The organism is Pseudacidovorax intermedius (assembly GCF_003350475.1).
Lineage (GTDB): Bacteria > Pseudomonadota > Gammaproteobacteria > Burkholderiales > Burkholderiaceae_C > Xenophilus > Xenophilus intermedius.
In genome coordinates this window covers 360,507-582,115 of sequence record NZ_QQAV01000001.1, presented here as the reverse complement: position 1 = coordinate 582,115, position 221,609 = coordinate 360,507, and the positions used below count along the sequence as shown (strand labels likewise).

212 protein-coding genes (2 of these 212 cut by a window edge) are annotated in these 221,609 nt (G+C 70.4%); 83 read left to right on the top strand and 129 right to left on the bottom strand.

From position 1 onward, the window contains the following. Positions 1-553, top strand: partial view of an aminopeptidase P N-terminal domain-containing protein gene (locus tag DFR41_RS02525; RefSeq protein ID WP_114801582.1) — the 3' portion only. Its footprint begins 839 nt before the window's first position; 553 of the gene's 1,392 nt are visible here — the last part of the coding sequence; its start codon lies off the left edge, out of view; the stop codon is at positions 551-553. Positions 554-587: 34 nt separating this feature from the next. Here the strand turns inward: DFR41_RS02525 and DFR41_RS02520 are convergent, their stop codons facing one another. From DFR41_RS02520 to DFR41_RS02510, 3 genes are all read right to left on the bottom strand, one after another. After that, positions 588-1,826, bottom strand: a complete 1,239-nt coding sequence (locus tag DFR41_RS02520; RefSeq protein ID WP_114801581.1) for an NAD(P)/FAD-dependent oxidoreductase — start codon at positions 1,824-1,826, stop codon at positions 588-590. A 5-nt stretch (positions 1,827-1,831) separates the two neighbouring features. Continuing rightward, positions 1,832-2,185, bottom strand: coding sequence for a RidA family protein (locus DFR41_RS02515; protein WP_114801580.1), 354 nt, complete (start codon positions 2,183-2,185; stop codon positions 1,832-1,834). Positions 2,186-2,335: 150 nt separating this feature from the next. Then, positions 2,336-3,292 carry a LysR family transcriptional regulator gene (locus DFR41_RS02510; RefSeq protein WP_017756829.1) on the bottom strand — a complete coding sequence of 319 codons (957 nt, stop codon included), beginning with the start codon at positions 3,290-3,292 and terminating at the stop codon, positions 2,336-2,338. Between the two features lie 115 nt (positions 3,293-3,407). Between DFR41_RS02510 and DFR41_RS02505 the strand changes: the two genes are divergently transcribed. Further along, positions 3,408-4,424, top strand: a complete 1,017-nt coding sequence (locus DFR41_RS02505; RefSeq protein ID WP_114801579.1) for a Bug family tripartite tricarboxylate transporter substrate binding protein — start codon at positions 3,408-3,410, stop codon at positions 4,422-4,424. Next, positions 4,425-5,945, top strand: a complete 1,521-nt coding sequence (locus DFR41_RS02500; protein WP_114801578.1) for an amidase — start codon at positions 4,425-4,427, stop codon at positions 5,943-5,945. A gap of 24 nt (positions 5,946-5,969) precedes the next feature. Here the strand turns inward: DFR41_RS02500 and DFR41_RS02495 are convergent, their stop codons facing one another. After that, complete coding sequence (locus DFR41_RS02495; protein ID WP_114801577.1) at positions 5,970-6,917, bottom strand: polysaccharide deacetylase family protein; 948 nt, start codon at positions 6,915-6,917, stop codon at positions 5,970-5,972. Positions 6,918-6,928: 11 nt separating this feature from the next. Then, positions 6,929-7,345 (bottom strand): nuclear transport factor 2 family protein, encoded by a 417-nt coding sequence (locus DFR41_RS02490; protein WP_114801576.1) that lies wholly within the window; start codon positions 7,343-7,345, stop codon positions 6,929-6,931. A gap of 140 nt (positions 7,346-7,485) precedes the next feature. On the opposite strand from DFR41_RS02490, the gene DFR41_RS02485 reads away from it, so the two are divergent. Both DFR41_RS02485 and gshB read left to right on the top strand, forming a co-directional pair. Continuing rightward, positions 7,486-8,742 carry a benzoate/H(+) symporter BenE family transporter gene (locus tag DFR41_RS02485; RefSeq protein WP_114801575.1) on the top strand — a complete coding sequence of 419 codons (1,257 nt, stop codon included), beginning with the start codon at positions 7,486-7,488 and terminating at the stop codon, positions 8,740-8,742. Beyond that, a complete protein-coding gene (gshB, locus tag DFR41_RS02480; protein ID WP_017757551.1) occupies positions 8,739-9,689 on the top strand; it encodes a glutathione synthase in 951 nt (316 codons plus the stop codon). Before DFR41_RS02485 ends, gshB begins: the two co-directional genes overlap by 4 nt. A 19-nt stretch (positions 9,690-9,708) precedes the next feature. On the opposite strand, the gene DFR41_RS02475 is transcribed toward gshB, so the two are convergent. Continuing rightward, positions 9,709-10,989 (bottom strand): CaiB/BaiF CoA transferase family protein, encoded by a 1,281-nt coding sequence (locus DFR41_RS02475; RefSeq protein WP_114802158.1) that lies wholly within the window; start codon positions 10,987-10,989, stop codon positions 9,709-9,711. A 146-nt stretch (positions 10,990-11,135) separates the two neighbouring features. On the opposite strand from DFR41_RS02475, the gene DFR41_RS02470 reads away from it, so the two are divergent. Next, entirely contained in the window at positions 11,136-12,050 is a 915-nt protein-coding gene (locus DFR41_RS02470) for a LysR family transcriptional regulator (protein WP_114801574.1), read from the top strand. A gap of 18 nt (positions 12,051-12,068) precedes the next feature. Here the strand turns inward: DFR41_RS02470 and DFR41_RS02465 are convergent, their stop codons facing one another. The 10 genes from DFR41_RS02465 to DFR41_RS02420 are packed head-to-tail and all read right to left on the bottom strand — an operon-like array spanning position 12,069 to position 22,681. Next, positions 12,069-13,226 carry an acyl-CoA dehydrogenase family protein gene (locus DFR41_RS02465; RefSeq protein ID WP_114801573.1) on the bottom strand — a complete coding sequence of 386 codons (1,158 nt, stop codon included), beginning with the start codon at positions 13,224-13,226 and terminating at the stop codon, positions 12,069-12,071. 8 nt (positions 13,227-13,234) lie between these two features. Further along, positions 13,235-14,452, bottom strand: coding sequence for a thiolase (locus tag DFR41_RS02460; protein WP_017759791.1), 1,218 nt, complete (start codon positions 14,450-14,452; stop codon positions 13,235-13,237). After that, entirely contained in the window at positions 14,449-14,829 is a 381-nt protein-coding gene (locus DFR41_RS02455; protein ID WP_017759792.1) for a Zn-ribbon domain-containing OB-fold protein, read from the bottom strand. The genes DFR41_RS02460 and DFR41_RS02455 overlap by 4 nt, the downstream gene beginning before the upstream one ends. Positions 14,830-14,857: 28 nt before the next feature. Next, complete coding sequence (locus tag DFR41_RS02450) at positions 14,858-15,850, bottom strand: Bug family tripartite tricarboxylate transporter substrate binding protein (RefSeq protein ID WP_114801572.1); 993 nt, start codon at positions 15,848-15,850, stop codon at positions 14,858-14,860. A 19-nt stretch (positions 15,851-15,869) separates the two neighbouring features. Then, entirely contained in the window at positions 15,870-17,393 is a 1,524-nt protein-coding gene (locus tag DFR41_RS02445) for a class I adenylate-forming enzyme family protein (RefSeq protein ID WP_114801571.1), read from the bottom strand. A 1-nt stretch (position 17,394) separates the two neighbouring features. Then, a complete protein-coding gene (locus tag DFR41_RS02440) occupies positions 17,395-18,387 on the bottom strand; it encodes a Bug family tripartite tricarboxylate transporter substrate binding protein (RefSeq protein ID WP_114801570.1) in 993 nt (330 codons plus the stop codon). Between the two features lie 52 nt (positions 18,388-18,439). After that, on the bottom strand, positions 18,440-19,648 hold the full coding sequence (locus tag DFR41_RS02435; protein ID WP_114801569.1) for an acetyl-CoA C-acetyltransferase: 1,209 nt from the start codon (positions 19,646-19,648) through the stop codon (positions 18,440-18,442). A gap of 33 nt (positions 19,649-19,681) precedes the next feature. Next, positions 19,682-20,968 (bottom strand): acetyl-CoA hydrolase/transferase family protein, encoded by a 1,287-nt coding sequence (locus DFR41_RS02430; protein ID WP_114801568.1) that lies wholly within the window; start codon positions 20,966-20,968, stop codon positions 19,682-19,684. Beyond that, complete coding sequence (locus DFR41_RS02425) at positions 20,965-21,765, bottom strand: enoyl-CoA hydratase/isomerase family protein (protein ID WP_114801567.1); 801 nt, start codon at positions 21,763-21,765, stop codon at positions 20,965-20,967. Before DFR41_RS02425 ends, DFR41_RS02430 begins: the two co-directional genes overlap by 4 nt. A 10-nt stretch (positions 21,766-21,775) precedes the next feature. Further along, complete coding sequence (locus DFR41_RS02420; protein WP_114802157.1) at positions 21,776-22,681, bottom strand: SDR family NAD(P)-dependent oxidoreductase; 906 nt, start codon at positions 22,679-22,681, stop codon at positions 21,776-21,778. Positions 22,682-22,988: 307 nt separating this feature from the next. On the opposite strand from DFR41_RS02420, the gene DFR41_RS02415 reads away from it, so the two are divergent. Beyond that, positions 22,989-24,155, top strand: coding sequence for an acyl-CoA dehydrogenase family protein (locus tag DFR41_RS02415; protein ID WP_114801566.1), 1,167 nt, complete (start codon positions 22,989-22,991; stop codon positions 24,153-24,155). Between the two features lie 164 nt (positions 24,156-24,319). Then, on the top strand, positions 24,320-25,687 hold the full coding sequence (locus DFR41_RS02410; protein ID WP_114801565.1) for an MmgE/PrpD family protein: 1,368 nt from the start codon (positions 24,320-24,322) through the stop codon (positions 25,685-25,687). 19 nt (positions 25,688-25,706) lie between these two features. Here the strand turns inward: DFR41_RS02410 and DFR41_RS02405 are convergent, their stop codons facing one another. Then, positions 25,707-26,564 carry an HTD2 family dehydratase gene (locus DFR41_RS02405; RefSeq protein ID WP_114801564.1) on the bottom strand — a complete coding sequence of 286 codons (858 nt, stop codon included), beginning with the start codon at positions 26,562-26,564 and terminating at the stop codon, positions 25,707-25,709. A gap of 233 nt (positions 26,565-26,797) precedes the next feature. Between DFR41_RS02405 and DFR41_RS02400 the strand changes: the two genes are divergently transcribed. After that, positions 26,798-27,724, top strand: a complete 927-nt coding sequence (locus tag DFR41_RS02400; protein ID WP_114801563.1) for a LysR substrate-binding domain-containing protein — start codon at positions 26,798-26,800, stop codon at positions 27,722-27,724. A 13-nt stretch (positions 27,725-27,737) separates the two neighbouring features. On the opposite strand, the gene DFR41_RS02395 is transcribed toward DFR41_RS02400, so the two are convergent. From DFR41_RS02395 to DFR41_RS02380, 4 genes are all read right to left on the bottom strand, one after another. Next, complete coding sequence (locus tag DFR41_RS02395; RefSeq protein ID WP_114801562.1) at positions 27,738-29,996, bottom strand: TonB-dependent receptor; 2,259 nt, start codon at positions 29,994-29,996, stop codon at positions 27,738-27,740. A 131-nt stretch (positions 29,997-30,127) separates the two neighbouring features. Then, positions 30,128-30,892 carry a class II glutamine amidotransferase gene (locus DFR41_RS02390; protein WP_043112487.1) on the bottom strand — a complete coding sequence of 255 codons (765 nt, stop codon included), beginning with the start codon at positions 30,890-30,892 and terminating at the stop codon, positions 30,128-30,130. 32 nt (positions 30,893-30,924) lie between these two features. Further along, positions 30,925-31,320: a VOC family protein gene (locus DFR41_RS02385; protein WP_114801561.1), complete on the bottom strand. Its 396-nt coding sequence runs from the start codon at positions 31,318-31,320 to the stop codon at positions 30,925-30,927. A 109-nt stretch (positions 31,321-31,429) separates the two neighbouring features. Further along, a complete protein-coding gene (locus DFR41_RS02380; RefSeq protein WP_114801560.1) occupies positions 31,430-32,914 on the bottom strand; it encodes a DHA2 family efflux MFS transporter permease subunit in 1,485 nt (494 codons plus the stop codon). Between the two features lie 216 nt (positions 32,915-33,130). Between DFR41_RS02380 and DFR41_RS02375 the strand changes: the two genes are divergently transcribed. Further along, complete coding sequence (locus DFR41_RS02375) at positions 33,131-34,531, top strand: zinc-binding metallopeptidase family protein (protein ID WP_114801559.1); 1,401 nt, start codon at positions 33,131-33,133, stop codon at positions 34,529-34,531. 21 nt (positions 34,532-34,552) lie between these two features. Here the strand turns inward: DFR41_RS02375 and DFR41_RS02370 are convergent, their stop codons facing one another. The 9 genes from DFR41_RS02370 to DFR41_RS02330 form a co-directional block, all read right to left on the bottom strand. After that, a complete protein-coding gene (locus tag DFR41_RS02370; RefSeq protein ID WP_114801558.1) occupies positions 34,553-34,798 on the bottom strand; it encodes a zinc ribbon domain-containing protein in 246 nt (81 codons plus the stop codon). Between the two features lie 20 nt (positions 34,799-34,818). After that, positions 34,819-35,544: an OmpA family protein gene (locus tag DFR41_RS02365; protein WP_114801557.1), complete on the bottom strand. Its 726-nt coding sequence runs from the start codon at positions 35,542-35,544 to the stop codon at positions 34,819-34,821. Next, the gene (locus tag DFR41_RS02360; protein ID WP_114801556.1) at positions 35,541-36,149 is read right to left on the bottom strand and encodes a hypothetical protein; all 609 of its coding nucleotides are present in this window, start codon (positions 36,147-36,149) and stop codon (positions 35,541-35,543) included. The genes DFR41_RS02365 and DFR41_RS02360 overlap by 4 nt, the downstream gene beginning before the upstream one ends. Then, complete coding sequence (locus tag DFR41_RS02355; RefSeq protein WP_114801555.1) at positions 36,146-36,553, bottom strand: hypothetical protein; 408 nt, start codon at positions 36,551-36,553, stop codon at positions 36,146-36,148. The genes DFR41_RS02360 and DFR41_RS02355 overlap by 4 nt, the downstream gene beginning before the upstream one ends. Before the next feature lie 49 nt (positions 36,554-36,602). Next, complete coding sequence (locus DFR41_RS02350; protein ID WP_147284308.1) at positions 36,603-37,601, bottom strand: tetratricopeptide repeat protein; 999 nt, start codon at positions 37,599-37,601, stop codon at positions 36,603-36,605. Further along, positions 37,598-38,797 (bottom strand): hypothetical protein, encoded by a 1,200-nt coding sequence (locus DFR41_RS02345; protein WP_017761838.1) that lies wholly within the window; start codon positions 38,795-38,797, stop codon positions 37,598-37,600. Before DFR41_RS02345 ends, DFR41_RS02350 begins: the two co-directional genes overlap by 4 nt. 69 nt (positions 38,798-38,866) lie before the next feature. Next, positions 38,867-39,295: a hypothetical protein gene (locus DFR41_RS02340; RefSeq protein WP_211322539.1), complete on the bottom strand. Its 429-nt coding sequence runs from the start codon at positions 39,293-39,295 to the stop codon at positions 38,867-38,869. Positions 39,296-39,323: 28 nt separating this feature from the next. Beyond that, entirely contained in the window at positions 39,324-42,482 is a 3,159-nt protein-coding gene (locus tag DFR41_RS02335) for a beta strand repeat-containing protein (protein WP_114801553.1), read from the bottom strand. A gap of 75 nt (positions 42,483-42,557) precedes the next feature. Continuing rightward, on the bottom strand, positions 42,558-42,926 hold the full coding sequence (locus DFR41_RS02330) for a hypothetical protein (protein ID WP_017757875.1): 369 nt from the start codon (positions 42,924-42,926) through the stop codon (positions 42,558-42,560). A gap of 498 nt (positions 42,927-43,424) precedes the next feature. Between DFR41_RS02330 and DFR41_RS02325 the strand changes: the two genes are divergently transcribed. Then, entirely contained in the window at positions 43,425-44,033 is a 609-nt protein-coding gene (locus tag DFR41_RS02325; RefSeq protein WP_017757876.1) for a hypothetical protein, read from the top strand. Here the strand turns inward: DFR41_RS02325 and DFR41_RS02320 are convergent. From DFR41_RS02320 to DFR41_RS02295, 6 genes are all read right to left on the bottom strand, one after another. Beyond that, entirely contained in the window at positions 44,014-44,247 is a 234-nt protein-coding gene (locus DFR41_RS02320; protein WP_114802156.1) for a cysteine-rich CWC family protein, read from the bottom strand. The two genes, DFR41_RS02325 and DFR41_RS02320, sit on opposite strands and share 20 nt — an antisense overlap. A 209-nt stretch (positions 44,248-44,456) precedes the next feature. Further along, on the bottom strand, positions 44,457-45,476 hold the full coding sequence (locus DFR41_RS02315; protein ID WP_017761194.1) for a serine/threonine protein kinase: 1,020 nt from the start codon (positions 45,474-45,476) through the stop codon (positions 44,457-44,459). Between the two features lie 144 nt (positions 45,477-45,620). After that, positions 45,621-46,736, bottom strand: coding sequence for a DUF2855 family protein (locus tag DFR41_RS02310; protein ID WP_114801552.1), 1,116 nt, complete (start codon positions 46,734-46,736; stop codon positions 45,621-45,623). Between the two features lie 132 nt (positions 46,737-46,868). Next, a complete protein-coding gene (locus DFR41_RS02305; protein ID WP_114801551.1) occupies positions 46,869-47,999 on the bottom strand; it encodes a CaiB/BaiF CoA transferase family protein in 1,131 nt (376 codons plus the stop codon). A gap of 16 nt (positions 48,000-48,015) precedes the next feature. After that, positions 48,016-49,002: a Bug family tripartite tricarboxylate transporter substrate binding protein gene (locus DFR41_RS02300; RefSeq protein WP_114801550.1), complete on the bottom strand. Its 987-nt coding sequence runs from the start codon at positions 49,000-49,002 to the stop codon at positions 48,016-48,018. Positions 49,003-49,038: 36 nt separating this feature from the next. Then, a complete protein-coding gene (locus DFR41_RS02295) occupies positions 49,039-50,763 on the bottom strand; it encodes an acyl-CoA dehydrogenase family protein (protein WP_114801549.1) in 1,725 nt (574 codons plus the stop codon). A gap of 125 nt (positions 50,764-50,888) precedes the next feature. Here DFR41_RS02295 and DFR41_RS02290 point away from each other — a divergent pair, with 125 nt between their 5' ends. Next, positions 50,889-51,770 carry a LysR family transcriptional regulator gene (locus DFR41_RS02290; protein ID WP_114801548.1) on the top strand — a complete coding sequence of 294 codons (882 nt, stop codon included), beginning with the start codon at positions 50,889-50,891 and terminating at the stop codon, positions 51,768-51,770. Positions 51,771-51,849: 79 nt separating this feature from the next. Here the strand turns inward: DFR41_RS02290 and DFR41_RS02285 are convergent, their stop codons facing one another. The 3 genes from DFR41_RS02285 to DFR41_RS02275 form a co-directional block, all read right to left on the bottom strand. Further along, positions 51,850-52,275 carry an organic hydroperoxide resistance protein gene (locus DFR41_RS02285; protein ID WP_114801547.1) on the bottom strand — a complete coding sequence of 142 codons (426 nt, stop codon included), beginning with the start codon at positions 52,273-52,275 and terminating at the stop codon, positions 51,850-51,852. A 49-nt stretch (positions 52,276-52,324) separates the two neighbouring features. Beyond that, positions 52,325-52,774: a MarR family winged helix-turn-helix transcriptional regulator gene (locus DFR41_RS02280; protein ID WP_114801546.1), complete on the bottom strand. Its 450-nt coding sequence runs from the start codon at positions 52,772-52,774 to the stop codon at positions 52,325-52,327. 93 nt (positions 52,775-52,867) lie between these two features. Continuing rightward, positions 52,868-53,686: a crotonase/enoyl-CoA hydratase family protein gene (locus DFR41_RS02275; protein WP_114801545.1), complete on the bottom strand. Its 819-nt coding sequence runs from the start codon at positions 53,684-53,686 to the stop codon at positions 52,868-52,870. A 173-nt stretch (positions 53,687-53,859) separates the two neighbouring features. Between DFR41_RS02275 and arfB the strand changes: the two genes are divergently transcribed. After that, positions 53,860-54,273: an alternative ribosome rescue aminoacyl-tRNA hydrolase ArfB gene (arfB, locus tag DFR41_RS02270; protein ID WP_017757362.1), complete on the top strand. Its 414-nt coding sequence runs from the start codon at positions 53,860-53,862 to the stop codon at positions 54,271-54,273. Positions 54,274-54,338: 65 nt separating this feature from the next. Here arfB and DFR41_RS02265 read toward each other — a convergent pair whose 3' ends face one another. Continuing rightward, positions 54,339-55,187 carry a 3-hydroxybutyryl-CoA dehydrogenase gene (locus DFR41_RS02265; RefSeq protein WP_114801544.1) on the bottom strand — a complete coding sequence of 283 codons (849 nt, stop codon included), beginning with the start codon at positions 55,185-55,187 and terminating at the stop codon, positions 54,339-54,341. Positions 55,188-55,341: 154 nt separating this feature from the next. After that, positions 55,342-57,000 carry an NHL repeat-containing protein gene (locus DFR41_RS02260; RefSeq protein WP_114801543.1) on the bottom strand — a complete coding sequence of 553 codons (1,659 nt, stop codon included), beginning with the start codon at positions 56,998-57,000 and terminating at the stop codon, positions 55,342-55,344. A 444-nt stretch (positions 57,001-57,444) separates the two neighbouring features. On the opposite strand from DFR41_RS02260, the gene DFR41_RS02255 reads away from it, so the two are divergent. The 7 genes from DFR41_RS02255 to DFR41_RS02225 all read left to right on the top strand — a co-directional run bounded on the left by DFR41_RS02255 (position 57,445) and on the right by DFR41_RS02225 (position 65,144). Continuing rightward, positions 57,445-58,209, top strand: coding sequence for a helix-turn-helix domain-containing protein (locus DFR41_RS02255; RefSeq protein WP_017760364.1), 765 nt, complete (start codon positions 57,445-57,447; stop codon positions 58,207-58,209). Positions 58,210-58,258: 49 nt separating this feature from the next. Further along, on the top strand, positions 58,259-59,134 hold the full coding sequence (locus DFR41_RS02250; protein ID WP_017760363.1) for a branched-chain amino acid ABC transporter permease: 876 nt from the start codon (positions 58,259-58,261) through the stop codon (positions 59,132-59,134). Positions 59,135-59,137: 3 nt separating this feature from the next. Next, a complete protein-coding gene (locus tag DFR41_RS02245) occupies positions 59,138-60,214 on the top strand; it encodes a branched-chain amino acid ABC transporter permease (protein WP_017760362.1) in 1,077 nt (358 codons plus the stop codon). Beyond that, positions 60,211-61,029 (top strand): ABC transporter ATP-binding protein, encoded by an 819-nt coding sequence (locus DFR41_RS02240; protein WP_017760361.1) that lies wholly within the window; start codon positions 60,211-60,213, stop codon positions 61,027-61,029. The genes DFR41_RS02245 and DFR41_RS02240 overlap by 4 nt, the downstream gene beginning before the upstream one ends. 112 nt (positions 61,030-61,141) lie before the next feature. Continuing rightward, entirely contained in the window at positions 61,142-61,933 is a 792-nt protein-coding gene (locus tag DFR41_RS02235; RefSeq protein ID WP_114802155.1) for an ABC transporter ATP-binding protein, read from the top strand. Between the two features lie 162 nt (positions 61,934-62,095). Beyond that, positions 62,096-63,928 carry an AMP-dependent synthetase/ligase gene (locus tag DFR41_RS02230; RefSeq protein WP_114802154.1) on the top strand — a complete coding sequence of 611 codons (1,833 nt, stop codon included), beginning with the start codon at positions 62,096-62,098 and terminating at the stop codon, positions 63,926-63,928. Positions 63,929-63,971: 43 nt separating this feature from the next. Further along, complete coding sequence (locus DFR41_RS02225) at positions 63,972-65,144, top strand: ABC transporter substrate-binding protein (protein WP_114801542.1); 1,173 nt, start codon at positions 63,972-63,974, stop codon at positions 65,142-65,144. A gap of 1,156 nt (positions 65,145-66,300) precedes the next feature. Here the strand turns inward: DFR41_RS02225 and DFR41_RS02220 are convergent. Further along, on the bottom strand, positions 66,301-67,818 hold the full coding sequence (locus DFR41_RS02220; RefSeq protein ID WP_114801541.1) for a tripartite tricarboxylate transporter permease: 1,518 nt from the start codon (positions 67,816-67,818) through the stop codon (positions 66,301-66,303). Positions 67,819-67,837: 19 nt separating this feature from the next. Beyond that, entirely contained in the window at positions 67,838-68,326 is a 489-nt protein-coding gene (locus DFR41_RS02215) for a tripartite tricarboxylate transporter TctB family protein (RefSeq protein ID WP_114801540.1), read from the bottom strand. A gap of 236 nt (positions 68,327-68,562) precedes the next feature. On the opposite strand from DFR41_RS02215, the gene DFR41_RS02210 reads away from it, so the two are divergent. Next, on the top strand, positions 68,563-69,552 hold the full coding sequence (locus tag DFR41_RS02210) for a Bug family tripartite tricarboxylate transporter substrate binding protein (RefSeq protein ID WP_114801539.1): 990 nt from the start codon (positions 68,563-68,565) through the stop codon (positions 69,550-69,552). A 121-nt stretch (positions 69,553-69,673) separates the two neighbouring features. Here the strand turns inward: DFR41_RS02210 and DFR41_RS02205 are convergent, their stop codons facing one another. Both DFR41_RS02205 and bamA read right to left on the bottom strand, forming a co-directional pair. Next, positions 69,674-70,144 (bottom strand): hypothetical protein, encoded by a 471-nt coding sequence (locus DFR41_RS02205; protein ID WP_147284307.1) that lies wholly within the window; start codon positions 70,142-70,144, stop codon positions 69,674-69,676. Positions 70,145-70,157: 13 nt separating this feature from the next. Further along, positions 70,158-72,572: an outer membrane protein assembly factor BamA gene (gene bamA / locus DFR41_RS02200; RefSeq protein WP_114801537.1), complete on the bottom strand. Its 2,415-nt coding sequence runs from the start codon at positions 72,570-72,572 to the stop codon at positions 70,158-70,160. 259 nt (positions 72,573-72,831) lie between these two features. Between bamA and DFR41_RS02195 the strand changes: the two genes are divergently transcribed. From DFR41_RS02195 to DFR41_RS02185, 3 genes are read left to right on the top strand one after another with little or no spacing between them, the layout of a single operon-like run. Beyond that, positions 72,832-74,901: an NAD(+) synthase gene (locus DFR41_RS02195; protein ID WP_114801536.1), complete on the top strand. Its 2,070-nt coding sequence runs from the start codon at positions 72,832-72,834 to the stop codon at positions 74,899-74,901. A 51-nt stretch (positions 74,902-74,952) separates the two neighbouring features. Next, entirely contained in the window at positions 74,953-75,243 is a 291-nt protein-coding gene (locus DFR41_RS02190; RefSeq protein WP_017759719.1) for a type II toxin-antitoxin system RelE/ParE family toxin, read from the top strand. A 1-nt stretch (position 75,244) separates the two neighbouring features. After that, on the top strand, positions 75,245-75,532 hold the full coding sequence (locus DFR41_RS02185; RefSeq protein ID WP_017759720.1) for an addiction module antidote protein: 288 nt from the start codon (positions 75,245-75,247) through the stop codon (positions 75,530-75,532). Between the two features lie 11 nt (positions 75,533-75,543). On the opposite strand, the gene DFR41_RS02180 is transcribed toward DFR41_RS02185, so the two are convergent. The 3 genes from DFR41_RS02180 to DFR41_RS02170 form a co-directional block, all read right to left on the bottom strand. Beyond that, complete coding sequence (locus DFR41_RS02180) at positions 75,544-75,780, bottom strand: DUF3820 family protein (protein ID WP_114801535.1); 237 nt, start codon at positions 75,778-75,780, stop codon at positions 75,544-75,546. Continuing rightward, positions 75,777-76,193: a hypothetical protein gene (locus DFR41_RS02175; protein ID WP_114801534.1), complete on the bottom strand. Its 417-nt coding sequence runs from the start codon at positions 76,191-76,193 to the stop codon at positions 75,777-75,779. Before DFR41_RS02175 ends, DFR41_RS02180 begins: the two co-directional genes overlap by 4 nt. 181 nt (positions 76,194-76,374) lie before the next feature. Further along, positions 76,375-77,532, bottom strand: a complete 1,158-nt coding sequence (locus DFR41_RS02170; protein WP_017759723.1) for an acyl-CoA dehydrogenase family protein — start codon at positions 77,530-77,532, stop codon at positions 76,375-76,377. A gap of 176 nt (positions 77,533-77,708) precedes the next feature. Between DFR41_RS02170 and purT the strand changes: the two genes are divergently transcribed. Then, complete coding sequence (purT, locus tag DFR41_RS02165; RefSeq protein WP_017759724.1) at positions 77,709-78,947, top strand: formate-dependent phosphoribosylglycinamide formyltransferase; 1,239 nt, start codon at positions 77,709-77,711, stop codon at positions 78,945-78,947. On the opposite strand, the gene DFR41_RS02160 is transcribed toward purT, so the two are convergent. Continuing rightward, positions 78,935-79,690, bottom strand: coding sequence for a 2-keto-4-pentenoate hydratase (locus DFR41_RS02160; protein WP_017759725.1), 756 nt, complete (start codon positions 79,688-79,690; stop codon positions 78,935-78,937). The two genes, purT and DFR41_RS02160, sit on opposite strands and share 13 nt — an antisense overlap. A gap of 100 nt (positions 79,691-79,790) precedes the next feature. Continuing rightward, the gene (locus DFR41_RS02155) at positions 79,791-80,690 is read right to left on the bottom strand and encodes a helix-turn-helix domain-containing protein (RefSeq protein ID WP_114801533.1); all 900 of its coding nucleotides are present in this window, start codon (positions 80,688-80,690) and stop codon (positions 79,791-79,793) included. Positions 80,691-80,788: 98 nt separating this feature from the next. On the opposite strand from DFR41_RS02155, the gene DFR41_RS02150 reads away from it, so the two are divergent. From DFR41_RS02150 to DFR41_RS02140, 3 genes are all read left to right on the top strand, one after another. Then, positions 80,789-81,646: an SDR family NAD(P)-dependent oxidoreductase gene (locus tag DFR41_RS02150; RefSeq protein ID WP_114801532.1), complete on the top strand. Its 858-nt coding sequence runs from the start codon at positions 80,789-80,791 to the stop codon at positions 81,644-81,646. Between the two features lie 184 nt (positions 81,647-81,830). Further along, positions 81,831-83,576, top strand: a complete 1,746-nt coding sequence (locus DFR41_RS02145; RefSeq protein ID WP_114801531.1) for an FAD-dependent oxidoreductase — start codon at positions 81,831-81,833, stop codon at positions 83,574-83,576. After that, on the top strand, positions 83,573-83,965 hold the full coding sequence (locus DFR41_RS02140) for an NIPSNAP family protein (RefSeq protein WP_114801530.1): 393 nt from the start codon (positions 83,573-83,575) through the stop codon (positions 83,963-83,965). Before DFR41_RS02145 ends, DFR41_RS02140 begins: the two co-directional genes overlap by 4 nt. 10 nt (positions 83,966-83,975) lie before the next feature. Here the strand turns inward: DFR41_RS02140 and DFR41_RS02135 are convergent, their stop codons facing one another. The 9 genes from DFR41_RS02135 to DFR41_RS02095 all read right to left on the bottom strand — a co-directional run bounded on the left by DFR41_RS02135 (position 83,976) and on the right by DFR41_RS02095 (position 92,989). Beyond that, the gene (locus DFR41_RS02135) at positions 83,976-84,287 is read right to left on the bottom strand and encodes a helix-turn-helix domain-containing protein (protein ID WP_114801529.1); all 312 of its coding nucleotides are present in this window, start codon (positions 84,285-84,287) and stop codon (positions 83,976-83,978) included. Beyond that, positions 84,280-84,651, bottom strand: a complete 372-nt coding sequence (locus DFR41_RS02130; RefSeq protein WP_114801528.1) for a type II toxin-antitoxin system RelE/ParE family toxin — start codon at positions 84,649-84,651, stop codon at positions 84,280-84,282. Before DFR41_RS02130 ends, DFR41_RS02135 begins: the two co-directional genes overlap by 8 nt. An 80-nt stretch (positions 84,652-84,731) precedes the next feature. Further along, the gene (locus DFR41_RS02125) at positions 84,732-86,324 is read right to left on the bottom strand and encodes an acyl CoA:acetate/3-ketoacid CoA transferase (RefSeq protein WP_114801527.1); all 1,593 of its coding nucleotides are present in this window, start codon (positions 86,322-86,324) and stop codon (positions 84,732-84,734) included. An 8-nt stretch (positions 86,325-86,332) separates the two neighbouring features. After that, a complete protein-coding gene (locus tag DFR41_RS02120) occupies positions 86,333-87,493 on the bottom strand; it encodes an acyl-CoA dehydrogenase family protein (protein WP_114801526.1) in 1,161 nt (386 codons plus the stop codon). A 307-nt stretch (positions 87,494-87,800) separates the two neighbouring features. Further along, positions 87,801-88,607, bottom strand: a complete 807-nt coding sequence (locus DFR41_RS02115; RefSeq protein WP_114801525.1) for a sugar phosphate isomerase/epimerase family protein — start codon at positions 88,605-88,607, stop codon at positions 87,801-87,803. Positions 88,608-88,617: 10 nt separating this feature from the next. After that, positions 88,618-89,247 carry an NIPSNAP family protein gene (locus DFR41_RS02110; RefSeq protein WP_114801524.1) on the bottom strand — a complete coding sequence of 210 codons (630 nt, stop codon included), beginning with the start codon at positions 89,245-89,247 and terminating at the stop codon, positions 88,618-88,620. Continuing rightward, the gene (locus DFR41_RS02105) at positions 89,220-91,052 is read right to left on the bottom strand and encodes an FAD-dependent oxidoreductase (RefSeq protein ID WP_114801523.1); all 1,833 of its coding nucleotides are present in this window, start codon (positions 91,050-91,052) and stop codon (positions 89,220-89,222) included. Before DFR41_RS02105 ends, DFR41_RS02110 begins: the two co-directional genes overlap by 28 nt. Before the next feature lie 11 nt (positions 91,053-91,063). Beyond that, a complete protein-coding gene (locus tag DFR41_RS02100) occupies positions 91,064-91,885 on the bottom strand; it encodes an IclR family transcriptional regulator (RefSeq protein WP_114801522.1) in 822 nt (273 codons plus the stop codon). A gap of 63 nt (positions 91,886-91,948) precedes the next feature. Further along, complete coding sequence (locus DFR41_RS02095; protein WP_114801521.1) at positions 91,949-92,989, bottom strand: Gfo/Idh/MocA family protein; 1,041 nt, start codon at positions 92,987-92,989, stop codon at positions 91,949-91,951. Between the two features lie 143 nt (positions 92,990-93,132). On the opposite strand from DFR41_RS02095, the gene DFR41_RS02090 reads away from it, so the two are divergent. From DFR41_RS02090 to DFR41_RS02050, 9 genes are all read left to right on the top strand, one after another. After that, positions 93,133-93,936 (top strand): shikimate dehydrogenase family protein, encoded by an 804-nt coding sequence (locus DFR41_RS02090; RefSeq protein ID WP_114801520.1) that lies wholly within the window; start codon positions 93,133-93,135, stop codon positions 93,934-93,936. Then, positions 93,933-95,675 (top strand): FAD-dependent oxidoreductase, encoded by a 1,743-nt coding sequence (locus tag DFR41_RS02085; RefSeq protein WP_114801519.1) that lies wholly within the window; start codon positions 93,933-93,935, stop codon positions 95,673-95,675. Before DFR41_RS02090 ends, DFR41_RS02085 begins: the two co-directional genes overlap by 4 nt. Positions 95,676-95,891: 216 nt before the next feature. Then, on the top strand, positions 95,892-96,704 hold the full coding sequence (locus DFR41_RS02080; RefSeq protein WP_114801518.1) for an SDR family NAD(P)-dependent oxidoreductase: 813 nt from the start codon (positions 95,892-95,894) through the stop codon (positions 96,702-96,704). 58 nt (positions 96,705-96,762) lie between these two features. Next, on the top strand, positions 96,763-97,614 hold the full coding sequence (locus tag DFR41_RS02075) for a branched-chain amino acid ABC transporter permease (protein WP_114801517.1): 852 nt from the start codon (positions 96,763-96,765) through the stop codon (positions 97,612-97,614). A 205-nt stretch (positions 97,615-97,819) separates the two neighbouring features. Then, positions 97,820-98,857: a branched-chain amino acid ABC transporter permease gene (locus tag DFR41_RS02070; RefSeq protein WP_114801516.1), complete on the top strand. Its 1,038-nt coding sequence runs from the start codon at positions 97,820-97,822 to the stop codon at positions 98,855-98,857. Between the two features lie 28 nt (positions 98,858-98,885). Then, on the top strand, positions 98,886-99,605 hold the full coding sequence (locus tag DFR41_RS02065) for an ABC transporter ATP-binding protein (protein WP_114801515.1): 720 nt from the start codon (positions 98,886-98,888) through the stop codon (positions 99,603-99,605). After that, a complete protein-coding gene (locus DFR41_RS02060; protein ID WP_244917623.1) occupies positions 99,602-100,339 on the top strand; it encodes an ABC transporter ATP-binding protein in 738 nt (245 codons plus the stop codon). The genes DFR41_RS02065 and DFR41_RS02060 overlap by 4 nt, the downstream gene beginning before the upstream one ends. 153 nt (positions 100,340-100,492) lie before the next feature. Continuing rightward, on the top strand, positions 100,493-101,704 hold the full coding sequence (locus DFR41_RS02055) for an ABC transporter substrate-binding protein (RefSeq protein ID WP_114801513.1): 1,212 nt from the start codon (positions 100,493-100,495) through the stop codon (positions 101,702-101,704). An 11-nt stretch (positions 101,705-101,715) separates the two neighbouring features. Beyond that, the gene (locus DFR41_RS02050) at positions 101,716-102,567 is read left to right on the top strand and encodes an SDR family NAD(P)-dependent oxidoreductase (protein ID WP_114801512.1); all 852 of its coding nucleotides are present in this window, start codon (positions 101,716-101,718) and stop codon (positions 102,565-102,567) included. A gap of 36 nt (positions 102,568-102,603) precedes the next feature. On the opposite strand, the gene DFR41_RS02045 is transcribed toward DFR41_RS02050, so the two are convergent. The 11 genes from DFR41_RS02045 to DFR41_RS02005 form a co-directional block, all read right to left on the bottom strand. Further along, entirely contained in the window at positions 102,604-103,080 is a 477-nt protein-coding gene (locus tag DFR41_RS02045) for an Hcp family type VI secretion system effector (protein WP_114801511.1), read from the bottom strand. Positions 103,081-103,096: 16 nt separating this feature from the next. After that, positions 103,097-103,384, bottom strand: coding sequence for a hypothetical protein (locus DFR41_RS02040; protein ID WP_114801510.1), 288 nt, complete (start codon positions 103,382-103,384; stop codon positions 103,097-103,099). Continuing rightward, the gene (locus DFR41_RS02035) at positions 103,381-103,806 is read right to left on the bottom strand and encodes a DUF2778 domain-containing protein (RefSeq protein ID WP_244917622.1); all 426 of its coding nucleotides are present in this window, start codon (positions 103,804-103,806) and stop codon (positions 103,381-103,383) included. Before DFR41_RS02035 ends, DFR41_RS02040 begins: the two co-directional genes overlap by 4 nt. Positions 103,807-104,082: 276 nt before the next feature. Continuing rightward, positions 104,083-105,315 carry a type II toxin-antitoxin system HipA family toxin gene (locus DFR41_RS02030; protein WP_114801509.1) on the bottom strand — a complete coding sequence of 411 codons (1,233 nt, stop codon included), beginning with the start codon at positions 105,313-105,315 and terminating at the stop codon, positions 104,083-104,085. Continuing rightward, positions 105,305-105,574, bottom strand: coding sequence for a helix-turn-helix domain-containing protein (locus DFR41_RS02025; RefSeq protein ID WP_170159303.1), 270 nt, complete (start codon positions 105,572-105,574; stop codon positions 105,305-105,307). The genes DFR41_RS02030 and DFR41_RS02025 overlap by 11 nt, the downstream gene beginning before the upstream one ends. 308 nt (positions 105,575-105,882) lie before the next feature. Continuing rightward, positions 105,883-106,242: a hypothetical protein gene (locus tag DFR41_RS27305; protein ID WP_147284306.1), complete on the bottom strand. Its 360-nt coding sequence runs from the start codon at positions 106,240-106,242 to the stop codon at positions 105,883-105,885. Next, positions 106,239-106,484 carry a lysozyme family protein gene (locus DFR41_RS27300; RefSeq protein WP_147284305.1) on the bottom strand — a complete coding sequence of 82 codons (246 nt, stop codon included), beginning with the start codon at positions 106,482-106,484 and terminating at the stop codon, positions 106,239-106,241. The genes DFR41_RS27305 and DFR41_RS27300 overlap by 4 nt, the downstream gene beginning before the upstream one ends. 785 nt (positions 106,485-107,269) lie before the next feature. After that, positions 107,270-109,267, bottom strand: coding sequence for a molecular chaperone HtpG (gene htpG / locus DFR41_RS02020; protein WP_114801507.1), 1,998 nt, complete (start codon positions 109,265-109,267; stop codon positions 107,270-107,272). A gap of 161 nt (positions 109,268-109,428) precedes the next feature. Beyond that, positions 109,429-109,782 (bottom strand): hypothetical protein, encoded by a 354-nt coding sequence (locus tag DFR41_RS02015; protein WP_114802152.1) that lies wholly within the window; start codon positions 109,780-109,782, stop codon positions 109,429-109,431. Positions 109,783-109,864: 82 nt separating this feature from the next. Next, positions 109,865-111,283: an ATP-binding protein gene (locus DFR41_RS02010; RefSeq protein WP_114801506.1), complete on the bottom strand. Its 1,419-nt coding sequence runs from the start codon at positions 111,281-111,283 to the stop codon at positions 109,865-109,867. After that, entirely contained in the window at positions 111,270-111,998 is a 729-nt protein-coding gene (locus DFR41_RS02005; RefSeq protein WP_114801505.1) for a response regulator, read from the bottom strand. The genes DFR41_RS02010 and DFR41_RS02005 overlap by 14 nt, the downstream gene beginning before the upstream one ends. Before the next feature lie 162 nt (positions 111,999-112,160). Here DFR41_RS02005 and DFR41_RS02000 point away from each other — a divergent pair, with 162 nt between their 5' ends. Continuing rightward, a complete protein-coding gene (locus DFR41_RS02000) occupies positions 112,161-112,475 on the top strand; it encodes a helix-turn-helix domain-containing protein (protein WP_114801504.1) in 315 nt (104 codons plus the stop codon). Beyond that, the gene (locus DFR41_RS01995) at positions 112,468-113,730 is read left to right on the top strand and encodes a type II toxin-antitoxin system HipA family toxin (RefSeq protein ID WP_114801503.1); all 1,263 of its coding nucleotides are present in this window, start codon (positions 112,468-112,470) and stop codon (positions 113,728-113,730) included. Before DFR41_RS02000 ends, DFR41_RS01995 begins: the two co-directional genes overlap by 8 nt. A gap of 73 nt (positions 113,731-113,803) precedes the next feature. Here DFR41_RS01995 and DFR41_RS01990 read toward each other — a convergent pair whose 3' ends face one another. Genes DFR41_RS01990 through DFR41_RS01980 form a run of 3 tightly spaced genes read right to left on the bottom strand, consistent with a single transcriptional unit; the run spans position 113,804 to position 115,848 of the window. After that, positions 113,804-114,583: a pseudouridine synthase gene (locus tag DFR41_RS01990; protein WP_114801502.1), complete on the bottom strand. Its 780-nt coding sequence runs from the start codon at positions 114,581-114,583 to the stop codon at positions 113,804-113,806. Positions 114,584-114,632: 49 nt separating this feature from the next. After that, complete coding sequence (locus tag DFR41_RS01985) at positions 114,633-115,232, bottom strand: chromate transporter (protein WP_017761882.1); 600 nt, start codon at positions 115,230-115,232, stop codon at positions 114,633-114,635. Positions 115,233-115,245: 13 nt separating this feature from the next. Then, positions 115,246-115,848 carry a chromate transporter gene (locus DFR41_RS01980; protein ID WP_114801501.1) on the bottom strand — a complete coding sequence of 201 codons (603 nt, stop codon included), beginning with the start codon at positions 115,846-115,848 and terminating at the stop codon, positions 115,246-115,248. A gap of 184 nt (positions 115,849-116,032) precedes the next feature. Here DFR41_RS01980 and DFR41_RS01975 point away from each other — a divergent pair, with 184 nt between their 5' ends. Together DFR41_RS01975 and DFR41_RS01970 are read left to right on the top strand one after the other, a co-directional pair. Further along, positions 116,033-117,268: a branched-chain amino acid ABC transporter substrate-binding protein gene (locus tag DFR41_RS01975; RefSeq protein ID WP_114801500.1), complete on the top strand. Its 1,236-nt coding sequence runs from the start codon at positions 116,033-116,035 to the stop codon at positions 117,266-117,268. A 4-nt stretch (positions 117,269-117,272) separates the two neighbouring features. Then, the gene (locus tag DFR41_RS01970; RefSeq protein WP_114801499.1) at positions 117,273-118,922 is read left to right on the top strand and encodes a long-chain-fatty-acid--CoA ligase; all 1,650 of its coding nucleotides are present in this window, start codon (positions 117,273-117,275) and stop codon (positions 118,920-118,922) included. A gap of 57 nt (positions 118,923-118,979) precedes the next feature. Here the strand turns inward: DFR41_RS01970 and DFR41_RS01965 are convergent, their stop codons facing one another. Genes DFR41_RS01965 through DFR41_RS01955 form a run of 3 tightly spaced genes read right to left on the bottom strand, consistent with a single transcriptional unit; the run spans position 118,980 to position 121,479 of the window. Beyond that, positions 118,980-119,558 (bottom strand): hypothetical protein, encoded by a 579-nt coding sequence (locus DFR41_RS01965; protein ID WP_244917621.1) that lies wholly within the window; start codon positions 119,556-119,558, stop codon positions 118,980-118,982. Next, positions 119,555-120,703 (bottom strand): MGDG synthase family glycosyltransferase, encoded by a 1,149-nt coding sequence (locus DFR41_RS01960; RefSeq protein ID WP_114801498.1) that lies wholly within the window; start codon positions 120,701-120,703, stop codon positions 119,555-119,557. Before DFR41_RS01960 ends, DFR41_RS01965 begins: the two co-directional genes overlap by 4 nt. After that, the gene (locus tag DFR41_RS01955) at positions 120,700-121,479 is read right to left on the bottom strand and encodes a Crp/Fnr family transcriptional regulator (protein ID WP_052383794.1); all 780 of its coding nucleotides are present in this window, start codon (positions 121,477-121,479) and stop codon (positions 120,700-120,702) included. Before DFR41_RS01955 ends, DFR41_RS01960 begins: the two co-directional genes overlap by 4 nt. 118 nt (positions 121,480-121,597) lie before the next feature. On the opposite strand from DFR41_RS01955, the gene DFR41_RS01950 reads away from it, so the two are divergent. The 7 genes from DFR41_RS01950 (at position 121,598) to DFR41_RS01920 (ending at position 130,126) form a co-directional block, all read left to right on the top strand. Then, entirely contained in the window at positions 121,598-123,526 is a 1,929-nt protein-coding gene (locus DFR41_RS01950) for an AMP-dependent synthetase/ligase (RefSeq protein WP_244917620.1), read from the top strand. A 26-nt stretch (positions 123,527-123,552) separates the two neighbouring features. Continuing rightward, positions 123,553-124,356, top strand: coding sequence for an ABC transporter ATP-binding protein (locus DFR41_RS01945; RefSeq protein ID WP_114802149.1), 804 nt, complete (start codon positions 123,553-123,555; stop codon positions 124,354-124,356). Position 124,357: 1 nt separating this feature from the next. Next, positions 124,358-125,287 (top strand): branched-chain amino acid ABC transporter permease, encoded by a 930-nt coding sequence (locus DFR41_RS01940; protein ID WP_114801497.1) that lies wholly within the window; start codon positions 124,358-124,360, stop codon positions 125,285-125,287. 9 nt (positions 125,288-125,296) lie between these two features. Then, positions 125,297-126,361, top strand: coding sequence for a branched-chain amino acid ABC transporter permease (locus DFR41_RS01935; protein ID WP_017760822.1), 1,065 nt, complete (start codon positions 125,297-125,299; stop codon positions 126,359-126,361). Between the two features lie 196 nt (positions 126,362-126,557). After that, positions 126,558-127,880, top strand: a complete 1,323-nt coding sequence (locus DFR41_RS01930) for an ABC transporter substrate-binding protein (RefSeq protein WP_114801496.1) — start codon at positions 126,558-126,560, stop codon at positions 127,878-127,880. A gap of 150 nt (positions 127,881-128,030) precedes the next feature. After that, positions 128,031-128,843, top strand: coding sequence for an ABC transporter ATP-binding protein (locus tag DFR41_RS01925; protein WP_114801495.1), 813 nt, complete (start codon positions 128,031-128,033; stop codon positions 128,841-128,843). A 35-nt stretch (positions 128,844-128,878) separates the two neighbouring features. Then, positions 128,879-130,126 (top strand): phenylacetate--CoA ligase family protein, encoded by a 1,248-nt coding sequence (locus DFR41_RS01920; RefSeq protein WP_114801494.1) that lies wholly within the window; start codon positions 128,879-128,881, stop codon positions 130,124-130,126. A 102-nt stretch (positions 130,127-130,228) separates the two neighbouring features. Here DFR41_RS01920 and DFR41_RS01915 read toward each other — a convergent pair whose 3' ends face one another. After that, the gene (locus DFR41_RS01915; protein WP_114801493.1) at positions 130,229-130,783 is read right to left on the bottom strand and encodes a type 1 glutamine amidotransferase domain-containing protein; all 555 of its coding nucleotides are present in this window, start codon (positions 130,781-130,783) and stop codon (positions 130,229-130,231) included. 195 nt (positions 130,784-130,978) lie between these two features. Further along, the gene (locus DFR41_RS01910; RefSeq protein WP_017760827.1) at positions 130,979-131,410 is read right to left on the bottom strand and encodes a MarR family winged helix-turn-helix transcriptional regulator; all 432 of its coding nucleotides are present in this window, start codon (positions 131,408-131,410) and stop codon (positions 130,979-130,981) included. Between the two features lie 238 nt (positions 131,411-131,648). Between DFR41_RS01910 and DFR41_RS01905 the strand changes: the two genes are divergently transcribed. The 3 genes from DFR41_RS01905 to DFR41_RS01895 are packed head-to-tail and all read left to right on the top strand — an operon-like array spanning position 131,649 to position 135,512. Then, positions 131,649-133,070 carry an FAD-binding oxidoreductase gene (locus DFR41_RS01905; protein WP_114801492.1) on the top strand — a complete coding sequence of 474 codons (1,422 nt, stop codon included), beginning with the start codon at positions 131,649-131,651 and terminating at the stop codon, positions 133,068-133,070. 49 nt (positions 133,071-133,119) lie between these two features. Next, positions 133,120-134,142, top strand: a complete 1,023-nt coding sequence (locus DFR41_RS01900) for an ABC transporter substrate-binding protein (RefSeq protein ID WP_114801491.1) — start codon at positions 133,120-133,122, stop codon at positions 134,140-134,142. 14 nt (positions 134,143-134,156) lie between these two features. Next, positions 134,157-135,512 (top strand): cytosine deaminase, encoded by a 1,356-nt coding sequence (locus DFR41_RS01895; protein WP_114801490.1) that lies wholly within the window; start codon positions 134,157-134,159, stop codon positions 135,510-135,512. Here DFR41_RS01895 and DFR41_RS01890 read toward each other — a convergent pair. Continuing rightward, entirely contained in the window at positions 135,499-136,443 is a 945-nt protein-coding gene (locus DFR41_RS01890; protein ID WP_114801489.1) for a LysR family transcriptional regulator, read from the bottom strand. The two genes, DFR41_RS01895 and DFR41_RS01890, sit on opposite strands and share 14 nt — an antisense overlap. A gap of 122 nt (positions 136,444-136,565) precedes the next feature. Between DFR41_RS01890 and DFR41_RS01885 the strand changes: the two genes are divergently transcribed. Then, positions 136,566-137,222: an NAD(P)-dependent oxidoreductase gene (locus DFR41_RS01885; protein WP_114801488.1), complete on the top strand. Its 657-nt coding sequence runs from the start codon at positions 136,566-136,568 to the stop codon at positions 137,220-137,222. A 15-nt stretch (positions 137,223-137,237) separates the two neighbouring features. Here DFR41_RS01885 and DFR41_RS01880 read toward each other — a convergent pair whose 3' ends face one another. After that, positions 137,238-137,867: an FABP family protein gene (locus tag DFR41_RS01880; protein ID WP_114801487.1), complete on the bottom strand. Its 630-nt coding sequence runs from the start codon at positions 137,865-137,867 to the stop codon at positions 137,238-137,240. A gap of 82 nt (positions 137,868-137,949) precedes the next feature. Next, positions 137,950-138,387, bottom strand: coding sequence for a rhodanese-like domain-containing protein (locus DFR41_RS01875; protein ID WP_114801486.1), 438 nt, complete (start codon positions 138,385-138,387; stop codon positions 137,950-137,952). A 140-nt stretch (positions 138,388-138,527) separates the two neighbouring features. Between DFR41_RS01875 and DFR41_RS01870 the strand changes: the two genes are divergently transcribed. The 3 genes from DFR41_RS01870 to DFR41_RS01860 all read left to right on the top strand — a co-directional run bounded on the left by DFR41_RS01870 (position 138,528) and on the right by DFR41_RS01860 (position 141,909). Beyond that, on the top strand, positions 138,528-138,875 hold the full coding sequence (locus DFR41_RS01870; protein WP_114801485.1) for a hypothetical protein: 348 nt from the start codon (positions 138,528-138,530) through the stop codon (positions 138,873-138,875). A 54-nt stretch (positions 138,876-138,929) separates the two neighbouring features. Then, on the top strand, positions 138,930-140,303 hold the full coding sequence (gorA, locus tag DFR41_RS01865; RefSeq protein ID WP_114801484.1) for a glutathione-disulfide reductase: 1,374 nt from the start codon (positions 138,930-138,932) through the stop codon (positions 140,301-140,303). A gap of 88 nt (positions 140,304-140,391) precedes the next feature. Continuing rightward, positions 140,392-141,909 carry an AMP nucleosidase gene (locus DFR41_RS01860; protein WP_017759497.1) on the top strand — a complete coding sequence of 506 codons (1,518 nt, stop codon included), beginning with the start codon at positions 140,392-140,394 and terminating at the stop codon, positions 141,907-141,909. 22 nt (positions 141,910-141,931) lie between these two features. Here DFR41_RS01860 and DFR41_RS01855 read toward each other — a convergent pair whose 3' ends face one another. Together DFR41_RS01855 and DFR41_RS01850 are read right to left on the bottom strand one after the other, a co-directional pair. Next, the gene (locus tag DFR41_RS01855) at positions 141,932-142,882 is read right to left on the bottom strand and encodes a pyridoxamine 5'-phosphate oxidase family protein (protein ID WP_114801483.1); all 951 of its coding nucleotides are present in this window, start codon (positions 142,880-142,882) and stop codon (positions 141,932-141,934) included. Positions 142,883-142,900: 18 nt separating this feature from the next. Further along, complete coding sequence (locus DFR41_RS01850; protein ID WP_114801482.1) at positions 142,901-143,563, bottom strand: glutathione S-transferase family protein; 663 nt, start codon at positions 143,561-143,563, stop codon at positions 142,901-142,903. Positions 143,564-143,645: 82 nt separating this feature from the next. Between DFR41_RS01850 and DFR41_RS01845 the strand changes: the two genes are divergently transcribed. Beyond that, positions 143,646-144,542 (top strand): LysR family transcriptional regulator, encoded by an 897-nt coding sequence (locus DFR41_RS01845; protein ID WP_114801481.1) that lies wholly within the window; start codon positions 143,646-143,648, stop codon positions 144,540-144,542. 47 nt (positions 144,543-144,589) lie between these two features. On the opposite strand, the gene DFR41_RS01840 is transcribed toward DFR41_RS01845, so the two are convergent. Both DFR41_RS01840 and DFR41_RS01835 read right to left on the bottom strand, forming a co-directional pair. Continuing rightward, positions 144,590-144,895 carry a hypothetical protein gene (locus tag DFR41_RS01840; protein ID WP_114801480.1) on the bottom strand — a complete coding sequence of 102 codons (306 nt, stop codon included), beginning with the start codon at positions 144,893-144,895 and terminating at the stop codon, positions 144,590-144,592. Then, a complete protein-coding gene (locus tag DFR41_RS01835; RefSeq protein ID WP_244917619.1) occupies positions 144,892-146,187 on the bottom strand; it encodes a DEAD/DEAH box helicase in 1,296 nt (431 codons plus the stop codon). The genes DFR41_RS01840 and DFR41_RS01835 overlap by 4 nt, the downstream gene beginning before the upstream one ends. A gap of 129 nt (positions 146,188-146,316) precedes the next feature. On the opposite strand from DFR41_RS01835, the gene DFR41_RS01830 reads away from it, so the two are divergent. Next, a complete protein-coding gene (locus DFR41_RS01830; protein WP_211322536.1) occupies positions 146,317-147,291 on the top strand; it encodes an ATP-binding cassette domain-containing protein in 975 nt (324 codons plus the stop codon). Positions 147,292-147,294: 3 nt separating this feature from the next. Then, positions 147,295-148,107, top strand: coding sequence for an ABC transporter permease (locus tag DFR41_RS01825; RefSeq protein WP_114801477.1), 813 nt, complete (start codon positions 147,295-147,297; stop codon positions 148,105-148,107). Positions 148,108-148,141: 34 nt separating this feature from the next. Here the strand turns inward: DFR41_RS01825 and DFR41_RS27850 are convergent, their stop codons facing one another. The 3 genes from DFR41_RS27850 to DFR41_RS01810 all read right to left on the bottom strand — a co-directional run bounded on the left by DFR41_RS27850 (position 148,142) and on the right by DFR41_RS01810 (position 151,923). Further along, the gene (locus tag DFR41_RS27850; RefSeq protein ID WP_147284304.1) at positions 148,142-148,669 is read right to left on the bottom strand and encodes a hypothetical protein; all 528 of its coding nucleotides are present in this window, start codon (positions 148,667-148,669) and stop codon (positions 148,142-148,144) included. A gap of 226 nt (positions 148,670-148,895) precedes the next feature. After that, complete coding sequence (locus DFR41_RS01815; RefSeq protein WP_114801475.1) at positions 148,896-151,088, bottom strand: malate synthase G; 2,193 nt, start codon at positions 151,086-151,088, stop codon at positions 148,896-148,898. A gap of 250 nt (positions 151,089-151,338) precedes the next feature. Then, a complete protein-coding gene (locus DFR41_RS01810) occupies positions 151,339-151,923 on the bottom strand; it encodes a TetR/AcrR family transcriptional regulator (protein WP_052383587.1) in 585 nt (194 codons plus the stop codon). Between the two features lie 89 nt (positions 151,924-152,012). On the opposite strand from DFR41_RS01810, the gene DFR41_RS01805 reads away from it, so the two are divergent. The 3 genes from DFR41_RS01805 to DFR41_RS01795 all read left to right on the top strand — a co-directional run bounded on the left by DFR41_RS01805 (position 152,013) and on the right by DFR41_RS01795 (position 155,570). Continuing rightward, on the top strand, positions 152,013-153,206 hold the full coding sequence (locus tag DFR41_RS01805; protein WP_114801474.1) for an MFS transporter: 1,194 nt from the start codon (positions 152,013-152,015) through the stop codon (positions 153,204-153,206). A gap of 215 nt (positions 153,207-153,421) precedes the next feature. Continuing rightward, positions 153,422-154,618 (top strand): CaiB/BaiF CoA transferase family protein, encoded by a 1,197-nt coding sequence (locus DFR41_RS01800; protein ID WP_114801473.1) that lies wholly within the window; start codon positions 153,422-153,424, stop codon positions 154,616-154,618. Between the two features lie 22 nt (positions 154,619-154,640). Further along, a complete protein-coding gene (locus DFR41_RS01795) occupies positions 154,641-155,570 on the top strand; it encodes a substrate binding domain-containing protein (protein WP_114801472.1) in 930 nt (309 codons plus the stop codon). A 69-nt stretch (positions 155,571-155,639) separates the two neighbouring features. On the opposite strand, the gene DFR41_RS01790 is transcribed toward DFR41_RS01795, so the two are convergent. The 3 genes from DFR41_RS01790 to phnD all read right to left on the bottom strand — a co-directional run bounded on the left by DFR41_RS01790 (position 155,640) and on the right by phnD (position 158,148). Next, the gene (locus DFR41_RS01790; protein WP_017758169.1) at positions 155,640-155,879 is read right to left on the bottom strand and encodes a hypothetical protein; all 240 of its coding nucleotides are present in this window, start codon (positions 155,877-155,879) and stop codon (positions 155,640-155,642) included. Between the two features lie 180 nt (positions 155,880-156,059). Further along, positions 156,060-157,133: a phosphate/phosphite/phosphonate ABC transporter substrate-binding protein gene (locus tag DFR41_RS01785; protein WP_114801471.1), complete on the bottom strand. Its 1,074-nt coding sequence runs from the start codon at positions 157,131-157,133 to the stop codon at positions 156,060-156,062. Next, entirely contained in the window at positions 157,120-158,148 is a 1,029-nt protein-coding gene (gene phnD, locus DFR41_RS01780) for a phosphate/phosphite/phosphonate ABC transporter substrate-binding protein (RefSeq protein WP_114801470.1), read from the bottom strand. Before phnD ends, DFR41_RS01785 begins: the two co-directional genes overlap by 14 nt. Before the next feature lie 177 nt (positions 158,149-158,325). Between phnD and DFR41_RS01775 the strand changes: the two genes are divergently transcribed. From DFR41_RS01775 to DFR41_RS01760, 4 genes are all read left to right on the top strand, one after another. Continuing rightward, on the top strand, positions 158,326-160,380 hold the full coding sequence (locus DFR41_RS01775) for an ATP-binding response regulator (RefSeq protein ID WP_244917618.1): 2,055 nt from the start codon (positions 158,326-158,328) through the stop codon (positions 160,378-160,380). Between the two features lie 120 nt (positions 160,381-160,500). Continuing rightward, the gene (locus tag DFR41_RS01770) at positions 160,501-161,499 is read left to right on the top strand and encodes an ABC transporter substrate binding protein (RefSeq protein ID WP_114801468.1); all 999 of its coding nucleotides are present in this window, start codon (positions 160,501-160,503) and stop codon (positions 161,497-161,499) included. Then, positions 161,496-163,448 carry an ATP-binding response regulator gene (locus DFR41_RS01765; protein WP_114801467.1) on the top strand — a complete coding sequence of 651 codons (1,953 nt, stop codon included), beginning with the start codon at positions 161,496-161,498 and terminating at the stop codon, positions 163,446-163,448. The genes DFR41_RS01770 and DFR41_RS01765 overlap by 4 nt, the downstream gene beginning before the upstream one ends. Positions 163,449-163,476: 28 nt before the next feature. Beyond that, positions 163,477-164,283 carry a hypothetical protein gene (locus DFR41_RS01760; RefSeq protein WP_114801466.1) on the top strand — a complete coding sequence of 269 codons (807 nt, stop codon included), beginning with the start codon at positions 163,477-163,479 and terminating at the stop codon, positions 164,281-164,283. 16 nt (positions 164,284-164,299) lie between these two features. On the opposite strand, the gene DFR41_RS01755 is transcribed toward DFR41_RS01760, so the two are convergent. The 5 genes from DFR41_RS01755 to iaaH are packed head-to-tail and all read right to left on the bottom strand — an operon-like array spanning position 164,300 to position 170,248. Then, positions 164,300-164,998, bottom strand: coding sequence for an ABC transporter ATP-binding protein (locus tag DFR41_RS01755; RefSeq protein WP_244917617.1), 699 nt, complete (start codon positions 164,996-164,998; stop codon positions 164,300-164,302). Beyond that, positions 164,995-166,797: a branched-chain amino acid ABC transporter ATP-binding protein/permease gene (locus DFR41_RS01750; protein WP_114801465.1), complete on the bottom strand. Its 1,803-nt coding sequence runs from the start codon at positions 166,795-166,797 to the stop codon at positions 164,995-164,997. Before DFR41_RS01750 ends, DFR41_RS01755 begins: the two co-directional genes overlap by 4 nt. Further along, positions 166,775-167,629 (bottom strand): branched-chain amino acid ABC transporter permease, encoded by an 855-nt coding sequence (locus tag DFR41_RS01745; protein WP_114802147.1) that lies wholly within the window; start codon positions 167,627-167,629, stop codon positions 166,775-166,777. Before DFR41_RS01745 ends, DFR41_RS01750 begins: the two co-directional genes overlap by 23 nt. Before the next feature lie 2 nt (positions 167,630-167,631). Beyond that, positions 167,632-168,783: a substrate-binding domain-containing protein gene (locus tag DFR41_RS01740; RefSeq protein WP_114801464.1), complete on the bottom strand. Its 1,152-nt coding sequence runs from the start codon at positions 168,781-168,783 to the stop codon at positions 167,632-167,634. Positions 168,784-168,832: 49 nt separating this feature from the next. Beyond that, entirely contained in the window at positions 168,833-170,248 is a 1,416-nt protein-coding gene (gene iaaH / locus DFR41_RS01735; RefSeq protein WP_114801463.1) for an indoleacetamide hydrolase, read from the bottom strand. 227 nt (positions 170,249-170,475) lie between these two features. On the opposite strand from iaaH, the gene DFR41_RS01730 reads away from it, so the two are divergent. Both DFR41_RS01730 and DFR41_RS01725 read left to right on the top strand, forming a co-directional pair. Further along, positions 170,476-171,270, top strand: coding sequence for a helix-turn-helix transcriptional regulator (locus DFR41_RS01730; protein WP_170159302.1), 795 nt, complete (start codon positions 170,476-170,478; stop codon positions 171,268-171,270). 111 nt (positions 171,271-171,381) lie between these two features. Continuing rightward, on the top strand, positions 171,382-172,353 hold the full coding sequence (locus DFR41_RS01725) for a succinylglutamate desuccinylase/aspartoacylase family protein (protein ID WP_114801461.1): 972 nt from the start codon (positions 171,382-171,384) through the stop codon (positions 172,351-172,353). Positions 172,354-172,365: 12 nt separating this feature from the next. Here the strand turns inward: DFR41_RS01725 and DFR41_RS01720 are convergent, their stop codons facing one another. Genes DFR41_RS01720 through DFR41_RS01705 form a run of 4 tightly spaced genes read right to left on the bottom strand, consistent with a single transcriptional unit; the run spans position 172,366 to position 176,268 of the window. Beyond that, the gene (locus DFR41_RS01720; protein WP_114801460.1) at positions 172,366-172,890 is read right to left on the bottom strand and encodes a CinA family protein; all 525 of its coding nucleotides are present in this window, start codon (positions 172,888-172,890) and stop codon (positions 172,366-172,368) included. Between the two features lie 40 nt (positions 172,891-172,930). Continuing rightward, the gene (locus DFR41_RS01715; protein ID WP_081682035.1) at positions 172,931-173,518 is read right to left on the bottom strand and encodes a phosphatidylglycerophosphatase A family protein; all 588 of its coding nucleotides are present in this window, start codon (positions 173,516-173,518) and stop codon (positions 172,931-172,933) included. A 55-nt stretch (positions 173,519-173,573) separates the two neighbouring features. After that, entirely contained in the window at positions 173,574-175,259 is a 1,686-nt protein-coding gene (locus DFR41_RS01710) for an FAD-dependent oxidoreductase (RefSeq protein ID WP_017760799.1), read from the bottom strand. A 13-nt stretch (positions 175,260-175,272) separates the two neighbouring features. After that, positions 175,273-176,268 carry a tripartite tricarboxylate transporter substrate binding protein gene (locus tag DFR41_RS01705; protein ID WP_114801459.1) on the bottom strand — a complete coding sequence of 332 codons (996 nt, stop codon included), beginning with the start codon at positions 176,266-176,268 and terminating at the stop codon, positions 175,273-175,275. A gap of 93 nt (positions 176,269-176,361) precedes the next feature. Between DFR41_RS01705 and DFR41_RS01700 the strand changes: the two genes are divergently transcribed. Beyond that, complete coding sequence (locus DFR41_RS01700) at positions 176,362-177,261, top strand: LysR family transcriptional regulator (protein ID WP_114801458.1); 900 nt, start codon at positions 176,362-176,364, stop codon at positions 177,259-177,261. Positions 177,262-177,286: 25 nt separating this feature from the next. On the opposite strand, the gene thiL is transcribed toward DFR41_RS01700, so the two are convergent. From thiL to apaG, 4 genes are all read right to left on the bottom strand, one after another. Then, positions 177,287-178,255, bottom strand: coding sequence for a thiamine-phosphate kinase (thiL, locus tag DFR41_RS01695; protein WP_114801457.1), 969 nt, complete (start codon positions 178,253-178,255; stop codon positions 177,287-177,289). 5 nt (positions 178,256-178,260) lie between these two features. Next, positions 178,261-179,385: a YbdK family carboxylate-amine ligase gene (locus tag DFR41_RS01690; protein WP_043116248.1), complete on the bottom strand. Its 1,125-nt coding sequence runs from the start codon at positions 179,383-179,385 to the stop codon at positions 178,261-178,263. 124 nt (positions 179,386-179,509) lie between these two features. Next, entirely contained in the window at positions 179,510-180,775 is a 1,266-nt protein-coding gene (locus DFR41_RS01685) for a cation:proton antiporter (RefSeq protein ID WP_043116250.1), read from the bottom strand. Between the two features lie 143 nt (positions 180,776-180,918). Next, complete coding sequence (apaG, locus tag DFR41_RS01680; RefSeq protein ID WP_017762174.1) at positions 180,919-181,314, bottom strand: Co2+/Mg2+ efflux protein ApaG; 396 nt, start codon at positions 181,312-181,314, stop codon at positions 180,919-180,921. A gap of 78 nt (positions 181,315-181,392) precedes the next feature. Between apaG and rpe the strand changes: the two genes are divergently transcribed. Both rpe and DFR41_RS01670 read left to right on the top strand, forming a co-directional pair. Then, entirely contained in the window at positions 181,393-182,088 is a 696-nt protein-coding gene (gene rpe / locus DFR41_RS01675) for a ribulose-phosphate 3-epimerase (RefSeq protein WP_114801456.1), read from the top strand. A 25-nt stretch (positions 182,089-182,113) separates the two neighbouring features. Next, entirely contained in the window at positions 182,114-182,566 is a 453-nt protein-coding gene (locus DFR41_RS01670) for a DUF2214 family protein (protein ID WP_017762172.1), read from the top strand. A gap of 91 nt (positions 182,567-182,657) precedes the next feature. On the opposite strand, the gene DFR41_RS01665 is transcribed toward DFR41_RS01670, so the two are convergent. Beyond that, a complete protein-coding gene (locus tag DFR41_RS01665) occupies positions 182,658-182,984 on the bottom strand; it encodes a PsiF family protein (protein ID WP_017762171.1) in 327 nt (108 codons plus the stop codon). A gap of 197 nt (positions 182,985-183,181) precedes the next feature. After that, the gene (locus DFR41_RS01660; RefSeq protein WP_114801455.1) at positions 183,182-184,468 is read right to left on the bottom strand and encodes an EAL and HDOD domain-containing protein; all 1,287 of its coding nucleotides are present in this window, start codon (positions 184,466-184,468) and stop codon (positions 183,182-183,184) included. 77 nt (positions 184,469-184,545) lie between these two features. Here DFR41_RS01660 and argS point away from each other — a divergent pair, with 77 nt between their 5' ends. The 8 genes from argS to DFR41_RS01620 all read left to right on the top strand — a co-directional run bounded on the left by argS (position 184,546) and on the right by DFR41_RS01620 (position 192,916). Further along, positions 184,546-186,246, top strand: coding sequence for an arginine--tRNA ligase (argS, locus tag DFR41_RS01655; protein WP_114801454.1), 1,701 nt, complete (start codon positions 184,546-184,548; stop codon positions 186,244-186,246). Between the two features lie 56 nt (positions 186,247-186,302). Beyond that, positions 186,303-187,007, top strand: coding sequence for an SPOR domain-containing protein (locus tag DFR41_RS01650; RefSeq protein ID WP_114801453.1), 705 nt, complete (start codon positions 186,303-186,305; stop codon positions 187,005-187,007). 93 nt (positions 187,008-187,100) lie between these two features. Beyond that, on the top strand, positions 187,101-187,748 hold the full coding sequence (locus tag DFR41_RS01645; protein WP_017759091.1) for a thiol:disulfide interchange protein DsbA/DsbL: 648 nt from the start codon (positions 187,101-187,103) through the stop codon (positions 187,746-187,748). 172 nt (positions 187,749-187,920) lie between these two features. Next, on the top strand, positions 187,921-188,592 hold the full coding sequence (gene lptA / locus DFR41_RS01640; RefSeq protein WP_114801452.1) for a lipopolysaccharide transport periplasmic protein LptA: 672 nt from the start codon (positions 187,921-187,923) through the stop codon (positions 188,590-188,592). Then, positions 188,589-189,365: an LPS export ABC transporter ATP-binding protein gene (lptB, locus tag DFR41_RS01635; RefSeq protein ID WP_114801451.1), complete on the top strand. Its 777-nt coding sequence runs from the start codon at positions 188,589-188,591 to the stop codon at positions 189,363-189,365. Before lptA ends, lptB begins: the two co-directional genes overlap by 4 nt. Before the next feature lie 82 nt (positions 189,366-189,447). Beyond that, positions 189,448-191,040, top strand: coding sequence for an RNA polymerase factor sigma-54 (locus tag DFR41_RS01630; protein ID WP_114801450.1), 1,593 nt, complete (start codon positions 189,448-189,450; stop codon positions 191,038-191,040). A gap of 99 nt (positions 191,041-191,139) precedes the next feature. After that, positions 191,140-192,411 (top strand): THUMP domain-containing class I SAM-dependent RNA methyltransferase, encoded by a 1,272-nt coding sequence (locus DFR41_RS01625; RefSeq protein WP_114802146.1) that lies wholly within the window; start codon positions 191,140-191,142, stop codon positions 192,409-192,411. A gap of 31 nt (positions 192,412-192,442) precedes the next feature. Then, positions 192,443-192,916: a PIN domain-containing protein gene (locus tag DFR41_RS01620; protein ID WP_017758352.1), complete on the top strand. Its 474-nt coding sequence runs from the start codon at positions 192,443-192,445 to the stop codon at positions 192,914-192,916. Positions 192,917-193,880: 964 nt separating this feature from the next. Here DFR41_RS01620 and DFR41_RS01615 read toward each other — a convergent pair. From DFR41_RS01615 to DFR41_RS01605, 3 genes are all read right to left on the bottom strand, one after another. Beyond that, positions 193,881-194,429, bottom strand: a complete 549-nt coding sequence (locus DFR41_RS01615) for a TPM domain-containing protein (protein ID WP_114802145.1) — start codon at positions 194,427-194,429, stop codon at positions 193,881-193,883. Positions 194,430-194,434: 5 nt separating this feature from the next. Next, positions 194,435-195,400 (bottom strand): TPM domain-containing protein, encoded by a 966-nt coding sequence (locus DFR41_RS01610; RefSeq protein WP_425326676.1) that lies wholly within the window; start codon positions 195,398-195,400, stop codon positions 194,435-194,437. 106 nt (positions 195,401-195,506) lie between these two features. After that, positions 195,507-196,097, bottom strand: coding sequence for a LemA family protein (locus DFR41_RS01605; protein WP_017760168.1), 591 nt, complete (start codon positions 196,095-196,097; stop codon positions 195,507-195,509). 102 nt (positions 196,098-196,199) lie between these two features. Here DFR41_RS01605 and DFR41_RS01600 point away from each other — a divergent pair, with 102 nt between their 5' ends. Further along, on the top strand, positions 196,200-197,003 hold the full coding sequence (locus tag DFR41_RS01600) for a Rossmann-fold NAD(P)-binding domain-containing protein (RefSeq protein WP_114801448.1): 804 nt from the start codon (positions 196,200-196,202) through the stop codon (positions 197,001-197,003). Positions 197,004-197,029: 26 nt separating this feature from the next. Here DFR41_RS01600 and DFR41_RS01595 read toward each other — a convergent pair whose 3' ends face one another. From DFR41_RS01595 to DFR41_RS01540, 12 genes are all read right to left on the bottom strand, one after another. Beyond that, positions 197,030-197,842: an ABC transporter permease gene (locus DFR41_RS01595; protein ID WP_211322535.1), complete on the bottom strand. Its 813-nt coding sequence runs from the start codon at positions 197,840-197,842 to the stop codon at positions 197,030-197,032. Then, positions 197,839-198,744, bottom strand: a complete 906-nt coding sequence (locus DFR41_RS01590) for an ABC transporter permease (protein ID WP_017758875.1) — start codon at positions 198,742-198,744, stop codon at positions 197,839-197,841. The genes DFR41_RS01595 and DFR41_RS01590 overlap by 4 nt, the downstream gene beginning before the upstream one ends. Continuing rightward, entirely contained in the window at positions 198,741-199,868 is a 1,128-nt protein-coding gene (locus tag DFR41_RS01585) for an ABC transporter ATP-binding protein (protein WP_244917616.1), read from the bottom strand. The genes DFR41_RS01590 and DFR41_RS01585 overlap by 4 nt, the downstream gene beginning before the upstream one ends. After that, positions 199,865-200,911: an ABC transporter substrate-binding protein gene (locus DFR41_RS01580; protein ID WP_017761330.1), complete on the bottom strand. Its 1,047-nt coding sequence runs from the start codon at positions 200,909-200,911 to the stop codon at positions 199,865-199,867. Before DFR41_RS01580 ends, DFR41_RS01585 begins: the two co-directional genes overlap by 4 nt. A gap of 40 nt (positions 200,912-200,951) precedes the next feature. Then, entirely contained in the window at positions 200,952-201,935 is a 984-nt protein-coding gene (locus DFR41_RS01575; protein WP_017761329.1) for an isopenicillin N synthase family dioxygenase, read from the bottom strand. After that, complete coding sequence (locus DFR41_RS01570) at positions 201,932-202,639, bottom strand: cysteine hydrolase family protein (protein WP_017761328.1); 708 nt, start codon at positions 202,637-202,639, stop codon at positions 201,932-201,934. Before DFR41_RS01570 ends, DFR41_RS01575 begins: the two co-directional genes overlap by 4 nt. Further along, the gene (locus DFR41_RS01565) at positions 202,639-203,583 is read right to left on the bottom strand and encodes an ABC transporter permease (protein ID WP_017761327.1); all 945 of its coding nucleotides are present in this window, start codon (positions 203,581-203,583) and stop codon (positions 202,639-202,641) included. Before DFR41_RS01565 ends, DFR41_RS01570 begins: the two co-directional genes overlap by 1 nt. A gap of 1 nt (position 203,584) precedes the next feature. Continuing rightward, positions 203,585-204,715, bottom strand: a complete 1,131-nt coding sequence (locus DFR41_RS01560) for an ABC transporter permease (RefSeq protein WP_017761326.1) — start codon at positions 204,713-204,715, stop codon at positions 203,585-203,587. Beyond that, entirely contained in the window at positions 204,708-206,213 is a 1,506-nt protein-coding gene (locus DFR41_RS01555) for an ABC transporter ATP-binding protein (RefSeq protein WP_170159301.1), read from the bottom strand. The genes DFR41_RS01560 and DFR41_RS01555 overlap by 8 nt, the downstream gene beginning before the upstream one ends. A 118-nt stretch (positions 206,214-206,331) precedes the next feature. Then, positions 206,332-207,429, bottom strand: coding sequence for a BMP family ABC transporter substrate-binding protein (locus tag DFR41_RS01550; protein ID WP_017757393.1), 1,098 nt, complete (start codon positions 207,427-207,429; stop codon positions 206,332-206,334). A gap of 102 nt (positions 207,430-207,531) precedes the next feature. After that, entirely contained in the window at positions 207,532-207,918 is a 387-nt protein-coding gene (locus DFR41_RS01545; RefSeq protein ID WP_043113989.1) for a VOC family protein, read from the bottom strand. After that, complete coding sequence (locus DFR41_RS01540) at positions 207,918-208,910, bottom strand: isopenicillin N synthase family dioxygenase (RefSeq protein ID WP_017757391.1); 993 nt, start codon at positions 208,908-208,910, stop codon at positions 207,918-207,920. Before DFR41_RS01540 ends, DFR41_RS01545 begins: the two co-directional genes overlap by 1 nt. Before the next feature lie 282 nt (positions 208,911-209,192). On the opposite strand from DFR41_RS01540, the gene rutR reads away from it, so the two are divergent. Next, positions 209,193-209,942, top strand: coding sequence for an HTH-type transcriptional regulator RutR (gene rutR / locus DFR41_RS01535; RefSeq protein WP_017757390.1), 750 nt, complete (start codon positions 209,193-209,195; stop codon positions 209,940-209,942). Between the two features lie 12 nt (positions 209,943-209,954). On the opposite strand, the gene rutF is transcribed toward rutR, so the two are convergent. Genes rutF through rutA form a run of 5 tightly spaced genes read right to left on the bottom strand, consistent with a single transcriptional unit; the run spans position 209,955 to position 213,705 of the window. Then, a complete protein-coding gene (gene rutF / locus DFR41_RS01530) occupies positions 209,955-210,527 on the bottom strand; it encodes an NADH-dependent FMN reductase RutF (RefSeq protein WP_211322555.1) in 573 nt (190 codons plus the stop codon). Between the two features lie 29 nt (positions 210,528-210,556). Continuing rightward, positions 210,557-211,345 carry a pyrimidine utilization protein D gene (gene rutD, locus DFR41_RS01525; protein ID WP_114801446.1) on the bottom strand — a complete coding sequence of 263 codons (789 nt, stop codon included), beginning with the start codon at positions 211,343-211,345 and terminating at the stop codon, positions 210,557-210,559. Positions 211,346-211,353: 8 nt separating this feature from the next. Further along, entirely contained in the window at positions 211,354-211,746 is a 393-nt protein-coding gene (gene rutC / locus DFR41_RS01520) for a pyrimidine utilization protein C (protein WP_017758375.1), read from the bottom strand. Between the two features lie 31 nt (positions 211,747-211,777). After that, positions 211,778-212,569, bottom strand: coding sequence for a pyrimidine utilization protein B (gene rutB, locus DFR41_RS01515; RefSeq protein ID WP_114801445.1), 792 nt, complete (start codon positions 212,567-212,569; stop codon positions 211,778-211,780). Positions 212,570-212,583: 14 nt separating this feature from the next. Further along, positions 212,584-213,705 carry a pyrimidine utilization protein A gene (rutA, locus tag DFR41_RS01510; protein WP_017758373.1) on the bottom strand — a complete coding sequence of 374 codons (1,122 nt, stop codon included), beginning with the start codon at positions 213,703-213,705 and terminating at the stop codon, positions 212,584-212,586. Positions 213,706-213,917: 212 nt separating this feature from the next. On the opposite strand from rutA, the gene DFR41_RS01505 reads away from it, so the two are divergent. The 3 genes from DFR41_RS01505 (at position 213,918) to DFR41_RS01495 (ending at position 216,030) form a co-directional block, all read left to right on the top strand. Next, a complete protein-coding gene (locus DFR41_RS01505) occupies positions 213,918-214,370 on the top strand; it encodes a YybH family protein (RefSeq protein WP_017758372.1) in 453 nt (150 codons plus the stop codon). A gap of 14 nt (positions 214,371-214,384) precedes the next feature. Then, positions 214,385-215,359 (top strand): YheT family hydrolase, encoded by a 975-nt coding sequence (locus DFR41_RS01500; RefSeq protein ID WP_017758371.1) that lies wholly within the window; start codon positions 214,385-214,387, stop codon positions 215,357-215,359. 137 nt (positions 215,360-215,496) lie between these two features. Continuing rightward, positions 215,497-216,030: a DUF2946 family protein gene (locus tag DFR41_RS01495; protein WP_114802141.1), complete on the top strand. Its 534-nt coding sequence runs from the start codon at positions 215,497-215,499 to the stop codon at positions 216,028-216,030. Positions 216,031-216,174: 144 nt separating this feature from the next. Here the strand turns inward: DFR41_RS01495 and DFR41_RS01490 are convergent, their stop codons facing one another. The 3 genes from DFR41_RS01490 to DFR41_RS01480 all read right to left on the bottom strand — a co-directional run. After that, positions 216,175-216,810, bottom strand: a complete 636-nt coding sequence (locus DFR41_RS01490; RefSeq protein WP_114801444.1) for a c-type cytochrome — start codon at positions 216,808-216,810, stop codon at positions 216,175-216,177. 173 nt (positions 216,811-216,983) lie between these two features. Next, positions 216,984-218,462 (bottom strand): efflux transporter outer membrane subunit, encoded by a 1,479-nt coding sequence (locus tag DFR41_RS01485; protein WP_280525148.1) that lies wholly within the window; start codon positions 218,460-218,462, stop codon positions 216,984-216,986. Further along, positions 218,455-221,609, bottom strand: partial view of an efflux RND transporter permease subunit gene (locus DFR41_RS01480; protein ID WP_114801443.1) — the 3' portion only. 19 nt of this gene lie beyond the right edge of the window; only the last 3,155 of its 3,174 coding nucleotides appear in the window; its start codon lies off the right edge, out of view; its stop codon occupies positions 218,455-218,457. The genes DFR41_RS01485 and DFR41_RS01480 overlap by 8 nt, the downstream gene beginning before the upstream one ends.

Genomic DNA, 221,609 nt, shown 5'->3' with positions numbered 1-221,609 from the left:
CGACGGCAGGTTCACCGGTCCCCAGCGCGCGCTGTACGACCTGGTGCTTGCCAGCCAGGAGGCGGCCGTGGCCGCCACCAAGGCCGGCAACCGTTTCAACGACCCGCACGAGGCCACGGTGCGCGTGCTGTCGCAGGGCATGCTCGACCTGGGCCTGCTCGACGCCAACAAGGTGGGTAGCGTGGACGATGTGATCGAGCAGCGCGCCTACTTCCGCTACTACATGCACCGCACTGGCCACTGGCTGGGCATGGACGTGCACGACTGCGGCAGCTACGTGGAGCCGACGCAGGTGGGCGAGATCAGCGAGCGGCGCGACCCGCTCTCGGGCGAGGTCATCAAGAACCGCCCCAGCCGCATCCTCCAGCCCGGCATGGTGCTGACCATCGAGCCGGGCATCTACGTGCGTGCCGGCGACGACGTGCCCGCCCAGTTCCACGACATCGGCATCCGCATCGAGGACGACGCCATCGTCACCGCCTCGGGCTGCGAGCTGATCACGCGCGGTGTGCCGGTGGACGGCGACGAGATCGAAGCGCTGATGCGTGGCTGAGCGGGCGGCTTACCGCGCGCAGACCGCCCGAGTTTCAGCCGAAGCGCTGCGCCGAATAGGGCGCCGCATCCACCATCGTCGGCCGGCCGTCCATGAGCTCTGCCAGCAGCCGTCCGCTGGCCGGGCCCAGCGTGAATCCCTGGTGCGCATGGCCGAAGTTGAACCACAGGCCGCGGTGCCGCGGTGCGGCGCCGATCACCGGCAGCATGTCGGCGGTGCAGGGGCGGGCGCCGAGCCAGGGCTCGCCTTCCACCGGATGCGGCAGGTCGAGCAGTTCACGGGCATAGGTCTCGGCCCGCGTGAGCTGCCACGGCGTGGGCGGGGCATCCTGGCGGGCGAACTCGGCGCCTGTGGTGATGCGGGCGCCGCGCCGCATCGGCGCGATCACCACACCGCGGTCCAGGTCGTACACCGGGCGGCGCAGCGTGGGGCCGCCGGTGTAGTGCCGGTGGTAGCCGCGCTTGACGAAGAGCGGCAGCCGGTAGCCCAGGGGCTTGAGCAGCCGGTCGGCCCACGGACCCAGGGCGACGACGGCGTCTTGCGCTTCCACCGGGCCGCGCGTGGTCTGCACGCGCCAGCCCTGGGCGGTCGCCGTCAGCGTGGCGGCGTCGCCTTGAACCAGCACGCCGCCGAGCTGCTGGAAATGCGCGGCATAGCGGGCCACCAGTTCGCCCGGGTCGCTCACGCACCACGGGTCCTGCCAATGCAGCGCGCCGGGCAGGCCCTGCGTCAGGGCGGGTTCTTCGGCGGCCAAGGCCGCGCCGTCGAGGGCGTGCACCTGCAGGCCGTGCCGGGCCGCGGTGGCCTCGGCATCGCGGCGCGCCCGCGCAAAGCTGGCGGCGTCGCGGAACACGTGCAGGTAGCCGTCGCGCTGCACCAGGTCGTCGGCGCCGGCGGCTGCGATCAGCGGGGCATGCTCGCTGGTCGAATGTTCGATCAGGCGCGCATAGGCCGCGGCGATGGGCGCATAGCGCTCGGGCGCCGAGTTGCGCCAGTAGCGCGACAGCCCGCCCGCCACAGCCGGCAGTGCGCCAAGATGCCAGTTGACGTCGGCCCCGCGCTTGAGCGCCACGCCCGCCAGCTTGGCGAGGCTGCGCGGAAAGGCGTAGGGCGACACGGCTTCGCGCTGGATGATGCCGGCGTTGCCGTACGAGGTCTCGCGCCCCGGCAGGCCGCGGTCGACCAGGGCGACCGAATGGCCGCGCATCGCCAGATGGAGGGCGGTGCAGGTGCCGACCATGCCGGCGCCCAGGACGAGGATCTCGCGGCCCATGCGCCTCAGGCCTTCTGGTGAGCGATGACGGTCAGTTCCACCAGCGCGCCCGGCAGCATCAGGTCCGTGCGCACGGTGGTGCGCACCGGCCGCGGCTCGGCGAAGGCGGCGGCATAGACGCCGTTGAAGGCGGCGAAGTCGGCCGCATCGACCAGGTAGGCCGTCACGCTCACCACGTCCGACAGGGCCAGGCCCTGGCCGGCCAGCGTGGCCGTGATGCGCTCCAGGCACAGGCGGGTCTGGGCCTCGATGCCGGCCGGCACCGAGCCGTCGGCGGCGATACCCAGTTCGCCGGAAAGAAAGACGAGCGGGCCGACGGTGCGGACCTTGGAGAAGGGCAGGGCGGAGGTCTGGGTCATGAACGATGCCGGCGCCGGGCGCCGGCCCTGAGGGTGGGGAAGGGGCGCCATTCAGCGCCGAAGGCAATTATTCCGCCGGCTGCATTGCCGACCAATGTGTGGTTCGCAAGATCGTATTGCCGCTGGCGCAAGGCAGCGGCTGCCATCGCGTCACTCCAATGCTTTGCGCAGGTGGTCGATGAAGGCCCGCGCCGCATCCGGCAGATGACGGCCGGCCATGGTCTGCACCTCGAAGTGGCGCTCGTTCATCTCGCGGTCGCGCAGCGGGATGGCCACCACGGCACGGTTGTGCAGCTGCTGGCGCAGCGCCAGTTCGCCGCAGAAGGTGACGGCCTGGGTGTGGGTCGCGTACTGGATCAGCGGATAGAGATGGTCGCTGGTGATCACCGGCTGCAGGACCAGGCCCTGCCGGCTGCTGCTGATGTCCAGCAACTGCCGCAGCGTGGAGGTGTTCGCCGGCAGCGCCAGCGGCCAGGCCAGCAGCTGGGCGAGCGACAGTTGCCGGCGATCGGCCAGCGGATGCCCGGGCGCCACCACCGCCATCACCGGCGAGGGATGGCGGAAGGCCACCTGCAGGCCGCTCTCGGAGCTGAGGCTCACCGTCACGCCGATGTCGACCAGGCCCTCGCGCACGCGGCGCGCCACCTCGCGCTGCACCGCCATGTCCAGCTGGAAGCGGATGCCCGGGCAGCGCGCCTGGAAGTCCGCCACCACCGCGGGCAGGAACTCGTAGGCGAAGCCTTCGGTCGCCACGATGCGCACCTCGCCCTGGCGCAGGCCGCGCAGGGCCAGGATGTCGTCGGTCACGCGCTCGATGTCCAGCCAGGCGCGGCGGGCATGGGCGGCCAGCAGCTCGCCGGCGGAATTGAGCGTCATGCCGCGGGCGCGGCGCTCGAAGAGCAGGGTGTCCAGCTCGCGCTCCAGCCGGCCGATCTGCCGGCTGACGGCCGAGGGCGCCACCTCCAGCCGGGCCGCGGCCTCGGTGACCGAGCCGGCGCGTGCCACCTCCAGGAAGTAGCGCAGGGCCACCTCCTGCAGCACGCGCTGGTTGGGATCGCGCCGCGCAGGCTTGGCGGCAGGGGTGGACGCGGGCGGGGAAGAAGCCATCGGATGCGGTGCCAGAACATTGCCGAAGCGGCAATGAAGCTTTAAGAGCCTTGTGCTTGCTGCACGGGAGGTGCGTTTCTAGCATGCGGCCATCGTCTTCCGAAAGGCCTGCGCCATGACCTTCGCGTCCATCCCCGCTTTCCGTCCTGCCTCGGTGTCTCGCCGTGCCGCCGTCTGCGGCCTGCTCGCGCTGGCCGCCACCGCCGGCGCGCTTCCCGCCATGGCGCAGCCGGACTATCCCAGCCGTCCGATCACGCTGGTGATCCCCTTCCCGCCCGGCGGCAGCGCCGACGTCATCGGCCGGCTGATGGGCCAGCGCATCTCGACCGCCCTGGGCCAGCCGGTGGTGGTGGACAACCGCCCGGGCGCCGGCACGGCCATCGCCGCCGGCTATGTCGCGAAGGCGCCCGCGGACGGCTACACGCTGCTGCTGGGCTCGCCCTCCACCTTCACGGCCAACCCGGCCATCCGCAGCAACCTGCCCTACGACCCGGTCAAGAGCTACGACCCCATCGCCATCGTGGCGCGCATCCCGCTGGTGCTGCTGGCCAACAAGGACGTGCCCATCAACACGGTGAAGGAATTCGTGGCCGCCGCGAAGGCCTCGCCCGACAAGTACTCGTACGCATCCTTCGGCGCCGGCACCACCTCGCACTTCGCGGGCGAGATCATCCTGGGCGCGGTCGGCGCGAAGATGCTGCATGTGCCCTACAAGGGCAGCGCCCCGGCCATGACCGACCTGATCGGCGGCCAGGTGCCCTTCTCGGTGGACACCGTCACCGCCGCCATCCCGCAGCTCAAGGGCGGCAAGGTCAAGGCCATCGCCGTGACCACGGCCAAGCGCTCGTCGCAGCTGCCGAACGTGCCCACCTTCGCCGAGGCGGGCTATCCCGACGTCAACGTCGACACCTGGATCATGCTGGTCGCGCCCAAGGGCACGCCCGCGTCGGTGCGCGAGCGGCTGGAGAAGGCCATCGCGCAGATCGTCGCCTCGCCCGACGCCAAGGCCGCGCTCGCGGCCCAGGGCGCCGAGCCTGCCTTTGCCGGCCAGGCCGCGTCGGCCAAGCAGATCGAGAACGAGCTGCCCCTCATGCGCGCCGTCGCCCAGCGCGCCAACATCCGGGCAGATTGAATGAACGTTGTCGAACTTTCCGCTGTCGAGCAGCGCCGCCTGATCGGTGCGCGCCAGCTCTCGCCCGTCGAACTGCTGGAGGCGTGCATCGCGCGCATCGAGCAGGTCAATCCCTTCGTCAACGCCGTCACCGCCACCTGCTTCGAGCGGGCGCAGGGCGAGGCCCGCGCCGCTGAGCAGGCGGTGATGCGCGGCGAGCCGCTGGGGCTGCTGCACGGCCTGCCACTGGGCGTGAAGGACCTGGAGCCCACGGCCGGCCTGCTGTCCACCTCGGGAACGCCCAGCCTGCGCAACCATGTGCCGGCGCAGGACATCGAGTTGGTGCGCCGCTTGCGCGCGGCCGGCGCCATCGTGGCCGGCAAGACCAACGTGCCCGAGATGGGCGCGGGCGCCAACAGTCGTAATCCGGTGTGGGGCGCCACGGGCAACCCCTTCGACACCAACCTCAATGCCGGCGGCTCCTCGGGCGGCTCGGCGGCGGCGCTGGCGCTGGACATGCTGCCGGTGTGCACCGGCTCGGACACCGGCGGTTCGCTGCGCATCCCGGCCGCCAAGTGCGGCGTGGTGGGCCTGCGGCCCTCGCCCGGCGTGGTGCCCAGCGTGCGCAAGCCGATGGGCTGGTCGCCGATTTCGGTGGTCGGGCCCATGGGCCGCAGCGTGGCCGATGCCTGCCTGCAACTGGCGGCCACCGCAGGCCCGCATGCGGGCGACCCGCTCAGCCATCCGCTCGATGCCATGGCCTTCCTGGCGCCGCGCGCGGCCGATCTGTCGCGCCTGCGCGTGGCCTGGACCGAGGACTTCGGCTGCTGCGACGTCGACCCGGTGGTGCGCCGCGCCTTCCGCGAGAAGATGGCCGCCATGCGCCACCTGTTCGCCACCTGCGACGAGGTGCCGTTCGCGCTGGGCGAGGTGCACCGCTGCTTCGACGTGCTGCGCGCCGAGGCCTTCGTGGCCGGCATGCGCGAGACCTACGAGCGCAACCCCGAGAGCCTGGGGCCCAACCCGCGCGCCAACTACGAGATGGGCGTGCGCATGAGCCTGCTCGACAGCGCCTGGGCGCAGACCGAGCAGACGCGCATCATCAACCGCTTCCAGAAGGTGTTCGAGGGCTACGACCTGGTCATGTCGCCCACCACGCCGGTCTCGCCCTTTCCGTGGACGCTGCCGTACGCCGCCGAGGTGGACGGCCGCCCGCAGGAGAACTACTACCGCTGGCTGGCGCTGACCTATGTGGTTACGCTGACCACGCATCCGTCCATCAGCCTGCCCTGCGGGACGGACGAACGCGGCATGCCCTTCGGCCTGCAGGTGACCGGCGCCTTCCGCGGCGACCTGCCGCTGCTGTCGGCCTCGCTGGCCATGGAGCAGGCTTTCTCCTCGTCGCCGACGCTGGCGCGGCCGCGGCCGGACATCGCGAAGCTGCGGCACGCCGAGCCGGCGCTGACCAGCATCGTCACGGCCGCGCCGGACGATCCGCGCGCCAGCCGGCCCACCGAAGCCGGCGCCGCCTCGGTCGTGTGACCGCCTGGGCGCGCGGTGGGGCCTTCAGTCGAAGGCCCCCGCCGGCGCCTCGGCCGCCACGGCCTCCATGTGCCTCGCGATGGCCCCGGGCGTGGTGAACCACACCCGGCCTTCGTCGCGCGCCCGGGCCAGGTGGCCCAGCACCTCGCGCAGGTGCCGCAGCCGGTACGGTTGGCCCACGATGTACGGATGCAGCGCCAGCCCCATCACCAGCGGCTGGGCCTGCGACTGCATCAGCATCTCCTCGAAGTTGTCCACCACCATGTCGCAGAAGGCGCGCGAGTCCATCTGGCGCGCCACGATCATGGGAATGTCGTTGAGTTCCTGCGGATAGGGCACGGCCCACAGCCGGCCGCCGCCGCGGGTGCGCATGCGCAGGGGCTGGTCGTCGTGGCACCAGTTGAGGGTGTAGCCGTAGCCGGTCTCGGCCAGCAGGTCGGGCGTGAGGTGGCTCTCCGAGATCCACGGCGACAGCCAGCCGGCCGGCGCCTGGCCGCTCTCGCGTTCGATGCGCGCGCGGCAGCGCTGCAGCAGGGCGCGTTCCTCGTCCTCCGACAGCTGGCCCTGGCGCTCGGCGTTGCTGTGGCCGTGGCCGATCAGCTCGTCGCCGCGGGCCGCGAAGGCCTGCACGAGCTCGGGGCAGTGGTCGTACAGGGCGGTGTTGATGAGCGTGCCGGTGGGCAGGCCCAGCTGGTCGAAGAGTTCCAGGCAGCGCCAGGCACCCACGCGGTTGCCGTATTCGCGCCAGCCGTGGTTGAGCACGTCCGGATGCGGCGAGGCTGGGCCGATGCAGGCACCCAGGCCGTCGCCGAAGGCGAAGTGCTCGATGTTGAAGCCCAGGTACACCGCCAGCCGCGCGCCATTGGGCCAGACGTAGTCGTGGCGGCGGGTGATCGGCCGGTAGTCGAAGCGGTCATGCCCCGGCAGGCGCTCGGGCCAGCGGGTGCGGGTGGGGTCGTGCGCTGCGGTCATCGGCAGTCGGCTCACAGCGTGGCCAGGCCGGCGCGCACCAGCAGCCATTCGGCGCTGTCGTTCCACACGTCCATCTGCACGATCAGGCCGCGGCGCACCACGTAGCGGTCGACATAGCGGTTGCCTTCGAAGGGCGTGCCGTCGGGCCAGGCGCCGTAGAGCGTGCCCAGGCTGTAGACCACGGTCTCGTCCTCGCTGCCGCCGGCCACGGTCTCGGTGCGCTCGATCTTCTTCTTCACCCAGGCGTAGCGCTTGGCGTTGAAGGCCGAGGTGTCGCCCGGCGCCGTCATCGGCCGGTTGCCGGTGAAGCGGATGCGGATGTCGGGCGCGGTGTAGCGCGAGGCCGAGGCCGGGTCGGGAATCATCACGAGGCGCAGGAACTCGTCCACGATCTCGGCGGGGGTGGTGGGTTGGGCGGTGGTCGTCATCGATGCTTTGGGGGCTTGGGCGGAAGGGGCGGGCGCGTGCAAGCCACGTGCCCGGGGTGCGGCTGGGTCAGTGTCCCCGCGTCGGCGCCCTCGGTCGAGCCCCCGGCGGCCGACAGGCCCGCCCGGCACAATCGCCGGCTATGCGTTTCTTCCGGGATGTCAACCTGCCCGCCTTCACCGCCGGCTTCGTCGCGGTGCTGGTGGGCTTCACCAGTTCGGTGGCCATCGTGTTCCAGGCCGCGCAGGCCTTCGGTGCCGATTCCGCCCAGATCGCTTCCTGGATGTGGGCGCTGGGCCTCGGCATGGGCCTGGCCACCGCCATCCCATCGCTGTGGCTGCGCAAGCCCGTGATGGTGGCCTGGAGCACGCCCGGCGCCGCCGTGCTGGCCACCGCAGGCGCGGGCTATTCGATGGGCGAGGCCGTGGGCGCCTTCATCGTCTGCGCGGCGCTCATCACGCTGGCCGGCGCCACCGGCTGGTTCGAGCGGGTGATGAACCGCATCCCCATGGCCATCGCCTCGGCCCTGCTGGCGGGCGTGCTGGCGCGCTTCGGCCTCTCGGCCTTCACGGCGGCGCAGACGGCGCTGCCGCTGGTGCTGCTGATGCTGGCGACCTACCTGGCGGGCAAGCGCTGGCTGCCGCGTTACGCCGTGCCGCTGACGCTGGCGGTGGCCATCGCCTATGCGGCCGTGCGCGGCCAGCTGGCCTGGAGCACGGTGCACTTCACGCTGGCCATGCCGGTGTTCACGATGCCGCAGTTCACGTGGCAGGCGGCTGTCAGCCTGGCGCTGCCGCTCTTCGTCGTGACCATGGCCTCGCAGAACCTGCCTGGCGTGGCGGCCATCCGCGCCGCGGGCTACGACATGCCGATCAGCAAGCTCATCACGCTGACCGGCGTGGCCACGCTGCTGCTGGCGCCGTTTGGCGGCTATGCGCTCAACCTGAGCGCGATCACCGCCGCCATCTGCATGGGCCGCGAGGCGCACGAGGACCCGCACAAGCGCTACACCGCCGCCGTGTGCTGCGGGCTCATCTATGTGCTGATCGGTTGCTTCGGCGCGGCGGTGGCGGGGCTGCTCACGGCCTTTCCGAAGGAGCTGGTGGCGGCCATCGCCGGACTGGCGCTGCTGTCGACCATCGGCGGCGGCCTGGCCACGGCCCTGCGCGACGAGGCGCATCGCGAGGCGGCGCTCATCACCTTTTTGGTCACGCTGTCGGGCGTGACCCTCTTCGGCATCGGCTCGGCCTTCTGGGGCGTGGTGGCCGGTGCGGCCGCGCTGCTGGTGCAGCAGGCCGGCCGGCCAAAGACCGCCGCCGGCAAGGACATCGCACCTGCCTGCAAGATCAGGCTGGACGCCCGCCGGGGTGGCCCCGACAACACGCACAAGCCATCATGAACTTCCTCTTCGTCGCCGATCCGCTCGACCTGTTCAAGACCTACAAGGACACCACCTTCTCGATGATGCGCGAGGCGCAGCGGCGCGGCCACCGCATCGCCGCCTGCCTGCCGCAGGACCTGGGCTGGCGCTCCGGCGGCGTGGTCGAGGCCGAGGTGCTGCGCATCACCCTGACCGGCGATGCCAAGGACTGGTACACGGTGGACGTGCGCGAGCGCGTGGCCCTGAAGGACTTCGACGCCGTGCTCATGCGCAAGGACCCGCCCTTCGACGCCGAGTACATCTACGCCACCCACCTGCTGGAGCAGGCCGAGCGCGAGGGCGCGCGCGTGGTCAACAAGCCGCGGGCGCTGCGCGACCACCCGGAAAAGCTGGCGATCATGGAGTTTCCGGAATTCACCACGCCCACGCTGGTCACGCGCAGCGACGCGGCGGTGCGCGCCTTCCATGCCGAGCATGGCGACATCATCCTCAAGCCGCTGGACGGCATGGGCGGCATGGGCATCTTCCGCGTCAAGCAGGACGCACTGAACCTCGGCTCCATCATCGAGACGCTCAACAAGGGCGGCGCCGAGACCATCATGGTCCAGCGCTTCGTGCCTGAGATCAGCCAGGGCGACAAGCGCGTGCTGGTGATCGCCGGCCAGCCGGTGCCCTACTGCCTGGCGCGCATCCCGCAGGGCACCGAGGTGCGCGGCAACCTGGCGGCCGGCGGCAAGGGCGTGGCCCAGCCGCTGTCGGCCGACGACCGCCGCATCGCCGAGGCCATCGGCCCCAAGCTCTTCGCGCGCGGACTGCTGCTGATCGGCCTGGACGTGATCGGCGGCTCGCTCACCGAGATCAACGTCACCAGCCCGACCTGCTTCCAGGAGATCCACGACCAGACCGGCTGCGACGTGCCGGCGCTGTTCGTCGATGCGCTGGAGGCGCAGGTCAAGGCCGCCTGAGCGGCCCGGCGCCTGCGGCTCAGAGCACGCCGCGGGCGCGCAGCCCGGCGATGTCGCCAGCGCCCAGGCCCAGGCGTTCCGCCAGCACCGCGTCGGTGTGCTGGCCCAGCGCCGGTGGCGCATGGCGCAGGGTGGGTGGGGTCTCCGACAGGCGCAGCGGGCTGGCGGCCGTGACCACGCGGTCCACCACCTCGCCGTCTGGACGCTCACCGTCGGCATAGCGGCGCTGCGTCACCGCGAGGCCGCGGGCCTGCACCTGCGGATCGGCGAAGGCCTGGCCGATGTCGTGGATCGCGCCGCAGGGCACGGCCTTGTCCTCCAGCAGCACGATCCATTCGGCCGTCGGGCGCTGGCGCGTGATGGCCTCCATCAGCGGGATCAGTGCCGCGCGGTGCACCACGCGTGCCGCGTTGGTGGCGAAGCGCGGCTCTTGCGCCCAGCCGGTGCCGGCGGCGGCGCAGAAGCGCGCGAACTGCCCGTCGTTGCCGATGGCCAGCAGCATGCGGCCGTCGGCAGTCGGAAAGTCCTGGTAGGGCACCACGCTGGGGTGGCTGTTGCCCAGGCGGCACGGCACCTGGCCGCTGTTGAGGTAGCCCGCACCCTGGTTGGCCAGCACGGCCATGGCCACGTCCATCAGCGCCATGTCGATGTGCTGGCCGCGGCCGGTGCGGTGGCGCGCCTCCAGCGCGCCCAGGATGGCGGTGGTGGCGTACATGCCGGTGAACAGGTCGATCACCGCCACGCCCACCCGCAGCGGGCCGCCGCCGGGCTCGTCGTCGGGGCGGCCGGTCACGCTCATCAGGCCGCTCATGGCCTGCACCAGCAGGTCGTAGCCCGCGCGCGGCGCGTAGGGGCCGGTGTGGCCGAAGCCGGTGACTGAACAGTAGATCAGCCGTGGGTTCAGCGCCGACAGGCTGGCGTAGTCGAGCCCGTAGCGCGCCAGGCCGCCGGTCTTGAAGTTCTCCACCACCACGTCGCTCTGCGCCGCCAGCGCGCGGATCAGCGCCTGGCCCTCGGCGGTGGCCATGTCCACCGTGACCGAGCGCTTGTTGCGGTTGCAGGCGGCGAAGTAGCAGGCCTGGTCGGTGGGCTGGCCGGCCTCGTCCGCGAAGAAGGGCGGCCCCCAGCGGCGGGTGTCGTCGCCTTCGCCGGGCTTCTCGATCTTGATGACGTCGGCGCCCAGGTCGGCCAGGTTCTGCGTGCACCAGGGCCCGGCCAGCACGCGCGAGAGATCGAGCACCCGCAGGTGCGACAGCGCGCCGGCAGGCGCTTCGGGGGCAGGCGTCGGGGCAAGGGTCATCGCAGGCTTGTCTTCACGGCGCAGGGCAGGCCGCCGGCCCATGCTACGGGCGGCGGCGGGCGCTGCGCTTCTCATTTGTGGAAGGCGGGCTTCCACCGAGGCGGGCGGGGCCTTCGCGTCGAGGGCCCTTCCTAGAATGCCCGCCCATGGCCATGCATTTCGACCTGGTGGACCTGCGCCTGATGGTGCACATCGCCGACGCCAACAGCATGACGCGCGGCGCGGAGCTGTCCTTCATCTCGCTGCCCGCGGCCAGCACCCGCATCAAGAACCTGGAGGAGGGCATCGGCACCAAGCTGCTCTTCCGCACCAACCAGGGCGTGACGCTCACGCCGCCCGGCCAGGCGCTGGTGACGCATGCGCGCGCCGTGCTGGGCCAGATCGAACACCTGCGCGGCGACATGCAGGAGTACGTGCGCGGCATCAAGGGCCATGTGCGGGTGTTCGCCAACACCACCTCGCTCAGCGAATTCCTGCCGCCGGTGCTGCGGCACTTCCTGCGGCGCAACCCGGACGTCAACATCGACCTGCGCGAGCGCCTGTCGCACGACATCGTGCGCGCGGTCATGGACGGCCAGACCGACATCGGCATCGTGGCCGGCCTGGTGCGCACCGAGGACCTGGAGACGCTGCCCTACCGCCGCGACCGGCTGGTGCTGGTGGTGCCGCAGGGCCATGCGCTGCAGGCCGAGGTGCAGATCGACTTCGCCGACACGCTCGCCTTCGACTACGTGGGCCTGCACGAGTCCAGCGCCATCCATGCCTTCCTGCGCCAGGCCAGCGACCAGCTGCACAAGCCCATCAAGCAGCGCATCCAGGTGGGCAACTTCGAGACCGCCTGCCGCATGATCGCGTCCGGCGTGGGCGTGGGCGTGCTGCCCGAATCGGCCGCCAGCCGCCATGCGCAGGCCATGGCCATCGGCATCGTGCCGCTGTCGGACGCGTGGTCGGTGCGCGAGATGCAGATCTGCATGCGCCGGCGCGAGACGCTGCCGGCCTTCGCGCAGGAGCTGGTGGCGCTGCTGGTGGCCGATGCGCAGGGCCGGCTCGACCCGGACTGACCCCGCCCGTCGACAGACTCAGGCCACGCGCCCGTCGCGCGCCATGGCCCGCGCGATGATGATCTGCTGGATCTGCGTGGTGCCCTCGTACAGGCGCAGCAGCCGCACGTCGCGGTAGAAGCGCTCGATGCCGTACTCGGCCATGTAGCCGGCGCCGCCCAGGATCTGTACCGCGCGGTCGGCGATGCGGCCGCAGGCCTCGGTGGCGAACATCTTGGCGCTCGAGGCCTCGATGGCCACCGACCGGCCGTCGTCGCGGCGGCGCGCGGCCTCCAGCGTCATCGATTCGGCGGCGAACAGCTCGGCCTGGCTGTCGGCCAGCATGGCCTGCACCAGCTGGAAGTCGGCCACCGGCTGGCCGAACTGCCGGCGGTCCATCGCATAGGCCAGCGCATCGCGCAGGATGCGCCGTGCCAGGCCCACCGCCACGGCCGCGATGTGGATGCGGCCCTTCTCCAGCACCTTCATCGCGGTGCGGAAGCCCTGGCCCTCGCGCCCGCCGATGAGGTTGGCGGCCGGCACCCGCACGTCGTCGAAGATCACGTCGCAGGTGTGGGCGCCGCGCTGGCCCATCTTGCGGTCGGGCTTGCCGAAGCGGATGCCCGGCGTGCGCGCGTCGACGATGAAGGCGGAGATGCCGCCCGCGCCCTTGTCCTGCGGATCGGTGCGCGCCATGAGCGTGAACATGCCCGCATGCGGCGCATTGGTGATGTAGCGCTTGCTGCCGTTGACCACGTAGTGGTCGCCGTCGCGGAGGGCCGTGGTGCGCAGCGAGGCGGCGTCCGAGCCGGCCTCGGGCTCGGTCAGCGCGAAAGAGGCGATCAGCTCGCCGCTGGCCAGCCGGGGCAGCCAGTCGCGCTGCTGCTCGGGCGTGCCGTCGATCAGGATGCCCTGCGAGCCGATGCCCACGTTGGTGCCGATCACTGAGCGGAAGGCAGGCGAGGTCTGGCACAGCGCGAAGAGCACCCGCGCCTCTTCTTCCATGGTGAGGCCCAGGCCGCCATGCTGCTCCGGGATCGACAGGCCGAACAGGCCCAGCGCGCGCATGTCCTGCACGATCTCGGCGGGCACCTGATCGGTGCGCTCCACGGCGTCTTCGGCCGGCACGAGGCGCTCGCGCACGAAGCGGTTCACGCTGTCGAGCAGCGCATCGAGGATCTGGGGGTCGCGGATCATGGGTCTCCTTAGAGGGCGTCGGCCGTGCCCAGCACGGCGGTGGATTGGCTGGACAGCGTGCCGCCGTTGCCGTGGACCACGGCGGTGCGGTGCGTCGCCAGCTGCCGCTGGCCGGCCTGGCCGCGCAGCTGCCGCACGGCCTCGATCAGGGCGAAGATGCCGTACATGCCCGGGTGCACGCAGGACAGTCCGCCGCCGTTGGTGTTGACGGCCAGCCGTCCGCCCGGCGCGATGGCGCCACCTTCCACGAAGGGGCCGCCCTCGCCCTTGGCGCAGAAGCCCAGGTCCTCCAGGAACAGCAGCGTGTTGATGGTGAAGGCGTCGTAGAGCTGCGCCATGTCCATGTCGGCCGGGCCGAGGCCCGCCATGGCGAAGGCCTGCGCGCCCGACTGTGCGGCGGCGGTGGTGGTGAGCACCGGCATGCACGAGATCTGGCGGTGCCACATCGCGGTGGCCGTGCCCAGCACATACACCGGCGGCTGCGGCAGGTCGCGCGCCCGGTCGGCGCGCACCAGCACCAGGGCGCCGCCGCCGTCGGTCACCAGGCAGCAGTCGAGCACGCCGAGCGGGCTGGCGATGGGGCGGGCTGCGAGCACGTCGTCGACCGTGAGCGGGTCGCGCCGGAAGGCCTCGGGATTGCGCTGGGCCCAGGCGCGGGCGGCCACGGCCACCTCGGCCAGCTGGGTCCGCGTGGTGCCGAACTCGTGCATGTGGCGCGCCGCGGCCAGCGCATAGGCGGTCACGGGCAGCACCGGCTCGTAGGGAAACTCGTAGGGCTGCGGATCGAGAAAGCGCCGTGCGGCCTGCATCTCTCGCCGGCCGAAGCTGGCCGAGCGCTGCGCGCTGCCGTAGCACACCAGCACCGCCTTGCACTGGCCCGCCTCCAGCGCCCGGATGGCCGGCAGCAGATGGGCGATGAAGCTGCTGCCGCCCAGCATGGTGCCGTCCACGTAGCTGGGGTTGAGGCCCAGGTGCTCCACCACCGGCATGGCCCACATGCTGGCCGACACGCTGCAGGTGGCGATGCCGTCGATGTCCTGCATCGTCAGGCCCGCATCGGCCACCGCCGCATGGGCGGCGCGCACCAGCAGCGTCATGTCGTCCATGCCCGGCGACTCGCCGCAGCCGTAGGTGGCGGCACCGGCGATGGCGACGCGGCCCCGCAGACCGCGGTTGACGGCGCCGGCGTCCAGCGTCGAGCGGGGGATCTGTCCGGCGGTCGTCATGCCGCACCGCCTTCCTCGGGATGGAACAGCACCAGCCCGCGGCCCTCGCGCTGGACGACGCGCGCCTTCACGCGCTGGCCGATGCGAACGGCCTCGGGCGCGACGCCTTCCACGCGGCTCATCATGCGCACGCCCTCGTCGAGGTCGATCAGCGACACGTTGTAGGGGCCGCCGTCCTCGGCCTTGCGGTGGACCGTGCTGGCCGCATGGACCTGGCCGGTGCCGCGCGCCCGCACCCAGCGCAGCGGGGCGGCGCCGCAGTGGGGGCAGAGTTCGCGCGGCGTGAAGACATGGCGGCCGCACTGCGGGCAATGCTGCAGGCAGAAGCGGCCGGCATCCAGCTCGGCCTGGTAGTGGGCGCCCGCGCCGACGTGCATGGTGGGAGAGGCTGTGCTGGACATGGCGTCAGGACACCGTGATTCCGGCCGTCTTGATGACCTTGGCCCACTTGACCATCTCGCTGTGCAGCCGCTGGCGCAGCGCCTCCTGCGTGCCGGGGTCGGCCTCTGCGCCGGCCTCCAGCAGCCGCTGGCGCACGGCCGGGTCGTTGAAGGCGGTGTTGAAGTCGGCGTTGATGCGGTCCAGCACCGGCTGCGGCGTGCGCGCCGGCGCGAACAGCGCCGCCCAGGAATAGGCCTCGTAGCCCGGCAGGCCGGACTCGGCCACCGTGGGCACCGACGGCAGCATGGCCGAGCGCTGCGGGCTGGCCACCCCCAGCACCTTGATGCGGCCGGAGCGGATGTGCGGCAGCGCCGTGGGTGCATCGCTGAACATCAGCTGCACCTGCCCGCCGAGCAGGTCGTTCATCGCCGGCGCGCTGCCCTTGTAGGGCACATGCAGCAGCTTCGTGCCGGCCTCCATGTTGAACAGCTCGCCTGCCAGGTGCGTGCCGCCGCCGTTGCCGGAGGAGCCGAAGCTCAGCTGGCTGCCGGGCTTCTTCGCCAGCGCGATCAGCTCGGCGATGGAGTTGGCGGGCACCGCGGCGTTCGCGACCACGAACACCGGGAACACCGCCGCGAAGCTCACCGGCGCGAAGTCCTTCTCGATGTCGTAGGGCAGCTTGCCCATGAGCGAAGGATTGACCGAATGGTGAATGGCGCCCACGAACAGGCTGTAGCCGTCGGGTGCCTCCTTGGCCGCCACCGTGGCGCCCACGGTGCCGCCGGCACCGGCGCGGTTGTCGATGAGGGTGGGCGTCTTCCAGATCTCCGACAGCCGCTGGCTGGCGATGCGCGCCGTGGTGTCCACCGGCCCGCCGGGTGGAAAGGGCACGATGAAGCGCACCGGGCGGCTGGGCCAGGGCTCGGCCGCCAGGGCGCCGAGCGGCCAGGCGGCGGCGCTGAGCAGGCCGCCGGCCAACAGGCGGCGGCGGGCGGAATCGACGGGGGCGATGGGCATGGCGGTGTCTCCTTCTTGTTCAGGGCGTCGGCGCTTCGGCCCATTCGCGCAGCACGCGCCGCAGGACCTTGCCGTTGGTGTTGGTGGGCAGCTCGTCCAGCGCCACGATGCGCGCCGGGCGCTTGTAGGGCGCCAGCAGCGGGCGCAGGTGGGCCTGCAGCGCGGCGGCGTCGAGCGCCGCGCCGCGGCGTAACTCCACATAGGCCACGATGGCCTCGTTGCCGTCGTCCTCGGGGCAGCCGACCACGGCTGAGCGCTGCACGGCGGGATGCGTGTTTAGTGCCAGCTCCACCTCCGCCGGGTACACGTTGAAGCCCGAGCGGATGATCATTTCCTTCAGCCGGCCGACCACGAAGAGCGCGCCGTCCGCCGCCAGCTCGCCCAGATCGCCGCTGGCATACCAGCCGCCCGGGCGCATGGCGGCCGCGGTGGCCTCGACGTCGCGGAAGTAGCCGGGCATCAGGCCGCGGCCGCGGATCCACAGTTCGCCGCGCTCGCCCGCGGGCAGCGGCCGGCCCGTCGCGGGCTCCACCACCTGCAGCTCGGCCTCGGCCACGCGGTAGCCGGCGCTGGTGTCGTCGCGCGGCTCGCCCAGCCGGGTGATGTGCACCGAGCCCGCGTATTCGGACAGGCCGTAGCCGTGGTGCAGCACCTGGCCGAAGGCGGCTTCCACGCGCCGCTTGAGCGCCAGGTCCAGCGGGCCGGCGCCGGTGTAGAGGTAGCGCAGTTGCGGCGCCGCGGGCCGCGCGATGCCCGCGTGCTCCAGGTGCGCCAGCAGACGCGAGAACAGCGCCGGCGGGCCCTGCAGCTGCGAGACGCCTTCATGGGCCAGCGCATGCAGCAGGTCCTGCGGCTCGAACTGCGGCCGCATCACCAGCTGCGCGCCGGCCAGCAACGAACTGATCAGCACCGTGCCCAGCCCGAAGATGTGCGTCATCGGCACGAAGGCGTAGCTGCGGTCCTCCGGCCCCAACTGGCGCGAGGCGCCGGACACGCGCGCGAAGTGGAGCAGCGCGTCGTGGGTGAGCATCACGGCCTTGGGCCGGCCGGTGGTGCCCGAGGTGAAGATCAGCGCGGCCACCGCGCCGCGCTCGCCCGGCGTCGGGTCGGGCTCCGGCCGGGCGGCGGCACGGACGGCACTGCGATGCAGGCCGGGCAGCGCCGACGGCATGGCGCCCATCCGCGCGGCATGGGCGCCGGCGCTGTCGCTGGCCTGGCTCGTGAAGTACACCACCCGGGCATCCGCGGTGGCGTCGAAGCCTTCCACCTCGGCCGGTGCCATGCGGGCGTTGACGCCGCAGGACCAGGCGCCGACCCGGCTGCAGGCCAGGATCAGTGCCGCATGCTCGGGGCAGTTCTCGGCCACCACCATCACGCGGTCGCCGGGCCGCACGTCCAGCGCGCGCAGCTCGGCCTCGGCCACGTCGGTCAGCGCGCCCAGCTCGGCAAAGCTCAGGCTGCGCCCATCGGGCAGGTGGATGAAGGGCCGCAGCGGCGCATCGGCCAGCCAGCGGTCCAGGGCATGGTGCAGGCGGGTGGGCATGTCAATCCACCACGATGCCCTGAGTCACGGTGGACCACATCGCCCGCTCCTGCGCGGCGCGTTCGGCCAGCTTCTGCGGCGAGCCGGTCCACTCGTCGTAGCCCAGCTCTTTGAGGCGCCGGGCCAGGGCCGGCTGCGCCAGCGTGGCGGTGATGGCGCGGTTGAGGCTGTCCACCTTGGCCGCGGGCAGGTCCTTCGGGCCGTAGATGCCGTACCAGCCGCCCACGTCGAAGCCCTCCAGCCCGGCGATGCCCGACTCGGCCAGCGTGGGCACGTCCGGTAGCGTGGCATTGCGCTGCGGCGAGGTCACGGCGATGGGCCGCACCTTGCCCGCCGCGATGTAGGTGCCGGCGGTGCTGATGATGTCCATCATCATGTCGATCTGGCCGCCGATCAGGTCGGTCATGGCCGGCGCATTGCCCTTGTAGGGAATGTGATTGAGCGCGATGCCGCTGCGCTTGGCGAACAGCAGCACGCCCAGGTGGTTGGAGCCGCCGACGCCCGCCGAGCCGTAGCTCAGCTTGCCCGGGTGCGCCTTGGCGTAAGTCACCAGCTCGCGCGTGGTCCTGAAGGGCTCGTCGTTGTTGGCCACCAGCACGTTGTAGTAGCTCAGCACCGGCGCCACCGGCGTCAGGTCGCGGGCCGGATCGAAGGGCATGCGCGCCATCACGTTGGGGCTGATGGTGATGGTGGGGCTGGCCGCGAAGAAGAGCGTCAGGCCATCGGGCTTGGCACGCACCACCTCGCCGCCGGCCAGGGTGGCATTGGCGCCGGGCTTGTTCTCCACCAGCACCGGCGCGCCCAGCTCGCGCGAGAGCGCGACGGCCACCAGGCGCGCGCCCTGGTCCACCGGGCCGCCGGCCGCGTAGCCGACGACGAGGCGCACCGTCTGGTTGTCCTGCGCCAGGGCAGGCGACAGCGCGAGGGCGGCCGCAAGGGCCAGGGCGGCCTGCAGCAGCGGTCGCCGGGCAAAAGGGAGTCGGGGGCGGGCCATGGGTTTGTCTCCTTGTTGTCGAATGAACGGGTGGCCGATGGCAGGCCGGTGCTCAGGCGCGCTCGAACACGGCCGCGATGCCCTGGCCGCCGCCGATGCACATGGTCTCCAGCGCATAGCGGCCCTGGCGGCGCTGCAGCTCGTGCATCAGCGTGGCCAGGATGCGCACGCCCGTCGCGCCGATGGGATGGCCCAGCGAGATGCCCGAGCCGTTGACGTTGAGCTTGTGGTCGATGGCGTCCCGGTCCTGCCAGTCCCAGCCCTGCAGCACGGCCAGCACCTGGCAGGCGAAGGCCTCGTTGAGTTCGACCAGGTCCATCTGGTCCAGCGTGAGGCCCAGGCGCTGGAGCAGCTTCTTCGTGGCGGGCACCGGCCCGATGCCCATGTGCGAGGGCTCGCAGCCGGCCGCGGCCCAGCCCACGAGCGTGCCCATGGGCGTGAGGCCCAGCGCGGCCAGCCTGTCCTCGGCCACCACCAGGCAGGCCGCGGCGGCATCGTTCTGCTGGCTGGCGTTGCCGGCGGTGACGCTGCCCTCGGCCATCAGCGGCCGCAGCCGCGCGAGGCTCTGGGCGGTGGTGTCGGGGCGGATGCCTTCGTCGCGCGCGAAGCGCAGGGCCTCGCCCTTGCGCTGCGGCACCGTCACCGGCACCACCTCGGCGTCGAAGCGGCCGGCTTCCCACGCGGCGGCGGCGCGGGCATGGCTGCGCGCGGCGAAGGCATCGGCGGCCTCGCGGGCGATGCCGTAGTCGCGCGCCAGGTTCTCGGCCGTCTCGATCATTCCGGAGATGGGGCCGAAGCGGTGTTCCGGCTGCGAGCGCTCGCGCCCGCGTTCGAGCCGGTCGTAGAAGCGCACGTTGCCTGCGCGCGCACCCCAGCGCATGTCGGTGCTGTAGTACTCGATGTTGCTCATGCTCTCCACACCGCCCGCCAGCACCACGTCGGCCGCGCCGCTCTGCACCATCATGGCGGCCGTCACCACGGCCTGCAGGCCGCCGCCGCAGCGCCGGTCCAGCTGCATGCCGGGCACCTCCACCGGCAGGCCCGCCTGCAACGCGGCCCAGCGTCCCACGCAGGGCACCTCGCTGTTGGCATAGGACTGGGCGAACACCACGTCGTCGATGCGCGCCGGATCGACGCCGCTGCGGTCGACGACGGCGCGCACCACGGTGGCGGCGAGTTCCTCGACGGGCACGGGCCGCAGGCTGCCGCCGAAGGCGCCGACGGGCGTACGCAGGGGGGTGACGATGGCGGCTCGGCGCATGGGGACTCCTTGGGGCGATGAAGGGAAAGGCGGTCAATGGAAGGCCGCGCCGCACTGGCGCAGCAGCGCATGCGCCTCGTCGGCGAGGGCGGCGCGATGCTCGGGCGCGGCGATGTCGATCAGGCGCTGCACGCGGCGCGACAGCGGCTGGCCACGCAGGTCGGCCACGCCGTGCTCGGTGACGATGAAGCCGGCGTCGCTGCGGGCCGTGCTCACGGGGCCGGACAGGCGGGCCACGATGCGGCTGCGGCCCTGGTGCGTGGCAGGCAGCGCCACGATGGGCAGCCCGCCGCGGCTGCGTGCGGCGCCGCGCAGGAAGTCGGCCGCGCCGCCCACCGCGCCCACGTACACGCCGCCAGCGACCTCGGCATTGACCTGGCCGGTGAGGTCGACCTCGATGGCGCTGTTGATGGCGGCCAGGCGATGGCTGTCGGACAGGACCTGTGCATCGTGCGTGTAGCCGGTGTCGCGCAGCTGCAGGGCCGGGTTGCGATGGGCCCAGCGCCGCAGCGCGGCCGTGCCCATGAGGATGCCGGCGATGCCCGTGCCGGCATCGCGTGTCTTGCGGGCATGCGTGAGCACGCCGGCTTCGGCCAGCGCGGCCACGCCGTCGCCGGCCACGCCGCTGTGCAGGCCCAGGTCGCGGTGGCCGTGCAGGGCGGCCAGCACCGCCTCGGGCAGGTTGCCCACGCCCAGCTGCAGCGTGGCACCGTCCTCCACCAGGCCGGCGATGTGCGTGGCGATGGCCTGCTCGGCCGGGCCGGGTGCGCTGCGCTGCAGGTCGGGCGGCGGCTCGGTGGCGTCCACCAGCAGGTCGAAGTCCGCCCGCTGCAGCAGCGGGCCGCCGGCCGTAAAGGGCACGTCGGGGTTGACCTCGCCGATCAGCACGCGGGCGCGGGCGATGGCGGTCGGCAGGTATTCGCAGGCCAGGCCCAGGCTGAAGCGGCCCTGGGCGTCGGGCGGCGGCAGCTGCAGCAGCACCACGTCCGCGGCAAGCCGGCCGCCCGCGAGCAGCGTTGGCAGCTGCGAGTAATGGCAGGGCAGGATGTCCAGCACGCCGGCCTGGGCCAGGGCGCGGTGGGCGCCGCCGGCCGCATAGCCGAAGAAGTCCAGCACGTCGGCCTGCGCAGGCTGCAGCGTGTTTGACGCGGCGATGCCCACGAACACCCGCAGCCGCCCGCCGGCCGCCAGCGCATGGCGATGCGCCACCAGCGCGCGGGTGAGCGTCAGCGGCTCGGCGGTGGCCTGGCCCCACCAGAGCGTGTCGCCGGGGCGCACCAGCGACTGCAGCCGCTGCGCGAGCGCTGCCGTCGTCGTCATGCGTCGCGGTTCCAGTCGAAGCGCAGCGGTTGCTTGTCGCGGAAGCGCTGCACCGCGTCCTGGTGGTAGGGCGAGCCGCGGCACATCGTCTGTGCATAGGCCTCCATCTCGGCCAGGGCCGCGGCGTCCTGTTCGAAGGCGCGGTTCATGATGGTCTTGGCCATGCCAATGGCGGCGGTGGAGGCCTGGCCGAAGCGCCGGGCCAGGCCCAGGGCGGCGGCCTGCAGCGCCTCGGCGTCCTCCACCACCTGGTAGACGATGCCCAGCGACTGCGCCTCCTCGGCACCGAAGCTGCGGGCGGTGAAGACCAGCTCCTTGGCCTTCTGCCGGCCCACGATGCGCGGCAGCAGGTGCATGGCGCCCAGGTCCGGCACCAGGCCGATGCGGCCGAACACGGCGCAGAAGCTGGCGCGGCGCGTGGCCAGCACGAAGTCGGCCGCCAGCGCCAGGCTCAGGCCGGCACCGAAGGCGGGGCCGTCCACCGCGGCGATGACCGGCTTCTCCAGGTTCTCCAACGCCGGGAACCACTGGTGCAACTGGCGGATGCGGTCGCGCCAGGGCAGGCCGGTCTGGGCCGGGTCCAGCATCTGGCCGATGTCGCCGCCGGAGCAGAAGGCGCCGCCCGCGCCCCGCAGGATCACGGTGTGCACCTGGGCGTCGTCGCGCATGCGGGCGATGGCCGCGGCCAGTGCCGGGCGCATGGCCTGGCTCAGCGCGTTGCGCGTCTCGGGACGGTTGAGCGTGAGGGTGCCCACGCCGTCCTGCACCTCGGCGAGGATGGGGCTGTCGTCGGACATGGCGGGCGCGTCAGACCGGGTCCCAGCTGAACACGTCGGCCGAGCGGTCCATTGGCACGAAGGCGGCCTTGAGCGCGGGCATGCCGTGCTCGGCGATGAACTGCGGCGACCAGCCCTCGCTGCGGTGCACCGAGCGCAGCGGCCGCGGCTGGCTCATGACGAAGATCTCGTTGTTGCGCACCGCGAAGACTTGCGCATTGACCTCGGCCGCCGCGTCCGACAGCAGGTAGACGGCCAGCGGTGCGATCTTGCCGGGCGTCATCTGGCGCAGCTTCTCGACGCGGGCCTGCTGCTCCGGCGTGTCGGTGGGAATGGAGCCGATCATGCGGCTCCAGGCGAAGGGCGAGATGCAGTTGGAGCGCACGTTGAACTTCTGCATGTCCAGCGCAATGCTCTTCGACAGCGCCACCAGCCCCAGCTTGGCCGCGCTGTAGTTGGCCTGGCCGAAGTTGCCCACCAGGCCCGAGGTGGAGGTCATGTGCACGAAGGCGCCGCTCTCCTGCTCCTTGAAGTGGGTGGCCGCGGCGCGGCTCATGTAGAAGCTGCCGTACAGGTGCACGCGGATCACCGCGTCCCATTCGTCCACGCTCATCTTGTGGAAGAAGCGGTCGCGCAGGATGCCCGCGTTGTTGACCACGCCGTCGATGCGCCCGAAGTGGTCGAGCGCGCACTGCACGATGCGGCCCGCACTGGCCGCCTCCGAGACGCTGTCGGTGCTGGCGGCGGCCTGGCCGCCGGCGGCGCGGATCTCGTCCACCACGCGCTGGGCCGGGCCGGCGTCGGTGCCTTCGCCGGTGGTGGAGGTGCCGATGTCGTTGACCACCACGCGCGCACCCTCGGCCGCCAGCGCCAGGGCCATGTCGCGGCCGATGCCGCCGCCTGCGCCCGTGACCACCACCACCTTGTCCTGCACCATCTTCTGTCCGGCCATGTCTCGTCCTTGTCGGTTCTGATGGCAGGAGCTTCGCCGCATCGGGGTCGCCGCACCATTCGCCATTGCGAAGGCCGGGCTTCGGCTGCATGGAAGGGCACGCCTTCGCGCGCATGCCAAGGGCACGCCTTCGCGTGCATGCCAAGGGCACGCCTTCGCGTGCGGGGGAAGGGGCGCCTTCATCGATGCGAAAGCCCCGCTTCCACAAAGCCGGCTTGCCGCGGCGCCGGCGCCCGCCGACCATCACGGCCATGAAGAAGAGCCTCTTCGCGGCCCCGGCCGCCGCCACGCCATGATCGACAAGACGCTGTCCGACAACCACCACGACATCCGAGATGCCGTGCGCGCGCTGTGCGCCGGATTCCCCGACGCCTATTTCCGCGAGGTGGACGCGCAGCGCGCCTACCCCGAGGCCTTCGTCGATGCGCTCACCCGCGCCGGCTGGCTGGCGGCGCTGATCCCGCAGGAATACGGCGGCTCGGGCCTGGGCCTCACCGAGGCCAGCGTGGTGATGGAGGAGATCAACCGCTGCGGCGGCAACGCCGGCGCCTGCCACGGCCAGATGTACAACATGGGCACGCTGCTGCGCCACGGCTCCGAGGCCCAGAAGCAGCGCTTCCTGCCGCGCATCGCCAGCGGCGAATGGCGCTTGCAGTCCATGGGCGTGACCGAGCCCACCACCGGCACCGACACCACGAAGATCAAGACCACGGCCGTCAGGAAGGACGGCCGCTACGTCGTCAACGGCCAGAAGGTGTGGATCAGCCGCGTGCAGCATTCCGACTGGATGATCCTGCTCGCGCGCACCACGCCGCTGGCCGAGGTGACGAAGAAGTCCGAGGGCATGTCGATCTTCATGGTCGACCTCAAGGAGGCGCAGCAGCGTGGCCTGACCGTGCGACCCATCGCCAACATGGTCAACCACGAGACCAACGAGCTGTTCTTCGAGAACCTGGAGATCCCCGAGGAGAACCTGATCGGCCAGGAAGGGCAGGGCTTCAAGTACATCCTCGACGGGTTGAACGCCGAGCGCACGCTGATCGCGGCCGAATGCATCGGCGACGGCTACTGGTTCATCGACCGCGTGACGCACTACGTGCGCGAGCGCCAGGTCTTCGGCCGGCCCATCGGCCAGAACCAGGGTGTGCAGTTCCCCATCGCCGATGCCTTCATCGAGGTCGAAGCCGCCAACCTGATGCGCTGGAAGGCCTGCGAGCTGTTCGACGCGCACCAGCCCATGGGCGCGCAGGCCAACATGGCCAAGTACCTGGCGGCCAAGGCCAGCTGGGAGGCCGCCAATGCCTGCCTGCAGTTCCACGGCGGCTTCGGCTTCGCCTGCGAATACGACGTGGAGCGCAAGTTCCGCGAGACGCGGCTCTACCAGGTGGCGCCCATCTCCACCAACCTGATCTTCTCGTACGTGGCCGAGCATGTGCTGGGTCTGCCTCGGTCATTTTGAGACCACCCTTTTTGGACTTCCTCACTGCGTGTGGAAGTCCAATCTCCCTCAAGGGGCGCACCCGGCGGCCCGGCAGAGCCGGTTCCGCGGGTGCACTGGTATGGCCTGCTCCGCGGCCGTTCGATCGTGATTGCTGCGCCTCTCTTCCTTCTCACACACCCGCCATGAAGAACGACACCCCCGCCGCCGTCCACCCGCTGGCCGTCTTCGCCGCCACGCTCGACTGGCAGGATGTGCCCGTGCCGGTGCGCCGCCGCACCGAGGACTTGCTCGTGGACTGGTTCGGCTCGGTGCTGGCCGGCCAGGGGGCGCGGCCGGTGCGCAGCATCGCCGACTTCGCACTGGCGCAGGGGCCGGAAGCCGGGCCTTGCGAGGTGCTGGGCCACGCACGGGGCAGCGCGCCCATGGCCGCCGCGATGGCCAACGCGGCGGCCTCGCATGTGGCCGAGCAGGACGATGTGCACAACGGCTCCGTGTTCCATCCGGCGGCGGTGGTCTTCGCGCCCGCACTGGCCGTGGCGCAGCAGCGCGGCGCGAGCGGCAGCGATTTCCTGGCCGCCTGCGTGGCCGGCTACGAGGTGGGCATCCGCGTGGGCGAGTTCCTGGGCCGCAGCCACTACCGCGTGTTCCACACCACGGCCACGGCCGGCACGCTGGCCGCCGCCGCGGCAGTGGGGCGGCTGCTGCGGCTCACGCCGCTGCAGATGCAGCATGCCTTCGGCTCGGCCGGCACGCAGTCGGCGGGGCTCTGGGAGTTCCTGGCCACGGGCGCCGACAGCAAGCAGCTGCACACGGCCCATGCCGCCACCGCGGGGCTGATGGCCGCCTGCCTGGCGCAGGACGGCTTCACCGGCGCCGCGGACATCTTCACCGGCGCGCGCGGCCTGGCCGCCGGCATGTCCACCGATGCCGACCCGTCGCGGCTGGTCGATGGCCTGGGCACGCGCTGGGCCACGGCCGAGACCTCGTTCAAGTGGCATGCCTCCTGCCGCCACACGCATCCCGCCGCCGATGCGCTGCTGCAGCTGATGCAGGCGCACAAGCTGCAGGCGCAGGACATCGCTGAGGTGACCTGCCATGTGCACCAGGGCGCGCTGGACGTGCTGGGGCCGGTGGTGTCGCCCGTCACGGTGCACCAGAGCAAGTTCTCCATGGGCACCGTGCTGGCGCTGGTGGCGCGCTTCGGCCATGCGGGCCTGGGCGAGTTCGACGCCGGGTTCCTGGCGCCCGAGACGGTCGCCCTGCGCGAGCGCGTGACGATGGTGCTGGACGCCGAGGTGGACGCCGCCTATCCGCGCCGCTGGATCGGCAAGGTGACGCTGCGCACGACCGACGGCCGCGTGCTGCAGGGCCGCGTGGACGAGCCCAAGGGCGACCCGGGCAACACCCTGTCGCGCGAGGAGATCACGGCCAAGGCCCTGCGCCTGGCCGCCTATGGCAGCCCGGCCCTGCCGGCGGATGCAGCGGCCGCGGCGGTCGAGCGCCTGTGGGGCATCGAACAGCAGCCGCGCGTGGGCTGGCTGCTGGGCTGAGCCCGGCTTGAGCCTCGCGTCAGCCCAGGGTGGCGCGGGCGTCCATCGTCAGGTGGCCCTCGGCGTCGCGCGCCCACAGGTGCACCGTGCCATCCGCCTGCGGCGCACCGCAGACCTCGAAGCTGGCGATGTCGAAGGTGGGCTTCATCGCACGGAAGCTGAACTGCCGAACCGCGGCCTCCGGCCGGTGGCGGCGCAGCAGGTCCAGCAGCAGCGTGGCGATCAGCGGGCCATGCACCACCAGGCCGGGATAGCCCTCCACCGCGGTGACGTAGCGCCGGTCGTAGTGGATGCGGTGGCCGTTGAAGGTCAGGGCCGAGTAGCGGAACAGCAGCACGTCGTCCGGCACGATGCGGCGCACCCACGCGGCCTCGGCCGTGGCCGCCACGGGAGGCGGCGGGACTTCGCCGGGTGCCGGCATGTCGCGGTAGACGATGTCGTGGCGCTCCTCGATGGCGAGTTCGCCGTCGGCCTCGACGCGGTGGTCGACGTTGACGAACACCAGCGGCCCGGTGCGGCCCTCCTTCAGGCGCACGTCGGCGATGCGCGAGCTGCGCAGGAGGGCCTGCCCCACGCGCAGCGGCCGGTGGAAGCTGAGCTGGCTGCCCGCCCACATGCGCCGCGGCAGCGGCACCGGCGGCAGGAAGCCCCCCCGCTGCGGATGGCCGTCGGGGCCCAGCTCGGACTGCGGCGCCGCGGGCAGGAAGTACAGCCAGTGCCACAGCGGCGGGATCGGCGCGCCGGGCGCCTGGGGCGCGTCGTCGCGGTCCAGCGTGGCGGTGAGCGCGCGCAGCGGCGCGGCCGTGACCTGGTCGTGCAACTGCTCGGTGCGGCCGATCCATTGGCGAAGGTGATCGATGTCGAGGGGCTGGGGCATGCCGGTGTCTCCTTTACGGGCCGGCGTCGAGGCGCTGGCGAAACGCCAGATTCTGGTCAGCCGCGGGCTAGCTGTGAAATACTGATTCCGGCTATCGGCTAGATGCCATCCGGCTAGCGATGGGCCGCGCCGTGCGGGGCATGGGCGCCTGCAGGCCACCTGCGCATCCACCTCGTGCCGGCAGTGGCCATGCAGGCCGGCCTCTTCCTCCCCGAACCCCAGGACATCCCGACATGGAGCTTCGCCAACTGCGCCTGTTCGTTGCCGTGAGCGAGGCGGGCAGCCTGCTCAAGGCCTCGGCCCAGGTGCACCTGGCGCAGCCTGCGCTGGGCCAGCAGATTGCGGCGCTGGAGGCCGAGCTGGCGGCGCCGCTCTTCGTGCGCTCCAGCCGCGGCATGGCGCTCACGCCGGCGGGCAGCGTGTTCCTGGAACATGCCAAGGTGGTGCTGGCCGATGCCGAGCGGGCGCGCCTGGCCGTGCGCGAGGCGCTGGACGCGCCGCGGGGCGAGGTGGCCATCGGATTGCCCACCACCGTTGCGCTGGTGGCCACGCTGCCCCTCCTGCGCGCCTGCCGCGAGCGGCTGCCGCAGGTGCGGCTCAAGCTGGTGGAGGGCTACAGCGGCTTCGTGCGCGAATGGCTGCTGTCGGGCCGGCTGGACCTGGCGCTGCTCTACGGCGATGCCCCGGAGCCCGGCCTGGCCAAGCAGCCCCTGCTGGACGACCGCCTGGTGCTGGTGACCGGCGTGGCGGCGGGCCGGGTGCCCCGGCGCATCGGCCTGGCCTCGTTGGCGCGCTGGCCGCTGGTGCTGCCGGGCCGCGAGCATGGCCTGCGCCGGCTGATCGACGAGGCCTGCGCGCCCGCAGGCGTGCAGCTGGACGTGGTGGCCGAGATCGAGTCGCTGGGCAGTGTGAAGCGGGCGGTGGAGGAGGGCATCGGCAGCACCATCCTGGCGGCCGGCGCCGTGGCCGAGGAGGTGGCGGCGGGCCGCCTGCGCACCATCGCCATCGACAGCCCCGCCATGCGCCGCCGCGTGGTGCGCGTGCTGGGCACTGCACGGCCACAGACGGTGGCCTGCGCCGCGGTCGATGCGCTGGTGGTGGACGTGCTGCGGGACATGGCGCGCTCTTCAGCCTGGCCAGCGACCTGGATCGGGCCCTGAACCCGCGCGCTGCTCAGAAGTCGACCGTCGCGCTCACGTTGAAGGTGCGCGGCGTGCCCTGCACCAGGTAGCCGTAGCCCGGATAGCCGCCCACCGAGGCCCAGTAGTTGCGGTCGGTGGCGTTGTCGATGCGGGCGCGGAAGGTGACGGGCCGGCCGGCCACCTCGGTGAGGTAGCGCGCGCCCACGTCAAGGCGCGTCCAGCCGGGCGCGCGCAGGGTGTTGGCGGCGTCGGCATAGCTGCTGCCGTTGCGCACCACGCGGCCGGTGAGGGCCAGGCCCGGCACACCGGGAACGTCCCACTCCAGGCCGAGGCTGCCCTGGGCGCGCGCCACGCCGATCACGCGCTTGCCATCGGTGGTGGCGCTGCCGGTGTTCTTCTGCTCGGCATCCAGCCAGGTCACGCCGCCGAGCACGCGCAGTCCGCGGGTGATCTCGCCGAAGGTGTTGAGCTCCACGCCCTGGTGCCGGTCCTCGCCGCGGGCCGAGAAGATGCCGGTCGCCGCGTCCAGGTAGGCGCGGGGCTTCTCGGTGCTGAAGACGGCCACGGTCGCGCCGATGCGGCCACCGTCGTACTTGAGGCCCACTTCCTTCTGCTTGGAGACATAGGGCGCCAGCTGCTGGCCACCGTTGACGACCAGCACGCCGTTGGTCGTGGTGGGCGCCGTGTCGCCCTGCGCCAGGCCTTCGATGTAGTTGGCGTAGATCGACAGGTTGTCCTGCAACCGGAACACCACCCCCGCCACCGGGCTGGTGCGGCTCTGGTCGTAGCTGCTGATGCCCGTGCTGCCGGGCACGAAGCGACCGGCATTGGCGACCACGTAAGGGATGCTGGTGGATTCGATGGTCTGGTAGCGCGCGCCCAGCGTCACGCGCAGGCGGTCGTCCAGGAAGGACAGCGTGTCGCCCAGCGCCCAGCTCTTGAGCGTGGTGGTGCCGTTGAGCGCCGGGCTGGTGAGGTCGTTGCCCAGGTAGCTCAGGCCCGGCGCGATGCGCGGCACCGGCGTGTAGATGCTGCTCACGACCGAGGAGCCGGCGGCCAGGCCCATGGCATAGGCGTTCTTCTTCTCCAGGTCGTACCAGGAATAGCCCAGCACCCATTCATGGCCGACGCTGCCCGTGCGCAGCTTGCCGCGCAGGCCCAGCTCGGCCGTCTTCACGTCGTCCTCGCGGGTGTTGTCGAAGCGCGTGGCCGTGCTGGCGCCGGTGAAGGCGTTGTTGACCGTGGGATTGGCCAGCGCGTTGCTCTCCGCGCTGCGGCGAGCGCCGGCGGCGGCCCAGGCGGTGACGTCGGGCGTGATGTCGTACTCGCCACGCAGGGAGCCGAAGGTGTCGCGTTCCATCGAATAGGTCCAGGGCTGGGCGTAGTTGCTGCGGCCGTCGGGCGCGCGCGGCACCACGGTGACGGCGCTGCCCAGCGTCACGTTGGGCCGGGCCGCGTCGAGCCGGTGCTCCTGGTGGCCGATGTCGGCCGACACCCGGGCATCGCGGCCGCGCCAGTCCAGGCCCACCGACAGCGCGCTCAGCTTGACCGACTCGCCGTCGACGCCGGTGCCGCCGTCGCGGTGGGCGGCATTCACGCGCACGCCCAGGCTCTGGTCCGGGCCGAATCGTCGCGCGATGTCGGCGGCGGCATAGCCCTGCGAGCCGCTCGCGCCGCCCACCGTCAGCTGCGTCAGCGGCTCGTTGCCGGCGCGCTTGGGCAGCAGGTTGATGTTGCCGCCGATGCCGCCGCCCGAGGGCGTGGCGCCATTGAGGAAGGCGCTCGCGCCGCGCAGCACCTCCACCCGCTCGAACAGCTCCGAGGCGATGTACTGGCGCGGCAGCAGGCCGTACAGGCCGTTGTAGGCGATGTCGTCCGAATTCACGATGAAGCCGCGCATGAAGTACGACTCCTGGAAATTGCCGAAGCCGCGCGCCACCCGCACCGAGGGGTCGTTCTGCAGCACGTCGGCCACGCTGCGGGCCTGCTGGTTCTGGATCAGTTCCTGCGTGTAGGCCGTGGTGGCGAAGGGCGTGGCCATCAGGTCCACGGTGCCCAGCAGGCCGACCCGCCCGCCCCGAGCGACCTGGCCCCCGGCATAGGGTTTGGCCAGGCCCTCCGCCGAGGCGTCGGCGCTGGCCTCGACGGTGATGGTGGACAGCGTGCCGGCGGCTGCAGATGCCGCGGGCGCGGCGGATGCGGCGGGAGGGGTCTGCGCCGAGGCGGCCAGCGCCTGCAGGGCGAGGCCCGCGGCCAGGGCCAGCGGCCCCGGCGTGAAGAGTCGGATCATGGATGGGGTCTTGGAGCGAATGCGAATTGTTATTATTAGTTAACGCATCGTTAACGCAAGGCGGCGCAGGCGCAAGCCCGCCATTGCAGCGGGGCCATCTCTCCGGGGGTGCCGCGCAGGGGCTCGGGGTGTCAGCCCCTGCGTCTGCCGTTCTCGAAGACCCGCAACTCACCGGGCGCGAACGGCACCCAGGTTTCGTTCGTCGTCAGCGGCGCCGTCACCACCACCGCCACCCGGTCGTCGGGCGTGGTGTGCTGGGCGAAGTCCATCGACAGGTCCTCGTCGGCCAGTTGCGCAAGGGTGAAGGGATGCTGCCGCTCGATGGACCAGAGGTTCGTGGACGCGTGCGCCCACAGTGCCTGCCCGTTGGAGAGCAGGAAGTTGAAGGTGCCGTGCTTCGCGATGCGCGGCGCCAGCTCGCGCAGCGTGAGCGTCAGCTCGTCCACGCTGGGCACGTCGGCATGCGACTTGGCCAGCTCCTGCATCAGCCAGCAGAAGGCATGCTCGCTGTCGGTGCCGCCCACGGGATGGAAGTTGCCGTGCAGTCGCGGGCGGAAGTCCTTCAGGTCGCCGTTGTGGGCAAAGACCCAGTAGCGGCCCCAGAGCTCGCGCACGAAGGGGTGGCAGTTCTGCAGGTTGACCGCGCCCTGCGTCGCCTTGCGGATGTGGGCGATGACGTTGCGGCTCTTGATGGGGTAGCGGCGGATCAGCTCCGCCACCGGCGAGTCGCAGGCCGGCAGGTGGTCCACGAAGTGGCGCAGCCCGCGGTCCTCGAAGAAGGCGATGCCCCAGCCGTCCGCATGGTGGTCGGTGCGGCCGCCGCGCTGGGCGAAGCCGGTGAAGCTGAACTGCACGTCGGTGGGCACGTTGCAGTTCATTCCGAGGAGCTGGCACATGGCGGCGGCGGGGCGTTCGTGGGAAAGGGGGCTCAGGCCTTGCGGCCGGGGCGGTACAGCCCGCAGAGCTTGTGGCCGTCCGGGTCGCGCACGTAGGCCAGGTGCATGCTGCCGTCGCCACGGGGGCCGGGGGCGTCCTCGATGGCCGTGCCGCCATGCGCCACGGCCACGTCGTGGAACTGCTGCAGCTGCTCGGGCGACGTGCACTTGAAGCCGATGGTCGCGCCGTTGGAGACGCTGGGCGCTTCGCCATTGATCGGCTCGGTGATGCCGAAGGTGTTGCCGTCGTGGCGCCAGAACACGCGCTGGTGGCCGCCCGGGCCCGTGTTGCGCATGCCTTCGGGCGCGCCCAGCACGCCGAGCACGGCGTCGTAGAAGCGCTTGGCGCGTTCGATGTCCTGGCTACCGACCATCACATGGTTGAGCATCTGCGGGATCTCCTTCGTTGTTGTCGGGCGGCGTCGCCCGGGTTGGGGGAAAAAAGGCGGCCCCGATTAGACCCGAGCCGTCGGGTCGCGGCTGTCGCGCACACCGCAGTCAGAGCGAGCCGCGGTGGTGCCGCTCCCGCAGCTGCAGCGCCGCCAGCAGTGCCAGGCCGCACAGCGCCGCCAGGATCAGGAACACCTCGTCGAAGGCCGCCAGTCGCGCCGGGCTGCTCTGCAGCTGCGCCAGCGAATCGCCGTGTGCCGCAAGCCGCCATTCCAGCACGACGGCGCACAGGCTCACCCCGGCCGAGCCGCCCAGCTGCCGCAGGAAGCTGATGGCACTCGCACCCTGCGGGATCATGGCCTTGGGCAGCGGCCGCATCGAGCCGATGTTCAGCGAAGGCAGGATGAAGCCCAGCCCGATGCGCCCGATCACGGCGTACAGCGTCAGCAGCCACAGCGGCCCGGCCAGCGACAGCGTGGGCATCAGCGCGAAGCTGGCGGCCAGCAGCAAGAGGCCGGTGCTCACCAGCAGCCAGGTCGGGTGCCGGTCGGCCAGCCGGCCCACGCCGGCGATGGTGAAGGCCAGCACGATGCCGGCCGGCAGCATGATGGTGCCCACGTGCGAGGCCGACAGGTGCAGCGCCACCTGCATGAACACCGGCAGCAGGTAGGTCGAGCCGAACAGCGCCGTGCCGTAGATGAAGGCCACCACCGTGCCCATGGCGAACTGCCGGTGGGTGAAGAGGCGCATGTCCATCAGCGGCTCGTCGCCGCGCGCGGCCAGGCGCCGCTCCCACCACACGAAGGTGGCCAGCGCGGCGGCGGCCAGCACCAGCAGCAGCGCGGCCTGGCCGGGCGCATCGCCGCGCAGCTCCACCAGCCCATTGAGCAGGCACAGCGTGCCCGCGGTGCCAATGAGCAGGCCGCGCCAGTCCAGCGCGTGGCTGCGGCCGGCCTGGGCGCCGCCGGGCGCGGTGGGCGGCACGAACTTCCAGGCCAGCCAGAAGGCCGCCAGGCAGAAGGGCACCACCATGAAGAAGATCGAGCGCCAGCCCGCCAGGTCCACCAGCACGCCGCCGATGCTGGGTCCGATGGCGGGCGCCAGCACCACGCCCATGCCGAAGAAGCCACTGGCGCGGCCCTGCTCGTGCGGCTCGAAGGCGCGCAGGATGATGATGGCCGGGATGGGCTGCACCACGCCCGCCGCCAGGCCTTCCATCACACGCGCGGCCAGCACCAACGGGAACAGGTCGGCAAGCCCACCCAGCAGCCCGCCGGCCAGCAGCAGCACCATGGTGCCGACATAGGTGCGCCGATAGCCGAAGCGCGCCAGCAGCCAGGGCGTGGTGAGCATCGAGGCCGTCATCGCCACCATGAAGCCGGAGCTGACCCACTGCGCCCGCTCCTGCCCGAGGCCGAAATGCCGGCTCAGGTCGGGAATGGCCACGTTGACCACCGTGGAGGACATGATCGAGGCCATCGTCCCCACCATGACCGACAGCAGCAGCAGCCAGCGGTAGCGCGGCCCGTAACGCTGGCGCAGCGGCGAATGGACGGGGGCGGAGGCGGGGGGCTGGGGCGTGTGGGCAGTCATGGGGCGGGGGCCGTCGGGGTCGGGCCCCGACGCCGGAGCGGGTGGGGCCGTCCGGTCCTACAAGCATACGGGGCTTCGCCCGCCGAGCGGACCGAAGGGGCGGCCGAACAATGCCGGCCGTCCGGGGTGGAGCGGTGGGCGCGGGTGCCGTCAGGTACCTGCCGCATGGCGTGCGCATCCCGATTCCAGAATCGACGCACAACACGGGGAGTGCCCATGCCTGAATCCGACAGTTCTTCCGCCCAGGTGCACAGTGGCGGCTCGCTGGCCGACGAACTGGCCGCACCGGCCGTCAGCCGCGCCTACGTCTGCCAGTGCGGCCGGCCGGTCTACCTGCGCAACAGCCAATGCCTGGCCTGCGGCACGCCGCTGGGCTATGTGACCTCGCGCGTGGGCGTGCTGCCACTCGCGCCGACCGACGACCCGGAGCTGTTCACCGTCTTCGGCGAGCCGGACGGGCCGCGGTACCGGCGGTGCGCCAACTTCAGCACCGCCGCCGGCTGCAACTGGCTGGTGCCGGACGATGAGGAAGCCGAGCCGGGCCTGGCCCATACCCATGGCCTGGCGCCGGGCTTGTGCCTGGCCTGCAGCGCGACGCGCACCATCCCCGACCTGTCCGTGCCCGAGAACCCCGAGCTGTGGCAGAAGATGGAAGCGGCCAAGCGGCGCGTCTTGTCGCAACTGCTGGCGCTGGGTCTGCCGATCAGCACCCGCCTGGCCGATCCGGACCATGGCCTGGCCTTCGACTTCCTGTCCAACCTGCCGGGCTCGCCGCGGGTGCTCACGGGCCACCAGGACGGCGTGATCACCCTCAACATCGAGGAGGGCGACGACGCCCAGCGCGAGAAGACGCGCGCCGAGATGCGCGAGCCCTACCGCACGCTGGTGGGCCACTTCCGCCACGAGATCGGCCACTACTACTGGGATGTGCTGGTCGCGCCCACGCCCTGGCTGGAGGGCTTCCGCGCCCTGTTCGGCGACGAAACCGAGGACTACGGCCAGGCCCTGCAGCGCCACTACGAGAACGGCCCGCCGGCCGACTGGGCGCTGCGCTATGTCACCAGCTATGCCAGCACCCATCCCTGGGAGGACTGGGCCGAGACCTGGGCGCACTACCTGCACATGGCCGACACGGTGGACACGGCGCTCAGCTTCGGCGTCAATGCCGTGAACGTCGAACTGACCAGCGACCTGTTCACCCGCGAGGACCTGTGGCAGCCCGAGCACGAGGATGCGGACCGCTTCCTCGACTTCCTCAACGGCTGGGTGAGGCTGACCAACGTGCTCAACGAGCTGTCGCGCAGCATGGGCCAGCCGGACTTCTATCCCTTCGTGCTGCCGCATGCGGCGGTGGGCAAGCTGCAGTTCATCCACCAGCTGGTGACCGCGCAGCGCGGGCAGCCGGCCCCGGTCCGCGCCGAGGGCGGCGAGCCGGCGCCGGTGCAGGAGCCCCCGCCGGCCGGCGATCCGGTGCCGGTCCAGGATCCGTCGCCCGAGCCCTCTGCGTCGCAGCAGGACCAGGCGCCCGTCCCGGTCGAGGGCATCGCACCGATGCCGGCGGAGGCACCTGCCGCGAACGCGGACGACCCGCTCCCGCAGCAGCCGCTCGCCGCCTGATCGAACGAACCGGCGGTGCGCTCAGCGCGCCGAGGTGAACATCACGATCAGCATGGCGATGCCCGCCAGGAAGGCGAGCAGACGCGCCACCCACGGGAACACCAGCCAGGCGCCCAGCACCGCCGTCAGTCGGCCGAGCAGTCCTGGCGTTACCAGACGTCGATCGGCAGGATGACCCGTGGCGGTGATCGGCGCGCCGCAGTTGGGGCAGCTCGGCGCGCGCGGCGACACGCGGCGTCCGCAGTCGGGGCAGTCGATCAGCGCCATGACATCTCCTTGCTCTGCGTTCATCCGTTCGGCGCGCGCGGGCCGATCACGATCTCCACACGCCGGTTCTTCTGCCGGCCTTCGGGGTCGTCCCGGCCATCGGGCCGGGTGTTGGCGGCGATGGGTTCGCGCCGGCCCAGGCCTTCGGTCTCCAGCTTTCGCGTTCCCGTCGCGGCGGCCAGCCGCTCGGCCACGCGCTGCGCGCGACGCAGAGACAGCACGTCGTTGTAGGTGTCGCTGCCGCGCGCATCGGTGTGGCCGCGCACGCGCACGGGTGCATCGGGATAGCCCTGCAGCAGCTCGGCCGCGCGGGCCAGCGCGGGCTCGGCATCCGGCCGCAAGTCGGCCTTGTCGAAGTCGAAGAGCACGTCCGCCGGCAGGTCGACGACGATGGACTTTTGCCGTGTCGGCCGGGCGTTCAGCTCGGTCAGCAAGGTGCGGGTGCGGGCCAGGCGTGCGGGCGGCACCTCCGCCAGACGCAGCGTGGTGTCGGGCGCGGCGGCCTTGCCGAAGGTGGATCCGGCCGCGGCGCGCTGCCAGCTGCTGCCGGTGCCGGCCGGGCGCCATTCGCTGACGGGTGCGCCCACCGCCGGCTGCCAGCGCGTGGGCTCTCCGGCCAGCGACTGGGCGCTGCGCCGCACCTCATAGCCGCCACCCCCTGCGGCCGACGCCGGGGTCGTCTGTGCCATCGCGGCGCAGGCGACGAGCAGTCCGGCCGCGCCGACCACGGCTGCCGCGCGGTTCATCCGCCGGCCTTGAGCGGCAGCACCATCTCCAGGCCGGGGCTGTTGGTGTCGTCCGGAGGACTGCCTTCGTTGATGACGAGCTTGACCTGCCGTGCATCGGCCGGCACGGCGCCCAGAAAGACCAGCCGGCCTTCCATGGTGTCGCCGGTCTTGATCTTGAGGTAGCGGTTGTCCTCGGGCCGCTTGAGCATCAGCTTGTTGCCGGCCTCGTCCTGCAGGTAGGTGTCGCCGGACGCCATCTGCGTCCAGTTGGTGAGCGGGCTGGCGAAGGAGGCGCTGACGTCCAGCACCGTCGCATCGGGCCCCAGTTCCACGCCCTTCACGCGCACGGTGAGGCCGGCGCTGGCCACGCCCTGCACGGTCAGCGGCAACTGGCGTGCGCTGGTGGGCGTGGCGGCGGCGGGCGCCGGAGCGGGCGCGGAAGCGCTGCCCTCGGCGGGCGTCGCCGTTGGTGGCACTGCGGGCGCCGGGCTGGCCATCGGCGTCGCGGCCGGTGCCGGCGTGGGGCTGGATGCTGCCGGTGTGCTGTCGCGGTCGGAGCAGGCGGCCAGCAGGCCCGCCGACAGCGCGAGGGCGGCGAGGGGAAAGGCGTGCGTGGACTTCATCGGATGTTGACGCTGTTGACGTTGGCCGCCGCCCCGGTGCCACCGGGGGCGCAGTCGACGCCCGCCTTCACGTCGCGCGTGTTGCGGCCGGTGACGACGACGGTGCGGCCCTGCAGGGCACGGCTGTCGATGTCGACGCTGTTGATGTTGGCGCCGGCCGTGGCGGCCGTGCCGTCGGCGCAGCGCACCTGCACGTTGCTGGCGGTGTTGCCGGTGACTTCGATGCGGTTGGTACCGGGGCCGGGGCGTTCGATCATGGTGGTGGTGCTTTGGCTGCGGTCGGACACGTCGGCGGCCCAGCCGGCGCCGGCCGCGAGGACGGCGGCGAGCGCGACTGCGATGCGCGGCGCCCGCCAAGGGCTGCGGGCCAGTGCGGCGAAAGGGGCGGAGGGGTTCTGGGTCATGGCGAAGGCCTCGTCACGGGGATGCGCAGGGGCGGTCGATTTCCAACGGTCAGCGCGAGGGCGCGGGCGTGGCCTGCAGCGCCTCCTGCCCCGGAAAGCCGCCGAGCGGCGAGCGGGCCGGGGCGGGGGCAGGCGCGGGCGACGCCGCGGGCGCAGCGGCCTCGGCCGCCCGCAGGGCGCCCAGGCCGGGCGGGCCGGAGAGCTTGGGCCCCGCCGGCCCCAGCGCGGCCGCTGGCGGCGGCGATGCCATGCCCGGCACGGCAGGCGCGCCGGATGCAGCCGCACCGGGCGCCTGCCGCATCTGCGCTTCCAGTTCACTGGCGAAGCGGTCGGCCAGCGCCGTCTCCTCCGCCGCCATCTCCTGGCCCAGGCTGTTGATGGTCTCGGCGGCGCCCTGGGCGTTCTGGCTGCCGGGCAGCGCCAGGCGTTGCGCCAAGCGGGCGTAACCCAGGGCCTTGATGTTGTCCTTGGGCACGCCCTGGCCGTTGCGGTAGAGGTCCGACAGTCGCTGCATGGCCCGCGGATCGCCGCGCACCGCGCCCAGCAGGTACCAGCGGTAGGCCTGACCGATGTCGGAGATGCCGCTGCGGTTGCTCTGGTAGGCATCGCCCAGCAGGGTGAGCAGGGCGGGGTTCTGGGTGCGCAGCGCGTCTTCCTTGAGGCGCGAGATCTCGCTGCCGTAGAGCGGGCCCTGGCAGCCGGGGTTGACCATGCCGCGCTCGATGGCCTGCTGGCACGATTCGACGAAGCGGGCGCCCGCCTCGGCGGCGGCAGAGGGCGCCGTGTTGGCGCCTGCGGGCGTGACCGGGGTCGCGGCCGCCGAGCCGCTGACGACCCCGCCGGCGGCGCCGCTGCTCACGGCTGCGCCATTGCTCACGTTGGCGCCCGGGTTGCCGATCACGGTCTGCGCATGTGCACTTGCGATGCACAGCATGGTGGCCATTGCCACGCTCGCCAGCATCCGTGCCGCAAGCGCGGTCGGACGCTGCACTGGCGCAGAGCCGGGTGCACCGCGCACGCCTGCAGAAGAAGCGCGGTGCAGCTTCATGCGCCCGTCCTCGCCGGTGCGCTCGCCGCGGGCGGCACCGTGCCGGCCGCCGGCGTGACAGTGGCCGGCGAGGGCGCGGCCAGCTGGCCGTCCCACGGCATCGGCACGCCGAAGAACAGCGGCTCGAAGCCCTGCCAGCTCAGCACGTCCACCGTGTCGCCCAGCTGCGGATAGCGGCTGGAATACACGCGGCGCAGTGCCTCCTGCGTGGGCGCATCCAGCTGCTGGTTGATGGCCACGTTCTCGCCGTACTTGCGCAGCGTCACCTGGATCAGGCCGATCTTGACCTGCGGCGTGAGCGCCTCGAAGGACTTGCGCATGTTGTCCACCACCACCGGGTCGGGCGTGCCGCCGGGAATGCAGCGCCAGTAGGGCGTGTTGGTGGCCTTGCCCATCAGCTCCAGCACGCTCAGGTCGACCAGCGTGCGGATGGCCGAGTGCCGGCCCTGCAGGTACTTGCCTTCGAGCTTGAAGCCGAAGGCATCGCCGTAGAAGCCCAGGCTGGCGTTGTCCTCCGAGCTGAAGTTCAGCACCTTGATCACGTTGGACGCCTGCACGCGCGGCACCATCTGCTGGGTGCTGAAGCTCACCAGGTTCAGGTCCAGCGCCAGGGCCGAGAGGATGGCGGTGCGCTTGAAGTCGGCGCCGATGTTGGTCTCGCCCTTGCCCTTGCCGAAGTCCACGCTGGCCGAATTGGAGCGGCCAGCGCCCGACAGCGCGCGGTCGAATTCGGTCAGCGCCCCGGTGATCAGGAAGTCCGGCATGGTCACGCCGAAGCGCGCGCCCAACTGGGCCTGCGAGATCAGGTAGTCGGGGTGGTAGGGCACGTAGACGATGCGCGCACCGATGCGGTTGACGGCGGTGCGGACCATCTCGGTGATGTCGCCCGGAATCTCCGAACCCACCAGCGGGTTGGAGAGGTTGGTCGCATCGAGGATGTTGCGCGTCTGCATGTAGACGACCGGGTCGCCGTCCTTGTAGACGTCGAGCATGGTGCCGAACCGCGTGAGCGCGGCGGCGTACTGGCTCAGGTTGGCGGTGGGCAGGGACTTTGCGGCCTCGCGCTCGGCGAGCAGCTGGTCGGCGTCCTTGAGGGCGTTCTCCGTGGTGGCGCAGCCGGCCACCAGCGCAGCGGCGGCGGCGAGGGTGGCGAGGCGGGCGCTGATCCGGGCGCCGCGGGCGAGTGCGAAGGTCATGTGAGCAGAGGCGTTGTTGTTATCGGTACGCGGTGTGCGGCCCGCGCGGGCCGGGGCGGTGGTGCTGCGTCAGCGGCCGTTGTTGAGCACGGTGATGTTCTCCACCCCCTTGCCGTCGACGAACAGCGTCACGTTGCCGCTCACGTTGCCCTGGATCGTCGGGCTCGCGATGCGCAGCTGGCCGTCGGCCCCTTGCTGGACGTTGCTGTAGTCGGTGCGGATCACCAGGTTGGTCTGGTTGGCCGGCAGCTTGAGCGTGCCGTCGGGCTGCACCAGCGCCTGCTGGTCCACCACCTTGTTCTGCTCCAGCGCCCGGGCCACCCGGGCGCGGGCCGTGACGCCGGGCGTGACGCCGTCGATCAGCTTCACGCCCGCGTCCTTGTTGTCCTTGTAGTTGCCCAGTTGCTCGCTGTAGTTGACGAGCTGGGCCTGCGCCCCGCCGGCCAGCAGCAGGGCAGTGGTGGCGGCGACAAGCCGCCGTGGTGTGCGTGCGCGCATGATGAAGAAGGTCTTCGGAGTGAGGAAATCACATGTTGAGCACCGTCACCGCCGGGCCCACCGTCACGCTGCGGTTGACCACGCCGGTGGAGGGCAGGGTGATCGTCTTGCCGACGCTGGCCGCCCAGGGCGCCCCACCGGTCACGCCGGCCGCGCCCGCCAGCGCGCCGTAGTTGCGCACGCTGGCGGTGGTGGTGCCCATGCCGGCGCGGGCGTTGTTGCCCACGATGGTCACGCTGCCGGTAATGCTGCCGCGGTTGATGACCGAGTTGGCCGTGCCGCCCATGCCGGCCGAGCCCTGGTTGCCGGCGATGGTCACCTTGCCGGACATGGTGCCCGTGTTGACCAGCGAATTGACCGTGCCGCCGTTGGAGGCCGTGCCGCGATTGCCCACGATGGCCACCGCGCCGCTCAGGTTGCCGCGGTTGACCACGCTGTTGACCACGCCGCCGCCGCTGGCCGTGCCCTGGTTGCCGAGGATGGTGATGTTGGCCGCCAGGTTGCCGGTGTTGCGCACGCTGTTGGCCAGGCTGCCGTTGCCGCGCGCGCTGCCCGTGTTGCCGGCGATGTGCACGTTGCCCGTCGCACGGCCGCTGTTGACGAAGGAATTGACGGTGCCGCCGTCCTGCGCGCTGCCCTGGTTGCCCAGGATGGTGATCTGCCCGCCGGCCAGCGTGCCGCTGTTGTCCACGCTGTTGGCCGTGCCCTTGCGTGCCACCTGGCCCTGGTTGCCGCTGATCGTCACGCGGCTGCCGGCCATGCTGCCGCGGTTGCGCACCGTGTTGGCGATGGCGTCGCCCCCATCGGCCTGCACCGTCGCGCGGTTGCCGTCGATGCCGATCTGCGCTCCGCTGATGCGGCCTTCGTTGACCACGCTGTTGGCGGCGGCCACATGGCCGCCCTGGGCCTGCACGCCCTGCGCCTGGTTGCCGCGCAGGCTGACGCTGCTGCCTTCCAATGTCGAGCTCTCGTCCAGCAGCACGCTGTTGGCCGCCGCGAGGGCCTGGTCGCCACGCACTTGGCCGGCCATGTTGTCGGCCAGCGCAAGGCTGCTGCCGCGCAGCTGGCCCAGCACCTGCACCGCGTTGGCATAGGCCTGGCCCACGCCGCCGCTGACGGCCTTGCCGAACAGCGTGCCTTGCTCGCCACTGCTGCGCACGTCGCTGGCCTGGTTGCCGGTCAGCGTGACCGGGCTCGCCTGCACGTCGCCCTGGCCGTTGACGGCCAGCGCGTTGGCGTTCACCCGGCCGCCATCGGCCTGCAACTGGCGCGTCGTGTTGCCGCGCACCGTGAGCGGCGAGGACGCGAGCCGCGCGCCGCCGTCGCCCTCCAGGTACAGGCCGTTGGCAACCAGGATGCCGTTCTTCGCCGAGCCGGCGCCCAGCGCCTGGCCCGAGCCGCCGCCCGCCGTCACGTCGCTGGCCTGGTTGTCGGCCAGCGTCACCGGGCTGCCCGAGAGCTGCGAGTCGCGGTACACGCCCAGGGCGTTGACCAGCGCCGTGCCGCCCGGCGCCCTCACGTTGGACGCGCGGTTGCCCGTCACCTGCAGGGTGGAGCCGCCGTCGGCGCGCGCGTTCTGGTGCAGCACCACGGCATTGACGGCCGCGCGTGCGTTCTGGTCGGTCGAGGCCAGTCCGCCCGCAACGCCGCCCGAGGCGGCGCCGGTGGCGATCTGGCGGGCACTGTTGTCCTGCACCGTGGTGCGGGCCGACAGGCGCGATGCGCCGCCCTCGCCCTTTTCCACGCTCACGGCATTGGCCACCAGCTTGCCGCCGCGCGACGAGAGGCCCGAGGCCTGGTTGCCGAGGATGTCCACCCGGCCCGCGTCCACCTCGGAGCCCAGCACGCCCAGGCTGTTGACCAGCGCCATGGCGTTCTGCTCGCCCGAGGCGATCAGCCCGCCGGCCGCGCTACCCTGGAAGCCGGTGGTGGCGACGTTGTCGGCCTTGTTGTCCTGGATGACCACGCTGGTCGAGCGCGTCGTGGCCTTGTCCAGCCACACGCTGTTGGCGACGGCCGCGCCGCCATTGGCGCGCACGCCGTCGGCCACATTGCCGCTGACCTGGTGCCGGGTGCTGCCTTCCACGCTGCCGCCCTGCACCGAGATGCTGTTGGCCAGCGCCACGGCGGCCATCTGCACATCGGCCAGCGCGCCGCCCAGCACCGAGCCGCTGCCGCCATCGGCATCGACGCGGCTGGCGCGGTTGTTGGCGATCTGGGCGCTGTACTGGCGCAGGGCCGCGCCCTGGTAGTCGGCAAGGTTCAGGCTGTTGGCCAGGGCGCTGCCGCCGGTGGCCGTGATCGATTCGGCCTGGTTGCCCTGCTGCAGCAGCCGCGCGCCTTCGAGGCGGCTGTTGGCGGCCGTGAGCGCATTGGCCGCGGCCACGCCGCTCAGTTGTGCCGAGGCGATCGCGCCCCAGCCCACGCTGGCGCTGCCGCCGCCGGCGCGCACGTCCCGGGCCCGGTTGTCGGTCTGGGTGATCTGCAGGTCGTCCACCGGCGTGCGGGCCAGCGTGCTGCCGTTGGCAATGGCCGCGCCGCCGAGCGAGGCCACGCCTTCGGCGCGGTTGCCCGTGACGTCGGCGCGCAGGCGGCGCAGATCGCTCTCGTCGGCCAGCAGGCCGTTGGCCGTGGCGCGCCCGGGCAGTTGCAGCGAGCCCGCACCGAGTGCCACCGACGCCTTGGCGCCGTGGGCCTCGATGCGGCTCGCCTGGTTGTTCTGGATCTGGATGCGACTGTCGGCCAGCGGCCGGCGGCCCTGGCCGCCCGACAGCAGCACGCTGTTGGCCGAGGCCGCGCCACCGATGGCGCGCACGAAGCCGCTGACCTGGTTCTGCAGCACCGACACCTGCGTGTTGCGCGTGTCGAGCGCGGACAGGCCGATCATGTTGGCCTGCGAGGTGGCAATGAGCTCGGCCGAGCCGGCGATGCCGGCGCCTGCGGTGGCCTTGCCGCCGCCGGCCATCACCTCGCCGGTGGCGCGGTTGCCCGTGTTGCGGGCGCTGCTGCCGCCCTGCAGCGTGGAACCGGGGCGCTCGGTGATCCAGCCCAGTCCGTGCAGCACGCTTTCCTGCGCCTGCACGCCGGTCGTCGCCAGGCCGGCCAGGCCGCCGCACATGAGGGCGAGGGCATGGACGAGGGCGGTGTTCTTCTTTCTCGGGGCCTGGGGCACGGGCACGGTCTCCATCCGGTGTCCGGGACGGCGGGGTGGTCAGCCCTCCTGCCCGGCGGCCGTCCCGGCACACCGAGCGAGGGCCTCCGCTCAGTTGATGTTGACGGAGTTGACGTTGGCGGTGCCGCCGATGGCCTTGATGGTGTCGGCCTCGTTGCCGCTGACAGTGATCTCGCTGTTGCGCACCTTCGAGCCGGTGATGTTCACGGAGTTGACGTTGGCCATGCCGGTCATGCTCACGTTGGCGCCGACCTTCATCACGCCGGCCTCGCCGCCGCCGGCCAGCACGTCGCGGGCCTTGTTGCCGCTGACGGTGATGCGGCTGTTGGTGATCTCGGAACCGGTGGATCCGCTGGCCTTGCCCACGCCCGGGATGGTGACGGCGCCGCTCTGCGCAAAGGCGGGGGCGCACAGACCGGCCATGAGGGCGACGGCACCGGCTGCAACGAATTTCTTCATGGAAAGGACTCCTGTTGGATGCGATGAGAGATGGGTTGAAGCGCGGTCCGCTCGGGACCACGGACCGCAATCTATCGGCGTCCCGGATGTCGCTTTGACATAGATGTAAGTTGCTGTGTTGCTCACATTTTTTTGCGTTTGCTTCCAAATCCCGCGCCGGAGTGTGAGGAATTTCGCGGTCCTGAACGGGTAGGCCAAAACGCAACGGACGCGTCGTCCTCAGCTCCCTCCGAGCCCAGTTGTGCACCAAAGTGGTCAGTTTTTGGGGCCGACGAAGAGGTGGCGAGCCTTAACGGAAGCTAAAGGGTGTTGTCAAACCCGAAGTCGTGCCGCTGAAACGAATTTGCGGTCAGGCTGGACACAGTTTGGAAACAGGCGTTCACAAACCCGGCACGGCCGTAACCGTCCGTCGGCCTTCTCTGGCGTGCGCCGGTCGATCCGGCCCGCACACTGCGGTCGTGTTCCATTGACCTTCAGACCATGTTTTTGAGAAGAACCATGCCCCGGCGCCTGCCGGTGGCGCCGGTTGCCTTACTGGCTGGCGCAGCCCTGCTCCAGGGGTGCGAGCGCACGGCGGCCGGCGGCGACATCCGCTACCCCGACGACGCCGCCATCGCCCAGGCCCTGCGCCAGAACTTCGGCGAGGACCCGGACAACGCCAAGGCCCGGGAACTGATCCAGACCCTGGGCGGGGCAGAGGGCCAGCTCGACTACCAGGTGCGCCGGGTGATCTGGCGCCAGGGCAGCTTCGAGGTGCATTACGACGCGAGCCTGCGCATGTCCCAGGGTGGCGAGCAGAGCCTGCAGCGCCTGTACGCCACCATGATCCCCAAGGAGGAAGCCGCAAAGTTGCCCGACCAGAGCCTCAAGGCGCAGGAGGACTGGCTCAACGCCCAGGCCGACGCGCTGGCGCGCAGCGATGCCGCGCAGGGCCAGTCGCTCAAGGCCAGCCTGGAGAACCTGGGCCGCTGTTACCGCCAGGCCAAGGCGGGCGACACCGTGCCGTTGATGGAAGGCCTGCATGCGCTGCTGTCACCCGCGCGCGAAGGCCTGTATGCGGAGCGCCTGCAGGCGCCCGGCGTGCAGCTCAAGTGCCTGCCGCTTTGACCTTCGAAGCCGGCGCGGGGTACGCCTGAGCCACGCAGTTCCTGCAGATGCAGGCCAGCCCCTGCGCCTCGGCCGGCACCTGGGCCCGCAGCGCAACCGGAACGGCCACGGTCATGCACCAGCAGTCGGTGCACGGTTCGCCGCTGCAACGGGCCGCCTCGGCGCCACAGGCATTGGGCTGGCCGCACAAGGGGCAGCGGTCGGGGGGTGTCACGGCGTGCGACACGTCAGCTCTCGACCACGCTGCGCGCCGCCCGCATCGGATGACATCGGCGCGACAGCAAAGATCGAAGGGCCGCGGAGCAGGCCACGCCAGGGCACCCGCGGAACTGGCTCGGCCAGGCCGCTGGGTGCGCCCACCTCCAAGCCGAAGGCGCAAGTGAGGGGGGAGCCACGAAGCGGCATGGGGGGCGCTTCTTCACTTCACGCATAGAGGGGTTCCTCGGCCATGGCCTCGCACTGGTCCTGCAGCATCTGGATCTGGCCCTTCCAGTAGTCGCTGCTGCCGAACCAGGGGAAGTTGATCGGGAAGATCGGGTCCTCCCAGCGCCGCGCCAGCCAGGCGCTGTAGTGCAGCAGGCGCAGCGTGCGCAGCGGCTCGATCAGCGCCAGTTCGCGGCGGTCGAACTCGCGCATCTGCTCGTAGCCGTCGAGCAGGCCCGACAGCTGCGCCGTGCGCTGCGCGCGGTCGCCGGAGAGCAGCATCCACAGGTCCTGCACGGCCAGGCCGGTGCGGGCATCGTCCAGGTCCACGAAGTGCGGGCCGCCGCCGGGTCGGTCGGTGGGCGTCCAGAGGATGTTGCCGGGATGGCAGTCGCCATGCACGCGCAGCCAGCGCAGCTCGCCCGCCGGCTTCGTCGTGTCCAGGGCGGTGGCGCCGATCATCGCCAGCGCCTCGTTGCAGGCGGCTTCCCATTCCTTCTGCACGTCCAGCGGGATCATCTCGTGCGCCAGCAGCCAGTCGCGCGAGGCCGTGCCGAAGCTGGCCAGGTCGAGCGCGGGCCGCTCGGCAAAGGGCTTCTTGCGGCCCACGGCGTGGATGCGCGCCAGGAAGCGGCCCACCCATTCCAGCACCTCGAAGTCGTCCAGCTCGGGCGCGCGTCCGCCGCGCGAGGGACTCACTGCGAAGGCGAAGCCGCCGTGGTGGTGCAGCGTGCGGCCTTCCAGCGCCAGCGGCGCGACGACGGGGATGTCGTCCGCGGCCAGCTCGGTGGCGAAGTCGTGCTCCTCCTGGATCTGCGCATCGCTCCAGCGGCCGGGCCGGTAGAACTTGACGACCACGTTCGAGCGGTCTTCCAGGCCCACCTGGTAGACCCGGTTCTCGTAGGAGTTGAGCGTCAGCAGCCGGCCGTCGCCATACAGGCCGACGCTGGCCAGGGCGTCGAGCACCGCGTCCGGCGTGAGGGATTCGTAGGGATGGGCCGCGGCCGGGGTGTCAGACATCGGGGCATTGTCGGCGCCGTGGAAGCGGCTGCATCGGACTTGTGCCGGCCGACGCTCGAAGCAGGCAGCGTCGACGCGCCGCCCAGGCCGTTGCGGCGCGAACTCCGCGTGTGGCCGGCTGCGCCCCGCGGCCCTCGGTGATGCTCAGGGCGCGAGCGACACCACATGCGCCGCGCGCGGATCGCCGCGGCCGTGCATCACCGTGGGCCACAGCGTCTGCAGCGCCGCGCCGCCGCGGTGCTGCTCGACCTGCAGCCAGGGCGCATCGGCCTGCGTTGCGCGGCCGGTGAAGGCCTGCCAGCCCTGCGCGAGCTTCTGGCCGAAGGCCTCGGCGCCCCACTCGCCGGTGCGCTTCTTGATCTGCGTCGGCGCGAAGAAGAAGGTGGCGCGGGGCCCGGGCAGCGTCTTGGCCGTGCCTTCGGGCGCACGCTGGTCCACATGCGTGTTGCCGATCACCATGCTGTAGCGCAGCTGCCCGAAGCGTTCGTGGATGGCGCGGCGCAGCTCGCCGTTGCCGGCAAAGTCCACGTAGACGCAGGGCGCGTCGGCGGCGAGGCGGTCCAGCTCGCCATAGGCCAGCACCTCGTCGTAGCAGCCAAGGCCCTCGCAGAAGGCGCGGTTGCCCTCGGAGGTGAGGCCGACCACGCGCACGTCGGGCCGCTGCGCCAGCTGGAAGGCGGTGCCGTAGGCGGTCTTGCTCGATGCGCTCGAGAGCAGCACCGTGGCCCGGTCGCCCTCGCCCGCACCGAAGAAGGCGTTGTCGCCCAGGAAGTCGTCGATCAGCCACGAGGTGATGAACAGCGGCCGCAGCAGGGCCTGGATGTCCTCGGTGTCGGCGGTGTAGAGCGGATCGCTGGCGCAGCGGAAGTACTGGTTGTAGACCGCCGGCAGCTCGGCCCGGTGCGCCGCCATGTCGGTGAAGCGCTCCGGCGACAGCCGTCCGGGCGTCAGCACCACCTTGGATGAGGTGGGAAAGAAGCCGTACACCCGCTCGCCCACCGCCACGCCGGGATGCGTGGACTGCAGCACCCGCGCGAAGCCCCAGACCGGCACGAAGCGCCAGCCCTCGTCCCCGGTGGGAAAGAAGCGCCAGTAGCCCATCGCATCGCCGAAGGCGGCATAGGTCACGTTGTTGGCCGTCAGCGCGAAGCGGTCGATGCCCAGGCGCACCTGGCCGGGTTCGAGCGGGGCGTCCTCGCGCTCGCGCAGGTGCGTCTGGCCGAGGTCGGTGGGATGGACGAGGAAGTCGGTGGTGGGCATGGGCAGGTCTGCGGCGGGGGACTGCGCACCTTAGCGGCTGCGCGGCCGGCCCGCGACGGGACAAGCCTGGACGCCGTCGCCTGGGTGACGCAGCTGCGGCGGGCGTGCGCCGCCAGTGCCCGCGCGAAGGATTCAGTCCCGCGGTGCGAAGCGGTCGCCCGGTGTCAGCGGCACATGCCGGTAGCTCGCCGGTGTACGGTCCAGCTTGATGGGCGAGCCCAGCCCGCGCCAGCCGCCTTCCATCTCCACCACCATGCCGCGGTGCGCCGTGTGCGGATGCCGAAGCGCGGCTTCCACATCCAGCACCGGGGCGGCGGGTACGCCGGCGGCCATCAGGTCCTCGACCAAGGCACGGCCGTCCAGGGCGGCCATCCGCGCCTCCAGCGCCGCCTTGAGCGCATCGCGGTTCGCCGAGCGGGCGCCGGCAGTGGCGTAGTCGGCATCGGCTGCAAGTTCGGGCATCCCGATCACGCGACAGAAGGCGGCGAACTGCCGGTCGTTGCCCACCGCGACGAACACCGGGTCGGTGCCGGTGCGCAGCGCGTCGTAGGGATAGATGTTGGGATGCGCGTTGCCCGTGCGCCGGGGCGTGCGTCCGTCCATGAACCAGTTGGCCGCATGCGGGTGCAGCAGTGCCAGGCCGCTGTCGTACAGCGCCGCCTCCACCAGCTGGCCGCGGCCGCTGCGTTCGCGCTCCTGCAGCGCCATCAGCACGCCCAGCGCGGCATTCATGCCGGTCACCATGTCCACCACCGGCAGGCCCACGCGCAGCGGGCCGCCGTCGGCCTCGCCGTTGATGCTCATGATGCCGGTCATGGCCTGCACCGCGGCGTCGTAGCCGGGCAGCGCACCCAGCGGGCCGTCGCTGCCGAAGCCGGTGACGCGGCACCACACCAGGCGCGGAAAGCGCCGCGACAGTTCGGCCTGGCCGATGCCCCAGCGTTCCATGGTGCCGGTCTTGAAGTTCTCGATCAGCACGTCGGCCTCTGCGACCAGGGCCAGCAGCCGCTCGCGGTGCTCGGCCGTGGTCAAGTCCAGGTGCTGGATGCGCTTGTTGCGGTTGAGGCCGTGGTAGTACGAGGCCACGCCATCGCGAAAGGGCGGGCCCCAGGTGCGGGTGTCGTCGCCGCCGGGCGGCTCGACCTTGAGCACGTCGGCGCCATGGTCGCCCAGGATCTGGCCGCAGTAGGGGCCGCCCAGGATGCGCGACAGGTCGAGCACGCGGATGCCGGCCAGCGCGCCGGCTTGGGAAGGCAGATGCATAAGAGCGCTGGATGCCTCAGTCGAGTTGCGCGCCGGACTGCGCGACCACGCCCTTCCACTTGGCCGTCTCCGCGGCGATGAAGCGGGCCAGTTGCTGCGGCGAGGTATCGGGCGCGGGCTCCAGGCCCTGCGCGTCGAAGGACTGCTTGACCTTGGGCGAGGCCAGCACCTCCGCGAACTGCCGGTTGAGCAGTGCGATGCGATCGGCCGGCGTGCCGGACGGCGCCACGATGCCGAAGAACACGCTGACGTCGTAGCCCTTGTAGCCCTGCTCGGCGATGGTCGGCACCTCGGGCAGCGCGCGCGAGCGCGTGGCCGTGGCCACACCCAGCGCGCGCAGCTTGCCGGCCTTGATGTAGGGCAGGGCGGTGAGGATGTCAGTGAAGGTCATGCTCACCTGCCCGCCCAGCAGGTCGTTGAGGGCCGGGCCGGTGCCCTTGTAGGGCACATGCAGGATCTCGGTGCCCGCCATGCTGTTGAACAGCACGCCTGCCAGGTGCGAGGAGGCGCCGTTGCCCGACGAGGCATAGCTCAGCTTGTTGGGGTTGGCCTTGGCGTAGGCCACCAGTTCCTTCACGTCCTTGGCCGGCAGCGCGGGGTTGACCACCAGGATGTTGGGCAGGTGCCCCACCTGGATGACGGGCGCGAAGCTCTTGACGGGGTCGTAGCCGATCCGGCGGTACAGGCTCACGTTGATGGCCAGCGGGCCCGAGGTGCCGAACATCAGCGTCTGACCGTCGGCCTCGGCCCGCGCCACGTACTCGGCGCCGATGTTGCCGCCGGCGCCGGCGCGATTCTCGACCACCATGGGCTGCCCCAGGCGGGTGCTCATCTCGGCAGCCAGCGTGCGGGCCATGGCGTCGGTCGGGCCGCCGGGCGGAAAAGGCACGACGAGCATCACGGGCTTGGACGGAAAGGGCGCCTGCGCGAAGGCGCGTGGCAGGAAGGCGGCGGCGGTGGCGGCCAGCGCGAAGTGGCGGCGGCGAAGAAGGGTTGGGGTCATGGGTGTCTCCGTGTCGTTGTGGGTGTCGGCTGCACGTCAGGCGGGTATCTGCAGGTCCGCGGTGGGCGCCGTGGCCGGCGTCGTCTGCCAGTGGGCAGGCAGTGCATCGGCCGCCAGCGGGTCGCGCGGCAGCACGCGGTGCAGCAGCGCCAGCTGCGCCCAGCGCAGCCGGTCTGCCGAGCCGGTGCGCACCGACTCCCAGGCCATGGCGGTGGCACTGGTGCAGTGGTAGAGGGCCGAGGCCGCCTGCCGCGCCAGCACGTCGCCGCCGTCCTGCGTGGCGGTCTCGGCGAGTGCGCAGGCGCGGTCCATGGTCTGGCGCAGCGCCTGCACGAAGGCGGGCGCGAGCGCGTGCCCGGCCTCGGCCAGCAATCCGGCGACATGGGCGCGCAGCACCGGCAACGAGCCTTCGCGGCGGATGGCGCGCAGCACGTCCAGCGCCACGATGTTGCTGGTGCCTTCCCAGATCGAGCCCAGGTGCGCGTCGCGCACCAGGCGCGGATCGCTCCATTCCTCGATATAGCCGCAGCCGCCACGCACCTCCATGGCGTCACCGGTCACCTTCCTCGCATCGCGGCAGGCGCGGAACTTGATGAGCGGCGTGAGGATGCGCAGCAGCGCATAGGCCTGCGCATCGCCGCCGTCAGAGCGCTCCAGCGTGCGCGCCGTCTGGAAGACCATCGTGCGGGCCTGCTCGGCCGGCACGCGCAGCTTGTCCAGTTGGCGCTGCATCAGCGGCATCTGCGCCAGCGTGCGGCCGAAGGCGCGGCGCTCGCGGCCGATGAACTCGGCCTCGGCCACCGCACGGCGCATCAGGCCGGCGGCGCGCACGCCGTTGGACAGGCGCGAGTTGTTCACCATGTCGGCCATCTGCACGAAGCCGCGGCCGGCCTCGCCCACCAGGTGCGCGATGGCGCCGTCGAGCCGGATCTCGCCGCTGGCCATGGAGCGCGTGCCCAGCTTGTTCTTGAGCCGCACGATGCGATAGTGGTTGAGCGCGCCGTCCGCCAGCCGCCGCGGCAGCAGAAAGAGCGACACGCCCTTCATGCCGGCCGGCGCGCCATCGGCGCGGGCCAGCACCATGGCGAAGTCGGCGTCGGGGTTGGAGCAGAACCACTTGTCGCCCGACAGCCGCCATTGGCCGGCCTCGTCCTGCCAGGCGCGCGTTTCGGTGGCGGCGATGTCGGAGCCGGCGGCCTGCTCGGTCATGAACATGGCGCCCTGGGCCAGTTCGTCGAAGTCCAGCGAGGTGAGCCGCGGCAGGAAGCGCGCCACCAGCTCGGGGCTGCCGAACTTGCGCAGCGTGCGGGTGAGCGAGTCGGTCATCGAGACCGGGCAGCACAGCCCGAACTCGGCCTGAACGAAGAGAAAGGTCAGCGCGTACTTGACCGCGGGCGGCATCTTGCCGCGCCAGCCCAGCGTCTCCTCGCGGTGCGACATGGCGCCCAGGCCGAATTCGGCCAGCGCCAGGCGCTCCATCTCCACATAGGCCGGATGCTTGACGATGCGCTGCTCGTCCTGACCGGTGCGGCTGCGCAGGCTCAGGGTGGGCGGGTTCTGGTCGGCGGTGGCGGCCAGCGTGTCCAGCGGGCCGCCGGCCAGGGCGCCCAGCCGGTGCAGGTGCGGCTGCAGGTGGGCCAGCAGCGGCGCGGGCAGGTACAGCGCCAGCAGGCGTTGCAGCTCGGCATCGGTGGTGTAGAGGTTCTGGCCGTGGCGGTCGGGAATGGCGGCGGCGGCCGCGGGCGGGCGGGTGTCGGGCATGTCGCGTGTCTCCGGGGTTGTGCCTGTCGCGCGGCGGCCGCGAGGAGGCTGTCCCCGCATTGTTGGAAGCCGATCCATGCAGGTCTAATATCGTTTGACACATGTTCCATTCGAAGGAGCTATCGATGGACCTGCGGCAACTGCGCTATTTCGCCGTGCTGGCCGAGGAGCTGCACTTCGGCCGCGCTGCGCAGCGGCTGGCCATCTCGCAGCCCCCGCTGTCAGTGGCCATCCGCCAGCTGGAGGCCCGCCTTGGCGCGCGCCTCTTCGAGCGCACCAGCAAGGCCGTGCGCCTGACGTCGGCCGGCCTGGCGCTGCGGGCCTCGGCCGCCCGGCTGCTGGCCCAGGCCGCCGAGGCGGCGCAGGAAGTGCGCGACGTGGCCGAGGGCTCGGCGGGCCGGCTGCGGGTGGGCTTCGTCGGCGCCATGCTCTACCGCGGGCTGCCGCAGGCGCTGCGGCGCTTCCAGGCGGCGCATCCGCGGGTGCGGCTCAGCCTGACCGAACTCAACTCGGCCGAGCAGACGGCGCATCTGCAGCACGACCAGCTGGACCTGGGCTTCATCCACACCAGCCGCATTCCCGACGAGCTGGCGCAGCGGCTCCTGGTGCGCGAGCCCTTCGTCTGCTGCCTGCCCAGCGGCCATGCGCTGGCACGCCGGCGCGAGGTGGCGCTGTCGGCCCTGCGCGACCACACGCTGGTGCTCTTCTCGCGCGAGGCTTCGCCCGACTACCACGGGCGCATCCTGGACCTGTGCGTGGCCGCCGGCTTCGTGCCCCAGGTGCGGCACGAGGTGCGCCACTGGCTGGCCGTGCTGGCGCTGGTGGCCGAAGGCCTGGGCGTGGGGCTGGTGCCGGCGGCGATGCAGCGCGCCGGGTTGCGCGGCGTGGTCTTCCGCCCGTTGACCGAGGCCTCAGGCCAGTCCGAGGCCCACGCCATCTGGCGCCGCGGCCCGCCGCATGTGCATGCGCAGCGGCTGTTGGCGTTGATGGAGGCACCTGCGTCGTAGGCATCCTGACGTGCCGAGCGACCGCGCAAAAAAACGCCACCCGAAGGTGGCGTCTCTCATCGCAAGGCGAGTGCGTCGATCAGGCGATCGACAGCTCCACGTCGACGTTGCCGCGGGTAGCGTTGGAGTAGGGGCACACCTCGTGGGCGGCGTCGACCAGCTTCTTCTTCTGCTCGTCGTCCAGGCCCGGCAGCGTGATGGCCAGCTTGGCGGCGATGCCGTAGGCGGCGCCGCCCTTGATCGGGCCCAGGGAGACGCTGGCGTCGATGCTCACGTCATCGGGCACCTTCACGCCGACCTTGGGGCCGACGGCCTTCATGGCGCCGATGAAGCAGGCGGAATAGCCGGCCGCGAACAGCTGCTCGGGGTTGGTGCCGGGCTTGCCGGAGCCGGGGGAGCTCAGCGTCACGTCCAGGGCGCCGTCGCTGGTCTTGCTGGCACCGTCGCGGCCACCGGTGGTGTGGGCTTGGGCGGTGTAGAGCACTTTTTCGAGCTTGTGGGTCATGGTCTTTCTCCTGGGTTGGGTGGGAAAACGAAAGGGAGGCAAGGAACGATCAGGCGGCGGACACGCGGTCGCGCAGCGCCTGCAATTGCCGGGTGAGCTGCGACAGCTCCTCCAGCGAACACTGGCTGGCGGCCAGCAGGCACTGCGGCACCTGCACGGCCCGGGCCCGCAGCGCCCGGCCCTCGGCCGTCAGGCGGATCAGCACGCGCCGCTCGTCGGCCACGTCGCGCATGCGGGTGAGATACCCGGTCGCTTCGAGGCGCTTGAGCAAGGGGGTGAGCGTGCCGGAGTCCAGTGACAGCCGGGTACCGAGGTCCGACACGATGACGCCATCCGCCTCCCACAATGCCAGCATCACGAGGTACTGCGGGTAGGTCAACGCCAACTCGTCGAGCAGCGGCTTGTAGAGCCGGGTCATGGACAGCGACGCCGAATACAACGCGAAGCACAGCTGGTTGTCCAGACTGAGCAGTTCGGCGGTGGTGGGCGTCTTGGGCATGGGGTGGATTGTGCGTGCAATTAAATTGCACGCAAAACAATTGCGTACAAGACCATGCGCGGGACAGGGGCGTCTCCTGTCCTTCTCGCGCTGTCAGCGGCCCGTGAATCGCGCCGGTCGGCGCTCGACAAAGGCGCGCACGCCCTCCGCCGCGTCTTCGGTGGTCTGCAGGCGCTGCTGCACCGGGCCGAAGTCGGCCACGGCCGCGGCCTGGCCCAGCTCGATCGCCTTGAGCACGTTCAGGCGCGTGGCGACCACCGCCTGCGGCGCCTGCGCCGCGATGCGGCGGGCGATGCCGACCGCGGCGTCCAGCACCTCGGCCGCCGGCACCACCTTCTGCACGAAGTTGCAGCGGTAGGCCTCGGCGGCATCGAACTCATCGGCGGTGAGCAGATGCAGCATGGCGTTCCCCACGCCGGCGCGCTCGGGCATGCGGAGCGTGGCGCCGCCGGTGGGCAGGATGCAGCGCTGCACTTCCATCTGCGAGAAGCGGCAGTCGTCGCCCGCCACCGTGATGTCGGCGCCCAGCATCAGCTCGATGCCCACCGTGTAGCAGATGCCCTTGACGGCCGCGACCATGGGCTTGGTACGGCGGCGGTAGCCGGGCAGGCCGAAGTCGTGCGGCTCGACCAGGCCCATGGGCGCGAGCTTCTCGCCGCGGCGCAGGTGCTCCACCACCTGCGGCAGATCGAGCCCGGCGGTGAAGTGGTCGCCGAAGGCATGCAGCACGCCCACGCGCAGTTCGGGCTCGTCGTCCAGCCGGGTGTAGGCCTCGGCCAGCTCGCGGAACATGCGCGGCGTCCAGCCGTTGCGCTTGGCCGGGCGGTTGATGCCGATCAGCAGGATGTGCGTGTCGACGACTTCGCAGCTGATGCAACCTTCGGGCGGAGGGGCGGGGGTCTGGATGTCCATGGTGGGCGCGTTTCGAGGGGTTGGTCTGTCTCCAGCCGCGAAACATAGGGCATCTGCGCGCGCATCGGGGTCGCGTAGACGACGGTCCTTGCACAGACGCGGACCGCTTCGATCCGTGGATGCCCAGAGCCCGCGCGTTCCGCCATGCGCATCCCCTAGACTGCCCGTCCGCCATGCCTCTGACCATCGACCCCCGCGACATCGAGTTCACCGCCGTCCGCGCCCAGGGGCCGGGCGGGCAGAACGTCAACAAGGTGTCCAGTGCGGTCCACCTGCGTTTCGACATCCGCCGCTCTTCTCTGCCCGAGGCGGTCAAGGAGCGGCTGCTCCAACGTCAGGACCAGCGCATCACCAAGGACGGGGTGATCGTCATCAAGGCCCAGTCCTCCCGCAGCCGGGACCAGAACAAGGCCGAGGCTCTGGGCCGGCTGGAGGAGATCGTCGCCGCCGCTGCCATTCAGCGCAGGTCGCGACGGGCGACCAAGCCGACCTTCGCGTCCACCCAGCGTCGGCTCGCATCGAAGGCCCTGCGCGCAACGATCAAGTCGGGCCGCGGCAAAGGCGCTTCGCGCCTCGATGCCTCCTGAGCTCGGCTTTGGGGGAGGCGTGCGCAAGAGGCTGGCAGACCGCGCCGCGAGCCGACCTCGCAGCCTCAGTAGCCGTACACCCCGCGCCCCGTCTTGCGGCCCAACTGGCCGGCCGCGACCATCTCCTTGAGCAGCGGGCAGGGCCGGTACTTGGAGTCGCCGAATTCCTCCAGGTAGACCTCCATCACCGCCAGGCAGACGTCCAGACCGATCATGTCGGCCAGGGCCAGCGGGCCGATGGGATGGTTGCAGCCCAGCTTCATGCCGGCATCGATGTCCTCGGGCGTGGCCAGGCCCTCGGCCAGCACGAAGAAGGCCTCGTTGATCATCGGCACCAGGATGCGGTTGACCACGAAGCCCGGCGCGTTCTTCACGGTGATGGGCTGCTTGCCCAGCTTGAGGGCCAGCGCCTTCACGGCGTCGTGCGTGGCGTCGCTGGTCAGGTAGCCGCGGATCAGCTCCACCAGCGCCATCATGGGCACCGGGTTGAAGAAGTGCATGCCGATGAAGCGGTCGGCGCGCGAGGTGTCGGCCGCCAGCTGCGTGATCGAGATGGACGAGGTGTTGGACGCGATGATCACCTCGGGCGCCAGCAGCGCATCGACCTGCTTGAGGATCTTGCGCTTGAGTTCGTGGTTCTCGGTGGCGGCCTCGATGACCAGCTGCGCGGCCTTCAGGTCGTCATAGTTGGTGGAGCCCTGGATCAGCCCGAGCGCGGCGGTCTTCTGCGCTTCGGTGAGCTTTTCCTTCTTGATCAGCCGGTCGAGGCTGCCCGAGACGGTGGCCAGGCCCTTGTCCACGGCGGCCTGGCTGATGTCCACCATCACCACCTTGACGCCCGACACGGCACAGGCCTGCGCAATGCCGTTGCCCATGGTACCGGCACCGATGATGCCCACGGTCTGGATGTCCATTGATTCGCTCCTCGAGATTGGAAATGAAGAAAGGGAAAAAAGAGGCGGAAGGATCAATGGGCAATGCTAACGGCCCATGCGGGGCTGGGCTGTTGCTCAGGCGCAGGCGCAGGCGCTGGGCTGGTGCGGCCCGACGTGCCGCACCATCGTGGGGTCAGCGTGCGGGCCGGATGCGGTAGATGCCGTTGTTGCGGTCGGCCGAGTAGTAGATGCTGCCGTCCTCGCCCACGGCCACGCCGGTCGGCACGTAGGGGGGCGGCATGCCCGGGCCACCCGCCATGCCGATGGGCAGGTTCTCGGCCACGGTGCGGCGGCTGCCGGTGCTCGGGTCGATCTCTGTGAGGCGCCGCGCGGCTGTCTCGGCCACCACCAGGCTGCCCCATGGCGTGAAGGCGAGCCCCTCGGGCATGGCCAGACCGGTGGCCACGGTGACCGGCTCACCACCGGGCACCAGCCGCAGCACGCGTCCCCCGGCCTCGCTCACGTAGAAGCGCCCGGCGGCATCCAGCGCCAGTTGAAGCGGACCCTGCAGGCCGCTGGCCAGCAGTCCGCGCTGGGCGAAGTCGTTGCCGGCGGCGTGCACCACCGAGCCGGTGCCGAGTTCGGTATAGACCACGCTGCCATCGTTCATGGGAAGCGCGTCGTAGGGGGCCTTCAGGCCGTGGATGGTGTGCACCGTGCGGCGGCTGGCCCGATCGACGATCTGCACGGTGCCGGTGAACCAGGAGGCAAGGGCGAAGCGGCTGGGCGAGACGCCCACCGCGAAGGGGTATTCCAGTTCCGGTTCGCGCTGCATGCGGAAAACATCGCTCACCTTGCCTGTGACGGTGTCCACCTCGCGGAAGCCGAACACGTCCGCCACCCACAGCGTGCGGCCGTCGATGCGCAGGCCCGCCGGGACCGCCACCGGGCTGCCCGTCAGTCGTCTGCGGGCCCCGTTGATGGGGTCCACCGCGTCGACGGCGTTGTTGGCCATGTTGGAGACGTAGATCGTGCCATCGGGGGCGATGGCCAGGTTGTCGAGCGACGGCTCCAGCTGGGCCACGACCGTCTTTTTGCCGCTGTCGAGTGCCACCTTCACCAGTTCGCCGGTACGTGTGTCCACGACCCACAGATTGCCCTTGCCGTCCAGGTTGGCTGCCGCGGGAATCTGGAAGCCATCGGCAATGACGGTGAGCGCGCCGCTCTGTGGGTCGATCTTCACCACCTGACCCTTGAACCAGAGCGGGCCGTAGAGCATGCCGTCAGGGCCCACTTCGAAGCCGTTGAAGCCGCCCAGGTCCTTGCGGATCAGACGAGGCGGCGTCTGCCCGCTGCGGTCGATCTCCCAGAGTGCATCGCCCAGGAAGACCTGCGAAGCGTAGAGCTTGCCATTGCGGCGGTCGAAATCCAGCGAGTTGAGGCCGGGCAGGTCCTTGGCCAGCACCTGCAGGGGCATGCCTTCGCGCTCCCGGTATCGCAAGATGCCCATCAGGTAGTTGGTCCAGGCCAGCTCGCCGCGCGGGCCCACCGCGATGTCGTCGGCCTGGCCTTCCGGTGCATCGATGAAGACGCGTGCCTGGCCTGTGCGGCGGTCAACCTCCCACATCGTGTTGCCGACCACCGAGCCGGCCAGCAGTCGGCCCTGCGCATCGATTGCCAGCCCGTGCACGCCGGCGAACGGCGAGGGTTGTACGAGCGGCTGCGGCGCCGACCAGCCCGCAGGTCGCGCGGGCACCGACGAGCAGCCTGTCAGCCCGAGACCGAGGCTGGCGCCGAGAAGAGCCGCGAGCGCGAGCGCGCGGGCGCCCTGCCGCAGGGGGAAGATGGTCATGGTTGGGTACCTCCGTCTTGCTGTGTGAGTGGTGCGCAGTTTGCGGATGGTGCCAGCGCACTGTCAGTCACGCGAGGAACAAATGCGCGATGGCTCCGGGTCAATCCCGATGCGGCTCCCGAACCGGCAGCCAGTTGCCGCAAGCGCCACGCGCGGGCCGCTGCCTACCCTCGCAGCCACGACCGGGCCTATAGAGCCCTGGCCTCAGAACCGCCGGAGACACCGTCCATGCGCCCTAGGGTAAGTCCCTCGACCCGTCCGCTTCCAAGTGCCCAGGCGCGCCACTACGATGGCGCGCGCTTCCCGTCGACCCGGCTGCCGGATGCAGTCGTCTCGGAAGCCACTTCGCACCACGGTTGTGGTCCTGCGGGGCCACACCTTCTTCCAGGAGGAGACACGAGGATGCACACCAGCAGGGCTGACCGCGCCCCAGGAGAACGCGTGATGTGGCTGACGTCGCAGCGCGTCTTCTACGCCGGGCTGTTGGGCGCGACGCGCACGCGCAGCCTGGGCGGCCATGCCGTGTACGTGTCGCCGCGGGGCCTGCCCAATCGCGTGAGCATCGACGGCGGCCCCTGGCAGTCGGGCGAACTGCTGGTGGTGCCGCCGCATGTGCCCCATCGCGTCGAAAGCCCCGAGCCGCAGGTGCTCAACGTGGTGGTCGAGGCCGAGTCGGTCCGTCCCGGCGGGCTGCCACTGCTGCTGCAGCAAAGCGGCGTTGTGCACGACGACGCCATGGTGCGCCGCGTGCGGGTGGCCCATGCGCAGCTGCTGGCCGCCTGCGAGGGCGAGGCGCAGCCGCCGGCCGACTTCGACCAGCTCTTCTTCGGCGAGGCGCTGGCGCCGCGCTGCGTCGATCCGCGCATCGCGCAGGTGATTGCCCGCATCTGCGCCAACCCGGCCGAAGCCCTGGCCGCCGAGGCCTGCGCGGAGTCCGTCGGACTGTCCTTCTCGCGCTTCCTGCACCTGTTCCGCGACCAGGTGGGCGTGCCCTTCCGCGTGTTCCGCGCCTGGAAGCGGGCGCGCAGCCTGCTGCGCTATGTGCACCAGGGCACGAGCCTCACCGACATTGCGCTGGAAGCCGGCTATCCCGATTCCACCCACTTCAGCCATTCCATCCGGCAGGTGTACGGCCTCACGCCCAGCGACATCGTCGCGGGCTCGCGCCGCCTGGCCGTGATGGACGCGCACGGGCCCGCGGCGGCCTGAGCGCGCGCCGCTCCCGCCCCATCCCCGCGACGACGGACGCCGCGCGCACATGCAGGTGTTGCAACTCCTGCTCTCGGGCATCGCCCAGGGCTGCATCTACGGGCTGATCGCCCTGGGCTTCGTGCTCATCTACAAGGCCACCGAGACCGTCAGCTTCGCCCAGGGCGACCTGATGATGCTCGGCGCCTTCGCGGCCTTTGCGGCCATGACGCTGCTGGGGCTGCCCTTCTGGCTGGCGGCGGTGCTGGCCGTGGCGGCGCTGGTGGCCTTCGGCGCCCTGCTGGAGCTCGTGGTGATCCGGCCCATCCTGGGCCAGCCGCAGTTCTCCATCGTCATGCTGACCATCGGCATCGGCTACGTGGCGCGCGGGCTGATCACCATGGTGCCCGGCATCGGCACCGAGACGCACACGCTGCCCGTGCCCTACAAGGACCAGGTCTGGAGCCTGGGCGGCCTGGTGGTCAATGTGGAGCAGGCGGTGGTGATCGCGGCCACGGCCGTGCTGTGCGGCCTGCTCTTTGCCATGTTCCGCTACAGCAAGCTGGGCATCGCCATGCAGGCCAGCTCGCAGAACCAACTGGCGGCCTACTACATGGGCATTCCGGTCAAGCGGCTCAACGGCCTGGTGTGGGGCCTGGCGGCGGCGGTGGCGACGGTGGCCGGCATCCTGCTCGCGCCCATCACCTTCGTGCATGCCAACATGGGCTTCATCGGGCTCAAGGCCTTTCCGGCCGCGGTGGTGGGCGGCTTCGGCAGCCTGCCCGGGGCCATCGTCGGCGGGCTGGTGATCGGCGTGGTGGAGTCGATGGCCGGCTTCTACCTGCCCGACGGCTTCAAGGACACGGCACCGTACATCGTGGTGCTGGCCATGCTGATGGTGAAGCCCAACGGTCTGTTCGGCGAGAAGCTGCGGAAAAAGGTCTGAGCCATGCGCTTCATCTTCAAGACCTCCTATGCGCAGGACATCGACTTGGCCAAGCACGGCGGGCACCGCTTCTGGTATTCGCTGCTGGGCGTGCTATTGCTGGCGGCGCCGTGGCTGATCGACGAGTACTGGTTGGCGCAACTCAACTTCGTGCTCATCTACTCGGTGGTGGGCCTGGGGCTGATGCTGCTGGCGGGCTTCACCGGGCAGTTCTCCATCGGCCACGCGGCCTTTCTGGGCACGGGGGCGTACACGCAGGGCGTGCTGGTCAACATGGGCTTGCCCTTTCCGCTGGCCATGGTGGCGGCGGCGCTGCTGTCCGCAGCGGTGGGCGTGGTGGTGGCCATGCCGGCGCTGCGGGTCAAGGGCATCTACCTGGGCATCGCCACGCTGGCCTTCGGCTTCATCGTGGAGGAAGTGTTCGCGCGCTGGGAAAGCCTGACCGGCGGCAATGCAGGCCTGCACGTCAAGTCGCCGAGGCTCTTCGGGTTCGACTTCAGCAGTGCGGAGGCCTTCTACTTCGTCTGCCTGCTGACCACCGTGTTGTGCACGCTGGGTGTGCTCAACCTGCTGCGCGCGCCCACCGGCCGGGCCTTCGTGGCCATCCGCGATTCAGAGATCTCGGCCCAGAGCATGGGCATCCACCTGGCGCGCTACAAGACGCTGGCCTTCGCACTCTCCGCTGCGCTCGCGGGGCTGGGCGGGGCGCTCTATGCGCACAAGATCAGCTTCCTCTCGCCCGACCAGTTCAGCATCCTGCAGTCCATCGACCTGCTGCTGCTGGTGGTGATCGGTGGGCTGGGCTCGGTGCATGGTGTGTTCCTGGGCGCCGTCTTCCTGATCTCGATGCCGCAACTCATCGCGCTGAGCAAGGACTGGCTGCCCGAGGCCCTCGGCCAGGCGCCCGGCCTGCAGGGGCTGGTGTACGGCCTGGTGCTGATCGCCTTCGTGCTCTTCGAGCCCATGGGCCTGTACGGCCGCTGGCTCAAGGTGCGCGCGTGGCTGCAGCTCTTTCCCTTCTACCGTCGCGGCATGTTCAAGCGGCAGAAGTCCTTCACCAAGTCCGACAGGTTGAAATGAGCGACGTGCTGCTTTCCGCCCAGGACCTCAGCGTGCGCTTCGGCGGCGTGCTGGCGGTCAACCAGGTGAGCTTCGACGTGCGGCGCGGCGAGGTGTTCACGCTCATCGGCCCCAACGGTGCGGGCAAGACGACGGTGTTCAACCTCATCAGCCGCATCTACCAGCCCACCACCGGCCGCATCACCTGGAACGGCGGCGCGGCGCCCCTGACGCTGACCGACCAGCCGCCCCATGCCATCGCAGCGCTGGGCATCGCGCGCACCTTCCAGAACATCGAGCTCTTCGAGCATGCGACGGTGCTGCACAACCTGCTGATCGGCCGGCATGTGCACCGCCGCACGGGCTTCTGGTCGGAACTCTTCTTCACGCCGGCCACCCGTGCCGCCGAAGTCGCCGCGCGCGAGAAGGCCGAGCAGGTGATCGACCTGCTGGACCTGCAGCACCACCGCGATTCGCTGGTGGCCGGCCTGCCCTATGGCGTGCGCAAGGTGGTCGAGTTGGCGCGCGCCCTGTGCACCGAGCCCCAGCTGCTGCTGCTGGACGAGCCCTCGTCCGGCCTGAACGTGGAGGAGACCGCGGACATGGCCTTCTGGATCCAGGACATCCAGCACGAGCTGGGCATCTCCGTGCTGATGGTAGAGCACGACATGACGCTGGTCTCCAAGGTGTCGGACCGCGTGCTCGCCATGGCCCAGGGCGAGGTGCTGGCCCTGGGCAGCGCCCGCGAGGTGCAGGCCGATGCGCGGGTCATCGAGGCCTACCTGGGCACTGCCGAGGACGTGAGCAGCCTTCGACGGCCAAAGGTGGCGGCATGACGCGGCCTGTCGCACCGCAAGTCCGACGCGCTGCGCGTCATCCAGGAGTGCGCCCATGAGTGCCGGCATCGCCATCGCATCGACCACGTTGCCCCTGCACGCCGGCCTGCCCATGGGCCCGGGCGCCGAGCCGGCCGAGGACGTGCTGCAGCTGCTGAACGTCGAAAGCGCCTACGGCCCCATCAAGGCCATCCGCGGCGTCAGCCTCAAGGTGCGGCGTGGCGAGATCGCCACCGTGCTGGGCAGCAATGGCGCCGGCAAGACGACCATCCTCAAGACCATCTCCGGCATCATCGATCCGCGCAAGGGCACGGTGCACTTCAAGGGCCGGGACATCACGGCGCGCGATCCGGCCTTCATCGTGCAGCAGGGCCTGTCGCATGTGCCGGAGGGGCGCGAGGTGTTCCCGCTGCTGTCGGTGCGTGACAACCTGCTGATGGGCGCCTACACCCGCCGCGACCGCGATGGCGTGGCGCGCGACCTGGAGACGGTGTTCGGCTACTTCCCCATCCTGCGCGAACGCGCCGCGCAGGACGCGGGCCTGCTGTCGGGCGGTCAGCAGCAGATGCTGGCGATCTCCCGCGCGCTCATGGCCGCGCCTGAGCTGATCCTGCTGGACGAGCCCTCGCTGGGCCTGTCGCCCAAGCTCACCAAGGAGATCTTCGAGATCGTGGTGCGCATCAACCGCGAGCGCGGCACCACGCTGCTGGTGGTGGAGCAGAACGCCAACATGGCGCTCAACGCGGCCGACTACGGCTACGTGCTCGAGAACGGCCGCATCGTCATGGAGGACAGCTGCGAGCGCCTGCGCGAGAAGGAGGACATCAAGGAGTTCTACCTCGGCATGCAGGAGACCGGCGCCCGCGGCGAGCGGCGCTGGAAGAAAAAGAAGACTTGGCGCTGACGACGAAAGGCCCGCACCATGCGCACCACGCCCTTCCAACTCGCCCGCACCACGACGGCCTTCCTGCGCGTTGGGCTCGATGCCTCCGCGCCGGCTGCCGCTTCTGCCCTGCCCGCCACCGGCCCCGCCCGCGTGCCCGCGGGACTCTGGGACACGGCCCACATGGCACCGCGCACCGACATTGTGGTGCCTGGCGAGACGCTGCCCGCCGTGTTCTGGAACGCTGCCCGCCTGCGCGGCGAGCGCGTGTGGATGCGCCAGAAGGAGCTGGGCATCTGGCGCGCCTGGACCTGGCAGCAGACGGCCGAGGCCGTGGCCGAGATCGCGCACGGCCTCATGGCACTGGATTTCGCGCCCGGCGACTGCGCGTCGATCCTGTCCAACACGGTGATCGAATGGGTGCTGGCCGACCTGGCGGTGCTCAGCTGCGCGGGCGTCTCCAACGGCATCTATCCCACCGACGCGGCCAGCCAGGTGCACTACCTGTGCGAGGACTCGTCGACCACTGTCCTCTTCGTCGAGGACGACGAACAGCTCGACAAGGCGCTGGCGGTGCGGGCGCAGCTGCCGCGGCTGCGCAAGGTGGTGGTCTTCGACATGAAGGGGCTGCGCGACTTTCATGACCCCGACGTGATGTCGCTGCACGACCTGCGCGCCCTGGGTCGGGAGCACCTGCGTCTGCATCCGCAGGCCATCGACGAGCGCGTGGGCCGGTTGAAGCCGGCCGACCTGGCCATCCTCATCTACACCTCGGGCACCACCGGCAAGCCCAAGGGCGCCATGCACAGCCATGGCGGGCTGGTGTACGCCATGCGCGGCTACAACACGCTGATCGCGCAGGACGAGCGCGACGAGCGCATGTGCTTCCTGCCGCTGTGCCACGTCGCCGAACGCATGGGCGGCGAGTACTTCGCGATGTACACCGGCTCGGTGCTCAACTTCGTCGAGAACCCCGAGACGGTGCCCGAGAACGTGCGTGAGATTGCGCCGACGGTCTTCCTCGCGGTGCCGCGGGTGTGGGAGAAGTTCTATTCCGGCGTGATGATCGCCCTCAAGGAGGCGACACCGCTGCAGCGTGCCGCCTATGCCTGGGCCATCGGCGTGGGCGAGCGCATCGCCGACCGCATGCTGGCCGGCCAGCCGGTCGATGGCGCCCTCAAGCTGCAGTTCCGCCTGGCGCGGGTGCTGGCGCTGGACAACGTACGCAAGCTCATCGGCATCCACCGCGCGCGCTTCCTGGTGACGGGCGCGGCGCCCATCTCGCCGGATCTCGTCCGCTGGTACCTGGCACTGGGTGTGCCCATGCTGGAGGTCTGGGGCATGACCGAGACCGGTGGCGCCTCCACCGGCATGCCGGCTGGCCGCATCAAGCCCGGCTCCATCGGCCCCGCCACGGCCTACAACGAAGTGCGCATCGACGAGGGCACGGGCGAGATCCGCGTGCGCGGCCCCAACGTCTTCATGGGCTACCTCAACCAGCCCGAAAAGACGGCAGAGACCATCGATGCCGATGGCTGGCTGCACACGGGCGATGTGGGCACGGTGGACGCGGACGGGTTTTTCCGCATCACCGACCGCATGAAGGACATCATCATCACCGCGGGCGGCAAGAACATCACGCCCAGCGAGCTGGAGAACGAGCTCAAGTTCAGCCCGTACATCACCGACGCGGTGGTGATCGGCGATGCGAAGCCCTACCTCACGGTGATCATCATGATCGACCAGGAGAACGTCGAGAAATTCGCGCAGGACCACGACGTGCCCTTCAGCAACTACGCCAGCCTGACGCGCGCCCGCGAGGTGCAGGACCTGATCCAGGGCGAGATCGACCGCGTCAACGCGAAGTTCGCGCGCGTCGAGCAGATCAAGAAGTTCTTCCTGCTCGACACCCAGCTCAGCGCCGAGGACGAGGAGCTCACGCCCACCATGAAGCTCAAGCGCAAGCTGGTGCAGGCCAAGTACGCCGCGCAGATCGATGCGATGTATGCGGCGTGAGCCGATGCTATCGCCCTGACCCCGACCACCCAAGGAGACAGCCATGAAGACCTTCCGCCCTGCCGCGACCTCGGTCGCCCTTCTCGCGCTCGGCCTCCCGCTGCTGGCCCATGCCCAGCAGCAGGGCGTGAGCAAGGACGAGATCCGCATCGGCACCATCCAGGACCTGTCCGGTCCCCTGGCCGGCTTCGGCAAGCAGGCCCGCAACGGCATGCAGCTGCGTGTGGAGGAGATCAACGAGCAGGGGGGCATCAATGGCCGCAAGCTCAAGCTCTACGTGGAGGACTCGGGCTACGACCCCAAGAAGGCCGTGCTGGCGGCGCAGAAGCTGGTCAACCAGGACAAGATCTTCATCATGGCCGGCCACATCGGCACCGCCCAGAACATGGCGGCCATGCCGGTGCAGTTCGACAAGAACATCATCAACTTCTTCCCGATCACGGCGGCACGCGAGATGTACGAGCCGCTCAACCGGCTCAAGTACTCTTTCGCCGCCACCTACTACGACCAGATCCGCATGGCGCTGCCGAAGATGGTGAAGGAGAAGAACGCCAAGAAGGTCTGCACCATCTACCAGGACGACGAGTTCGGCCTGGAGGTGAACCGCGGCGCCGAGGCCGGCCTGAAGGCTGCCGGCATGGAGCTGACCGAAAAGACCAGCTTCAAGCGCGGTGCGACCGACTTCAGCAGCCAGGTGGCCAAGATGAAGGCGGCCGGCTGCGAGCTGGTGGTGCTGGGCACCATCATCCGCGAGACCATCGGCACCATCGGCGAGTCGCGCAAGACGGGCTTCAACCCGGTGTTCCTGGGTTCCAGCGCGGCCTACACCGACCTGATCCACAAGCTGGGTGGCAAGGCGATGGACGGCATGTACGCCACCATGACGGTGCAGAACCCGTACACCGACGAGCAGAACGACAAGATCCGCTTCTGGGCCAACAAGTACAAGACCAAGTTCAACGAGGACCCGACGGTGTTCTCGGTCTACGGCTATTCCATCGTGGACGACTTCGCGCAGGTGGCGCAGAAGGCGGGGGCCAACCTGACGACCGATTCGTTCATCAAGATCATGGACGCGAGCACCTTCGAGCCGGACATGTTCGGCTCGCCCAAGATGACGTTCACGGCGACCAAGCGGCTGGGCAACAACGCGTCGCGGCTGTCGCAGATCGTGGATGGCAAGTGGAAGGTGGTGTCGGACTACGTGGCGGAGTGAGGGGGCGGATCAGACCCGAGGTTGGTGGCGGGTGCTGGCCTGGCTTGAGCTGCAGTGAGCTGGGCAGGTGCTTGCCTGGCTTGGCCTGAGTTGAGCTGAGCTGAGTGTGGATACTGGCGTTGGCGTTGGCGTTGGCGTTGGCGTTGGCGTTGGCGCTCAGCTGGGTGGGTGAGGTCTGGGGCGCGCGCCGGCGCCGGGCCCAGGGCGCGCGGGCTCATACGGGGTCGGTCGGCCCTGTGGGCCGACTCCGCTGCGGTGCTCGGATGAACGGGCCGCGGCAGAACTCGCTACGCGCTTCGCGCTGCGCTCAAACAACTGCCGCGAGTCAGTTCACGAAGCAGGCCTGTCCTTCGGCAGGCCTGCAGCCCGTCCACCCTGCGCTCCTCGCCGACCCCGAAATCGCCCGCGCGCCCTGGGCCCGTCACCGGCGCGTGGGGCGTGGCGTTGTGCATCCAGGGGTATGACCGTCCGCGCTATATCGCGGTATCGCGCTCTCCGCCCGCTTCCCGTACTCCCTGCCCGTTCCCACGCGCTGCGCCTGCTTCCTGCTCTCTTCGCCCGTTCCCATGCGCTCTGCCGGCTTCCCGTCCGCTTGCCTGCGCCCCATCCTCTCGGCCCGCCTCCCACCGTTCGGGCTGAGCCTGTCGAAGCCAGGGCACGCGCTGGGACAAACCCTTCGACCCTTCGCCAAGCTCAGGACAGGCCAAGCTATGAGCGAGCGGTTCCATTGACCGGCATTGCGCGAAGGGGGGACCGCGCACAGCACGCATGCCGGCCGATCACCCCCAACGCAGGCCCTGGTGCCGGTGAGGGCGTGGCGGCGCGCCTGTGGGGTGCCGAGGAGCGCAGGGCGGACGGGCTGCGGGCCTGCCGAAGGACAGGCCCGCTTCGTGAACTGACTCGCGGCAGTTGTTTGAGCGCAGCGCGAAGCGCGTAGCGAGTTCTGCCGCGGCCCGTCTGTCCGAGCACCGGAGGGAAGTCGGCGCGCAGCGCCGACCGCCCCACTTGAAGCGCCGCCACGCCCTCACCGGCACCAGGGCCGGACCATCGCCCAACCAGCCCAACCAGCCCAAGGGCCGAAAACGGAAAAGGGGCCCATCAAGGCCCCCGGAGGACAGCAGGCATGGCAAGCACGCCCGCTCGAACCAACAGCGCGTCACTCCTCCACGAAGGCCTCTTCGCGCTTGGACTTCACCGCCGGCAGCAGCACGATGGTCAGCAAGGCAAGGGCGGCGACCAGCAGGCCGGCCGAGATCGGACGCGTCACCAGCACGCTCCAGCTGCCGCGCGACAGCAGCAGCGCGCGGCGCAGGTTCTCTTCCATCATCGGCCCCAGGATGAAGCCCAGCAGCAAGGGCGCCGGCTCCACCCGCAGCTTGATGAACACATAGCCCACGAAGCCGAAGATCGCCACCATCCACACGTCGAAGGTGTTGTTGTTGGTCGAGTACACGCCAATGGCGCAGAACAGCACGATGGCCGGGAACAGCAGGCGGTACGGCACCTTCAGCAGCTTGATCCACATGCCGATCAGCGGCAGGTTCAGGATGATCAGCATCAGGTTGCCCAGCCACATCGAGGCGATCAGGCCCCAGAACAGCTCGGGGTTGCTGGTCATCACCTGCGGGCCGGGCTGGATGTTGTGGATGGTCATGGCACCGACCATCAGCGCCATCACCGGGTTGGGCGGGATGCCCAGCGTCAGCAGCGGGATGAAGGAGGTCTGCGCACCGGCGTTGTTGGCCGACTCGGGGCCCGCCACGCCGCGGATGTTGCCGCGGCCGAAGGCCACTTCACCGGGCGACATCTTCAGCTTCTTCTCCAGCGCGTACGAGGCGAAGGAAGCCAGCAGCGCACCGCCGCCAGGCAGGATGCCCAGGGCCGAGCCCAGCGTCGTGCCGCGCAGCACGGCCGGAGCCATGCGCTTGAAGTCGTCGCCGGTGGGCCACAGGCCCTTCACCTTGCTGGTGAAGATCTCGCGCTCCTCGTCGCCTTGCGACAGGTTGCCGATGATTTCGCCGTAGCCGAACACGCCCATCGAGACCACGATGAAGCCGATGCCATCGGTCAGCTCGGGGATGTCGAAGCTGAAGCGGGCCACGCCCGAGTTCACGTCCGTACCCACCAGACCCAGCAGCAGGCCCAGCACCACCATGGCGATGGCCTTGAGCAGCGAGCCGGAGGCCAGCACCACCGCGCCGATCAGGCCCAGCACCATCAGGCTGAAGTACTCGGCCGGGCCGAACTTGAAGGCCAGCTCGGTCAGCGGCGGCGCGAAGGCGGCCAGGATGACCGTACCCACGCAGCCGGCGAAGAAGGAGCCCAGGCCGGCCGCGGCGAGTGCGGGGCCCGCCCGGCCCTGCCGTGCCATCTGGTAGCCGTCGATACAGGTCACCACCGAGGACGATTCGCCCGGCAGGTTCACCAGGATGGCCGTCGTCGAGCCGCCATACTGGGCGCCGTAGTAGATGCCCGCCAGCATGATCAGCGCCGAGACCGGCGGCAGCGCATAGGTGGCCGGCAGCAGCATGGCGATGGTGGCCACCGGGCCGATGCCCGGCAGCACGCCGATCAGCGTGCCCAGGATGCAGCCGATCAGGCAATAGAGCAGGTTGGTCCAGGTGACGGCGACGCCGAAGCCCGTGGCCAGGTTGGAGATCAGGTTGAAGTCCATGGTTGTCGTTCTTTCCCGATCAGCCCGAAATGAAGGTGGGCCACACCTGGATCTGCAGCTTGAGGGCCACGATGAAGGCGAGGTAGCTGCCGACGGCCAGCACCACCGCCAGGACCAGCGAGTCGCGCAGCTTGAACTGGTTGCCCGCCATGCTGGCGATGATGGTGAGCGCGAAGATGGCGATGATCAGCCCCATGGCCGGCAGCCCGATGCTGGGCAGGCCGCCCAGCAGTACGCCGAAGGCCAGGTTGGCGCCGAGCACGAAGGCCAGCGGCTTCCAGGCCCAGGGGCCGATCTTGCCGCCGTCGGCGGTTTCGACCACCATGGCCTGCAGCGAGATCACCGCACCGATGAGCGCGAGCAGCACCCCCAGCATGAGCGGAAAATAGCCCGGGCCCATGCGGGCCCCGTCACCGATGGTGTAGTTGGTGGAGCCGACCGCGAACGTTGCGCCCACGGCCATGAACATCACACCGGAAAAAAAGTCAGCCTGGCTTTTGATGGCCATTTCGTTGCTTCTCCACGAGTCCTTGTTGAAACGGGGGCGAGGGTCGTCGCCCGAGGCTGACCATTGGCTGACTTGATGTGTAGGGATAAGCGCGTAAGCAGTCTCCACATCGAAGGTCGTGAAGGCGTGAGAGATTCGGCTCCCCGATTTGCTTTGTTGCTATTTAATTCGTAGCGTTTTGTGTGCGTGCCGGACCCTTGGTCCGGCGCTTTTTTCCTGACTGGAGACAGACTGAGATGACTGCCACCCGCCGCGACTTCGTCGCTTCCTCTCTTGCCGCCGCCGGCCTTGCGCTGGCCGGCACGCCGGCCTTTGCCCAGTCCGACTGGCCTGCCAAGCCGATCCGGCTGATCGTGCCCTTCCCGCCCGGCGGCGGCACCGACATCCTGTCGCGCCTCGTCGCCAACAAGCTCACCGAGGTCAGCAAGTGGACCGTCGTGCCCGACAACCGCGGCGGTGCCGGCGGCACCATCGGCATCGCCGAGGCGGCGCGCGCGCAGCCGACCGGCTACGACCTGGTGATGGGCCAGAAGGACAACATGGTCGTCGCGCCCTGGCTCTACAAGAACCTGAGCTACGACCCGGTGAAGGACCTGACCGCCGTGGCCCACGTGGCCTACACGCCGGTGGTGATCGTGGTGCGCACCGAATCGCGCTTCAAGACGCTCAAGGATGTGGTCGAGGCGGCACGCGCCCAGCCCGATGCCGTCACCTTCGGCTCGCCCGGCAATGGCACCACCATCCACCTGGCCGGCGAGATCTTCAAGACCGCCGCCAAGATCCAGATCCGCCACGTGCCCTACAAGGGCAGCAACGCCGCCATGATGGACGTGCTGGCCGGCAACGTGGACCTGCTGGTCTCGTCGCTGCCCTCCGCCATCGCGCAGATCAAGGCCGGCAAGCTGCGCCCGCTGGCCGTGACCTCGGCCAAGCGCAGCACCTCGCTGCCCGACATCCCGACCGTGGCCGAACTGGGCTACGGCAAGGACTTCGACGTCAGCACCTGGTACGGTATCTTTGCGCCCGCCGGCACGCCCAAGCCGGTGGTCGACAAGGTCAATGCCGAGGTCAACAAGCTGCTGGCCCGACCCGACGTGCAGGCCGCCATCCACGAGCAGGGCGCGGAATACCAGGCCATGTCCACCACAGAATTCGCCACGCTGGTCAAGGACGACGTCGCCAAGTGGAAGGGCATCGTCCAGGCCTCCGGCGCGCGCATCGAGTAAGCCCGGCGGGCCGGGCCGGACGCCTGCGCTCCGGCCGCCAGCCGGTCAGGCAGAAGCAGAAGGGGCCGCACTCGTGCGGCCCCTTCTCTTTCGTCGGCGGGGCCGGCGAAAGGCTCGGCCTTCAGCGGCCGGGGCCGTGCATGAAGAAGGGGCCGCGCGGGCCGGGATGGGGGCCGTGCCAGCCGCCGCCGAGCACCAGCCCGACGCTCAGGGCGGTCAGGCCCACCCACCAGGGGTCGACCGCATAGCCGCTGGCCACCACCACCGGCGCCGGCGCGGCGACCAGCACCGGGGCACTGCTCACCACCACGCCCGGCTCCACCGGCACCGTGGCCGGGACGGTGCTGGCCGTGGCGGCAGGCGCCGCCGTCACCGGCACGCCGGTCGGCGGCTGGGCCATCCAGGTGCTGTAGTCGTGGCCGCCCAGGCGGTAGCTCACGCTGTAGCCGCCGTCGGCCAGGGCCACGCAGGCGGTCACTTGCGCCTGGGGCGGCAGTGCCTGCGCCTGCGCGGGGACACCGGCGGCCAGCAGGGCTGCAAGCGCGGCGCCCCCGGTCCAGCGCCGCAAGGAATGGATTCGTGAACGGGTCATGGGAAGGCTCCTTTCAGAACGATGTGCCGATCTGGAACTGGAAGCGCTGGGTGCGATCGGCCGTGATGCCGGCGGCGGTGTCTTCCTTCTGGTAGAGCACAGGCACCGCATAGGCCAGGCTCAGCGGCCCCAGCGGCGAGAGCCAGCTCACGCCCAGGCCGACCGAGGCGCGCAGCTTCTGCTGCGCCTTCCACTGCGCATCCGTCAGCGACGAAGTGCGGTCGGCGAACACGTTGCCCGCGTCGAAGAAGCCGAACAGCCGCAGCGTGCGGTCGTTGCCCGCACCCGGGAAGGGCGTGCTCAGCTCCGCATTGACGATGGCCTTGCGCAGGCCGCCCAGCGCGCCCGCCGTCACGCTGTCGCGCGGGCCGAGCGAGTTGCTCTCGAAGCCGCGCACCGAGCCCAGGCCGCCGGCATAGAAGTTCTTGAACACCGGGTAGGTGTCGCCGCCCAGCGCGCGCGCCCAGCCCAGCTCGCCGTTGAGGGCGAAGGTGTACTGCTTGCTGATGGGGAAGTAGCGCTGGTATTGGTAGCTGGTCTTGAGGTAGCGGGCGCCCGAGGCCAGGCCCCATTCGGCGTTGGCGTTCTGCAGGGTGCCGCGCGTGGGCACCAGGGCGCTGTCGCGCGTGTCGCGCGACCAGCCGATGGTCAGCGGCACGCCGGTGATGGCATCGCGCGCGCACACCACGCTGGGCGCGGTGCCCGAGCATTCGAAGTAGTCCAGGTAGGCCTGCGGCGTCGCCGTGTAGACGTAGCTGCCGTCGACCAGCGTATAGGCACCGTTGGTGCCCGGCTTGAAGGAGTAGCGCTCCAGGCCCAGGCCGAAGTACACCCGGTTGAGTTCGTCGAAGGGCACACCGAACTTCAGCGACACGCCCTGGGTGGTGAGCTTGTAGTTGCCGTCCGCGGCGTACGACGGGCGCGTGGTGTTCTGGTAGACGCTGATGATGCGCGAGATGCCGTCGGCGGTGAAGTAGGGGTCGATGGCCGAGACCGACACCGAGGTGCTGTACGAGCCGATGCTGGCGTTCAGCCCCAGGTAGTTGCCCGAGCCGAAGACGTTCTCCTGCGTGATGCCGAAGGTCAGCGTCACCTTGTCGGTGCTGGAGTAGCCCGCGCCCAGGTTCAGCGAGCCGGTGGGCTTTTCCTTCACGTCCACCATCAGGTCCACCGTGTCGGGCGAGCCGGGCACCTCCTGCGTCTGGATGTCCACGTCGCTGAAGTAGCCCAGCCGGTCGAGCCGGTCTCGCGACAGCTTGATCTTGTCGCCCTCGTACCAGGCCGATTCGTACTGCCGCATCTCGCGCCGGATCACCTCGTCGCGGGTGCGCGCGTTGCCGCCCACCAGGATGCGGCGCACGAACACACGCTGCCGCGGCAGGCCCTTGAACACCATCGTCACGCGGCCGGTGGTCCGGTCGGCGTCCGGCATGGCCTCCACCTTGGCGAAGGCGAAGCCGAAGCGCGCGTAATGCTCGGTGAAGGCCCGCGTGGTCGCGGTGACGTCGTCGCCGTTGTAGTAGTCGCCCGGCCGCACCGTCACCAGCGACTTGAAGTCGTCCTCGCGGCCCAGGTAGTCGCCCTCCAGCCGGACGCCGGCCACCACGAATTGCTCGCCCTCGGTGATGTTGACCGTCACCGTCACCGACTGGCGGTCCGCCGACAGCCCCACCTGCGTGGAGTCGATGCGGAAGTCCATGTAGCCGCGCGTCAGGTAGTACTGGCGCAGCGTCTCCAGGTCGGCGTCGAGCTTGGCGCGCGAATACTGGTTGGACTTGGTGTACCAGCTCATCCAGTTGCCCGCGTCCAGGTCGAACAGGCCCAGCAGCGTCTTCTCGCTGAAGGCCTTGGCGCCCACCACCCGCACCTCGGTGATGCGGGCGGATTCGCCCTCGGTCACCGTGAAGCTGATGTTGACGCGGTTGTTCTCCAGCGGCGTGGCGGTGGTCTGCACGCTGGCGCTGTAGTAGCCCTTGCCGATGTACTGGCGCTTGAGTTCCTGCTCGGCGCGGTCGGCCAGGGCCTTGTCGTAGGGCCGGCCCTCGGCGAGGCCCACCTCGCGCAGCGCCTTGGTCATGGCCTGCTTGTCGAATTCCTTGGCGCCCTCGAAGTCCACGCCCGCGATGGTCGGGCGCTCCTCCACAATCACCACCAGCACGTTGCCGGAGATGTCGAGCCGCACGTCCTTGAACATGCCCAGCTCGTACAGCGCCCGGATGGCCGCCGAGCCAAGGTCGTCGGTGTAGGTGTCGCCCACATGCAGCGGCAGGGCATGGAAGATGGTGCCGGGTTCCACCCGCTGCAGGCCTTCCACCCGCAGGTCGCGGATGGTGAAGGGCTCGACGGCCCAGGCGGCGTGGATGCCGGCAAAGAGGGCGAGGGCGCCGAGGGCGGCTTGCAGCGGTCGGCCGCGGAACAGGAAACGCATGGATCGGGTGGGGGCGCCGGCACCGGAGGCGCAGGTCGCCAGAGTGGCTTGGCGCGGATCATGGGCGGCCACTTGGGAGGAATCGTGGATGACCGCGCGCTGCGGCGCTTCCGCCTTTGTCCGACAAGGGCGGCGCAGCCACCGCCGCGCCCGGCCGCAGCCGTTGTCGTAGAGTGCTTGGCCAGACGGCCCCGCGCCGCCCAACGCGCGGCTTCACGCCTTGCCGCCTATGCCGATTGCCCGCTCCGCAGCCCCGACCATGAAGCACGACCTGCCTTTCCTCAACCCCTACCGCCACGGCTTCGCGCGCGTGGCCGTGGCCATGCCGCGCAACCGCGTGGCCGACCCGCTCTCCAATGCCGCCGAGACGATCCGCCTCTACCGCGAGGCCGAGGCCCAGGGCGCGGCGGTGGTGGCCTTTCCGGAGCTGGGCCTGTCGGCCTATACCTGCGACGACCTGTTCCACCAGTCTGCGCTGCTCGATGGCTGCGAAGAGGCGCTGGCCCAGGTGGTCGAGGCGTCGCGCGATCTGAATGCCGTGGCCATCGTCGGCGCGCCGCTGCGGGTGGAGCACCGCCTGTTCAACTGCGCGGTGGTGGTGGCACGTGGTCGCGTGCTGGCCGTGCTGCCCAAGACCTATCTGCCCAACTACGGCGAGTTCTACGAGGCGCGGCAGTTCAATGCCGCCGGCAGCGCCGTGACCGACCATGTGCAGCTCTTCGGCCACCGCGTTCCCTTCGGCACCGACATCGTGGTGCGCGCGCGCGAGCTGCCGCTGCTGGCGCTGCATGTGGAGATCTGCGAGGACCTGTGGACGCCCATTCCGCCGTCGAGCTTCGCGGCGCTGGCGGGCGCGACGGTGCTGGTCAACCTGTCGGCTTCCAACATCATCATTGGCAAGGCGGCCTTCCGGCACCAACTGGTGGGCCAGCAGTCGGCGCGCTGCATCGCGGCCTACCTCTACACCTCGGCCGGCATCGGTGAGTCGACCACCGACCTGGCGTGGGATGGCCAGTCGCTGATCTACGAATGCGGCGATCTGGTGGCCGAAGGCGCGCGCTTCGCCAACCAGGCGCAGCTTGTGATGGCCGACGTGGACCTGGAGCGCCTGGCCCATGAGCGCATGCGCCTGACCAGCTTCGGCGAGACGGCGCGCCGCCACAAGGCCGAGCTGGCTAATTGGCGTACGGTCGAGTTCGACCTCACGCCGCCCGTGCAGGTGCCCGGGGGCCTGATGCGCACGGTGGAGCGCTTTCCCTACGTGCCGGCCGACGCGCGCTCCCTGGACGAGCGCTGCTACGAGGTCTTCAACATCCAGGTGCAGTCGCTGGTGCAGCGGCTCGAGGCCTCGCGCATCGGCAAGGTGGTGATCGGCATTTCGGGCGGACTCGACTCCACGCATGCGCTGCTGGTGGTGGCGCAGGCCATGGACCGGCTGGGCCGCCCGCGCAGCGACATCCTGGCCTACACCATGCCCGGTTTCGCCACCAGCAGCCGCACGCTGCAGCAGGCCCATGCGCTGATGCGCGTGGTGGGCTGCACGGCGCAGGAGATCGACATCCGCCCCAGCTGTCGGCAGATGCTGGCCGACCTGGGCCATCCCTTCGGCCGCGGCGAGCCGGTGTACGACGTCACCTTCGAGAACGTGCAGGCCGGCGAGCGCACCAGCCACCTGTTCCGCCTGGCCAACCACCACGGCGGCATCGTGGCCGGCACGGGCGACCTGAGCGAGCTGGCGCTGGGCTGGTGCACCTATGGCGTGGGCGACCACATGTCGCACTACAACGTCAACGCCAGCGTGCCCAAGACGCTGATCAAGCACCTGGTCAACTGGGTGGCGGGCAAGGGCCTGCTGGGTGACGAAGGCAGCCAGGTACTGCAGGCCATCCTCTCCACCGAGATCAGCCCCGAGCTGGTGCCCGCCGACGCGCAGAAGCAGGGCGCCGAGCCTGCGCAGAGCACCGAGAGCGTGGTCGGCCCCTACGAGCTGCAGGACTTTCACCTGTACCACACGGTGCGTCACGGCATGCGCCCCTCCAAGGTGGCCTACCTGGCCTGGTGTGCCTGGCACGACCGCGAGCACGGCCCCTGGCCCGACACCCTGCACGGCGAGCGCCACCAGTACACCCTGGCCGAGATCAAGAAGCACCTGGGCACCTTCCTGTTCCGCTTCTTCCAGATCAGCCAGTTCAAGCGCAGCTGCGTGCCGAATGCGCCCAAGGTGGGCTCCGGCGGATCGCTCTCGCCCCGCGGCGACTGGCGCGCGCCCAGCGATTCGGAGTCGCGCGTGTGGCTGGACGAGCTGAAGACGGTGCCGGACGAGGTGTGAGGGCGCCAGGCTCTCTTTGGTCGACCGTATTCGATTGGATACAATTCCGCGATGCTGGACGTCCAGCTCACCACCACCTTTCAACGCTGGCTTGGCGGCCTCACCGACCTGCGCGCCCGCATTGCCATTGCGCGCCGGCTGGAGCGCTTGGCCGCGGGCAACGCGGGCGACAGCAAGTCCGTCGGCGAGGGTGTGACAGAGATGCGCGTCGACGTCGGGCCCGGCTATCGCGTGTACTACACGCGGCGCGGGCAGCAGATCGTGATCGTGCTCGCGGGCGGCGACAAGTCATCGCAGCAGCGCGACATCCAGCGCGCACAGACCATGGCCAAGGAGTATTGAGATGCCCGACACCCTTCACGCTTTCGACATGTCCGAGATGCTCGACAGCGACGAGGCCATTGCCGAGTACCTGTCGCAGGTGATGGCGGACGGCGATGCCGATGAGCTGGTGGCGGCGCTCGGTCACATCGCACGCGCCCGCGGCATGGCGCAGATCGCGCGCGACGCCGGCCTGGGCCGCGAGTCGCTCTACAAGGCGCTTGCGCCCGGGGCCAAGCCCCGCTTCGACACCGTGCTGCGTGTGGTCAGGGCGCTGGGCGTGCGGCTGGAGGCCCGTCCTGCCGGTTGAGCTGGCGCGGGTCAACCGCCTGGCGTGCGCCGGCCGGGCACCCGCTTGAGCGGCCCCAGCAACGGCCGCAGGCCGTTGTGGTCGATCTCCAGCATCAGCGCCAGCAGCCGGCCGATCTCGCCCTTGGGGAAGCCTTCGCGCGCGAACCATGCCAGGTAGTTGCCGGGCAGGTCGGCGATGAGGGTGCCCTTGTGCTTGCCGAAGGGCATGGGCAGTGTGGTCAGGCGTTCGAGGTCTTCGGGCTTCATTCGGTCTTGGTCCAGTTCAGGCCATCCTTCGAGCGGTAGGTGCCGCCCGTGGCGCAGCAACCGCCGGCGCCGAAGGCCATGCGGCCCAGCTCGGCCGTCACGCCCTGCGCATCGGCCGTCAGCGAATGGCGCTGGCAGCTGGTGAGGATGTTGCCGGGGTAGTAGGGCTTCGGCGCCAGCACCTGCTCCCATTCCACCTGGGTACCCTGCATCGACACGATGCGGTAGACCGCACAGTCGTGGATCACGAGGTGGACGGGCTGGCCGTTCAGCACACCCTGGAATATGTCGTCGGGCCCGGCAGCCTGCAGCGCGAGCGCGGCTTCGGTGGACTGGGGTGGCGGCTCCTTGCACCCCATGGCCAGGCTGGCGGCCATCAGTGCTGCGAGAGCCGGGCGAATGGAGAAAGGCATCCGGCCATTGTGCGGTCGGACCGCCGACCGCTCGACCCACGCCTGTTCGACCTACAACCGTTCAGGCTGAGCTTGTCGAAGCCGGGCGCGGCGCTTCGACAAGCTCAGCGCGAACGGCGAACGGCGAACGGCGAACGGCGAATGCGGCTGCGCGTCCTTCGCGCTCAGCTTCCTGCGGCGTTCAGCGCGGCGGGCGCTTGGCGATCCCCAGCGTCTTCGCCAGGATGCCCAGCATCACCTCGTCCGCCCCGCCGCCAATGGACGCCAGCCGCCCGTCGCGATACAGGCGCGAGACGCGGTTCTCCAGCGTGAAGCCCATGCCGCCCCAGAACTGCAGGCAGGTGTCGGCCACCTGCCTCGTGAGCCGGCCGGCCTTGAGCTTGGCCATCGAGGCCAGCGTGAGCACATCCTCGCCCTGCACATGCAGGTCGCAGGCACGGTAGGTGAGGGCGCGCAGGGCCTCCACCTCGGTCTGCAGCTCGGCCAGCTTGAACTGCACCCACTGCTGGTCGGCCAGCGTGGCGCCGAACATGCGGCGCTCCTGTGCCCATTGCACCGTCTCGGCGATGCACTCCTCCATGGGCAGCAGCGAGCTGGCGGCGCCCCACAGCCGCTCCTCCTGAAACTGCTGCATCTGGTAGATGAAGCCCTGGCCTTCCTCGCCGATGCGAAAGCGTTGCGGCACCCGCACTTCGTCGAAGTAGATCAGGCCCGTGTCGCTGCTGTGCATGCCGATCTTGCGGATCTTGCGCGCCTTCTCGATGCCGGGCCGGTCCATCGGCACCATCACCAGCGACTTGTTGCGGTGCACGGGGCCGTCGCTGGTGTTGACCAGCATGCACATCCAGTCGGCCTGCAGGCTGTTGGTGATCCACATCTTCTGGCCGGAGATGACGTAGTCGTCGCCGTCCTTGCGCGCCGTGCTGCGGATGGCCGCCACATCGCTACCCGCGCCCGGCTCGCTCACGCCGATGCAGCCCACCTGTTCGCCCGCGATGGCCGGCGCCAGGAACTCGCGCTTGAGTTCCTCGCTGCCGAAGCGCGCCAGGGCCGGCGTGCACATGTCGGTCTGCACGCCGATGGCCATCGGGATGCCGCCGCAGCGCACATGGCCCAGCTCTTCGGCCATGGCCATGGCATAGCTGTAATCGAGCCCGCCGCCGCCGTATTCCTCCGGCTTGTTCAGGCCCAGCAGGCCCAGGGCGCCGAGGCCCTTGAAGATCTCGTGCAACGGGGCGATCTCGGCTTCTTCCCAGGCATCCACCTGCGGATTGATGGCCTCGTCGATGTAGCGGCGCAGGGTCTTGCGGATCTCCTGGTGCTCGTGCGTGTACTGCATGGCGCGGGTGTCTCCAGTCGGCCTTCGGGCGCACGCACGGTGGTGCGCGGCGGGCATCGCGCCACTCTAGGAGCCGGGCGCCGGCCCGGCTTGTGCCAAGTGGCTGCCTGGCCCGGGGACACGGGCGCTGGCTACCATTGCGGCCTTCTCCGTTCCCGCCTTCCGAAAGCCCGCCCATGACCCGCCTCGGCACCCCCCTGTCCCCCTCCGCCACCCGTGTGATGCTCCTGGGCTCCGGCGAGCTCGGCAAGGAAGTGCTGATCGCGCTGCAGCGCCTGGGCGTGGAGACCATCGCCGTCGACCGCTACGAGAACGCCCCCGGCCAGCAGGTGGCGCACCGCGCCCGCACCATCACGATGAGCGACCCCGACCAGCTCGAAGCCCTGCTGTCGGCCGAGCGGCCGCATCTGGTCGTGCCCGAGATCGAGGCCATCGCCACCGCCAAGCTCGAAGAGCTGGAAGAAGCCGGGCTGGTGCGCGTGATCCCCACCGCCCGCGCGGCGCGCCTGACCATGGACCGCGAAGGCATCCGCCGCCTGGCCGCCGAGACGCTGGGCCTGCCCACCAGCCCCTACCGGTTCTGCGACTCGCTGGCCGAGCTGCAGGCCGCCATCGACGGCAAGGACGGCGGCCAGGGCATCGGCTATCCCTGCATCGTCAAGCCCGTGATGAGCAGCTCCGGCAAGGGCCAGAGCAAGATCGACGGCCCCGCCGACGTGCAGAAGGCCTGGGACTACGCGATGGCCGGCGGCCGCGTGAGCAAGGGCCGCGTGATCGTCGAAGGCTTCATCGACTTCGACTACGAGATCACGCTGCTCACCGTGCGCGCCCTGGGCACCGACGGCCAGGTGCAGACGCATTTCTGCGCACCCATCGGCCACCTGCAGGTCAGCGGCGACTATGTGGAAAGCTGGCAGCCGCATCCCATGCACCCCGAGGCGCTGCGCAAGGCGCAGGACATCGCCGAGCGTGTGACGGCCGACCTGGGCGGCCAGGGCCTCTTCGGTGTGGAGCTGTTCGTCAAGGGCGAGGAGGTGTGGTTCAGCGAGGTGAGCCCCCGCCCGCACGACACCGGCCTGGTCACGCTGGCCACGCAGTGGCAGAGCGAATTCGAGCTGCATGCCCGCGCCATCCTCGGGCTGCCGGTGGACACCACGCTCAAGAGCCCGGGCGCCAGCGCCGTCATCTACGGCGGCGTGGATGCCACCGGCATCGTCTTCGACGGCGTGGCCGAGGCCCTGTCCGTGCCCGGCACCGACCTGCGCCTCTTCGGCAAACCCGAGAGCTTCGTCAAGCGCCGCATGGGCGTGGCGCTGGCCCATGCGGAGGATGTGGACACGGCCCGCGAGCGAGCCAAGGAAGCAGCGTCCAAGGTCAAGCCGCGGGCGGCGGACGCCGAAGCTCAGGCCGAATAGCGCAGCCGCACCTCGCCCAGCCCTTCGATGGCGCCGACCACGCCGGTGTCCACAGGCGCCGCCAGCAACCCCGTGCACGAGCCCGTGGTGACGATCTGCCCCGGCGACAGCGGCACGCCGCGCTCGGTGCAGTGGCGGGCCAGCCAGCCGACCAGGCGCCATACGTCCTGCGCGGGATTCCCGCCGGTGGTGCGTGCCGCCTCGGCCTCGCCGAACATCAGCGTGGCCTTCAGCGTGCGCAGGTCCAGCGCCTCGGGGGCGAGCGGCGCCGGCGCCCCGACGACCAGGGCGCCATGGCTCTGCAGGTCGGCCAGGCGCAACGGCGCCGGCGCTTCACGGCCGGCGGCCAGGCGACTTTCCACGCATTCGATGGTGGGCACCACGGCGTCGAAGAAGCTGGCGAGTTCGCTGGGCGTGGGCATGTCCTGCCTCACCTCCAGCAGCTTGCCCACGCGCAGGGCGGCCTCCAGCTCGACCCATCGGGCCGCGAAGCGCGCGGCCGGCAGCACGGCGCCGGAGGCAAGGATGACGGACGCGGGCAGCGGCGCGTAGTTGGGTTCCTTCTCGGCGTTAGGCGCGCCGACCTTCCAGCCGCCGATGCCGCCGCCCAGGTGCGCGATCAGGGCATCCTGCACGGCATAGACCTCGGCGGCGGTGGAGGGCAGCCAGCCGGTGGGCGTGATGCGGCGGGCGTCGGAGAAGGCGGAGGCCAGTTGCTGGCCGAGGTCGGTGATGGCGGTCATGGAAGGCGCAGTGCGATGAGCGAGGAAGAGCAGCGCGCGAGTATGCCGGCCCGCGCCCAACCGTGTGCGCCGCTGCCGGCGATGCCTGACGGCAGCGACCTCAGCCCGCTGCCTCGTCAGACCATTCGGCCAGCGCCTGGGCCCGGTACTCGCGCGGCGTCAGTCCCTTGTGCTTGCGGAAGAAGCGGCCGAAGTAGGCCTCGTCGCCAAAGCCCAGGCTCACGGCGATCTGCTTGATGCTGTTGGGGGTGTAGATCAGCTCGCGCTGCGCCTCGTGCAGCAGGCGCGCATTGATCACGTCCAGGCTCGACAGGCCCAGCACCTCGCGGCACAGCCGCGTGAGCTGCCCGGCCGTGATGCCCAGCAGTGCGGCATAGGCCGGCACCGGCAGGTGCTCGCGGTAGCGCGCGTCGACCAGGCGGCGGAAGGTCTCGATCTGCTCGGCGCGGCGCGAGCGCGGCCGCGCCAGGTGTTCCTTCTTCAGCCGGTGCAGTCGCGCCACCTGCACCAGCAGGGCCGTGAGCAGCGACATGCCGGCCGCCGTGTGGCCCGTGTCGGCCAGCCGGTGCTCGGCCTCGATGGCGTGGAAGAGCGGCATCAGCCGCGCCAGCTCGTCGGCCGTCAGCGGCATCAGCTGCGGCGTGCGCAGCGTCTCGCGCAAGGCCGGCATCACCAGGTCGGCCAGCGACTCCAGCGGCCGCTGCGCCGCCGTCACCACCGGCCCGTCGGTGTCGTCGGAGAAGCGGAAGCTGTGCACGGTTTGTGCGGGAACGAGGATCAGGCAGGGCGCCTCGGCCTCCAGCCGTTCATGGTCCACCAGCACCCGCACGCGGCCCTGCCGCAGCACCAGCAGCTGGAGGAAGGCATCGTGCGTATGCGGCTGGATGTCCCAGTTGTAGGGCTTCGAGCGTTGCGGGATCCATTCGAAGTCGAAGCTCGCGAGCCAGCCCGGACTGGCCTGGTCGCCATAGAGCGAGTAGTTGGGAATCGCACGCGCCATGCGCCGGAATTGTCCGGGTCTTGGCTGGAATCGTCAAAGCGATGGCCGGTGGCGACGCCCAGAATTCCCTCGGCATCACGACAACAGGAGACATCGCCATGACGGCCCTTTCCACGGCCCATCCGTCCACCGCCTCGCCCGCTGCCGCCGGCGCATCCGCCCACTGGCTGGGGCTCGCGCAGCAGGTCTGCGTGGTCAGTGGCGCCGCCAGCGGCATCGGCGCCGCCATCGCCCGTGCGCTGGCCCAGGCCGGTGCGCGCGTGGCCCTGCTGGACCGCGATGCCGACGGCTGCGCAGCCATGGCGCGGCGGCTGCAGCAGGACTTCGATGCGCAGGCGCTGGCCATCGCCTGCGACATCGCCGACGAAGCGGCCGTCGGTGACGCAGCGGCACAGGTGCGCGAGGCGCTCGGCCCCTGCAACGTGCTCGTCAACAACGCCGGCCTTCTGCGCGCTGGCGGCCTGGCCGATGTGGATCTGGCGCAATGGAACGAGGTGCTGGGCATCAACCTGGGCGGCTACCTGCTGTGCGCACGGGCGTTCGGGGCGGACATGCGCGCGGCCGGCCGCGGCAGCATCGTGAACGTCGCGTCGATCTCGGGCCGCTTTCCGCAGAGCGGCAGCGGCGCCTACAGCGCCAGCAAGGCCGGTGTGCTGCTGATGTCGCGCCAACTGGCTGTGGAGTGGGGCCCGCACGGGGTGCGCAGCAATGCGGTGCTGCCCGGCATGATCCGCACGGCCCTGTCCGCGAAGTTCTACGAGGAACCCGGCTTCGAGGCCCGGCGCGCCGCCATGACGGCCAGCCGCCGCATCGGCGAGCCCGAGGACATCGCCGACGTCGCGCTCTTCCTGGCCAGCCCGCGCTCGGCCTATGTCAACGGTGCGGAGATCCTGGTCGATGGCGGCATGGCCAACATGCTGATGGACATGGTCCCCCGCCCCGGTTTCAATGGCTAAGACCACCCCCAGGCTGCGCGCTGCGCGCTCCGCCAACCCCTTTCCAGGGGGCACATCCTGCGGCCCGGCAAAGCCGGTTCCGCGGATGTTCTCGAATGGCCTGCTCCGCGGCCATTCGATGTCGTGCGTATGGGGTCGCCTCGGCCGATCGCAACGCTGTGCCTGATTTCTGAGGAGACCTTCCATGACCAAGGATTTCGACCTGCTGGTCGTCGGCTCCGGCGCCGCCGGCCTGACCTGCGCCATCACCGCGAAGAAGCGCGGCCTCACGGTCGCCGTGCTGGAGAAGGAGCCCGTCTTCGGCGGCACCACGGCGCTGTCGGGCGGCGTGCTGTGGATTCCGCTGGGCCCGCATGGCCGGCAGCAAAACCCCGCCGACACGCGCGAGGCCGTGCGCACCTACCTGATGCAGGAGAGCGGTCGCTTCTACGACGAGGCCACCGCCCAGGCCCTCATCGAGCATGGGCCGGCCATGGTCGACTTCCTGCAGCGTGAGACGCAGATGCAGTTCGTGCCCACGCTCTATCCCGACTACCACTGCGACGCGCCCGGCGGCGCGCAGGTGGGCCGCTCGATCCTGGCCGCGCCCTACGACATCCGCGGCCTGGGCGAGGACATGGCGCGGCTCAAGCCGCCGCTGGAGACCATCACCTTCATCGGCATGATGTTCAACTCCTCCAACGCGGACCTGAAGCACTTCTTCCGCGCGACGAAGTCGCTGACTTCCGCGCTCTACGTGGCGCGGCGCCTGGCCACGCACCTCAAGGAGCTGGCGCTGTACCGCCGCGGCGTGCAAGTCACCAGCGGCAACGCGCTGGCCGCACGGCTGGCGCGCTCGGCGCTGGACCTGGGCATTCCCATCCTCACCAGCACCCCGGTGCGCGGCCTGCTGGAAGAGGGCGGTCGCATCACCGGCGTTCGCGTGGAAGGCGAGGGCGGCCCGCGAGAGCTGCGCGCGCGCCATGGCGTGGTGCTGGCCTGCGGCGGCTTTCCGCACGACGCCAAGCGCATCGCCCAGGCCTATCCGCATGTGCGTCGCGGGGGCGAACACCTGTCGCCCACGCCCGAGAGCAACACGGGCGACGGCGTCAACCTGGCCGAGGCGGCAGGCGGCGTGGCCGACATCCGCTATGCCGACAGCGCGGCGTGGATGCCCGTCTCGCGTGTGCCGCTCGGCGGTGGCCGCTTCGGCGTCTTCCCGCACCTGCTCGACCGCTACAAACCTGGCGTGATCGCGGTGCTGAAGAACGGCCGGCGCTTCTGCAATGAATCGGAGTCGTACCACGACGTGGGGGCAGCGCTGACCCGCGCCTGCGAAGGCCAGAAGGAAACGGTCATGTGGCTGGTCTGCGACAAGGCCTGCCTGGCCAAGTACGGCCTGGGCTACGTCAAGCCCGCGCCCATGCCCATCGGCCCGCACCTGCGCAGCGGCTACCTGCTGCAGGGCCGCACGCTGGCCGAACTGGCCGCTCAGGCCGGCATCGACCCGCAGGGCCTGGAGGCCACGGTGCGCGCCTACAACCCGCCGGCCGAACGCGGCGAGGATCCGGCCTTCGGCCGCGGCAAGACGGCTTTCAACCGCTACCTGGCCGACCCGGAACACCGGCCCAACCCCTGCGTCGCGCCCGTGGCCCAGGGGCCCTTCTATGCCGTGCGCGTGGTGATGGGCGACCTCGGCACCTTCGATGGCCTGCAGACCAGCCTGGTGGGCGAGGTGCTGCGCCGCGACGGCCAGCCGATCCCGGGCCTGTACGCCACCGGCAACGACCGGGCCAGCATGATGGGCGGCGCGTATCCTGGGGCCGGCATCACCCATGGACCCAACATGACCTTCGCTTATCTCACGGCCCACCACATCGCCGACCAGGCCCTGGCGCCGCGCGCGGTGCCTGCCGCCGTCGTGCCGGTGCGGGAAGAGGTGGCTGTATGAACGCGGCCTCCGTGTCCGCACCGCCCGCCATCGCGGCACCGCCGGGCAAGCCGCTGGTGGACCACCGCATCTACACCATCGCGCTGCGCAAGATGCCCGAATTCCTGCAGGTCTTCAACCAGCTGGCCATGCCGGTGCTGATGCAGACCCTCGGCCATCCTCTGGGCTTCTGGACCAGCCTGGTGGGCCCGCAGAACCAGTTCGTGCATCTCTGGGCCTACGAGGACCTGGCCGACTACGAACGCCGCAGCGCCGCACGCGACGCGCATCCCGACTTCGCCCGCTACCTGGCCGCCTCGGGCCACCTGATCACGGCGCAGGAGACGCGCCTGATCCGGGCGGTGGCGATGCCGGGATGGGTCGCTCCGCCGCTCGACACCGCGCGCTGACGCCGCTGCGTCACGAGGCCTCTTCGAACGGGTGCACCTGGATGTCCCCGTCGGGGAAGGACGCCACCAGCTTCAGTTCACCTCCCAGGGCCTGGACATAGGCGCGCAAGGTGCTGACGTACATGTCCTCGCGGCGCTCCAGCTTCGACACCGCAGCCTGCTCCACATGCATGGCCTGTGCGAGCTCGACCTGGGTCACATTGCGGGACTTGCGCAGTTCCTGAAGCTGCATCTCCACGAGCAGCGCTTCTGCCCGCGCGGCAGCGCGTGCCTGGGATGCGGGGGACATCCCGGCCCGCAGTTCGCCGAATTTCCTAGCCATGGGTCTGCCCTTCCTTTCTCAAGGTCTCGAGGTGGATGTCGTACAGACGGTCAGCCAGCGGCACCTGCACCGCATACCAGCGATCGTCGCCGGTCTTGTCCCCGCCCAGCAGCAGGATGGCGCAGCGCCGCGGGTCGAAGGCGTAGAGGATCCGGTAGGGCCGGCCCTCATGCTGGATCCGGAGTTCGCGCATGTGCGGGTGCCGCGAGCCATGGATGCCGGAACTGTGAGGAAAACCGAGATTCGGTCCTCGCGCTTCGAGCAGCCGGACCGACGCATCAATGGATTCCTGCTCCGCCTCATCCAGCGTCGCCCACCAGATGCCCAGCTCGTTGGTGTACTCGACGTCCCACTGCTTCGGCATTATTCCCCCTGAAATCTATTCCTTCAACAGAATATTCTGCGCCTCCAGTGAGCGCGGTTGGGTCATGGAGTGCCGCATCTTCAATGCGCAGCAAGGGCGGCCGTGAAATACATCGCATCCATCACCCCGATCTCCGCCGCGAGCCGGGGCATGAAGTCCATCTGGTCCAGCACATCGCGCTGCAGGTCCACGCCGGGTGCGATCTCGAACAGCTCCACGCCCTCGGGCGTCAGGCGGAAGCTGGCGCGCTCGGTGAGGTAGAGCACCTGCTGCCCACGCACCACACCCTGCGGGCCGCTGAAGGTGATCTGGTCCACGCGCTTGACGAGCTTCCTCACCGCGCCCTGCTGCAGCACCCGCAGCCGGCCGTCACCGGTGGCCAGCTTCACGCCCTTGGCCGCCAGCGTGCCGCAGAACACCACCTTGCGTGCGTTCTGCGCGATGTCGATGAAGCCGCCCGGCCCCACCGTCACGCCGCCCAGGCGCGACACGTTCACGCTGCCTTCCTCGTCGAGTTCGCCGAAGCCGAGAAAGGCCACGTCCAGGCCGCCGCCGCCATAGAAGTCGAACTGCGTGGCCGCATCCAGCATGGCCGTGGCATTGCGCGCATAGCCGAAGAGCACGCCGTCCATCAACGTGCCGCCGTAGGTGCCATGCTCGATGGTCTGGTAGATGCGGTGCTGCTCGTTGCGCGCCGCGATCAGCTTGGCCACCGCGTCGGGCACGCCCACGCCATAGTTGATGACGGGCCGGGCCTTGCCGGTGTTGAACAGCTCGACGGCGGCGCGGCGCGCCACGGCCTGGCGTTCGCCGAAGGCCTCCTGCGCGGCGGCCAGTTCGCGCGCGTGGTCCGCTGCCTCGCTCTGCGCGCGCGCGGTGCCGGTCAGCTCGCCGCTGAAGGCCGGGTCGAAGGGGATGTCGTAGCTGGTGCGCTGCGCCGGGTCGACCACGATGGCATCGACCCAGGCCGAGGGAATGCGCACTTCGCGCGCCTTGAGAGCGCCGCGTGGCAGCCGCTCGGCCACCTGCACGATCACCCGGCCGCCGCTGTTGCGCGCGGCCAGCGCCAGCGAAGGCGCATCCAGGTTGGCGGCCTCATGCTCGAAGCTGATGTTGCCGTCCTCGTCGGCCGCGCTGGCGCGCACCAGGGCCACATGGATGGGGAAGGGCTTGTAGCGCAGCCACTCGCGCCCATCGAGGGTCAGCACCTCGGCCAGATCGTCCTTGGCCGCCTCGTTCATGCGGCCGCCGCCGTGGCGCGGGTCGCACACCGTGCCCAGGCCCACGTGGCTGATCAGGCCGGGCCGGCCGGCGCCGATCTCGCGCATCAACTGGCTGCTCACGCCGCCAGGAAGGATGTAGGCCTCGATGCGGTTCTCCAGGGCCAGCTGCTGCATGGCCGGCGACCACACCCAGTGGCCACCGATCACGCGCTTGACCAGCCCTTCGTGCGCGAAGCAGCTCATGCCCTTGGTCTTCTTGTCGCCGATGCCCAGCGCATGCACCACCGTCAGGTTGCGCGGCGCCCGCGTGGCCAGGAAGCGCGCCTGCACGGCCTCGAACAGGTGCGTGGCCTCCATCAGCCCGCCGCCGCCACCCATCAGGCCCACGGTGTCGCCATCGCGGATCAGGGCCACCGCCTCGGCGGCCGTCATGAATTTGCCGTCTGCCATGGCGGGCCTCAGCGGTGGATGTCGAACAGGGCCGCGCCCTTGCGCAATGCCGACTTGGCGATCACACCGCGATGGATCTCGCTGGTGCCGTCGAAGATGCGGTAGATGCGCGCATCGCGGTAGTAGCGCTCGATGGGCAGCTCCTTGCAGAAGCCCATGCCGCCGAAGACCTGCACCGCGCGGTCCACCACGCGGCCCAACGTCTCGGCCGCATGCACCTTGACCATGGCGATCTGCTCGCGCGCATCGAAGCCCTGGTCCAGCATCCAGGCGGCCTGGTAGACCATCCAGCGCGCCGCGTTGATCTCGATGACGCTGTCGGCCAGCATCTGCTGCACCATCTGGAAGTCGCCGATGCGGGTGTCGAACTGACGACGCTCGCCGGCGTACTGCAGCATCAGCTCGCACACATGGCTGGCCTTGCCCACGGCGCGCGCGCCCACCTGGGCCAGGCGCACCACATTCAGTGCCCCCATCGCCAGCTTGAAACCCTGGCCGCGCTCGCCCAGCAGGGCGGCGTCTTCCAGCGCCACGTTGTCGAAGAACAGTTCCACATGCGGCGTGCCGCGCAGGCCCATCATCTGCTGGTCCTTGCCGACGGTGAAGCCGGGCAGGCCCTTGTCGACCATGAACATGCTGATCTCCTTCTCGCCGGTGCGGGCCGAGACGAGGAAGAAGTCGCTCCATTCGCCGTCGCTGATGAAGTGCTTGCCGCCGTTGAGCACCCAGCCGGCGTCGGTCTTCCTGGCATGGGTCTTGATGCCCGCTGCGTCGGAGCCGGCGCCGGGCTCGGTGATGGCGATGGCACAAGTGCGCGTGCCTTCCACCGAGGGCTTGAGCCAGCGCTCGACCTGGTCGCCGCGGCAATGCAGCAGCGGCTCGTACACGTTGCCGAAGGCGCGGCGGATCAGCTGGTCGCTGGTGTGGCCGAACTGCTCCTCGCAGAGCACGCGGTCCAGGTTGGAGAGTCCGCCGCCGCCCAGCTCGGCCGGCATGTTGAGGGCGTACAGGCCCAGCGAGCGGGCCTTGTCGTGAATGGCCTGTGCCTGCGCGCGGGGCAGGGCGCCGTGCTCTTCGAGCGTCTGCTCCAGCGGATGCAGTTCCTCGGCGATGAATCGACGGACGGTGTCGATCATCATCTTCTGTTCGTCGTTGAGGGCGAAGTCCATGGTGTTTAGCGGTGAAGGAATAGGTAAAGAAGGTCCCCGGCGTCGGACGCCGTTCGGGGCAGTAGGAGGCGGCGAGGGCTGGCTCGTCGAGTGGCCGCGGAGCAGGCCATGCCCGTGCACCCGTGGAACTGGCTTTGCCAGGCCACCGGGTGCGCCCCCTCGGGGGGTATGGAATGGCCACACGCAGTGAGGCCATTCAAACGGGGGGAGCCTTTACGCGCTGCTGAACCAGCGGGCGCCGAAGAAGAAGGGCAGGCGCGAAATTCGGTTCGCGGGGATCAGCATGGCCAGATGTGCAGCGCGGCGTTCAACCCACAAAAGGCATCGACGCCCGCAGGCAATGCGCCGCCCATTCGGCCGGCGGCTCCTGCGCCTCGCGCGCATGGTTCGTCACCTCCACGCTCACGGGCAGGTCGGCCGGCAGGGCGGCGAACAGGCCGTGCAGGTCGATGTTCCCATCGCCGGGCAGCAGCCGGGCGCAGCGCGCGGTGTGGATCAATTCGTCGTTGCTGAAGTGCGTGCCGGCCTCGGCATCGCAGATCTGCGCGTAGTGCAGCAACGCGCGCGGAATGGCGCGGATGTCCGCCAGCGTGCTGCTGCTGCGGCCGAAGTGCAGCGCATCGACCAGGATGCCCGCATTGCCCGGCGACCCGGCATTGCGCACCACGCGCAGGGCGGCGGCGGCATCGCGCACGCCGGTCCAGGGCATGAATTCCAGGTCGGCCGTCATGCCGAAGGGCTTCATCGCCTCGCACAGGCGCGCGTAGTTCTGCGTCAGCCGGGCCTCGTCGCCATCGTCGCCGGCCACCAGGATGGCGCGGGCGCCCAGCGCGGCGCCGATGTCGTAGAGCGCGTCCCAGCGGTGCGGGTCGAAGTCGGGGTCGATGCGGATGATCTCCAGGTCGAACACGCCCACGCCGGTGTCGCGCAGGGCGGCCTGCGTCTCGCGCAGTGCAGCCGGCTGGCCGATCAGCTGCTGCTGCGGCGCGCCCGGTGCGTTGGGCCAGAGGCGCAGGCCGACGAAGCCATAGCCGGTCTGCGCCGCCAGGCGCACGGCCTCGACGGGGGGGCAGCGGTGGCTGCTCAGGTAGGCCAGGGACAGTGGACGAGTCATGGTCGTTGTGTCACTTCATCGGCGAGACGGCCGTGGGCATCGCGATGGTCGAGACCATCTCGGTCGTCAGATGGGCCGGACCGCCCTTGGGCGGCCAGATGCCCTGGGCCACCGCGTCGGTGCGGGCGCGGCTGCGCGCGTCCAGCGTCGGGTAGGCCCAGATGTTGGTGAAGCGTGCGGCGCCGTCCAGCGCCACCATGGCCACCACGCAGGGCGAGAGTTTCTCGCGCGGGGGCAGGTATTCCTGCCACAGGTCGATGGTCGGCTGCGTGCCGCCGGGCTTGATGCCGTAGGTGCGGATCTCGTAGACGGGGCCCTGGATGCCCGACTCGGCACTGGGCCGCGCGGGCTTCATCCAGTCGAAGCCGCGGTAGCTGTGCTGCTCCAGCCGCTGGTAGATCTCGCCGCAGCCGAAGGGGCTGGCGCTGGCCTGCGTGCGGGTGCGCTCGGCCTCCAGCGCGCCCAGGCTGTCGAAGCCGCGCAGCACCAGCATCTGGTTGAGCACGCCGATGTCGGTGAACCAGCAGCCCAGCAGTTGGCCCTGCGCTTCCGGCGCGGTGGCGAAGGCCTGGACGGCGGTGGCGGCCGTGCCGGCGGTGCCCATGGGCAGGGTCAGCGTGGCGAGTTCGTAGTAGTGCATGCGAGGGGTTCCTGGTGAAGGGAGTGGGGCGCCGTGGCGGCCGAACGCGCAGGCGCCGAAGGCGGCTCCAGCGGCACGCCGGCCGCGTGGTGGCCGGCGATGAAGCCGAAGGTCATGGCCGGGCCCAGCGTGATGCCGCCGCTGGGGTAGTGGCCGCCCATCAGGCTGGCCATGTCGTTGCCGGCGGCGTAGAGGCCGGGCACGGGCCGGTCATGTTCATCGAGCACGCGGGCCTGCGTGTCCACGCGCAGGCCGGCAAAGGTGCCCAGGCTGCCGGCCACCACGCGCACCGCATAGAAGGGGCCGCGCTGCAGCGGGGCCATGCAGGCATTGGGCTGGCCGGGGCGGGCTTCGCCCTGGATGCGGTTGTAGGCCGTCTCGCCCTTGCCGAAGTCCAGGTCGCGGCCCGCGGCAGCCATGGCGTTGTAGCGGGCGACGGTGTCGGCGAGCCCCGCCGCGTCGATGCCGCAGGCGGTGGCCAGCTCAGCCAGCGTGCGGCCGCGGCGCAGGTAGCCGTTCTTGCGCCAGGCGCGCGTGGGCATCGGCCAGGGCTTGGCGGCGCCCAGGCCGAAGCGGCGGAAGAAGTCGCGGTCGCACACCAGCCAGGCCTGCACCGGCTCGCCCGGCGGCGTGGCGGCCAGCAGGCCCTGCATGAAGTCGTGGTACGAGTCGGCTTCGTTCACGAAGCGCCGGCCATCGGCGCGCACGGCGATCAGGCCCGGCTTGGCGCGTTCGATCAGGTGAGGAAAGTGGCCGGTGCTGCCGTCCTTGCGCGGCACCAGCGAGACGGGCGCCAGCGCTGCCGCCTGCACCAGCCCTTTCGCCATCTGGCCGCCCGCCGATTCGCCCAGCCGCAGGCCGTCGCCCGTGTTGCCGGGGTTGGCGGCGGAGTGGTGATCGCGGCCCATGGGGCCGGCATGCGGCAGCAGAAGGGCCTTGCGCCCCGCGTCGTGCGGAAAGCCGCCACAGGCCAGTACCACGCCGCGCGTGGCCTCGATGGCGAGCGGACCGTCGGCCGACACCACCTCGGCGCCGGCCACCCGGCCGTCCCGCTGCAGCAGCCGCCGTGCGGGGTGCGCGGTGAGGATCTGCACGCCCGCCTCCAGCGCCGAGGCCGCCAGCGCAGCCACCAGCGCATTGCCGTTGACCAGGCGTCGACCCTGGCCGTGCAGCAGCCGGTCGCGCGCATGGGCCAGCACGCGGCGCGCCACGTAGGCGAAGGAGGCCGGCGAGGTCGTCGCGTCCAGAAAGTGCCGCAGCTCCCGGCCCGAGGCGATGCCCATGCCCCACAGCGTGGTCTCGGGCAGCGGCGGCTTCAGGTCGCGCAGACGCGCACCCAGGCGCCGGCCGTCGAAGGGCGCGGCGCAGACCGAGCGCCCGCCGGTGCCCGCGTGCGGGCTGCGGCCATGGAAGTCAGGGATCGCATTGCCGTCGATGAACTGCAGGGCCGTGCGGCGACGGAAGAACTCCACCATGCGCGGCGCCTGCATGAGGAAGGTGCGGGCGCGGGGCTCGTCGAACTGCGCGCCGAGCTCGTGGCGCAGATAGGCCAGTGGTTCCTCCAGCGGCTCGTCGATGCCCGCCGCGCGGGCCAGCGGATTGCGCGGCACCCACATCCAGCCGCCGCTCCAGGCCGTGGTGCCGCCGAACTGCGGCTGCTTCTCGACCACGACCACCTTCAGCCCCAACTGCGCCGCCGTCACCGCGGTGGCCAGGCCGCCCGCGCCCGATCCGATGACCAGCAGGTCGCAGGTCAGGGTGCGTGCAGAGGTGGCGGCGGGGGCGTCGGTCGGGCGGGCAGGCATGAAGGGCGCCGTCAGGCGGCGTAAATCGGAAGACGGCCTGGCGGACCGGCCGGTGCCGTCTTCTGGAAGAAGGGCGAGGTGCCGCTGGCGGCCGCCATCTGCGCGGCCGTCTCCAGCAGTTCGGGGGCGAGGGCGCGCATGCGCTCCTCGGTGAAGCGCACGGTGGGCCCGGCGACGGTGATGGCGCCGATGGGCGGCCGGCCGACGGGCTGCACCACGGCGCCGATGGTGCTCAGGCCCGGCGTGTAGGTGTCGATGGTGAGGGCATAGCCGCGCTCGCGCGTGGCGTGCACCATGGCCATCATTTCCTGCACCGTGCGCGGCGCATTGGGGCCGTACTCCTCGGGCTGGCCCAGGCCCTGCCGGGTGGCCAGGGCGATGGCCTCGTCGTCGCTCAGCGCCGCCATCCAGGCCAGGCCGGAGGACGAGCACGACAGCCGCGCATCGCTGCCCATGTCGGGGTCGTAGCGCAGGCCCTGGCGGGCGCCCTGGGCGCGGGCCACCCAGGTCAGGCGTTCGCCGTCGATCACCGACAGCCGCGCCAGCTCGCCCGACAGCTGGGCCAGCCGGTCCAGCAGCGGCTGAGAGAAATCGACGATGCCGCTGTGGCTGAGGAATGAGAGGCCCAGCGACGACAGCTTGGTGGTCAGCATGTACGAGCCCAGCTCGCGCGTCTGGCGTACGTAGCCGGTGCGCGTCAGGTCGGCCAGCAGCCGATGGGCGGCGCTGCGCGGCATGTTGAGCGTGTCGGCGATGGCGGCCAGCTCCAGCCCCTCGCCATGGCGTGCCAGCAGTTCGAGGATGCCCAGGGTTCGATCGAGTACGCCGCTCATCGGAGATGTCCTTCTCGTGGTCTTGGAATGAGGCGGGCAGCGTACAGGATGCGCACAGCCGGATCAGCCCAGCGCCACGGTGGCGCCGCGCACGGCGGCGTCATGGAGGGCCAGCGTGGCGGCCAGGGTGCGCAGGCCGTCCGCGGCGCTGCACAGCGGCACCGTGGCATGGCCTTCGATCAGGTCGACGAAGTGGTCGAGCTGGCGGGTGTAGGGGTCGGCGGCATGCACGGCGGTCTGGCTGCGCGTCATCTCGGCATGCCAGCTGCGATCGCCCGCGTAATGCCACAGCGAGAGGTCCGGCAGCGACAGCGAGCCGTGCGTGCCGGCGATGAAGTGCGAGTTGACGGCCTGCCGCGGGTACTGCGGCTGCTCGCCGGCGCAGAAGTCCCAGCACCAGGGCGCGGTGGCGGTGTCCGACACCATCACCGTGCCCAGTGCGCCGCTGGCGAACTGCAGGCTGGCCACGGCCGTGTCCTCCACCTCGAAGCCGCGCGTCGCGCTGCTGGCGAATGCCTGCACGGCGCGCACCTCGCCCAGCAGGAAGCACAGCATGTCGATGTCGTGGATCAGGTTGATCAGCACCGGGCCGCCGCCGGCCTGGCGCCGCCAGGTGGCTTCGAAATAGGCGTCGGGCTTGAGGAAGGTGGCCATGGCCTGCGCGGCCACCACGCGGCCCAGCCGGCCCTCGTCCAGCAGCTGGCGGGCGCGCTGCAGGATGGGGTTGTGCCGGCGGTGGTGGCCCACCAGCACCGGCACGCCGTGCGAACTCTGGGCTTCGACCAGGCGCCGAGCGTCGTCCACCGTGCCGGCCACGGGCTTTTCGACCAGCACCGGCACACCCGCGGCCAGGAAGTCCAGCGCCACCGGCACGTGCGTGGCGTTGGGCGTGGCCACGATGGCGCCCGCGGGCCGCTGGGCCGCCAGCAGCTCGGCATGGCTCGCATAGCAGGGCACGCCCGCGGCGCCGGCCAGCGCGCGTCCGGCCTCGGTCGGATCGGCAATGGCGCACAGCCGCGCCCGGCTGCTCTGCTGCAGGCGGTCGATGTGCGTGCGGCCGATGACGCCGGCGCCGATGAGCGCGATGGGAGCCTTCTGGGGCATGGGTTGGGATGTCTCCTTGGCCGTGACTGTAGGCTGGATTGAAATGAAATTCAATAGTTGAACATCGTTCCAGTATTCGATAGGATCGCCGCCAACGCTGCCGCATCGGTTGCCGGCCGCGCATGCACATCCAGGAGACAGCCATGTCCGAGCCCCAGCTCAGCGGCGCCACGCGCGTCCACTTCATCGTGGGAGATCCCATCGCGCAGGTGAAATCGCCCGCGGGCGTCACGCAGGCCTTTGCCGAGCGCGGCATGGACGCCATGGTCATGCCCGCCCATGTGGCGCCGGCCGACCTGGCCACCTGGCTGGCCGGCGTGTCGGCGGCAAAGAACGTGGACGGCGTCATCGTCACCGTGCCCCACAAGTTCGCCTGCGCGGCGCTGTGCGCCACGCTGTCGGAAGGTGCCGCCTTCCTGGGTGCCACCAACACGATGCGGCGCAATGCCGACGGCCGCTGGCACGGCGACATGTTCGACGGCCTGGCCATGGTGGCCGCCCTGCGTGACCGCGGTGGCGAGCCCGAAGGCCGCCGCGCGCTGCTGGTGGGCGCGGGCGGCGCCGGCTCGGCCATCGCCCATGCGCTGGTGATGGCTGGTGTCGCGTCGCTGGACATCCACGACGGCGACATCACCCGCCGTGACGCGCTGGTGGCACGGCTGGCGGGGTTGGGCCGCTGCCCCGTCGGCGTCGGCTCGGCCGATCCGGCCGGCTACCAGCTGGTGGTCAACGCCTCGCCCGCCGGCATGCGCGACGACGACCCGCTGCCCGTGGACGTGCAGCGCCTGGCGCCCGACGCCTTCGTCGGCTGCGTGATCACCCAGCCGGCCGTCACGCCCCTGATCGCCGCGGCCCGTGCGCGCGGGCTGGGCACCGCCACCGGCTCCGACATGTTCGCCCGCGTGCGCGACCTGATGGTCGAGTTCCTGGCGGAGCCGCGGTCGTGAAGCGCCTGCAGACGCTGGCCGATCTGCCCGAAGGCGCGGCCTTCGACCTCGTGGTCGTCGGCGCGGGTGGCGCCGGCATGGCGGCTGCCCTGTTCGCGGCCCTGGAAGGCCAGCAGGTGCTGCTGGTGGAGCGCACTGCCCACGTGGGCGGCACCACCGCATGGTCGGCCGGCACCTGCTGGGTGCCCGGCACGCGCGAGGGCGCTGCGGTCAACCCGGCCGACACGCTGGCCGAGGCCGCGCGCTACCTCGACAACGCCATCGGCGAGCACTCGCCGCGCGCCTTGCGCCAGGCCTTCCTGGACCACGGCGCCGAAGCCATCGCCCAGCTGGCCGCGCGCACCGAGGTCAAGCTGCGCGCCTATCCCCGGCACCCCGACTACATCTCCGACCTCGACGGCTCGACGGTGGCCGGCCGCGCGCTCGAACCACTGCCCTTCGACGGCCGGCTGCTGGGCGAGTGGTTCGCGCTGCTTCGCCCGCCTATCCCCGAGTTCACGGTGCTGGGCGGCATGATGGTCGACCGCACCGACATCAACCACCTGTTGGGCATGACGAAGTCCTTCGCCTCGCTGCGGCATTCGGTGCGCATCCTGGCGCGGCATGGCCGCGACCGCCTGCGCCATGCGCGTGGCACGCGGCTGGTGATGGGCAACGCGCTGGTGGGGCGGCTGCTGTACTCGCTCTCGCGCCTGCCCAACGTCACGCTCGCGATGGAGACCGAGCTGATGCGCCTGCAGCGCAACGACGCCGGCATCGACGGCGTGGTGCTGGCCCAGCGCGGCCAGCGTCGCAGCGTGGCCGCGCGTGCGGGCGTGGTGCTGGCCAGCGGCGGCTTCAACCGCCACCCCGAGCGACGGCAGGCCCTGCTGCCCGGTGCCGACATCGGCTGGTGCCCCGGCGCGCCCGGCCACACCGGCGAGGCGCATGCGCTGGCGGAAGCCGTGGGCGCGCGCTACGGCAGCGGTGCGATGAGCCCGGCCTTCTGGGCGCCCGTCTCGCGCCGCACGCGGGCCGACGGCAGCACCGCCCTGTTCCCGCATTTCGTCATGGACCGCGCCAAGCCCGGCGTGCTCGCCGTCAATGCGGCGGGCGAGCGCTTCGTCAACGAAAGCACCTCGTACCACCTCTTCGGCCTGGCCATGCAGCAGCCGGGCGTCAATGGCCAGCCCTCGATCCCCGCCTTCCTCATCTGCGATGCCGCGGCCCTGCGCAAGTACGGGCTGGGCATGGTGCGACCGGGTGGCAAGGGCCTCGCGCCCTTCCTCGCCGACGGCTATCTCACGCAAGCCGACACGCTGGCCGGCCTGGCCCAGTCGCTGGGCATCGATGCCAGCCGCCTGCAAGCCACGGTCGAGCGCTTCAACACCCTGGCGCGCAGCGGCGTGGACAGCGACTTCCACCGCGGCGAGACCGCCTACCAGCGCAACCTGGGCGATCCGGCATGGCCCGGACCCAACCCCTGCCTCGGTCCGCTGGAAGAAGGCCCCTTCTATGCCGTGCGCCTCTACCCCGGCGACATCGGCGCGGCCCAGGGCTTCGCCACCGACGCCGATGCGCGCGTGCTCGATGCGCAGGGTCAGCCCATCGCGGGCCTCTATGCGGTGGGCAACGACATGCACTCGATCATGGGCGGCGTCTACACCGCGCCGGGCATCACGCTCGGCCCCGGCATCGTCTTCGCGCACCTGGCCGCTCGGCATGCGGCCGCGCGCCTGCGCGAGGCCGTCGCCACCTAGCCGCGCAGCGCGCCACACGTGCATGACGGGCCGGGCAAACCCCAGTCCCTCATGCACGAAAAGTCCGGCGAATGGCCGGAAATGTCGAAGCAGCCCCAGGGCAGGGATCGAAGAATCCACCCCCACACGCAGCCATGACCGGCGGCCTCGAAAGTCCGGTTGGCGCGGGCCACGCCCGCAGCCTTGCCACCAGAGCAACGACGACAGGAGACAGACATGCCGACCCTCGGCCAACCCCATTCAACAGCCGCCACGGCGCTGATCACCGGCGCCGCGGACGGCATCGGCTGGGCCACGGCGCAGTGCCTGGCGCAGCGGGGCTGGCGCGTGGCCCTGCTGGACCTGCGCACCGAGGCCGCGCAGGCCCGCGCCGCCGAGCTGGGCCCGCAGCACCTGGGCCTGGGCTGCGACGTGAGCGATGCCGGTTCCGTCCAGGTGGCGGTGGCCGCCGCGCAGACCGCGCTCGGCCGCATCGACGCCCTGGTCAACAACGCCGGCATCGGCGAGCAGGCCGCGCCCACACTGACGCAGACGGCCGAAGGCTTCGACCGCGTCCTGGCCGTGCATCTGCGCGGCAGCTTCCTCATGACGCAGGCCGTGCTGGGCTTCATGCGCGAGCAGCCCCGCGATGCGCGCGGCAACCGCGGCGCCATCGTCAACATCGGCTCCATCGCCAGCTTCGGCGGCATACCGGGCCGCAATGCCTACAGCGCCGCCAAGGCCGGCGTGCTGGGCATGACGCGCGCACTGGCCTGCGAGTGGGCCCGCGAGGGCATCCGCGTGAATGCGGTCGCGCCCGGCTATGTGCGCACCGCGCTGGTCGCGGCCCTGGCCGAGCGCGGCGACGTGGATGCCCGCGCCGTGGCCGAGCGCACGCCGCTGGGCCGCATGGCCGAGCCCGAAGAGATCGCCGAAGCCATCGCCTTCCTGGCCTCGCCTGCGGCCAGCTACGTGACCGGCGCCACGCTCAGCGCCGATGGCGGCTGGAGCGTGCTGGGCGCACCGGCCCAGGCCCTGGCGCCGCTGTGAGCGCGCCGCGCCGGGCGCCCGCATTCCCCACCGCATACGCATTACGGAGACAACCCTCATGCTGACCATCAACCTCTTCAACGGGCTGGTCTACGGCGCCCTGCTGATCATCATGTGCTCGGGCCTGGCGCTCATCTACGGCCTGCGCCGGGTGGTGAACTTCGCGCACGGCTCGCTGTACATGCTGGGCGCATACATCGGCTATTCGGTGGCGCTGCGCTACAACTTCTGGGCCGCGCTGGTGGCGGCGCCGGCCATCATGGCGCTGCTGGGCGTGCTGCTCGACCGCTATGGCTTTCGCCTGCTGCAGGACCGCGATCCGCTCACCGTGGTGCTGGTCACCTTCGGCCTGCTGCTGGTGATCGAGGACTTCGTGCAGACCGCCTGGGGCAAGAGCAACCTGTCGGTGGAGGCGCCCGCCGTGCTGGCCACCTCCATCGACTTCTTCGGCACGCCGCTGCCGGCCTACCGCGTGGCGGTGATCGGCGTCGGCGCGCTGGTGGCGCTGGGGCTCACGGGCTGGCTGCGCTTCTCGAAGGCGGGGCTGTTCGTGCGGGCCGCCAGCACCGACCCGACCACCACCGCCATGCAGGGCGTCAACACCGATGCGCTGTCGGCCGGCGTGGTGGGCCTGGGCACCGCGCTCGCGGGCCTGGCCGGCGTGGTGGCGGCGCCCTTCCTGTCGCTGTCGCCCTCGATGAGCAGCGACGTGATCATCGATTCCTTCGTGGTGGTGGTCGTGGGCGGCCTGGGCTCGCTGGCGGGTGCCTTCGTCGCCGCCATGGTGCTGGGCATGGTGCAGTCGCTGGGCGCGGTGTACCTGCCCGACCTCTCGGCCATCCTGCCCTTCGTGATCATGGTCGCGGTGCTGATCTGGCGCCCCGCCGGCTTCGCCGGAAGCAGGACATGAGACACCCCCCATGCCGCTTCGCGGCTCCCCCCTCTCTGGCGCCTTCGGCTTGGAGGGGGGCGCACCCGACGGCCTGGCAAAGCCAGTTCCGTGGGTGCCCTGACATGGCCTGCTCCGCGGCCATTCGATCGAGACGCATGTGTGGTTCACGTGCCGCGGTACACCTTCGGCGGCCGGAACAACAACGAACCAGAGGAGCGCATTCATGACAAGCAATGTTCGTATCGGCCTGGCCGGCGCCGCGGCGCTGGCGGTGGGGGGCGCGGTGGCGCTGGGCGTGGGCTCGGGCACGCTGCTGTCGCTGTTCACGCAGGCGGTGATCTACGGCGTCTTCGCCTCGGGCGTGGGCCTGCTGCTGCGGCAGAACGGCATGGTCAGCTTCGGCCATGCGGTGTTCTTCGGGCTCTCGGGCTACACCGTGGGCATCGTGATGGAACTGGGCTGGATGCCGGCGGAGCTGGCCATCGTGGCCACGCTGGCGGCGCTGATGCTCTTCGCGCTGCTGGTGGGCCTGGTGATCGTGCGCGTGCCCGGCGTGGCCTTCAGCATGATGACGCTGGCCATCGGGCAGATGTTCTTCCTCACCGCCTCGCGCTCGCGCGGGCTCACCGGCGGCGCCGACGGCATGAACATCAACTGGCCCTCCACGCTCTTCGGCGTGCCGCAGTCGCAGCTGCTGCAGCCGGCCGTGCTCTTCATGGTGTGCTGGACCGCGCTGGTGCTCACGCTGCTGGTCCTGGCGCTGCTGCTGCGAGGACGCTTCGGCAGCGTGACCGAGGCGGTGCGCGACAACGAGGAGCGCGCCCGCTTCATCGGCCTGCGTACGCTGCTGCCGCGCGCCGCCATCTATGCGCTGTCGGCCGGCGTGGTGGCGGTGGCGGGGCTGCTGTCGGCACTGAACACCGGCTTCGTCTCGCCCGAGGCGCTGCACTGGAGCGTCTCCGGCGTGGCGCTGATGATGGTCGTCGTGGGCGGCTACAAGGCCCTGTGGGGCCCGCCGCTGGGCGCCATCGTGTACTTCATGTTCAAGGACGTGCTGGGTGACTGGGCCACGCACTGGATGGCCATCTTCGGCGTGGCGCTGATCACCGTGATCGTGTTTTCGCCCACCGGCATCGCCGGAGCGCTGCAGAAGCTGTGGAACCCCAGGCGGCGCGATGCGGCATCGTCCGCCGCCGCGAGTGCCGGCCACACGGCCGCACCCGCCAGGCCCGTGGCGCGCCCCGCCACTTCGGCCCGCTGAGCCGCATCGCAACCAGGAGACATCAGGCATGAGCGACTACGTGCTGCAGGCCCGCGACGTGGCCATCCACTACGGCGGCGTGAAGGCGGTGGACGGCGTGGAGCTGACGCTGGAACGCGGCCAGATCCGCGGCCTGATCGGCCCCAACGGCGCCGGCAAGTCCACCGTCATCGACGCCATCACCGGCCGCCGCCGGCTCACCCGCGGGCAGGTCTTCCTGCGCGGCGAGGACGTGAGCGCCCTCGGCCCCGTGCAGCGGCGCCAACGCGGGCTGTCGCGCAGCTTCCAGCGCACCAGCGTCTTTGGCCAGATGCGCGTACGCCGTCAGGTGGCGCTGGCCTCGCACTGCATGAACCCCAAGGACAGCGAGGCCGACGCGCAGGCCGTGCTCGAAGAGCTGAACCTGGCCCACCGTGCCGATGACGTGGCCGAAGACCTGGGCTACGGCGAGCAGCGCCGTCTCGACCTGGCCCTGGCCCTGGTCGGCCGGCCCACCGTGCTGCTGCTGGACGAGCCCATGGCCGGCCTGTCGGTGCAGGAATCGCACGACCTGGCGCGCCACCTCAAGGCGCTGACCTCGCGCTGGAACGTGTCGGTGCTGCTGGTGGAGCACGACATGGACGTGGTGTTCGGCATCAGCGACGCCGTCACCGTCTTCGAACTTGGCCGCGTGATCGCGAGCGGCGAGCCTGCCGAGGTGCGCGCCAATCCGCGCGTGCGCGAGGCCTACCTGGGGAGCGCCGCATGAGCCCGACGAATCCACGCAACGCCATGAACGACGGCATCCTGCTCGAACTCGACCGCGTCGATGCCTTCTATGGCGCGGCGCACATCCTGCACGGCCTGTCGCTGCAGGTGCGCTCGGGCGAGCGCGTGGCCCTGGTGGGTCGCAACGGCGTGGGCAAGACCACGGTGGTCAACACCATCCTGGGCCTGGCCAGCCTGCGCGGCGGACAGGTGCGCGTGGGCAGCCAGATCCTGCTGCGCCCGCGGCCCTACAACGCGGCGCAGAACGGCGTGGTCGTCGTGCCGCAGGGCCGGCGCATCGTGGCCAACCTCACGGTCGAAGAGAACCTGCTGCTGGGCGCCGCCACCGGCCGCCCCGGCCACTGGACGGTGCCGCGCATCTACGAGCTCTTTCCCATCCTGCAGGAGCGCGCCCACACGCCGGGCACCGCACTCTCGGGCGGCCAGCAGCAGATGCTGGCCGTGGGCCGCGCGCTCATGGCCAACCCCTCGCTCATCCTGCTGGACGAGCCCACCGAAGGGCTGGCGCCGGTCATCGTCGACCAGCTGGCGGTCATCTTCAACCAGGTGGCGGCGCAGGGCACGGCGCTGCTGCTCATCGAGCAGAACATGAGCCTGGTGGTGCGTGTGGCCGAGCGCTACTACGCCATGGCCAAGGGCGCCGTCATCGCGCAGGGCGCGGTGCACGACAGCCGTGAAAGCCTGCAGGACCTGGAGGCGCACGTCATGGTCTAGCGCCATCGACTGCCCCTGAGAACGCTGCTCATACGCCACGCACACGCCGCGCACGCATCCCACGCACGCGCCGGCCGCACGCAGCAACCCCGCAAGCACGGCTGCCGGACCGCCTTCCGGCGCACATCTTCATCCACCCGAGGAGACACAACCATGCACAGCTCGAACCCATCCATCTCGCGCCGCGCCGCCACCGCGGTGGCCGCCGCCCTGGTCGCCACCGGCGCCGCACTGCCCCTGGCCGCCTGGGCCCAGGGCAAGGAGCCGGTCAAGGTCGGTCTGGTGTCCTCCAAGTCCGGCGTGTTCGCGCAGCAGGGCGAAGAGGTGATGCGCGCCGTCAAGTTCGCCGCCGACGAGGCCAATGCCAAGGGCGGCGTGGACGGCCGCAAGGTCGAGGTGGCCGAGGCCGACGACGAGGGCACGCCCGACGCCGGCCGTCGCGTGGCCGAGAAGCTGGCGCGCGAGGGCAACAACCTGCTCATCGGCTCCATCCCCTCGTCCATCTCGCTGGCCATCGCGCAGAACCTGGACCGCTGGGACGCCGCCTACTTCGTCGTCGCCAGCAAGTCCGACAAGCTCACCGGCGACACCTGCAAGCCGCGCAGCTTCCGCACCAACCACTCGGACGCGATGGACATCGCCATGATCAACGAGTGGGCCAAGGACCTGAAGGAGAACAGCTTCGCCGTGCTGGCCGCCGATTACGTGTGGGGCCGCGACTCGGGCGAATCGTTCAAGAAGGCCGTGGAGGCCAACGGCAAGAAGGTGCCCCTGTCGCTGTACGTGCCGCTGGGCACCAAGGACTTCTCGCCCTACATCGCGCAGCTCAAGAGCAGCGGCGTCGAGGCCATCTGGGTGGCCGAGACCGGCCGCGACGCCATCGCCTTCGTCAAGCAGGCCGAGGAGTTCGGGCTCATCCCCAAGACCAAGCTCATCGGCCATGCGTTGATCCAGAACTTCATGATCAACGCCACCGGCAAGGCGCTGGAAGGCACGCCCGGCAACACGGCCTACACCGCCACCATCGACAACCCGCGCAACAAGGCCTTCGTCACCGCGTGGAAGGCCAAGTTCAACCGCGTGCCCACCGACAACGAAGGCCAGGCCTACAACGGCATGCAGGTGATGTTCGACGGCGTGAAGAAGGCCGGCAGCGTCAAGCCCGCCGATGTGGCCAAGGCGCTGCGCGGCGCGCAGCTCGACACCATCTACGGCAGCGTGACCATGCGCGCCGCCGACAACCAGCTGCTGCTGCCCAACTACGTGGCCCGCGCCAAGACGGTGGACGGCGCCATCGTGCCGGTGATCGAGCACGTCTTCCCGCCGTCGATCGTTCCGGCACCGTCGCCCGCCTGCAAGATGTGAGCGGGCGGCCCATGCCCGCTCCGACCCCTGCCGACGACCACGCGCCCGACCATGCGGCGCCCACTTGGCCTACACATGTGCTGGTCACCGGCGCGGCTGGCGGCATCGGCCGCGGCATCTGCCTGGCGCTGGCCCGCCAGGCCCGGCGCGCCGGCAGCGCGCTGCACATCAGCGCGGCGGCCAGCCAGCCCGGCGACAAGCTGGAGCGGCTGCTCGACGAACTGCGCGCCGAAGGCGTCACGGCCGGCGGCGTCTCCGGCGACCTGACCCAGCCCGAGGCCTGCCGCGCCATCGTGGCCCAGGCGCAGGAAGCGGCCGGCGACCTGGGCGCGCTGGTCTGCAACGCCGGTGCCTCCGGCCCGGGCCGGCTGGCCGACCTCACGGTCGAGCAGTGGGACCACACCTTCCACCTCAACACCCGCAGCGCCTGGCTGCTGGCCCAGGCCGCGCGGCCGCAGCTGGCGCGCACCCGCGGCAGCATCACCGCCATCGCCTCCATGTCGGGGCTGATGCCGCACCCGGGCTATGGCGCCTATTCACCGGCCAAGGCCGCCCTCGTCATGCTGTGCCGCCAGCTGGCGCAGGAATGGGCGGCCGACGGCATCCGCGTCAACGCCGTTTGCCCCGGCATGATCCGCACGCCGCTGACCGAGGCCGTCTACCAGGACGACGCCACCCACCAGGCCCGCCGCGCCCTGGTGCCCCTGGGCCGCATCGGCACGGCCGACGACGTGGGCGAGGTGGTGGCCTTCCTCAGCAGCCCCGGCGCTGCCTATGTGACCGGGCAGGCGCTGACGGTGGACGGGGGTGTGGCGGAGCACATGCTGGGGATGATTCCGGGGAGGCCGGGGAAGGGGGCTTAGTGCGGGGGTTGAGCGGGGACTACGAATGCCGTGGCGTTACGCGACCGCGTTGTTTTTGATGTCAAAGCTGCCGACGACGGTCCCTGCGCTGCCTCCGGATGCGTTCTGCATCAGGTATTCCTGCCTGATCTTCGCAAAGGACAGGTGGATTTCTTCGAAATGACCGCCACCTCCGCCGCATGGGCTCACCTTGGTGATGAGCACGTCGGAAAGCGTGATTTTCATGAAGTCGAGGGGAAGGCCCCCTGCCTTTCGCAGCGTCAAGACAGCCTGGGCGAAGCGCCTGCCGGCAAAGCAGGCCGTCATCAGTCCAGGGGACGCTCGATCAATGTTGTGGATCAGCTCCATGTCATGGGCCGTCGCTTTTGGCGCGCCGCCACCCGAGCCGCTCATCATTCGTCCCTCTTGATGAACCGCCCAGCTCCACGACGTGATGTCTATTTCTCCGAGATGCTTGGAATCCTGCGATTCACCGGTGATGCCGTCTATTTTCAGAAAGATATCCGAGGCCATTGATTTTCCCTTGAGTTCAGCGAATTATTTTGAGCCAGCCGTAAATCCGAAAGGCGAGGTACACGGCAATAGGAAACCAAAGAATGACCAGCGAATTGATTGCCGTGAATTCCATCTCTTCCACGCCGACATAGCTCATCAGTCCGAAGATGTCCAGCCATCCCACGATTCGCAGCCAACCATAAAAGGTGCTGTCTGAGCTATAAATCAGCCATGCGCTGGCGAGGACGCCCGCTGGCCATGCGCAAATAAAAAGCAGAATGGCCGACAACGCGCGTACTGCCCTCGAGGTCAAGACCTTCATTCGGTCACCTCAATGACGCCGTATGCGAAGCCCGTTCCGTCGGGGATCGGCATGCGGACGGTCCCAAGTAGCCTCTTGCGCAGCCTTATGAACGCGGCTTTGTCGGAAAGTGTGATGCACCCCTCGCTGATATTCAGACGGCCATGAGGATGCAGCCTGAAGTTTCCCCTGCGGACGCCATTCACGAAAGTTTCGTCGTCGACCTTGCCATCGTCTCGGTACAGGGCGAACCATGTGGAATGATCGTTGTCGTTGACCCAGTCGACGGCGGATGTATAAAGCCTGGAGAAGAATCCCCCGCTGCCTCTGTCAACGATGTAATACCTTCCTACTGGGAGGGGCCCCACGCCCAGCTTGTCAGAGTAGTCCGCGTTGTTTTTGGGGATTCCATCCCGGCCCGAAAATGCGGCGAACTCGCCCACGCCTTCGCATTGCAGCGAAGATATTTCACGTTTGTCTAATTTGAATTTGCAGTTGATAGGCATGCTAGGGCCTATTTTCTGCATTGCTTTTCATCAGAAAGGGGATGCCACAGACGCTAACGAGTTTGTACGTTAAATATTTCCGGAAAAAACGGGAGTGATGCTTTCGAATTCGGTGCTGTAGGAGCGTGAGGGCGCCGAGCGGCCGCGCCGACTCCTGGCAGCGCGCGCCGAGGGCTGGGCCAGCGCGGCGGCACAGGCGAAGGCGCGTCGCGCTTATCGGGCGTAGGCGAGCCCTTCTTCCCAAGCCTGCGCCAGTTGCTCGCGCAGCGCCGCCGTCACGCGCGTGTCGCCTTTGGCCTCTTCCAGCGTCGCGCGCATGGCCTCTGCGATCCGGACCAACACATCGGCGGGCTGCGCAACACCGCATACCCGGCGGCCAAAATCCATCAACTCCTCGGTCGTCGGATACGCCTTGGTCTGGTGCTTGCCCGCGAACAGCTTCAGCGCGAGGGTGCGGTCCTCCAACTCCGGGCCGCCCGGAGACCGGGCGTACTTGTAGATGGAGGTTGTGACGACATCGAACATCGGTGCCAGCCACATCTCTTCGCGCGAGCGATACAGCAACCCGAAGTTCTTGAGGTGCGCATCGCCGTTGTGGACCATGACGGAAAAAGCCACCTGCTCGAAGAAGCGATGCAGGTTGCTGCTGTGAAGCTGGAATTGGCGCAGCAACTCGGCGACCCGCTGGTAGCTGCCCTGGTACTTGCGGTCCGACAGAACGTCGCGGACGCGCAGCCCCGCCAGCGCCGCAATGTCTTCGAAACCGAGCCGCTCCAGGGTGCCATCGCCGTGGACGACCAGGTCGAAGCGGTCCAGGACCAGCATCTGCCCGTCGTCGGACAAAGCAAACGACGGCACCTCAATGCCGGCGCGCCGCGCGGCGCTCAGGCACAGATATTCATTGGCTGCCAATCCGGGGTAGGCAGGACTCGCCGCCTTGACGATGAGCGAGGGGATGGGCACGGTGGGGCGGTCCGGCACCATGATCTTGGGCTGCATGCCTGCGATGCCCGCTCCCGTGCTCAGGTAGGCCGCCACCAGCTCGCTGAACACCTCTGGCGTGTACTGGGTGCGCAGCAGTTCTTGCTTGCTCAGCGTGCGTGGCAAAGCGGGCTGAGCCTGATCCGGCAGGCTGTACCCGAGCCGCCCAATTCCGTTGCGCCCGACCAGCGCCAGCATGTGCATGGGCGTCATCGGCTGCTTGGGAAACAGCTCGCGGATCCTCATGAACAAGTCGCCTTCGGGAAGGTTCTGATCCATGGGCGGAAACAGGTCGCCGTCCTGCCAGGTGAGGCGCTCGCTGGGCGGCATCAGCAGGGCCACGGTGGGCTGCTCCGGCTCCGGGGACAGGTAGCGAAACTCGTAGATCGACGTCCGCAGCAACTGGCCTGCTTGAACAGCGTCTCCGATGGAGACGTCCAGCAGGCGAATCTTTTCAGGGAGCATCGTCGTCGTCCTGGAACCGCGCTGCGACTTCGCCGGCAGAGGGCAGCCCGGACCGTTCCAGCCGCAGTGCCAGACCGAGTGCGCCCAACACGGCCAGAAGGGAGGACACCGTGGAGTCTTCGCCCGCTTCTAGCCGGTAGATGACTTCGCGAACCTTTCCCGCCTTTTCGGCGAGTTCGGACTTGTTCATGCCGAGGGCTTCGCGGTGTGCGCGCAGCTGGCGTCCAAGTTCGTCTGGTAGCCTGATTTTGTCAGTCATGGCTTGCATTATGAGCGCACAGGCTACTTATGCCAGTTATGGCTGACACCGACAGCTCTTTCTCAGCAGTGGCAGTTTGCACCGCGGCCGTTTGTTGGAGGAGCGGGCGGCCAAAGGCGTCGGCGTGAATGCCCTAGACGCGGACTATGTGGCCGGAGCGCTGACTGCGGAGCGCCGGATGGAGCGCGTGTTGGCGACAAGTCCGGGGAAGCCGAAGGAAGCCAGTGATCGCTGAAGTTCACGCATTCCCTGCTCTGATGCGCCTGCGGTACTTGCGATGAACTCAATGGCGTGTTGCGTCGCTCGAATTATTCCTTGGCAGGGCAAGGGACGACCTTCCAATAAGCGAGTCGCATAAATTTAAGCTGTTCGCCTTTGCTTTCGAGCAACAGGCACTTGCCTTCCCGAAAATAGAAAAAATTGCAATAGGTCTCACCCTCCGAGCAACTACTAATCTCTGCAAAGCCTTGATCAAGCATTCTTTTTTCAGCAGCGGACCAAGGAAAACCATTGCGTCCAACTTCCTGTGTTGCGTAGGGTTGCCAGCCGATTTCAAGAGCGAGCTTCCTGGCTTTCAAGAACGGCATATCTTCGGAGAAACGAACCTGCGAGTGGCTACTTGAAATCAAAAAAAACAGGAGAAGAAATGAACGTAAGATCATTTTCATTTTTCCGCTCCCCCTAATTCTTTGTATTTGGCAAGACAGTCGTTGTATTTTCGATAGGGCTGTTTGGGATAGCGATTTCCCAAGCCCGTGCCTCGCTCCAATGAGGCCCACGGATAAGAAGCTTTTCGCATGACGTCTGAAAAGTCCCCCTCAATCAGCGCATCAATGGCATTCATGCGGCGTAGCTTATCAACGGCGATCAAATGCTGGGTATGTGGGCTGAAATCGTCAAGCCCCATCATTCTTATTCCGTGATCCTCCCACGTCTCCTTTGTGATCTGATATGCACCGGCCGCGGTGGTACGCCCGTCGATTCCTGGGCCGGGATGGGTCGACACCCCTACGCCCCAGCAGCGGCCGAAATTTCATTTTCATCAAAGCAGACACGGATGTTATCCAATGATGCTTTGAGCCGTGGAGGTATTGGGCATTTACAAAGACACAGGTCTCCATCTAGGTTGGCTTGTCGGCCCGCGGAGTCTGTGTTGGTGCGATAGGGCGGTACGCATTTGGTGACGCCCCAAGTTTGGCAGGCATTGCAAAAAACTGGATCGCCCTCGAAGCAAGCCAGTTTTCCAAAATACTCTGTTGGATATTGCTGGGGTCTTGGGCGGACTAAACCACCTCCCGGCTTTACGGTGTCGCCTTCGCGAATTACACCACGACAATACATCTAGTCTCTCTCAATGAATAAAAAAGTGCGTTGGTTAGTCAGGGAGTTGATCTGACTTCAAACTGCCGCTGCCATTTTGTTCAGTTCGGGGCTTTAGATGGCTTGATAGGCTGCCGTAATTAAGCCGTTGTGTGAGAAATTTCCCGAAATCCTGTCCGCTTTGCAGGATTGATAGAAATGGCGGCTAAAGGTTACCGTTGCGTATAAGTCAGGAGCGTCTTCAAGACAGTCATAGCGCGCCTTCGAGCTTTAGTCAGCGGCATGCTCACGTCGCTTGCCGGAAAAAAGAAAGGCGCCCGCGGCGCCCTTCTTGACCCGTATCACGCCCTGTGAAAGGGCGCGAGCACATCAGCCTCAAACCAACAACGCATTCACCCTGCGCACATAAGCCGCCGGATCCTCCGGCAACCCGCCTTCGGCCAGCAGCGCCTGGTCGAACAGGATGTTCGCCAGGTCATCGAAGTGCGCCTCGTCGCGCTCCAGCTTCTTGACCAGCGGGTGCTCGGCGTTCACTTCCAGCACGGGCTTGACCTCGGGGGCCTTCTGGCCGGCCTGCTTGAGCATGCGGGCCAGTTGCGTGCTCATGCCGTGCTCCTGCACGACCAGGCAGGCGGGCGAGTCGACCAGGCGGGTGGTCACGCGCACGTCCTCGGCCTTGTCCTTGAGCGAGGCCTTGAGCTTTTCCAGCACCGGCTTGAAGGCTTCGGCGGCTTCTTCGGCGGCCTTCTTTTCGGTCTCGTCCTGCAGCTTGCCCAGGTCGACCGCACCCTTGGCCACGCTCTGCAGCGGCGTGCCGTCGAACTCGGTCAGGTACGACAGCGCCCACTCGTCCACGCGGTCGGTCATCAGCAGCACCTCGATGCCCTTCTTCTTGAAGACTTCAAGCTGCGGGCTGTTCTTGGCGGCGGCCAGGGTGTCGGCGGTGATGTAGTAGATGGCTTCCTGGCCGTCCTTCATGCGCGCCTTGTAGTCGGCCAGTGAGACGGTGGCGGCGTCGCTGGTGGTCGAGGCAAAGCGCAGCAGCTTGGCGATGCGGTCGCGGTTGGCAAAGTCCTCGCCCAGGCCTTCCTTGAGCACCGAGCCGAACTCGGCATAGAACTTGGCGTACTTGCCGGCGTCCTCGCTGGCCTTGGCGGCGTCAGCGTCGGCCTGCTCGCCTTCCTTCTTGTCGACCACGTCGGTCACGCCGTCGGCGGCCGGCGATTCGGCGGCGGGCGCGGCAGCAGCAACGGCCTTCTTGGCCAGGTCTTCCAGCATCGACAGCACGCGCTTCGTGCTGCCCTCGCGGATCGCCTTCACGTCGCGACTCTCCTGCAGCAGCTCGCGGCTGACGTTCAGCGGCAGGTCGGCCGAATCGATCACGCCCTTCACGAAGCGCAGGTACGAGGGCAGCAGCGCCTCGGCCTCGTCCATGATGAACACGCGCTTCACGTACAGCTTCAGGCCGCCCTTGTGGTCGCGGTTCCACAGGTCCATGGGCGCCTTGGCCGGGATGTACAGCAGTTGCGTGTACTCGGTGCTGCCTTCCACGCGGTTGTGGCTCCAGGCCAGCGGTGCCTCGTAGTCGTGGCTGATGCTCTTGTAGAACTCGACGTACTGCTCTTCCGTCACGTCCTTCTTGGCGCGGGTCCAGAGGGCGCTGGCCTTGTTGACGGGCTCCCACTCGCCGGTGGCGACCATCTCGCCGCCCTTGTCGTCCTCGCCTTCCTTCCACTCCTCCTTCTCCATCAGGATGGGCAGGGAGATGTGGTCCGAGTACTTGCTGATGACCTGCTTGAGCTTCCAGCCGTTGAGGAACTCGTCGGCGTCCTCGCGCAGATGAAGGATGACGCTGGTGCCGCGCTTGTCGCGGGTGATGGTCTCGACCTCGAAGTCGCCGGTGCCGGTGCTGCTCCAGCGCACGCCCTGGTCGGCCGGCAGGCCGGCGCGGCGCGACTCGACCACGATGCGGTCGGCCACGATGAAGCCGGAGTAAAAGCCCACGCCGAACTGGCCGATGAGCTGCGCGTCGGCCTTCTGGTCGCCCGACAGGCGGCTCATGAACTCGCGCGTGCCGCTCTTGGCGATGGTGCCCAGGTGGTCGATGGCCTCCTGCTGCGACAGGCCGATGCCGTTGTCGGTGATGCTCAGGGTGCGGGCCTTCTTGTCGAAGGCGACGCGCACTTCGAGGTTGGGCGCGTCTTCGTACAGGGCCGCGTTGTCCAGGGCCTCGAAGCGCAGCTTGTCGCAGGCGTCGGAGGCGTTGGAGATCAGCTCGCGAAGAAAGATCTCCTTGTTGGAGTAGAGCGAGTGGGTGACCAGGTGCAGGAGCTGGGCCACTTCGGCCTGGAAGGAATGGGTGTTCTTGCTCATGTCGTGCTGCTAAGTGGTTGAAATGCCGCCCAAAAACGGAAACGCCCCCAAAGCTTGGGGGCGGTGGACGGATTATCAACCCCCCTGTCGCGGCCCGAATCGGCCGGACGGGGCAGGCGGTCCGACCGGCGCCAGGGCACCGGCGGAGCGCGCAGCGGCGCTCAGTTGAGCGGCAGCGAGGTCGACTGGCCGATGGCCTCGGTGCCGGCCGGGTGCGCGGCGGCGATGGCGTCGGCCTGGGCGCGGCTGCCGTCGCCCGGCTGCAGCAGGGCGGGCATCACAGTCGACTGGCCGATGGCCTCGGTGCCCACGGGACGGGCGGCGGCCATGGCGCCGGTGTTGACCTCGTCGCGCGACATCGTCGAGCTGAGCGGGGCCATGCCGGTGGACTGGCCGATGGCCTCGCTGCCGCCGCCGTTCCAGGCGGATTGGGCCCAGGCGCCCGCAGCGCCGGTAGCCAGAAGGGTGCCCAGAGCCACGCTGGCGGCCAGGCGGAAGGTTGCAGGTGCGCGCATGTCGATCTCCTCGTTCACAACAACAGGGCAGGTCGCGCGCCGGCTGCGTCATGCTGGCCGGCGGACCCGCCTGGTGGCCACTCTAGGTGGCGTTTCTGAGTTGGGAATGAGAAGGCGACGGCAGGGCGCCCAGGTGCACGCGGGCGCGCAGGCCGCTGCGGTGCTCCGGGCCGCGGCGGTTGATCAGTGCGATGCGCAGGCCGTGGCGGCGCGCCACGCTGGCCGCGATGGCCAGGCCCAGCCCGCTGCCGCCGACGGCAGCGCCCGGCGCGCGGTAGAAGCGGTCGAACACGCGGGGCAGCACGTCCTCGGCGATGCCCGGGCCTTCGTCCACCACGTCGACGACCGGCTCGCCGGTGGGCAGGGCATGCAGCACCAGGTCCACGCAGCCGCCCGGCAGGCTGTGGCGCACGGCGTTGTCGAGCAGGTTGTCGAACAGGCTGCGCAGCTCCACCGGCGAGCCGGGCCGCTGCAGCGACTGCAGCTCGGGCGCGGTGCGAAAGCCCAGGTCCACATGGCGCTGCTCGGCCATCTCGGCGAACTGGGCGACGGCGTCGCGCAGCAGCGGCACCAGGGGCACGGCCTCGGGCTGCAGCGGCTCGGCCGCCTCCTGCCGCGACAGGCGCAGCAGCTGGGCCTGCAGCCGCTGGGCGCGGGAGACGCCGGCCTCCAGCTGCGCAAAGCTCTGCCGGGCCGGGCCGTCGGGAATGTGCGGCCGCAGGTTGTCCAGCTGCAGGCCGATGGCGGTGAAGGGCGTGCGCAGCTCGTGCGCCGCATCGGCCACGAAGCGCTGCTGGGCCTGCAGCGCCGCCCGCAGCCGGCCGAGCAGGGCATTGAAGGCCTGCACCAGCGGCCGGATCTCGGCCGGGACGCGCTCGGGCGGCATGCCGCGCGGGCTGCGCTCGTCCTGCGCGGCGACCTCGCGCGCCACGGCCCGCAGCGTCCGCGAGCCACGCCACACCACCAGCCATTGCAGCAGCAGCGTGGCAGGCAGCAGCGCCAGGATCGGCAGGCCTTCGGCCAGCGCCCGCTTGAGCGAGCGCTGCTGGCGGAAGGCGCGGCTTTGCAGCACCTGCACCCGCAGCCGGTCGACACCATCGGCCGGTGCGGTGTAGACGCGCCATCGCTGCTCGGGCAGCGGGCCGGTTCGCAGCTCCACGAAGCCCGGCTGGGCCTGCAGCGGCACGGCCAGTTCGGCGGAGGCGGCTTCCTGCTGCCGTCCATCGGGCGTCCACAGTTGCACGACGAGGGCGCCGCGTCGCGCAATGGCCTCGGCGTCGACCGTGGGCAGCTCGCGCACATGCCGCCGACCGGCGTAGGACTCGGCCAGCGAGCGCATCTGGTCGTCGCGCAGGCCTTCGATGATGCGGCCGTAGACCGCGTAGGCGCCCCAGGTCGTCAGCAGGCCGGCCACCAGGTGCAGCAGCACCAGCCAGCCCAGCAGCCGCCGGCCGAGCGAGGGCGCGGGCCGGGCGTGCGTCGCGCTTTCAGTCGCGACCATGGCCAGGGTACGGGAGCGCGGCGTCGGCCGGGCCGGTGCCCGGTGCTGCCGCCGCCGCGGCGCTCACGCGCCAGCCCAGGCCGCGCACGTTGCGGATCGCCTCGGGGCCCAGGCGGCGTCGCAGGCCGTAGATGAGCACGTCCAGCGCGTTGCTGCTGACCTCGTCGTCCCAGCCGTAGAGGCGCTGCTCCAGCTGGGCCCGCGAGAGCACGGCGCCGGGGCGCTCCAGCAGGGCGTGCATCAGCGCGAATTCGCGGGCACTCAGCGGCTCGCGCCGGCCGCCCTGCAACTTCAGCTCGCGGGTGGCCAGGTCCAGCTGCAGCTGCGGCGTGCCGATGCACGGCTGCGCGGTGCCGCCGTGACGCCGCACCACGGCGCGCATGCGGGCCAGCAGCTCGCGCAGGGCGAAGGGCTTGGGCAGGTAGTCGTCGGCGCCCAGGTCCAGGCCGGCCACGCGGTCGTCCAGGCCGTCGCGGGCGGTGAGCACCACCACGGGCGTGCGGTCGCCGCGGGCGCGGGCGCGGCGCAGCAGGGCGGTGCCCTCCTGCCCGGGCAGGCCCAGGTCGAGCAGCACGCAGGCATAGGCGCCGTCGGCAAGAGCGCGCTCGCCGCTGAGCCCGTCGGCCGACCAGTCCAGCGACCAGCCCTCGCGCGCCAGGCCCTGGCGCAGGCTGGCCGCGATCATCTCGTCGTCTTCCACCAGCAGGGCGCGCATGGGGTGTCTCCGCCGTTGTCGTCGGGCGCGGATGCTGGGTGGGGCGGCTTAAGGCAGGCTGATCAGCGGGTGCCCTGCCCGGAGCCCTGTTGGTCGGGGGTACAGGAATAAATACTGCAGAATGTGGCTTAAACCGAAAAATCGGACTTAACACCTATTTAGATGGAATTAACGCTGAGCTCCCCCGCCGAGATTGCGAGCACTCTGTGCACGCGATTGCGCACCGAACGGCTCGCTCAGGGCATGACCCAGGCCGAGGTCGCGGCGCGCGCTGGGGTGGCGGTCAACACCGTCTCCAACCTGGAGGCGGGGCGGAGTACCGCCTTCGAGAACGTGGTGCGGGTCGCGGTCGTGCTGGGCCGACGCGACGAGCTGGTGGCGCTCTTCCAGCCGCGGCTGGAGAGCCTGCACGACATTGCGCGTTACGAGGGCAGCGCCAAGCGGCAGCGCGCGCGCAGGAAGGCGGGCGATGCCTGAGCGGATCGACGTCTGGTACGAGGGCTGGGGCGTACGCTGGCACTGGGGCTCGCTGGTGTCGTCCGCGGCCATCACGGGTCGGCCGCTGATCGCCTTCGAGTACAGCGACGAGGCCCTGCGCCGCGGGCTGGAGCTGTCGGCCCACACGCTGCCTCTCAAGGGGCCGCGGCTGCGCCACGGCTTTCCGGCGCATCAGATGGGCCTGCCCGGCCCGGTGTACGACGCTTTGCCCGATGGCTGGGGTCTGCTGCTGATGGACCGGCTGTTCAAGCGCCGCGGCCTCAACCCGGCGCGCATCGGCCCGCTGGAGCGGTTGGCGTACGTCGGCCGCAGCGCCATGGGTGCGCTTTCCTTCGAGCCGCCCGCGGCAGAGGGCGAGGCCCCGCCAGGGAAGGTCATGCTCGCCCAACTCGCGGCCGAGGTGCAGGAGGTGCAGCGTGGCGAAGGCGGCGCCTTCCTGCAGCGGCTGCTGCAGATGGGCGGCTCGCCGCAGGGCGCGCGGCCCAAGGTGCTGCTCTACCGCGAGCCCGTCACCGGCATCTTCAGCACGGCCGACGGGCCAGGGCTGGAGCCCTGGCTCATCAAGTTTCCCGCGCAGCACGAGCCGGCCGAGGTCTGCGCCGTCGAGGCGGCCTATGCCCAGGCCCTGCGCGACTGCGGTATCGACACGCCGGTCACCGAGCACTTCGCACTGCCGGACGGCCAGGCCGCCTTCGGCAGCCGGCGCTTCGACCGCGAGGCCGGCCAGCGTGTGCCCATCCAGAGCCTGGCCGCCTTCACCGGTGCCGACTTCCGCACGCCCGGCGCCCTCGATGCCGCGACCTTCCTGCGCGCCACCCTGCTGTGCACCAACGATGTCCGCGAGCGCACGCGGGCCTACGAGCGCGTGGTCTTCAACGTCGCCTTCCACAACCGGGACGACCATCCGAAGAACTTCGCCTACCGCCTGTCGGCGCGCGGGCAGTGGCAACTGGCGCCGGCCTTCGACGTCACCTTCTGCGAGGGCCCGGGCGGCTACCACCAGATGGACGTGATGGGCGAGGCGCTGGACGTCGACCGTGTGGCGCTGCTGCGGCTGGGCGAGAAGGAGGCGGAGCTTTCACTGGCCACCGCCAGTGAGACGATCGACCGCATCTGTGCAGTCGCCAGTCGCTTCGCGCAGTCGGCGCAGCAACGGTTCACGGGCTTGATCGCGCCGGAGACGCGGGCGTTGATCCAGAGCCGCATCGACGACAACCTGCGGCGGTTGGGGTAGCCACAGCCGCCGCCCGCACGACGGTTGCGGCGTGCGTGGCGCGGCGCACTGCAGGCTGGGTTCTGCTGGCCGCTCAGAACCGCTCGTCCGCCCCCAGGTAGCGCCACTGCCCCTGCGGCAGCTGCCCCAGCACCACGTTGCCGATGCGGATGCGCTTGAGGCCGACCACGCGCAGGCCCACGGCCTCGCACATGCGGCGGATCTGGCGCTTCTTGCCTTCCTTGAGCACGAAGCGCAGCTGCTCGGGGTTCTGCCAATCCACGCGCGCCGGCCTGAGCGGCTGGCCGTCGAGCGACAGGCCGTGGCGAAGGCGCGCGATCTGCTCGCGCGGAAACACCGACTGCACGTCGATCGTGCGCTCCTGACCGCCCATGGGCCAGCTCACGCGCACGAGGTATTCCTTCTCGATGTCCGAGTCCTCGCCGATCAGCTGGCGGGCCACGCGGCCGTCCTGCGTCAGCACCAGCAGACCGACGGAGTCGATGTCCAGTCGGCCGGCGGGCGCCAGGCCGCGCAACTGGTCGGGCGCAAAGCGCTGGCGGCTGCCGTCGCCGCGCCAGTGGTTGCGCGGCTGCACCAGCGTGACGGCGGGCTGGTGGCCGTCCTCGGCCTGGCCGCTGACGTAGCCGACCGGCTTGTGCAGCAGGATGGTGACGCGCTGCTCCTGCTGGCCCTGGGCGCGCTTGTCGACCTCGATGCGGTCGGCCGGCCCCACCTTGACGCCCATGGCCGCGACCTGGCCGTTGACCTTGACCCAGCCGCGCTCGATCCACGCATCGGCCTCGCGCCGCGAGCACAGGCCCAGGTCGGCCATGCGCTTGTTGAGTCGGATCGGGTCGGGCGTGTCGGTCATCGGGAGGGCGGGCGAGGCCAGGGGTGGCGGGCGGGCCGCCATTCTCCCCTCACACGAAGCCCAGCACCCCCAGCACCGCGCCGGCGCCCAGCAGCCACAGCAGGTGCACCCGTGTGCGCCAGACGATCAGCCCGGCCACGGCGGCCAGCAGCCAGACCGGCCAACGCGCATGGTCCGCGACCTCGTTGCTGCGCGCCAGCACCCAGCCGGTGGCCACCAGCAGGCCCACGGCCACGGGAGCCAGGCCTTGCTTGAAGGCGCGCACGCCGCGGTGCGTGCGATTGCGATGCGCCCAACGCGTGGCCAGCAGGGTCAGCACGCTGCTGGGCAGCAGGATGCCGGTCATGGTGGTGGCCACGCCCAGCAGACCGAGCAGCCAGGCATGCAGGCCGGCCCCGATGCCGCCGCCGGCGTTCAGGCCCACGTTCCAGCCCATCAGCGCCACGAACAGGATGTTGGGCCCCGGGGCGGCCTGGGCGATGGCCACCGAGGCGTTGAACTGCATCGGGTCCAGCCAGCCCTTCTGCGCCACCAGGTAGCGCTGCATGTCGGGCAGGGTGGTGATGGCGCCGCTCACCGCCATCAGCGACAGCAGCATGTATTGGCCGAGCAGGTTCAGCCAGTCGTGCCAGTGCAGGGTGATGCTCATGGGCCGGATCCGCTCAGGGTCTGAGCCGCGCGAAGGTCCACACGCAGGCGGCCCCGCCGACGAGCAGCAGCACCCAGCCCAGCGGCACGCGCGCCAGCGCGATCAGCACGAACACCAGCGCCGCGATGCCCACGCCGGCCGCGAAGCCCAGCGGATGCGCACGCAGCGAAGGAATCAGCTTGACGCCCGTGGCGGCGATGACGCCGCCGGCCACGCTGCTCATGCCGCGCAGCGCACCGGCCACGCGTGGGTCGTTGGCATAGTGGGCATGCAGCACGGCCAGCACCAGGATCACCGCCAGCGGCAACACCAGCATGCCGGCCAGCCCCGCCAGTGCGCCGCGCAGGCCGAAGTGGCGGTCACCCAGCATCAGCGCCAGGTTGATCACATTGGGACCGGGCAGCACCTGGGCCACGGCCCAGTCCTCGATGAACTGCTCCTTGGTGAGCCAGCGCTTGCGCTCCACCAGTTCGCGCTGCACCACGGCCAGCACGCCGCCGAAGCCTTGCAGCGCGAGGATGGTGAAGGAGAGGAAGAGGTCGGCGAGGGATTCGGGTCGTGCGGGCGCCTGGTGCGGGGCGGCGTCGGCATCGGCCACGGAGGGCGGCACTGGCATGGCGGCGGATTATGCGGGCGGGCCTGCGGCGCCCGGGGCGCGGGGTCAGCGGCAACTCAGTTCAGTCGCCCAGGCGACCTGCGTGCGGCCAGGCAGTCGCTCAATTGACTGAGGCGCGGCGCGGCCTGCTCCGACACTGCGCGCGGTCCGGTCTCGCCGGGCCGAAATCCAAGGAGACAAGTGCATGTTCAAGACCACGGCAGCGGGCCTCGCGCTCGCCTGCGCCCTCGGCGCCCACGCGCAGCAGCAGACCCTCAAGATCGCCCTCATCGACCCGCTGAGCGGCCCGATGGCCGACGTCGGCAAGATCTTCGAGAACCATCTGCGCTTCGCGGCCGACACCATCAACGCCGCCGGCGGCATCGATGGCGTCAAGCTGGAGGTGCTGGCCTTCGACAACAAGCTGTCCACGCAGGAAAGCCAGGCCGCCTTGCAGGCCGCCGTGGGGGCGGGGGTCAAGGCCGTGTTCATCGGGGGCGGCTCGGCCACCGTCTCGGCCGTCATCACGGCCGCCAACCGCAACAACGAGCGCAACCCCGACAAGTCGGTGCTGGTGTTCAACTTCGGCGGCATCGACCCTGACCTGGTCGGCAAGAACTGCTCCTTCTGGCACTTCATGACCGAGGCGCAGGTGACGATGCGGATGAAGGCCTACGCCGACTTCGTCAAGAAGACGCCGGAGATCAAGAAGGTCTACTTCCTCAACCCCGACTACAGCTTCGGCCGGCAGTGGACGGCCTTCGGCAAGACCCTGCTGGCCGAGGCGCGGCCCGACATCCAGATCGTGGGCGAGGACTTCTTCCCCACGGGCACGGTGAAGGACTTCGCGCCCTACATCGCCAAGATGCGCGCCGCGGGCGCCGACACCGTGGTGTCGGGCAACTGGGGCAACGACATGGCACTGATGATCCGCGCGGCCGGCGACTCGGGCTACAAGCTGCGCATCCTGACGCACAGCAGCGCCAACAAGTCGACCATGATCGCGCTGGACGGCGCACCGACGGTGCGGCTCAACATGATCGGCGAGTGGTTCCCGGGTGCCGACAACCCCACGGCCGCCAAGCTCGAAAACGCGTTCGAGGCCAAGTACAAAGAGGCCTTCTATCTGGTGCGCCTGTCCACCGCCACCGAACTGCTGGCCCAGGGCGTGCGCAAGGCCCGCTCCACCGATCCGAAGCAGATCGCGTCGGCGCTCGAAGGCATCTCGTACAAGTCCATCCTCGGCGACGTCAGCGTGCGCAAGGAAGACCATCAGTTCATGGCGCCGCAGTACGTCTATGCCAATCACCCCGTCGATGGCAAGACGGTGAAGAAGGGCTTCGACGGGACGAAGCAGGGCTTCGTCGCGGAATCGCTCACGCCGGTGAGCGCGCTGGCCGTGCCCAACCAGTGCGACATGAAGCGACCGGCGGGGCTCTGACGCCATGACGTCCAGACCCTGGCTGGGAAGCTATCCCGAAGGCGCGAGCTGGAGCGCGCCCCTGCGTCTGACGGCGCTCACGGCGCTGCTGGGCGACGCGGAGCGCCGCTGGCCGCAGCGTGTCGCCGTGCGCCAAGGCGACACGGGGCTCGACTACGCCGCACTGGCGCAGCATGTGCGGCGCGTGGCCGGAGGGCTGCGCGAACTCGGCGTGCGGCCCGGCGTGCATGTCGGGCTGTACCTGCCCAACGTGCCGCAGTACATCGTGGCCTTCTTCGCAGTGCTGCAGGCCGGCGGCACGGTGGTGAACTATTCGCCGCTCGATGCCGGCCAGACGCTGCGGCACAAGGTGGAGGACAGCCGCACCCGGCTGATGATCACCTTCGACGCGCCGGAGCTGTTGCAGAAGATGGCACCCATCGTTCAAGACGGGCTGCTGCAGACGCTGGTGGTGGCGCGCGCGGACGACTTCGCGCACGCCGCAGCGCCAACGCCATTGCAACCCGGCCCGCGCGTCGCCTTCGCGGCCTTGCTGGCCGCCGAGGCCCTGGCCGCGCCCCATGTGCCGGCGGACCTTGCCCAGGCCATCGCCGTGCTGCAGTACACCGGCGGCACCACGGGGCAGCCCAAGGGCGCCATGCTGAGCCACGCCAACCTGAGCGCCGCGGTGTCGCAGGTGTGGCACACGCTCGTGGGCTCCGGCACGCTGGCGGAGGGCGAGGAGCGCTTTCTGGCCGTGCTGCCGCTGTTCCACATCTACGCGCTGGTGGTCAACCTGCTGTTCGGGCTGTCCATCGGTGCCGAGCTGTCGCTGCACCAGCGCTTCGACCTGGAGGCGACGCTGCGCGAGTTCGTCGAGCGCAAGACCACGGTCTTCCTCGGCGTGCCGACCATGTACGTGGCCTTCGTGGGCCATCCCGACATCGGCCGGCTCGACCTGTCCTCGCTCAAGTTCTGCAACTCGGGTGGAGCGCCGATCGCGGCCGAGGTCTACCAGGCCTTCGTGCGCATGGCCCAGTGCCGGCTGCAGGAGGGCTGGGGCATGACCGAGACCTGCACCATGGCCACCGCCTCGCCCGGCTTCAGCCACTACCGGCCCGGCTCGTGCGGCATTCCCGTGCCCGGGGTGGACGTCAAGGTGATCGACCTGCAGGATCAGCACGACCTGCCCGAGGGCGAGCACGGCGAGTTGTGCATCCGCGGCCCCAACGTGATGGCCGGCTACTGGAATCGGCCGGACGCCACCGCCGAGGCCTTCACGCCCGACGGCTATCTGCGCACGGGCGACATCGGCTACATGACGCCCGACGGCTTCGTCTACATCGTGGACCGCACCAAGGACATGCTGATCTGCGGTGGCTTCAACGTCTACCCGCGCAACATCGAGGAGGCGATCTACCGGCATCCATCGGTGGAGGAGGTGATCGTGATCGGGATTCCCGATGCCTACCGCGGCCAGTCGCCCAAGGCCTTCATCAAGTTCAAGCCGGGCGCGCCGCGGCCCACGCTCGAAGCCATGAAGGCCTTCCTGGCCGACTACCTCGGCAAGCACGAAATGCTGCAGGCCATGGAAGCCCGTGACGAGCTGCCCAAGACGGCCGTGGGCAAGCTGTCCAAGAAGGACCTGCAGGCCGAAGTGGCTGCACGCGCCTGAGCGCCCCGCGATCCGGAAGCATCAAGCCTTGGCCCAGGACGGGCCGGGCGTGGCGTCTCAGTGTCCGCGCCGGGCCAGCCGCAGGTGGAGCAGACCCATGCCCACCGCCAGCGCCGCGCCCCACCAGTAGTCCACCGGCAGGCCCAGCAGCCAGTGCGGATGCCAGTGCGCATGCACCGGGTCGAGCCGGGCCCAGCCATACGCCGGGTTGGCCACGAACCACAGGCAGTCCTCGCTGACCCAGAAGGTGGCCAGGCCGCCCAGGGCCAGCACGAAGTCGCTCCAGCGCCAGCGGCCGTTGAAGGCCAGCGGCATGAAGAAGACCAGCAGCATGAAGCTGAACACCCAGGCGTGGTAGCCCGTCATGGCGCGGCCGCCCCAGAAGATGTCGAGCAGCCAGTGGTGCTCGATGCGCCAGGTGGGCAGCGAGGTGGCCCAGCCCGCACCGCCTTCGATCTGGATCTCGGCATTGGCGAAGAAGAAGCCCATCAGCAGCGCCCAGGCGTAATAGCCGAGCACGCGGCGCAGGCTGCTGGCCTGGCCTCGGGCAGAAGGCTTGGCGACGGTCCAGGTCAGCGGCGCCGTGGAAGCACGGCTCTCGGTGCGCGCGGTGCGCGGCGGTCGGATGGCGCTCATCGGCCGGTTCCTTCGATCACTTGCATCAGCACGGCGCGAGCGGCGCCCGGCTTGCCCAGCGCGCGGCTGCGCTCGGCCATGGCGCGCAGGCGGGGCGGGTCGGCCATCAGCCGGGCGATCTTGTAGTCCAGGCCGATGGCGTCGTCGGTGAGCCAGGCGGCGCCTTCCTCCAGCAGGTGGATGGCGTTGTGCTCTTCCTGCCCCGGGATGGGCGAGGTCAGCAGCATGGGCCGGCCCAGCGCCATGCATTCGGAGATGGTGAGCCCGCCGGGCTTGGTCACCACCAGGTCGGCGGCGGTCATCAGCCGGTCCATCTCGGTGGTGAAGCCGATGGGCAGCAGGCGGCCGCCATGCTGCGCGGCCAGCGCCTGCAGCTGCGCATGGGCCTCGGCATTGCGGCCGGCCACGGCGACGAGCTGGAAGTCCTGGTCCGGCAATGCGAGTACCCGCCGCGCCATGCTGGGCAGGTCGCCCACGCCGGCACCGCCCGAGACCATCAGCACCACGCCGCGCGCGGTGTCCAGCCCCAGGCTGCGCACGGCCGCCTCGCGCTCGGCCGTGGCCACGTCGAAGGCCGGCATCACCGGGATGCCCGTGACATGGATGCGGGCCGCCGGCAGGCCGCGGGCGCGCATGCGGAAGGCCACCTCTTCATTGGCCGCGAAATAGCCGGCCATGCCCGGCACGATCCACATGTTGTGCAGGTCGTAGTCGGTCACCTGCAGCCACAGCGAGGCCGCGAGGCGCGCGCGCTGGCGCTCGCGGGCCAGCAGCTCCGCCGGCAGGAAGTGGGTGCAGACGATGGCGTCGGGGCGCTCGCGGGCGATCTGGCGCAGCAGCTCGCGTGCGCTCAGCCGCTCGATGCCGCGGCGCAGGCGCTGCGAGGCGGCGCTGTGCGGCGTAGCGTCGGCCTTGCCGTGCAGGTACGACCACACGTCGGGCGCGCGGTTGACGAGCTTGATGTACCAGTCGGTGTAGACCTTGCGGAAGCCCGCGGCCACATGCGCCATCGCGTCGATGTGCACGCATTGCCAGCCGGGCCAGTGCAGTTGCGCCGTGGCCGCGAGGGCCTGCGCGGCGCGGACATGGCCGTTGCCTGCGCTGACGCTGAGGATGAGGAGCTTGCCGGGGTGTGGAGGGATCATGGTTCGGTGGTCTGGCGGCGCGCGGTGCGCCGTCCCTGCGCGGCCCGGCCTCCCTGCCGCAGGGCAGGAAGATCGAGCACGCGCAGGCCACCGTACTCCACTTGTATGACACCTTGTGAGGAGAGCGCCGCCAGCGACTCGTTGACCCGCTGGCGAGACAGGCCCACCAGGTAGGCCAGCTCCTGCTGCGTGATGCGCAGCATCTCGCCCACGCGTGGGAACAGCACCGGGTTGAACAGGGCCGCCAGGTTGCGGGCCACGCGGGCGTCGGTGTTGTTGAGCCGGTCGATCTCCACCGCCGCGATGAACTGGCCCAGCCGCTCGTTGAGCTGGTTCATCACGAAGCGGTTGAAGCCGATGGAGTGGTCCAGCAGCCAGTGGAAGCTGTCCAGCGGCAGCCCGGCCACCACGCTGCGCCGCAGCGCGCTCACGTTGTAGCGGTAGGGCTCGCGCTTGATGGCCGTGCCCTCGCCGAACCAGCCGCCCGGCGACAGGCCGCTGTAGGTGACCTGGCTGCCATCGGCGCGGTCGTTGCTCATCTTGAGCAGGCCTTCGATCACGCCGAACCAGTAGGTGGGCGCGCGGCCGACGCGGCACACCTGCTCGCCCACCTCGGCCTCGCCCACCACCACCGCGGCCTCGGCGCGGCGCCGTTCGGCGGGCGCCAGCGCGTCCAGCCAGGGGATGGCCTGCAGTTCGGCCTCGGTGGCGGGGCGGACCCGGTCGCGGATCCCACGCACAGTGGCCTTGGCGCTACGCTGGCTTCGTTCGCCCATGGGGAAAGTCCCGAGAGTGGAGTCCCTAGGATTGTCGTCACAACGACACCACGACGTCAAAGTGGCGCCTAAATTGCGCGGCGTGGAACCTCAAGCCAACACCTTCCCTCGCCTCTTGATGGCGCATGCGCGCCAGCGTCCGGATGCGCCCGCCGTGCGCGAGAAGGACCTGGGCATCTGGCAGACCTGGAACTGGTCGCAGGCCGCGACCGAAGTGCGCGAGCTGGCCTGCGGCCTGGCCAGCCTGGGCTTCGCGGCCGGGGCCAATCTGGCCATCGTGGGCGCGAACCGGCCGCACCTGTACTTCGCGGTGGTGGCGGCCCAGAGCGTGGGCGGCGTGCCGGTGCCGCTCTACCAGGACGCCGCGGCGGCCGAGATGGTGTTCATGCTGGACGATGCCGGCATCGAGTTCGTCTTTGCCGAAGACCAGGAGCAGGTCGACAAGCTGCTCGAATGCCGCGAGTTGCAGCAGACGGCCAACCCGGGCAGTGCCGGCCTGCGCGCCATCGTCTACGACGACCCGCGCGGCCTGCGCCACTACGACCAGCCTGGCCTGATGAGCTACGAGCAGCTGCGCGCGCTGGGCCGCGCCTTCGATGCCGCCACGCCCGGCTTCTTCGACCGGGCCGTGGCCGCCGGCCAGCCCGACGACGTGGCCGTGATCCTCTACACCTCGGGCACCACCGGCCGGCCCAAGGGCGTGTGCCAGACGCACGCCAGCTTCATGTCCGCGGGCCGCGGCGGCGTCGAGACCGACCGCCTGGGCCCCGGCGACGACATCATGAGCTACCTGCCCATGGCCTGGGTGGGCGACCACCTGTTCTCGGTGGCGCAGTGGCTGGTGGGCGGCTTCACGCTCAACTGCCCCGAGTCCGCCGCCACAGTGATGAACGACATGCGCGAGATCGGGCCCAGCTACTACTTCGGCCCGCCGCGCACCTTCGAGGGCCTGCTCACCGCCGTGTCGATCCGCATGGAAGATGCCGCCGCGCCCAAGCGCTGGATGTACGCGAAGTTCATGGCCCTGGCCCGCCGCGTGGGCGCCGACATCCTGGCCGGGCGGCCGGTGGGCTTTGCCGACCGGCTGATGTACGGCCTGGGCAACCTGATGGTCTACGGCCCGCTGCGCAACGTGCTGGGCATGAGCCGCATCCGCGTGGCCTACACCGCCGGCGCGGCCATCGGGCCGGATCTGTTCCGCTTCTACCGCTCCATCGGCGTCAACCTCAAGCAGTTCTATGGCCAGACCGAGACCTGCGCCTATGTGTGCCTGCAGCGCGACGGCGACGTCAAGCTCACCAGCGTGGGCACGGCCGCGCCGGGCATGGAGCTGAAGATCGCCGACAGCGGCGAGGTGCTGGTGCGCGGCGTGTCGGTGCTCAAGGAGTACTACAAGCGCCCCGACGCCACCGCCGAGGTGCTCGATGCCGACGGCTACTTCCACACCGGCGACGCCGGCGTGATCGACCACGAGGGCCACCTGCGCATCATCGACCGCGCCAAGGACGTCGGCCGCCTCGCGGGCGGCGCGATGTTTGCGCCCAACTACATCGAGAACAAGCTCAAGTTCTTCCCGCAGATCAAGGAGGCCGTCTGCTTCGGCCATGCGCGCGACGAGGTCTGCGCCTTCATCAACATCGACTACGAGGCCGTGGGCAACTGGGCCGAGCGCCGCGCGCTGCCCTACGGCGGCTACGTGGACCTGGCCGGCAAGGCCGAGGTGCTGCAGTTGGTGCGCGAGTGCATCGAGCAGGTCAATGCCGACTTGGCCGCGGAAGAGGGCATGGAGGCCACGCAGATTGCGCGCTTCCTGGTGCTGCACAAGGAGCTGGACCCGGACGACGACGAGCTCACCCGCACCCGCAAGGTCCGCCGCGGCTTCATCGCCGACAAGTACGCCGTGCTGGTCGAGGCGCTCTACGCCGGCAAGACCGAGCAGTTCATCGAGACGCAGGTCAAGTTCGAGGACGGCCGCACCGGCAGCGTGAGCGCCACGCTCAAGATCGTGGAAGCGCGCTGCTTCCCCTCCATGAAGGCTGCTGCATGAACGCGACGACCGCCCAGGAGCTGGCCATGGCCGCCAGCGCGCCCGCCCAGGGACGCGGCATCGGAGACGTGATCCTCGACGTGCAGAACATCACCTTGCGCTTCGGCGGCGTCAAGGCGCTCACCGACATCAGCTTCGACGTGCGCGCGCACGAGGTGCGCTCGATCATCGGGCCCAACGGTGCCGGCAAGAGCTCGATGCTCAACTGCATCAACGGCGTCTACCAGCCGCAGGAAGGGCAGATCACCTTCCGCGGCCAGACCTTCCGCCACATGAACTCGCGCCAGGTGGCCGAGATGGGCGTGGCCCGGACCTTCCAGAACCTGGCCCTGTTCAAGGGCATGAGCGTGCTGGACAACATCATGACGGGCCGCAACCTCAAGATGAAGTGCGGCCTGCTCGCCCAGGCCTTCCGCCTCGGCCCGGCCGAGCGCGAGGAGATCCGCCACCGCGAGTTCGTCGAACGCATCATCGACTTCCTGGAGATCCAGGCGTGGCGCAAGACGCCGGTGGGCCGCCTGCCCTACGGCCTGCAGAAGCGCGTGGATCTGGGCCGCGCCCTGGCCATGGAGCCGCAGGTGCTGCTGCTGGACGAGCCCATGGCCGGCATGAACGTGGAGGAGAAGCAGGACATGAGCCGCTTCATCCTGGACGTGAACGACGAGTTCGGCACCACCATCGTGCTGATCGAGCACGACATGGGCGTGGTGATGGACATCAGCGACCGCGTCGTGGTGCTGGACTACGGCAAGAAGATCGGCGACGGCACGCCCGACGAGGTGCGCAACAACCCGGAAGTGATCCGGGCCTACCTGGGTGCGGAGCACTGACATGGGATTCTTTCTCGAGACCCTTTTCGGCGGCCTCATGGTGGGCATGCTGTATTCGCTGATCGCGCTGGGCTTCGTGCTCATCTACAAGGCCAGCGGCGTCTTCAACTTCGCGCAGGGCGCCATGGTGCTGTTCGCGGCGCTGGCCATGGCGCGCTTTGCGGAATGGTTCCCGAGGCTGTTGGGCTTCGAAAGCCTGCTGCTGGCGAACCTGCTGGCCTTCATCGCGGCCATGGGCGTGATGGTGATCGTGGCCTGGCTGATCGAGCGGCTGGCGCTGTCGAAGCTGGTCAACCAGGAGCACATCACGCTGCTCATGGCCACGCTGGGCATCACCTACTTCCTCGACGGCCTGGGCCAGACGCTGTTCGGCAACGACATCTACAAGATCGACGTCGGCATGCCCAAGGACCCGATGATGCTGTTCGAAGGCACCTTCGAAGGTGGCCTGCTCGTCAGCAAGGAAGACCTCATCGCCGCGGGCGTGGCGGCGGCCCTGGTGCTGGCGCTGAGCCTGTTCTTCCAGAAGACCTCCACCGGCCGCGCCCTGCGCGCCGTGGCCGACGACCACCAGGCCGCGCAGTCCATCGGCATCCCGCTCAACCGCATCTGGGTGATCGTGTGGTCGGTGGCCGGTTTCGCGGCGCTGGTGGCCGGGATCATCTGGGGCTCCAAGCTGGGCGTGCAGTTCTCGCTGTCGCTGGTGGCGCTCAAGGCGCTGCCGGTGGTGATCCTGGGCGGCCTCACCTCGGTGCCCGGCGCCATCATCGGCGGCCTGCTGATCGGCGTGGGCGAGAAGCTGTCGGAGATCTACCTCGGGCCCATGCTGGGCGGCGGCATCGAGATCTGGTTCGCGTATGTGCTCGCGCTTGTCTTCCTGCTCGTGCGGCCCCAGGGCCTGTTCGGCGAAAAGATCATTGATCGCGTCTGAAGGACCCTCATGCTGTACAGAGAGAACGGACAGTTCAAGTCGAGCTATAGGGCGGACCAGCAGATCTTTCCGATCCTGCAGGACCGCGTCGCCATCCTCGCGCTGCTGGTGGTGGCCTTTGCCGCGGTGCCGGCGCTGGCGTCGGAATACTGGCTGCGCGCCATCCTCACGCCCTTCCTCATCCTCTCGCTGGCCGCGCTGGGGCTGAACATCCTGGTGGGCTACTGCGGGCAGATCTCGCTGGGCACCGGCGCCTTCATGGCGGTGGGCGCCTATGCGGCCTACAACTTCCATGTGCGCATCGAAGGCATGCCGCTGATCGCCTCGCTGCTGCTGGGCGGGCTGTGCGCCACCGGCGTGGGCGTGCTCTTCGGCATACCCAGCCTGCGCATCAAGGGCCTGTACCTGGCAGTGGCCACGCTTGCCGCGCAGTTCTTCACCGACTGGGCCTTCCTGCGCATCCAGTGGTTCACCAACAACTCGGCATCGGGTTCGGTGAGCGTGGCGGGCCTGAACGTGTTCGGCCTGCCGGTGGAGACGCCGGCGCAGAAGTACCTGCTGTGCCTGGCCTTCGTCAGCGTGTTCGCGCTGCTGGCCAAGAACCTCACGCGCAGCAGCATCGGCCGCGAGTGGATGGCGATGCGCGACATGGACGTGGCCGCCGCGGTGATCGGCATCCGGCCGGTGTACGCCAAGCTCACGGCGTTCGCGGTCAGCAGCTTCATCGTGGGCGTGGCCGGGGCGCTGTGGGGCTTCGTGCACCTGGGTGCGTGGGAGCCCGCAGCCTTCAGCATCGACCGCTCCTTCCAGCTGCTGTTCATGGTGATCATCGGCGGGCTCGGCTCGATCATGGGCAGCTTCTTCGGCGCGGCCTTCATCGTGCTGCTGCCCATCTTCCTGAACCAGCTGCCCGGTTGGTTCGGCGTGTCGATGTCGACGGCGCTGGCCTCGCACCTCGAATTCATGATCTTCGGCGCGCTGATCGTGTTCTTCCTGATCGTGGAGCCGCACGGGCTCGCACGCCTCTGGTCCACGTTCAAAGAGAAATTGCGCCTGTGGCCCTTCCCGCATTGAACATGCTCACCCCCAGTCTTCGCGCGCTGCGCGCGCTCCGCCAACCCCCTTCAGGGGGCACCTCCAGCGGCCCGGCAAAGCCGGTTCCGCGGAGGTCGCTGACATGGCCTGCTCCGCGGCCACCTGTGCTCCGCACGCAATCCTTGTAGCCCCGCGAGATGTCCTGATCCGAGTTCACCACCAGAAGGAGACAACCATGAAGCTGAAATCCCTCGTCCTGGCCGCCGCGGCCGTTGCCACCCTTGCGGGTACGGCCGGCCAGGCCCTGGCACAGGCCAAGGAGCAGTTCTTCCCGCTGCTGGTCTATCGCACGGGGCCCTATGCGCCCAACGGCACGCCCTGGGCCAATGGCAAGCAGGACTACATCAAGCTGGTCAACGCCCAGGGTGGCATCAACGGCGTGAAGATTGCGTACGAAGAGTGCGAGACGGGCTACGCCACCGACAAGGGCGTGGAATGCTACGAGCGCCTCAAGGGCCGCCCCGGCGTGGCCGTGTTCGATCCGCAGGCCACCGGCATCACCTTCGCGCTGACCGACAAGGTGCCGCAGGACAAGATCCCGCTCATCACGCTGGGCTATGGCCTGGGCGCGTCGCAGGACGGCAATGTCTTCAAGTGGAACTTCCCGCTCATGGGCAGCTACTGGACGGCGGCCGACATCCTGATCCAGCACCTGGGCAAGAAGGAAGGTGGGCTCGACAAGCTCAAGGGCAAGAAGATCGCGCTGGTCTACCACGACTCCCCCTTCGGCAAGGAGCCGATCCCGCTGCTGCAGGAGCGCGCCAAGCTGCATGGCTTCGACCTGTCGCTGATCCCGGTGACGGCGCCAGGCGTGGAGCAGAAGTCGGCCTGGCTGCAGGTGCGCCAGCAGCGGCCCGACTTCGTGCTGCTGTGGGGCTGGGGCGTGATGAACTCCACCGCCCTCAAGGAGGCCGTGGCCACGGGCTACCCGCGCGAGAAGATGTACGGCGTATGGTGGGCCGGCGCCGAGCCCGATGTGCGCGACGTGGGCGCCAACGCCAAGGGCTACAACGCGCTGGCGCTCAATACCTCGGGCACCGAGCCGAAGGTGATCCAGGACATCCTCAAGACCGTGCACGACAAGGGCCAGGGCACCGGTCCGCGCGACGAGGTGGGCTCGGTGCTCTACACCCGCGGCGTGATCATCCAGATGCTCACCGTCGAGGCCGTTAAGCGCGCGCAGGAGCGCTTCGGCAAGGGCAAGGTCATGACCGGCGAGCAGGTGCGCTGGGGCATGGAGAACCTGGCACTCGACCAGAAGAAGCTGGACGCGCTGGGCTTCTCGGGCGTGATGCGACCCATCAGCACCAGCTGCCAGGACCACATGGGCTCCAGCTGGGCCCGCGTGCACACCTGGGACGGCGCCAAGTGGGGCGGCATGTCCGACTGGTACCAGGCGGACGAGGCCATCCTCAAGCCGCTGGTCAAGACGACGGCGGACAAGTACGCGACCGAGAAGAAGCTCACGCGCCGGGACACCGCTGATTGTGGCGCCTGAACGGCGCCACAAACTGCGGTGCTCGGCGCACGCGCCGGCACTGAGGCACCCTCCCCAGCCCCTCCCGCCGGGCGGGAGGGGTGCCTGCCAACACGCGAGACGGTGCGGTCGCAGTGATCGCCGCCACGTCCCGATGCCCGAAGGAAGTTCATGAGCCAAGGCAATCCTCTCCTCGACGTCAACGGCATCGAGGTCATCTACAACCACGTGATCCTGGTGCTCAAGGGCGTCTCGCTGCAGGTGCCCGAGGGCGGGATCGTGGCGCTGCTGGGCGGCAACGGCGCGGGCAAGACGACCACGCTGCGCGCCGTGTCCAACCTGCTGGCCGGCGAGCGCGGGGCGGTGACCAAGGGCAGCATCACGCTGCGCGGCGAGCGCATCGAAGCGCTGTCGCCGGCGGCGCTGGTCAAGCGCGGGCTGGTGCAGGTGATGGAAGGGCGCCACTGCTTCGCACACCTGAGCATCGAGGACAACCTGATGACCGGCGCCTACACCCGCACCGACGGCAAGGCCGCGGTGGCCGAGACGCTGGAGAAGGTCTATGCCTACTTCCCGCGGCTCAAGACGAGGCGTACCAGCCAGGCGGCCTACACCTCGGGCGGCGAGCAGCAGATGTGTGCCATCGGTCGCGCGCTGATGGCCAACCCCAGCATGGTGCTGCTGGATGAACCCTCGATGGGTCTCGCGCCCCAGATCGTGGAAGAGGTCTTCGCCATCGTGAAGGACCTCAACGAGAAGGAGCGCGTCACCTTCCTGCTGGCCGAGCAGAACACGCGCATGGCGCTGCGCTTTGCCAACTACGGCTACATCATGGAAAGCGGCCGCATCGTGATGGACGGCCCCGCCGACAGCCTGCGCGAGAACGAGGACGTGAAGGAGTTCTACCTCGGCATGGGCGGCGCCGACCGCAAGAGCTTCCGCGACGTCAAGAGCTACAAGCGCCGCAAGCGCTGGCTGGCCTGAGGAACCCCACGCCCATCGAACCCGCGCTGTTTGCCATGACCGATTTCTACGACGACCTCGAGACCCGCTCGCCGCAGGCGCGCGAAGCCGCCCTGATGGCCGCGCTGCCCGCGCAGATCCGCCACGCGCAGCAAAAAGCGCCCGCCTTCGGTCGCATCCTGCAGGGCGTGGATGCCTCGGCGGTCGACACGCGCGCTGCGCTGGCCAGGCTGCCGGTGACACGCAAGAGCGAGTTGCTGGCGCTGCAACAGGCGCGGCGTGCTGATGACGCCTTCGGCGGCTTCTCCGCCGTTGCGCGCGGCACGGCCATGCCGCGCGTCTTTGCCAGCCCCGGGCCCATCTACGAGCCGCAGGGCGCCCACGGCGACCATTGGCGCGTGGGGCGGGCGCTCTTCGCGGCCGGCTTCCGCGCGGGCGAGCTGGTGCACAACAGCTTCAGCTACCACATGACTCCCGCGGGCGCCATGATGGAAAGCGGCGCCCATGCGCTGGGCTGCAGTGTCTTCCCCGGCGGCACCGGCCAGACCGAGCAGCAGCTGGAGGCGATGGCCGACCTGCGACCCGATGGCTATGCGGGCACGCCCAGCTTCCTCAAGATCCTGCTGGAGAAGGCGGCCGAGAAGGGCCTGCGGCTGCCCTCGCTCACCAGGGCACTCGTTTCGGGCGAGGCCTTTCCACCGAGTCTGCGCGCGCATCTCGCGGGCCTGGGGGTGCAGGGCTTTCAGTGCTACGCCACGGCCGACCTGGGCCTGATCGCGTACGAGACGCAGGCGCGTGAAGGGCTGGTGGTGGACGAGGGCGTACTGGTCGAGATCGTCCGGCCGGGTACCGGCGACCCGGTGCCCGATGGCGAGGTGGGCGAGGTGGTGGTGACCACCTTCAATGCCGACTACCCGCTGGTGCGCTTCGGCACGGGCGATCTGTCGGCGGTCATGGCCGGAACCTGCCCGACGGGTCGAACCAATCGACGCATCAAAGGCTGGATGGGCCGGGCCGACCAGACCACCAAGATCCGCGGCATGTTCGTGCACCCGGGGCAGGTGGCCGACATCGCGCGGCGCTTTCCCGAGATCGGACGCGCGCGGCTGGTGGTCGAAGGCGCCACGGGCGATGACCGCATGACGCTCAAGGTCGAATGCAGCCAGGCCTCCGAAGGGCTGCAGGAGCGGCTGGCGGCTGCCATCCGCGAGGTGACCAAGCTGCGAGGCGACGTGCTCGTTCAGCCGCCCGGCAGCCTGCCCAACGACGGCAAGGTCATCGAGGACGCGCGCAGCTACGAATAGGCGGGCGGAGACGCCCCGCCCGTCCATCAGGCGGCGTTCGCCTGAGGATGGGTGCCCGCAGCCCCGGCGCGGCTTGCGCCATCATCTGAGCCACGGCCGGGCTCAGGCGTGCGCCACGGCCCCTTCGAACAACTTGACCATCTCGCGATTGAAGGCAGGAATGTCGTCGGGCTTGCGGCTGGTCACCAGTTGGCCATCGACGACCACTTCCTGGTCCACCCAGCGCGCACCCGCGTTGGAGAGGTCGTTCTTCAGCGATGGCCACGAGGTCATCTGCTTGCCCTTGACCGCGCCGGCATCGATGAGCGTCCAGGGCCCGTGGCAGATGGCGGCGATGGGCTTGCCAGCGTCGGCAAAGGCCTTGATCAACGCGATGGCCTTGGGCTCCAACCGCAGTGCGTCGGGATTCACCACGCCGCCGGGCAGCAGCAGCGCGTCGAAGTCATCGGCCTTGGCGCCGTCGAGCGCCACATCCACCGGAAACTTGTCGGCCTTGTCGTGGTGATTCCATCCCTGCACCTGGCCCTTCATGGGCGAGACGATCTGCGTCTTCGCGCCCGCCTGGTCCAGCGCCTTGCGAGGCTCGGTCATCTCGACCTGTTCGAAACCGTCTGCGACGAGGATGGCGACCTTGAGGTCCTTGAGGGAATCGGCCATGGGGTGTTCCTTTCGTGTGTGGGTGGGAGTACGAAGGGTTCACCCTAGGTGCGTGCGGGCCGGGCCGCATCGGCCAGTGGCCGTATCCCTTGTCGGACAGATCGACGGGCGTCAGGTGCCGCACAACGGCCGCTGTCCGAATCTCTCCCTCTCCCGCGAGGGGAGAGGGGCTCAGAGCGGTCCGCGCGCCGCCCGTCAATATCGCATCTGGATCAGCCGCTCCCGCATCGCCTGCAGAGCGGCGCGCATGCGGTCCACTTCGGCCGGCGCGCAGGCCGACAGGATATCGTCGGTGAGGGCGCTCACCGCCTTCTCGGCGCGCGCGTAGAGGCGCCGGCCCTTGGCCGAGATGTTGACCATCACCGCCCGGCCGTCGTGCTCGGCACCGCCCCGGGACACCAGGCCGCGTTCTTCGAGGCCATGCAGCATGCGCGTGAGCCGGGTTCGCTCGTAGGCCGTCCACTGCGCCAGTTCCTGCATGGCGATGGGGCCACGGCTGTGCAGGGTGCCCAGTGTTCGCCATTCGGTGGTCAGCAGGCCGTAGGGGCGCAGCACGTCCTGCAGGGCGCGGTCGCGCCGGTACACCACCTGGGTGCAGAGAAAGAAGATGTGGTCTTCGAGTTCCATGGGGCCATGCCTCCGGTCGCGGCCTCGCCAATGTAGCCGCGGTGCCCGTGTCTGCAAGCGCACTGCGTGCATATGCACGCAGTGGCACGCTCTTTGCTCGAATTGACCTGACGACGTGTCCAGCCCAGGGTCCGTGCGCCAGATCCGTGCATCCGCACGCAGATGGCGAACGGCAAATTGAACCGCCCCGCAGCGACGGCGCCACAACCTCAACCGACTGTTTGTGGAGAAGCCACGCATGCATGACACCGCCGCCTTCCTGGCCGCGCTGGGCGATGTGCCCGCCATTTCCGATCCCGACATCGTCCGGCGCAAGAGCCGCGACATGACGGCCAACTTCAGCCCCGTGATGAAGGACGACGCGCTGCGCCATGTGGCCGACGTGCTGGTGCAGCCGCGCGACCGTGCGGACGTACTGCGCGTGGCCTCCGCGGCGGCGCGCACCCGCATGCCGCTGGTGATGCGCGGGGCCGGCACCTGCAACTTCGGCCAGGGCATTCCGCTCGCGGGCGGCGCCATGGTGGACATGACGGCGCTCGACCGCGTGCTGGGCACCGACGGCCCGCGCGTGCGGGCCGAGCCTGGCGCGCGTATGGCCGCCATCGACGAGGCCACGCGGCCGGGGGGCTGGGAGCTGCGCATCCATCCATCGACGAAACGCGTGGCCACGGTGGGTGGCTTCGTGGGCGGCGGCCATGCCGGCGTGGGCAGCTGCGCCTGGGGCATCCTGCGCGACCGCGGCAACATCCTCGGCCTCGAAGTGGTGAGCGTGGAGGACGAGCCGCGCACCGTACAGTTGCGCGGCGATGCCGTCAACCGCGTGCACCATGCCTACGGCAGCAACGGCATCATCACCGCCATCGAAATGCCGCTGGCGCCCGCCTGGGACTGGCGCGAGGCGGTGGTGGTGTTCCCCGAATTCATGACGGCGGTGGAGTTCGCGCATGCGCTCTCCACCTCCGACGGCATCGTCAAGAAGCTGGTCAGCGTGCTGGGCGGGCCCATCTGGCGCATGATGCGCATGCTCAAAGACCTGGGCGGCGCGGACAACGACGGCATGGTTCTGGCCATGGTCGCCGAGCCGTTCATGGAGGCCTTCGAGGCGCTGGTGTCCGAATTCGGCGGCCAGCTCGCCAGCGTGGCGGCCGAGGGCCAGGGCCCGTACCGCGTGCCGATCTACGAGCTGGCCTGGGGCCATACCCGCCTGCACGTCAACCGTGACCATCCCGAGGTGGTCAGCAACGTGGGCCTGTACCTCGACCCGGACCTGGTGGGCGCCATCCGCCGCAGCCACCGGCGCTTCGGCCACTTGCTGGGCATGCATTTCGAAGCCAAGCGCTTCGACGGCAAGCTGAGCTTCCAGGGCTCGCCCTTCTTCCGCTACGAGGGCGACGAACACCTCGCGGAGGTCATGCGCGGCATGGCCGAGGACGGCGCCATGGTGGCCAACAACCACACCTTCCTGGTCAGGGAAGGCGGCATGAAGTCGGTCGACGCCGAGGACCGCGCCTTCAAGCAGGCCATGGACCCGCACGGCCTGATGAACCCCGGCAAGCTGCGCTTCGACGAGGCCGCCGCGCGCGAGAGCACCGGTGGCGACCTGCCCAGCGCCGGCTGGCGCTTTCGTGGCGCCCAGGCTGCCGAACCCGCCGACGCCTGATGCGCCCGCTCACATTCAAACCCACCATCTTCGCTCCAGGACGCCTGCCATGAACGCCCCCCACACCCTCACCCGCCGCAAGACCCTGGCCGCCCTCGGTGGCGCGGCGCTCGTCTCCGGCATGCCTGCCTTCCTGCCGCGCGCCAATGCGCAGGGCCTGACCAAGGTGAGCTTCCAGACCGGCTGGCTGGCACAGGCCGAGCACGGCGGCATGTACCAGGCGGCCGCCACCGGCATCTACAAGGAGCATGGCCTGGAGGTGGAGATCCGCCCCGGCGGCCCGCAGGTCAACACGGTGCAGCTGTTCATGGCAGGCAGCTCCGACTTTGCCGAGGCCGATGGCTTCCGCGCCTTCGCCTATGCCAAGGACAAGCTGCCCGCCGTGGCCGTCGCCGCCTTCTTCCAGAAGGACCCACGGGTGCTGATGTCGCACCCCGGCACCGGCAGCGACACGCTGGCGGGGCTCAAGGGCAAGCCGCTGTTCGTGGCCACGACGGGCCGCCAGACCTACTGGCTGTGGCTCAAGGCCAAGTACGGCCTCACCGACGACCAGCTCAAGCCCTATGCCTTCAGCCTGGCGCCCTGGCTGGTGGACAAGCAGTCGACGGTGCAGGGCTACCTGACCAGCGAACCCTTCAACGCCCGCAAGTCGGGCGTGGAGCCGGTGGTGCACCTGCTGGCCGACCAGGGCTTCGACAACTACGCCAGCGTGGCGATGGCCACGCCGAAGATGGTCAAGGAGCAGCCGGAGCTGGTGCAGCGCTTCGTCGATGCCACGGCCAAGGGCTGGAAGAGCTACCTGAATGGCGACCCCGCGCCGGGCAATGCCCTGATCAAGAAGCACAACCCGCAGATGGGCGACGACGTGATCGCCTATGCCATCGGCGCCATGCGCCAGTACGGCATCGTCGAGACGCCAGAGGCACAGGCCGCCGGGGGCATCGGTGCGATGAGTGCGGCGCGTTGGCAACGCTTCTACGATGCGATGGTCGCCGCGGGTGCGCTGGCGCCCGGGCTGGACGTCAAGTCCGCCTACACGATGCAGTTCGTGAGCGGCAAGCGCACGGCCTGATTTCCTTCGCCTCCATGACCCACGCCTTCTTCCAGCCACCCCAGGGTGGCACCTACGCCCTGCGCCACGTGCGCGCCCCGCGTTGTCTGATCGACGACCCGTCAGCCGACCGCCTCGCGCCCGCGGGCGACGGCGACCTGGTGGCGCTGGACCTGGCCATCGACGCCGGCCGCATCGCCGCCATCGCGCCCGCCGGCAGCCTGGCGCCCGAGCGCGGGCCGCACCTGGACGACTCGCTCGCGCTGCCCTGCTTCGTCGACCTGCACACCCATCTGGACAAGGGCCACATCTGGCCGCGCAAGGCCAACCCCTCCGGCGACGGCGCGGGCGCTTCGCGCGCGACGATGGAGGACCGCACGAAGAACTGGCATGCCGAGGACGTGCGCCGGCGCATGGACTTCGCACTGCGCACGGCCTATGCCAAGGGCGTGTCCGCCATCCGCACGCACCTCGATTCGCTGGCGCCGCAGGCGGACATCTCCTTCCCCGTGTTCCGCGAGATGCGCGAGCGTTGGGCCGGGCGCATCGCGCTGCAGGTGTCGTCCATCGCGCCGGTGGACATCTTCCTGGGCGATGAAGGCGTCCACCTGGCCAACGTCGTGGCCGAAAGCGGTGGCAACCTCGGTTGCGTGACCAAGTCGCAGCGCCACCCGGCCGAGGCCACGCCGCCCGAGATCGACGAGGGCATCGCGCGCCTTCTGACGCTGGCCACCGAGCGTGGCCTGGACGTGGACCTGCACGTGGACGAATCCACCGACCCGCGCGCCCGCTCGCTGATCCGCATCGCCAGGGTCGCCATCGCGCAGGGCTTCAAGGGCCGCATCCTGTGCGGCCACTGCACTGCGCTGGCGCTGCAGACCGACGAATTCATCGCCGAGACCATTGCCGCCTGCCGCGAGGCCGGCATCGCCATCGTGAGCCTGCCCACGGTCAACATGTACCTGCAGGACCGCAGCGTCGATGCCACGCGCACGCCGCGCTGGCGGGGCGTGACGGTGCTGCACGAACTCAAGGCGGCCGGCGTGCCGGTGGCCGTGGCCGGCGACAACTGCCGCGACCCCTTCTACGCCTACGGCGACCACGACATGCTGGACACCTACACCCAGGCGGTGAAGATCCTGCACCTGGACCATCCCTTCTCGGACTGGATCCGCGCCGCCAGCGCCACCCCTGCGCAGATCATGGGCCTCGATGGCTTCGGCCTGCTGCGTGTGGGCAACCCGGCCGACCTGACGGTGCTGCGCGCCCGCAGCTATTCCGAGCTGCTGGCCCGCGCGCCCTTCGACCGCGCGGTGATCCGCGCCGGCCGCGCCATCGACACCACGCTGCCCGACTACCGCGAGCTGGACGACCTCGTCATGCTGCGCTGAGCGGCGTCGATGGGGGCGCCGGTGCGCCGGCATCGCGCACGCCCGGCAGGCCGCGCAGATGGGCGGCGATGGCCTCGATGGCATGCCGCACCTTGGCCGGCTGGCCATCGCGCTGCGGCGTCACGGCCCAGACGGGCAGGGCGGGCGGCTGCCACTGCGGCAGCACGGGCACCAGCCGGCCGGCCTGCAGGTCTTCTTCCACATCGGCCCGCACGGCCAGCGTGAGCCCCAGGCCGCTGGCGGCCATCTGGTGCAGGCTGAGCTGGTTGTTGCTGGTCACGCGCACGGGCACGGTCTGCTCGGACTGCGCGCCGCCCGGGCCCGCGAGCGACAGTGCCAGCGTGCGGCCGTCGCGCGGGGCGCCCACCCATTGATGAGCGGGCAGGTCCGCCGGCGTGTGCGGCACGCCGGCCGCGGCAAGGTAGGCCGGCGCGGCGCAGATCAGGCTCTGGAAGTCGCACAGCCGCCGTGCCGCCCAGCCCGAATCGGGCAGCCGGCCGGCGCGAAGGGCGAGGTCGATGCGCGCGTCCACCAGGTCGATCATGGCGTCGTCCACCTGCAGCCGCAGCTGCAGCGCGGCATGGGCCGCCAGCAGCGGCGCCAGCGCGGGCGCCAGATGCCGGGCAAAGCCCACGGGCGCCGACACGCGCAGCTCGCCTTCCGGCGCCTCGCGCGCCAGTGCCAGCTGGGCGCGGGCCAGTTCGGCCGCCTCGACCATGCGCTGGCAGTGGGCGGCAAAGCGCGCGCCGGCATCGGTGAGCGCCAGCTTGCGCGTGGTGCGGTGGAGCAGGGTGACGCCGTGGGCCTGCTCCAGCGCGCGCAGCTGCTGGCTCACGGCCGAGGTGCTCACGCCCAGGCGGCGGGCGGCGGCGCTGAAAGAGCCGCTGCGCACCACCTCGGCGAAGAGCGCGAGGCGCTTGAGGTCGTCCATTGTGAAGTTGGGCTAAATGAAATTGTCTGGATTCTCGGACTTCTGGCTGGATCGTGAAGTTCATAACCTACGGGCATCGTCATCACACACGGTGCGGACTCCGCGCCAGGAAAGGAACAACCATGAACGTCGCCCTGATCGGCGCCACCGGCTTCGTCGGTGCCGCCCTGCTCGAAGAACTGCTCGCCCGCGATCACCAGGTCCGCGCGCTGGCACGCACGCCGTCCAAGCTGACGGCCCGCGCGGGTCTCGCGGTCGTCCAGGCCGATGTGCTGGATGCCGCTCAGGTCGCCAAAGCCGTGGCCGGCACCGAGGCTGTCGTCAGCGCCTTCAACCCGGGCTGGGAGCATCCGGACCTGTACAACCAGTTCCTCGCCGGCAGCCAAGCCATCGCCGCGGGTGCGAAGCAGGCGGGCGTGAAGCGCCTGATCGCCGTGGGCGGGGCGGGCAGCCTGTTCGTGGCGCCCGGCGTGCAGCTCGTGGACACACCCGAGTTCAAGAACCATGTGCCGGCCAACGTGGTGCCGGGCGCCCAGGCCGCACGCGACGAACTCACGCGGCTGCAGAAGGAAGAGGGCGCGCTCGACTGGACCTTCGTCTCGCCCGCGCCCATGCTGGCGCCTGGCGAGCGCACGGGCCGCTACCAGTTCGGCGGCGACGCCGTGCCGATGAAGGACGGCCAACTGGCCGGCATCACCGCCGCCGACCTGGCGGCCGCCATCGTGGATGTGCTGGAGCAGGGCCGCTACGTGCGCGAGCGCTTCGTCGCGTTCTCCTGAAGCGGCTGCGGTGCCTCAGCGCACCAGCGGATTGGGCGTGGGCGCCTCCACCCGCCGCAGCAGGTTGCGGTCGGTGTGGTGGAAGGGCTCGGCCTGCCCCAGGATCTGCAGCACCGTGTCCTCTTCGTAGCCCCAGGTGCCGTCGTCGTTGATCGTCACCTTGATGCGGAATTCGGTGGTGCGGAAGGCTTCCTGCAGGAAGGGCGCGGAGCAGATGCCCCAGGTCTCCAGCCCCTGCGTCGCGACCAGCTCGAAGCTGCGCGCATCGGCGGCGACGGTGCCGGCCGCCATCGCCACCTGGCCGCGGGGGATGGTCAGGGTGTGCATCACGCAGCCGGTGGCGGGCTCCCACAGCCAGTAGCCCACCTGCTCGTGGTAGGTCTTGACCTGGTCGGGCTTGGTGATGTGCGTGTGGTAGCGCAGGCCATAGAGCAGCTGGGGCCCGTTGGTCACCGGGTCGATGGGCTGCAGGCTGATGCGCTCGACGAAGGCCTGCTTCTTCGGCCCTTCGGCCTTGGGCTTGACGTCCAGGCCGCGGGTGCCTTCCCACACGCCGGCCATGGGTCCGAGCGGGCCCAGGTTGGCCAGGGTGTGGAGGTCGACGTCGCGGGGTTCGGTGTAGATGTCGCGGGTAGGGGCGTTCATGGCGTTTGTCGTGTTTCGGACGGAAAAGCGGCCGGGACTGTAGCGCGAGCACGCCCCGTGCCCGCGCCGCCTGGGGGTGGGCTCAGCTTTGTTTCCAGGGCAGGCCGCGCTTGCGCCAGCCGCCCTTGTTGCCGCGGTGGCCGTCGGTGTCCGCGTCGCCCTCGAAGCCTTCGAGGATGTTGTAGGCCTCGATGCCCAGCTCGGTGGCGCGCCGGGCCGCCGCCACGGAGCGCACGCCGCTGCGGCACAGCAGCACCACCTTGCCGCCCGGCGGCACGGCCGCGCGCAGGGCCTCGTCGAAGCCGGCGTTCATCGCCATGCCGGGCCACTGCTTCCAGGCCACGGCCACGGCGCCAGGCACGAAACCCACCCATTCGCGCTCGGCGTCGGTGCGCACGTCCACCAGCACGGCCTGGCCGGTGGTCATCCAGCGGGCGGCCAGTTCGGGCGTCACGTCGCCCGCATAGCCCTCGGCGGGGCGGGGCTGGTTGTCATCGTGGGAGGCAGGGGCTTGGGTCATGGTCGGCAGTTGGGAAAAAGGGCGGCTGCTATTGTTCCTCCAAGCCCGCGGACCGCGCGGTCGCGGTCCTTTCCCGCCAACGCCTTGCGCCTGCCGCGCGTTGAAAGCCCACCATGCCGAACCGCCCCTGCCGACCTCTCATGCCTGCGCTGCTGGCCGTCCTCATGGCCGGGGGCGCCACGCTCGCCACCGCGCAGAGCACCGACACCCGCAAGCCCGGGCCCTTCGAGCGCGCCCAGCAGCAGCGCTACGCCAACACGCCGTCGATGCGGGCGATCCAGCAGGGGGCGGACTTCAACACCCAGCAGCCGCCACCGCCGGTGGTGCCTTCCCGGCCGCCGCAGTGGCATCCGCACCGGCCGCCCGTGGTGATCTACGAGGACAGCCGCTACGCCCCCTGGGGCAATGCGCCCGAGGCTGCACCGCAGCGCCCCGCCAGCCGGCAGGACACGCCGCAGATCTGGTACGGCGGGCCGCTGCAGCAATAGCCAACGCCCGCCTTGGCTACAGTGGCGCCTCCTGCAACCCTGGAGACGCGCCGCATGGCCTCGTCCACCCCTTCCTTCGACTTCGACCTCTTCGTCATCGGCGGCGGCAGCGCTGGCGTGCGCGCAGCCCGCATGGCCGGCCAGCGGGGCGCCCGTGTGGCCCTGGCCGAATGCGCCGAACTGGGCGGCACCTGCGTCAACGTGGGCTGCATTCCCAAGAAGCTCTACAGCTACGCGGCCGGCTATGCCGAGGCCTTCGAGGAGGCGCCGGGCTACGGCTGGCACATCGACAGCGCCCCCCGCTTCGACTGGGGCCGGCTCAAGACGGCGCGTTCCAAGGAGATCCACCGCCTCAACGGCGTCTATGCAGGCTTGCTCGACGGCGCCCGGGTCACGCTGCTGCGCGGCTGGGCGCAGCTGGTGGACGGCCATACCGTGCAGGTGGACGGCAGGCGGCACACCGCGCGCCATGTGCTCATCGCCACCGGCGGCGCGCCCTTCCTGCCCGACGTGCCGGGCAAGGAACTGGTGAATGTCTCCGACGCCATGTTCGACCTGCCCGCCTTTCCGCGCCGGCTGATGGTGATCGGCGCGGGCTACATCGGCTGCGAGTTCGCCTCCATCTTCCGCGGCCTGGGGGCGGAGGTGACGCTGCTGCACCGTGGCGCCCACATCCTCAACGGTTTCGACCATGACGTGCGCGAGTTCCTGGCCCGCGAGATGGGTCGCGCCGGCATCGACCTGCGCATGAACCAGGAGGCCGCCTCCTTCACGAAGGGCGAGGGCGGCGAGATCGTCGCCACGCTGGCGCGCGGCCAGCGGGTGGCGGCGGACGCGGTGCTGGTGGCCACGGGCCGCCGGCCGCTCACGGCGGGCATGGGCCTGGAGGAAGCGGGCGTCAAGCTCGACGAACGCGGTGCCGTGGTGGTCGATGCCGAATACCGCAGCAGCGTGCCTTCGGTGCTGGCCATCGGCGACGTCTCGACCCGCCTGCAGCTCACGCCGGTGGCGCTGGCCGAGGCCATGGTGGTGGTGGACCGGCTGTTCGGCGAAGGCCGCCGCACCATGGACTACGAGTACATCCCGACCGCCGTCTTCACCCACCCCAGCGTGGGCACCTGCGGCCACACCGAGATGGAGGCGCGCACGAAGTTCGGCGAGGTGCGCATCTTCAACAGCGAATTCAAACCGCTGCGCCACACGCTGTCGGGCCGCGGCGAGCGCTGCTTCATGAAGCTGGTGGTCGACGCGAAGAGCGACCGTGTGGTGGGCCTGCACATGGTGGGCGCGGACGCGGGCGAGATCGTGCAGGGTTTCGCGGTGGCCATGCGCGCCGGTGCCACCAAGGCCGACTTCGACCGCACCATCGGCATCCATCCGACGGCGGCAGAAGAGTTCGTGACGATGCGCGAGCCCACCGTCGGCTGAGGGTGCACCGGGCCGCGCGCCAGGCGTCGGCGCCCGCAGGCCACCGGACCGTCATGAGGCGATGGCATGCGCATTGCAAAATGCCCGCATGCCCTACATGCCGCCTTTCATCGCCCCCACCCGCTTCACCGACCCCGACGCGGCGCTGGCCCAGGTGCAGCGCATCTACCAGGAGGGCCTGGCGCACCTGCGCGAGTCGATGCAGCGCTTCGTGGCCGGCGAGACGCTGCCCGGCCGGGTGCGGGCCTGCTACCCCTTCGTGCGGGTGCACACCCACACCAACACGCGCTACGCCACGCCCGCCACCTCGGGCCTGAGCTACGGCTTCGTGGCCGGCCCCGGCCGCTACGAGACCACGCTGAGCCGGCCCGACCTGTTCGCCCGCTACTACCGCGAGCAGTTCCGCCTGCTGCTGTCCAACCACCAGATCGAGCTGGAGGTGGGCACCGGCAGCGAGCCGATCCCGATCCACTTCTCCTTCGCCGAGAACGAGCACATCGAGGGCAACCTGAGCGCCGAGCGCCGCGCCCTGATGCGCGATGTCTTCGACCTGCCGGACCTGGGCGCCATGGACGACGGCATCGCCAACGGCACGCACATGACGCGTCCCGGCGAGGCAGAGCCGCTGTCGCTCTTCACCGCCGCGCGGGTCGACTATTCGCTGCAGCGCCTGCGCCACTACACGGGCACGGCGCCGGAGTGGTTCCAGAACTTCGTGCTCTTCACCAACTACCAGTTCTACATCGACGAGTTCGTGCGCTTGGGCCATGAGGCCATGGAGGACGAGGCGGGCGAATACATCGCCTTCGTCGAGCCGGGCAATGTGGTCACCCGCCGCCGCGGCCTGACGCAGGAACAGTCGGGCGACCTCGCCGAGCGCATCGGCGCCATGCAGGGCACGCCGCCCGGGCGGCTGCCGCAGATGCCGGCCTATCACCTGGTGCGCGCCGACCGCAGCGGCATCACCATGGTCAACATCGGCGTCGGCCCGGCCAACGCCAAGAACATCACCGACCACATCGCCGTGCTGCGCCCCCATGCCTGGATGATGCTGGGCCACTGCGCCGGCCTGCGCAACACGCAGCAGCTGGGTGACTATGTGCTGGCCCATGCCTATGTGCGCGAGGACCATGTGCTGGACGAGGAGCTGCCGCTGTGGGTGCCCATTCCCGCGCTGTCCGAGATCCAGCTGGCGCTGGAGCAGGCCGTGGCCGAGGTCACCGGCTGCAGCGGCGCCGAGCTCAAGGCCATCATGCGCACGGGCACCGTGGCCACCACCGACAACCGCAACTGGGAGCTGCTGCCGGGCAACGAGCCGCAGCGGCGATTCAGCCAGAGCCGCGCCGTGGCGCTGGACATGGAAAGCGCCACCATCGCGGCCAACGGCTTCCGTTTCCGCGTGCCCTACGGCACCCTGCTGTGCGTGAGCGACAAGCCGCTGCACGGCGAGATCAAGCTGCCCGGCATGGCCAACCACTTCTACCGCGAGCGGGTGGAGCAGCACCTGCGCATCGGCATGAAGGCCATCGACATCCTGCGTGCCGAAGGCACCACGCGGCTGCACAGCCGCAAGCTGCGCAGCTTTGCGGAGGTGGCGTTCCAGTAGCCGCCGGCCGGTTCACACCTTCTCAGGCCGCTGGCGTGAGCCAGTGGCCTGTGCCTTCCAGGTACGGCGAAGGCTGGGCGGTGCCCCAGCGCAGTGGCAGCGCTCCGCGTCGGCGCCAGCCGCTGACGATCTGCAGGCGCAGCACGCGGTCGACGCCCTCGAAGCCCAGTGCCTCGGGCGTGCCCGTCAGTACCTCTGCGCGCGCGGACAGCTGCAGCAGGTCGCCCCCTTCGAAGTCCACGAAGAGCAGCCCGGCCCACGGGTGCAGCAGCAGGTTGCCCAGGGTGTTGAAGAAGCGGTTGCCGTCGAAGTCCGGCACCGCCAGGGTGCCGTCCGCCGCCACCTGCACGAAGCCCGGCCGGCCGCCGCGGTGGGACACATCCACGCCCTCGGCAGGCCGGGCCGGGTCGGTGGCATGCGGATGGGCGCTGGCGATGAACAGGGTGTCGGCCTGGGCGATCAGCGCGCGGGCGGGCTCGTCGAGGCCGATGAGCGCCTCGGCCGGGGGCGGCGTGTGCGCGACAGGGTGCGGTGACGCTTCACGGGCCTGGATGTAGCGCGGGCAGTTGCCGAAGCTCTGGCCCACGGCCAGCTCGAAGCCCGCGGCATCGACGGCAGTCACCTGGCCGTTGAGCCGGTTGCGCCGCCGCGTGTGCGGCTCGATGCCGAGCAGGCCCAGTGGCGCGTCCAGCCGCAATGCCGCCGCCAGCGGGTCGGCGGCATCGGGCAGGGCGTCGATGCGCAGGCGGCGTGCATCGGGGGAATGCATGAAGCCCGGCGCGCCTGTCAGCAGGCTGGCCCACGGGCGTCGGTGCTCGTCCAGGCTGCCCAGCACCACGAAGGGCAACTGCGCGAAGAAGTCGCGGTGCTGCTGCGGCATGTGGTCGCGGATCACGCGCGGCCCCAGGGCGCCGAGCTGGGCATCCACGCCCTCCTGCCGCTGCAGGGCGATCTCGCCGTCGTGGAAGGTCATGGGGCGTCCCTCCGGCGCTCAGGCCAGCAGGCCGAGGCGCGAGCGCGGCATGGGCAGGAAGCCGGGCAGGGCTTCGATGCGGACCAGCCAGGCCCGCACCTGCGGATAGTCGTCCAGCGCCACATGGCCTTCGGGCGCGAGGGCCACATAGGCGTAGTGGGCAATGTCGGCCAGGGCGGGGCGCGCGGCGGCCAGGAAGTCCTGCGTGGCCAGGTGGGCGTCCATCACCTGCAGCAGGGCATGGGCCCGGGCCACGGCGGCTTCGTCCGTGGGACGGCCCATCAGCAGGGCGATGCGCGCGGCGGCCGGGCCGAATGCCAGGGGCCCCGCCGCCAGCGACAGCCAGCGCTGCACCCGGGCTGCGCCCACCGGGTCGGCCGGCAGCCACAGGGTCGGATCGGGCGCATACCGGGCGTTGAGGTACACGAGGATGGCATTGGAGTCGGCCAGCACCACGTCGCCGTCCTGGAGCACGGGCACCTGGCCGAAGCGGTTCATCGCCAGGAAGGCCGGACGCTTGTGCTCGCCGGCCTTCAGGTCCACGACCTGGCTGCGCCAGGGCAGGCCCAGCAGCGACAGGAACAGGCGCACGCGATGCGCATGGCCCGAGAGCGGGGCATCGTGGAGCACGAGGGCAGGGGCGGCCGGGGCCGGCTCGGAGGCGGGGGTGTGTTCAGGCATGCGCCCATTGTTTTTTGATACGGCCGACGGATCAATGCGAATCCATGGAAGACATTGCTCCGCTTTCCGGTGTAATCGCCGCATGGATCGACTCAAGGCCATGCAGGTGTTCGTGCGCATCGCGGAGCAGGGCAGCCTGACGCGGGCCGCGGATGTGCTAGGCAGCTCCCTGCCCGCGGTGGTGCGCACGCTGGCGGCGCTGGAGACGCACCTGGGGGTGCGGCTCTTCCAGCGCAGCACGCGGCGCATCGCGCTGACCGAGGATGGCCGCCGCTACCTCGACAGCGCGCGCGAGGTGCTGTCCGCCGCCGATGCCGCCGACCGGGCACTGACGCAGGAGGCGGGCGAAGCAGCCGGCCAGCTCACGGTGACGGCGCCGGTGCTGTTCGGCCACATGTACGTCGCGCCCGCCATCGTCGGCTTCATGCGCGCGCATCCGCAGGTGCGTTGCCGCGTGCTGCTGCACGACCGGCCTGTGAACCTGGTGGAAGAGGGCATCGACGTCGGCATTCGCATCAGCCCGCTGGAGGATTCGTCGCTGGTGGCGCAGCAGTTGGGCAGCATCCGGCGCGTGGTGGCGGCCAGCCCGGCGCTGCTGCGCGAGCGCGGACTGCCGCAGCACCCGCGGGACCTGGCGGATGCACCGGCGGTGCGGGGCCAGCTCGACGGCGCGCCCCACTGGTCCTTCGACGACCCGGGCCGGCGCACGCCGCTGCAGGTGCCGGTGGATGTGCGGCTGGCCTTCAACCACATCGCGCCGGCCGTGGAGGCCTGTGCGGCGGGCATGGGCTTCGGCCGCTTCTTCTCCTACCAGGTGCTGGGCCATGTGCGGGACGGGCGCCTGCAATTGGTGCTGGAAGACTTCGAGCCCGCACCGCGGCCCGTGAGCGTGATCTATCCGCATGCGCGTCACCTGCCGGCGCGCACCCGGGCGTTCGTCCAATGGATGAAGAAAGCCTTCGACGGGCTTCGGCTGTGAGCGCCGCAGAGGCACCCTCGCCGGTCGCCGGATGAAGGCTCAGGCCCTTAGTTCACGACGTCGCCGAACTCGGCGATGAAGGCTTCGGCAAAGGCCGCGCTGCCCGTGATCGACAGGTGGAAGCTGCGCAGCGCCGGACCTTCCTGGCGCTCTTCCAGGTCGGCGTCCCAGTCGCCGCCTTCCTCCACCGGGCCGCGCCGGCCGCGAAAGCGGCGCGCGGCCCAGCCCATCACCGTCTCGATCTCGGCACGCACGGCGGCCTCGCGCTCGGGGCCGACGGTGGCGAGCGCCTCGAACAGGCTGGTGTCATCGCCGCCGTCGCTGTGGTCGAAGAGCAGGTAGTCCAGCGTCATGGCTGCGGGTCCTTCGCGCCGTCGGATGCTGGGGCCGAGCCGCTCGCCTTCGCCGCCGCGGCGCGCAGCTTGTCCTTCTTGTTCGGCCGCTTGCCCTTGATGCCGCCACCCGCCGCCGGCGCATCGGCCGGCGCGGCCTCCTGCGGCTCGAAACCCGCGAGCTGCTCGCGCGGCACGCGCAGGCCCTGGCGCTTCTCGATCAGGCGGAAGTGCGCCTCGGCCGCAGCGGGCACGAAGCTCACGGCCACGCCGCTCGCACCTGCGCGCCCCGTGCGGCCGATGCGGTGCACATGGTCGGTGGGCGAGCGGGCCAGGTCATGGTTGACCACCGCCGGTAGCTGCGCGATGTCGATGCCGCGCGCCGCCAGGTCGGTGGCCACCAGCACCTGCAGCCGGCCGGCCTTGAAGTCGGCCAGCACCTGCGTGCGCTTGCCCTGGCCCAGCATGCCGTGCAGCGGCTCGGCCGAGAGGCCGCCCTTGCGCAGCTTGTCGGCCACGGTCTCGCAGGCATGCTTGGTGGCCACGAACACCAGCACCTGTGGCCAGGCTTCGGTGGCGATCAGGTGGCGCAGCAGCGCGGTGCGGCGGCCCTCGTCCACCGCGATGGCGCGCTGGGCGATCTGCGGCAGCTCGGCCACCGGCGCGGGCGCCGTCACGGCCACGGGGTCGTGCAGCAGCGCATCGGCCAACTGCACCGTGCGCGGCGCGAAAGTGGCCGAGAACAGCAGGTTCTGTCGCTGTGCCGGCAGCTCATCGAGGATGGCCTGCAGCTCGTCGGCGAAGCCCAGGTCCAGCAGGCGGTCGGCCTCGTCCAGCACCAGCACGGCGCAGTCCGAAAGGCGCAGCGCGTTGTGGCGCGCCAGGTCGAGCACGCGGCCGGGCGTGCCGATCACCAGGTCCGCGCCGCCGCGCAGGGCCATCAACTGCGGGTTGATCGAAACGCCGCCGATGGCGCGCACCACCTTCGGCCGCTCGGGCAGCGTGGCCGCCAGTGCGGCCACGGTGTCGGCCACCTGCGCCGCCAGTTCGCGCGTGGGCACCAGCACCAGCGTGTGCAGCGCGCGGCGCGAGCGGTGGCGCGGTGCCTCGTGCCAGCGCTGCAGCAGCGGCAGCACGAAGGCGGCGGTCTTGCCCGAGCCGGTGTGGGCCATGGCGCGCAGGTCGCGGCCCTGCAGCACCACGGGAATGGTCAGGGCCTGGATGGGCGTGGGGGCGGCATAGCCCTGCTCGGCCGTGGCCTGCAGGAGTTCGGGGCGCAGGCCCAGGTCGGCGTAGGTGGGGGAGGAAGACACGATGCGAGGAAGGGCCGGAAGAGCGCCGAGGAAGGGCTGCGGATTGTCCGCCTTCGCGCCCCGCCTACGGGCATGTCGGCCAAGGCGCCGTGTGCGCGATGACGTCATGGGCCTTTGCCACAATGCCGCGTGCCTGCCGATCCGACCCCTTCCACCGCCGCCTCGACCGCGCCGCTGCTGCAGGCCCGCCACCTGCGCAAGCGCTATGGCGAGGCCACCGTCGTCGACGACCTGAGCTTCGAGATTGCGCCGGGCGAATGCCTGGGCGTGATCGGGCCCAACGGCGCCGGCAAGACCACCACCATCCGCATGTGCCTCGGACTCACCGCACCCGACGGCGGCGAGATCGCGGCGCTGGGCGGCCTGCACATGCCGCGCGATGCGCGCGCCATCAAGGCGCAACTGGGCGTGGTGGCGCAGTACGACTCGCTGGACCCGGACTTCAGCTGCGCCGAGAACCTGGTGGTCTATGCGCGCTACTTCGGTTACTCGCGCCGTGACTTCGCCGCCAAGGTGCCATCGCTGCTGGACTTCGCGGCCCTGTCGCACAAGGCCGATGCCAAGCCGGGCGAACTGTCGGGCGGCATGCGCCGGCGGCTGTCGCTGGCGCGGGCGCTGGTCAATGACCCGAAGCTGCTGATCCTGGACGAGCCCACCACCGGCCTCGATCCGCAGGCCCGCCACCTGATGTGGGAGCGGCTGCAGACCCTGCTGCAGCAGGGCAAGTCCATCCTGCTGACCACGCACTTCATGGACGAGGCCGAGCGCCTGTGCCACCGCCTGCTGGTGGTGGACCATGGCCGCAAGATCGCCGAGGGCCGCCCGCGCGAACTGATCGCCGAGCACCTGGAGCCGCATGTGGTCGAGGTCTACGGGCAGGGCAGCGCCGGCTCCGCCCAGGCGCTGGCCGAGTCGCCCGCGTTGCGTGCACTGGCGCAGCGCACCGAGCTGAGTGGCGAGACGGTGTTCTTCTACACCCGCGATGCCCGCCCGCTGCTGGACGCGCTGGGCGCGCACGAGGGCCTGCGCACCTTCCACCGGCCGGCGAACCTGGAGGACCTGTTCCTCAAGCTCACCGGGCGCCAGATCCGCGAAGGTGGTTAACCCATGAACGACAACACGAACCTGCCTTCCGTCTGGTCGCCGCCGGCCGTCACGCGCCGCTGGTGGCCGGTCTTCCTGCGCAACCTGCTGGTGTGGCGCAAGCTGGCCGTACCCAGCCTGATCGGCAACATCGCCGAGCCGCTGATCTGGCTGGTGGCCTTCGGCTACGGCATGGGTGCGCTGGTGGGGGAGGTGAAGGTGGGCGGCACGGCGGTGCCCTACATCCTGTTCCTCGCCAGCGGCTCCATCTGCATGAGTGCGATGAACGCGGCCAGCTTCGAGGCACTCTATTCGGCCTTCTCGCGCATGCATGTGCAGAAGACCTGGGACGGGATCATGAATGCACCGGTGGGGCTGGACGATGTGGTCTTCGCCGAGATGCTGTGGGCGGGCTTCAAGTCGCTGTTCACGGTGACAGCCATCCTGCTGGTGATGCTGGGCCTGGGCATCAGCCACAGCCCCAAGCTGCTGGTGGCCTGGGTGATCCTGGCGGGAGCGGGCATCGTCTTCTCGTCCATCGCGCTGATCTTCAATGCGCTGGCCAAGGGCTACGACTTCTTCACCTACTACTTCACGCTGTTCATGACGCCCATGATGTTCCTGTCGGGCGTGTTCTTTCCGCTGGAGCAGCTGCCCGAGGTGGTGCGGGCGGTGGCGGCCTGGTTGCCGCTGGCCAATGTGGTGGCGCTGGTGCGGCCGCTCTTCATGGACCAGTGGCCGGCGCAGCCGCTGCTGCACCTGGGCGTGCTGGCGGCCTATGGCATCGCGGCCTTCTGGCTGGCGCTGGGGTTGACGCGGCGGCGCTTTTGCCAGTGAAGCGCGGGGCAGCAACCGCCCCCGCCCTACTCCATCAGCGGCTGCTGCCGCCGGATGAGCCACTGCTGCCACCCGAGCCGGAGCCCGTACCCGAACTGGAGCCCGAGCCCATGCTGCCCGAACCGGACGTGCCGGAGCCGCCCATCGAGCCGCTGCCGCTCGTTCCGGAACCGGAGCCCGTGCTGCCTGCACCCGATCCGGCACCCCGACCGCCAGGGCCGCCCGTGCCGGTGCCCGTCGGCCCCTTGCCACCGCGATGGCCCAGCTCTCCACTGCTGTTGCCCGCGCCACCGGTGGTCCCCGAATGGGCGCCGGACGCGCCACTGCCGCTCGTGCCCTGCCGGCGCTCGTCGTCCCGCTTGTCCGAACGCTTGTTCGTGCTGCTGCTGCCCGAGCCGCTGCCGGATTGCTGCATCGAGCTGCCGCCCGACGCGCCGCTGCCGCTGCTGCCGCCCATGGTGCCCGACGAGGAGCTCTGCGCGAACGCGAGGCCGGCGCCGCACAGCGCGGCGGCGATCAGCATGGGGCGAAGGGGGCGGAACGGGGTGCGTGTGTCTTGCATGAAGGGTCTCCTTGGATGTGGCGCACCGGATGGCCGATGCCCGTTCCCAAGCCGCCCGGCGACATGCTGGTCTTGGCTTCGGAACAGTCTTCACGCTAGGCGCGCCACTCCCTTGCCGGGTGGGTACGGGCCCACCCCCGTGTAGGAGCAGGGCCCCCCATCGACGCACGAAAAAAAACAGCGCCCCGTGGGCGCTGTCAGCACAAGGCGTGATGCCGGGTGTGGATCAGCCCGCCGCCTTCACCTTCAGTCGCCACGCATGCAGCAGCGGCTCGGTGTAGCCGCTCGGCTGCTCCACGCCCTTGAACACCAGGTCCTGCGCCGCCTTGTAGGCGAAGGAGGTGTCGAAGTGCCCGGCCATGGGCTTGTAGAGCGGGTCGCCGGCGTTCTGCTGGTCCACCACCGCGGCCATGCGCTCGAAGGTGGCATCGACCTGCTCCCTGGTGACCACGCCGTGCAGCAGCCAGTTGGCGATGTGCTGGCTGCTGATGCGCAGCGTGGCACGGTCTTCCATCAGGCCCACGTCGTGGATGTCGGGCACCTTGGAGCAGCCTACGCCCTGGTCGATCCAGCGCACCACGTAGCCCAGGATGCCCTGCACGTTGTTGTCCAGCTCCTGCTGCTTCTCGGCGTCGCTCCAGTTGGGCGTGGCGGTGATCGGCACCTGCAGCAGGTCGTTCAGGATCGCGTCGCGCTCGGCCTCGGCGTCGATCTTCTCCAGCTCCTTCTGCACATCGGCCACGCTGACCTGGTGGTAGTGCAGCGCATGCAGCGTGGCGGCGGTGGGCGAGGGCACCCATGCGGTGTTGGCGCCGGCCTTCGGGTGGCCGATCTTCTGCTTGAGCATGTCCGCCATCAGGTCGGGCATGGCCCACATGCCCTTGCCGATCTGCGCCTTGCCGCGCAGGCCGCAGTTCAGGCCGGTGAGCACGTTGTTGCGCTCGTAGGCGGCGATCCACTTCGTGCCCTTGATGTCGCCCTTGCGCAGCATCGGGCCGCCCTGCATGGCGGTGTGCATCTCGTCGCCGGTGCGGTCCAGGAAGCCGGTGTTGATGAAGGCCACGCGCGCCGGTGCGGCGGCGATGCAGGCCTGCAGGTTGACGCTGGTGCGGCGCTCCTCGTCCATGATGCCCAGCTTGACGGTGTTGGCCGCCAGGCCCAGCAGTTGCTCGACGCGGCCGAACAGTTCGTTGGCGAAGGCCACTTCGGCCGGGCCGTGCATCTTGGGCTTGACGATGTAGATGCTGCCGGTGCGCGAGTTGCGGATGCCGTTCTGGCCCTTGCCCTGCAGATCGACCATGGCGATGGCGGTGGTGACGACCGCGTCCATGACGCCTTCGGGAATCTCCTTGCCTTCACCCCACAGGATGGCCGGGTTGGTCATCAGGTGGCCCACGTTGCGCACGAACATGAGCGAGCGGCCATGCAGCGTGACCTGGCCTTGGCCGTCGGGCGCGGTGTAGACGCGGTCGGCGTTCAGGCGGCGCACGAAGGTCTTGCCGCCCTTGGCCACTTCCTCGGTCAGCGTGCCCTGCTGGATGCCGAGCCAGTTGCCGTACGCCAGCACCTTGTCCTCGGCATCGACCACGGCCACGGAGTCTTCCAGGTCGAGGATGGTGGACAGGGCCGATTCCAGCACCACGTCGGCCACGCCGGCCGCATCGGTCTTGCCGATGGGCGTGCTGCGGTCGATCTGGATGTCGAGATGGATGCCGTTGTGCTTGAGCAGCACCGACGAGGGGCTGGCCGCGTCGCCCTGGTAGCCGACGAAGGCCGACGGGTCCTTCAGGTGCGTGCTGCTGCTGTGCAGGGCGATGACCAGCTGGCCGTCCTTCACGCTGTAGCCGGTGGCGTCCTTGTGCGAGCCGTTGACCAGCGGTGCGGCCTGATCGAGCACCTCGCGGGCGAAGGCGATGACCTTGGCGCCGCGCACCGGGTTGTAGCCCTTGCCCTTTTCGGCGCCGTCTTCCTCGGAGATGGCATCGGTGCCATACAGCGCGTCGTACAGCGAGCCCCAGCGCGCATTGGCGGCGTTGAGCGCGTAGCGCGCGTTCAGGATGGGCACCACCAGTTGCGGACCGGCCTGCAGGGCCAGTTCGGCATCGACGTTGGCGGTGGTGGCCTTCACGCCCTTGGGCTGGGGCAGCAGGTAGCCGATCTTCTCCAGGTGGGCGCGGTAGGCGGGCATGTCGGCGATGGGGCCGGGGTGGGCCTTGTGCCAGGCGTCCATCTCGCTCTGGAGGCGGTCGCGCTCGGCCAGCAGGGCGGCGTTCTTGGGCGCCAGATCGGCCACGATGGCGTCGAAGCCCTGCCAGAAGGCGGCGGCGTCGAGGCCGGCGGCGGGCAGCACCTGCGACTCGATGAAGCGGTGCAGTTCGGTGGCGACTTGCAGTCGGTGGACGGTGGTGCGTTCGGTCATGCGTGTTCTCGGGGTGCGGCGGGGCCGCGAAAGGGTTGCACGGAGGGCGGGCGGTCGGCGTCAACGCGCACGCATGCGGCCGACGCTGGAGCTCCACTGTATTAGAGACGGGGCCGCAGATTAATCGCCGGATGAGGCGTTGATTCGTGACAAAAATGGTTGTAATTAAGCGCGCAGCCCTACGGCGGGCCGTGCGGTTTCACACGAATCTGCCGCGGCGCCACGCGGGTGGGGCGCGGCAGCGCAACCTTCAGGGCGACGCGGTCGTCAGGCTGGCATCGACCCAGCCGGCGATCTCGTCGAGGGTGACAGGACCAGCTGTGAACAGCAGGCGAAAGAGCAGCGGCGCCACCAGCGTGTCCATCACGCGGCCGACCGGCGGTGTCGTCACGCCGCGTGCCTGCGCACGGCCGAGCAGCACGCCGATCTGCAGGGCGATGAAGTCCGCGCAGCGACACGAGGGGCGGGCATCCGGCGACTGCGCCGAGAGCACGTCCCGCAGCATTGCGCGGCCCAGCTCGGAGGACATCTCCTCGTTGTACTGCTCGGCCCAGGCGAGCAGGTCGCCCCGCAGCGAGCCGGTGTCGGCCGGTTCGCCATCGGGCCGCATGCGCTCGACCGACACGTCGGCCAGCAGTTCGGCCAGATCGCCCCACCGGCGATAGATGGTCGATGGCGTGACGCCTGCGCGCGCGGCCACCATCGGCACGGTGAGGGCCTCACGGCCGTGCTCCGCGGTCAGCTCGCGCGTGGCACGGTGCACCGCCTCCTGCACTCGCGCGCTGCGGCCGCCGGGGCGTGGCGCAGTGCGGTTGCCAAACGTCGGTGAAGCCATGGTCTGGATGTTAAAGCAAAGAATTTGCGTTAGCGAGCGGGCAAGTGCACAATCACAAACGCAAAATTTTTGCGTTAAAGGAGCTGTCGATGTCTGTACCTGCTTGCGGGGCACCAGCCGTCCCGGCGCGTATGGCGCCGCGTGCCGCCTTCGCGCTGGTCGTGGCGCTGGTGATCACCTTCCTGGCAGCGTCGAGCGCGCCCTCGCCCTTGTATGCGATGTACCGGGAAGCCTGGGGCTTTTCGGCACTGCTGCTCACCGTCGTCTTCTCCAGCTACGCCTTCGCGCTGCTGGGGGCGCTGCTGGTCTTTGGTGCGTTGTCCGACCACCTGGGCCGACGCGCGGTGATCCTGGCCGGGCTGGTGTTGGAGATCGGTGCCATCGTGCTGTTCTGGCGGGCCGATTCGGTGGGCTGGCTGATCGCCGCCCGGGTGCTGCAGGGCATTGCCACCGGCATGGCCACGAGCGTGCTGAGCGCGACGCTGCTCGACCTGAATCCGGCGCGCGGTGCCCTGTTCAACAGCCTCTCGCCCATGATCGGCATGGCGGTGGGCGCGCTGGGCGCCAGTGCGCTGGTCCAGTTCGCGCCACAGCCCATGCACCTGGTCTACGAGGTGCTTCTTGTCGCGCTGGTGCTCCAGGCGATCCTGGCATTGCGCCTGCCCGAGACCGTGACGCCGAGGCCGGGTGCCTGGGCCTCGATGGTGCCGCGCGCGCATGTGCCGCCGGCTGCCCGCGCACTGGTCCTGCGGCTCATGCCGCTCAACACGGCGGGGTGGGCGCTGGGCGGCTTCTATCTCTCGCTGGGGCCGACCTTGGCGCGGCTCGTGACCGGCCGGGCCACGCCGCTGGCCGGTGGGCTGCTCATCGCCACGCTGGTGCTGATGGGCGCTGCCGCGATGTACGTGGTCCGCCAGCGCCCGGCGCGGCGCGTGCTGCGTGCCAGCGCGGCGCTGCTGGCTGTGGGCCTCGCGATCACCCTGCTTGGGGTGCACGCGCAGCAGGCCGTGCTCTTCTTCGGCGGCACGGTGGTCGCGGGCATGGGCTTCGGGGCGAGCTTCAATGCGGCCGTACGCAGCCTGGTTCCAGCGGCGACACCCCATCAGCGCGCCGGCCTCATGTCCAGCTTCTTCGTGCTGAGCTACCTGGCCTTCAGCGTGCCGGCGATCCTGGCAGGCCTGGCGGTGGGCGGGTTCGGCCTGCAGGCGACCACCCTGGGCTACGGCCTCGTGCTGGTGGCGCTGGCACTCCTGGCATGGGTGGGCGCGCGCGAGCGGGCCTGACGCGGGGCGCGCCCCCGCCATGCGGCCGGCTCCGGCCTGCCCATTCAGGTCCACGCAAGCAGCCGCGCCGATAAGATCACGGACTTTTTTGGAGCGCGCATGTCCCCAGCCCAGGCGCTGCTGATCCGCCTCGTCGGCCCGCGCGATGGCGAGCATGGCCTCAAGGCCGCCTCTTTCGGTTCCCTGCGCCTCGGGGCGGCGCCAGGAAGGCGCGCATGACCAACGTCGCCACCCCACCGCTGCCCTACGCGGGCATCCGCGTCGTCGAGTTCACCCACATGGTCATGGGCCCCACCTGCGGCCTGCTGCTGGGCGACCTGGGCGCCGAAGTCATCAAGGTGGAGCCGGTGGCCGGCGACGACACCCGCCGGTTGCTCGGCGCCGGTGCCGGCTTCTACCCGGCCTTCAACCGCAACAAGAAGAGCGTGGCGCTGGACCTGAAGACGCCCGAGGGCCTGGAGGCCGCACGGCGCCTCGTCGCCACGGCCGACATCGTGAGCGAGAACTTCCGCCCCGGCACCATGAAGAAGCTGGGCCTGGACTACGACACGCTGCGCCGCGACAACCCGCGCCTCATCTACGTGAGCCACAAGGGCTTCCTGCCCGGTCCCTACGAGAACCGCACCGCCCTGGACGAGACGGTGCAGATGATGGGCGGCCTGGCCTACATGACCGGCCGGCCCGGCGATCCGCTGCGCGCGGGCAGCAGCGTCAACGACATCATGGGCGGCCTGTTCGGCGCCATCGGCGCGATGGCCGCACTGCGCCGGCGCGAGCAGACGGGCGAGGGCGGCGAGGTGCAGTCGGCCCTGTTCGAGAACAACATCTTCCTGGTCGCCCAGCACATGCTGCAGTTCGCGGCCACGGGCGTCGCGGCCGACCCGATGCCCGCACGCATCTCCTCCTGGGGCATCTACGACGTCTTCACGGTGAAGGACGGCCAGCAGATCTTCCTGGCCGTGGTGAGCGACAAGCAGTGGCCCGTCTTCTGCCGCGCCTGCGGGCTCGACGACCTGCTGGCCGACCCGCGCTTGGTCACCAACAACGACCGCGTGCGCGCCCGCAGCTGGATGATGCCGATCCTGCGCGAGCGCCTGGCCGGCCGCAGCGCCGCCGAGCTGGCCGCGCTGTTCGAGCAGCACGCGCTGCCCTTCGCGCCCATCGCCCGGCCGCACGAACTCTTCGAAGACCCGCACCTGCTGGCCAGCGGCGGCCTGGCGCCCGTGCGCATGAACGACGGCCACATGGCCCAGGTGCCCCTGCTGCCGTTGACGATCGACGGCGTGCGCCCGCCGCTGCGCCTGCAGCCGCCCGCCATCGGCGAGCACACCCGGGAGCTGCTGCGCGCCGCCGGCTATGCCGAGGCGCAGATCGAGGCCATGCTGGCCGCAGGCGCTGCTGCCGCCAACTAAGACCCAGCGCCCGGGGGCCGCCATGGACCGCCTCAAGCAGATGGAGACCTTCGTGGCCGTCGCCACGCGCGGCAGCCTCACGGCCGCAGCCAAGGCCGAGGGCGTGGCCGCCGCCATCATCGGCCGGCGGCTCGATGCGCTGGAGGAGCGCCTGGGCGTCAAGCTGCTCTTGCGCACTACGCGCCGCCTCACGCTCACGCACGAGGGCAGCGCCTTTCTGGAAGATTGCCAGCGCCTGCTGGCCGAAGTGGCCAATGCCGAGGCCAGCGTGAGCGCGGGCGGCGTCAAGGCCAGCGGCCATCTGCGGGTGACGGCGCCGGCGGGCTTCGGCCGCCGCCACGTCGCGCCGCTGGTGCCGCGCTTCCGCGAGCTGCATCCCGAGGTGACCGTGTCGCTCAACCTCAGCGACCGCGTCATCGACCTGGCCGGCGAGCATTTCGACTGCGCGGTGCGCGTGGGCGACCTGCCGGATTCCTCCCTGGTGAGCATGCGCCTGGGCGACAACCGCCGCCGATGCGTGGCCACGCCCGAGTACCTGCGTCGCCACGGCGTGCCGCGCCACCCGTCGGATCTGGCCCGCTTCGACTGCCTCACGCTGAGCAGCGACGCCTCGCAGACGCGGGGCTGGGCCTTCCAGGTGCCGCGGCAGGATGGCGACGGCGTGGAGGTGGTGCACTTGAAGCCCTCGGGCCCGCTGGACTGCACCGACGGGCAGGTGCTGCACGACTGGTGCCTGGCGGGCCTGGGCATCGCCTGGCGCAGCACCTGGGAGGTGGAGGCCGAGATCGATGCGGGTCTGCTGGCCCCGGTGCTGGACGACTTCGCCGCGCCGCCCAACGGCATCTATGCCGTGTTTCCCGAGCGTCGTCACCTGCCGCTGCGTGTGCGGCTGTGGCTGGACTTTCTCAAGGCGCAGTACGGGCGTGCCGATTACTGGGGGCGTGCGGCCTGAGGGACGGTGGGCGCTCCCTCCTTCCTGCCGGAGAGGGGGAGCAAGCCCTGGGCGAGCTTCGAAGCCTCGCTATTTCTGCTTCTGGTACGTGTCGTGCGCCACTTGCCCGCGGTCGGTGTCCTTGCGGCCGCTTTCCAGGTCGTTCAAGGCGCGCTTGCCGCGCTCGGTGGGCTGACCGTCGCGGGCTTCCTGGCTGTCGGCCGACTGGTCGCGCTCATGCGGCATCCGCGGCGCGTGGCCATGGCTCTGCTTAGTGCGGGTCTGGCCCTCGCCGGCCGGGTCGGGCTTTTCGGTGGGAGCGTTGCTCATGGGGGCTGCCTCTTTGCTTCCGCGGACGCGATCACGCCGCTTTGGCAGCCATCGTGCCGCTGATGCTCGGCACCGCGGTAGGACGCCCTGGCCGGCCCCTGTAGGCGCGGGCAGGCTTTGCTCCGCATCCGCATCCGCATCCGCATCCGCAGGCCGCCCGCGCCGCAGCGGAGGGGCCGCTCAGTCTCGCGCGGTGTTGCCCAGCCGCCGGACCTGCGCCTGGTACTCGCGTTCCACCTTGGCGATGCGGTTCACCCGCGCATCCTCGCTCACCCACTGCGCCAGACGGGCGTGCCGCAGCGCCAGGTCGCGCTGCATGCGTGCGGCTTCGAGCAGGGCGCTGTCGTCGGCCGGTTCGTAGCCCAGATCGGCCTGGAGCGAGCGCAGCACCGCGCGCTCGGCGTCGGCGCCGGGCGCACGGCCGTAGTCCAGCAGCACGTTGCGCAGTCCGGCCTGCTGCTCGGCCGGCAGGTCGCGGCGAACCACGATCTGCGCGGGCGGTGTGGGCAAGGATGTCCACAGCACCTGCAGCCGCGCGGCCTCGACCGGAAACAGGGCCTGGAAGCGCTCGAAATCGGTGCTGTTGGTGGTGGCCACGTCGGCATCGCCATTGGCCACGGCCAGGGCGTTGTCCTGGTGGTTGCCCACCGTCTCGGCCTTGAAGCTGGTCTCGATGTCGACGCCGTGCGGCAGGAAGAGCTCCGACTGCGGCACGATGAAGCCCGACACCGAGCGCCGGTCGCCGCGCGCGATGTGCCAGCGTTCGGGGTTCTGCAGCACGGCGTCCAGCGAGGCCGGGCCGCCGTTCAGGCGCCCCAGCAGCAGCGCCCGGTGCTCCACCTGCCGCGGGTCGCGCCGTCGGCGCACCTGCGCCAGCACCTGCATCGGGCCGTTCGTCACGGCGTCCAGCGCCATCTTGCCGGACAGCAGCGCGAAGTCGACGCGGCCGTGCTGCAGGGCGCGGTCCAGCGTGTCGTACTGGAAGGCGCTGAACACCGTCACCGGTCGCCGCAGGGCCGAGGCGATGGCCAGCAGTAGCGGCTCCCAGCGGCGGCGGCTCTCGACCGCGTCGCCCATCGGCAGCAGGCCGAACACCAGGGGCGCCGGCGAGCCGGGGCGTTCACGACCCGGTCGCGCTCCGGTCACCGGCGCCGAGGCCGGTGGTCCGGCGGCCGCGCGCGCCGGGACGAGCGCCGTGCCGACGGTCAGGGCGAGCGCTTGCCGCAGCCAGAGGCGTCGTTCAGCGTCCGTCATCGCGCAGGGCGGCCATCTGTTCGGCGAAGGCCGCGTCCAGCCGCTGCAGCCGTGCCTGCCGGGCTTCCTCGTTCACCCATTGCGCGGTCATGGCGTTCTGGCGCGCCAGCTGGTAGGCCAGGCGGGCGGCCGGCACCAGCGAGCTGTTGTCCGCGGGCAGGAATCCCGCCAGGTCGTGCAGCGACTTGAGCACCGCCCGCTGCGCTTCGCCGCGCGCGCCGGGCGCCTTGCCGTAGGCCACCAGGAAGGCCTGCACCTGGCCCCGCAGTGCGGGCGGATAGCTGTTGCGCATGACGATCTGCGCATGCGGGATCAGGTCGGATTCCCAGATCACCCGCAGCCGCCGCGCCTCGGCCGGGAACTGCAGGCGGAAGCGCTCGAAATCCGCGGTGTTGTTGGTGGCCACGTCGGCATCGCCGTTGGCCACGGCCAGGGCGGTGGCCTGGTGGGTGCCCACGGTCTCGCTGCGGAAGCGCTCCATGGCGATGCGGTTGGGCAGGAAGAGCTGCAGCTGCGGCACGATGTAGCCCGACACCGAGCGCGGCTCGCCGCGCGCTAGGCGCCAGCGCTCCGGCTCGGCCAGCAGCGCCTCCAGCGACGGCAGGGGCCCGCCCTCGCGCACCAGCAGCAGCGCGCGGTAGCCGGGCAGGCCGTCGTGGCGTGTCACCTGGGCCAGCACGCGCATCTGGCGCAGCGTCACCGCATCCAGCGCCATGCGGCCCGAGAGGAAGGCGATGTCCACCTCGCCGCGCTGGATGGCCTGGTCCAGCGCCTCGTACGAGGTGACCGACAGCACCGTCACCGGCCGGCCGATCGCCCGGCCCATGTCCGCCAGCAGCGGCTCCCAGTCGTTGCGCGACTCGAAGGCGCCGCCCAGCGGCAGGATGCCGAAGCGCACCGGCGCGGCCGTCGGGGGCGGCGCAGTCGGCGCAAGCACCTGCTGCGCGGCCGACAGGCTGGCGGCCAGGCCGATCCACAGCGCCGCCAGCGCCTCCGCGGCCCGCCTCAGGGCCATGCCGGCGACAAGGCAAGGGCGCCGGAGGCGTCTCTGGGGCTGGCAGTCGGAACGGGCGGCGGCGGTGGGCGCGGGCATGGCTGACTGAACGGGTTAGAGCGAATGCGCAGTCGTGGTGCGGCTGCGGACAATTCACAATTAGAAAACATTCGACGTTTTTTCTGTGACGTTTCTCACATGAGCGCCCTGCCGGGCCGTTCCCAGCCGATGCGCACGGCCGCCGAAGCGGTCGACGGTCCGCCCCGGGCCGCGGCGGCACGGCCCGTGTCGGCGGCGCACGCCGGCCCTGCCTCCAGCGCCCCTCCGCCGCCGCGGCAGGAGCGCGGGACGCGCCTTTCGCTGGCGCGGCTGTCGCTGGGTCAGCAGATGGTGCTGCTGGCCGTGCTGCCGGCCACCCTGGCCATGCTGGGCGCCATCGGCGTGCTGATGCGCCAGTACCTGGACGGCATGACCGAGCTGGTGCGGGCGAATGCCCAGACCGTGGGCCTGCAGCTGGCCACCGCCGCGCAGGCGCCGCTGGCGCAGCTGGACCGCCGGGCCCTGCTGCGGCTGGCCCATTCCGGCATCGCCCAGCCGCATGTGCAGCAGGTGCAAGTCTGGTCGGACGACGGCGAGATCCTGGCCAATGCCGAGACGCAGGACCGTGCGCGCGGCGCCGGCCTGCGCGCCGTGGTGCCCGTGCCTGCGCTGGACGGTCGCGGTTCTGGCGGGCAGGTCATGGTGGAGATGAGCCTGGACGCCGTCGGCAGCGCCCGGCGGGCGGTCTGGCTCAATGTGCTGCTGGCCCTGGGCGCCAGCCTGGCGGGCGTGGCGCTGGCGGCCGGCTGGGCTGCCCGGCGCATCAGTGCGCCCATCCGCCGCCTGGCGCGCGCCGTCGACCGGCTGGGCGCGGGCGAGGAGGCCCATGTCGCCATCGAGGGTGCGGCCGAGGTGCGCCGGTTGCAGCACGGCTTCAATGCCACCGCCCATGCCCTCGCCGAGGGCCGCCGGCTGCTGCAAAGCCGCATCGAGACGGCCACGGCCGAGCTGGCCCGCAAGAACGCCCAGCTCGAAGTGGCCAGCCAGGCCAAGACCCGGCTGCTGGCCGCCGCCAGCCACGACCTGCGCCAACCGCTGCATGCGCTCACGCTCTTCGCCGACGGCCTGGCCAATGGCGAGACCGACGCCGGCAAGCTGCAGCGCATCGCCCACATCCGCGAATGCGTGGAATCGCTGGACCGGCTCTTCCTGGAGTTGCTGAACCTGTCGCAGCTGGATGCCGGCGTGCTGCAGCCCCAATGGGCCGACTTTCCACTGGATGCGGTGTTCGACGAGATCAGCCGCAACTTCCGCCCCGTGGCCGAGCAGCAGGAGCTGCGCCTGGTGGTGCGCAAGACCGACCTGTGGGTGCGCTGCGACCAGGTGATGCTCACGCGCGTGCTGTCGAACCTGGTTTCCAACTCGCTGCGGCACACGCCCGGCGGCGGCGTGCTGGTGGCGGCGCGGGGGCGCGGCCGCTCGGTGCGGGTGGAGGTGTGGGACACCGGCATCGGCATCGCGCCCGAGCACCAGTCGCGGGTCTTCGAGGAGTTCTACCAGGTCGATCCGCAACAGTCGCGCGGCACCCGCGGCATGGGCCTGGGCCTGGCCACGGTGCAGCGCCTGGCGCGGCTGCTCAACACGCGCGCCGAGCTGCATTCGGTGCCCGGCCGCGGCACGCGGGTGCGGCTGCTGCTGCGGGCGGCGCATCCGCCGGCCCATGCCGTGGTGCGACCGGCGGCCACGATCACGCAGCCGCTCACGCTCTCGGCGCCATCGGGCGACGTGCGGCTGGACGGCCTGCGCATCCTGGTCATCGACGACGAGGCCGGCATCCTGGAAGGGCTGCAGGTGGTGCTGGGTGCCAGCGGTGCCACGGTGCAGGCCGCGCAGGGCCGCGAAGAGGCCCTCGCCCTGGCCGATGCCTGGGAGGCGCCGCCCGACGTGGTGGTCAGCGACCTGCTGCTGCGTGCCGGCGACAACGGCCTGGCGGTGCTGGAGGCGCTGCGCCGGCATCCCAGGGGCATCGGCGAGGACACCGCCTGCCTGCTGGTCACCGGCGAGACCAAGCCCGAGCGCCTGCGCGAAGTCGCCTCGGCCGGCGTGGCCGTGCTCTACAAGCCGGTGTCGCCCCGGCTGCTGCGCCAGGCGATCCAGGCGCAGGTGGTGGCGCGCGGCATCGCGCCGGGCGGTCTGCCTGCGCGGGCGGTGTAGGCCATCGGATATAGCGGCGACCGCCTGCGGTGCCGCCATCTGCCTGCCCTAGTCCCTCTGCCTTATCGCCCTCGGAGCGGGCGCTTCGTACAGTGGGCGGCCGCTCGCTTCCGCTCCCACATGCCCGTCTGCTCCCCCTTCCGCCAGCGCCTGCGGTCCGCCCTGCTGGGCCTGGCCCTGCTCGCCAGCCTGGGGTCGGCGCAGGCGGCCGGCTGGACGGTGCTGCTGGCCGACGACGCGCCCGGCCATGCCGAATTCGCCCGCGAACTGCGCGTGGCCCAGCCCTCGGCCGAACTGCTGCGCCTGCCGGCGGGTGCAGCGCCGGAGCCGGCCGAGGCCGAGGACGAGCGCACCGCCGCCAATGTGGGCGTGCGTACGCGCAGCCTGCGGCCCACCGCCATGCCCGAGCGCCTGACCGTCGCCGTGGGCGCCGCGGCGGCCCGCGCGGCGCTGGACCGCGGCGGCAGCGAGCCGCTGCTGCTCGCCATGCTCAGCCGGCTGGACTACGAGGGCCTGCGTCCCTTGCCCGCCTTGCGCATGCCGGGCCGGCGCATCGGCGTGCTGCTGCGCGAGCCCTCCTTTGCCGACCAGCTCGCCCTGATCGACGCCGTATTGCCCGGGCGCCGCCGCCTGGGGCTGGTGGCCACCGCCGAATCCGAGCCCATGCTGCGCGAACTGCAGCGCGCTGCGGCCGGCGGCGAATGGTCGCTGCAGGTGGAGCAGGCGCCCGATGCGCTGTCGCTGGCCGGCGCCCTGCGCGCCGTGCTGCCGCGCAGCGAGGCCCTGCTGGTGCTGCCCGACGCCATCGGCAGCAGCCAGGCCGCCACGCTCGCCGTGCTGCATGCCGGGGCGAGTGCGGGCGTGCCCGTGTTCGGCAGCAACGAGGGCATCGTGCGTTCCGGTGCGCTGGCGGCGGCCGTCTCCACCCCGGCGCTGCTGGCGCGCCAGGCCCAGGCCATGGGCCGGCGGCTGGCCGCGGCGGGCGGCTCGACGCCTGTCCCCGTCGTCGAAAGCGCCTCACCCGCGGTGGCGCGGGTCAATCCCAACGTGGCCCGCAGCCTGGGCTTGGCGCTGCCCGCGGAACAGGTGCTGACAGAGCGCCTAGCCGGACAGAGATGAACGTGGGCGCCCTGGGCGGCAGCGAGCCGCGGCCGGCTGCCGTGGCCACGAGGCGCTTGCTCGTGGTGCGCGGCAGCCTGCAGCGCGACCTGGTGCGGCTGGGGCTGCTGCCCTGCGCGGTGGTGGCGCTGCTGCTCACCGGCTGGCTGACCCACAGCCGGCTCGCGATGCTGGACGACGTGTTCGCGGCCGAGGGGCGGGCCATCGCGCGGCAGGTCGCCGCCATGTCGGACCTCAGCCTCTATGCCGGCGATGTGGCCGCGCTGCAGAGCGTGGCGCAGGCCGCGCTGCGCGGCGGCCAGGCCAGCCGGGTCGAGATCAGCAATGGCGCCGGCATCCATGTGGTGGCCGCCGGCGCCGATGCCACCCACCCGGACCGGCTGCGCAGCTTCACCGCGCCCGTGCTGCTGCGCGAGGCCTCGCGCACCATGGCCTTCGCGCCGCCGGGCGTCACCACGGCCGGCGATCAGGCCATCGGCAACGTGGTGGCCCTGCGCGACACCACGCAGCTTCGCCGGGCCCGCATCCAGTCGCTGCTGACCGGCATCGGCATCGGGCTGCTGGCGCTGGGCGGTGCGTGGCTGGCCGTGCGGCACATGGCGCGCGACATCGCCCGGCCGCTGCGCCGCCTGACGCACACCGTGGCGGCGCTGCAGGCCGGCCAGTTCGATGCCCGCTGCGCCATTGCGGGCCGCTCGCCGCGTCGCGGCGGGCCCATGCACGAATTCGCCACCCTGGCCGACGACGTCAACCGCATGGCCGAGCAATTGCAGCGCCACAAGCAGGCCAGCGATGAGCGGGTGCGCGAGGCCACTGCCGTGGCGCTGGAGCGCATGACCGAGGCCGAGCAGGCGGCGCTGTCGCGCTCGCGCTTCCTGGCCGCCGCCAGCCACGACCTGCGCCAGCCCCTGCATGCGATGGGCCTGTTCATCGACGGCCTGCTCACCGGCGCGGCCGACGCGCAGCGGCCCGCCCTGCTGCGACTGCAGGAGAGCACGGCCTTCATGAGCCTGCTGCTGGACGACCTGCTCGAGATCTCGCGCCTGGATGCGCGGGTGCTCACGCCCGAGGTGGTCGACCTGCCGCTGGCGCCGCTGTTCGACGCGCTGGCCGCGCAGCACGCGGCCCACGCGGCGGCGTCCCGCGTGCGCGTCGCGTGGCGGGCCCGCGGGCTGGCCGTGCGCAGCGACGGCGGCATGCTCCAGCGCGTGATCGGCAACCTGGTGGCCAACGCCATCCGCCATTCGCCGCCGGGCGGAACCGTGCTGGTCACGGCGCGCCGGCGCGGGGGCGACCGGGTGCGCATCGAGGTGCGCGACCGGGGCGTGGGCATCGCGCCCATCCACCAGCAGCGCATCTTCGAGGAGTTCTACCAGGTGGCCAATGTGGAGCGCGACCGGCGCCAGGGCTTCGGCCTGGGGCTGGCCATCTGCGCCCGGCTGGCGACGCTGCTGGGCAGCCGCATCGGCCTGAATTCGGCGCTGGGCTGCGGCAGCACCTTCTCGCTGGCGCTGCCGCAGGCCCAGGTGGCCCCCCACGCCGCACCGCTGCCCACCGCTTCGGTGCTGCCGGCTGAGCCGTCCCTGGCCGGCCTGCGCTGCCTGCTGGTGGACGACGACGCGCACATCCGCATCGCCACGGCCGAGCTGCTGGCCCAGTGGGGCTGCGAGGCGGTGTGCCTGGCCAGCGCGCGCGACGCCGTCGCCTGCCTCGGCGCGGCGGGCGAGCGCTTCGACCTGGTGCTGTGCGACCTGCAGCTGGCCGAGGGCGAGGACGGCCTGGACGTGCTGGCCGCCGCGCGCCGGCTGCAGCCCGATGCGCTGGCGGTGGTCATCTCGGGCGCCACCGGCCCGCAGGCCCTGCAGCGGCTGCGCGCCGCGGGCGCGACCGTGCTGACCAAGCCCGTCGCGCCCGCCCGGTTGCGCGCACTGCTGGCGACCTTGAAATGACGCCCCCATCCGACGAGGAGCCGACCGCATGCGCGACCCCAGCGAGCTGAGCCGCATCCGCCCCTTCATCGCCACGCCCTGCCATGGCGCGCAGGTGGGCAGCCTGTATGCGCGCAGCCTGCTCGGGCTGGCCAACCTGGCCTGGCAGCACGGCTTTGCCATGCAGACGCGGCTGCTCGACGGGGACAGCCTGATCACCCGCGCCCGCAACCGGCTGGTGGCCGAGTTCATGGCCGACACGCGCTGGACGCACCTGTTCTGGATCGATGCCGACATCGGCTTCGAGCCCGAGGCGGCGCTGCGCCTGCTGCTGGCGGGGCGGCCCGTGGTGGCCGGCATCTATCCCTACCGCACCTCGGCCTGGCCGCTGCCGGGCCTGCCCGAGGCGCTGCCCGCGGGCAGCCGGCAGGCCGACTTCGACGCTCGCTATGCCCGCTATCCGCTCAACGTGGGCGACACGCCGGTCACGGCCGATGCCGACGGCTTCGTGCCCGTGCTGGACGCGCCCACCGGCTTCATGCTGATCGAGCGCGGCGTCTTCGAGCGCATGGCCGAGGCCATGCCCGAGCTGCGCTACACCCCCGACCCCGGCGACCATGCCAATGCGCACCTGCCCCACCACCGCTTCTTCGACGTCATGGCCGAGCCCGGCGGCGGCCGCTACCTGAGCGAGGACTACGCCTTCTGCCGCCGCTGGCAGCAGCTGGGCGGCACCGTCTGGGCCGACCTGCAGTCGCGCCTCTCGCACCAGGGTCAGCAGGTGCAGGTGGGCGACCTGGGGCGGGCGCTGGCGGCGCGTGCGGGGCCGACCCCGCCGCCCGCGCCGGGCGACTGAAGCCGCCGCGCGTCCGTCACACCACCAGGTGCGCCTCCAGCGCCTCGCGGCCCAGGGCACGCATCTCGCCCTGCAGCACGCAGCGGCCATGGTCCAGCACCAGCACGTCGCTGGCGATGGCCTCCAGGAAGCTCAGGTTCTGCTCGACCACGATGAAGCTGCGGCCCTCGGCCGTGACCTCGTGGATGCACTGCGCCATGCGGTCGATGTTCTCGGGCTGCACGCCTTCGGTGGGTTCGTCGAGCATCGTGAGCGGCGCCGCCAGGGCCATCGTGCGCGCGAAGGACAGCAGCTTGCGCTCGCCGCCGCTGAGCGCGCCGGCGCGTTGCGCGAGCCGCTCGCGCAACCGCGGGAAGCGTGCGAAGAGGGCGTCGTAACGGACATCGCGGCGGCGGCCGATGTGCAGCCACAGGTTCTCCTCCACGGTGAGTTCGCCGAACACCACGTTCTCCTGCGGCGCATAGGCGATGCCGGCCGCCAGCCGCGCATGCGGGGGCAGGGTGCGCAGGTCCTGCCCGGCCCATGCCAGCGTGCCGCCGGCCACCGGCAGGAAGCCGGCCAGCGCCTTGAGCAGCGTGCTCTTGCCGACGCCGTTGCGCCCCAGGATGCCCAGCACGCGACCGGGCGCAGTGCAGCCGGACACGCCGCGCACCACCACCGTGTCGCCGTAGCCGCACTGCAGGTCGGCGAACTGGAGGATGGGTGGGTTCTTCATTTGCGGGCTCCGGCATAGACGGCGCGCACCGCCGGGTCGGCCTGGATCGCGGCCATCGGCCCGTGGGCCAGCAGCCGTCCCTGGTGCAGCACCAGCACGTCGCCGCCCAGGGCGGCCACGGCGGCCAGGTCGTGCTCGATCAGCAGCGCCGCGGCATCCAGTTCATGCACCGCCTCGCGGATGACGTCGATCATGCGGTGGGTCTCGGCCGGCGAGAGGCCGGCGCAGGGCTCGTCCAGCAGCACCAGCCGGGGCTCGGGCAGCAGCGTCATCACCAGTTCCAGCGCCTGGCGCTGTCCTTGCGACAGCTGGCCGGCGGGCAGGGCCTGCTGCGCCTGCAGTTCGGGAAAGCGCGCCAGCAGCCGGTGCAGCAGCGGCGTGTGCCAGCCCAGCGGCGCCGCGCCCAGCGCCGCGAGGGGCGCCAGGCGGCCGGCCCACAGGGCGACCTGCAGGTTCTGCGCCACGCTCAGTGCCGGGAAGACCGACGGGATCTGCAGCTTGCGGCCCACGCCGTGCCGGGCGACACGCCAGGCGTTCAGGCCGGTGATGTCGGCCTTGCCGAGCCGCACCGTGCCGCCGCGCACCGGCAGGCGGCCGGTCATGGCGTTGAAGGCCGAGGTCTTGCCGGCGCCGTTGGGTCCGATCACGGCCCGGATGCCGGGGCCCTGCAGCGACAGCGAGAGGCCGTCGAGGATGCGCACCCCCGACTGGCTGCAGCGCACCGCATCGAAGCGCAGCGCCGGCACGCCGGCCGGGCTCGCGGATGGCGGCGCGGGCACCGGGCGCGCGGGCGAGGGGGCGAGCCAGCGGTCGGTCCAGCGCGCGGCCAGGCCGGCCAGTCCCTCGGGCAGAAAACGCACCACGGCGATGAACAGCAATCCGACCGCCACCTCCCAGTAGGCGAAGGCATCGCGCAGCTCCGACGACAGCCAGCCCACCGCCACCGCGCCGAGCATGGCGCCCAGCGGGCTGGCCTTGCCGCCCACTGCAGCCCAGATCACGAACTCGGTGGACAGCACGAAGCCCATCGCCTGCGGCGTGACGATGCCCTGATGCGCCGCGAAGAGCACACCGGCCACGCTCGCCAGCAGCGCCGACAACGCATAGGCCTTGGCCTTGATGCGGTCGGTGGCATAGCCGAAGAGCTGCATCCGGTCCTCGCTCTGCGCGATGCCCGACCACAGCGTGCCGAGGGGCCGCCGCAGCCACAGCCCCAGCAGGCCGGTGGAGAGCACGGCCGCCGCCGCCACCAGCCAGTAGAGGTGGCCGAAGCGGTCCAGGCCCGGCAGCTCGGGGATGTCGCCCAGTCCGTTGAAACCGCCGGTGACGCTGCTCCACTGCAGCGCCGCCAGGCTGCCCAACATGGCCATGGCAAGCGTGATCAGCGAGAAGTAGGGCCCGCTGCGCAGGCTGCGGGCGAACAGCAGCCGCGCCACGACCCAGGCCAGCAGCGCTGGCAGCAGCAGCGCCGCTGCCAGCGCCCCGGCACCCGTCGGCGTCGCGAGCCCGGCCTTGAGCGCACCGCCGGCCAGGTAGGCGCCCAGGCCGAAGTACAGCGCATGGCCCAGCGGCAGGAAGCCCAGCCGGCCCCAGCACAGGGCCACGCCCTGGGTGGCGATGCCGTAGATGAGGAACAGCGCCACCTGGTAGGCCAGGAAGTCGTTGCCGGCCAGCGGCAGGACCCCGAGACCGGCGGCCAGCACGGCGGCGGGCGCAAAGCCGCCCAGGCGGCCGAGCGCTGCCGGCCCCCTGCGGGCGATGTCGGGACGGGCCGGGTCAGCGGCGAGCAAGGAGTCCATCGGGTTTGAGCCACAGGAAGAGGATCGAAAGCACCAGCACCACGGCGTAGCCGCTGGTCTGGCCGGCAATGCTGCTGACCACGGCCTGCGTGCCGCCGATGGCGCCGACGCCCCCCAGCAGCCCGCCCAGCGAGCCCAGGCCGCCCACCACCAGCACGAAGAAGGCGTCGAGCAGGTAGTCCACGCCGATGCCGGGCTCCACGCGCACCAGCGGCGCCAGCAGCACACCCGCCGCGCCGGCCAGCACCACGCCCACCACGAAGGTGCGCGAGGCCAGGCGGCGCGTGTCGATGCCCAGCGCCTGCGCCAGCACCGGGTTGCCCGTCATGGCCCGCACGCGCAGGCCGGCGGTGCTGCGGCGCCACCAGAGGCCGATGGCGACCAGCAGCAGGGCCACCAGCACGATCAGGCCCAGGCGGTAGGCCGGGTAGGCGGTGGCGCCGAGCATCAGCGGCTGCGCCAGCGGCGTGTCGAGCGTCTGGTAGCCCTTGCCCCAGATCGCCTCCACCGTCTTGCGCATCAGCATGGCCAGCGCCCAGGTGGCCAGCAACGTGTCGAAGGGGCGGGCATACAGCGGGCGGATCAGCCAGCGCTCGACCGCCCAGCCCAGCGCGCCGCACACCACCACGGCCAGCGGAAAGGCGGTGGGCAGCGGCCAGCCCCAGCCCTGCACCGTGACCACGCAGTAGGCGCCGAGCATCACGAACTCGCCGTGCGCCATGTTCATCACGCCCAGCAGGCCGAAGACGATGGCCAGCCCCAGCGTGGTGAGCGTCAGCGTGGCCAGCTCGTAGACGATGTTCAGTCCGTGCAGGACCAGGCTGCCGTCCACCGTCACACCTTGCAGCTCTGGCCCGAGGCCACGCGCGGGAAGGTCTTGACCACGCGGAAGCCCTGCGCGTCCACATCGGCCAGGTAGATGTCCTGCTCCACATGGCGGTTGTGCATGGTGACCGCGCCGCGCGGGCCGGTGTAGCTGGCGCCTTCGCTGGCGGCGTCCATCTTCGCGGGATCGAGGCTTCCGGCCTTGCGGACGATGGCGTCCATCATGAGGAAGCCTTCGTAGGTGGATTCGGCCAGCCCGTTGAGCGCGGGCGCCTGCGCGCCGAAGCGTGACGCGTAGGCCTGGGCGAAGGCCTTGGCGCCGGGGGTGTCGATGCGCGCGAAATAGCCGGAGCTGGAGTACAGGTTGCGCGCATTGGCCACGCCGATGCCGGCCAGCGTGTTCTCCTCGATCAGCGTGCCCAGTCGCAGTGCCTTGTCGGCCAGGCCGAAGCTGGCGAAGGCCTTGTTGAAGTTGACCGAGGCGCCGCCCACCAGCGACACCAGCACCGCGTCGGCGCCGCTGTCGCGGATGCGGGCCAGCGTGGCGTCGAAGTTGTCCACGGTGAAGGGCAGGTATTCGTCGCCCACCACCTGCGCGCCGGTCTGGGCGATGTAGGTCTTGGCGGTGGCGTTGGTGTTGCGGCCCCAGATGTAGTCGTTGCCCACCAGGTACCACTTGGTCGGCTTGCGCTCGGCCGCCAGCCAGGGAATGACGGGCTGCAGCTGCTGCTGCGGCGTCTCGCCGTTGACGTAGGTGGCGCGGGCGCATTCGCCGCCCTCGTAGATCGGTGTGTAGAAGTAGGGCACCTGCCCTTTGAAGAGGCCGACCAGCGCGCCGCGCACGGCGCTGTCGTGCATGCCCACGACGGCGGCGGCGCCCGAGCCCTTCCAGAGCTTGAGCGCGGTTTGCGCGGCCTCGGCCGGCGGCAGTCCGGCATCGCCGAACAGCAGCTCCAGCTTGCGCCCCAGGATGCCGCCGCGGGCATTGAGCGTCTCGGCGGCCAGCTGGGCGCAGGCCTTGGCCGACGGGCCGAACAGGCCGGCCGGCCCGCTCTGCGGGATGAGCACGGCCACCTTGAGCGGCGTCTCGGCCAGCGCGGGCGCCAGGGCCAGGGTGGCGCCGGTGGCGGCGCCGCTGCGGATGAAGTCTCGACGGTTCATGGAATCCTCCTCGTGAAGCCAGGGAACGGGGTGGCGCGCGATGGCCTTCTCAGGCGAGCGGCGGCACGGCGGGCGGGGGCAGCACGCGCTCGATCGCGGCGCCCATGGCGAGCAGGCGGCGGTCGCTGCCAGTCGGGCCGTCCAGCGCCAGGCCCACGGGCAGCCCGTCGGGCCCTACGCCGGCAGGCAGGCTCAGCCCGGGAATGCCGGCATTGCTGCCCGGATCGGTGTTGCGGATGTAGGTCAGGAAGGCCGGCTGCGGCGTGCCCAGGAATTCCACCTCGCCGCCCGCCAGCAGCGGCCGCGCGGTCAGCGGCGCGGTGGGAAAGGCCAGCGCCTCCACCTGCGCCTGCGCAAAGGCGTCGCGGTACATCGCCTGCAGCCGTTCGCGGGCCGCCAGGGCCTCGCGGTAGGCGGCCTCGGGCACGCCTTCCTTCAGCAGCGGTTGCAGCAGGCCGGCCACGTCGGGGCTGCCGATGCCGGCGAGCAGCGCGGGCAGGTCGACGTCGTGGCCGGCTTCTCGCAGGTAGTCCGGCATCTGGGCCATGAATTCGTAGAGCGCCACCGGAAAGCCGACGGCGGCATTGAGTGCGTCCAGCTCGGGCAGGGCCACCTCGACCAGCACCACGCCGGCACGCTCCAGCGCCTCCCGGGCCTGGGCCATCACGGCGGTGACCGAGGCGTCGCAGGCATCCCAGAAGCGCTGCGCCGGCAGGCCCAGGCGCAGGCCGCGCAGCGGGACGTCGGCCAGCGGCGTGGTGTCCTGCGCCATCACGGTGTCGAGCAGGGCCAGGTCGTGCACGCTGCGGGCCATGGGCCCGGCGGTGTCGCGGGTGGCCGAGATGGGCGCGATGCCCGCGCCCGGAATGCGCCCCACCGTGGGCCGCAGGCCGGCGATGCCGCACAGCGCGGCCGGCAGCCGCACCGAGGCGCCGGTGTCGGTGCCCAGGGCGGCGGGCACCAGCCCGGCGCTCACCACCACGGCGCTGCCGCCGCTGCTGCCGCCGGGAATGCAATCGGGCGCCCAGGGGTTGCGGATGCGGCCGGTGACGGCGTTGTCGCTGGAGATGCCGAAGGCCAGCTCGTGCATGCCGGCCTTGCCGGCCACGACGGCGCCCGCCGCCCGCAGGCGGCGTGCCACCTCGGCGTCGGTGCGCGGGCGACGGCCGTGCAGCGCGCCCGTGCCGGCGCCGGTGGGCAGGTCGGCGGTGCCGATGTTGTCCTTGAGCGCGAGCGGGATGCCCGTGAGCGCCGGCGCGTCGCCGCGGGCCAGTACGGCGTCGGCCCGCGCGGCCTGGGCCAGGAAGGGAGCCGGGTCGAAGTCCACGTAGCCGTTGAGGTGGGCCAGTTGCCGCGTGCGGGCGGCGAGGGCCTGCGCCAGCTCGACGGCGCTGAAGTGCTTCTGCGCGAGGCCCTGTTGCAGTTCGGCGATGCCGAGCCGGTGGAGCGGTTGCGGGTTTTCCATAGGCGAAGGGTGGGCGCACGGGGGTGCCGCCGGACGGCCGGCACGCGTACGCTCCGAGGGAGTTGATGCAGCGAGAGGCTACCCAGCAGCCGCTTTCCAGGCACCCGTCGAGATTGACGGGACGCGCAGCGGCGAAGATGGCTGCATCTGGCACGACGGTTGCTGCATCCGCTGCCACCGGCATCGGCCGGCGCCCGACCCGCCCCCTTTCACGCCCAGCACCAGCGATGTACCTCTCGAATGACCAAGTGGCGGCACTGTCCGAGTGCTACCGGGTGCTCGCGAGCGCGGACGACCTGCACGAGCTGCGGCACCTGCTGGCCCCCGCGCTGGCGCGGGCGCTCCGGGCGCAGTCGCTGGTGTCGCGCGACTTCGATGCCGACAGCCGTCGCTATGCCATCAGCTTCGCGCACAACCTGGACGAGGCCCACGCGCAGCGCTACGAGGCGCACTTCCAGTTCTGCGATCCGATCACGCCCGTGCTCCAGCCGCTGCGCTGCGGCGGCTTCGCGCATGCCCTGCCGCGGGCGCAGCTGGTGCGCACCGAGTTCTACAACGACTTCCTGCGGCCCTACGAGATGCACCGCGGGCTCAACCTCTACGCCTGCGACGGCGACACCTTCGTCGGCGACATGCTGGCCTTCCGCAGCGAACGCCAGCCCGAGTTCGAGGACGGCGAACTGGCCATCCTGCGGATGCTGGAGCCGTCGTTCACGGCAGCGCTGCTGCGCCTGCGCAAGGTCCGCACGGCGCCGCTGGCGGCCGTGGTGGACGACGCGGCGCTGCTGGGCGTGCTGGCCCGCCAGTCGCTGACGCCGCGTGAGGCGGAGGTGGCGCTGCTGGTGTTCCGCGGCTGTGCCGACAAGGAGATCGCCCGCAGCCTGCAGCTGCAGCCGACCACGGTGCGCTACTACCTCAACAACGCGGCCGACAAGCTGGGCGCCCGGGGCCGGGCGCGGCTGGCCCACCGTGTCTCGCAGCTGGCCGCGGCACCGGTGGCGGCCGGCGTCCGGACGCACTGACGCCAGCGCTGCACGCACGCGTGCGTGCCCTGGGCAGGCGCCGCCCGCAGGCGGCGCGGTCTTGCGCCCGCCTCGCCCGGCGCTTCACGGGCCCCTTCCATAATCGGCCGGATGCCGACCCCGCCCGCCGACGACCTGCTCCGCATCCACACCTACGCCGCCATCGAACCCGGCCCCCGGCTGCTGGTGATGGGCGGCGTGCATGGCGACGAGACGGGCGGCACCGTCGGCATCGAGCGCCTGAAGGCCGAACTGGACAGCGGCGCGCTGGGCCTGGCGCGCGGCCGGCTGACGCTGGTGCCGGTGGCCAATCCGATGGCGCGGCGTCTGCTGCGGCGCGAGGGCGAGCGCAACCTCAACCGCGCCTTCCGCCCGCGCGCCGAGCCCCGCGACTACGAGGACCGGCTCACCAACGTGCTGGCGCCGGTGATCGCGCAGCACGAGGTGCTGCTGGACCTGCATTCCTTCGAGAGCCCCGGCGAGGCCTTCGCCATGATCGGCCCGCGCGACAACCCCGACCCGCTGGAGCCCTTCGCGCGCGCCGAGGAGGAAGGCCGCCTTGCGCTGCACATCGGCACGCCCACCATCGTGGAAGGCTGGCTGGACATCTATGCCGCGGCGATCGCGCGCCGTGCCGGCGGCGTCGCGCCGTCCGAGGACGAGATCGACTACGGCCGTGGCACCAACGAGTACATCCGCAACTGCGGCGGCTACGGCGTGACGCTGGAGTGCGGCCAGCACCGCGACCCGCAGGCACCCGAGGTGGCCTGGCAGGCCATCCGCCGCACGCTGGCGCTGCTGGGCATGGCGCCGCTGCCCGGGGGCCTGGCCGCGCATCCCCCGGCACGGCCGCGCCTGCTGCGGCTGCGCGATGTGACCGACCGGCTGCACGAGGGCGATGTCTTCGTGCGCGAGTGGGCCACCTTCGACGCCGTGAAGGCGGGCGAGCTCATCGCCCGCCGCCACGACGGCAGCGAGGTGCGGGCCGCGGGGGACGGCCACATCGTGTTCCCCAACCCGCTCGCGCGGGTGGGCACCGAGTGGTTCTACTTCGCCACGCCCAGCGAGCGCGTGTTGGGTTGACCCAGCAGCCGCTCAGGCCGCCGGCCGCAGGCGCGTCACCAGCGTCTGCAGCGCATGCCGCACGGTCGCGGCGCGCACGGCGGCGCGGTCGCCGGTGAACAGGCGCCGCTCCGTCCAGCACTGGCCGTCCAGCGACCAGCCGAACCACACGGTGCCCACCGGCTTCTCGGCCGAGCCGCCGCCCGGGCCGGCCACGCCGGTGACGGCCACCGCCGCCTGAGCGAGGGAGTGCGCGACGGCGCCTTCGGCCATCGCCCGCGCCACCGGCTCGCTCACCGCGCCATGGGCGGCGATGACATCGGCCGGCACGCCCAGCATCTGCGTCTTGGCCTCGTTGGAATAGGTGACGAAGCCGCGCTCGAACCAGGTGCTGGAGCCGGCCAGGTCGGTGCAGGCCCCGGCGATCAGGCCGCCGGTGCAGCTTTCGGCGGTGGCCAGCATGCGGCCGCTGGCGCCCAGCAGTTCGGCCAGTTGGCGCACCAGCACGGGCAGATCGGGCGCCTCGTCGGCGGCAGGCGGGACGGGGGCGATGATCATGGTCGTGTGCCTCGAATCGGGTGCGAAGGGCCTGGCCGGTTCACCACAGCGCGCGGGCCAGGGCGATCACCAGCAGCGTGCAGAAGGCGGCCACCAGGTCGTCCAGCAGGATGCCCAGGCCCGACAGGGCCCAGCGCGGCGCTGTCGGGTCGTGCGGGATGAGCCGGTCGGCCCAGCCCACCGGGCCGGGCTTGGCGGCATCGAACAGGCGGAACAGCGCAAAGGCCACGATCTGGGCCAGCAGTCCGGCCGGCAGCAGCAGCCACAGCACCAGCCAGATGGCCGCGATCTCGTCCCAGACCACGGCGCCGGGGTCGGGCACGCGAAGATTGCGTGCGGTGACGGTGCAGGCCCACCAGCCCAGGGGCCAGGCGGCGAGCGCCAGCACGCCCATGGCGAAGGGGGACAGCACCTGCGCCAGGAGCACGAAGGCCGCCCAGCCCCACAGCGTGCCGACCGTGCCGGGCGCCAGGCGCGACAGGCCGGCGCCGAAGCCGAGGGCGATGACATGGGCCGGGTGGGCACGCAGGAAGGCCCAGGTGGGCCGAACGGGCGGCAAGGGCGATGTCCCGGCAGGGGCAGCGGAGAAGGCGTGTGCCTCGGGTGGAGAAGACGGAGCAGCGGACATGAGCCGCCGATGGTAGACCCGGACACCCCGCACGGGTGCCCGGGCGGCAGCCCTTTCAGCCTGCGGCGACCGTCTGCGTGCTGCGGCCGGCCAGCTGCGCCAGCAGCGCCGCCGGATCGGCCGGCAGCCGATCGCCGCGCCAGGCCACATGCTGGTCGGTGCGCACCAGCAGCAGCGCATGGGCGTAGGCCGCGGGCAGCGGGCCGGCGGCCACCGGATCCACCACCGTGAGCGGCATGTCCAGCGCCTTGGCCGCGGCCTGCAGCGGCGCCACGTCCACCGCCGGGTCCAGTCGCAGCAGGGTGTAGCCCTGGCCCAGCAGGTCGTAGAGCGAGCCGCCGTCCGCCAGCCAGAAGTGCGGCGCCCGGCAGCCGGGCACCGTCGAGGGCGTGAAGTCGCCCATCGAGTAGGCGGGCGGCTGGGCGCCGTCGTCCACGATCAGCGGAGAGCCGGCGTAGAAGTAGCCGAAGTTCAGGCCCGCGCAGCAGAACTGCTGCACGTTCAGGTCGTAGGCCTCGCGGCCCACGCGTTCGCGCTCCGCGTCGGCTTCGGGGCCCTGGGCTTCGATGTCGGGCGGTACGGCGCCGCGGGCGCGGATCATCTTCTGCGCATGGTCCATGGCGAAGTGCGACACCTGCTCGGTGATCGGCTGACGCTCGGCCTGGTAGGCGTCGAGGATGGCCTCGCCGCCCCAGCCGTGCAGCCGGGCCGACAGCAGCCAGGCCAGGTTCACCGCATCGGCAATGCCCGCGTTCATGCCGTAGCCGGCATAGGGCACCCACAGGTGCGCCGCGTCGCCGGCGATGAACACGCGGCCGGCGCGCAGCCGGTCGGCCACCAGGCGGCGGCCCACCCAGTCCTCGCGGCTGATGACCTCGTAGTGGAAGTCGGGGCCCACGCCGAGGATGGCGCGGATCGACCAGTCCCGGTCCACCGCGTCGAAGTCGGCCTCGTGCGGATGCAGGTGGTTGTGCACCAGCCAGTCCTGCCGGCCGTCGATGGCGAAGACGGTGCCGCAGCGTTCGGGGTTGACGGCATAGCAGCACCAGGCGTCCTTGTCCGTCAGCAGAGCCTTGAGCCCCGGCGCGCGGATGAAGGTGGACTGCACGCGCTGGATCACCGGCGTGCCTTCGAGCTTGGCGCCCATGGCCTTGCGCACGCCGGAGCTGCCGCCGTCGCAGCCCACGAGGTAGCGGGCGCGCAGCTGTCGGGTGGCGCCGCTTTCCAGGTCGAGCAGCGTGGCGGTCACGCCGTCCTCGTCCTGCACGAACTCGGCCACCTGCGTGCGGTTGAACAGCTGCACGCCGGGCTGCGCCGCGGCATGGTCGAGCAGGATGGGTTCCAGGTAGATCTGGTTGATGCGGTGCGGCGGCTCCGGCGTGGGCCACCAGCCGTCGGGGCCGGCGGTGTCGGTATAGCGCGTGCTGCGGCCCGGGATGGGGATGCGCGTGAGTTCGGTGCCGGTCACGCGGGTGCGGAACACCACGTCGTTCGGGTAGTCGGCCGGCAGTCCGGCATCGCGCAGCCGCGCGGCCACGCCCAGCCGGCGCAGCTGCTCCATGGTGCGGGCCGAGACATGGTTGCACTTGACGCTGGGCGGCTCGCCATAGCGGCGCAGTTCGGCCACGGCCACGCGATGGCCGCGCTGTGCCAGATCGGTCGCCAGCGTCAGGCCGACGGGGCCGCCGCCGACGATGAGCACGTCGGCGTCGAAGGGGGCGGAGGATCGGGAAGAAGTCATGGTCTGGGTTCTGTCAATCAAGCTTGATTTGCGCCGTGCGGATCACCTGGCCCCACTTGCGCGTCTCGCTCTGGATATAGCGCTCGAAGGCCTGCGGCGTGTCGGGTGCCGGCTCCACGCCCTGGGCGCGCATGGCGGCCTGGTTCTGCGGATCGCGCAGCGCAAAGTTGATGGCCTCGTTGAGCTGCGTGACGATGGCCGTCGGCATCGCAGCCGGCGCGACCACGCCGAACCAGCCGGTGGCGTCGTAGCCGGGCAGGCCGGCCTCGGCCAGCGTGGGCACCTCGGGCAGCGAGGGCAGGCGCTGCGGGCTGGTCACGCCGAAGGCGACCAGCTTGCCGGCGCGGATCTGCTGCAGTGCGGCCGGCAGGTCGACCATGGCCAGCGGCACCTGGCCGGCGATGGCATCGATGGCCGCCGGGCCCGAGCCGCGGTAGGGCACGCCCACCACCTTGGCCTCGGCCATCTGCTCGAACAGGGCGGTGGCCAGGTGCATCGCCGTGCCGTTGCCGCCATGGCCCACGGAGAGGCCGCCCGGCTTGGTGCGGGCCAGCGCGATCAAGTCGCGCAGGTTGCGCGCCGGCACCGACGGGTGGCCCACCAGCACGAAGGGAATGGCCGCCAGCATGCCCACGGGCTTGAGGTCCTTGAGCGGGTCGAAGGGCATCTGCGCATACAGGCTGGAGTTGGCCGACAGCGCGCCCGCCGCGCCCACGCCCAGCGTGTAGCCGTCGCCCGGTGCCTTGGCCACCAGCGTGAGGCCGACGTTGCCGCCAGCACCCGGCCGGTTGTCCACCACCACCTGCTGGCCCAGCTTCTCGTTGAGGCGGGGCGTGAGCAGGCGCACCACCGCATCGGCGCTGCCGCCGGGCGGGAAGGTGACGACCAGGCGGATGGGCTTGTCGGGCCAGTTGCCCTGGGCGCGGGCGGCCAGCGGCGCGGCCAGCAGCGCCGCCAGCGCGGCCAGGCCCGCGCGCCGCGTCAGGCCGGCGGCATGTTCTGTCGTCATCGATCTGTCTCCTGTTTTTGTCGAGGCCGCATTGAAGCGCGTCAACATTCATTCGTAAATCGAGAAATTCGAATGAAAATTTCAGGTCACCTGATGAATCATTCCTTCACGCCCACCATCCGCCAGCTGCGTGCCTTCGTCGCCGTCTACCAGTCGGGCCGGCTGGGCACGGCCGCGCAGCGGCTGTTCGTCACCCAGTCGGCGGTGAGCATGCTGCTGCGACAGCTGGAGGAAGGCCTCGACACGCGCCTCTTCGACCGCACCACGCGCTCGCTGCAGCCCACCGCCGCCGCCACCGACATGCTGCCCACGGCCGAGCGCATCCTGCGCGACGTCGATGCCCTGGCGGGCGGCTTCCGCGACCTGGCCACGCTGGAGCGCGGCCGGGTGGCGGTGGCCATCACGCCCACGCTGGCCGGCTTTCTGCTGCCGGAGGTGGTGCGGCGCTTCGGCGAGTCGCACCCCGGCGTGCGGGTGGTGGTGGACGACTGCGCGCCCGACCAGTTCGTGGCGCGCGTGCTGGGAGAGCATGTGGACTTCGGCCTGGGCACACCCGAGCGGCCCGGCGCCGACATCGAGACCGAACCGCTGCTGCGCGACCACCTGGCCTTCGTCTGCCGCCGCGACCATCCGCTGGCCGGGCGCCGCAGCATCCGCTGGACTGACCTGGCCGGCCATCCGGTGATCACCTCGCGCGGCGGCTACGGCGTGCGCCAGACGGTGGACGTGACGGCTGCCCGCGCCGGCGTGGCGCTGGAGGTGGCGGGCGAGGTGAGCTTTCTGTCCACCGCGCTGTGGATGACGGCCAGCGGCCTCGGGCCGTCGGTGATGCCCTCAGCCTTCGCGCGGGCGCGGGGCGATGCCGAGCTGGCGGTGATCCCGCTTTCGGCGCCGCGGGTGTCGCGCGACATCTCGGTGGTGACGCGGCGCGGGCGCTCGCTGTCGGCGGCCAGCCGCAGCTTCATCGAGATGCTGCGGGCGCAGTGGGGTTGAGCCGACGCCCGGCGCCCGGCGCCGTTCAGCCGAAGTGGTCGAAGGACGCGAAGCGCTGGTCGACCGGGTGGCCTTGCGCATCCACCACGCGCAGCCCCGGCTCCGCTTCGATGCGGCCGATGCGCGTCACCACCACACCGGCCGCGCGGGCCGCGGCTTCGACGTCGGCCGAGCGATCCGCGGGCGCCGTGAACGCCAGCTCGTAGTCGTCGCCGCCGGCCAGCGTCAGGCTGCGCTGCATGGCGGCATCCAGCGCCACGGCGCCGCGGGCGGCCAGCGTGCCGGCCACGGCGTCGGCGTCGAGCGTGGCGCCCACGCCGCTGGCGCGCAGCACATGGCCCAGGTCGCCGGCCAGGCCGTCGCTGATGTCGATGGCACTGGTGGCGATGCCGCGCAGCGCCAGGCCGAGTGCCACGCGCGGCGTGGGCTGCTCCATGCGGGCCCGGGCGGCGGCGAAAACGGCCTCGGGCACAGAGAGCCGGCCGCGGAAGACTTCCAGGGCGAGCCGTGCGTCGCCCAGCGTGCCACTCACCCAGAGCTCGTCGCCCGCCCGCGCGCCACTGCGCAGCAATGCGCCGCCGCGCGGCACCTCGCCGAAGACGGTGATGCACAGGTTGAGCGGTCCGCGCGTGGTGTCGCCGCCCATCAATTGGCAGCCGTGCGCATCAGCCAGCGCGAACAGGCCCTGCGCGAGGCCGGCCAGCCAAGCCTCGTCCACCGAGGGCAGCGACAGCGCCAGCGTGAAGGCCAGCGGTCGCGCGCCGCAGGCGGCCAGGTCGCTCAGGTTGACGGCCAGTGCCTTGTGGCCGAGCAGCGCCGCATCGACCGTGGAGAGGAAGTGCCGGCCCTCGACCAGCATGTCGGAGGAGACGGCCAGCTGCATGCCCGGCGCGAGGTCCAGCAGCGCGCAGTCGTCGCCCACGCCCAGCGCCACCGCGGCACCGGGCACGGCCGGGCGCTGGAAGAACTGGCGGATCAGATCGAATTCACCCACGGCGATCAGCCCACCGGCGTGCGGAAGCGCTCGGCCGCCTGGCGCACCACCTCGGCCAGCAGCCGTTCGCGGCCCTGGCGCTCGCGCAGCCAGCGGGCGTCGTTCTGGCTGGCCTCGACCGAGCTGCGCAGCCGGCCGAAGGCGCGGGTGGCGTCGAGCACGGCGGCATGCGGCTCCAGCATGGTCATGGTGCGAAGGATGTGCTCGCGCAGGGGCATGTGCTCGCCGGTGGCCGGGTCCACGTACACGGCGTCCAGGCCGAAGCGGCAGGCCTGGAAGCGGTTGTAGGTGTAGACCAGGTAGTCGTCCTCGCTGGGCACGAAGGGCTGCTCCTGCAGGAAGTACGCCGCCAGCGTCTGCACATAGCCGGCCAGCGACGCGGCGCGCTCCACCGTGAGCGGCGTGTCGAAGACGCGGATCTCGATGGTGCCGTACTCGGGCTTGGGCCGGATGTCCCAGTAGAAGTCCTTCATGCTCTTGACCACGCCGGTGCGGGTCATGCGCGCGAAGTAGCCCTCGAACTCCTTCCACGACAGCGTGAAGGGCGCCCGGCCCGACAGCGGGAAGGCGAAGACGGAGTTGAGCCGGGCCGAGTCGAACTGCGTGTCCTGCCCCTGCACGTAGGGGCTGGAGGCCGACAGCGCGATGAAGTGCGGGATGTAGCGGCTCATGCGGTGCAGCATCAGCAGCGCCGAATCGGCGTCGGGACAGCCCACGTGCACATGCTGGCCGAAGATGGTGAACTGCTTCGACAGGTAGCCGTAGAGCTCCGACAGCTGGCGGAAGCGCGGCTTGTCGTAGATGCGCTGCTCGTGCCACTGCTGGAAGGCATGCGTGCCGCCGCCCAGCACCGCGATGTTGAGCTTGCCGGCCACCTTGACCAGCGCGTCGCGCAGCGGCCCCAGCTGCTGCAGCACCTCTTCCGCCGAATGGCAGACATCGGTGGAGATCTCGATCATGCTCGAGGTCATCTCGGGCACCACGCTGCCGCGCAGGTCGAACTGGGCCATGCCGCGCAGCATGTCCTCGGCATAGGGCGCGAGGTCGTAGTCGTGGGTGTTGACCAGCTGCAGCTCCAGCTCCACGCCGAGCGACAGCGCCTTGGAGCTGCGGAAGGGCTCCAGCGGCACCACGCGGGCATCGGCCTCGCGCTGGGCGCGCGTCGGCTCGGCCGTCGGGGGCGAGAAGGGCGAAGGGGGGTTGTCCAGCGGGCTCATGGCTTTTCCTTCGACGTCGATGGGGCCGGACGGGCATTCATCGCTGTGTGTCCTCGGGGGCGGTGAAGGCCTCGGGGGCCCAGGGTCGCGAGCTTTCCCTGGCGCCGTAGAGGGCGATGGTGGCCAGCACCGCGCCCAGCACCTCCATGAGCAGGATGGCCGGCAGCGCCACCTGCGTGATCAGGTGGCCCAGCAGCGGCGAGGCGGTGACGAAGCCCGACGCGATCAGCAGCGCAATGGACGACAGCGGCGCCATCGCGCAGCCGATCCACAGCGCCTGGCGCCAGCTGGTGCCGCTGCCCGGATTGGCCAGCGCCACGCCAGCGATCTTGGCCACGGCGCGGGCGCCGATCAGCGCCAGCACCACGGTGGCGACCGTGAGGTTCCATTCGGCCTGGGCCGCGACGATGGACACCAGCACGAACATCAACATGGTCACCAGCGACGCCGCGGTGCCCAGCTGACGCGGCCAGACCCAGGGCCGCGGGTTCAGGCCCTTGAGCAGCACGCCGCCGATCAGCGCCGCCAGCGGTGCCGCGCCGCCCCAGGCGCTGGCCACGGCCGCGCCAGCACCGATGATTGCCAGCAGCAGGATCGAGGTGTTCTCGCTCGTCGGGCTCATCACCCGCAGCGCCGAGCGCAGCGCCAGCGCCATCACGGCGCCCACCACGAAGGACAGGCCCAGCACCGTCAGGATCGGATGGAAGTTCTCCATGAAGCCCTGCGGCGTGTTCTCCAGCCGGCCCGCGAAGACATAGGCCAGCGTCAGCGCATACAGCGTGTTGAGGGTGGACAGCGCCAGCGCCCGCTCGGTGACGGGTCCGGAGGCGCGGATGTCGATCACCACCCGCGACAGCACGGCCGGCGAGGCCGCCACCGCGATCAGCGCCAGCGGGGCGATCACCGAGGGCGGCACGTCGAAGGCGCGCAGCGTCCACCAGACGGCGGCGAAGGTCAGGCCCGACTCGGCCAGGCTCTGCGCCAGCACCATCGGGTTGCGGCGGAACCAGCCCAGCGGCAGGCGTCCGCCGGCCTCGAAGAGCACGATGGCCACGCCCAGCTCCATCAGGTACAGGGCCGTACCCTGCAGCGGCCACACCGCGCCCTCGAAGCCGGCCAGGCCCACCACGGTGCCCACCAGCGAATAGCCCACCACCTTGGGCAGGCCCATGTAGCGTTGCACGAGATGGCCTGCGGCGGCGGCTGCGGCGATCAGCAGGGCCCACCACACGGTGGGCAGGCCGGCTGTCGGTCGCATCCAGCTGGACAGGAAGCCCAGCAGGTCGGAAGGAAGAAGATTCATCGGGCTGGCAAAGGTCTGCGAAGGGCCGGACGGCATCGGCACCGCGCAGCGGCGTCCTGGTCGTCCGTTCCTTCTGACTGGGCCCGCGGCGCCAGCGCGCGGTCGGGTCCCGGGGTCATCGGCGCCGCAGCGCCGGGCGATCCTCAGTGCAGGATGCGCGGGCCGGGGTCGGAACCCGTTCCGGCGTCGAGCACGAAGGCGGCGATGGGCACGTCGAAGCGTTCGGCGTCCTCGCTCACCACGAAATAGCTGCCGCGCATCGTACCGCTGGCCGCCTTGAGCTGGCAGCCGCTGGTGTAGCGGAAGGACTGGCCCGGCGACAGCAGCGGCTGGCGTCCCACCACGCCCAGGCCGCGCACCTCCTGCACATGGCCGGAGATGTCCTCGATCACCCAGTGGCGGGCGATCAGCTGGATCGGGAACAGCGCCACGTTGGTCACGGTGATCGTGTAGGCGAAGGCGTAGAGCCCCGTCTCCGGCGAGGACTGCTCGGGCAGGTAGCGAGGCTCGACCTCGACGCGCATCGGGTGCTGGGGCATGGCGCGGAATGTTAACAACGCGGGTCTTCCGGCCGGGTCCGCGGGTCAAGGGCGGGCCTGCGGCGAGAATCCGCGCCCATGACGACGAGCCGCCCCACGACCCACCGCATCGCCCCGTCCATCCTCTCGGCCGACTTCGCCCGGCTGGGCGCCGAAGTGAGCGACGTGATCGCCGCCGGCGCCGACTGGATCCATTTCGATGTGATGGACAACCACTACGTGCCCAACCTCACCTTCGGCCCGATGGTGTGCGAGGCGCTCAAGCCGCACGCCAAAACGCCCGACGGCCAGCCGGTGCCCATCGACGTGCACCTGATGATCCAGCCGGTCGACGCGCTGGCCGCCGCCTTCGCCAAGGCGGGTGCCGACTACATCAGCTTCCACCCCGACGCCTCGCCGCATGTGCACCGCAGCATCCAGGCCATCCGCGCGGCCGGCTGCAAGCCGGGGCTGGTGTTCAACCCGGCGGCCTCGCTGGAGGTGCTGGACTGGACGCTGGACGAGATCGACCTGGTGCTGATCATGAGCGTCAACCCCGGCTTCGGCGGCCAGAGCTTCATCGACTCGGCGCTGCGCAAGATCGAGCTGGTGCGCAAGCGCATCGACGCCAGCGGCCGCGACATCCGTCTGGAGGTGGACGGTGGCATCAAGGCCGACAACATCGCCCGCGTGGCCGCCGCCGGCGCCGACACCTTCGTGGCCGGCAGCGCGATCTTCAACGCGCCCGGCTACCGTACGGTGATCGACACCATGCGCGCCAACCTGGCCGGCTGACCGCCTTTCATCTCCGGAGCCCGTCGTGACGCTCGAAGCCATCCTGGCCTACCTGCACCTGCTCGCCATCCTCACGATGGTGGTGTTCATCTCCAGCGAGGCGGCGCTGTGCCGCATCGAATGGCTCAACGCCAAGGCGGTCGAGCGACTGGCCAAGGTCGACCTGATCTACGGCATTGCCGCCCTGGCGGTGTTGGCCACGGGCCTGGTGCGCACCTTCCTGGGCGTCAAGGGCAGCGCCTGGTACTGGACCAACCCGCTGCTGCATGTGAAGGTGACGCTGTTCGTGATCGTGGGGCTGATCTCGATCTTCCCCACGCTGACCTTCCGCCGCTGGCTGCGCGCCCAGCGCCGGGGCGGGGCCCTGCCGGGCGCCGAGGAGGTGCGGCGCACGCGCCGGCTGGTGATGGTGCAGGCGCACCTCATCGCGCTGATCCCGCTGTTCGCCGTCTTCCTGGCGCGCGGCTTCGGCAAGTGATCTGAGCGAGCGGGCAGCGCTGCCCGGCCGCAATGCGCCCAGCAAAAAGCCCGGCTTCGGCCGGGCTTCGTCTTTGGTGCGCGGGTGTATCTCAGGCGGCCTTGGCGCTCAGGCATTCCTTCATGAAGGCCTTGCGCTCGTCGCCCTTGAGGGTCTTGGCCTTGGGGTCGGCGTTGCAGCTCTTCATCTTGTCCTGCTGCGTGGCGGCCTTGGCCGGCTTGGCCGACAGGCACTGCTTCATGAAGGCCTTGCGCTCGTCGCCCTTCTTGTCGCCGGCGTCGGCGTTGCAGGTCTTCATCTTGCTTTGCTGCGCGGTCGGCGCCTTCTCGGCGGCCGCTGCCGCCGGGGCGGGGGTCTGGGCGAAGACGTTGAACGACAGGGCGGCGCCCAGGGCGATCAGGGAAGCGAGCTTTTTCATGGGGTGGTTGTCCTTCGGCTCAAGCGGCGCCGCTCGGGCGCCGGCCCGGCGGCGCCAGGCTTTCATGCAACGCGGTTCACAAAGGTTGCGATGACGACGAACGATGAAACGAAAGTTTGCAATCGCACCAGCGCGAGGCGAGGCGAGGCGATGCGGAGCGCGGCGCGGCGCGGCGAGCGGCCTGACGTGCCGCCGGGTCAGCCCGCGCCGGTCGATCCGCCTGCGCCGGCCGGTGCCGTTCCGCGGCCGATGGCGTGCGCCCATTCCAGGGCCTCGGCCTGGGCCTGGTTGAACAGGGCCGGCGAGAGGTCGGGGTGGGCCTGCAGGGCCTGGGCCAGCCCTTGCAGGTTGCCGCTTTCGCTGGCCTGCGCCAGGGCCAGCAACTCGCCCAGCAGCCCGGCGCCGTCGCGCAGGGCCCGGTCGATGGCCGGGGCCAGCCGCAGCGGGCCGAGGATGTCTTCCATGGCCAGCCCCACCACGGCGGGCATGAGCGACATCATCCCCACCATGAAGGCACCATCTGCCAGGCCCGCATCGCGCGGACGCAGCAACTGGGCCGCCGATTCCATGAGCCGGCCGCGGGTGGCGGCCATCAGCAGCAGGGGGCTGGCCGTGCCACCCCGGGCATCGGCGGCAAACAGCAGCAGTTGCACCCAGCGCTGCAGGTGGCGTCGGCCCAGCACCTGGATCACGTCGCGCAGCGAGGTGACCGCGCGCGTGGTCCCGGCGCCTGCGGCGTTGGCCATGCGCAGCAGGTTCATGGTCAGGCCGGGCTCGGGCTTGAGCGTTTCCTCCAGCGCACCGCTGTCGGCATCGGCGCCCAGCTGACCCATCAGCCGGATCAGCGTGTGCTGCGAATGACCCAGGCGGCGGCCGGCGATGATCGTCGGCCGTGCGAAGTGGTAGCCCTGGAAGAGCGAGAAGCCCAGCGCCAGGCAGGCGTCGAACTGCTCGCGCCGCTCCACCTTCTCGGCCAGCAGCAGGACCGCCGGTGCCGCCGCGCGGAGGCGCCGCACCAGCGGAGCCACGGCATCCGCGGCGAGGAGCAGCAGGTCGACCTTGACCACGCGCGCCAGCGGCAGCAGGGCGGCCGTGCGGGCATCGAAGTCCACCACGTCGTCCAGCGCCAGCGCGAAGCCCGCCTCGCGCAGGTGCAGGCAGCGCTGCAGCACGGCTGGCGTGGCGGGGACCGACTCCAGGATCTCCAGCACCACCGCCTGGCGGGGCAGCAGCTCCAGCACGTCGCTGAAGAGCAATTGGGTGTCGACGTTGATATAGGCGGGATGACCGTCCAGGGCATGGGCCATGCCCAGTTCGGCAAAGGCGTTGACGATCACCGTGGCCGTGGCCTGGGCGCCGTCGAGCACCTGGGCACCCGCGGCATGGCCACTGCGGAACAGCAGTTCATAGGCGTGCAGTTGCTGGTCCCGTCCCAGGATGGGCTGGCGGCCGATGTAGAGGGCCTCCGCGGCGTCGTGGCGCATCTTTTAGTGAATTTTTCTTAAAGGATCGTAAGCGTTTGCGCCCGGGGCGGCCTGGCACGCCCGCCTAAAATCCTTTGATGCTTACCGTCAAACAGGACCTTCTGGCGGCGCTGGCCCAGGTGCTCGAGCAGTTCGAGCCGGGCGCCGGCAGCCGGGCGGCCTTCGAATCCCCCAAAGTCGCCGCGCATGGCGACCTGGCCTGCACCGCGGCCATGCAACTGGCCAAACCCCTCAAGAAGAACCCTCGCCAGCTCGGCGAAGAGCTGCGCAATGCGCTGCTGGACACGCCCGCGTACGCGCGCTGGGTCGATGCCATCGAGATCGCCGGCCCCGGGTTCCTCAACATCCGCCTCAAGCCGGCGGCCAAGCAGCAGGTGGTGCACGAGGTGCTCGACGCCAGCGCCGGCTTCGGCAGCCAGCCGGTGCGCCCGGACGAGAAGGTGCTGGTCGAATTCGTCTCGGCCAACCCCACCGGCCCGCTGCACGTGGGCCACGGCCGCCAGGCCGCGCTGGGCGACGCCATCTGCAACCTGCTGACGACGCAGGGCCAGGCCGTGCACCGCGAGTTCTATTACAACGACGCGGGCGTTCAGATCGAGACGCTGACCAAGAGCACGCAGCTGCGCGCCAAGGGCTTCAAGCCGGGCGACGACTGCTGGCCCACCGATCCTGACAACCCCGCCAGCAAGGCCTTCTACAACGGCGACTACATCCAGGACATCGCCGACGACTTCCTGGCGAAGAAGACCGTCCGCGCCGACGATCGCGAGTTCACGGCCAACGGCGACGTCGACGACGCCGAGAACATCCGGCAGTTCGCCGTCGCCTACCTGCGCAACGAGCAGGACAAGGACCTGCAGGCCTTCAAGCTGCGCTTCGACCAGTACTACCTGGAGTCCAGCCTGTACACCAGCGGCCGGGTCGAGGCGACGGTGAACAAGCTGATCGAGGCCGGCAAGACCTACGAGCAGGACGGCGCCCTGTGGCTGCGCTCCACCGACTACGGCGACGACAAGGACCGGGTCATGCGCAAGAAAGACGGCACATACACCTACTTCGTGCCCGACGTCGCGTATCACATCGCCAAGTGGGAGCGCGGCTTCCACAAGGTGGTCAACATCCAGGGCACCGACCACCACGGCACCATCGCCCGGGTGCGTGCCGGCCTGCAGGCGGCCAACGTCGGCATTCCCGAGGGCTACCCCGACTACGTGCTGCACACCATGGTGCGCGTGGTGCGCGGCGGCCAGGAGGTCAAGATCAGCAAGCGCGCCGGCAGCTACGTGACGCTGCGCGACCTGATCGAATGGACCAGCACCGACGCCGTGCGCTTCTTCCTGCTCAGCCGCAAGCCCGACACCGAATACACCTTCGATGTCGACCTGGCCGTGGCCCAGAACAACGACAACCCCGTCTTCTACGTGCAGTACGCCCATGCGCGCATCTGCTCGGTGCTGGACAAGGAAGGCGTGGACGCCGCCGCCCTCAAGGGCACCGACCTCGCACCCCTGGCCACCGAGGCCGCCCAGCCGCTGATGCTGCTGCTGGCCAAATACCCCGAGATGTTGGCCGCCGCCGCGCGCGACTTCGCGCCGCACGACGTCACCTTCTACCTGCGCGAACTGGCCGCGGCGTACCACAGCTATTACGACGCCGAGCGCATCCTGGTGGACGACGTGCCCACCAAGCGCGCCCGCCTGGCGCTGGTGGCCGCGTGTGCGCAGGTGCTGGCCAACGGCCTGGCCGTGCTCGGCGTCAGCGCGCCGCGCAAGATGTGAGAGCCCGCACAATCCCACCCCGGCGCGCCGGTGGCGCTGCAGCAGCAAGGCAATCCATGAGATCCAGACAACAGGGCAATTTCGCCATCGGCCTTATCGTCGGGCTCGTGCTCGGCCTGGGCGTGGCGCTGGGCGTAGCGGTGTACGTCACCAAGGTGCCGATCCCGTTCATGACCAAGACCCAGCCGCGGGCCACCGACCAGGACGAGGCCGAGGCCCGCAAGAACCGCGACTGGGACCCGAACTCGCCCCTGTACGGCAAGCAGCAGCCCAAGCCGCCGGCCGCGCCGGGCGCGCCTGCGGGTGGCATCGCGCCGCCGGTGACCAATGCGCCGCCGGTACCCGCCATCGCGGCCCAGCCGGGCACCCCGCCGTCGACCGCCACGCCGCCGACGGCTGTCACGCCGGCCATGCCGCGCACCCCCGCGACCGCCGCCAAGCCGCCGGCCTCGGCCGATCCGCTGGGCGATCTGGCCCGCGCCCGCGCCGGCCTGCCCGCCAGCGGCGGCGATGCGGGCTCCGATCCTTTTGTGTACTTCGTGCAGGCGGGTGCCTTCCGCACCAGCGACGACGCTGAATCCCAGCGCGCCAAGCTGTCGCTGATGGGCGTGGAGGTGCGCGTCACCGAGCGCGAGCAGGCCGGCCGTCCCGTCTTCCGGGTGCGCGCGGGTCCGTACAGCAAGAAGGACGACGCCGACCGGCTGAAGGAACGACTGGACGGCGCCGGCTTCGACGCCGCCCTGGTGCGCGTCCAGCGCTGAGCGCCTTGCCCTGTTGCCGTCGGGCGCGGCAGATCGCCGGAACTCGCTGCCGCCCGACGTGCTCTGTGTCTGCATCCCTGTTGGAGAAATCGCTTGAAACGTCGTGACTTTTCGCTGGCCGCCGCGGCCGTGACGCTGGCCCCCCTGGCGGCCCATGCCCAGACCCCCGCCTCCGCCTTCAAGGCCGGCAAGGACTACGTGACGCTGGGCAAGCCGGCCCCGGTCGATGCGCCGGCCGGCAAGGTCGAGGTGGCCGAGTTCTTCTCGTACAACTGCCCGCACTGCGCTGCCTTCGAGCCCAAGCTCGAACCCTGGATCAAGAAGCTGCAGCCCTACGTGGCCTTCCGCCGCATCCCGGTGCCCTTCGTGGGCAACGACGTCGAGACCAAGCAGAAGCTCTACTACACGCTCGAGGCCATGGGCAAGGTCGACGAGTTCCAGATGAAGATCTTCCAGGCCATCCACGTCGACCGCCAACGCATCTTCGGCGACGCCGCCGTGATCGAGTGGGCCGGCAAGCAGCCTGGCCTGGACGCCAAGAAGTTCGAGGAAACCTTCAAGTCCTTCGGCGTCGCCGGCAAGGCCAAGCGTGCCAGCCAGATGACCGAGGCCTACCAGGTGGCCGGCGTGCCCGCCTTCGGGGTGGCCGGCCGCTACTATGTGGACGGCGACCTGGCCGGTTCGCTCGACCGCGCCCTGCAGATCGTGGAGGCCCTGGCGGCCGAATCGCGCAAGGCCTGAGCCGACGCCCCGCCCCAGCGCCCCGGCCCGCTTCGGCGGGCCTTTTCATTGCGGGTGTGCCGCGCGCCCTGCCGACGGTGCGCGCTACCGGAATGCAAGCGCGGGACATTCACCGCGGCCGCCGGTTTGAGACAAAGCCGGGCCTACAATCAAGAGCAAGTTCCGTGCCTTTATGACCCATCCCTCGCACTCCACGATCTCCCTTCCCTGGCGCCGCCTCGGCCGTGCCATGGTCCTCGTGGCCGCGCTGGGCCTGGCCGCCGCGGCCCAGGCCGAGAAGGCCGACCGCAACCAGCCGATGAACATCGAGGCCGACTCGCTGCGCTACGACGACCTGAAGCAGACCAGCATCTTCACGGGTCGGGTGGTGGTCACCAAGGGCACGCTGCTCATCCGCGGCACCCGCGTCGAGGTCCGGCAGGACCCGGAGGGCTACCAGTACGGCGTGGTCACCGCCGACCCGGGCCAGCGCGGCTACTTCAAGCAGCGCCGCGATGGCGGCAACGACGAGTGGATCGAGGGCGAGGGCGAGGTCATCGAGTACGACGGCCGCGCCGACACCGTCAAGTTCATCCGTCGCGCCGTCATGCGCCGGCTGACCGGCACCACCGTCACCGACGAGACCTCCGGCCCGCTGATCACCTACAACCAGACCAACGACACCTTCACCGTCAACGGCGCCCCGCCGCCGCCGGGCGGCACCCCGCAGCCGGGCGGTCGCGTGCGGGCCATCCTGTCGCCGCGCAGCACCGAGCCCACGCAGGTGCCGGCGCCCGGCCCGCGCACCGGCGCGCCGCTGCGCCAGAGCGGCTCGCTGTCGGGCCAGAACGGGGGCAGCCGGTGAGCGTCGCGGCGCCGGCCGGCGGCAGCCGGCTGCAGGCGCGTGGCCTGCAGAAGAGCTACGGCAGCCGCAAGGTGGTCAAGAACGTCTCGCTCGACGTGCAGAAGGGCGAGGTCGTCGGCCTGCTGGGCCCCAACGGCGCGGGCAAGACCACGTCCTTCTACATGATCGTGGGCCTGGTGCGGGCCGATGCCGGCCAGATCAGCATCGACGGCGAGGCCGTGGAGCACATGCCCATCCACCGCCGCGCGCGCATGGGCCTGTCGTACCTGCCGCAGGAGGCCTCGATCTTCCGCAAGCTGACGGTGCAGGAGAACGTGCGCGCCGTGCTCGAACTGCAGGAAGAAGCCGATGCCCGCGGCCGCATGGCGCCCCTCTCGCGCGACCGCATCGAGCAGCGTCTGTCCGAACTGCTGGCCGACCTGCGTGTCGACCATCTGCGCGACTCGCCGGCCCTGGCCCTGTCGGGCGGCGAGCGGCGCCGGGTGGAGATCGCCCGCGCGCTGGCCACGCAGCCGCGCTTCATCCTGCTGGACGAGCCCTTCGCCGGCATCGACCCCATCGCCGTGATCGAGATCCAGCGGATCATCAGCTTCCTCAAGGAGCGCGGCATCGGCGTGCTGATCACCGACCACAACGTGCGCGAGACGCTGGGCATCTGCGACCACGCCTTCATCATCAGCGACGGCCAGGTGCTGGCGCAGGGCACGCCCTCCGAGATCGTCGACAACGCCGAGGTGCGCCGCGTGTACCTGGGCGAACACTTCCGGATGTAGCCAGGGTGCCTGTTTCCGCGTTCCGTCCTTCCGGCGCTCCTCCCGTCCTGCCCGTGGCCGCGCACCCCGTGGGAGGCCGTCCATGAAGCAGGGCCTGTCGCTGCGCGTCTCGCAGCATCTGGCGCTTACGCCGCAGCTGCAGCAGTCGATCCGGCTGCTGCAGCTCTCGACGCTGGAGCTGAGCCAGGAGGTCGAGCAGATGCTCGACGACAACCCCTTCCTGGAGCGCCTGGCCGAAGAGGCGCCGCGCGAGGAGTTCGGCCTGGAGGCGGCCGACGCCCCCGTGCCTCGCGACGAGCGCGAGGACGGCACCGACTACGCCGCCACGGCCAGCGCCAGCAGCACGTCGAGCAGCACCAGCGACACCGCCGTGGCCGAGGCCGATGCGCCCGCCACCGACAGCTTCGACGCCGAACCCGACTGGGACGGCGACGGCACGGTGGAGTTCTCGCCCGACGACAGCGAATGGGGTGGCGACGCGCCCGCGCGCAACAACAGCAGCAGCCAGGACGACGACGAGCGTGCCGACGCCACCGAGCTGGCGCGCAGCCAGGAGTCGCTGCAGGCGCACCTGCACCGCCAGGCGCTGTCGCTGCGCCTGGCGCCCGAGGATTCGGCCGCGCTTCGCTTCCTGATCGAATCGCTCAACGACGACGGCTACCTCGAGGATTCGCTCCCGGCCCTGGCCTCCGCCCTGGCCGGCGACGACAACGACGAGTTCGACGAGCTGGTGCACCACTTCCAGGTGGCGCTGGGCCTGCTGCAGAGCCTGGACCCGCTGGGCGTGGGCGCGCGCGACCTGGGCGAATGCCTGGCCATCCAGCTGCGTGCCGGCGCCGACGAGGACGACAGCGACGAGGAAGACCAGGTCCGCAAGGTCGCCCTGGCCATCTGCAAGCAGCCCATGGACCTGCTGGCCAAGCGCGACTTCAAGCGCCTGGCCGTGCTCACCCGCAGCAGCGAAGACCTGGTGCGCCAAGCCTCTCAGCTGATTGCGCGGCTGGAGCCCAAGCCCGGTCGGCGCTTCGTCGATGTGGAGCGGCACGTGATCGTGCCCGACGTCATCGTCACCCGCAGCGGGCGGGGCGGCAACATCAAGTTCCGCGTGCAGCTCAACCCCGACGTGATGCCGCGGCTGCGCGTGCACGACATCTATGCCGGCGCGCTCAAGTCGCACAAGGGCGAGGGCAGCCAGGCCCTGAGCCAGCGGCTGCAGGAGGCGCGCTGGTTCATCAAGAACATCCAGCAGCGCTTCGACACGATCCTGCGCGTGTCCAACGCCATCGTCGAGCGGCAGAAGAACTTCTTCATCCACGGCGAGCTGGCCATGCGCCCGCTGGTGCTGCGCGAGATCGCCGACGAGCTGGGCCTGCACGAGTCCACGATCAGCCGGGTGACCACTGCCAAGTACATGTCCACACCCTTCGGCACGGTGGAGCTGAAGTACTTCTTCGGCTCGGCCCTGGGCACCGAGACGGGCGGCAACGCCTCCAGCACCGCAGTGCGGGCGCTGATCAAGCAGTTCGTGGGCTCGGAGAACGTCAAGAAGCCGCTGTCGGACAGCCAGATCTCGGACATGCTCAAGGAGCAGGGCATCGAATGCGCCCGCCGCACGGTGGCCAAGTACCGCGAGGCGCTGCGCATCGCGCCGGCCAATCTGCGCAAGGCGCTCTAGGAGCCGCCTTGTTCCTGGCCTGCACGCGGGCCGGGGTTCCGATCGGCGTGCCGGCGAATCGCGGTGGCCGGCCACCTCATTTTTTCGGACGACGAAGCCGTGAACGAACTGATCCTTTTCCTGCCCTGCGCCGCTGGCGTGGAAGACCTCCTGGCTGCGGAGGTGCATGCCATCACCGGCCGCAGTGGCGACGACCTGCGCGTGCTGCGCGCGGGCGTGCGGGTGATGGGCGCCTGGCGCGACGTGCAGGCCCTCAACCTGAAGAGTCGGCTGGCGCAGCGGGTGCTGGTGCAGCTGGCGCACCGGCCGTACCGCAACGAGGCCGACCTGTACGAGGCCGCCTCGGGCATCGCCTGGGAGATGTGGTTCCAGCCGCGGCAGACCTTCAAGGTCGAGCTCACGGCGCAGGGCAGCCCCCTCCAGAGCCTCAACTTCGCCACGCTCAAGATCAAGGACGCCATCGCCGACCGCTTCCGTGCCCGCGCGGGCGGCGTGCGGCCCAGCGTAGAGACGCGCTTTCCCGATGTGCGCGTCTTCGCCCACCTGACGGCCGAGGACGTGACGCTCTACATCGACACCAGCGGCGAGCCGCTGTTCAAACGCGGCTGGCGCGTGGACAAGGGCGATGCCCCGCTCAAGGAGACCCTGGCCGCCGCCATGCTGGCCGCCAGCGGCTGGTGGGACCCGGAGACGGGTGCCGTCTCCGATCAGCCGCTGTACGACCCCTGCTGCGGCAGCGGCACCATCCCCATCGAGGCGGCGCTGCTGGCCGCGGGCGTGCCTGCAGGTGCGTCGCGGCGCTTCGGTTTCGAGGCGCTGCTGCTGCACCGCGCCGAGCTCTGGCGCGCGATGCGCGAGGAGGCGCTGGCGCAGGCCGACGCGCGACCGGCGGGCCCGGTGCGCGTCTTCGGCAGCGACGTGTCGCACCGCATGGTCGACTTCGCGCAGCGCAACGCCGAGCGCGCTGGCGTGACCGACCGGCTGCAACTGCGCGGCGGCGACGCGCTGCAGCGCATGCCCCCGGTCGAGGGCGGCGGCGTGATCCTGCTCAACCCGCCGTACGGCGAGCGCATCGCCGTGGGCGGCGTGGCCGGTTCCAATGCAGGGCGGCGGGGCCAGGGTGGGCGCGAGGTGGCGCAGACCGAATCGGGCGCCGACGGCGGCGACGATTTCTTCCCGCAACTGGCCACGCACTGGAAGCGCAACTTCGCCGGCTGGACGGCCTGGGTGCTCACGCCCGACATGAAGCTGCCGCAGCGCATGCGTCTGAAGGAGTCGCGCCGCGTGCCGATGTGGAACGGGCCCATCGAATGCCGGCTGCTGCGCTTCGACATGGTGGCGGGTTCGGCGCGCACGGCGCCGGCGGCATGACGCCGCGTCAGGGAAGCTCGCGGTGAGCCGCATGGCGGCGGACATGGGTGAGCAGGCCTCGTCGGCCGCGGGCGGGGCCGAGGTGGATGCCGCTGCCCAGCCCGACGTGACCTCGGTGGTCATCGACACCAACATCGTGCTCGACCTCTTCGTCTTCGACGATGCGGCCGCCAAGCCGCTGCGTGTGGCGCTGGAAGCCGGTCAGCACCGGTGGCTGGCGACGGCCTCGATGCGTGTCGAGCTGGCCCGCGTGCTGGACTATCCGCAGATCGCGCCTCGGCGGACCTACTACGGCCTGTCGGTGGAGGACGTGCTGGCCTGCTTCGATCGGCATGCGCAGGTGCAGCCGTCCGCGGCGAAGGCGCCCTTCACTTGCGCCGACCCGGACGACCAGGTGTTCATCGACCTGGCCGTGGCGCACCGGGCGCGGTTGCTGAGCAAGGACAAGGCCGTGCGGGCGATGCGCAAGCGGCTGGCGGGGCTGGGCGTGGAACTCTGGCCCTGAGTCGCTGAGTCGCTGAGTCGCTGAGTCGCTGCGCTGGCTGCGGCGCTGCATGGGGTGCATCAAATGTGTGGGTCTTGTGGGGTGTGGGCGTGCAGGTTGTGCGGACGCACCTGAGATCGGGGTGCTAACCCGGCAGAGGGCGCCGGCATGCGCGCTCCCGGTGCACGCTCGCGCTGACCGGCTTGCCTCACCAGACGGGTGCTCGCTCTCCACCGACGCGCCTTCTGCACTGCACGGCGCCGCGAATGGCACCTCCGTACGCACACCGGCACCCTCCGCCTCAACGCTGCGCCCGAACGGCCAGGTTCGGACGCCGGGGTCCCAATTCCGTTCGCCCTACGCTTGGCGAAGGGCAGAACGGCGCGCGGCACATGTGCCCGGCAATGCTTGACCCGCCCGTGTGTTGCCCATAGGGGCCAGGCTTCGACAGCTCAGCCCGAACGGGTGGGGTTCACTGGCCGGCATTACCTCCAGACCCCAGGACCCCTAGGACCCCCAGACCCCAGCACCCCACGAGCCACGAGCCACGAGCCACGAGCCCAGGACTCCAGGACGCCAGGACCCCGGGACCCCAGGAGCCAAAGGACTCGAAGGACAGGGGCCCAAAGAATGCAAAGGCCCGAACAACGGGAGGGCTCGGGCGCAGCGTTGAGGCGGAGGGCGCCGGTGTGCGTGCGGAGGTGCCATTCGCGGCGCCGTGCAGTGCGCAAGGCGCGTCGGTGGAGAGCGAGCACCCGTCTGGTGAGGCAAGCCGGTCAGCGCGAGCGTGCACCGGGAGCGCGCATGCCGGCGTCCTCTGCCGGGTTACCGTCCCAGTCGCCGATGCCGCCGATGCCGCCGATGCCGCCGATGCCGCCGATGCCGCCGATCCCGCCGATCCCGCCGATCCCGCCGATCCCCCATTACCCCAGCCGCAAGTACCGCCGGTGCTACCCGACGCTGTCAAGCTCTCGAGCCACTGAGCTCAGAGCAGCACCGGCAAATCCGGCAACTCGTTCACGCGCCGCGGCGCCTCGGTCCCGCCCTCGGCCGGAAAGTGCGCCACCAGCAGCGCCGAGACCTCTTCCAGCGCCTGCGTCAGCCCGTCCTCGAAGCGGCCTTCGCGGAAGGCGCCCTTCATGCGCTGCGTCATGGCGGCCCACTCGGCCGCGTCCACATGCGCGTCGATGCCCCGATCGGCCAGGATCTCGATGGCGTGGTCGGCCACCAGCAGGTAGATGAGCACGCCGTTGTTCTGCGCCGTGTCCCACACCCGCAGCTTGCCGAACAGCGTGACGGCGCGGTCGCGGGCACTGGCGCTGCGGCGGATGTAGCTCCAGGGCAGGCCGGCCTCGATGCAGATGCGCACCTGGCCCGTGTGGCGCGCCTCGCTGGCCGCCACGCGTCGGCCCAGGCGCTCCACGGCCTCGGGCGGCAGCAGGCGCCGAACGTCGTGCTCGTCGTGCCAGCGGTGGCGCCACAGGCGCGCGACACGGGCGATCAGGCCCGGGCGGCCTGCGGGGGATCGGTTCATCGTCATCACCAGTCTCCCGAGGCGCCGCCGCCGCCGAAATCGCCACCACCGCCCGAGCTGAAGCCGCCGCCGGAACTGCCGCTGCTCCAGCCGCCGCCTCCACCTCCACCACCGGACCAACCGCCCGACCAGCCGCCGCTGGAGCCGCCGTGGCCGCCAAGGCCGGGGCCAGCGCGGTGGCCCGACACGAAGGCGAGCACCAGTGCGGCGAGCGTCGCCAGCGCGGTCACCACCAAGCTGGTGGTGACGATGAACACCGCCACGCCAGCCAGCCCGCCGGTGGCCAGCGGCCCCAGCTTGTTGCCCAGCAGGCTGCGCAGGAGCGGGCCGCCCAGCACCACGCCGAAGAAGACAAAGACCGCCAGGTCCTCCCAGTCGACGTCCAGCAGGCCTTGCTTGTGCACCGTGTGCGACTGGGGCATCGGGAGAGGCAGGGCCTCGTTCTCGATGCGCGCAATCAGCGCATCGGCGGCGGCCTCCAGGCCGCCGGCGAAGTCGCCATTGCGGAAGGCCGGCTTCATCTGCTGGTCGACGATGCGTGCCGCCGCCAGATCGGGCACCGCGCCTTCCAGCGTCTTGGCCACCTCGATGCGCATGCGGCGCTCGTCCTTGGCCACGATCACGAGCACGCCGTCGCCCACCTCGCGGCGGCCGATCTTCCAGGCATTGGCCACGCGGTTGGCATAGGCCGCGATGTCCTCGGGCGCCGTGGCCGGCACCATCAGCACCACGATCTGCGAGCCCTTGCGCTGCTCGAACTGTGCGAGCTTGGCGTCCAGCGACTGCATCTCTGCGGCGCTGAGCGTGCCCGTCTCGTCGATCACGCGTGCCGTGAGCGCGGGCACCGGCAGCAGGCCCTGCGCCCAAACCGTCGCCACGAGAGCGATGCTCAGGCACAGCACGGCCAGTACGGCCGAGAGGACACGCCAGACCGCACCGCGCCCCAGGGGCGCAGCGAAGGCGGGGAACACCGCGGAACCGGCTCTGCCGGGCCGCCGGTGTTGCCCCCTCGAAGGGGGTTGGCGGAGCGACACGAAGTGCGCGAAGACTGGGGGTGTGCCCATCTCTGGGGTGGGCCTACTTCTTGAAATCGACCACCGGCGGCTTGGAGATCTCCGCCTCGTTCTGCACGCTGAAGTTGGGCTTGGGCGCGTAGCTGAAGACCTTGGCCGTCAGGTTGGTCGGGAAGCTGCGGGCCAGCACGTTGTAGTCCTCCACCGTCTGGATGTAGCGGTTGCGGGCCACGGTGATGCGGTTCTCGGTGCCCTCCAGCGTCACGCGCAGGTCGCGGAAGCCCTGGTTGGCCTGCAGCTGCGGGTAGCGCTCGGCCACCACCATCAGCCGCGACAGGGCGCTGGAGAGCTCGCCCTGCGCCTGCTGGAACTTGTTGAAGGCCTCGGGGTTGTTCAGCGTCTCGGGCGTGACCTGGATCGAGGTGGCCTTGGCCCGGGCCTCGACCACGCGCGTGAGCGTCTCCTGCTCGAAGTTGGCCTCGCCCTTGACCGAGGCCACGATGTTGGGCACCAGGTCGGCGCGGCGCTGGTACTGGTTGAGCACCTCGCTCCAGGCGGCCTTGCTGGCTTCGTCCAGGCGCTGGAAGTCGTTGTAGCCGCAGCCCGAAAGCAGGGTGGTGGCGGCAAGAAGAAGGGCGCAAAGCCAACGGGTCATCGAACCTCCTTGAAAAGCATGGACGGCGGTGCGGCTGGGCGGACGGCAAGGAAGCGCCGTGCGCCGCGCACCCCCGTGGAGCGGCGACAGTAGCATAGGCCGATGGCCCTCGACCCCCTCCAAGCCCTGCAGGCCGCCAGTCGGCCGATGGCGCGTCCGCCTGCCCTCCAGAGCCTGCTGATCGCCGGCGCCACCGGCCTGCTGGGGGCGGAGCTGGTCCATCGCCTCGGTGGCGGGGGCGGCTACGCCCGCGTGGGCGTGCTGGCCGGCCAGCCCTTGCGCGAGGGGCTGCGCGGCATCCAGCCGGTGGTGGTGCCGGGCGACCGGCCGCCCGCCGAATGGCCTCGCCTGCCGGTGGACATCGGCATCGTCGCCTTCGATCCGCCGCGGCTGCACCACGGGCGCGAGCGCGCGCTGTGGGCGGCCGACCCCGCGCAGCTGCTGGCCATCGCCACCTGGCTGCGCGCCTGCGGTGCACACACGCTGGCCGTGGTGCAGCCGCACGACGCGGGCCGTCTGCCCGATGCGCTCAAGCGCGGCCTGGCCAACCTCGACGAGCATGCGCTGGCCGGACTCGGCTTCGAGCGGCTGCTGCTGTTCCGCGCCGCGCGCAAGCCGACGGACTTGGTGCGCGGCCTGCTCCCCGGCCTGGCGCACTGGATGCTGTCGAGCCTGCGCTTCATGGTGCCGGCCACCGACCGGCCGGTGCGCGCCATCAAGGTGGCCGAGCTGCTGGACGAGGCGCTGCGCATCGCACCCCCGGGCGTGCACGTGGCTGCGCCCGAGGTGGTGTGGGCCGCTTCGCAGCAGGACGCGCGCGCGGTCGCCGCCCGCTGGTTGCTGGGCGAGGCGCCCGATGGCAGCGACGCGCCGCGGCCGGCGCGCGATGCCTGGAAGTCGCCGTAGTCGGGCGAGGCCGACCGACCGGCCCCTCAGCCGAAGCGCAGCGTGCGCAGACCCACGCTGCGGTCGATCCACACCACCGCCGCCAGCGTCAGCACGATGCTCACCGTGGACACCGCTGCGGCCGTCGGGTCGAAGTCCCAGCGCAGGTAGTCGAAGAGCTGCAGCGGCAGCGTGGTCATGCCCACGCCCTTGAGCAGCAGCGACATGTTGAACAGATCGAAGGAGATCACGAAGGCGAACAGCGCGCCGGTGATCAGGCCCGGCTTGATGAGCGGCAGCGTCACGCGCGCGAAGGCCCGCGCGGGCGAGGCGCCCAGGCTGCGCGCTGCCTGCTCCAGCGAGCCGTCCTGGTTGTAGAGCGCCGAGGCCACGTTGGTGAAGACGTAGGGCAGCGTCACCAGCACATGGCCCACCACCAGCCCGAACACCGTGCGCGTGCCGATGCCCGTCGCGTACAGGAAGAACAGCAGCGCGATCGCGGTGAGGATCTCCGGCAGCATCAGCGGCATCATGAGCAGCAGGCGCAGCGCCTCGCGCGTGCGCGTGGCATGGCGCACCACGTACAGCGCCGCGCTGGTGCCGATCAGCGTGGCCCCCACCGTGGCAGCCGCCGCCAGGGCGAGTGAAGTGCCCATGGCCCGCATGAAGCCCTCGTTGGCGAACAACGCGCCGAACCAGCGCAGCGACAGTCCCTGCGGCGGAAAGGTGAGGAACTCGCCCGCGTTGAGCGACATGAGCACGATCACCACGATCGGCAGCAGCAGGAAGGCATACACCGCGCCGATGAAGACGCGCAGCAGCGTGTCCATCGCGCGGTCGGCCACCATCGATCCGTTCATGCCAGACCCCTCGAAAGGCGGCGCGTCAGCCGCGCGTAGGCGGCCACGGCGAGCATGCCGCAGGCCGTGAGCACCAGCGCCTGAGCGGCGCCCGCCGGCCACTGGAAGTTGTCGATCAGGCTCTGTACCACCAGCACCGACACCGTCTTGACCTGCGCCCCGCCCAGCATCACCGGCGTGACATAGGCGCTGAGCGTGAGCACGAACACCAGCACCGTGCCAGCCTGGATGCCGGGCCACGACAGCGGCAGCGACACCCGCAGGAAGGCCTTGAGCCGCGAGGCGCCCAGCGAGCGCGCCGCGGCCTCCAGGCTCGGGTCGATGCTCTGGATCACGCCCACCAGCGGCAGGATCATGAAGGGCAGGAACACATGCACCAGCGCGATGGTCACGCCCAGGCGGTTGTTCATCAGTTGCAGGCCGCTGTCGATCCAGCCCAGGTCGATCAGCGCGCGGTTGATCACGCCGTTGCCCGACAGCAGGATCAGCCATCCGAAGCTGCGCACCACCACGCCCACCAGTAGCGGCGAGAGCACCAGCACGTACAGCAGGCCGGCCCAGCGCGAACGCGTACGCGCGAGGTGGAAGGCGACGGGATAGCCCAGTAGCAGGCAGATCGGCGTCACCGTCAGGCCCAGCAGCAGCGTGTCGGCCAGCACACCGAGCAGGTAGCCGTCGGTCAGCGCGCGGGTGTAGTTGCCCAGCGTCAGCCCGGCGCCGTAGGGTGCGCCGACGGCCGGCGGGCGCAGGCTCATCAGCACGATGTTCAGGTAGGGCAGCAGCAGGAACACGCCCAGCAGCACCAGCGCCGGGGCGATGAGCCAGATGGCGCGGCTGCGCGGCGGCGTCGTCGCCGTCGTGAGGGGGGCCGCAGCAGGCGCGGCCAGCGTGGACGCGCTCATCCCGGAATGACCCAGGCATGCCCGGGCTCGAAGGCCAGGCCGCAGTGCGCGCCTTCGGGCATGCGTCCGCCGGGCGGCGTCTGCACCAGCAGGGTCTGGCCGCCGGCGGCCTCCACCACATGCTCGACCGTGCTGCCCAGGAAGTAGCTGCGTGCCACACGGCCCGCATAGGGGCCGTCGGCGCGGAAGTGGATGGCCTCGGGCCTCAGCGTCACCTGCACGGCCTGGCCGGGCTCCAGGGCCTCATGGAAGGCGGCTTCGACGGGGCCCAGTGCGGTGTCGACCGCATGCACCGGCCGCGGCCCAGGTCCGGGGACGATGGCGCGCACGCGGCCTTCGATGAGGTTGGAGCGGCCGATGAAACGGGCCACTTCCACGCTGAGGGGCCGCAGGTAGATGGCCTCGGGCACGTCGAACTGCTGCAGTTGGCCGCCCAGCATGACGGCCACGCGGTCGGACATGACCATCGCCTCGGCCTGGTCGTGCGTCACATAGAGCGTGGTGATGCCCACGCGCCGCTGCAGGTCGCGGATGAACACCCGCATGTCCTCGCGCAGCACCGCGTCCAGGTTGGCCAGCGGTTCGTCCAGCAGCAGCAGGCGCGGCTCGATCACCAGCGCCCGTGCCAGCGCCACGCGCTGCTGCTGCCCGCCGGAGAGCTGGCGCGGATAGCGTTCGGCCAGTGCGCCCAGCTGCACCATGCCCAGCACGGCTTCGACCCGGCGTTCGATCTCGGCGCGCGGCACGCCGCGCATCTCCAGGCCGAAGGCCAGGTTGCGCCGTACCGTGAGGTGCGGAAAGAGCGCGTAGTTCTGGAACACCATGCCGATGTCGCGCTTCTCGGGCGGCAGGCCGGTGATGTCCTCGCCGTCGATGAAGATGCGGCCGGCCGCCGGATGCTCGAAGCCGGCCACGCAGCGCAGCGTGGTGGTCTTGCCGCAGCCGCTCGGGCCCAGCACGGAGATGAACTCACCCTCGCGGGTGGACAGGTCCAGCGAATGGATGGCCACATGGCCGGCATAGCGCTTGTGCAGCCCCTCGATGGACAGCCGCGTGGTGCGCCGGCCGGCCGTGCGGACCGTGGGCATCGCGGCCTCGGGCGGCGCGGACAGGACTGCGCTCACTTGATTTCCCGGTTCCAGCGATCCGTGATCGCCGGCAGCTGCGGATTCACCTTCGCCCAGTCGAACTGCACGATGGAGGACATGGCCTTGCCGCTGATCGGCACGTCGGCGGCCAGCGCCGGCTCCAGCTTCACCTGCGTGTTGGTGGGCGAGGTGAAGAACTCCTTGGCCATCGACTCCTGCACCTCGGGCCGCAGGATGAAGTTGAGGTACTGGTAGGCGGCTTCCTTGTCGGGCGCGTGCTTGAGGATGTTGAAGGACTGCTCGAAGGCCACCACGCCTTCGCTGGGCACCACCATCTCGACCGGCACGCCCTTCTTCTTGAGCGCCACGATCTCGGGGAAGTCGATCACCGCCACGGTGACGTCGCCGCGCGTGAGCATGGTCGACAGCGTGCCGCTCCAGTCGGCCTGCTGGAAGGGCAGCAGCTTCTTGATCTCGACGAAGGCGCGGTCGATGGCGTCCTGCGAGCCGCCGTAGATCTTGGCGGTCATCAAGAGGAACAGCATGGCCGCCGTGTTGCCGATCTGGTAGAGGCCGATCTTGCCCTTGAACTCGGGGTTGCTCCAGAGATCGGCCCAGGACTTGGGCGGCGTCTTGACCAGGTCCTTGCGGTAGCCGATGCCGATGGTCGAGACGATGCCGCGCACGCCGTTGTCGCCCGGGTTGCGCATGTTGGGGTAGACATGGGCCAGGTTGGGCACCTTGGCGGCGGGGATGGGCTCGAAGTAGCCCTCGCCGCGCACCACGCTGGCGATGTTCTCGTTGACCATCAGAACGCTGTAGGGCGGCTTCTCGATGCCGGCGGCGCGCAGGTTGGCGATGAAGTTCTTGCCCAGGCCCACGTCCAGCGTGGGCTTGACGCCGCTGATCTTCTCGAAGGCCGGCATCAGGTCGGTGCGCCAGAACTTTTCCCAGCGGCCACCGTAGGTGTTGATCACCAGCGGCGCAGCCGCGAGGGAGGGGAAGGCGGGCAGGCCGAGTGCGGCGGCGGTGCCCAGGCTGCGGGCCAGCAGGTCGCGGCGGTTGATCGGAAAGGTCATGACAGCACTCCGGAACATTGAAAGGAAGAGGACGCGGCCTTCAGGCCACGGCGGCAGGCTCGGCGGGCTTGCGGTAGTCGTAGTTGCGGTTGAGCCGTTCGAGCAGGTAGTCGCCGTAGCGCACCGGCGGGTGCTGCGGCGGATGGGCTGCATCGGTGCAGGTGGGCAGGCATTCGATGAGCGTGTCCATCGATGGATCGAGGAAGTAGGGCAGCGAGTAGCGGTCGCCGCCCGAGCGGTTGATGACGCGGTGCGGCGTGGAGACCAGGCGGCCGTTGGTCCAGCGCGCCAGCATGTCGCCCACGTTGAGCACGTAGGTGTCGGGAATGGGCGGTGCCTCGATCCAGTCGCCGCCGCGCGGGCGCACCTGCAGGCCGCCGGAGTCGTCCTGCGCCAGCAGGGTGATGATTCCGTAGTCGGTGTGCGGGGCGGAGCCGATCTGCTCGTCCTCCGCCGGCGGCTGCGGCGGATAGTGCAGGGCGCGCAGGAAAGTGGTGGGATGGTCGAAGTGATGGTCCAGCGCCGTGGCCGGCAGGCCCAGCGCCAGTGCGATCAGGCGCACGATGTGGCGGCCCAGCGCATCGACCTCCCGCACGTAGGCCAGCATGGCGGGCTTGAAGCCCGGCAGCCAGTCGGGCCACTGGTTGGGGCCCTGCATGGGCAGGCCCGCGCGCAGGCCGGGGTCGTCGGGTGGCAGCTCGTGCATGAGCATCAGCGACTCGCTCATGTTGGGCCGCGTCACCTTGGCCACGGTGGAGGTGACGATGGTGGAGCTGGCCATGCCCATGTAGCCGCGGTGGAAGGCGTTGATGGCCAGCGACTGCTTCTGCGCCAGCGTGGAGGCATGGAACTTGCGCGACGCGGCGAAGGCGGCCTCGCGCGTGGCGGGCGCCACGTTGTGACCGGCGATGTAGGCGAAGCCGATCTGGCTCAGGGCCTCGAACAGTTCGCGTGCGCTCTGCTGCGCGGCGGGGGCATCGGCGTCGAGGCTGCCCTGCAGGTCGACGATGGGAATGTGCTTCATGACAGGGTCTTGCTCGAAGGGTTGAGGGCGCGCTGACGCCACACGGCCAGCAGGTCGGCCGAGGTCATCACCAGCCCCAGATGCAGGGACACCATGGCCAGGGCGGCCTGCTCCAGCGGCTCGTCGGTGCCCCGCACCAGGTCCTGCAGCACGATCACGCGGTAGTTGCGGTTGTTGGCATCGAAGGCGGTGTTGAGCACGCAGCAGTCGGTGAAGCCGCCGTCCAGCACCACGGTCTCGATGCGCTGGTTGCGCAGCAGGAAGTCCAGGTCGGTGGGGTAGAAGGCCGACAGGCGGCGCTTGTTCTCCACCTTCAGGTCACCGGGCTCGACGCGCGTGACCCATTCGGTCCAGGGCGATCCTTCGATGGCATGTGCGTCGGCATTGGGGATCGGGCCGACGTGCAGCGGGAAGGTGCGCCGCCATGCCGACGGGATGCCACCGATGTCGTCGGCGCCGCCCTCGCGCACCACCGACTTGACATGCACGATGCGCCCGCCCAGCGCACGCACCTCGTCGTGGAAGGCGTCGATGGGGGCGACCACGTCGCGTGCCCGCGGGGCCGGGCAGGGGCAGTCGGGCGAATCGTCCAGGTGGCCGCGGTGCATGTCGATGGAGAGCACGGCGGTGCGGGACAGGTCCAGGTAGTCGGCGAACTGGGCCGGGTCCAGCTCGCGCGGCTGGTTGTAGACATAGGCGCGCATCAGCGTCGCTCCTCTCGCAGATAGGGTTGGCCGAGGGCGCCGGGCTCGTCGTGCACGGCCTGGCCGCCACGGCGCGCCAGGGCCACCCACACCATCACGCCCAGCGTGACGACATAGGGCGTCATCAGCACGAAGTACTGCGGCAGCTGCACGCCCGCCGCGGCCAGCTGGGGGATCAGCGCCTCGATGCATCCGAAGAGCAGTGCGCCGGCCAGCGCCCGCCACGGCGACCAGCGCGCGAAGATCACCAGCGCCACGGCGATCCAGCCGCGTCCACCGGTCATGCCCGCGATCCACAGCTTGGTGCCCACCACCGAGATGTAGGCACCCGCCAGACCGACCAGCGCGGAGCCCGCCACGACTGCGCCAAAGCGCCACAGCGGCACCGAGATGCCGGCCGCATCGGCGGCCTGCGGGTTCTCGCCCACCGCGCGCAAGCGCAGGCCCGGCGTGCTGCGGTTGAGCCAGTGCACCGCGGCCCAGAAGAGCAGCGGCACCAGGTAGACGATCAGGTTCTGGTTGAAGAGGCGCCCCACCAGCGGCAGCTCGGACAGCAGCGGGATCGGCAGCGCGCCGAAGCTGCTGACCGGCTTGTTGGTCCAGTCGAACACCGTGCCCAGCAGGCTGGTCAGCCCCTGGCAGAAGAAGACCAGCGCCAGCCCGGCGATCACCTGCTGGATGCGCAGCACGATCACCATGAAGGCGAAGAGCAGCGACACCACCGCCGCGGCCAACATGGCCAGCGGCAGCGCGATGGCCGCGTCGTGGAAGGCCAGCATGGCGCCGATGCCGGCCAGCGCGCCGACCAGCATCAGCCCCTCTGCGCCCAGCGACAGCACGCCCGCGCGCTCGCTGAGGATCAGGCCCAGCGCGGCCAGCGCATAGGGCACCGCGAAGTCGGGCGCATTGCCCAGCCAGTTGGTGGCGATGGCGAACAGGTCCATGTCAGCCTCCCTGTCCACGGGCCACGCGGCGGACGCGGTGGCGGATGAAGAAGTCCGACGAGGCGACGCAGATGACCAGGATGGCCTGGATCAGCTGCACCATTGCGAAGGGGATCTGGTAGAAGACCTGCAGGTTGCGGCCCGCCACGAAGAGCATGGCGATCAGCACCGCCACCACGCTGGCCGCGAGCGGGTTGTTGCGCGCCAGGAAGGCGATCAGGATGCCCGAGAAGCCGTAGCCCACGTAGAAGGCCTGCGTGAGCCGGCCCTCCTGCCCCGTCGCCACGACGAAGCCGGCCAGCCCCGCCAGCGCGCCCGACAGCAACACCGCTGTGAGCACCATGCGCGCCACCGGCACGCCGAGCGCGCGGGCCACGCGCGGGTTGGCATCGACGAAGCGCAGGTACAGGCCGGCGCGGCTGAGGCCCGTGAACCAGGTGGCGAGCAGCGCCGCCAGCACCGCCAGGCCGATGGCCGCGGTGCTGACGTTGCCGAACCATTCGGGCAGGCGCTCGAAGGCGCGGAACTGCGGCGAGTAGGGGAAGGAATCCTTCGGGTCCTTCCATGCGCCGTAGACCAGGTGCAGCAGAAAGTTGCCCGCCACGTAGTTCAGCATCAGCGAGGCGATGATCTCGTTCACGGCCAGGCGCAGCTTAAGAAGTGCCGGCGCCAGCGCCCAGAGCATGCCCATCGCCATGGCCACGGCGCCCATCAGCGGCAGCCGAAGGGCGGGCGGACCGATGTCGAACATCGACACCGCCGTGGCGCCGATGGCGCCGAAGATCATCTGGCCTTCCAGCCCCAGGTTCCAGAAGCGGGCACGGAAGGCGATGGCCGCGCCGATGCCCACCAGGATCATGGGCGCGGCCTGGAAGAGCACGGCCAGCAGGCTCTGCTGGTCCACGAGCGTCTGCATGATGAACTCGTTGAGCAGCTCGTCGGGCGGCACGCCCGCGGCCACCAGGATCGCGGCCGAGATGGCCAGCCCGACGACCACCGCCAGCGCGAGGATCAGCGCCTGCCGGGGCAGGCCCATCTGCTGGCGCAGCTCCAGCGTGTAGCGGCGCGCGAAGAGGGGCACGTGCTTCGCGCGTGCTTCCGCGGCGGTGGCGCCGAGCGCGGCATCAGTCATGGTTCACCATCGCTTGGCCGACCGCCTGGCGGTCGGCGGGTTGATCGAACTCGGCCACGATGCGTCCGCGGGCCATCACGCCCACGCGGTCGGCCAGCGCGAGCACCTCGTCCAGGTCCTCGCTGATGAGCAGCACGGCCGCGCCGGCGTCGCGCGCGGCGCGCAGGCGCGCATGCACCTCGGCACCCGCGCGCACATCCAGCCCGCGGCTGGGGCTGTGGGCCAGCACCAGGCGCGGCGCGCGGCCGAACTCGCGCGCCAGCACCAGCTTCTGCGCATTGCCGCCCGATAGCAGCGCGGCCTTCTGGTTCAGGTGGCGCACGCCCTGCACGTCGAAGGCCTGCACGGCCTCGCGCGCATCGGCGGCCATGCGGGCACGGTCCAGCCGCCAGGCGGGGCCGTAGCGGCCGGCCTGCACCTGGCCGATGCCGAAGTTCTCCATCACCGACAGGCCGCCCGCGAGCGCGAGGCCGTAGCGGTCGGCCGGGATGGCAGCGAAGTGCGGCAGGCGGCCGGTCGCGGCGCCGTCTTCACCGGCCAGCGCGATCGTGCCTTCCAGCCCCTCGGCCATGCCCATCAGCGCCTCGGCCAGGTCGCCCTGGCCATTGCCGCCGACGCCAGCCAGGCCGTAGATCTGGCCGGCGTGCAGGGTCAGGTCCACGCCGTCCAGCGCCTGGCGGCCGTTCGCATGCAGGCGCAGCCCGCGCACGGTCAGCAGCGGTGCACCGCCCATCGCGGGCTCCGTGGCCGCCTCGCTGGCCGCGACGGACTGGCCGACGGTCAGGCGCACCAGTTCCTCGATGGGCGTGGCCTTCGGGTCCACCGTGGCCACGGTGCGGCCGCCGCGCATCACCGTCACGCGGTCGGCCCAGGTCTTCACGTCCGCCATCTTGTGCGTCACCAGCGCCACCGCCGCGCCCTGGCGCGACAGCGCATGCACCGTGGCCAGCAGGCGCTCGGCCTCCTGGTCGGTCAGCACCGCGGTGGGCTCGTCCAGGATCAGGATGCGCGCGCCCGCCAGCAGCACCTTGAGGATCTCCACCCGCTGCTGCTCCGCGATGGAGAGGCGCTCGACACGCGCGCGCGGATCGATGGCGAAGCCCAGCTCGGCGGCCCGTGCGGCGATCTCTTGCTCCAGCTGCGCCATGCGCCGCCGGTGGCTGCCTTCGGCCTGTGCAAGCGGATGGCCCAGCAGGATGTTCTCGGCCACCGTGAACGGCCGCACCAGCTTGAAGTGCTGGTGCACCATGCCGATGTGCAGCGCTGCCGCATCGCGCGGCCCTGCGAGCCGCACCGGGTTGTCGTCCACCAGCAGTTCGCCCTGCTCGGGCGCGTACAGCCCCGCCGCAATGTTCATCAGCGAGGATTTGCCCGCGCCGTTCTCGCCCAGCAGCGCATGCACCTCACCCCAGCGCGCAGCAAACGACGCGTCCGTCAGGGCCTTGAACCCATCGAAGGACTTGTGGATACCGACGAGGCGCAGCGCGTCAACAGTCATCAGCGTATGAAGAGAAAAGGGACTGCCGGCAGCCGCCGCGGAACTGGCTTCGCCAGGCCGCAGGCGGCGCCCCCGGAAGGGGGTTGGCGGAGCGCAAAGCGCGGAGCCTGGGGGAGAGCTACTTTTGCGTGACGACGCCCTTGACGAACCAGTCCATCTTCCAGAGGTCCGCATCCGACAGCACGGCGCCCGCGGCCACGCGCTCCTTGCCGTCGCGGTCCTTCAGCGGGCCGGCGTAGACCTGTTTGCCCTTGAGGATGGCGTCGCGCTCGGCCTGGATCACCTTGACCTTGTCGGCCGGCACCGCCGCACCGAAGCCGGCGATGTCGGTGCCGCCGCCGCTCATCGGAATGAAGGCGCCATAGGGCTCGGGCTTCCAGTTGCCCGCGATGACCTTCTTGAGCTCGGGCACCAAAAAGCGGTCCCACACCCACACCGACGAGCACAGGGTGGCCTTGGGCGCGAACTGCCGCAGGTCGCGGTGGTGGCCGGTGCCGTACACGCCGCGCTCCTGCGCCACGATCTGCGGCGTCGGCGAATCCACGTGCTGGCCGATCACGTCGGCGCCCTGGTCGATGAGGGCGGTGGCGGCGGCGCGTTCCTTGACCGGGTCGTTCCAGGTGCCGGTGTAGATCACGTTGACCGTGGCGTTGGGGTTCATCTTCTGCGCACCCAGCGCGAAGGCATTGATGGTCCAGTTCACCACGCCGAAGGGGTTGGCGGCCACGAAGCCCAGCTTGCCCGTCTTGCTGGCCGCGCCGGCGGCCATGCCGCACAGGTACTGGCTCTCGTAGGTGCGGCCGTAGAAGGATTCGAGGTTCGGCCCGTTGGTGGTGCCCGAGCCGTTGAGGAAGGCCACCTTGGGGTACTTGGCCGCCAGGTCCTTCATGGCGTCGGACTGGCCGAAGGCGGTGCCGATCACGATGTTGGCGCCGCGCGAGATGAAGCGCTCGGCCGCCGGCTTGATGACCGAGGCGTCCTCGCCCACGTTCTCCACGAACTGGATCTTCTGGCCGAGGGCCGCCTCGATCTTCACGCGGGCCTCGTCGAAGGCCTGCGTCCAGCCGCCGTCGTTCTTGGGGCCGTAGTACAGCATCGCGATGACAGGCTTGCCGCTCAGGCTGAAGCCGGCCTGCGCGTAGGCGGTGCCGGCCGACAGCAGCACGGCGGCGCCGGCCAGGGCCACGCTCATGCGGGGAAAGCGCTTGGACAACATGGAGACCTCCAGGAGGAAGGAAGAGGGGAGAGGAAGGAAGCGGAAAGGTGAAAAAGCACGAACAGTGCCGCCCCGGCGCCAGCCGGCCGGGCGGCGGGCGCGTCACATCATGAAGTTGATGCGGAAGACGTTGCCCTCGGGATCGAGCAGCACCGACTGGTACCAGTTGTAGTACGTGACGTAGGGCGGCTTGATGAGCGTGGCGCCGGCCTCCAGCGCGACGGGCACCATGCGGTCCACGTCCTCGCGGCTGTCGACGTCGATGTTGAGCAGGAACTTCACGCCCTTGGTGTCCGAGAACTCGGCCAGGTGCAGCAGCTCGTAGGCATCCAGCGCGTTGAAGCCCAGGCTGCTCTTGCCCGTGTCCAGCCCGCGGAAGATGGGCGAGCGGATGGCCTCGATCTCCGGGAAGCCGAAGACGCGTTGGTAGAAGCCGCTCAACGCGACCACGTCCTTGGCGAAGACGTTGACGTAGGAAAGATGGGCCATCACTTGGTGCCCCCGAACGTTGTCTGCTTCACGAACTTGGACGTGAGGTGATCGCCCGACGAAATCGGCGCGTACTTGGCCTTCTCGCCCGGCGCCAGGCAGGTGGGCAGGCACTCGACCATGGCGTCGTAGTTGGGCTGGTGGAAGAACACCAGCGACTGCCGCCGGTTGGTCTGCGCCACCTCGAAGGGCGGGTTGACCACGCGGTGCATGGTGGAGACCCACTGGTCGTTGGTCCACTGCATCATCAGGTCGGCGATGTTGACCACCAGGCCGCCTTCGACCAGCGGCACGTCCACCCACTCGCCCGCCTTGTTCTGCACCTGCAGGCCCTTGTCGTCGGGCAGCACGATGGTCAGGCTGCCGTAGTCGCTGTGCGCGCCGGCGCGCAGTTGGCCGGGCAGCGGCGCCTCGCGCTGGGGCGGGTACGACAGCACGCGGAACATGCTGATGTGCTTGTCGATCTTGTCGTCGAAGTAGGTCTCGGGGAGCTCGAGCGCCAGCGCGAAGATGCGCATGAGCGAGCGCGAGAGATCGCTCATGGCCTCGAAGTACTGCTCGTAGGCTTCGCGGAAGCCCTCGATGGGCGGCCAGCTGTTGGGCTCGAAGTGCGGGCCGGCCGCGGGGCCGCGGTGGTAGTCGTCATCGGGCACGTTGGAGGGGCCGATGGAGAAGGATTCCTTCAGGTCGCCGGGCGAGGCCTCTTCGAGGCTGTACGACAGGCCTTCTTCGCCCACCGCGCTGTAGCCGCGCACGGCGTCGTCGCGCGGGCGGTCCACTTTGCGCTTTTCCCCCAGCGGCATGTCGAAGAACTGCCGCGACAGGGCCGAGACGCGGGCGATGAGGGCCGGATCGATGCCATGGTGCGTGATCACCAGGAAGCCGATGCTGCGGCAGGCCTCGTCCACCTGTCGGGCCAGCGCGGCCTTCTGCGCGGCAGTGCCCGAGAAGTAGGGCGCGAGGTCGATGATGGGAACGGTCATCAGGGTCATGGTGCGTCTCGATGCGCGGAAGGGGGACTGGCAGAGGCCGTTTGCAACGACCGTGCCAGTTGGACCAAATGGACAAACGCCTGCTGGGCTGCGTACGATGCGCCGCATGCACGCCATTCGGCCGTGCTGCGGTGTCTTGGTGCAGGTCAAGACAGATGAGCGGTGCGCGAAGCCCGTTGCTGGTGCGTGCAGGCTGGTACGCGATTCGCAATGGCCGGTGCAGGCGGGCCGTTGCCGACCCCACGACGCACGCCCACGACAACAAAAGGAAAGGGAAGCCCGATGGCCAGACCACCCGCGGCGAAGAAGAAGGCGCCGACCGAGGTGCGCAAGCGCAAAGCAGAACCCGTGGGCACGAAGGCGGCGCCCGCAGCCGGCAAGCGGGCCGCGCGCCGGCCGCGACAGGCGGAAGACAAGCGCAGCGTGATCCTGTCTGCCGCGCTCGGCCTGTTCTCTCGCTATGGCCTGCACGGCACCAGCGTGGACCAGGTGGCCGCACGCGCCGATGTCTCCAAGAGCAACCTGCTCTATTACTTCGCCAACAAGGAAGAGCTGTATGTGAGCGTGCTGCGCGAGCTGCTGCATGTGTGGCTGGAGCCGCTGCGCGGCTTCAGCGCCGAGCAGGACCCGCGCGAAGCCATCGCCAGCTACATCCGCCGCAAGCTGGTGATCTCGCGCGATCAGCCCGATGCCTCACGCCTGTTCTGCCTGGAGATGATCCAGGGCGCGCCGCTGCTGCGCGAAGAGCTGGCGCTGGAGCTGCGGACGCTTGTGGAGCGCAAGTCCGAAGTGATCGCCGAATGGGTGCGCTCGGGCCGGCTGCGGCCGGTGGCGCCGCATCACCTGATCTTCGGGCTGTGGGCGTTGACGCAGCACTATGCGGACTTCGCCGTGCAGGTGCAGGCCATCGCCGGCCGCACGCTGCAGGACGCGGCCTTCTTCGAGGAGACGGTGGAGAACGTGCAGCGCCTGGTGCTGGATGGAATCAGTGCGCCCACAGCCGAGGCCATGGCGGCGCCGCTGGCCGCTTGAGGCCGCGTCTGCTCAGTGCGCTGCGGCTTGCGGCAGCAAGTCGTGGTAGCGGCGGTCGAAGTACACCAGGCCATGAGCGGCGCTGCCCATGCGCACCGCATCCACCTCGCAGAACAGCACGTCATGCGTGCCCACCTCGGTGCGGTTGACCACACGGCATTCGAATGCGGCTGCGGCCTCGGCGAGCACCGGCACGCCGCTGCGGCTCATCTGCCACTCGGCCGCGGCGAAGCGCTCAGCCATGGGCGTCTTGCCACCGAACAGGTTGGACAGCTGCTGCTGGCCGGCGCCCAGCACGTTCACGCACAGCACGCCGTTGGCCTGGAAGATGGGATACACCGAGGCGCTGCGGTTCAGGCAGACGAGCAGCGTGGGCGGCTCGTCGGTCACGCTGCACACGGCCGAGGCGGTGAAGCCCGCACGCCCCGCGGGACCATCGGTGGTGATGACGTTCACGGCCGCGCCCAGGCGGGCCATGGCATTGCGGTAGTCGCCGCGTTCGGGCGGCGTGGCGGCCAGGGCCTGCAGGGCTGCGGCGGCGGCGGCGGCGGCGGCGGTGGGGGCGGGGGCGGGGGCGGTGGACATCATCATCGGAAGCCGGAAGAGAAGAAGGGTCAGTCCTGACGCGACAGGAAGCCGAGCAGCGCCGCGTTGAAGCCGGCCGGATCGGTCACGCTGTGCGCATGGCCGCCGTGCGGGCTGCGATCGAGCAGGGCCTGGGGCAGGCCTTCGGCCAGGCGCCGGGACATGGTCCACGGCACCAGCACGTCGTCCTGCGCGCAGGCGACCAGCGTGGGCACGGCGATCTCGTGCAGGCGCGCGTCGACGTCGAAGGCGCGCAGGGCGCCGATGCGTGCGCGCATGTTGGCCTCGCCGGGAAAGTGGGCGAAGGCATGGTCCACCTCGGCCTGCACCTCGGCGGCATGGGCCGCGGCCCAGTCGGCGGGGTACAGGAAGATGGGCTGCGCCTCCACATAGGCGCGCGGCCCGCAGGCACCCAGCAGCGACAGGCGGGCGTCGAAGCAGCGGGCCGAGTGCGGGTTGGGCCGCGACCAGGCGTTGACCAGCACCAGGCTCGCGACGCGCGTGGGTGCATCCAGCGCCAGCTGCAGGCCGACCAGGCCGCCCAGGGCATGGCCCACCAGGTGGCAGCGCTCGGTGCCGGTGGCGTCCATCACCTCGGCCACATCGCGCGCCATGTCGGCGATGCTGTAGCCCGCGGGCAGGTCGGCGGGGCTGCGGCCGGTGCCGCGCTGGTCGTAGGCCACGACGCGCCAGCCGGCCTCGACCAGCGCCGGGATCTGCGGCCGCCAGAAGCCGGCCGAGCCGCCCAGGCCCGAGGACAGCAGCACACTGGGCGCGCCGGTGCGGCCTTCGCCGTGCACCTCGTGGTACAGCGCCATGGCGCGGCTCAGGCCTTCTTGCCCACGTGGGCGATGGAGGCGATCTCCACCAGGGCGTCGGGCTTCACCAGGCCGCACTGGATGCAGTAGCGCGCCGGCTTGGTGCCGGGGAAATACTCGGCATACACCGCGTTGACCTTGGCGTAGTTGGCCCAGTCGGTGATGAAGATCATGTTGAAGGTGACATCGTCCATCGTGCCGCCCGCGGCCTCGATGACGCCCTTGATGGTCTCCAGCACATGGCGGGTCTGCGCGGTGGCATCGCCGACGTGCACGACGTTGTTGTCCTCGTCGAAGGGCAGCGTGCCCGAGACGTAGACAACCCCGTCGGCCAGCGTGCCGGGCACGAAAGGCGCGATGGGGGTGCTGGTGCCGGGAGGGATGATGGCTTCCTTGGGCATGAAGGGACTCCAGAGTGGGATGGATGAAGGATCAGGCCGTGGCCGTCTCGGGCTTGGCAGGTGTGGCGGCAGTGGCGGGTGCGAGGGCCTGGCAGAAGGCGTCCACCGTCGACACCCAACCGAAGAAGGTCTCGACGTTGTAGACCGTGGCCTGCTGGATGGCGGCGCCGCCCAGCTCGTGCGTGGCGTCTTCCAGCATCAGCGAGAAGTACTCCAGGTGGAAGGCATCGCGCAGCGACGACTCCACGCACACATTGGTGGCGATGCCGGTGAACACCAGGCTGCGGATGCCACGCGCACGCAGGCTGCTGTCCAGCGTGCTGTTGAAGAAGCCGCTGTAGCGGGTCTTGGGAATCACGATGTCGCCGGGCTGCGGCTTCATCGCGTCGATGAGTTCGTAGTCCCAGCCGCCCTTGGCCAGGAAGCGGCCCTGCAGCTCGGGCTTGGCGCGCATGGTCTTGAGCGCGTTGGACTTGTGCCAGTTGGGCGAGCCGGGGCCGCCGGCTTCCACGTACTTCGCGTCCCAGCCGTTCTGCAGGAAGACGATGAGCATGCCGGCAGCGCGCGCCGCTTCGATGGCACGCACGATGCCGGCGATGGTGCCCTGCGCGCCCGAGATGTCGAAGCCGGCCGAGTCCACGTAGCCGCCCAGCGAGGCATAGGCGTTCTGCATGTCGACCACGATCAGCGCAGTCTGGGTGGGCACGAGGGCCAGGGGCTCGGGGCGCGAAGGAATCACCGTCGGTGCCGGTGCGCCCGGCGCCTGGGGCGGGCCGACGGGCGTGGCCGAGCGCAGGGTGGCGTTGGTCTTGGTGTTGCTCATGGTGCCGCCTTCCGTCAAGCCGCCAGGGCCTCGGCGGCACCCACCTGCGTGGGCACGGGCGTGTCCACGTCCACGCGGCTCTTCATCAGCGGCTGGATGCGTTCGCCGAAGTCCTCCACGCCCTGCACGAAGTCGTCGAAGGTCAGCAGCACGCCCTCGGTGCCGGGCACCTCGGCCATCTCGTCGAGCATGCGGGCCACGCTGGCGTAGGAGCCCACCAGCGTGCCCATGTTGATGTTCACCGCCGAGGGCGAGGTGGCATCGGTCATCTGGCGCACGTTGGTGTCGCCGCCCGATTTGGTGTCGGCTGCGCCCTGCTGGGCCATCCAGGCGATGGCGTCGGTGTCGGCGCCCGCCTTGTAGTGCTCCCACTTGGCAAAGGCGGCCTCGTCGGTCTCGGCGGCGATCACCATGATGAGCACGTAGGTGGTCACGTGGCGGCCGGTCTTGGCCGTGGCCTCGATCAGCTTCTGCGCCGCGGGCGCGAAGGCCTTGGGCGTGTTTACGCCCTTACCGAAGCAGAAGTTGTAGTCGGCGTACTTGGCCGAGAAGGCCATGCCGGCATCGCTCTGGCCGGCGCAGATCACCTTCATGTCCGCCTGCGGCTGCGGGCTCAGGCGGCAGTCGTCCATCTTGAAGTGGGTGCCCTTGAAGTCCGACTGGCCCTTGCCCCACAGGTCGCGCAGCACCTGGATGTATTCGGACAGGTACTCGTACCGGGTGGCGAAGAACTCGTCGCCGGGCCACATGCCCATCTGCGAATACTCGGGCCGCTGCCAGCCGGTCACCAAGTTCAGGCCGAAGCGGCCATTGGAGATGCTGTCGATGGTCGAGGCCATGCGCGCCACGATGGCCGGCGGCATGACCAGCGAGGCGGCGGTGGCGAAGAGCTTGATCTTGGTCGTGACGGCCGCCAGGCCCGACATCAGCGTGAAGGACTCCAGGTTGTGGTCCCAGAACTCCGTCTTGCCGCCGAAGCCGCGCAGCTTGATCATGGACAGCGCGAAGTCCAGGCCGTAGTGCTCGGCCTTGAGGGTGATGGTCTTGTTCAGCTCGAAGCTGGGCTTGTACTGCGGCGCGTTCTGCGACAGCAGCCAGCCGTTGTTGCCGATGGGGATGAAGACGCCGACTTTCATGTGGGTGGACTCCAGGATGGGATTGCCGGCGGGTTTGCACGCGCTGTGCCAATGCCAGTTTCCTGTTCTAGATCAATGGCTTGATGGAAATTTGCCTTGCGTGTTTTGACCAAATGGTCCAAAACGGTTCGCAGCGATGGGCGAGTGCGCGGCAAGGTGGTGCGCCGCATGCCGGGGCGTGGTGCGTGGGGAACGGCAGAATCGCGGCTGCCATGCCCAGCAAAACCCGATACCCCGCCGCCCTGGGCGGCACTGCCGACGACCTGGAAGCCGCCTTCTACGACGCGCTGCAACGCGGCGACGTCGATGCGTTGATGGCCTGCTGGGCCGACGAGGAGGACGTGTTCTGCGTGCATCCTGGCGGCCCGCGGTTGGTGGGGGTGGCGGCCATCCGCAGCGCGTTCGAGCAGATGTTCGCCAACGGCGGTGCCGTGCATGCGCGGCCTTCGCATGTGCGCCGCGTCGAAGCCCTGGGCACCAGCGTGCACAACGTGCTCGAGCGCATCGAGGTGCTTACCGCCGAAGGTCCGCGCCATGCCTTCGTGCTGGCCACCAACGTCTATCTGAAGACCGAGATGGGCTGGCGGCTGGTGGCGCACCATGCCAGCCCCGGCACCTCGCGCGAGCCCGACGACGCGGTCGAGACCCCGGGCCTGCTGCACTGAGGTCGACGTCCACCGTGCAGGCTTTCGTCGCGCCTCGCTGGCTGCCGGGCGGCAACGCGCAGACCATCTGGCCGGCCCTGTTCGGCCGCCGCTATGTGGGCGCCGCCCCGGTGTACCGCCGCGAGCGCTGGGACGCCCCGGACGGCGATTTCGTGGATGTGGATTTCCAGCACGCGGCCGATCCGGCCGCGGCGCCGCTGCTGGTGCTCTTCCACGGCCTCGAAGGCTCGTCGCGCAGCCACTATGCCGAGGCGCTGGCGGCGGTGGCGCGCGAGCGTGGACTCGGCTTCGCGGTGCCGCATTTCCGCGGCTGCAGCGGTGAGCTGAATCTGGGCCCGCGGGCCTACCACTCGGGCGACCATGAAGAGGTGGGCTGGGTGCTGGCGCGTCTGCGCGAACGCAGCCCGGCCGGCGTGCTGGCCGTCGGCGTCTCGTTGGGCGGCAATGCGCTGCTGCGCTGGGCCGAGGAGGCCGGCGACAGCGCCGCTGCCGTGGTGCAGGCCGTGGCCGGCGTGAGCGCACCGCTGGACCTGGCCGCCGGCGCCGACGCCATCGGACGCGGCTTCAACCGGCTGGTGTACGAGCGCATGTTTCTCTCGACCATGAAGCCCAAGGCGCTGGCCAAGCTAACGCAGCATCCCGGCCTCTTCGATGCCGATCGACTACGCGCCGCGCGCCGCCTGCGCGACTTCGACGACCTGTTCACCGCGCCCCTTCACGGCTTCAAGGACGCGGAGGACTACTACGCCCGCGCCGCCGCGGGGCCGCGGCTGGGCGACATCCGCATCCCGGCGCTGGTGCTCAATGCCCGCAACGACCCGTTCGTGCCCGGCGAGAGCCTCCCGGTGCCGGCGCGGGTGAGCAATCCGCGCGTAACCCTCTGGCAGCCGCTGCATGGCGGCCATGTCGGCTTTCCGCAGGGCGGCTGGCCAGGGCATGTACGGACGATGCCGCAGGCCGTGGTGGACTGGCTGCTGGCCCATCGCTGAAGTCGCATGGGTTGACGGTGCGCGTCTGCCTGGTGCGCCGGCCGCCGGGCAGTGTCGACATCGGTGTCGGCCTCGGCTCACTCGCGATGGCGGCATGGGCGACACCGCATGGCAACTTCGGCGCTGACAATGCCGCCATGGATGACATCGTCAAACAGGCACTGGCCAAGTGGCCCAACGTGCCCCACTGCTACGGTTGGCTGGGCCTTGATGCACGCGGCCAGTGGTACATGCGCGACGACCCCACGCAGGCGGCCGGCCCCTTTCCGCAGAGCAAGGGTTCGCTGCTGCGGCATGACAAGCTGATCGACTTCATCCAGCGCAACTACGAGCCGGATGCCACCGGCCAGTGGTTCTTCCAGAACGGGCCGCAACGGGTGTACGTGGAGCTGGAGGCCGCGCCGCTGGTGTGGCGCGTGATGGGCGACTTCTCGCTCCAGGCGCACACCGGACAGGCTGGCGCGTTGCAGCGGGTGCTTCTGGATGCGGAAGGGCGCCTGTATGTCGCTGCATCGGCCGGCCTGGGCATCGTCCATTCGCAGGACATGGGCCTGGCGGCCGACGCACTCGAGCAGGGCGTCTGGCCGGCGCCGGAAGAGGTGCCGGCGGCCGACCTGCCGACGCGCTTCGGCTTCGTCCGCAGTCCGGCCGCGGCCCGAAGCGCGGCCTGACGCGAGACGAGCAGGCGCCGCGAGACGCGGCTTGCGCTGAGCCGAAGCGCAGGCGCATCGCCGCAGCTGTTGCGCCACAAACGAAAAAGCCGGCGAATGCCGGCTTTCAAGAGGGCCGAGGCCCGGTCGTGATGTCTGCGCTCGTTACTGCTTGGCCGGCATCGCGCCCGCTGCTGCAGGAGCTGCCGCCGACGTGGCCGCTGCATCGCCCGCCGGCGCGGCGGCGGCCGGTGCGGCCGGCTCCTCGAACTTGGCGCCGCCCGAGTTGGCCATGTAGGCCGCAGCACGGCTGATCTCCACATCGCTGAAGTCGCCGCCGCCCTGGGGCGGCATGGCGCCCTTGCCCTTGAGCGCGTGCTCGGTCAGCGTGGCCAGGCCCTGGCCGATGCGAGGACCCCAGGCCGCGGCATCGCCCAAGTGGGGCGCGCCTGGAATGCCGGGGCTGCCGTGGCAGGCGGCGCATTGGGTCTTGAAGACGGTTTCGCCGTTGGCGAGCGGGCGGTTGGCGTCGCGGATCTCGACCATGCCCACCTTGCGGATGCGCTCGGCGACGTCGCGGTCGCGGGCGTCCTGGCTGACGCCGTAGAGGTTCATGTTGTCGCCGGTGGCCGCACCGGAGGGCTTGAGCCCGGACACCACGAAGAAGACCAGCCCCGCAATGATGAGGATGGGAACCACGAAGCCGAAGAGGACCGCGAGCATCAGCTGCTTGGGATTCTTGATCGGGCCCGTATGCGCCTCTTCGGTGGCCGGAGCCGGGTTTTGCGCGCTCTCGCTCATCGCTGTCCTCGGTATCGGGGGCTATTGGAAAACAGCGTTCGATTATAGGGACGGGGGGTGGGCGGACAGGCCCCGGCTGACCCGGGATAACCCCCGCACACCCCCCGAAAGAAGGACTCCTGATGCAGATCAGCGATCGGCTCGAAGGTCGCCGCCGACCGCTGCGTCCGGGCCTACTGGGCGCCGGCCTGCTGCGTGCTGCTGGTCCAGCCGCCGCCCAGCGTCTTGTAGAGCGTGACCTGGTTCTGCAGCAGCGCCAGCTGGGTCTGCACCGCCGTCTGGCGGGCCGTGAACTGCGAGCGCTGCGCATCCAGCAGGTCGAGGGCGCTGGCCACGCCGTTGCGGTAGCGCAGGTCCGACAGGCGCAGGCGCGTGCCCTCGGCCTCGGCCTGGGCGCGGGCGGCGCGGGCCTGCTCGCCCAGCGTTTCGCGGCCGGCGAGGGCATCGGCCACCTCGCGGAAGGCGGTCTGGATGGTCTTCTCGTACTGGGCGACGGCGATGTCGCGGCTGACGCGCGCCGAGGCCAGGTTGGCCGAGTTGGCGCCGGCCGTGAAGATCGGCAGCGTCAGGCTGGGCGCGAAGCTCCAGGCCCGCGTGCCGTCGCCGTTCCACAGGCCCGAGAAGTCGGAGCTCACCGTGCCGATGGAGGTGGTCAGCGCGATGCGCGGGAAGAAGGCCGCGCGCGCCGCGCCGATGTTGGCGTTGGCCGCGATCAGTTGCTGCTCGGCCGACCGGATGTCCGGGCGCTCGGTCAGCAGGTCCGAGGGCAGGCCGGCCGGCACGTCGGGCATGGCGCGCACGCTGGCCAGCCCGCCGTTGTCGCCGGCCAGGCCTTCCAATGCGCTAGCGGGCACCGGCGCGCCCAGCAGCAGCGCCAGGGCGTTCTCGTCCTGGCGGCGCAGGCGGATCTGCTGCGCATAGGTGGCGCGTGCGTTCTCGGCCAGCGAGACGGCCGACTGGTAGTCCAGCTCGGACGCCACGCCGTTGTCGAAGCGCAGCTTGGTCAGCTTGAGCGTCTCCTCGCGCGTGGCCAGCGTCTGGCGGGTGATGGCCAGCAGCTCTTCGTCGGCGGCCAGCGTGAGCCAGCCGTTGGCCACCTGGGCGACCAGGCTGATCTGCGTGGCGCGGCGCGACTCCTCGGTGGCCAGCGCGCGGGCCTGCGCGGCGGCGCTCAGGCTCTGGATGCGGCCGAAGAAGTCGATCTCCCACGCCGTCACGCCCAGGCCCGCCGAATAGCTCGACGACACCTTGGGCGCGGACGAGCTGTAGGCGCGGGCCGAGTTGGGCTCGGAGCGCGAGCCCGTGGTGCTCAGCCCCACGGTCGGGAAGAGCGCGGCGCGCTGCACGTCGAACTGGGCGCGGGCCTGCTCGATGTTGAGCACGGCCACGCGCAGGTCGCGGTTGTTGTCGAGGGCCGTCTGGATCAGGCCCGCCAGGCGCGGGTCGGAGAAGAAGGCCTGCCAGGGCACGTCCACCGCCGCCTTGGCACTGCCCGGCTGGGCCGGGTCGCCCGGGAAGGTGGTGGGCACCGGCGCGGCCGGCCGTTCATAGGTGGGGATCAGCGAGCAGCCGCTCATCAGCAGCGCGGCGGCCAGCGCCAGCGGCGCCAGGGGCCCGAAGGGCAGCGTCATCATCGTCTTGGACTCAGCCATGGTTGTCGGCTCCGGATTCTTCCTGAATGCCCGCTTCCTGGGCATGGCGCTTGTTCATGTCCTGCTGGCGCTTGCTGCCCTTGAAGATCGTGCGTACCACCACGAAGAAGATGGGCACGAAGAACACCGCCAGCGCGGTGCCCGTGAGCATGCCGCCCAGCACGCCGGTGCCGATGGCGCGCTGGCTGGCCGAGCCCGCGCCCGAGGCCAGCACCAGCGGCACCACGCCGAGGCCGAAGGCCAGCGAGGTCATCACGATCGGGCGGAAGCGCAGGTGGGCGGCTTCCAGCGCGGCGGCGATGGCGCTCTTGCCCTGCGCCTGCAGGTCCTTGGCGAACTCGATGATCAGGATGGCGTTCTTCGCCGACAGGCCGATGATGGTGATCAGGCCCACCTGGAAGTACACGTCGTTCGAGTAGCCGCGCAGCAGCGTGGCCAGCAGCACGCCCAGCACGCCCAGCGGCACCACCAGGATCACCGACAGCGGAATCGACCAGCTCTCGTACAGCGCTGCCAGGCACAGGAACACCGCCAGGATGGCGAAGCCGTACAGGATGATGGCCTGCGAACCGGCGAGCTTTTCTTCGCGCGACTGGCCCGTCCATTCGAAGCCGAAGCCCGGCGGCAGCTGGCCGGCCAGCTTCTCCATCTCGGCCATGGCGGCGCCCGAGCTGTAGCCGGGCGCGGCCTCGCCGCTGATGCGCATGGCCGGATAGCCGTTGTAGCGCACGGTCTGCTGCGCGCCCTTGATCCAGCGCGTGGTCGCGAAGGAGGCGAAGGGCACCGGCTGGCCCTGCGTGTTGGACGCGTTCAGGCGCAGCAGGTCCTCGGGCTGCATGCGGGCCGGGGCATCGGCCTGCACCACCACGCGCTGCAGGCGGCCGCGGTTCGGGAAGTCGTTGATGTAGCTCGAGCCCAGCGAGGTCGACAGCGCGGTGTTGATGGCGTCGAAGTTCACGCCCAGGGCCTGCGCCTTGTCGCGGTCGATGTCGATCTGCAGCTGCGGCGCATCCTCCAGGCCGTCGGGGCGCATCGCGGTCAGCACCGGGCTCTTCATGGCCATGCCCAGCAGCTGGTTGCGGGCGTTGACCAGTGCGTCATGGCCCTGGCCCGAGCGGTCCTGCAGCCGGAAGCTGAAGCCGCTGGCCGAGCCCAGTTCGGGAATCGGCGGCGGGTTGAGCGGGTAGATGAAGGCATCGCGCACGCCCGACAGCGCACCGAAGGCGCGGCCTGCCAGCGCGGAGGCCGAGTTGGCCTCGCCGTCGCGCTCCTTCCAGTCCTTGAGCGTGACGAAGGCGATGCCCGCGTTCTGGCCCTGGCCCGAGAAGCTGAAGCCCAGCACGCCCACGATGCTCTGCACCTGCGGCTGCTTGAGCATGAAGTTCTCGACCTTCTCCATCACGGCCTCGGTGCGCTCCAGCGTGGCGCCCGGCGGCAGCTGCACGTTCACCAGGATGTTGCCCTGGTCTTCCTGCGGCAGGAAGGAGGTGGGCAGGCGCGAGTAGACGAACACCACGCCGCCGATGATGGCCAGGTAGACGATCAGGTAGCGCGCGGCACGGCGCAGCAGGCGCGACACGAAGCCCTCGTAGCCCTTGGCCGTGCGCGAGAAGCCGCGGTTGAACCAGCCGAAGAAGCCGCGCTTCTCGTGATGGTGACCGGCCTCGACCGGCTTGAGCAGCGTGGCGCACAGCGCCGGCGTGAGCGACAGCGCCATGAAGGCCGAGAACGCGATCGAGGCCACCATCACCGCCGAGAACTGGCGGTAGATGTTGCCCGTGGAGCCGGCGAAGAAGGCCAGCGGCACGAACACCGAGATCAGCACCACCGTCACGCCGATGATGGCGCCGGAGATCTGCTGCATCGCCTTGCGCGTGGCCTGCAAGGGCGGCAGGCCTTCCTCGCTCATGATGCGCTCGACGTTCTCCACCACCACGATGGCGTCGTCCACCACGATGCCGATCACCAGCACCATGCCGAACATGGTCAGCACGTTGATCGAGAAGCCCAGGGCCAGCAGCGTGCCGAAGGTGCCCAGCAGTGCCACGGGCACCACCAGCGTTGGGATGAGCGTGTAGCGCCAGTTCTGCAGGAACAGGAACATCACCAGGAACACCAGCACCACGGCCTCGACCAGGGTCTCGACCACCTGGCTGATGGAGATGCTGATGAAGGCCGAGCTGTCGTAGGGGATGGAATAGCTCACGCCCTGCGGGAAGAAGCGCTTGAGCTCGTCCATCTTGGCGCGCACGGCCTTGGCGGCCTGCAGCGCATTGCCCGAGGGCGAGAGCTGCACGCCCAGGCCCACGGCCGGCTTGCCGTTCAGGCGGGCGGAGGTCGAGTAGCTCTGGCCGCCGATCTCGATGCGGGCCACGTCCTTGAGCCGCACGGTCGAGCCGTCGGCATTGGCGCGCAGCACGATGTTGCCGAACTGCGCCACCGACGACAGCTGGCCCTTGACCACCACCGTGGCCGCGATGGCCTGGCCGGTGACGTTGGGCAGGTCGCCGATGGTGCCGGAGGCGACCTGGGCGTTCTGGTTGCGGATGGCGGTGTTGACGTCGCCCGCGCTCAGGTTCAGGCCCTGCAGCTTGGCGGGGTCGATCCAGATGCGCATCGCCGTCTCGCTGCCGAAGAGCTGCACCTGGCCGATGCCGGGCACGCGCTGCAGTTCGGGCTGGATGTTGCGGGCGGCGTAGTCGCCCAGCTGCGTGGTGTCCACGGCCGGGTTGGTCGACGACAGCATCGTGAACAGCAGGAAGTTGTTGCGCGACTTGTCCACGCGCACGCCCTGCTGCGTCACGGCCGAGGGCAGGCGCGGCGTCGCGCGCGACAGCCGGTTCTGCACGTCCACCTGCGCCAGGTCGGCATTGGTGCCGGGCTCGAAGGTCACGGTGATCGAACCGGTGCCGTCGGCCTGCGCCACCGACTCCATGTAGATCAGGCCGGGCGAGCCGTTCATCTCGCGCTCGATGACCGACAGCACGCTGTCTTCCAGCGTCTGGGCCGAGGCGCCGGGATAGGCGGCGTTGATGACGATGGCCGGCGGGGCCACCGGCGGGTACTGGGCGATCGGCAGCTGCGTGATCGCCACGCCGCCCATCACCAGGATGAACAGAGCGATCACCCACGCAAAGATGGGGCGAT

Coding starts and splice junctions, on each gene's coding strand:
- rutB (WP_114801445.1), bottom strand. CDS start 212,569: ATGAGCAACACCAAGACCAACGCCACCCTGCGCTCGGCCACGCCCGTC.
- DFR41_RS02210 (WP_114801539.1), top strand. CDS start 68,563: ATGACTGCCACCCGCCGCGACTTCGTCGCTTCCTCTCTTGCCGCCGCC.
- DFR41_RS02375 (WP_114801559.1), top strand. CDS start 33,131: ATGCCTGAATCCGACAGTTCTTCCGCCCAGGTGCACAGTGGCGGCTCG.
- DFR41_RS01765 (WP_114801467.1), top strand. CDS start 161,496: ATGAACGTGGGCGCCCTGGGCGGCAGCGAGCCGCGGCCGGCTGCCGTG.
- DFR41_RS02365 (WP_114801557.1), bottom strand. CDS start 35,544: ATGAACCGCGCGGCAGCCGTGGTCGGCGCGGCCGGACTGCTCGTCGCC.
- DFR41_RS02110 (WP_114801524.1), bottom strand. CDS start 89,247: ATGCACTACTACGAACTCGCCACGCTGACCCTGCCCATGGGCACCGCC.
- DFR41_RS01855 (WP_114801483.1), bottom strand. CDS start 142,882: ATGACCTTCCACGACGGCGAGATCGCCCTGCAGCGGCAGGAGGGCGTG.
- DFR41_RS01850 (WP_114801482.1), bottom strand. CDS start 143,563: ATGCCTGAACACACCCCCGCCTCCGAGCCGGCCCCGGCCGCCCCTGCC.
- DFR41_RS02510 (WP_017756829.1), bottom strand. CDS start 3,292: ATGGCTTCTTCCCCGCCCGCGTCCACCCCTGCCGCCAAGCCTGCGCGG.
- DFR41_RS02125 (WP_114801527.1), bottom strand. CDS start 86,324: ATGGCAGACGGCAAATTCATGACGGCCGCCGAGGCGGTGGCCCTGATC.
- DFR41_RS01545 (WP_043113989.1), bottom strand. CDS start 207,918: ATGGCCCATCTTTCCTACGTCAACGTCTTCGCCAAGGACGTGGTCGCG.
- DFR41_RS01740 (WP_114801464.1), bottom strand. CDS start 168,783: ATGAACCGTCGAGACTTCATCCGCAGCGGCGCCGCCACCGGCGCCACC.
- DFR41_RS02420 (WP_114802157.1), bottom strand. CDS start 22,681: ATGGTGCAGGACAAGGTGGTGGTGGTCACGGGCGCAGGCGGCGGCATC.
- DFR41_RS02435 (WP_114801569.1), bottom strand. CDS start 19,648: ATGCGCCGAGCCGCCATCGTCACCCCCCTGCGTACGCCCGTCGGCGCC.
- DFR41_RS02160 (WP_017759725.1), bottom strand. CDS start 79,690: ATGACCGCCATCACCGACCTCGGCCAGCAACTGGCCTCCGCCTTCTCC.
- htpG (WP_114801507.1), bottom strand. CDS start 109,267: ATGAGCAAGAACACCCATTCCTTCCAGGCCGAAGTGGCCCAGCTCCTG.
- DFR41_RS02360 (WP_114801556.1), bottom strand. CDS start 36,149: ATGAAGTCCACGCACGCCTTTCCCCTCGCCGCCCTCGCGCTGTCGGCG.
- DFR41_RS02190 (WP_017759719.1), top strand. CDS start 74,953: ATGCTGGACGTCCAGCTCACCACCACCTTTCAACGCTGGCTTGGCGGC.
- DFR41_RS02180 (WP_114801535.1), bottom strand. CDS start 75,780: ATGAAGCCCGAAGACCTCGAACGCCTGACCACACTGCCCATGCCCTTC.
- DFR41_RS02380 (WP_114801560.1), bottom strand. CDS start 32,914: ATGACTGCCCACACGCCCCAGCCCCCCGCCTCCGCCCCCGTCCATTCG.
- DFR41_RS01815 (WP_114801475.1), bottom strand. CDS start 151,088: ATGACCGAACGCACCACCGTCCACCGACTGCAAGTCGCCACCGAACTG.
- DFR41_RS01630 (WP_114801450.1), top strand. CDS start 189,448: ATGAAGCAGGGCCTGTCGCTGCGCGTCTCGCAGCATCTGGCGCTTACG.
- DFR41_RS01495 (WP_114802141.1), top strand. CDS start 215,497: ATGGATGACATCGTCAAACAGGCACTGGCCAAGTGGCCCAACGTGCCC.
- DFR41_RS01700 (WP_114801458.1), top strand. CDS start 176,362: ATGAATCATTCCTTCACGCCCACCATCCGCCAGCTGCGTGCCTTCGTC.
- DFR41_RS02195 (WP_114801536.1), top strand. CDS start 72,832: ATGAAGCACGACCTGCCTTTCCTCAACCCCTACCGCCACGGCTTCGCG.
- DFR41_RS01960 (WP_114801498.1), bottom strand. CDS start 120,703: ATGATCCCTCCACACCCCGGCAAGCTCCTCATCCTCAGCGTCAGCGCA.
- DFR41_RS01750 (WP_114801465.1), bottom strand. CDS start 166,797: ATGGACTCCTTGCTCGCCGCTGACCCGGCCCGTCCCGACATCGCCCGC.
- DFR41_RS02230 (WP_114802154.1), top strand. CDS start 62,096: ATGGCACCGCGCACCGACATTGTGGTGCCTGGCGAGACGCTGCCCGCC.
- DFR41_RS02395 (WP_114801562.1), bottom strand. CDS start 29,996: ATGATCCGACTCTTCACGCCGGGGCCGCTGGCCCTGGCCGCGGGCCTC.
- DFR41_RS01795 (WP_114801472.1), top strand. CDS start 154,641: ATGGACCGCCTCAAGCAGATGGAGACCTTCGTGGCCGTCGCCACGCGC.
- DFR41_RS01575 (WP_017761329.1), bottom strand. CDS start 201,935: ATGAAGCACATTCCCATCGTCGACCTGCAGGGCAGCCTCGACGCCGAT.
- DFR41_RS01890 (WP_114801489.1), bottom strand. CDS start 136,443: ATGGACGACCTCAAGCGCCTCGCGCTCTTCGCCGAGGTGGTGCGCAGC.
- DFR41_RS01620 (WP_017758352.1), top strand. CDS start 192,443: ATGGCGGCGGACATGGGTGAGCAGGCCTCGTCGGCCGCGGGCGGGGCC.
- DFR41_RS02050 (WP_114801512.1), top strand. CDS start 101,716: ATGCCCGCTCCGACCCCTGCCGACGACCACGCGCCCGACCATGCGGCG.
- DFR41_RS27850 (WP_147284304.1), bottom strand. CDS start 148,669: ATGCAAGACACACGCACCCCGTTCCGCCCCCTTCGCCCCATGCTGATC.
- DFR41_RS01715 (WP_081682035.1), bottom strand. CDS start 173,518: ATGTCCGCTGCTCCGTCTTCTCCACCCGAGGCACACGCCTTCTCCGCT.
- DFR41_RS02240 (WP_017760361.1), top strand. CDS start 60,211: ATGAGCGACGTGCTGCTTTCCGCCCAGGACCTCAGCGTGCGCTTCGGC.
- DFR41_RS01660 (WP_114801455.1), bottom strand. CDS start 184,468: ATGCGCCACGACGCCGCGGAGGCCCTCTACATCGGCCGCCAGCCCATC.
- DFR41_RS02250 (WP_017760363.1), top strand. CDS start 58,259: ATGCAGGTGTTGCAACTCCTGCTCTCGGGCATCGCCCAGGGCTGCATC.
- DFR41_RS02175 (WP_114801534.1), bottom strand. CDS start 76,193: ATGCCTTTCTCCATTCGCCCGGCTCTCGCAGCACTGATGGCCGCCAGC.
- DFR41_RS02010 (WP_114801506.1), bottom strand. CDS start 111,283: ATGGTCGCGACTGAAAGCGCGACGCACGCCCGGCCCGCGCCCTCGCTC.
- DFR41_RS01590 (WP_017758875.1), bottom strand. CDS start 198,744: ATGAGCGCGTCCACGCTGGCCGCGCCTGCTGCGGCCCCCCTCACGACG.
- DFR41_RS02385 (WP_114801561.1), bottom strand. CDS start 31,320: ATGCTCAACCATGTGATGGTCGGTAGCCAGGACATCGAACGCGCCAAG.
- DFR41_RS02115 (WP_114801525.1), bottom strand. CDS start 88,607: ATGACTCGTCCACTGTCCCTGGCCTACCTGAGCAGCCACCGCTGCCCC.
- DFR41_RS02425 (WP_114801567.1), bottom strand. CDS start 21,765: ATGTCCGACGACAGCCCCATCCTCGCCGAGGTGCAGGACGGCGTGGGC.
- DFR41_RS01605 (WP_017760168.1), bottom strand. CDS start 196,097: ATGACCCGTTGGCTTTGCGCCCTTCTTCTTGCCGCCACCACCCTGCTT.
- DFR41_RS01970 (WP_114801499.1), top strand. CDS start 117,273: ATGACGTCCAGACCCTGGCTGGGAAGCTATCCCGAAGGCGCGAGCTGG.
- DFR41_RS01845 (WP_114801481.1), top strand. CDS start 143,646: ATGGATCGACTCAAGGCCATGCAGGTGTTCGTGCGCATCGCGGAGCAG.
- DFR41_RS01925 (WP_114801495.1), top strand. CDS start 128,031: ATGAGCCAAGGCAATCCTCTCCTCGACGTCAACGGCATCGAGGTCATC.
- DFR41_RS02470 (WP_114801574.1), top strand. CDS start 11,136: ATGGCCATGCATTTCGACCTGGTGGACCTGCGCCTGATGGTGCACATC.
- DFR41_RS01880 (WP_114801487.1), bottom strand. CDS start 137,867: ATGAACGCCCCTACCCGCGACATCTACACCGAACCCCGCGACGTCGAC.
- DFR41_RS02245 (WP_017760362.1), top strand. CDS start 59,138: ATGCGCTTCATCTTCAAGACCTCCTATGCGCAGGACATCGACTTGGCC.
- argS (WP_114801454.1), top strand. CDS start 184,546: ATGCTTACCGTCAAACAGGACCTTCTGGCGGCGCTGGCCCAGGTGCTC.
- DFR41_RS02330 (WP_017757875.1), bottom strand. CDS start 42,926: ATGAAGAAATTCGTTGCAGCCGGTGCCGTCGCCCTCATGGCCGGTCTG.
- DFR41_RS01860 (WP_017759497.1), top strand. CDS start 140,392: ATGCCCTACATGCCGCCTTTCATCGCCCCCACCCGCTTCACCGACCCC.
- DFR41_RS01910 (WP_017760827.1), bottom strand. CDS start 131,410: ATGGAACTCGAAGACCACATCTTCTTTCTCTGCACCCAGGTGGTGTAC.
- DFR41_RS01920 (WP_114801494.1), top strand. CDS start 128,879: ATGACCGATTTCTACGACGACCTCGAGACCCGCTCGCCGCAGGCGCGC.
- DFR41_RS02430 (WP_114801568.1), bottom strand. CDS start 20,968: ATGACGACGACGGCAGCGCTCGCGCAGCGGCTGCAGTCGCTGGTGCGC.
- DFR41_RS01995 (WP_114801503.1), top strand. CDS start 112,468: ATGCCTGAGCGGATCGACGTCTGGTACGAGGGCTGGGGCGTACGCTGG.
- DFR41_RS02345 (WP_017761838.1), bottom strand. CDS start 38,797: ATGACCTTCGCACTCGCCCGCGGCGCCCGGATCAGCGCCCGCCTCGCC.
- DFR41_RS02185 (WP_017759720.1), top strand. CDS start 75,245: ATGCCCGACACCCTTCACGCTTTCGACATGTCCGAGATGCTCGACAGC.
- DFR41_RS02290 (WP_114801548.1), top strand. CDS start 50,889: ATGGACCTGCGGCAACTGCGCTATTTCGCCGTGCTGGCCGAGGAGCTG.
- DFR41_RS02155 (WP_114801533.1), bottom strand. CDS start 80,690: ATGGCGCGTGCGATTCCCAACTACTCGCTCTATGGCGACCAGGCCAGT.
- DFR41_RS02215 (WP_114801540.1), bottom strand. CDS start 68,326: ATGGCCATCAAAAGCCAGGCTGACTTTTTTTCCGGTGTGATGTTCATG.
- DFR41_RS02305 (WP_114801551.1), bottom strand. CDS start 47,999: ATGCATCTGCCTTCCCAAGCCGGCGCGCTGGCCGGCATCCGCGTGCTC.
- DFR41_RS01565 (WP_017761327.1), bottom strand. CDS start 203,583: ATGGACCTGTTCGCCATCGCCACCAACTGGCTGGGCAATGCGCCCGAC.
- DFR41_RS02135 (WP_114801529.1), bottom strand. CDS start 84,287: ATGGCTAGGAAATTCGGCGAACTGCGGGCCGGGATGTCCCCCGCATCC.
- DFR41_RS01720 (WP_114801460.1), bottom strand. CDS start 172,890: ATGATCATCGCCCCCGTCCCGCCTGCCGCCGACGAGGCGCCCGATCTG.
- DFR41_RS02260 (WP_114801543.1), bottom strand. CDS start 57,000: ATGACCATCTTCCCCCTGCGGCAGGGCGCCCGCGCGCTCGCGCTCGCG.
- DFR41_RS02335 (WP_114801553.1), bottom strand. CDS start 42,482: ATGGAGACCGTGCCCGTGCCCCAGGCCCCGAGAAAGAAGAACACCGCC.
- DFR41_RS02495 (WP_114801577.1), bottom strand. CDS start 6,917: ATGACCGCAGCGCACGACCCCACCCGCACCCGCTGGCCCGAGCGCCTG.
- DFR41_RS01965 (WP_244917621.1), bottom strand. CDS start 119,558: ATGAGCGCCATCCGACCGCCGCGCACCGCGCGCACCGAGAGCCGTGCT.
- DFR41_RS01770 (WP_114801468.1), top strand. CDS start 160,501: ATGCCCGTCTGCTCCCCCTTCCGCCAGCGCCTGCGGTCCGCCCTGCTG.
- DFR41_RS02275 (WP_114801545.1), bottom strand. CDS start 53,686: ATGGACATCCAGACCCCCGCCCCTCCGCCCGAAGGTTGCATCAGCTGC.
- DFR41_RS02105 (WP_114801523.1), bottom strand. CDS start 91,052: ATGCCTGCCCGCCCGACCGACGCCCCCGCCGCCACCTCTGCACGCACC.
- DFR41_RS01485 (WP_280525148.1), bottom strand. CDS start 218,462: ATGGCTGAGTCCAAGACGATGATGACGCTGCCCTTCGGGCCCCTGGCG.
- DFR41_RS01550 (WP_017757393.1), bottom strand. CDS start 207,429: ATGTTGTCCAAGCGCTTTCCCCGCATGAGCGTGGCCCTGGCCGGCGCC.
- DFR41_RS01600 (WP_114801448.1), top strand. CDS start 196,200: ATGGCCCTCGACCCCCTCCAAGCCCTGCAGGCCGCCAGTCGGCCGATG.
- DFR41_RS02150 (WP_114801532.1), top strand. CDS start 80,789: ATGACGGCCCTTTCCACGGCCCATCCGTCCACCGCCTCGCCCGCTGCC.
- DFR41_RS02340 (WP_211322539.1), bottom strand. CDS start 39,295: ATGCGCGCACGCACACCACGGCGGCTTGTCGCCGCCACCACTGCCCTG.
- DFR41_RS01935 (WP_017760822.1), top strand. CDS start 125,297: ATGCTGTACAGAGAGAACGGACAGTTCAAGTCGAGCTATAGGGCGGAC.
- DFR41_RS02485 (WP_114801575.1), top strand. CDS start 7,486: ATGCGTTTCTTCCGGGATGTCAACCTGCCCGCCTTCACCGCCGGCTTC.
- DFR41_RS27300 (WP_147284305.1), bottom strand. CDS start 106,484: ATGATGGGGCTTGACGATTTCAGCCCACATACCCAGCATTTGATCGCC.
- rutA (WP_017758373.1), bottom strand. CDS start 213,705: ATGAAAGTCGGCGTCTTCATCCCCATCGGCAACAACGGCTGGCTGCTG.
- DFR41_RS02300 (WP_114801550.1), bottom strand. CDS start 49,002: ATGACCCCAACCCTTCTTCGCCGCCGCCACTTCGCGCTGGCCGCCACC.
- DFR41_RS02005 (WP_114801505.1), bottom strand. CDS start 111,998: ATGCGCGCCCTGCTGGTGGAAGACGACGAGATGATCGCGGCCAGCCTG.
- DFR41_RS01905 (WP_114801492.1), top strand. CDS start 131,649: ATGCATGACACCGCCGCCTTCCTGGCCGCGCTGGGCGATGTGCCCGCC.
- DFR41_RS02265 (WP_114801544.1), bottom strand. CDS start 55,187: ATGGACATCCAGACCGTGGGCATCATCGGTGCCGGTACCATGGGCAAC.
- DFR41_RS01895 (WP_114801490.1), top strand. CDS start 134,157: ATGACCCACGCCTTCTTCCAGCCACCCCAGGGTGGCACCTACGCCCTG.
- DFR41_RS02205 (WP_147284307.1), bottom strand. CDS start 70,144: ATGACCCGTTCACGAATCCATTCCTTGCGGCGCTGGACCGGGGGCGCC.
- DFR41_RS02220 (WP_114801541.1), bottom strand. CDS start 67,818: ATGGACTTCAACCTGATCTCCAACCTGGCCACGGGCTTCGGCGTCGCC.
- bamA (WP_114801537.1), bottom strand. CDS start 72,572: ATGCGTTTCCTGTTCCGCGGCCGACCGCTGCAAGCCGCCCTCGGCGCC.
- lptA (WP_114801452.1), top strand. CDS start 187,921: ATGACCCATCCCTCGCACTCCACGATCTCCCTTCCCTGGCGCCGCCTC.
- DFR41_RS01730 (WP_170159302.1), top strand. CDS start 170,476: ATGTACCTCTCGAATGACCAAGTGGCGGCACTGTCCGAGTGCTACCGG.
- DFR41_RS01615 (WP_114802145.1), bottom strand. CDS start 194,429: ATGAACCGATCCCCCGCAGGCCGCCCGGGCCTGATCGCCCGTGTCGCG.
- DFR41_RS01540 (WP_017757391.1), bottom strand. CDS start 208,910: ATGACCCTGATGACCGTTCCCATCATCGACCTCGCGCCCTACTTCTCG.
- DFR41_RS02465 (WP_114801573.1), bottom strand. CDS start 13,226: ATGATCCGCGACCCCCAGATCCTCGATGCGCTGCTCGACAGCGTGAAC.
- DFR41_RS02280 (WP_114801546.1), bottom strand. CDS start 52,774: ATGCCCAAGACGCCCACCACCGCCGAACTGCTCAGTCTGGACAACCAG.
- DFR41_RS01710 (WP_017760799.1), bottom strand. CDS start 175,259: ATGACTTCTTCCCGATCCTCCGCCCCCTTCGACGCCGACGTGCTCATC.
- rutR (WP_017757390.1), top strand. CDS start 209,193: ATGGCCAGACCACCCGCGGCGAAGAAGAAGGCGCCGACCGAGGTGCGC.
- DFR41_RS01840 (WP_114801480.1), bottom strand. CDS start 144,895: ATGACGCTGGACTACCTGCTCTTCGACCACAGCGACGGCGGCGATGAC.
- DFR41_RS01825 (WP_114801477.1), top strand. CDS start 147,295: ATGAACGACAACACGAACCTGCCTTCCGTCTGGTCGCCGCCGGCCGTC.
- DFR41_RS02390 (WP_043112487.1), bottom strand. CDS start 30,892: ATGTGCCAGCTCCTCGGAATGAACTGCAACGTGCCCACCGACGTGCAG.
- DFR41_RS02025 (WP_170159303.1), bottom strand. CDS start 105,574: ATGACTGACAAAATCAGGCTACCAGACGAACTTGGACGCCAGCTGCGC.
- DFR41_RS01560 (WP_017761326.1), bottom strand. CDS start 204,715: ATGACTGATGCCGCGCTCGGCGCCACCGCCGCGGAAGCACGCGCGAAG.
- DFR41_RS02065 (WP_114801515.1), top strand. CDS start 98,886: ATGAGCGACTACGTGCTGCAGGCCCGCGACGTGGCCATCCACTACGGC.
- rutD (WP_114801446.1), bottom strand. CDS start 211,345: ATGGCGCTGTACCACGAGGTGCACGGCGAAGGCCGCACCGGCGCGCCC.
- DFR41_RS01980 (WP_114801501.1), bottom strand. CDS start 115,848: ATGCCAGTGCCGCCCTCCGTGGCCGATGCCGACGCCGCCCCGCACCAG.
- DFR41_RS02490 (WP_114801576.1), bottom strand. CDS start 7,345: ATGACGACCACCGCCCAACCCACCACCCCCGCCGAGATCGTGGACGAG.
- DFR41_RS02055 (WP_114801513.1), top strand. CDS start 100,493: ATGCACAGCTCGAACCCATCCATCTCGCGCCGCGCCGCCACCGCGGTG.
- DFR41_RS02070 (WP_114801516.1), top strand. CDS start 97,820: ATGACAAGCAATGTTCGTATCGGCCTGGCCGGCGCCGCGGCGCTGGCG.
- DFR41_RS02080 (WP_114801518.1), top strand. CDS start 95,892: ATGCCGACCCTCGGCCAACCCCATTCAACAGCCGCCACGGCGCTGATC.
- DFR41_RS01775 (WP_244917618.1), top strand. CDS start 158,326: ATGAGCGCCCTGCCGGGCCGTTCCCAGCCGATGCGCACGGCCGCCGAA.
- DFR41_RS02460 (WP_017759791.1), bottom strand. CDS start 14,452: ATGACGACCGCCGGACAGATCCCCCGCTCGACGCTGGACGCCGGCGCC.
- DFR41_RS01930 (WP_114801496.1), top strand. CDS start 126,558: ATGAAGCTGAAATCCCTCGTCCTGGCCGCCGCGGCCGTTGCCACCCTT.
- DFR41_RS02140 (WP_114801530.1), top strand. CDS start 83,573: ATGAACGCGGCCTCCGTGTCCGCACCGCCCGCCATCGCGGCACCGCCG.
- DFR41_RS02060 (WP_244917623.1), top strand. CDS start 99,602: ATGAGCCCGACGAATCCACGCAACGCCATGAACGACGGCATCCTGCTC.
- DFR41_RS01580 (WP_017761330.1), bottom strand. CDS start 200,911: ATGACCTTTCCGATCAACCGCCGCGACCTGCTGGCCCGCAGCCTGGGC.
- DFR41_RS02095 (WP_114801521.1), bottom strand. CDS start 92,989: ATGCCCCAGAAGGCTCCCATCGCGCTCATCGGCGCCGGCGTCATCGGC.
- rutF (WP_211322555.1), bottom strand. CDS start 210,527: ATGTCCACCGCCCCCGCCCCCGCCCCCACCGCCGCCGCCGCCGCCGCC.
- DFR41_RS01755 (WP_244917617.1), bottom strand. CDS start 164,998: ATGAAGAACCCACCCATCCTCCAGTTCGCCGACCTGCAGTGCGGCTAC.
- apaG (WP_017762174.1), bottom strand. CDS start 181,314: ATGCCCCAGCACCCGATGCGCGTCGAGGTCGAGCCTCGCTACCTGCCC.
- DFR41_RS02505 (WP_114801579.1), top strand. CDS start 3,408: ATGACCTTCGCGTCCATCCCCGCTTTCCGTCCTGCCTCGGTGTCTCGC.
- DFR41_RS01810 (WP_052383587.1), bottom strand. CDS start 151,923: ATGGCTTCACCGACGTTTGGCAACCGCACTGCGCCACGCCCCGGCGGC.
- DFR41_RS02090 (WP_114801520.1), top strand. CDS start 93,133: ATGTCCGAGCCCCAGCTCAGCGGCGCCACGCGCGTCCACTTCATCGTG.
- DFR41_RS01595 (WP_211322535.1), bottom strand. CDS start 197,842: ATGAACGGATCGATGGTGGCCGACCGCGCGATGGACACGCTGCTGCGC.
- DFR41_RS01705 (WP_114801459.1), bottom strand. CDS start 176,268: ATGACGACAGAACATGCCGCCGGCCTGACGCGGCGCGCGGGCCTGGCC.
- DFR41_RS02325 (WP_017757876.1), top strand. CDS start 43,425: ATGCCCCGGCGCCTGCCGGTGGCGCCGGTTGCCTTACTGGCTGGCGCA.
- DFR41_RS02475 (WP_114802158.1), bottom strand. CDS start 10,989: ATGACCCTTGCCCCGACGCCTGCCCCCGAAGCGCCTGCCGGCGCGCTG.
- DFR41_RS02310 (WP_114801552.1), bottom strand. CDS start 46,736: ATGCCCACCACCGACTTCCTCGTCCATCCCACCGACCTCGGCCAGACG.
- DFR41_RS02410 (WP_114801565.1), top strand. CDS start 24,320: ATGAAGAACGACACCCCCGCCGCCGTCCACCCGCTGGCCGTCTTCGCC.
- DFR41_RS01685 (WP_043116250.1), bottom strand. CDS start 180,775: ATGAATCTTCTTCCTTCCGACCTGCTGGGCTTCCTGTCCAGCTGGATG.
- DFR41_RS01885 (WP_114801488.1), top strand. CDS start 136,566: ATGAACGTCGCCCTGATCGGCGCCACCGGCTTCGTCGGTGCCGCCCTG.
- DFR41_RS01985 (WP_017761882.1), bottom strand. CDS start 115,232: ATGAGCATCACCCTGCACTGGCACGACTGGCTGAACCTGCTCGGCCAA.
- DFR41_RS01805 (WP_114801474.1), top strand. CDS start 152,013: ATGTCTGTACCTGCTTGCGGGGCACCAGCCGTCCCGGCGCGTATGGCG.
- DFR41_RS02350 (WP_147284308.1), bottom strand. CDS start 37,601: ATGAAGCTGCACCGCGCTTCTTCTGCAGGCGTGCGCGGTGCACCCGGC.
- DFR41_RS01940 (WP_114801497.1), top strand. CDS start 124,358: ATGGGATTCTTTCTCGAGACCCTTTTCGGCGGCCTCATGGTGGGCATG.
- DFR41_RS02235 (WP_114802155.1), top strand. CDS start 61,142: ATGGGCCCGGGCGCCGAGCCGGCCGAGGACGTGCTGCAGCTGCTGAAC.
- DFR41_RS02100 (WP_114801522.1), bottom strand. CDS start 91,885: ATGAGCGGCGTACTCGATCGAACCCTGGGCATCCTCGAACTGCTGGCA.
- DFR41_RS01570 (WP_017761328.1), bottom strand. CDS start 202,639: ATGCGCGCCTATGTCTACAACCAGCCGCGCGAGCTGGACCCGGCCCAG.
- DFR41_RS02030 (WP_114801509.1), bottom strand. CDS start 105,315: ATGCTCCCTGAAAAGATTCGCCTGCTGGACGTCTCCATCGGAGACGCT.
- DFR41_RS02520 (WP_114801581.1), bottom strand. CDS start 1,826: ATGGGCCGCGAGATCCTCGTCCTGGGCGCCGGCATGGTCGGCACCTGC.
- DFR41_RS02120 (WP_114801526.1), bottom strand. CDS start 87,493: ATGGACTTCGCCCTCAACGACGAACAGAAGATGATGATCGACACCGTC.
- DFR41_RS01665 (WP_017762171.1), bottom strand. CDS start 182,984: ATGAAAAAGCTCGCTTCCCTGATCGCCCTGGGCGCCGCCCTGTCGTTC.
- purT (WP_017759724.1), top strand. CDS start 77,709: ATGACCCGCCTCGGCACCCCCCTGTCCCCCTCCGCCACCCGTGTGATG.
- DFR41_RS02255 (WP_017760364.1), top strand. CDS start 57,445: ATGTGGCTGACGTCGCAGCGCGTCTTCTACGCCGGGCTGTTGGGCGCG.
- iaaH (WP_114801463.1), bottom strand. CDS start 170,248: ATGGAAAACCCGCAACCGCTCCACCGGCTCGGCATCGCCGAACTGCAA.
- arfB (WP_017757362.1), top strand. CDS start 53,860: ATGCCTCTGACCATCGACCCCCGCGACATCGAGTTCACCGCCGTCCGC.
- DFR41_RS02515 (WP_114801580.1), bottom strand. CDS start 2,185: ATGACCCAGACCTCCGCCCTGCCCTTCTCCAAGGTCCGCACCGTCGGC.
- rutC (WP_017758375.1), bottom strand. CDS start 211,746: ATGCCCAAGGAAGCCATCATCCCTCCCGGCACCAGCACCCCCATCGCG.
- DFR41_RS02415 (WP_114801566.1), top strand. CDS start 22,989: ATGATCGACAAGACGCTGTCCGACAACCACCACGACATCCGAGATGCC.
- DFR41_RS01990 (WP_114801502.1), bottom strand. CDS start 114,583: ATGACCGACACGCCCGACCCGATCCGACTCAACAAGCGCATGGCCGAC.
- DFR41_RS02400 (WP_114801563.1), top strand. CDS start 26,798: ATGGAGCTTCGCCAACTGCGCCTGTTCGTTGCCGTGAGCGAGGCGGGC.
- gorA (WP_114801484.1), top strand. CDS start 138,930: ATGGCCTCGTCCACCCCTTCCTTCGACTTCGACCTCTTCGTCATCGGC.
- DFR41_RS01900 (WP_114801491.1), top strand. CDS start 133,120: ATGAACGCCCCCCACACCCTCACCCGCCGCAAGACCCTGGCCGCCCTC.
- DFR41_RS01490 (WP_114801444.1), bottom strand. CDS start 216,810: ATGAGCGAGAGCGCGCAAAACCCGGCTCCGGCCACCGAAGAGGCGCAT.
- DFR41_RS02445 (WP_114801571.1), bottom strand. CDS start 17,393: ATGCCCACCCGCCTGCACCATGCCCTGGACCGCTGGCTGGCCGATGCG.
- DFR41_RS01555 (WP_170159301.1), bottom strand. CDS start 206,213: ATGACTGTTGACGCGCTGCGCCTCGTCGGTATCCACAAGTCCTTCGAT.
- phnD (WP_114801470.1), bottom strand. CDS start 158,148: ATGGCCCTGAGGCGGGCCGCGGAGGCGCTGGCGGCGCTGTGGATCGGC.
- DFR41_RS01875 (WP_114801486.1), bottom strand. CDS start 138,387: ATGACCCAAGCCCCTGCCTCCCACGATGACAACCAGCCCCGCCCCGCC.
- gshB (WP_017757551.1), top strand. CDS start 8,739: ATGAACTTCCTCTTCGTCGCCGATCCGCTCGACCTGTTCAAGACCTAC.
- DFR41_RS02500 (WP_114801578.1), top strand. CDS start 4,425: ATGAACGTTGTCGAACTTTCCGCTGTCGAGCAGCGCCGCCTGATCGGT.
- DFR41_RS01725 (WP_114801461.1), top strand. CDS start 171,382: ATGCCGACCCCGCCCGCCGACGACCTGCTCCGCATCCACACCTACGCC.
- DFR41_RS02295 (WP_114801549.1), bottom strand. CDS start 50,763: ATGCCCGACACCCGCCCGCCCGCGGCCGCCGCCGCCATTCCCGACCGC.
- DFR41_RS01945 (WP_114802149.1), top strand. CDS start 123,553: ATGGCCGCCAGCGCGCCCGCCCAGGGACGCGGCATCGGAGACGTGATC.
- DFR41_RS01870 (WP_114801485.1), top strand. CDS start 138,528: ATGCCTGCGCTGCTGGCCGTCCTCATGGCCGGGGGCGCCACGCTCGCC.
- rpe (WP_114801456.1), top strand. CDS start 181,393: ATGACGACGAGCCGCCCCACGACCCACCGCATCGCCCCGTCCATCCTC.
- DFR41_RS01955 (WP_052383794.1), bottom strand. CDS start 121,479: ATGGGCGAACGAAGCCAGCGTAGCGCCAAGGCCACTGTGCGTGGGATC.
- DFR41_RS27305 (WP_147284306.1), bottom strand. CDS start 106,242: ATGAAAATGATCTTACGTTCATTTCTTCTCCTGTTTTTTTTGATTTCA.
- DFR41_RS02355 (WP_114801555.1), bottom strand. CDS start 36,553: ATGACCCAGAACCCCTCCGCCCCTTTCGCCGCACTGGCCCGCAGCCCT.
- DFR41_RS01505 (WP_017758372.1), top strand. CDS start 213,918: ATGCCCAGCAAAACCCGATACCCCGCCGCCCTGGGCGGCACTGCCGAC.
- DFR41_RS02455 (WP_017759792.1), bottom strand. CDS start 14,829: ATGCACGTCGGCGCGGGCGCCCACTACCAGGCCGAGCTGGATGCCGGC.
- DFR41_RS01790 (WP_017758169.1), bottom strand. CDS start 155,879: ATGAGCAACGCTCCCACCGAAAAGCCCGACCCGGCCGGCGAGGGCCAG.
- DFR41_RS02075 (WP_114801517.1), top strand. CDS start 96,763: ATGCTGACCATCAACCTCTTCAACGGGCTGGTCTACGGCGCCCTGCTG.
- DFR41_RS01915 (WP_114801493.1), bottom strand. CDS start 130,783: ATGGCCGATTCCCTCAAGGACCTCAAGGTCGCCATCCTCGTCGCAGAC.
- DFR41_RS02285 (WP_114801547.1), bottom strand. CDS start 52,275: ATGACCCACAAGCTCGAAAAAGTGCTCTACACCGCCCAAGCCCACACC.
- DFR41_RS02015 (WP_114802152.1), bottom strand. CDS start 109,782: ATGCGCGCACCTGCAACCTTCCGCCTGGCCGCCAGCGTGGCTCTGGGC.
- DFR41_RS02450 (WP_114801572.1), bottom strand. CDS start 15,850: ATGCCCATCGCCCCCGTCGATTCCGCCCGCCGCCGCCTGTTGGCCGGC.
- DFR41_RS02405 (WP_114801564.1), bottom strand. CDS start 26,564: ATGCCCCAGCCCCTCGACATCGATCACCTTCGCCAATGGATCGGCCGC.
- DFR41_RS02130 (WP_114801528.1), bottom strand. CDS start 84,651: ATGCCGAAGCAGTGGGACGTCGAGTACACCAACGAGCTGGGCATCTGG.
- DFR41_RS02315 (WP_017761194.1), bottom strand. CDS start 45,476: ATGTCTGACACCCCGGCCGCGGCCCATCCCTACGAATCCCTCACGCCG.
- DFR41_RS02440 (WP_114801570.1), bottom strand. CDS start 18,387: ATGGCCCGCCCCCGACTCCCTTTTGCCCGGCGACCGCTGCTGCAGGCC.
- DFR41_RS01950 (WP_244917620.1), top strand. CDS start 121,598: ATGGCGCATGCGCGCCAGCGTCCGGATGCGCCCGCCGTGCGCGAGAAG.
- DFR41_RS01760 (WP_114801466.1), top strand. CDS start 163,477: ATGCGCGACCCCAGCGAGCTGAGCCGCATCCGCCCCTTCATCGCCACG.
- DFR41_RS02145 (WP_114801531.1), top strand. CDS start 81,831: ATGACCAAGGATTTCGACCTGCTGGTCGTCGGCTCCGGCGCCGCCGGC.
- DFR41_RS02225 (WP_114801542.1), top strand. CDS start 63,972: ATGAAGACCTTCCGCCCTGCCGCGACCTCGGTCGCCCTTCTCGCGCTC.
- DFR41_RS01650 (WP_114801453.1), top strand. CDS start 186,303: ATGAGATCCAGACAACAGGGCAATTTCGCCATCGGCCTTATCGTCGGG.
- DFR41_RS02045 (WP_114801511.1), bottom strand. CDS start 103,080: ATGGCCTCGGATATCTTTCTGAAAATAGACGGCATCACCGGTGAATCG.
- DFR41_RS02000 (WP_114801504.1), top strand. CDS start 112,161: ATGGAATTAACGCTGAGCTCCCCCGCCGAGATTGCGAGCACTCTGTGC.
- DFR41_RS02170 (WP_017759723.1), bottom strand. CDS start 77,532: ATGCAGTACACGCACGAGCACCAGGAGATCCGCAAGACCCTGCGCCGC.
- DFR41_RS01975 (WP_114801500.1), top strand. CDS start 116,033: ATGTTCAAGACCACGGCAGCGGGCCTCGCGCTCGCCTGCGCCCTCGGC.
- DFR41_RS01800 (WP_114801473.1), top strand. CDS start 153,422: ATGACCAACGTCGCCACCCCACCGCTGCCCTACGCGGGCATCCGCGTC.
- DFR41_RS02370 (WP_114801558.1), bottom strand. CDS start 34,798: ATGGCGCTGATCGACTGCCCCGACTGCGGACGCCGCGTGTCGCCGCGC.
- DFR41_RS02040 (WP_114801510.1), bottom strand. CDS start 103,384: ATGAAGGTCTTGACCTCGAGGGCAGTACGCGCGTTGTCGGCCATTCTG.
- DFR41_RS01785 (WP_114801471.1), bottom strand. CDS start 157,133: ATGACGGACGCTGAACGACGCCTCTGGCTGCGGCAAGCGCTCGCCCTG.